This window comes from Agarilytica rhodophyticola (assembly GCF_002157225.2).
Taxonomy (GTDB): Bacteria; Pseudomonadota; Gammaproteobacteria; order Pseudomonadales; family Cellvibrionaceae; genus Agarilytica; species Agarilytica rhodophyticola.
The window spans coordinates 5,857,808-6,088,493 of record NZ_CP020038.1 but is presented as its reverse complement, the minus strand read 5'-3'; the positions used below and the strand labels follow the sequence as shown (position 1 = coordinate 6,088,493).

The window sequence follows — 230,686 nt, the reverse complement described above, 5'->3', positions numbered from 1 at the left end:
CATAATTTATATGTTGATCCGTCTGATCACACTATTGTTGAATCTGGAAGGGAAAATTTCTATATCAATTCTGGTTTAACAGCTGCAAGTAACAGTATCTATACCAGTGGTTATGTCACACTCAGTGCTGATGAGGCATCACTTGAGTGGAATACTCTTATCGAAAACGCAGATGATGCTTATACAGGTTCAGAACCTGAAGAGAGTACAGATACTTTAATTCCTTTAGCATGGTTTGACCGTGCTAGTCGTTTTATTCGCTTGGCACAAAAGACGGGCTTAAGCTTTATAGAACTAGATAATATACTACGCTTTTGTTGTAAAGTTGATGGTGTCGCAACATTAGATGACAACACTATTATCACTGTTGCACAAATTGTATATTTCCATAAAAAATTCGAAGTCCCCATCGATAAAGTAATTGCGGTACTGTCAACCATTAGTTACACCGGCCACACAAATGAAGATCTACCTAAGGATCAATTCAACCGCATTTTTAATTTACCCTGTGTTGCAGTGGACAAAAACTATTTTCATATTGCAGATATTATGGGAGACCTGCCCGATCAATATGAAGATACAACTTACAGTGACTATACACAGATAGAGTACTTTAACGACTTATTCTCAGATGATAATGACTATTACAGAAAGCGCCTGCGCCATACACTTGGTTATACCGATACCGACTTAATTAATATTACTGAACGCCTTGAGTTCGAGGAGATTGCTGAAAGTACACTTTGGGAATCGAAGGATAATGAGTGGGCTTTGTTAAATATTCTATACCGTATTCACGCTCTGGCAAGTATGCTTGATATCGGGTTTTTAGAATTATTTACCATGTTCGACTTACTTGAACAAGATCCTTACGTTGGTCGTATAGATCCCCATACATACTTCGTATATGGGCAAACGAGCACACAAAATTGTTTTGATATCTTATTCAAAACAGATTTTGATGATGACACCGATATGGAAACCAATATTGCCGATCGACTTTGGCTGTTGGAATCACTAGCTGCGCTGAATAAATGGATGAAAGAGTTTGGTTACTCTGCCGAAATGCTATGGAAAATTGTCAATGGCGCACCGATGACCGATGACGAAGAACAACAGAAGATCGAACAAGACCTAGAGATGTACAACGCTCTGTTGGCGCGTTTTAAAGTTAAAAAATTAAAGCCAGATACATTTAAAAAATACCTGGGGGATGTACGAGCGTCGCGTTTTATTTTTAATCTATTGAAAAGCCATTGTGGTCATGACCATGATAACGCTATTCATCAGCTTATGACGTATCACGTCATGGATAGCTATGAGTTGGCCAAAGATTTTATCGGCCAACTAGATCGTATTGCGAGTAATGAATTTATCGACCTATCTCTTGAAGAAAAGCTGCAAGAAAAAGTATTCACTAATCTAGTTACTCGAGAAGTGATTGATGGCAATGGAAAGATTTTGCTAGAAGCGTTGCCTGAATATATGAATTTTCAACTGGAAAATAATTTCAGTCATATCAGTGAAGAGGTGTTTAAATTATTTCATCGTATTTACATGGAGTCAGATGCTTCGCGTCAAAATTCGGATGACGAAATTGATATACAACTATTCAAATCAGACCTAAAGGCGCTGGGGCTAAATGAGCTGGAAGCGAGAGAACTATATGATACTTTGATATACAAAAATTATATTGATGATCAAGGGTATGCTCAAAACGTTGAGATGTTTAGCTCTGACATGGGTTCACTAGACCTCAGTTGTGGTCTGCGTGCAGTCACGCGTCAAGTGTATCAACACCTGGTAATGCAGTTTAAAAAGTTTTCCGCAAGCCAAGTCATGATTAAAGGGGACATGTTTGAAGATTTAGAACTAGATTCTGTCGCCTTAGATGATTTGATGAAAAATCTCACAATGAATGGTTATATCGATGAGCAGGGTATAGTCGTCGATAAAATGCGACTCATGAGTGAAACACCCAACACAATGAACTTGGCCCTACAATTTTATCCATATCGAGAGGAGATATACAAAGCTTTAGAACGAGCAATATCCACCAATAAAGATATGTATTTAAAAGTTGATAAAAACTATCTTACTGAAATTTCGGCGAAAACAGTATCTGCATGGGTTGTTGAAGATTTACAAGAAAACTATATTAAGAAGTCATCTTTAAGTGACGATGAAAAACAATTCTTTACCGATGACAGTAATAAACCGCAATTTACTTTACGACAGTATTTTGATGAAACTAAACGCACCGTAATTTTTGATCATATTCAATCCATTATTGAATACTCTAATAAATATGCAATAAAAGATGAATCGCTTAAAGAGTTGGATTTTAATGAATCCGAAATAAAAGAAATTAAACAACTCTTGATGGATGCTAATATAATTAACCGCAGTGGCGTGTTAAATGCTGATGATGTCGAGTATTTCACTTCTCCAGAAAACGCTTCTGACTTTAATGTTCCTGGTTTTGATGACTTCGATAAAGAAATCTTCTTTTTACTCTATTCTATTGCCAATGAAGTGGATAAGACGGTCAAAGCCATTGAAAAAACAATAAAGAAAAGTGCCGAAAAACAAGAAAGTGATATTCTCGATCATTTACAATCTGTTTTGGGTATTGATATTGATATTGTGAAATTGGTATCTAAAGCAGTATTTAAAGTTGATGACAACCTACATCATGCTTGGCTAATGCCTCTTTTAAAAGAAGCTAATGCATTAAATCGCCTTGATAGTCTGCCTCATGATATGCACTATACTCAAGCTGTTAAGCGAATACGTCAGCTGGCAATGTTGATTAATAAATTACAGTTGGATATTAATGAAGTTGATATTGCTATAAAAGATCAAAAGCTGGTAGATAAATTTCCAGAAGACTTGATTCTGCCTGACGGCATTATAAGCGTTGATGCGATCCTGGAGACAGAAGAATTCATCTATTTATTTAATGGTGATTACTACTGGATTTATCTTGCTGAAGACTACCGTATGATCGATAAAAAAGAAGTGGTAGTGGGCATCGATGAAGATGATGATTTAATCGATCTACAGAAGCAAGATGAAGCAAGACAAAAACGTTTAAAAGAAGACCCTATCCGGCAGCTATTTGATAAAGAAGATTTGAGTCAAGTGGATGCCGCCTTTATTGATAAATATGGCACCTGGTGCATTGTCTCTGGCGAATATCATTATGTGAAGTATGATGAGGCTGAAGTTTGGGATCGACGTGATAATACATTTGGTCAGGTTGATAATGATTTTGAAAACATCGAAATGGTCGATGCAGCCTATGTTAATCCTGAAGGTCATCTATTTTTGTTCGCCAATGATAAATATGTGCGCTACAGCGAGATTGACTTTACATTAGATCCTTCTTTAAAAGATACGGTTTCTCAAATCAGCGTCGATCAAGGCTACCCTAAAAGCATTGCTGATGATTGGAATAATGAAAATCAAGCAATACAACTGCCAGTAGAGTTTGCACGGGATTTGGGGCCACTTTTTGATGGCCTGGACGGTTATAGTTATGCCTTCTTTAACGATCAATATGTATCATCTCAAGGAAGGAGAGTAAAGTCGGTTGCCGATATGTGGGGCCATCGAGAGCATAACTTTGGCCGCGTTGAAAAAATCGATGCGGCGATGGCGAGCCAAGGAAATTACTTGCTTTTCCACAATGATAAAGTCGTTAAATATGCTGGCAGTATTGAGTTGGATAGTCTGCAGCCGGAGGAAGGTTATCCACGCCCAATCCATGAAGAGTTTGATTCCCTACCTGGTGAATTTGTTGAAGGTTTAGATGCAACACTACACGGTATTGATGACAATGTTTATCTGTTTCACGACGATGAATGTGTTACTGCTAGCTACGATGAAGAATCTAGTTACTACTCCGTCACAAGTAATGCAGTCAAAACCAAAACTCTTTGGGGTGTACTACAAAATGATATTGCTGATAATGGTAAGGTAGACGCTGCATTTGTTGGGCTTGATGGCCGTACTTATCTTTTCTCAGGCAGTCAGTATGTACGTTATTCCACAAATGATTACAGTATGGTTGATGACGGTTTTCCTCGCGATATTGTAGAAGACTGGGAAGGTTTAACCGAAGTAACAGCCGCGTTTGTTCTTGACAATAAAACTTACTTATTCGGCACTAATGTTGAACAAGAAGCTATCTATGTTCGCTACTCCACATTGCGCAAAGAAGAACAAGACTATTTAGAAGTTGACGAAGAAGATCCCAACGCTCGAGTCATAGAGACAGTACTGGCAAATCGTCCCGATGTGGATGAGATAGAAGTGTTTCCCGCTACAGTTGATGCCGAATTTTGGAGTATCCCAAGAAATTTGATTCCCGACGATGTTGCCGAGGAAGACTTTCAGATTGATGCTGTAATGAATGGCCCCGATAACAAAGTTTATTTGTTTTACGGCGATAGCTATGTTGAACATGACCACGCTAATCGTTGGTGGTCCGAACCGAAAGTATTGGCCGAGCAGTGGGATCGGATTCCCAGTGCGCTCTTATCTGAGGTAGCTGCGCCAGAAGGCGATGGTGTCACAGAAACAATCAATCAAACTATTGTTGCTGCCATGAAGGGGGAAGATGGCCATACTTATTTGTTCTTTGAAAATATGTATTTGCGTTTTTCTGATAAGGAATTACGTACTATCGATAATGGCTTTCCAAGATTGACCAGCAAGTTTTGGGGCAATGTTCGCAACAATATTGAAAGTACGGGTAAAGTTGATGCGACTTTATTGTTGGAGTCTCGCTGGGAAGAACAAAATGATGATGGCCAGTTAGAAGATATGGTGGAAATGCACACCTACTTGTTTTCTGGTGATCAGTTCTTCCGTTACAAAGCTTCGGACTATTCTCAAGTAGAACAAGGCTATCCTCGTTCAATGAGCCGTCTTAAAGATGAGCCACGTTTTAAAGGTCTAGAAGTTGAATTTTCCGATGGCATTGATGCTGCGTTTGCTGATCAGCGCCAAATATATTTATTCTTGGATGATAGCTTCTATGTGGTTGTTGGCGATGAAGATAACTACAAACAGTATGACGATGATGTATATGCAAACATTCAAGCGGTTACTCAACAGGAAGGACTTACCTATACACTAGATGTGACGGGAGATTGGTATAAGCATAATCATCTTGAAGATCAAACGCCGAAAAAGACTGTCGCTACGCCACGTATCGCTGAGAAAGCACAGGATAAACTAAGCGATAATATTTCAGCTGTTCTCCATGGCACTAACAAGAAGTCTTACGTCTTTGCCGGAACAGAATTTTATGACGTTTCTTTGGAGCGTAACTTTAATATTGTTGATGTCTGGGGACGCTCACGTAATCCTATTCATGATAAAGAAACTATTGACGCTGCCTTCGTGGGCCGCGATGGTACCACCTATGTATTTTCCGGTCATTGGTTTGTGCAATACGAGACAGACACTTACACGGATCAAACTGTCGTCTATCCACCGCGAAGAATTAGCGACAAATGGAAAGGCTTAAAAAATGTGGCCTTAGCCTATGTATGGAAAGAGGAAACCTACTTATTTGAGCGGCCAGACGAACATGGTAACTTCAGTTATTTGCGTTACTCTAAAGACAGTTATGAAAAACCCGATAGAGGCTTTCCTCGGCGAGCAAGTGAAGGTTTTTGGCAGATTCCGGAAGCATTTTTAGCCGAGGGCTTTAATACCATTGATGCTATTTTCGTACATGAAGATAATTTAATTTTTATCAGCGATCAGAAGTTTATCAGTTTTGATTTAGAAATGAGAACCTGGAGCCATCCTCAGGATCTGGAGCTAATTTTTGAAGGAATACCTTTTAATAAGACAGACTTTAGTGATCTTAAATCGGGATTTATTGGTGCGGACGACAGGGTTTATTTCTTCAATCAACAATGTTTCGTTAGTTACGATAGTAGTGCCGAGCCAGATGAAATGTGGTCCGATGTTCTATACATCAAAGATCACTGGGGCTTGCAACGCAATATCTTTGAAAATGGTATAGATGCAGCGTATGTCGGCACAGATGGAGCTACTTACTTATTTGCAGGTAATGAATATGTTAAATACTCATCAAGCGATTATCGTTATGTTGACGAAAGTTATCCTAAGGAAATAGCTACTTATTTACGCGATGAACCCGCTTTTGAGTTTATGACTAAGGAGTTTCAACAGCACCTTGACCAAATGGAAGCGGCAGAATACACACCTTTTTTCACCGGCATAGTTGATAACGGCCGCTGTGTTTATGTCTTTACCGAAGACACTGTGTTTGCCGGTAGTCCCGATAAATATATTGAGTATTCTATCGAAGGACTAGGTGATGTCGATAATAATTTTACTCGAGGAGGTATTGTTAACGCTGCTTTTGTCGATACAGAAAGGGAATATACCTACCTATTTTCTGGCGAACAATATATCCGTTATTCCGGTGATAGCTATCGCTTTATTGATGATGGATATCCGAAAATAATTGCTGAGAGTCTGGCCGATGAACTCGCCATTGATACCCTTGCTGAAGACTACCGCAATGGTATAGACGCAGCTTTTTATCACACTAGCACAGGCCCTGTTCTATTTAATGAACGTCAGTATCTTTATGCTAATGATGGTGCTGCCACTGAAGGTAATATCAGTGACGTTTGGGGAAAAATTGATAATGAGTTTATTAATGCTGATGACAATACTATTGATGGTGCTTATGTAGATAGTGAAGGTGCTTTACGTGTCTTTAAAGGCACTCAATTTGTACGCTACAGCGATACAATGGAATTATTCGAGCTAAACCCTTATGACGAACCAAGGTATGTCGATGAAGAATATCCCCAATATATTACTGATCAATGGCCGCAGATTGATAATGAATTACTGGGTGGTACAGGTGTAGATGCTAGTGGTGTAGATGCAGTATTTAAGTTTGAGGATGAAATTTACTTTCACACTGACGGCTTTTTCTCCGTCTATGATGTTGACTTGGATGATCACGATCAAGAAGTTCCGCTACAAGTCTTAGCCTATCGTTGGGGGGAATGGTCAGACTACTTGTTGAGTGATATTCATGCTATCACGCGCTTTAAGGATTTAGGTGAACGCTTTACGGGCGGCGATATGAGCTTGACCGAGCTTGTCAGCGGTGCCGACGGCGAAGTTAAAGAACCTTATATGCAGTTCGCGGCAATATTTGGTTTTGAAAAAGAAGAAGTACGCTGGCTGAAGCAGCGCAATGGTTTTCTTGCAGATCAAGTCAATATTATTGAAGAAGATTTTCAATTGGAGTTGGTATTAAAACTCTACGATATCTTATCAACAACACAACGTATCCGCGTCGATGTATCGTCTTTATATTACGATGTTTGGCTCAATCTTTATGGCCAGTCGGATACCTTGTCTCTGCCCAATTACTCAGATGCTGCAGCCGGGAGCTACGACCTTTTAGTGTCTGTTGATTGTGACAACAACTATGAGACCCTAGTTAAACAAATAGATAATGAGTTAAATACTATTAAGCGTGATGCCTTGGTGCCATATGTTATTGCCAACGATGATGATGTCAGTACCACACGTGCTCTTTATCAAAAGTTGTTGATCGATATACAGATGGATTCTTGTGCCGAAACTTCACGTATTAAAGAAGCTATAGCCGCAGTACAGTTATATCTTCATCGTTATTTCGTCAACCTTGAGGATCTGGATTTAAATGCTACTGACCAAGATGCTGCGCGAGCCGAATTAAAAGAACGTTGGGACTGGCTGAAAAATTATCGTGTGTGGGAGGCGAATCGAAAAGTTTTTCTCTATCCAGAAAACTATATTCGTCCAGAATTGCGGGATACAGATACTAAGTCGGAAGGATTTAAAGATTTAGAAGATAGTTTAATGCAAGGTGAATTGACCGAAGAATCGGTTGAAGAAGCCTACTTTAAATACCTAGATGCGTTTACTGAAGTTTCCGAATTGACGATTGCCGGCGGCTATGTTTACGACGATGGAGACGATAAAAAGCTGTTGTTACTTGGTCGTACACGCACAGACCCTATGCGCTACTTCTATCGCTTCGGTAACTTTGTTGGTGGTGACAGCGATTCTGCTGTATGGGAACCCTGGCAGGAATTAGATATACCTATTGAAGCCACTCGTGTCGAACCTGTATTTGCCTTCAACCGTGTATTTATTTTCTGGACGACCCTTGAAGAAACCGCCGAGGATGCTTCTGAGGCGGAAGTCACTGTTAGCGATGAAGATCCTCAAACGGTATCATCAGAAGGCAACACCACTTATGAGGTTAAAGTGTTTTACTCTTTTTATAACCTCAATAAACGCTGGACACAGCCACAAACTTTGCAAACGGAATTTAATGACAGCTCTGCATTAAAAAATACTACAGGTTTTGACAAGGTCGAATTATTTGTTGAGAACACCACCAAACTTACCGTTGCCAGTGGTGAAGAACACGATTATGAAAATATTTTTATTAGTGTTCGCAGCGAAGATGCTTCCGATCAAAGCACATCGATGGCTGCTTACAATTTAACACCCGAGTTGTATTCCCAGGAAGCTGAAGCCCAAGATATTGAAAATCGTGGTCAGGATTTATTTGAAGAACTATTTCCTGAAGAAGGAATTATCGAAGACGATAATGTGGTGATGCTTAACTACAGTGCCAACTCAGTAGATGGCCCTTGGTTTGCCTATAACCATAATGGTTGCGGATTTTTAGTTAAACCCGATGCTGTATCTGGTTCTAGCGATGATGAACTTAGTGAAATTGATGCTAGTAGTGATGATATATTTCCTGATAGTACAGTGACTACCAGTGAAATTACCGCGGCAGTACAAGCAGGTACAGATGGTGATCTCATTTACTTCTTGAAAGATGGTACTTATGTAACACGTTCTGTTGCAGAAGATGGTACCGCTTCCTTTACTACTCCTGCTGCGATCAGCAGCCGCTGGGGGCTGCAAACAGAAATGCATGAAACTGGGCTGGTGGATTCTGCCTTTGTAATCGGCAATGTGGTATTGCTAACTTTAAATGACGAGCTTTATCTCTATGACTACAATGATTCCTCTACTGAAACCGGTATTGCCGCACCCGACAGGTTGGTAAAGCGGTCTTACGAATTTTCTACCTTGAGCCGATTGATTCCCAGTAGTTGGAAAGCTATTGGTGCATCATGTGCCATTAACAATAAAACATACCTGTTTGAAAAAGATAGTAGTGCCGTCGCCATATGGGGTAGCACACAGCAAGAATATGCCCTCAGTGCATTGTTTGGCTATAACGCTGGTGCCGCTACATATTATAACGGTGCATTACATGAAATTAATGGCGGTGCTTATACTGTTTATAACACTGACGGCAGTACTAGTTCATCAAGCGATATTACCGTGGGCAATGTTTTAAAAACTATGTATGGCGAAACAAGTGTCACAGATGTTGTCAACGATGACTATCTCACCAAAGGATTGATGGTGGTAGATGGTGGCGTATGGATTAAAGGGGAATCTGTCGATGGTACTAGTACATTTAATAATTATATCGATCAAAGTGGGGCGAAAGTCGGCGTAGCACCATCCTCTTTTACGGCAATTAATGATGAATGGATAGCAGGGTTAAGTTATAGCAACGGCAGCTTTAAACATCAGGTCACATTCACATTAAATAGTGACGGCAGCACCACTATGTATAAGTTGGCGATCGATACCACGGGTAACACAGCCTCTTCTTGGTCTAGCGCCACAAGTTCGCAAAGGGTGACCGGTGCTTTTGAAGATACCAGTGGTAGAATCGTGATTATTGTCGATCATATTTATTACCAGTCCTTCGCTCCCTCATCAGATGCCAGTACAATGATGGCAGGTTTACAGTCACTTAACTTGTTATCAACTTTGGGGTTAAATACACCTGATAATGCCTTCAACGCAATTGGTAACAGCGATGAGGGTATTGATGCTGCTTTTGTTGGTACCGCTAATATTGCTACCGATGAAGCACTATATCTATTTTTAGGCAATGAGTACTTTCGCTACAGCTATCTTAGCAATGGTTCTTATTCAAAAGTTGCTGATGTAGGCTATCCTAAAACTATTGCTTCTAATTCGGAGGGCTTTCCTTCGTGGTCGAGTATTGATGCTGCATTTTCGTTGCCGGATAACAGCGTTTCTTATTTCTTTAACAACGATGATGAAAACAAAAACGAAACTCCGATTTATTATCACACGGCTTCTGATGTTGAGAGCATTCCAACCAAAGGTATCTGGGGCGCTTTATCTGTTACTTCGTTACAAGTAAACGAACTTGTCGATGCGGCTTATGCAACAGAGGATAGCTTGTATCTGGTATCTGGCGATGAGTATTACCGTTATGGTATCAGTAGTGAAGGAGTTATAGATGAATACATAAGCAGTGATTCGCCTGGTGCCCTATCCGACACTGATAGTGTTGATGGAATATTTGTGTTAAACGACTACGCTTATTTTTTCACGGGCAATGAATACTATCGCTTAAGTGTTGATGCGCAACCCAGTGCGCTCTCAGATGCATCTACTATCTCGGGAAGTTGGGGTAATTTAACCGCCGATATTCGCGCTTCCGGTATAGATGCAGCCTTTACCTATGCTGTTACCGATTCACAAGGTAATGTCAGCAACAAACTCTATTTTATTCAGGGTGACAACTATATTTCTTATGTTGTATCCGATTCGAGTCAGGCTTCGCCTTATGAAATAAAAGATGTGAACTACGAAGTGATTCGTCTTACTTCAAGTACGGCGGAGCAACTCAACCAGATTTTATTTGCCGATGGTATCGATGGTCTATTGAAAATGTCGACTCAGGAAATTGACGAATCGCCGACGATAAGCTTCGACACTTCGACACCAGAAAATATTTATATGAATGAAGACCGGTTCACTAAAGAGCCGACCAATAGCCACTTAGACTTCCATAGTGCTAATGGTATTTATTATTGGGAGGTATTTTTCCATACGCCTTTCCTAATAGCTCAAGCGCTCAATGCTGATCAGAAGTTTGAAGACGCGAAAAAATGGTACGAGTATATTTTCGATCCGACCGAAGTTTCGGATTACTGGAAGTTCTTACCATTCCTAGCAGCAGATCCAAATGCCCTGACAAGCGGTCTTGAAAATGACTTGGATGTGATTGAAAGTCTGGTATCTTCCGACGCCGATTTGGCTTATGTCTCGGCGGCTCGCACTAGAGTTGAGAATATGGCGGCGGTGCTGGCACCTTACCAGGATATATTTTTAGGTTTGGTGAACAAAACCATTTATGAGGATGGTATCGAGGATGAAGCCAAAGCAGCGGATGAAGACTACGTTTATGGCACTTTAACTTTGGCCAATATTGAAAACTGGTCTGAGTTCGATCTGTTGACTAAGGCTATTAGTGATCTTGCCAATATTACTGGTGCCAACGACGAAGAACTGCTGGCAACGCGCATTAGCGAAATGCAAGAAGTTATAGAAGTGATGAAAAAGCTCGATTACCGTATTGATCTTATGAGCAATCACACGGCACAGTTAAGTGTCTATTTTGAAGATCCTTTTGATCCCCATGCTATTGCTGCATTACGCGTGATTGCTTATCGCAAAGCAATTGTCATGCGTTATATCGACAACTTACTCGATTGGGGCGATCTATTATTCCGTCAGTATACTCGTGAAAGTATTAATGAAGCGCGCATGCTTTATATTCTGGCCTACGACATACTGGGTGAAAAACCTGAAAATATGGGCAAGGTAGTGCTCGAACCAACGCAAAGCTACAACGATTTTAATTTTTACGATGGCGATGACTATGAGAAATATGATTTTCTTATTGATATGGAAAACACTTACAGTAGTGATGGTGATTTCGTTTATGAGCAGAGCTTAAGTTTCGCCGCAACACAATTTGATACTATCATCTCGCCGTATTTTTTCCTGAAAGAAAATGAGTTGTTTACTGAGTATTGGGATCGTGTGGAAGACCGTCTGGGTAAGATTCGTGCGTGCCTAAATATTGATGGTATTGCCCAACCCTTGCCATTATTCCAACCACCGATTGATCCTATGGCCTTGGTTAATGCTGCGGCCAGTGGTGGCGGTGCTGCCAGTGCAGCTATGGCAGCGGTTATGACCAATGTGCCCGATTATCGCTTTAGTGTTTTGCTTAGACGAGCAAAAGACTTAACCGGTAAACTCAAAGGCTTTAGTGATAACTTGCTATCGGTGCTGGAGAAAAAAGACTCCGAAGAAATGAGTTTAATTCAAGGTAAGCAAGAAGCACAAATTCTTGAGTTGACTACCATGCTTAAAGAGGAATCCATCCTCGAAGCGCAAGACACATTGGAAAACTTGATAGAGACACGTCAACGTGCGGTCGACCAGGAAGCTCACTACGCTAAATTAATTTCCGAAGGCTACCTACCTGAAGAAGTTGCACAGATGACCATGATGGGAACGGCGGCAGTACTGCACGGTGTTTCGACCTTGGGCAAATATGTAGCGGGTTTATCTTATATTGTACCGCAATTTACCGCAGGGCCATTTAGCTTTGGTGTAACCTCTGGCGGTGAAAATATTGGCGCTATGATGGGGCAGTTTGGAGAAGCGGTGCAATCTGCTGCTGAAGGCCTGAGTATGGGCGGTGAAATTGCCGGAATTGCCGCGCAGTTTAAACGCAGTGCCCAAGACTGGGATCTGCAGCAGATGATGGCTGCCAGTGAAATTAAACAATTAGATCAACAGATTAGTGCGCAGGAGCACCGCTTAGCGATCACTAAACAAGAATTGGTCATGCATCAAAAGGAAATTGAGAATAAAGCATCCATCAATGCATTTATGAAAAATAAGTTTTCCAACATGCAGCTTTATAGCTGGTTGAGTGGCAAAGTATCTGGGTTGTTTTTCCAAACCTTCAAACTTGCACACGATTATGCCAAACAAGCTGAACAAGCTTTTGTTTTCGAAAAAGGTTTAAAGGCTGGTGACGTCAACCATGTTGGTGGCATGTACTGGGATAGTCAGAAAAAAGGCTTGCTCGCAGGTGAAAGCTTAGAATTAGATTTGGACAAAATGGAGAAATCGTATTTTGAGACTGATAGTCGCAATCTGGAAATTACCAAAAATATTTCCCTATTGGAAATCGATCCGCTGGCTTTACTAAAACTTAAGAATGAAGGCGCTTGTACTTTCCGTTTAAGCGAAGCGTTATTCGATTATGACTTCCCCGGACATTACAAGCGTCAAATTAAAACCATTTCTCTGGCGTTTGATCTCGGTGAAGGCCAGTCGGTTAATGCCACGTTGACTCAGTTAAACAACAAGCTGGTCATGGATACGGATATAAAAGCTGTGAAGCATTTGTTAGATCCTGCCAACGCAGCAACGACCAATGTACGTGCCGGCTGGCGAGCTAATCAGCAGGTAGCCTTATCTCATGTGGATCAATACACCGAAAATAATGGCATGTTTGAGCTGAATTTTGGCGATGAACGTTATTTACCATTTGAAGGTACTGGTGCGGTATCCAACTGGCGTCTAGAGCTGAAAGGTAAAAAAGGATCATATAATCCAGCTGATTTACTCGATGTCACAATAAAGTTGCGCTATACCGCCAAGGCAGGTGGCAAACGCTTTGAGTCTGAAGTCAAGGGCCTACTTAAACCTTATCACGCTACTAGCTTCTTTGATATGGCATATAACTTTCCAGATGAATGGGAGGCAATGGTTAGCGGAGAAATGGACGATGTAGGTATAACCTTTACTCGCGAAATGTTCCCCAATATGAGTAGTAGCAAAATTATAGGTTTATTTATTCGTTATGAGTATGAAGGCGGGGAGAGTGGCGCCACCTTCACTATTAATGACGACCTTGCAGTGCCCAATAATACCTATCTGCAACCGAATACCTTAAGTGTTGGGCAAGACGGTAGTGAGTGGAAATTTATGCCCAAGGGAGATAGAAGCACACTCAAAAATGCTGAGATGGTAGTGGTGTATAAGGCTAAGGTGTAACAGCTTATAAAAAACCTAGAAGTGCGGGGTGTAAGCCCCGTGCTGCAAAATGCAATGTGCAATATGTAATATAGGAGGAACAATATATGTTACCGACTAAAAAAAGCAAGATGCGTCGGCAGCAGCAGGGAGGCAATAGCCTCAGTCAGCGAAGTAAATTAAGGAATACAACTGGCGCTACTAAGCTACCTGATATCCCCTCGCCTAGAGGACGTTCACCTGCTGTAGTAACACCAGCTATCGCCCGGCGCAGTAAAAGCTTGTTTGAAGGGCATGTGGATAGACGCACAGCTCGATCTAAAAAGAATGCTAATAGCACTAATTCGTTATCAGCGGGAAAAGCTCCTAATTTAAAGCGTAAAAATGCTCGTGCAGATTTACAGCCCCCTAAAGGCAAAGAGGCTAGCAAGAAAGTTCAGACCAAAATAGACTTTGCTACTGGTCGAGTTTTGTTTCCTGTAGAGAGCGGTGGTAAAACACAGTACTTTCCTCTTGAAAGTGAAGCAACACCAAACGAACGTCGCTTCGGTTCTTTTGTCAGTGATGCATCTGTTAAAAAAGATGCGACCAATAGCTTAATTGAAGGCGGGGATTCGGTCGAAGATGTAATTAACCAACGTCAGTTATTTGCCTCCACCACTGCCAATGGAAAAAAGGAATATTTACCAAGTGAAAGTGATGCCAATGCTCTTGAACTTGCCTCAGGAAAATATATCCCTGACGCTCAATTAGAAAGCCCTTCGATAGCTCAGGGGCTGCTGGATACTGATGTCAACAAAAGAAAGCAGAAACTGCGCTACGATTTTACCAAGCAGCGTAATTTATTTGCTGTGCGTAGCAAGGACGGGAAAGATATCTATTTGCCACAAAAAAGTAAAGCGACAACGGTAGAGCTTAAACGCGGCCTTTACGTTGACGACAGTGAAGTCAGTAAAAAGATAGATCTGGGGCCTGCTACTGCTATGACCAAAGACAAACCCCGCTACGATATTAGTAAAGGGCGCAAAGTCTATGGAGTGAAAGATAAAGATGGTAAAACTAAGTATTTACCGCGCGCCAGCGATGCCTCCGACTTTGAAAGAGCGCGAGGGCTTTTTATCGATGATGCTGTTGTTGATACTCACGAGAAGCAACGTTTGAGAACAGCTTTAGCAGATAAGAGCGCTGATTATATGCTGCGTCGCGCACAACGCGCCAATAAACTAGCTGCTGGCACCACTAGTAAAAATATCGATAACTCGCGCGAAACCATTAGCTATGCAAAAGATGGTACGCCGATTTGGGATGGTTTTACGCCTCCAGAAGTCAGCTATGAAAAACAGAGGGAAACTCTAAAAAAACTGCATTCAACATATGATATTGCAAAAAAACGTATGTTGTACCCCGCAGAGATTGCTAAAGGGAAAATAAAGTATTTACCGCTCCTTGAAGACGCCTCAAATATTGAGCGTATTCGCGGCCTTTACGTAAGCTTTGTACCGCCAGAGCCGTTAGAAAACTTTTTAAAAGATAACGTGCAGCGAGGGGATATTGCTCAAAGAAACTTTACTACCCAAGGCGGTCAACTTAAAGCCTACGCTTTGGACGATATTGAGCAAGCTTTCGAAAATTCGCCTAGCTTGATTTTGCGTTCTGCAAAATATGTTAGCAATGTCGCCAGAGAAAGTTCTGTATTACAACAGCAACGCGTTAATGGGTAACAATCAATTAGCATTAAATAAATTCAAAGAGAGAAATTATCATGTCAGCAACAAATAACCGAAATCTTAGAAGAAAACGAGCTGCAATTAAAATCGGCGACCCTTTACTTAGTAATCAAAGAACACATGTAGTGGTGTCAGGGAGGCCTGACAATCATATTCCGACCTATATTGATAATAATCAGTTGAATAATACGCGACAGCAAAATGAACTGAATAATAACAATATTATTAGCCAGCCTAATAATGTTAATGACAGTGGTGGCAATAATAATAGTATAGCGAGAAAGAAACGGGCAAAAACCTGGGATGGTAGTGACAGTGCTATTGCTTCTCCTTTAAGGAAACAGAGAAAAGACAAGGATAACGAAAGCTCGCAAGAAGATGTCGAAGAACTAAAAAACAATGATAATGATGACGATTTAAATAATGAATCGGCAGCAGCTAATGCTGATAGTTCTATAGGTGCAGAAGATGAAAATAGTATTAGAATCACATTAGATGATATCAAAGAGTTCAAGCCAAAGAAAAAAATCAAAAAAAAATCTAAGAAAAACAAGAAAAAAGAAATTAACCAAGATCGGTATATACCTGATCTAGATATTGACGCAGGAGACTTTTTAGCTTCTCAAATGATTAGAGATTGGATCTCTACCAAAGCAATTGATGTTTGGACAAAAAGACAGTTTAAGAGAGAGGATAATGAGGCATGGAATACTATAGATAGTGAAACAGATCAGATAAAACAACAGTTCTCTTTGATAAAGAATCGAGATTATGATGTTGTTGATAAGAAACTACTTAACGCTTCAAATACTGTGGTTGGTGATACCACCGGCGTTGCCAATGGTCAGACCAACTTAAAGAGTGAAGAAGATAAGCGAAAATCTGAAGAAGCTGTAAGAAATTCAGCTGCAGCCTTTGATCTAATTAATAACTTGCGCTCTAATAAACGAGATATTTCATTAAAAGATCTCAAAGATATTAATTCTCTATTTAACCAAGGTGTTAAAAGTGACGCCAATGATAAAGATCAGGAGAGATTAGATTATTATGGTGTTATTGGTGACTCAAGGCACCAAATGGGAGGGAAAAATGCTATGCCACCCGGATATGCTGCAAAAGAATTAACACGTGCTATCAATAAAGTTAATTATGCATTAAAAAATCCAGGCGAGTATAATCCAGTCGCTATAGCAGCTGAATTTTATTCAAAATTTATATCAATCCATCCTTTTAGAGATGGTAATGGTCGCACAGCAAAAGCGTTAGTTAACCTGATTCTAACACGCTTTGATTTGCCCCCCGCGATTCACTCAAAGCGACAGATCGGAGTGCATTCTGATCCTGATAGAATGGGAGGGTGGCGTGACTTTATACCAACAAAGATGCTTGAAAAAATGAAACCTTATGAACAAGCTTTGGAAAAAAAATTGGCAGAGAATGTTATAAATACTCAGCAAATGTTAGATCAGGGGCAATATCCAAATCTCGATCTAAAAGTAACTGTGAGCAAAGCTGAAGCTGATGCAATGATGGATGAAATGATTGTTGATGACGAAACCCATGATGGTCCAACACAAATTCTTATTCTTCTAGACGAAATGAGACAAGGGTTAAAACTGTTACAAGAAAATGATAAGGAAAAAGGCTTGAACAATAATGATCAAATTTCTAGTAATCAAAATTCAGGTAAAATTAAACAACGTCTGAGAAGTGCAAGTGCAGGAAATAGCCCTAATCCTAATAGTGCTCCAATTATTTAATGTTGTAATAATGCCTCAGTAATAGGGGTATTATATCTTAAACTAATTTTTGACATACAAGGCTAATGCTACAGGGCTACAATCATTCGTATTAAAGGAGTTAAAAAATGTCTTCACCAAAAAGAGTTGTCGGTAAAATAAAAAGACGTAAAAGCGTGAGTGATTCGGATTTCGAGCACAAGGGTTCACACTATAAGCAGGTTTTAAAAAGGAAAAACGTTGACAATGAAATAATGCAAGCAAAGGATGATATTGCTTTGATAGATCAAGGCTTGGAGGAGAGCCGTCAAGTTAGCATTGAAGATAACTCGTATCATATAAATGATAATGATGTGGAAGAATTTGAGCAAGGCAATGAAAATGGCATTCACGGAAATTTTTCTAATCCTTCAGCTGCCAGAAAGCAAAGACAAGTAAGGCGAAAAAGTGACAGTGGTGTTGACTATGGCAGTAATGAATTATCAAACGACGTTATAGACTTCAATGAAAAAAAAGCTGAAGCAGCTAGGAACCCTTTATTTAAACAGAAATATCCAAAAGGCTTCGATTCTTACTTAGAGCAAACTAAAAACTCTATCGAAACAGATGTTGTCGTCAATGGCAGCTGGTCTAATGCAAAAATGTTAAGTGGGCCTTTCTCTGGAGAATTTGTTACCAGCAAGAGATATAGAAAAGCAACATCAGGAAACTTGCGTAAAGAAATTAAGTCCCGTATTCATTCAGGCGAAGTTAGTGTTACCCTTCTTAAGGTATCTTCCAAATACTCTAAGGAAGAAGATTCATATAGAATAAAAATGAAAAATAACAGTAGCGATAACGATAGGCCTTTCGAGGAACTATATGTACGTGATAATGGTAATGGCACACTTTCTATATACAACGATCAAGGGGCGAATGGTATCCGTTGTTGGCAAATAGAAGCACTATGGGCCTGCGGTCTAGAAAATTTGGCGAGAAGCCTCGATCCAGAGGAACAATTCAAACCAAATAATTCCGGCACAAAGCTACCGCTTTATCGTAAACATGCAATCATGGATAATTTTTTACACATAAACGTTACCCCTTTTACAAGTTTTGATGCTATTAGACAACAACGTCATATTAAGCAACAGGTTAGATCCTTAGCGAATACCAACGTTGGCGCCAAGCTTATTGAAAAATGTAAAAGTAATTTTGCCGGCGATAATTTCTCTGGAAACTCCATTGAATGGAACTATCAATCTCGTAAAAGTGGCGTCAATGATGGTGGCAAGGGAACTATAAGTGGAAATTTTGATTTGCACAGTGCCTATGTGGGGATATTAGGGCTTAATCCTCCTGTATTAGCCATGGTACGTAAGCCCGGCTACGTTACCCTGGCGCATGAATTAAGTCACTGGAGCCGTTCCAATGGCTCTGATGAACAGATAAAGCAATACGATGATGGTTCAGAGCTATGGAATACAAAAGGTGATCCTAAAAACACCTGGGATAAAAAAGAAGAAGCTGTAGCAATGTTATTCGATAAGGATGGACTAAGTGAGAGTCATTTATTAAACGAGATAAATCTCCCTGTACGATTGGGGCATGTCGGATCGCCGAGAGAAATATTAAGTGACTTTGATGGTGATGTAACCGCAGAAAAACTTAAAGGTGCAATCAATATTGATGGACAAGATATGACGGATTTCGTGAAAAGAAACCTTATTAATATAGATTACAGCGAAGCTGAAATTATAGAGATAATAGACCTTGGTGAGAATAAAAGTGAATAATAGCTTACCAAGTCAAAAACTAAATAATCAAAATCCAACGCTGGACAAAAAAATCATAGAGTCAAATACAAGCTTCTCACAAAGTGTATTATGGCGTTGGCAGCGAGATTTTTTTATTTGTGAAGGTATTAGCGCTTGGGATAATCAAGTGCCTTTTTATATTACCAGTAATCCATCGATTGCCGATAGCTATGCCAATGTGATGATTCGGTTTATGCAGGATTGTTATGCTGGCGGAAAATATAAAAAAGGGCAGCCATTCTATATAGTAGAATTAGGTTCCGGCACTGGTCGCTTTGCTTTCTACGTTATTAAACGCCTATTAGAATTGCAAAAAAATTTAGCATTAGACGATATTAATTTTGTCTACGTTGTGACAGATCTTGCACAAGATAATATCGACTTTTGTCGAGAACACTCTGCCTTCAGAGATTTTATTGAAGCAGGCATTGTGGATTTTTCATGTTTTGATATTGAAAATGATATAGATCTTACTTTGCAGTTATCCGGCGAGGTAATGCGTCAAAATATTAAGGATTCCTCGTTGGAAAACCCTTATATTTTTATTGCTAATTATGTATTTGATTGTTTGCCGCACGATATTTTTCGTGTACAAGATAACACGCTTTATGAGGTATGTCCGGTTGTAGAGGCGAATACTGAGCATATTATCGATAATAAGGTAAAAAACCTTAATCAGCTTGACATTAGTTTTTCTTATCACTCAATCAGTGAAAACTATTACCAAGATGAAGATTATGACTATCTACTCAATATCTATAAAGATCAACCTAATGGCTCATACCTACTTTTCCCTATCGGTGGGCTACGTTGCCTTGAAAAGCTTAAACGCCTGAGTGATGGCCGGTATCTAATGTTAGCAGCCGATAAAGCAGATGTTGAACTTTCACAGTTAGCTAGAAATTACCCTCCTGATATTAGATCTCACGGAAATGGTTTGTTTATGCAAGTAAACTTTCATTCCATTATGAAGTATATACAACATAATGGAGGTGACTTTTATTATGCCCCAGTTCAGACTGGTATTAGCTCTCTTGCCTTACTTTCAGCAAACCTGTTTGAGGAATTACCTGAAACACAGCAAGCTACGAAAACTTATTTAGGTTCACAAAGCCCTGCTGTGATATTCAATCTTTATGCCTATATCCGGGATACAATGGAGGATTGTCCTGTAGAGACGTTTTTAGCTCTTATCACAATCTCTCACTACGACCCTCATATTTTTGATAAATATATTAATGTACTTTTAGAAAACATATCATCACTTAATGATACTACGCGTTTGTCGCTTGAAAGTGCCATACCAAAAATTGCAGATAACTTTTATTATATACCGAATACAAACGATACATTAGAAAATATCGCTTTGTTTTTTATGGAAATATCAAATCAGCAAGCAGCGTTGGATTATTATCAACGATCAGTCGCATTGTTTGGTGAAGAAGATCATATTTGTTACAACATGGGCTTGTGTCTTTATGAATTAGGCAATGTATTGGCTGCAGCTAAAAACTTTGCAAGAGCATTGCAGCTAAATCCTGGTCTGACGTGTGCACAAGAGATGCTGGGAAAAATAGAGGAGAGATCCCATCGACACCATTAGCCTGCAGTACAACGTTAAACAGCTTCATCACTTTTTAAAATGTGGAGGCTTAACAGCGGGACGACGCCTGGAGTATATGTGTTTTGTCCGCGATAAACTGCTGTTTAATAAACGGGGTAAAAATAACAAGTCACCGATTTCTTATCTATCCAGTAAAACACTCGGTTTACTTATCGAAATTTCTCGATACTTATACGACTGGCCTCTAGTGGCTTATTGTTGTGAAGTATATCAGGATCGTTTGTGCCGAGGTTCGTCCGACGAAAGAAATCGTAGAAAAAAAATTGATAATCTTTACTTGTTAAATAGGGCATATCTAAAGCAGGGGCTTTTCGAATCATCCGAGCGCCTGCTATCCGGTGAAGAGACTAATCTTGAACATCCTAAATTACAGAGTGAATACTATCGGCTGAAGCAAATAGTCGAAGATTTACCTCCCGCTTATAATCGCCTTCGTGCAGACAAAATTGTATTGACGCCTTTAGCTAGTTGGCATAAAGAAGACTTTTTTTTGCAGTATTCAGATCCAACAATTAGTGCTCTGTGTAGATTGCCCAATTTCGATTATTGTAGCAACGACTGGTTGCAATGGTTAACTGTGTGTCGACAAAATCCAGCGGAACATTTACTTGCCATTTATCACTTGGATTGGGGGTTTATTGGATCGGCGAGTATCGAAATTTCTAAAGGTACTGGATTTTTTTACTATTGGTTGGGTGTCGATTTTCGAGGTCAAGGTTTTGGCCCAAAAGCAGTAACTGTTCTACTCGATTGGGCTGATACTCATATGGACTTGCGTAGCTGCTACACTAAGATTCATGAGGATAACTTGCCTTCTATAAAAGCGACTATGAAATCAGGTTTTGAGCCTTTACCTATTACCGTATTTATCGATGATGAAGAGGGTGAGGAAAGTCTTTACTATCGCGGAAAGCATACAAATATAAATACTTTATGTGAAAAAATTAACAAATTTTTCAGCGATACATGTGCCTTAGAAAGAGCGGCAGTTAAAAATTCTCAAAAGATAAGAAATAATACTGATAATTTTATTCTGCCATGCTAGTGATACCTATAGTTTTTATATTATCCATTCAAATCAAAAGGAAAACTTAAATTATTTAATTGATCTCGTGGCTCTTTTAATTATATAGCTTGTTTCCTTTGAATTAGATTTTTTCCTCCATTTAGTTACAAGAGTTGTAACCCACCCTGGATGATCTTTGGCGGCATCATTTAGCCAGTTACCAACTGAGTCTTGTACATATCTTACTGCATCTGTATATAATTCGTTTAACAACGGTGTAGCAGGTGTTGGATCTTCTTTAAATTCCTTAATATGTTTTGCCCATACTCCGCGAGGGCGTGTCGCTTCTGATGCAAATCGCCTGACGTTAGCATCCTTATCTTTTGCCCAACTATTTAGAAGCTCAATAGACTCTTTGGGCTGTTCGCAAATTTCGTCTCTTACAGCCATCCAAGCAACTTCGCGAACACCGAAATGACTATCTTTTGCAAATGGTTTGACGGCTGTGAGCGCACTTTTAAGTGTGCGTTTTTTCTTTGCCAGTGCATAGCAAGACCAGCACCTAGCCACGTCAGAAGTATGCGCTTTTAAATCTTTTAGTATTTTTTCCTCGGTAATTTGTGACCCTACCCATATAATCTGTTTAGGAACGGATACATCAGGTAACAGAGTAGATAACTCTTCTAACTCTATAAAACCCAACTCATTTGCGAGACTGTTTAACAACTTTTTCTGATCTACTTTTAGCCACTCATTGAGGTTTGCTGTTTCAATTACACCTTGATTAAGCTGCTTTAGCTTAGTGGGTGGTATTTTTATATTAGCCATCAACGAATCTCACTATTTACATTTTTGAAAATATATTTATTGCTTAAATCTATAAACCGCAAAGGATAAGAATATCGCGTAAACCGAAAGAGGCAAAATCTGATACCAATAAGTACTAGGTTTTAAACTCTCGTTATTGTGATCCTCTGAAAAGGACCAATCTAAATCCCAGCTACCATTGGTGACACTACCAGCGTCAAGAAGTGTAAGAAAACTGCTCGATGTGTTAATCCAAATAAAAGCAATTATTGTTAACCAAACAGCCGTAAGAGCGTAAGGCGCAAGCGCTCGATACTTAGCAGATGCGATAAAAAATAATGCCTGATTGAATATGCCGACGCTAATAATAATATTCTGATAAGTAAAATAGGGCGTATTAAAATAGATAAATAACATTGGATGTTTAACGCCCAGAAAATGGCCGAGTCCAATGAGAATAAAAAGAATCGCGCCTATATACAAAGCTACCGATAGTAAATTTTGCTTCATCGTTATTTTTGCCTTCGAAATACACCTCCAAAAGAGATGATAGGACTGGTAGTTTGACTTTAGCGCCAAACGAATAAACTTATTTTGTTCGAGATAGTATATAAATAGCTTGACTCAGTCAATTAATATTATTCGAAATGGTACAATAAGCACATTTTTATGTAAGTTTGTCTGTTAGTTAGGCTGTAAAATTGTCAATAAAAACAAATGGTTACAATGCTGGCGAGTGCTTGCTTGTATGTTTGAAAATAAAACAAGATTGGTGCTATCTATGTTATAGAAGGTTTCACTGAAACATATCTAAACTACAATGTTGTAGTGCTTGAATCTCTATGCTCCGGTTCTACGTATATTTTTAAGAAATTTCTTTATACTTATTAATAGTTAGGGTTAAGAAGTTATTTTATGAAAATATTATTAAGTGACTTGGCATCCCAAGATATACAAAAACTCGTTATTAACTCTCTAGAGCAGGCGCTTTATCAAGCGATCGTTGTTATTAATGACGAAGAGCATGTTGTCTGGGAAAGCGCCGATAAAGTACTTATGAGCCGTAACCTTATGCAGTTACGGCAAAAATTTGAGAAACTCGAGATTACTGAAATATTTCTTCGACACGAGAGTCCATACGACGAGATGATCGGTTTACCGGCGAGTCAAGAGAGCAATCGTCTAGAAGTACCGCTAGGTAAAAACCCCTATGCTCAGCCAAATTGGCTACAGTAGGTGCTGCTGTTTACCTCAATAATGCTTATTTTTAAGCATGCCTTGCTCTTGCAAAAGCACTGAGGGCTGGAATTGCTGCCGCCACTGTCTGGGTGACGATAATAATAGCTAGAAAATACAGAGTACTTTTAGAAAAAATATTATAGCTAATATGTAAACCAAGTTGAGTAAAAAAGTTTTCAGCGGTAACCAAGCTGATAGCAAGAAAACATACAGCCAGAACAATACTGAGGCTAGTGATAAGCAAGGCCTCAAGTTCTATTAAGAAAAATAAAAAGTAAGATGGTGCCCCCACTATCCTAAGCAGTTGGATTTCGTGCTTGCGGTCACGAATAGAGGAAAGCAGCATAGCGCTGAGTCCTAACAAAGCAGCGATAAATACTAATATTGCAATGCAAAGTAGTATTTTTTCTAATAACCCCATCATTTGCCATAATTCTGACAAAGCAACTCCTGGTAGGATAGCAAGCATTGGTTCTTGTGGGTAATTATTAATTTGTCTTTGCACATGGAAAGTGGCAATTCGCGATTTTAAACCCAACATAAAAGCAGTGATGCTGGTTGGCTGTAATTCGCTGAGTTTACTTTCTTCTATATTAGTGTTTGCGCCAGGTATTTTTACGCCTTGCTGCCAATTTATATGAATGGCTTCAATCCCTTCAAGGCTTACGTGCAATGTCTGGTCCACTGGGGTTCCCGTTGGACTTAAAATACCTACGATAGTAAATGGCTTATCGTCATGGCGGCTAAAACTGGTAGCAGCAATACCATGGGAGAGTACGATTTTATCACCGAGAGTGTAGCCCAGTTGTTTAGCTACATCGGCACCTAGAACAACATCAAACAGACCTTCGAATGCCTCGCCATTAGAGAAATTGAGCTTGTGTTTGTTACCGTAGCTGAAAAATTTAAAATAATCTTGTGTGGTTCCCATCACACGGTAACCTTTGTGTGAATCTCCTAAAGTAATAGGAATGGCCCATTTTACTTGTTTGTTAGAAGCGATAGTTTCGAAGGATCGCCAAGCAATATTATTGGTGGGAGAACCGATGCGAAACACTGAATATAACAGTAAATTAAGGCTGCCGGTTCTTGCTCCAACAATGAGATCCACTCCAGAAACAGTGTTGGTAAAACTAGCTTTTGCTTGATGACGAATGTGTTCTACTGCTAATAAAACAAAAATACTGACGGTCATAGCCATTAACGTGAGCACTACCGAACCTTTACGATTTAGTAGACTTTTTACTGCAAGCTTGAAAAACATTAGTTTTGGCTACCTGGTTGATTTATATCTAAAAGTGCATCAACACGCTTAAAATACTGAGATAGAGCCATGTCATGGCTGACAAAAACCAAGGTGATATTATTGTCACTGACTAATCTCATTAACATCGTCATAAAGTTATCACGGTTATCTTGATCTAGAGATGAGGTGGGCTCATCCGCGATTAGTAGCTTGGGCTTATTGATAAGTGCACGAGCAATAGCAACCCGTTGTTGTTGGCCGATACTGAGTTTTGCAGCAGGCTTATGCCAGTCTTCAGCAGATACATTAAGCTGTGTTAAAAGCTCTTTAAATTCACCTTCTAATGAACCATCACCTTTTGATTTTTCATATTTATACTGTGAAAAGTTATGGGCGAGCTGAATATTCTCCACTGCGTCTAAATAGGGGATGAGATTAAACTGTTGAAACACATAACCAATATGATTAGCTCGAAATCGATCTCGCTGGCGCTGGCTCATTTTATCCAAGCGCTCGTTCAATATAGAAACCTCCCCTTTGGCAGGTTTGAGCATGCCACTAAGTACATTGAGTAAAGTGGATTTGCCACAGCCAGAAGGGCCATGAACAAAGACTTGCTCTGTTGATGAAACCGACCAATTGGCGATATTCAGTACTTGTTTGTCTGGCGTTTCAGGATAGGCAAAGTGAATATTGTGAAGCTGAATGGTCATGATGTAATTAGTGTGAACAGACCCTAAAAAAGTTTTATCAGATAGATTGCCAAAAGTAAATGTTGCATTGTATCATTTAATGTTATAGATAATAAACCCTTACCGTTTTGAAGTATGTGATATGAATAATGTATGGCAATTGGCTTTTAGTCTGTGTCTAGTAATTTTACTAAGCGCTTGTAATGATGCTTCACTGCTAGATTTAAGCGGAGGTAATGAGGTGCTAGGTGGGACTAACGCTTCGGATGTATCTCTCAGTGTCAATAATAAGAGCAAGCCTTCTGTCCAATCCAAGCCGGATAAACCTAAGAAAAAATTGCCGAAATCTGCTTTTAAAACGCTGCAGTGGACTGACTTAATGCCTAAGGAAGACCTTGATGCCATATTAAGCCCTCCGAGTTATATTAATGAGATAGAAGACGGTTCTGCTGAAGATCAAATCAGTAGTCAAATTCAAAGCACAATTGCCGCTGCTAGCGATGATCGCTATCAACAGGCCTTGGTATCAACAAATGTTGTGCCCGAAATGGATGGTAAAGCGATTCGGCTTCCTGGTTTTATCGTACCTTTAGAGTTTGATGATGATCAAACTATCACGCAGTTTTTCTTAGTACCATTTTTTGGTGCTTGTATCCATGTTCCACCGCCACCGCCCAATCAAATTATATTTGTCGAGTACCCTGAAGGTTTAAAACTTGATGCTCTGTACGACCCTTTTTGGATCTCAGGTGTTGTAAAAACTTCGCTGATTCAGAATGATTTGGCTACGGCAGCGTATTCGCTAAAAATGCAGTATTACGAACACTATACCGAATAATGTGGAAAATTAGTTTGGGCTAGCAATACAGGCCATTAACTGTTGTTGCCATTTATCATTGGTTTCAGCAGCAATAATTTCTATGCGGCTTTCTATACAGTCATCCAACTCTATTTCTGTTAATGCATCCGGAGTGAGGTTGTAGCCAAATACACCGTTCTCGGTGATAACTACAGCCTTCATTCTCTCAGCTTTTATGCCATTAAAGAATGTAAATAATTTTTCCCGGCTAAATATATTATCCGCTGAAAATCGCCAGCCTATGCTGTATTGACCTTCCCCTTCATTAACTGCTTTAAGATAGCCACACTCTGGAATAGGTATTTCTGAAAGTAAAGGTTTGTCTTCATTAGCATGATGGTGATGAGGCTTTTCGGTTAATACCGCGTTTGTCTCTCCCTGTAAATGCTTTGGATCTAGTGCTCCATTTTGTGTAAATATTACTTCTGCATCATTAGCACCATGTTGTTTTATGTATTCCTCTAGTTTAGATCTATCGTCGGGCTGATATAAATCCAGTTTATTGCCTACCACAATATCGGCAATAGCAATTTGTTGGTTAAAAGTGGAGTGTTCCGTATAACGAGATTTAGATAAGTGGCGTGCATCAACTAAAGTTAGGACTCTTTGTAAAGAGAGTACCTCTCGATAATATTCTCCAGCGAGAACCTGCAACACCTCTTTCGGATGCCCAAGCCCGGTTGGTTCAATAAGTAGACGATCGGGTTTTGCGCGTGTTAACAGCTGATTTAAAGCAATTTGCATTGGCAAGCCCGAAGCGCAACACATGCATCCTCCCGGCACCTCGCGAATAAATACGCCTTGCTCTTGTGTGTGTTGTCCTTGAAATAGTTGGCCATCAACACCGATTTCACCAAACTCGTTAACTAATACTGCCCAGCGCTCTTCACTTGGTTTGTGTTGTAGTAAATGTAAAATTGCGGAAGTTTTCCCCGCACCTAAAAAGCCAGTAATAATATTTGTCGGAACTGCAGTAATAGACATATTTATACGTATTTTGCAATTAGGTTAGTTTTATTTGCTCTTTTCCAAGGTAAATAAATATTAGCAAGAAGAACAGTTAAAATGACAACACATATAACTAATAAATAAGTTGCACCATAAGATAGACCAAACCCTTTTGGTAGCCCGATTAAGGTTTCTCCGTAGGTCATGTCACTAAATTTAAAACCGAGTACTGGAATAAGTAACCAGCTTAAAAAGTGTAGTAGGTATAGATGCAAAATGTAAGAGAACATGCTGGTCTTGCCTAAGGTTTGTAAAAACTTCTCAGAAAATTTCGGTTTCGAATGTTTAAAAAAGAATAAAGCAATTAAACCTGTGCCCACTGTCAATAACATAAATTGTAAAGATAGAGGATATTTTGTAGGGTTGAAAAATGCCATCAAAGTAAGCAAAGCAGAATCCTTTAAAGCAAACTGCCCTGTATCTCCATAGATATTAAAGCCTCTTAGTACGAAGTAGCAAAGTAGGCATGTAATACCAACTAGTAGCGCCTGTCTTTCAGTTTTGTTTGAAAAATTTTGCCTAATGTAATAACGCCCGGCAATATATCCTAAACACATTAAACCAATGACAGGAAGCACCGGGTACGTGGTTCTTATTTTAAAGTCGAAAGGAAGTGTCAGAACATTTTTTTGATGTAATACCGACCATAAATAATGTTGCCAAGTATTGCTTTCGAAGTTTATGCTATCGAGTAGATTGTGCCCAAAAACGATCATTAAACCAACAATAAATACTAGTTTTACATCAACTAAGCGTAGTATTCCTAAACATACAAAGCCCCATCCTATCGCCCAAATTACCTGTGCATAGAGCATAGGATATAGGGGGTTAAAACTCCAAGACCAGGAAATAAGTGTAAATTCAAGTAATATAAGAACGAAGCCTCGTTGAATTAAGCTAGTTGCAAATTGCCGGCCATTTTCTGCACGGCTTTCAGTTAATGCTGAAGAGAGACCGGCTAAGAATATAAATAATGGCGCACAAAAATGAGAGAGTAGACGGGAGAAAAATATTTTTGGTTCGGTACCAGGAATATCCATTGGGTCATTAACATGATAGCTACTACAATAGACCATGGCGTGATCAACTATCATAAAAATTATAATCAAGCCTCGAAGCAGATCGATATGATGTAGTCGTGCGGTACTTGTCTGCATAATACTATCTAGAATACATAAAAATAGCCTACCCTAAGGGTAGGCTTTAAACACAAAATTATATTTATAAATCCCAACTAACAGAAACACTACCGTTAATACCATCGCCTGGTGAATGTATGGTAAATGCTGCATCGTTACCAAAATCGAAAGCATATTCGAAATATTCATCAGTAATATTGTTGAGTTGTAGCTTTATTTTCCCCCAACCTGCATCGTAGTCCGCGCTTGCACTTAGCAGTGTGTAATCACCAAACTTTCCACCGACGTTGGCTTCATTGATAAAGTAGTCACCTTGCGCATCGACATGTATTCGCGTAACAAAGTTTGGTGTGACTTGATAGTTAAGACCAATAGATGCAGTGTACTCGGGAATACTGCGTAATTCATTGCCTTCAACATTTCCTAATACATCTGCTGCTCGAACAATTTCTGATTCAATAGTGGTGAAATTACCCCAATAAGACCAAGCTTCATTTAGATCACCATTGAACGCAATATCAAAACCGCTTCTATCTGTTTCGCCTATGTTTTGGCTAGTACCGTCAACGTTAATAAATTCATCACTGGCATTTTGTTGCCAGTAAGATAATCTCACAGTGAGTATGTCTGCTGGCGTCCACTGTGTACCAAATTCTAGTCCATCGTTTAGCGATACATCACGAGAAGGGCTATTCGCTGCTTGATATGCACCTCTCCCGAAGGGGCTTTGAAAACTGCGGCCTGCGTTTGCGAATACATTGATAAGCTCCGATGGCGCATAAACAATATTAAATTTAGGCTGGATAATCGTCCCAAAGTCGAATATATCACGAGTTTCGCCAGTAGCCTGATCTAGGTAGTCACCATCTAATTGATCTGCACGTAAAGCAATATTCCAACGCAATTGATCGCTTGGTTCATGGGCCAGCTGTAAATAGCTGCCGTAGGTAATAAAATCATAGGCACGATCTCGTATTACACCATTGGCTGAGGTATCTCGCGTGCGGCTATCATTGCTAATGGTTCTGAAGCGTTGCTCGAGAACGTCTTGAAATTCATAGTCCACGCCCCAGTCTACAGTCCAGCTATCTGTTAACTGTACGCTTAAAGTAGATGTTAATCCCCAATGATCTTGATCGTCGAAGCGATTCTGAAGTGAACCTGCTTCACTGAAGCGCACCCAGCGCTCTCTCTCATAGGTTTGGGTGTAGGCTTTTAGCTGCCATTGCAATTCTTCATTAAAGTCCTGTGACCAGTGTGCACTTAAATGATTAGTCTCTTTTTCACCGCCATCTTGACTGGCAAAAGGCTCGGAGCGGCGCGGGGTGGCTCGAGCAGTTTCAGGGTCATTAAAGTAACCTGGTGAGTCGCCTTCATAAACTGCATGACGAGCGATAATTCTTAATTCTTTTGTGGTATCAAATTGCCATTCCCAGCTACCAGATAAGGCGTATTTATCTAAATCCGTATGATCGCGATAGCCTTCACTAGTGCGGTAGCCACCAGCATAACTTTGTTTAAAACCTTCTTTGGAAAAACCGGCATAAGCTTGTGCTTCTTGGGTATTAAAACTACCTACTGTTAACTCAAGCTCTTTTGCATCATCTTGCCTTGTTGCAACATTGTAGTTACCGGCAATATTGAAAAGTCCGTAGCGAGGATCACTAGTGCCTTTAAATACGGAAATTGAGGCAATACTTAATGGAAATAATTGGTCAAGCTCATTGAAACCATTATGCAGATTAGCCGGAACTCCATCGATAAGTAGTTTTGCATGAGGAGTAACGCCGTCGCCAGCAAAACCTCTAATTGCGATATCAGTATTGATAATACCTTGATTATATCGGGATAAATAGACACCGGGAACTTTGTTAAACAATTCTAAAGTATCATCAACATGTTCATAAGCTAGTTCCTCTTGACTGATTACATCAACAGAGCCAACAACTTTGCTTACCAGTGGTGTTTCGCGCTCACCAATAACAACTACAGTTTCCAATTTCGAGTCTTGAGCGTAAGCATGGCCAGTCGCAATCTCCAATAGCGCAAGTGTTATCGCTGCACTTAGTGCATTTCGTTTTTTCATGGTTTTTCCCCAGGTCTTCAATATAATCTTTGCCTGCTTTTGTTATCGGTTTTGGCCATTGTCGGTGGCACTAATCCATAAGGTTTTAATCGACAGGACTTGGAAAGAGTTATTAACTCTAATAATAAAGTAATACCGTAACTTGTTATTTACTCTTCACAACGACCAGGGCAAACGCAATTACCTTGATCTTGACATAAACGGTAATTCCGATAGTGGCTATAAGCAATTATTCCTGCACCTAAAGAGGTCATGATTTTTTCCCATAGTTCACCCAGGAGTGATTTAACTACAATGGCGGAAAATACTAAGACGAAGAGGCCGAGTAAACCCAGCATAAAAACACTATAATTTTTATGCTGTTTACAACCCATGGTTAATGCATAAGTGCTTGTAGGGATTACTGCCGATAGCATCCAAAAGTGAAATACTTCTTCATCTAGCTGCAAGGCTGCAAGACTAGGCAGCACTACCACCATGAAAGGAAAAGCCAAGCAGTGAATTGCACAAAGCAAGGATAGGCTGATTGCCATTTTATCGGTCAGTGTTTGGAACATTTTCATTTTTATATCTTATTTAAGCTGCACTTGCCATACAGGCGTCACAAACGCAATTCATTTCTAATTGCGGACTCATAAGGTGAAAGCCAGCTTTTTCTACGTTCAATTGAAGTTCTTCGATGGTGGTTTTGCTAATACTTATCTCTCGAACTTTCTGACATTGGCCACAAATTAAAAATTGCGATACAAAGTGATCGTGGTCGCAAGTGATGTGAGCACAAGCAACATATTTATTGGCTAAATTTAATTTGTGAACAAGTTGCTCTTTTTCAAGAAATTCTAGAATTCGATAAATTGACATGGCCGGCAAAGTTTCACCTGATTCTGCCTTGCAGATATCGATTAGCTCGTATGCAGATAAAGCCTTCTCAGACTTTAGTAAGCCCGATAGCACTTGTTTTCTTTTATTGGTTAAGCGTGCTCCATTAGTTTTACATTGTTGCTCAGCATGATCGATGATTTGCTCAACTCTTGTCATTTTGCTTACCTCAAAAAAATTATTTTCTTTTCAGCATTCAATTTTTCTGCTCTTTGCTCAGTGTCCGTTATCCACGTGGCATTAATTATTTTAATACCATTAAACTTTTCAAACAGTGCGATTGATAACGAAGTGAGCTGCGAGCTATTTTTACAGTTAAAAAGGTAATTCGCTGTGATTTCACTGTGGTTTTTGGGATGATCATGGTGTTTATGTTCATTATGAGCATCACCTTTGACACCTGAAACATCTGCGGTGGTTTTTTGCGCAATGCAATTTGTTCCAACAAATGAAAATAAAGCTTCAGGCGAGTTCAGAATGTCTTTCGCTTGTTTAACCTGCTTTATTTCTTCTTGGGTTCTAGCTTTGTGTTCGAATCCGACTAAGTTAGCAGCGGGAGATTCAAACTCAATTGCCAATACATTGCCTTCAATGGCTAAGGTTAGCTGTGCTACACCATGTTCGTGAGCTTCATGGGAATGAGGCCCTGCGTTTGCCGATATAATTGCATTGGCTGATAGTAGCAGAAATAAGAAGGTATGCGTTATTTTGATTTTCATTGAATGTAACATGCTACAAACTATTAGTTGTTGAAATCTAAGGTCAACAACAGGCGGCGTTCATTTGCTGACAACGCGGGCGAACGATGGACTAAACCTGCATTCTCGTTCCCCTCCCAATTTTCACCTTTCAGCAAAGCTACATCACCACTTTTTAATTGTTGAATATTCTGCTTATTTTTGAACAGCCGTGAGCTTTTTGTAGATAGCCCTGAGCTTTTTGTAGACAGCCCTGAGCTTTTTGTAGACAGCTCTGAGCTGTTCTTAAAAAGCCCTGATTGTTCATCGGATAATCCATTATTACCAGCGCCCAACTTACTGCGGTCGACAATATGATCAGTTAGCCATTCAGTGGCGATTCCATGATAAGTGGTAATGAGGCGACAAGGCACTCGATCTACGTGAAATCTTGGGCACATTGCATGATCGAGAATAGCTAAGCGTAAACCCGCACGTTTAAGTTCAAATAAACAGCAAAACATATCTACTAGCTCAGCAATGTTTTCGCTCAATTCTATCTGGTCATCTCCAAGCTCTCCTTTAATATTATCGAAGGCACTCTGAGGGCTCACTGTCAGCGATGTCTGAAAGCTTGTTTTAGATGCCAAAAACCTTTGCACTGCTTCCTGCAATGATGCAGATAATTGCCGTTGCCAAATCGCAATATTGGTATCTTCCCGGTAAATATCGGTAAAAATAGCAGCTTCATTATCTTGTGCTGCACGGCGCAATTTAATCGGTTGTTCAGTGATTTCAGAGGTGACTGCATTCATGCATTTTCCCTCCAGGCGGGGAATGGATCATTCAATGTTGCCCAGTATGTTTTGCCATGTAATACCTCTTCTTCGCTTAGTAAGCAGTCATCCAGTGCTTGCGTCATACCTGCTTGATCTAGGCCCTGGCCAATAAATACCAATTCTTGACGCATATCACCGAAAGGCTCAACCCACTGCTTTTCAATCGAGGCGAGGTAGTCTTCATCTGTTGGCCAATTTTCCTTAGGTACTGCCTTCCAAAACATACCGCCAAAGCCATAGTGAGCAATGCCTCCCGCTTGACTCCATTGGCCTGCAAATTCGGGGCGAGAAGCCAGCCAAAAATAACCTTTGGAACGAATTAGTTTGCCGTATTGCTCCGTATTGTGGAGAAATTGATAAAATTTTTCTGGATGAAAAGGGCGCCTTGCTAGGTAACTAAAGCTGCCAATGCCATATTCTTCAGTCTCTGGTACGTGTTCCCCTCGCATCTCCTTAAGCCAGCCAGGCGCTTGTTGGGCACGCTCGAAATCAAATAGCCCTGTATTTAGTACTGCATCTATATCCACTTGGCCTTTTGTAATGGCAATAACTTGGGCATCGGTATTGAGTGTTCTCAGGATGGCGCGCAAGCGCTCAAGCTCTGCAGCTTCTACTAGATCGGTTTTACTTATTAGAATCACGTCGGCGAATTCTACCTGATCGACTAGTAAGTCCGCGACACTGCGTTCATCATCTTCTCCCAGAGACTCACCCGCGTCTTTCAAATATTGTGCTTTTTCGTAATCTTGTAGAAAGTTAACAGCATCGACAACTGTAACCATAGTATCCAGGTCTGCCACATCTGACAGGGATACACCGCTTTCATCAGCAAAGGTAAAGGTTTCGGCAACCGGGAGGGGCTCGGAGATTCCTGTAGATTCAATGACCAAATAGTCAAAGCGTCCTTCCTGTGCAAGTTTGGTGACTTCTAGTAGTAGATCTTCTCGCAAGGTACAGCAGATACAGCCGTTGCTCATCTCTACTAATTTCTCTTCGCTGCGATTTAATGAGACTTCGTTTTGCACAATGGCGGAATCAATGTTGATCTCACTCATGTCATTGACAATTACAGCCACTTTCTTGCCTTGTCGGTTATTCAAGATATGGCTGAGTACGGTGGTTTTTCCGGCACCAAGAAATCCTGAAAGTACGGTAACGGGTAGCCTACTTTTATCGGTCATTAGCGTCTCTCAATATGATTGAATTCAGGGTTTACTGTAATAGATGAACAGGTAGTAAATTTACTTTATCTAAATATGTTACAACATATCATTTTCTACTGCAAAGAGTGCCACTTCAGATTGCTCTGCCAAGTTAATCTCGATGGCTGGCTACAAGTTAGCAGTTGGGTCTAAGGTGATTAAATGTGTTAGTAATCAATATATCGATTACTGGCAGTACTATAATCATCCCTCGTAACCCCATTAGCGATAACTATGATGTATGAATTAGTGCTAACCGATTCCCAGGAATTACTTTATGAGTAAAAAAATAGCAGTATTTAGTAGCAAGCCCTACGACGAAGAGCAGCTACAAAAAGCACTGAGCGATGATGCGTTACAGTTCACATTTTTTGAGCCCAAACTAACGTGGCAGACTGTCGCTTTAGCAAAAGGTTTTGACGGTGTATGTTGCTTTGTTAATGATGTAGTAGATGCCGATGTCGTGAAAGCTTTGGCCGATTACGGTATAAAAATAATTGCCATGCGTTGTGCAGGTTTTAATAATATCGACCTCAATGCTTGCTCTGCCCACGAAATAGCTTTGGCTAGAGTTCCTGAATACTCTCCCTGTGCGGTTGCAGAGCATGCGGTGGCTTTAATTTTAGATCTTAATCGTAATATTCATCGAGCTTTTTCCCGAGTAAGGGAAAATGATTACTCTCTCAATGGGCTTATGGGCTTTAGTTTACACGGCAAAACGGTCGCTGTTATTGGCGGTGGTAAAATCGGCATCGCTTTTATAAAAATCATGAAAGGCTTTGGTTGTAGAGTGCTTTGTTTTGACCCCAAGCCAAGTGATGAACTTAAAAGCATGGATATCGAAATTGTAGAGCTCGGCTCAATTTGGGAGCAATCCGATATCATCTCCCTACATTGCCCTTTAGTAAAACAAACCTATCATCTTATTAACAGTAACTCTCTTAGCCAAATGAAAGATGGCGTTATGCTTATTAATACCAGTCGTGGAGCGTTAATTGATACCCCTGCAGTGATCGCTGCGTTAAAAACAGGACGGGTTGGTTATCTTGGTTTAGATGTATATGAAGAGGAAGCGGACTTATTTTTTGAAGATAACTCAAATGAAGTCTTACAGGACGATATATTTGCCCGCTTGACCACTTTTAAAAATGTAGTGATTACCGGGCATCAAGCCTTTTTTACTGAAGAGGCGCTTAAAGCTATCGCCGAAACAACAGTGACAAATCTCTCATCATTTTTCAGTGGCGACCTAGATGCAGTCAACTTTGTCAATAAATATTAAAGGTGGTAATTTAAGAGATGCACTTTTGCCAGTAAGGTTTATCAGCAAAACGCTCAGAGAAAAAATCAATAAATGCTCTCACTTTTGGCGCCAGTAAACGGGAGCTTGGGTATACCGCCCAAATAGCTGTGTTGGATATGAGTGGATAATCTTTTAGCACCTGAATGAGTTCTCCACTTTGTACCTGTTGGTAACAGCACCAAGTGGAGCTTAGTGTGAGCCCTAAACCTTTAACCGAAGCATCTCTAGCTGCCTCACCATTATCTGTTCGAAATACGTTGTTAGTTTTGATGTTTACTTTGCCGTCAGGCGTGTTAAATATCCAATTTTCTAACCCGATGAGATTAACACATTGATGATTTTCTAAATCTTGTGGGGAATGAGGCTCACCATGTTTAGCTAAATAACTTGGGGAAGCACAAATGATCCGTGTGACTGGAGCTAACTTTCGTACGATTAATGTAGAATCATTTAGCTCTGCATCACGTATTGCGATATCGAAACCTCCTTCCACCATATCAATAATGCAATCACTAAGATGTAAATCGATACGTAAATCCTGATAACGCTGTAAGAAATCATCGATCGCTGGTAGTAAGTGCATACGTCCAAAAGAGGCGGGAGCCGCCACTCTTAATTTTCCTTGTGGACTTACACTGCCAACACCGATTGAAGCTCGTGCACTCTCGACCTTTTCCAGTACTTCCATAGCATGGGGCAAAAAAGTTTTTCCTTCCTCGGTAAGTGATACACGGCGCGTCGTTCGATGTATTAAGCGTACACCTAAATCTTCCTCTATTTTATTTATATGAGAACTGGAAACCGCTGGTGATAAGCCGAGTTCCTTACCTGCCAAACTAATATTCTGGATAGCAGCAATACGGACGAATAACTTCAAGTGTTCAAGGTTCATAGCTTATTATCAATAAAAATTAAAAACTGATTTAACTGAAAATATGGTTATCAGTATTATAGCTAATAAATATACGGTATTAGCCGATTGATATACAGCTTTTTATGCCTAGCCGAGAATTTCAAACGCTAGATTCATCTAGTGATTCCCTTTATGAGTAATAATTTCTAATCATCTTAGATGATGGTTTTAAAAAAATTATTCTCATATAATAAATAATTAAAGGGCTTTAGTTGGCTTTTAAAGAGCCCTCTAAATGCAAAACTAAATAAGAAAATTTTAGTGAAATATGCTGTAAAGAGAGCAGCTATCTAGAAATAAATACGTTTTTAAAAAATAAATGCCTACTATGAACGTCTATTTTTATAGTAACAAATATTTCTATGAAATTTTCGATTAATCATTTTAGAATAAGAAAACAAATCTGGATTTAATTGCTTTACTGCTGTCCAATTATATGCTTCTACAATATCGAGAAAACGCGTGGTTAGGTCTCTAACATCAATAGGTGCTTGTCCATTGCCAAAAGACATCCATTGATAGATAAATACTACAGTAAAAAAATCACTTTCATCATCTTTATACACCTTTATCGAGTGTGCATTACCAATAGACTCTGTAAACGCAAGTTGTCCTTGAGCGAGCATATTCTGTATAGACTCAAGAAGATTGATTTTATCAACTTGCCAGATATTGATACCGTACATTGGAGCCCCCACTTGCTGAGATTTTTTTCCAAATACTTGTAACCAAGCGTCTGTATCTTGTTGTGGATCTGGGTTATTAATTTTTGGACATTCAAATTTTGATTCCCAATATGTATTTGTTGTTTCTAAAGCATGGACATTTTTTTGTATAAAAATTATCGTAATAAGGGTTAAAAGTAAGTAAGTTATTTTCATGATTACCTCAGTGTTAATTCTTCGTTGTTAAGTCGGTAGTGCAAAAATTTAAGGAAATTCTGCGTTTTTGATAGTTTTTTCAATATTGAATATATTTCCTCCTCATCTTAATTTAACAAAAGATGTGATAAACCTTTTTACAAGCCGCTGGTTTATGTTTTCCTGGCGAACGGAAAATATGAATAAATAATGTTCACATCGATTCTGTGTATTGTCATATTTGATTGTATTTCCAATAGAGTTATACTGATTTAAATACTGTAAACCATTGACTATGCTCCATAGTCAATAGAATTATTTGGAGGTTTGAATCTTGTTGATTGGTGCTTTAAGTAAGAAAATTGGCGTATCGGTGGATACTATTCGGTTTTATGAGAAGAAAGGTTTAATCAAATATACGACTGTTACTGAAAATAACTATCGTCATTATGACGAATCTGTGGCTCACAAACTCACCTCTATTCTACAAGCAAAGGCTCTAGGTTTTAGCTTAAGAGAAATTCGAGAGCTGTCTGACCTAACGGATAACAACTATCTCTCTTCTTCTGAGAGAAATAAGATTCTTGACGATAAAATAATGGATATTGATGAAAAGATACATCAGCTTGAAGAAATGAAAAATCGTTTGTTGAGCAAAAAGGAAGAAGTAAAAAAAGGGAAATGCTAATAATAGGAATAGGCTGTTTTATCCAGTATATTAAAGAAATTATGAGAAAAATAGTATAAAATTTATCAGCAGCTACCTTGATTTTAGTAGATTAGAGTTCGACGTGTATTACCGACGATAAATAAATACAGCTCTCGAAAAATCCGAAGCATTTGTTATTAGAGATGCTTGGAGAGAAGATCAGCTTGCGCAAGATTATTTATTTGTCTTTTGATCTGTTTATCTTATCTATTTATCCCTTTACTTACTTATCTATGCGGATTTTATAAAAATAATAAAAGTTTGGATTTGCGATGCCTATTTTATTATAAAAACTTGTTTCCTGTATGTTGTTTTCGAATTGCAGTTTATATCTCTTAAGAAGATATTATACAACTTTTGGTGGTATTACATTATTAGTAAATATGATAGCGTTGTATTCTATACGTAACGCGTATTATATGTTTGCTTTAAGGCGACAAATTGTTAAAAAAGATGAAAAAGACGAAAGTTTGTAATGCTTGAATTGCATTCTCAGGAGTGAAAAATTAAAAATTTATTGAAGTTGCTTTGTATGGTGATTACTGAGTTTAAAGTTATTCCTGTTTAAATACAATTTAATAAATTTTTTCCTAATAAGGAACTTAGTAGTATTTGTGTTAAATGGAATATGGCTAAGTGTTAATGTAGTTAAGCATAAAAAAATATTAATTCTCTACTTAAGGATGAGGTCATATATGAATCTTACTTTATACAGACACTACAGGCTGAGGCCTTAGCCTGTTTATTATATTTTAAAACTGTTTTCAATATCAATTTCTGGGTGATATATATCCTAATGTGGGGGAGTGGGAAAATATGATTGTTTTTTCGAATTTTTCTTTTGGTTTTTTGTATTCTAGATTGTGTGAAAAAATTTATTGGTTGGGGTTTTTTTTCTCAATATTTTATATGAATTATAGTTATGGGAATGAGAGTTCAAATCGTGTAGATTTAAAAATAGGGAATATTCGAAGCTCATTACCAAACACAGGCTTGTTATCTAGATATGTGCAAGAAAAGCCGAAACGTACTTTGCTACAGCCTTGGCAAAACCGAGAGCGAATTGTTGTTAAGTTTCGGGAAAATTCAGCAGTGGCGTTGATTGGTGGTCAATTGCAATCAGCTGCTGGGTTGAATTTAATACGACTAAATAAAGTATTATCTCAACATAGTATTACTCAAAAACAATTACAGCGTTACTTTGATCAGCCTACATCACAATTAAGCCAAATGAAACTTCAAGGTGAAGCACGTAGTAAACGAGAGTTAGCTAATTTAAACCTGTATTACTCACTTACCCTAAAATCAAATATCGACGCAGCTCAAGTATGTGATGATTTAAATGCCTTAGATATCATTGAATTCGCAGAGCCTGAGCCTCTACCGGCGCCATTACCAATTGATTTGAGCCCTGTAACACCAGATTTTTCTGACCGTCAAAGTTACCTTGATTCCGCTCCGGTTGGCATTAGCGCAATGTCGAGCCGTCGAGTTCCTGGGGTGAGAGGTGACGGAATGCAAATCGTTGATATTGAATACGATTGGGTACTCGATCACGAAGACCTTGAATTACCACCTTCGGCTAATATTGATAGTGCGACCCTTTCTAACCCTTTTCCAGAAAATGAAGCGAATCATGGTACTGCTGTTTTAGGTCAGTTAATAGGGGGTGATAATGGCTATGGTATCACCGGTATCGTGCCTCAATCTTCGGCCTTGGTTATTCCTGCAATAACAGAAGAGTTTGGTTACAACGTTGGACGTGCGATAAATTTAGCTGCGTCTCACTTAAATCCTGGTGATGTTATTCTTATTGAACAACAAACAACGGTATGCGATCAAGCTTATGGCCCGGTAGAGTGGTTCACTCCTTGGTTTGACGCTATTTCTACTGCTACAGCTAATGGTATTATAGTTATCATGGCTGCCGGTAATGGCCAGGTAAATTTGGATGATCCAAGTTGTCAGTCACGCTTCGATACGAGTGTGCGAGATTCCGGAGCAATTATTGTGGGGGCAGGGCATAAAGACACTCGCGCAAGGCTTTCTTTTTCCAGTTATGGTAGCCGCGTAAATTTGCAAGGTTGGGGGCGTTTAGTTGCTACCACAGGTTATGGAAACTTATTTAATCCTGGCGATATTCGTCAGCGCTATACTCGTTTGTTTTCGGGTACTTCCAGTGCTTCGCCCATTGTTGCGGGCGCGGCTCTTGCCGTGCAAGGCAGCCTTAAAGCCGCCAATGCACCACTTTTGACTTCGATGCAAATGAGACAGCTATTAATGGCAACCGGCACAGCGCAAAGTGGCAACGACCATATTGGCCCTTTACCTAACATTAATAGTGCGTTGTTAACATTTGATCGTGATGGCGATGAGTTATTAGATTCTCTAGAGCTAAGTTTAGGTACTGATCCAGATGCCGCAGACAGCGACGGTGACGGTATCTTAGATTACGATGAATTAAATCGCGATGGTGATCCAACCAATTATACTGCCGGTGTTGATAGTGACCCAGGTGCTAATCCTACTACTGGAATTGATCCAAATGTTGCCGACCCGCGAGATACAGATGGTGATGGACTGCTGGATAATGAAGATGCAAACCCTGCAGTTAGCGATTCAAGCCCAATCTTTTCCCGGAGTATCGATATTGGTGTAGCAGGTCAAAATGGAAGCTTTAACTATGATGCTACAGATAATGCATACACAATAGAAACATCGGCCTTTGATCTCGGCGGTTCGGCAGATCAAGTTTTTTATATTTATGAAACTATTAGCGGTGATTTTGATGTACAAGCTCGTATTGCAAGTATTTCGAATCACTATGCTAAAGCCGGGCTTATGGTTCGTAATAGTTTGGAACCGAGTGACAGCCAATTATCCATTGCTATCGAACGCTCCGCTGGCGGTTTACAGATTCACCGAACAGAAGAGCTAGGTAATACCCATTATCTCGCCTCTTCTTTAGCGATGGCAGAAGGTCATTGGGTAAGATTAGAAAAAATAGCTAATACATTGCGCAGTTATGGGTCTAGTGACGGTGTTAATTGGACACTTGTTGGGAGCGAGACAATGGCTATGGACTCTGATTTTTACCTAGGTATTGTTGCTGTTAATTCGGAAACATCTACTCGCACCACTATTGTTGTTGATGAAGTGAAGAGGAGCAATGATACGACCGCAAATACCGCACCCACAATTAGTATCGGTGAGCCTGTTGACAATAGTCAATTTATATTGGGTGATAATGTTACGTTTTCAGCTGTGGCTCATGATCAACAAGAAGGAGATCTATCTGCTGCTATTACATGGCAGTCAGATATCGACGGTGAGCTTGGTAATGCCAGCAGCATTAACATAACTTCACTTAGCCTTGGTGTTCACCTTATTACTGCCAGTGTCCAAGATAGCGGTAATTTGATCGCCACAGATACGGTTTCGATTACTATTAACAATCCAGTAAATACTCAGCCGTTAATTAATATTACTGCTCCGACAGACAGCATAGTTTTTAGTGAAGGTGATATGATTAATTTTATTGCTTCGGCGATAGATAACGAAGATGGTGATATTAGCTCCAATATTACTTGGTCATCAGATATTGATAATGCTATTGGTTCTGGTAGTAATGTTTCTACCGATACCCTTAGTGTAGGTTTACACACAATTACAGCTACTGTGGCAGACAGCGAAAACCTAATAAATACCGCGACAATACAAGTAAGCGTAGAACCTCAAGGTAGTTCGTCACCAGTAGTTTTTGATCATAGTATAGATATAGGCATCACCAATTTAGCGGGTGGCTTGTCCTACGACAGTAATACAGGCGTTTATAATTTAACTTCTTCTGGTTTTGATGTGGGAGGAGTTTCCGACAATTTTTTCTTCGCCTATACGCAAAGATCTGGCGATATTGATATTCGAGCACGAATCACCTACATTGACAGCTTTTATGCCAAAACGGGTTTAATGATACGTAGTAGTTTAGATAGTAACAGTATGCATGCCGCTATGACACTTGAGCATCTATCTGGTGGCGTCAGCATTTATCGTGATAATATTGACGCAAGTACAATTTATCATAGCCTATCTACCAATATCACACTTGGTGCTTGGGTAAGATTACAAAAAGTTGGAGATACAATAAACCGTTATGCTTCTGAAAATGGTGTAACTTGGACTTTAGTTGCTTCCAGTACGTTAACTATTGGCGATAATTACTTTATCGGTATTTGTGCTGTTAGTAATGAAAGTGGTGGCATAACAAATAGTACGGTGGAAAACCTTACCATCGAGTAAGGTTAACTGAATCCTATTAAACAAATCCAACAAAGAGTGTATATTCGTGATATACACTCTTTTACTTAGTGTTAGTGTTTTTATCTTCAGCTTTTAACAGCGCTATGCGCTTCTCAAGTTCTTAAGTTTCCTGCAAACTATTCTCAATTTTTTTTCGGGATATATCGTCTAATTCACATTGTTTTAATACGAAATCAGCAGTTTTAATAACATTTTTAACTCTTGGATATTTGGGGAGCTTATTGATGCTTAAATAGCGTTCCATAGTGCGTGCAATTAAACGCCCATTATTTATATAAACCTTCCATTGTTTACTACATTCGGCTAGCTCCAACTTACTTCTTTGAGTTGATGTTTCCCAATAATGTAGTGTTAAAACCATAAGATTAACAATGGACTTTTTAAAATTTTTATCCAATTCGACATGGTAATTAACATTTTTCATAACTTCTCTTTGTCGATGTGAAAAGTGCTCTTCATTTTTTGAATCACTTTGATGCTTGTTGAATTTCTTCAAATAATCTAATTTTTCTTCTATTGAATGTATGAGATTTTCAAGGTTTCTATCTCTATTATTTTTCATTAATAGGAAGGAATGATGATTAAGCTTATGCTGTAAACTATTTAAAGATGATTCGATAATATAGAAGTTATAATTTAAGTCATTAATTAAATAGCTCTCGTCAATACTTTTGCTATCAAGATTACCATTTTCCATGAAAGTGAATCCTTTTATTAAGATAGTAATTGTTTCTTTAATTGAATCACTGACTAATAAAGTTTAACTTGGAAAATAAATTTATTATCAATATCTAGGCTATTAGTGACGTTAAGCTACATAGGGTTGCATGATTATCGCGCCAATATAGACCTCAATTCCTCATTGATATAGCAAGGGTTCGTTATAACAATCTAACGGTTTTAAAATATTGTTCTAATGCAAAAGATATTGATAACGAGTTAATTACTGCTTGTTAAAATTACATTATCTAAAGTGGTAATAAATACGAATAATTATGGAATGGTAGTAGTATGTAAAATTTTTTACGTATTAACAGATTTTGCAAAGTCTAACGTAGAATATATGATGAGGCACAGCGCTTTGGTGCGATATATTAAAGGTAGATTCGTAGACTTTTCTTGCTTTGATGTTGAAAATGATAAACAAATAACACTAGAACTATCCGGCCACAAGCTTGGCGATTCTAAATGCTGTAATCCCATTATGGCGACTGCTAACTATCTATTTGATAGTCTTCGGCATGATATTTTTAAAGTCGAACATGGTGAGATTTACGCTGCACTAACCCAACTTTCAACCTCGGAGGATAATATTAAAGTAGATAGCTCTGAGGGTGTTAAAGTCCACCAGCTAGATAAAATAAAGGTAGACTTTAGCTATAAAAAAATTACCAATCACTATTATGATAATAAAGAGTTTAATGATTTACTTAGCAGTTACTCTACACAATTAAAAGATGAGCACTTTATTTTCCCCATTGGGGGGTTGCATTGTCTGGAGAATCTAAAGACCATAAGTAATGGTCGTTACTTCACTATTGCGGCGGACAAAGGTAATTGCGAGATACACGAAATTGCTTATAGTCGTGCTCCTAGCTTTAGCTTACATGGTAACTGTTTTTCTATGCAGGTGAACTTTCATGCTTTGACACATTATTCGGCTATGTCTGATGGCGATTATATTATTCAAAAGGCACAAACAGGTCTTTCCAGTGTTGTCATGTTATCGGGGTTAGAGTTTTCTGATTTTGTCGAAACACGGCATGCCATTGATAATTATTTACACCGTTACAGTCCTGCAACCCTTTTCAAATTGTATGCCTATATCCGTGATTCTATCGAAGTTTGTACGCCTGATACGTTTTTAGCACTGATGAATTTGACTGATTGGGACTCTCATATTTTTAATAAATATATTGAGGTACTCTTAGAAAAACTGCCTAGCTGCTCCTTAAATACCATACACGCCATCCACGAAGGAATACCGAAAATTACTGAGAATTTTTATCATATGCCTGGAACTATAGATACTTTTGTTGGCATCGTATTATTTTATCAGGAACTTGGTGAATACGAGGAAGCTTTAGCATATTATGATTTATCTATTGAATATTATGGAAACGCTGATCATATTAGCTATAACCAGGGCTTGTGTTACTATTACTCGGATAACTATCAGCTCGCCTATGAGAAATTTGAGCAAGCTTTGGCATTAAACCCTAACTTTGAGTACGCCTCTTATTGGCGAGATAAACTACTGGATCGTTTTAAATTAGCAGAAGACAATACCTCTACAGCCATATAACTAGCAAATATCTAACTGTTAAAACCTTTATAACTATTTATCTTGATAACGCCTCGCTTAATTTATTAAGCAACCTAACCATTCATCACCTTTGCCAATTCAATAAAAGCTCTTAATCTTGCTGGCATATTGCGCTTGCTTAAATAATTAATTGAATATCTAGGTAGTGATGGTACTTGCCCCACTAATACTTCCACCAGCTTACCCTGAACAATAGATGGTTCGGCCGTTTTTGTATAAAGGTAAGCAAGCCCTAAACCCGCCTCAGCAAAATGCAACATTGAAGTCATATCATTAACCATTAATCGTGGCTTTGGCATTGCAGTATATTCGCCCTCTACGCCGACAAAAGTCCAAGGCGCTAATCGAGCAGTATTACCAAAAGCAAAACAAATTCCGTCGTGTTGCAAAATATCATGAGGTGTTTTCGGTGTACCTTTATCTTTTATGTAAGAGGGCGAAGCAACAACACTTAGATCTAAGCTTGGGCCTATAGAGATGGCGTGAGTGTCTTTCTCCAGGAGAGTTTGCGCTCGGATAGTGGCATCGACTTTGGCGCTTACCAAGTCGACTTTCTCGTCATCATATATAATCTCAATATTGACTGATGGATACTTAGTACTATATTGGCTGAGAAGGTCGTTGAGGAAAAAGGTACCACTAGCATAAGGTGCACTTAGTCTGAGGGTTCCTGAGACCGCATCAAGGTCATCACTCAATTCTAAAATAGCGCTTTCGAGATCTTTAATTGCCGGCAAACTACGCTGGTAAAGGCGCTCCCCCGCCGATGTAAGGGCTATCTTTCGCGTCGTTCTATCGATCAGGCGCACGCCTATACGATCTTCAAAACGCTGTACCGCTTCGCTTACAGAGCCAGCTCCTAACTTTAGTTTATCCGCTGCTGCACGAAAGCCATTGGTGCGTGCTACCTCTACGAATATTGCCATGTCATTAAAATTATTACGCTGCATTGTTCTATATTCCGATCAATATGTTTTAAATTATGCTATTTAATCTAACTATAGAATGGCCTATATTTCTCTTCATTGCAACACGTCATAGGCAAATCTTTGTATATACAAGGTTGTCTCTCAAACATACAAATTGTGGAGTTTTACGATGAGTGATATTGATGAAGTAAAGAATGCGTTAAATGATTGGCTAACAGGTTTAGATAATGGCGAGATAGAGAAAATGTTGGCCACTTGTGACCCTGAAGTAATTATTTGTAATGAACATCAACCGACAACTGTGGGCGTACAGGCCGTGAGAGATAAATATGCCCCACGTATTGAGGCTGGTGTTTTTAAGTCAACTTTTGAGACCCAGCATATTAAAGTCTATGGTGATCTCGCCATGATCGTAGGTCACTACGGTGTTGACTTCACAAATAAAACTACAGGCGAAAAAGGTGGCGGTTCCGGTCGTTTAGCTCTAGTTTACAGGAAACATCCCGATGGATCGTGGAAGTTACTGCTCGATATAGATAACAATGACTGATTTGGAATGACCAAAGAGAAGAGAAAATATTATGAACACACTCTTAGATGATGTTCGAAATGAAATTATAAATCTTCATGATTTTTTTGTTAGTTGGTTTAATGGAACAGTAAGGCAAGACGAACTTGATAGTAAATTTTTGTCGAAGTTAGATAAAAACCTTACTTTTATTGCACCGGAAGGTAGTGTCTTTTCTGTTTCTGATCTTGCTACTAATTTTCAGCAGGCTTATGGAATAAATAAAGAATTCCGTATTCAGATACGCGACGTAAAGATATGTCAAACAATGACTGATCATATACTAGTGACATATACCGAATGGCAGGTTGGTGCCAAAGCTTCTGAAAAATCTTCTAATGCACGTATTACTAGCGCCTTAATAACAAAAGCAAAGCCATTTAAATGGTTGCATATTCAAGAAACTTGGTTGCCCGAATCGGTGCGCAGCGCAGACTCTTTTAATTTTTAAATAAAAATTTGGAAGTAATTAACATGACAGATATACAAAAAACTATGGCAAAAAAACCTCGTGAAATAGCTGATCGAGTATCGGAGTTTCTCCTAGCAGGGGATTTAGAAGGAGTGATTTCAATGTTCCACCCAGAATGCAGGATGTTTTTTCCACCTAATGAACCACCAAAAGTTGGCAAGCAGGGGGCGCGTGATGCATTTGCCGAGTTTATTAAAATGCGCCCTACACTTATTTCTAATGTAACTAGCGAAGTTATTGTAGGAGATACTGCATTACTACAGGCCGAATGGCGTTTTGAAGGCCCCGACGGTTCAGTCATTGCAGAAGGTAGTTCTACCGAAGTTGCGAAGCAATTAGATAACGGCGGTTGGGTATACTATATTGATTGCCCTTTAGGGCCACCTAAAATATAAAATAAAATTAGGGCCTCACAAGGAGGCCCATCCGGTTTTTATCGTCTTACTTTTTTTGTTACCATTTTTTCTTCAAAAAATGGCGAACATTTGAGACTACGGCACAGCCTTTTAAGCCATATCTTTCTCTGTCTGAAATGAGACCTAAGTCACGAATATCAGAAAGTGCCTGCTTTGAACATTTAATACCTGATCGTAAGTCCTCAGAGCTGTCTAAACAGATTCCTATTTGTTTATTAACCACATCGGAGAGACGACAAACGTTGGCAACCTTTCTGTTTTTCACAAAAGTAGGGCAGCCCATAATTGCGACTCGGCGTCGTGGATATCCGACATTACAATCGGAGCTAGTAGCCGGAATGTCTGCGTCGAAATTCACTGACCAGCCGATATCTGCAAATAAGTCATCAGTAAGATCGACATCTGTTGCAGCTTGCAGAGTATCTGTAATAGCAGGCTCCATTAACAAGTTAGGTATAGCGGCAGTATCATAATGAGATATCGATGAGCCTGGTTGCACAGGATTCGGTGCATTAAGGCGTACTCTATTTAAATCGTCTGCGCCTGCTAAACGGGTAGGATCAATGGCTACACGAATAAATACACCGTTGTCTGCTTCTTCACGTATAAGTGCGCCATCTTCTTGGCTAATGCCTACGGCGGGTATTACGATGTTGGCATTAGTTCCACCTAAGGCAATAGCTCCGCCAGCATTGTTAGCAATGAGCACTCCTACAGCTCCTGCATCCTGAGCGTTTTGTGCTTTATCAGCAAAGCTACAGGAGCCACGATCAATTAGTGCTATTTTTCCTTCCACATCGGTACCGTTAACTAATGGTTCACAGCCGTCGGTTATCGATGCGCCGCCTTCGTCAATAGCAATAGCGACTTGGCCGTCCAAATTTTCAGGGCTTGGTGACGGACCAAAATTAGCGAAGCCAAAGTCTACTTCACCAGCAAGGGTTTCTGGTTGGGTGATTTCTAAGAATTGCCTATCGTCTAATATATTAGGTGCTTGAGCACTGACATTTTCGCCTATCCATACAACATTTCCGGTATTTACAAATGATTGAACGCGCTGCTCGTCTGTCATTTCTGCATGAGTTAGACCGATGGAATTATCAAAACTTAGTGTGGTATAAACATCTTGCATGCCGCCAGCTAATGCCCCTGTGGTGACATTTGCGAAGTTCTGAAAACCTAAACCGTGACCAACTTCGTGCATAAAAGTATTGAGAAAATCGATACCATTTTCAGGGGGGGTGTTGTCTAAGCCATAGTACCAAAACGAATCCTCTAAACATCCTTCCTGGCCGATATTGCCATTAAAGTTTGCCACTATCTCGTCATTAAAAGGAGGTTGCAGTGGACCGGGATCTGGCTCGCCGGGGGGAATTCCCATCATTTCGGCAAAGATATCTTCTCCTGCGATTGAATTTGCAAGAGCTGCACCATACAAAGTTCCAGGTAGCGGTGCATTGGCAAAGTCAGCAAAAATTTGTAGCGCGCCTGCTTGAGCTAGAGTACCGCCAGTAGCATCGCAATTAAGTCCTGCAAATGAGCCTTGAACAACAATAGTCGGTTCACTATTAAGCCGTGCTCCCCATAAATCTAAAGCAAATTGGTAAGCAATTAAACGCTGCTCGCCAACGGTAATACCTATATTTCCCCCCACAGGAGTGGCCGGAGTTGGATCATTAAAACCCACACCAGGTAAGTCAACATTGTTAATAACAATGTTAGCACCAGCGAAAGAAAGTGAAGAAAAGCCCGTTAACATTGCTGCGCAAGTAGTGGCTAGAAATAATTTTTTTGTCTTCATTATTTTTATCGCTCCGGTAATGCAGAATTATTGTTTTCAATCTTATGATCACCATGTTGTATTACTAGCGAACCCTTTTTATTTTTTTTGCCATAGATAGATTGAAATTTTGATGGATCAAGAACCATTGAACTCACGCCATTAGCGTGATGCTGCATTTGTCCGGCAACTTCAGATAATGCACTATTGTTTTGCATGTTAAGCTGTTGAGAGCTAAATTCTTGTCGATTCATTGCCGCTGCTTCTTCTGCTGTTGGCGCTCTTAACTGCCCCGTCTCTTTATCTCTCACAACTTTTAATGCCGCGGATGTTGCCGCAGATGATTTTTGTGTGTGTGTGTGTGTTTCTGTTGCATTGACTTGATTTATTGACATAAGCATAAGCGCGAGGATCGAACTCGACGCAATTGAGTATATCGTTTTCATAGTGGGTCTCACCTATTGAAGTTGTGTTTAGAGAGCCTTTACAAACAATCTCTTGTTATGGACTTTCAAAGACGAATCTATGTTTTTATAGCTTATTAAACTAAGTAATCTTTTATTCGTCAGCATTCAGAAAGCCGACAAGGTATTAATATATAGAGACGCTCTTAAGAGATAATTAACAGCATTATTATTATGCTCGAATCAAAAAAACATAAATAAACACTGTTATTTCGTAATTTAACTCGACGTAGAACTACGTATTACGATGCCAGTCTATCTTCGGATTAAATTAAACGCAATTTTCAAATATAACATTTTTATCCAGTTTTTAATTTTTAAAAAGATACGATATATCATCCAGGGCGTTCGGCAATTTTTAATATATCACGAGGTTTTCTGGGGAAATAATATTTTTACTTAATAAGATATTCTTGGTGTTTTTTATAAATAATATTCGGAATAGGTTTTGTGATAAAATGTTGTTTTTCGCGACTGTTGTGGGTAAGTTAGTAGTGTTTTTCTACTTATTTAAGTAAGTAATAATTAAGTTTTTTATATAGAAAAATATTAATTTTTTTAAAGAATAAATTATTGTATGAATGAAATAAATCAGTATGTTGTTGCTCTTATTTACAGCATGATATCGTTAAGTTAAATTTTAAAAAGAGGTGTTTTTTAAAATAAACGAAATTATAAAAAAATAATTATTTAACTATAAAGATATCTATATACTCTAAATTTTATGGTCTTTCATCGCTAATAGAAATGGCTGTTATTTTTTCGAAGAAAATTAAAGCTATGGATTAAAGTGATTTTTTGTCTAGTGTTTGTATTTACGATAAAGAATATTAGCTCAGCTTTTATTGTTTGAGATTAATGTCTCAAATAGGCCTGCTGCTATTGAAATTTTATTTTTAATAAACTAAATTTAATTAATAGTCTTGTTTATGGAAAAATTTCTAACTGCTATAGAGTTTGTTATCACTGAATTAATTTATTCTACCTTCTCTTAAAAACATTGGTTACCACGATTATACACCGTATAAGATTTTCGAAAGCTAGTTATGTAGTCATTAGAAGCTTCTTTGGCTATTGCTATTCATTCCATTTATCTCGCTGTTGTTGTGTGTAGTTACACATAGTGTTTTTAAGAGAGGGATCGTTAGTTTGGCTATTTTTTATTTTATAAAGATAAAAAATAGTTTTTATTTAAAAATAAATGTATTAGTAAAGATAAGTTTCTTCCTATATTTTAGTGGAATTTTTTATGATTAATAAATGTAAATTTGGCTTTTTATCAAAAGTCACTTTTCTTTTTTTGACTTGTAATATTTCTTTTAATTCGGCTTTTGCTGAAAAAAATGAAATTAAAAAATATGAAAAATTAAAGAAGTACGTCAATAAGGTAAAACACCTGAATAAAAAAAGCCGCCCGGTAAAAAGTCAGGCAAATACACTTTTTCATGGTATTCAAAACATAGTAACAGAGAAATCGAGGCCTAATAAATTTATTCTTCGTGATACAACCAGAGGTAAAGGTATTCGAACAATTGTAAGCTCAAGACCTGATGGCAAGGTTCTGTCTAACAATAGCCGTTTTTGGAATGTAGAAACTATTGATAGGAAAGCATTAGATGCTCATTATGTGACACAGTCATTCTATGACATTATGTTAAAGGATTTTAACTGGGATGGAATCGATAATGAAGGTGGCTTATTACGTGTAGATGTTGGTAGCGGCAATGGTGTTACCGGTTCTTGGAATGCCACTGGTATTGTGGTTGGAGATGGCGATTGTTCTTATGGTCCCTCTGTAACTGCAGATATTATAGCCCACGAATTTATGCACGGCATTGTAGAACATACCTCTGGTCTAGGCGTTGGGGCTATCAATGAGAGTATTGCTGACATGATGGGACAATATATTGAATATAAGATGGATAAGGGCAATTTTTCATGGGAGGTAGCAAATAGTTCTAACCCATCATTGCCCCCTGCACGTATAATGGATGATCCGAATAGGGTAGGCATGCCGTCTTACTTTGAAGGCAAATACTGGAATGATTCGGGTTCAGTTCACCATCGAGGCGGAGTTGCGTCATTCTGGTTTACGCTAGTATCTGATGGGCGAATAGGCGTTAATGAAATCGGGGTTGATTATTCTGTACCACGAATAGGAATAGAGAAGGCTGCTCAAGTTATCTTTCTTGCCAACAGGGAATATTTGACACGAGGCACATACTCTGACTTTTATAAAAGTACTGTTTTAGCTGCTGAGGAATTATTTGGTTTAGGTTCGACAGAGGTCTTTGCTGTAAAAGAGGCATGGCGAGCAGTTGGTTTACCTACAGCTCAAGATGTAGAAGGTGTTGATCTATCTATTCAAAATGGGGTTAGATTATCAGAGAATTTTGTGTGCGGAATAGATACATTCCACCCTATAGATATACGGGTTACAAATTTTGGTACAAAAGCTTACACACCAGATATGAACGCCAGTTTTGTGCTCAATAGTTCACTTCCTATCGATAATAGAGAAGTGCTAATTACAGATACTATTCCTGCAGGAAAGTCTGTTACTTATACAATAAATGAATGGTTAATTTCAGCTTCTCTTGGAAAGGAAGAAGTTGAAGCAACTCTGAACTTTCCAGAAGATATCGATGATTCTAATCACACTTACCAGAATGATTATACGTTTAAATCTACCTCGCCGGATTTATCTCTCACTTCACAGTTAGGGCCTTTCGTGCCAAGGATCAACACTGCGGGAATGTGCGGTTCCGATCGCTACAGTTTGGCTTTTGAAATCAGAAACAATTCATGTGCGACAATTAGAAAAGGAACCAAACTTAATCTGCAATTAGCGGATAATCAAGGGAACATTGTTTACCAGAAAAAATATAGAGTACCTCATAAAGTTCAGGCCTTTGGTTCGATTATTGAAACACTACCGGTAAATATGAAGAATGTAGATAGCGGCACCTTACATTTCCTAGCAAACTATAATCGGGATAGTGATACAACTAATAATAGTGTAGAAATAGATTTTGAAAGGCGCTATACAATAATAGAAAATTATATCAACACTTTTGATAATGAACCGGAAACAGATAAATTCTTGCGCACACTAACTAACTCAAGTAATGGTGAAACAGTTAAATTAAATAATGAAACATATTATTTAGCGATAGGTAATGCCGAGCAATACGGTGATTTTTTTGACGGCGTTGCTATACCATGTACAGATATCGATAATGCTTATCGGTATATAGCGGCTCCTGGCGATGAGTATTCAGCTTCTCTGGCTTTCTGTGTTGATGCGAGGAAGATGAAAAAGCCTATATTATCGTTTGATATGGTTCAATTTCGGAATAATATACGTGATGACGATCCTCGATCATCTGTATTATTTCTGAGCTGGTCAGGGACTCATAATCATACCGAAACCATCATGGGGCAGGTTGAGGGTGAATCGGTTCACTACCAGAGGGAGCTTCCTCCAGGTTTTGTAGGTGAGGTTACGTTAAAAACATATACAGAAATTGGTGACGAATTCTTTATTTTCTTACCAGACATTATTCTACCTGAAGAGCAAGACCTCATATTATTAGATAATTTGCAGATACAAACGAATGGAAGGGTAAGATAGTTGAAGGAGATACTAAGGCGAACTATTTTTCGCCTTAGTTTGTATTTTTTTTCGCGTAGCTTTAAATGATAGATTATCGATCTTCTAGCTGTGCGGAGCCACTTAAAGCTTGGCTGCTATTTGTAAATGATAAATAAGGTGACACTACAGGTCTTATTTCACTTAGACTTTTGCACACTTTTATTTTTGCATCTAATGGTAGTAATTCCACGTCAAGTTTGGGGATAAGTGCATCACAAAGTTGTTTGCTTGACAACTGTGCTAGCCAAATTGAATCGGCAGCTAACAAATGCATAATCTCTTCACCTAAACTATTGAGGCTAGGGCGTATTTCAGTTTTAAGATTGGGCCCTTCAGGTAATTGGATATTATCCATCTTACGCCATTTTTCATGCCATGCTATTTGAATAGCCTTAGCTGCATCCATTTGCATTTGGAAAAAGTTGCGAGAGGAAGCTGGCTGCAAACCTAGTGATATGGCCTTTTCTGTAGTTCTTTCTAATATGCGCTCTTCACGATATAGGTCTTCTACTTGTAAGTGATTGTGCCATTTATATAACGCCACGTCTTTCATTATTGAAAGTCGTTTTGCCATCACCTCAAACAGAGGGTTTAACGCTTCAGTTGCTTCTTCATTGGCATAAGTGGGAACAGCGGCAATGAAAATAAACAAACAAAAACAAAATGTTTCAATTTTTTTTATCATGTTAAGCTAAAATGCCTCATATTAAATGGTAGACAGACATACTCTTAACTAAAATCTATCCATTAATGTGGAACGAATACTCGCCGGATTAATAGATACACTCCCGGTGCAAACAAAATAGCTTCAATATAATAGGTACAATATATTGGGCGCTATATGAGGCATCAGTAATTAGGGACAAGCCCTTCATACCCTTTATACTAAACCTGCTAATAAATATAGACAAGTGTATGGTCTACAGTTCCCTCGATCTGCCATCCTTGGCATTGTAATGAAGCCTTATAATGTTCTAGAACTTATAAGATGCTTGTACATATCCAAAAAGACCACGCACGTCGTAAATACCAGGGGCAGTTGTATCGGCACTACCATTATTCTCGTATAGCTGTGTTACGATAGGTGATTCCTCATCGGTGACGTTTTCTACGCCAGCACTAATGAGTAATTTAGGTGTCGCTTGGTAGCCAGCAAAAAGATCGAGATAGGTAACGGCATCGATATCATTACCCAGTGCAATAGTTGGATCAGCATCAATACTTTGTACAGCATCATCTAAATGACGCACTGTCATTCCGATATACCAGTTTGACTGAGTAAGCTGGAGAGTAGTGTTGATTCTATTTTCAATATTGTCTACACGGCCAGCAAGATCTTGCTCTTGTGCTAAGTCATTTACTTTTCTTGTATGCTCAAGTAAGTGAGTGTAAACACCTGACCATTCTAATTCACCTTCGCCCAGTATCCATGCGTGATTGAACGACAGTTCTATACCAGATACATCTTCTTCTGCTAGGTTAGTTTGCTCACTACGTATTGAAGTAATGAAGCCTGAAGTTGAATCTCGCGTAATGTTGTTACAGAAAAATGGATCTAATGTGTCAACACAACGATTTAGAGTTGCCTGAGGGCTAAATGCATCAGCCAATACATCTTCCATAGATATTTGATAATAATCTAAAGAGATAACGGTTGAATTGAAAGTAAGTACGGCACCTAAGGTAGCTGTTATAGCTGTTTCAGAATCCAGGTTCTCATTACCACCAGTAACACTTCGAATCTGTTGATCCAAGTCACTAGGATTATAATTTGCGGCAACCAATTGACTACAGTTAGCTGAAGGTGTCAGTGCCGAGCCGTCATCGGCAAGCGTGTCACATGGATCTGCGATACCAGATGTAATACTAGCATCAGGTGAGGCTAGCTCTAAAATATTTGGCGCACGAGTTGCCGAACCAACACTGCTGCGGAAACGTAAATATTCATTTACTGCTAAGTCAGCTGTGAGGCCTGCAGTAAACTCTGAACCTACAGAGCTATAATCTGAGAACCTTGCTGATACACCAACATCAAATAATGCTGTTAGTGGTAATTTAAGTTCACCGAAAACTTCAGAAACATCGTAGCTGCTATCGGTGGTACCGAAGAAGGTACGTGTACCCTTTAAACCAACGAGATTACCAGAGCCTGTTTCAGGGTCAGTCACTGCAAGCAAACCACTATTTGGTTCTATAGTGGCAGACTCGTCTCTATACTCAAAGCCGATAACATAAGCAGCATTGCGTCCGCCAATTTTAAATGCGTCTCCTGTAACGTAGCCACCGAATACATGTTGAGTACTCTCACTATCACTTTCCAAATCATCCGCCACATAGGCTAATGATGCTCGGTCAATTGTACCGCGGCCATATATATCAGCAAATACACAGCCTGATGTCGCAGCACATTCTTGCGGATTTATTGCAGTAATAAATCGTTGCTTATCAATTGTATCGAAGTCTGTTTGAGTAGCATCAACCTGCCCGTACTGATAAAACAGTTCATAATTTGCATTACCAATGTTGCCCTCAAGACCAAATACGAAACGGGTCAATTCACGCTCAACTTGAGCGCGACGTGGGCCGTACTCATCGAGCCTTCTGTTAGATACACGTAAATTTCCACCCAAATTATTGGTTGTATTTACGCCATCTACGTTTACTGTTGGTGCAGTGGGAAAGCGGAAGCCGGCGGTGCCTGAAGAAGCAAAGCCTGCGTCGCTAAAAATAGCCAATTGAGGATCGAACTGAATTTCAGTTTCAGTATTATTATAAGTTCCTTCAATAAAAAACTCGGAACTATCGCTCACTTGGAAATCCACTCGACCAGAAATCAAAAATCTTTCTGTTTCATTAAGCAAAGAGCGAGTAGGCGCGCGTTGAAATCTCTCCAAAGCTAAACCTGGAACATAGCTGCCATCGGTATCAAAGCGACCGTTACCCAAATCTGCACTTATGTAAGAACCTTGGGGGGTCACACCAGAACCATTGGCGGCGGCGCTTAAGCCTGTGGCTGCGCTACCATCGAATTGGGCGAAGTCTCTATCACGACCGAACACTGGTTGTTGATCTGAATACTCCAATGAAAATTGATAACCGCCAGACTTAAATTCCCCACCATGGGTAAAACTTAGTGCTGTTTCTTCGGCATCGTCCTCGCCTGAGGCGCCGCCGCGAATGGTGAATTCATTACCTACAAAATCTGTTTTTAAAATAACGTTAACTACACCCGTTACTGCGTCAGCACCATATACTGCTGAGGCACCACCGGTTAATATTTCTACACGCTCTATAAGGCCTACAGGTATACTATTTAAATCAACCGAAGATGTGCCTACATCTCCACCAACATGGCGTCTACCATTAACTAAAACCAAGCTACGATTATCACCCAAGTTACGTAAGTTGATCGTTCGAGCATCAGCGCTGAAACCACCATTTAATGAATTAATACTGGAACCACCTGGTTGGCCATCACCAAACATAGGTAACTCGTTAAGTATATCTCCGGCAGTTAGACGACCAGAAGCGCGCAAATAATCACCATCAAGAACAGTTACAGGTTGAACTGATACATCATTATCTGTGCCTAGAATACGAGTACCGGTAATCTCGATTTGTTCAAGTGTAAAATCAACATCTTGAGCGAAGGCATTTGGCATAAATGATGCCACTGCTATAGCGAGCAGAGTTTTACAAAATGGTTGGTGTAGTTGCTGATTTTTCAACTGCATTTCTCCCGAGTAATAACAATAATAAGTAATGAATAAGTAAATCAGACAATGGTGACCGCACCGAATCATGCCACCTTGTAGGTAGGTCAATGCTGCGTTGAAAAATTATTTATAAAATATATTCAATTACATCGATGCATCATTCTAGAGTCTGGAAATAAATTTAATTTTGGCCGGGTTATTATTTGAGGTGAGAGGCTTCTTAATATATTAAATAATAAATGCTTTTCCCGTTTCGGCATTATTGTATAGATTCTGGATGAACTAGCAATACAGTTTTATATCACCAAAAAAGATTGTTGCGCCAATATGTTGTTTTGGCGCCAGTAAATGTATAAGAGTGCTAAGAAAGCCGACACTAAATAGAGCAGCTATTACAGCAAAAAGAATTTTAGACGACACATTGTTAATGTTTGTAAATTAATAATTTGATTAACGTGTTATTTTTTAGATTGATTTTTGTTCACCTTAAAATAATAATTAACAGGTGATGGGTAATAAAAAGTGTATATAGGTTTTTTATAAGATTAATTTAACTAACATGGCTAACATATTAAAGAAAATAAAACAGACAATTCATTTCGATTTTAAGAAGTTGTCGCGAAATATATCATTTGAGTTATATTGAGTTAATTTTTTTGCATTGTACGAATTAATATTTTGGTAATGACTTTAATTTAGTAATTTATCTCGTTATCTTTATAGAGCTACTGATAGATTGGTTTGCCAATATCAAATGACTAATGATGTGTCCTACAAGCGGTGAAACTACAATGCTGCTGAGAAGCTTTGTAGTTACACATATAGACACAAATTTTAAATGACAACTTAAAAAATAGATATCATGTATGATATCTATCAAATCCTAATTATATTAAATGCCCAAATTCATACAATTGAAATAAAAGGTTATTACATTGATTCGCATCATAGATTAGCAACATTTTTACTTGCTTTGATGTAGATTACTTTCATTTTTGTTAATACTCTGACTTATGTTATCAACAATTCGATCCATTATTGAAAATAATACATCTACGTTATAGCCCATTAAGAAGGCAAGAGCCATAGGAGACAAAGATGCAAGAGCATCTGTGTTATCGGGCTTTAGAAACCATCCTATAATCATTCCACCCAGAGCTCCCAGTGTTAAACGAAGGCGAAATTTTATTTCTGAATTCATTGTGTATGTCATAGATTTTATTTCCATCATGAGTGTTCGCAAAATAAAAATAAATGCTCCTAGTAAACCATAAAGTAGTGGTAAAAAATATCCTTGAAATGTATCTAAAACAAAACCTGATGAGAGAATGTTTTCAAATAACTTAATCCTTTCTGTATGTAAAATATGAGACTGTTCTAATTCAACTAATGCTTGGTTATTAGCATCTGCATAGCTTTCTATCTCAGATTTCTTACCTTCATAGACTGTTTGAAAATATTTTGGCATCGTACCTTTGAATTCAGCACCGAACGACCACACTTTATTCCACCTATTCAGTAAACTATTATTAGCATCAAACTCTTGGTTTTGTAAGTTGAGATCACTTTTTAGTCTTTTTAGTTTTTTGTCACCTGGAGATAAATCTTCTATTTCTTCACTTATAATTTTCCTCTCAGATATATTTTCTATTAAATTTGCTCTTATCTGGTGACCGAAAAGCCAGTATGCTTGTATAGTCAAAAGAAATATTAAAGCGAATATTGTATTTCTCCTATACCAGGATACAGCCTTTTCAGCATTAGTTTTTTTCCTTCTTTTTCCTTCATAAGTAGGAATGATTGCATTTAAGCTTTCGACTGTAACCGGGTATATTATCTTTGCAAGTTTGTCATAGTTAGATAAAAAAATTACTTCATCTTCGGAGCCCCATTGGTTTTCTGATATTTTGTATTTGGCTTGTACAATAATATTTGTGACATCAGGATCAAGCTCAATATCACCATTTTTGGCTATGTATGAAATCAATCGTTGGCTATCATCAACAATTTTTATAATATCTAAGGATATATTGCCATTTTCCGCATCTTTATCTTTCAACATAAGCCTGAATAGCCTCTAATATAAGTATTCGTCTACGGTTTTGCCTTGAGCATCTATAAGTGTCCCTTTGTCACCCTTGTTATTCCATATGGCGGTTGCACTATTAAAAGAAAAACCACCAGTGATGGTATCCACAAAATTCGTATAAATACGTATAACAGCAGATGGTGAAATACTTGTGTTATTAGGAAAAGTGAAAACTTGATTTTTATTTGACTGCAATTGCCATCCCGATATATCTATTTGATGAGTACTGTTATTTTCTATCTCGACATACTCATCACCTTCTGTATATTTCTCTTCGCCGTCATAATTTATATATTTAATTTTGATATGATTTTGTGCTGCCATACCATATGCCCAGGATGAAATAAGATCACCTTGATTATCATAAAGGAAAGCTACGTCTCCTTTATTATTCCATATAGGCCGCTTGCTGTTGAAATTGAAACCCTCGCCGACATATGTGTGAACCTTAATCCTTTGTCCCGGATACATAATGAGGTGGTCGGGGAATGTAAAATCCTGTCCCTGGTCGCCAGCATTAATAGAGAATTGAGAGATATCGACAATGAGGGGGCCACGGTTATATATCTCTATAAATTCTTTACCTTTATCAGATTTATCATCAAAGTTAACATCACTTATGATTAACTGTTTATTAATAAGTAGAGTGCTACATGCAATCCACCAATCTAATAAAGGAACACCAGTTTTTTTAGATTTTATTCTATCTGAATATATTTTCTTTGCGTAGTGATTGATATTGTTTTCTATACTCTGAAATATTTTAAAAATGTCATCCGAGCTATTGAATGATTCCAGTAAATCATAGAACTCTTTTTTGTTTTTCAAGATTTTATCCTCTTTCTATTTTATATGAAAAGTTTTCTTTGCTCTTACCAAATATTCTTTGCGATCATCTAAACCATTATAACCACCATTTATTTTCTTAGTTATCTGCTTAATATCATCTTGCTCCGCTAGTTGGTTGAGCCCTCTCGATTGCCAAAACCAGCAAGCTGCAGCTACAATTACGTCTGCATCGCCAGCTAATAAATCTGGGTTTTTTTCTACGTCAACACCTATTGCTTTACTGCAAGAAGCATAGTTATCTCGCCCTGTTAACTGAATTAAACCCCGCCCTCGATAACGCCATCCGTCTCCAGACGCTGTATCACCATTGCCCATACGATTTGCGTATACTACGTTGGCGATCTTCTCCGGTTTGCGCGCATATTCTTCTGCGGTAGATTCATCTTCGAAGTATTTTCCAAAAACAGCTCTTAGAGCTCCGGTGCTATAATTCAAGTTTTCAACTTTATAATTAAAACTACCGCTTTCATGCGCTATTTGAGCGATAAAATGTGCTAATTGAAGTGGGCTTAATATGCCAAATTCTGATGTTTTCCTATTTAGAGATGGTAGGTAAAACTCGATATTATCTAATGAAGATTTTGGCATTATATTTTTCAAATCATCATTCGTTAGTTTAATGCTCATTTATTCTATCCCCGTCACAGTATGTTATCGAATAATGTCAATTTGACAGTTCCAAAACTAAAAATAAACAACCGTAAATTCGTTTAAATTTACTATTAATTATTTTTTATAAATAATTTGTTCAATTTTTAGTGGATTGTGCGTAGTTTTTATTGAATATAAAACCATAATGTCAAAATCGTAAAATCTTGAATGAGGGATCTATGTTTTTATTTTATAAGTACTTCAAGTGTAGTGTGTATTTAGCTTTAGCTCTCCAATATGGTTGTTTGTTGAATGTTATTTCAGACTATGATGAAGAGTCACTTTTTCAAATGGAGCAAATAGCAGAAAATATTGATCGTATGTACATCCATATGAGTCACGTCGATAGAAGTGAACGAACATTTATAAATTTTAAAGACTACTACATTAATGTGGCTGCAGGCTTAAATAGGCTGAAGTCTAGGCAGGAAAGTAGACCGTTTAATGAATTAACATTAAAACAAGTAGATATAGTAATTAACTCCTGGAATTCAGATATAGAAAGACATAAAAATAAAGTTGAATTAGGTGATTTTTTTATAAAGCGTGGCCGTGACAATTATAAAAGGCTATTTAGAGCAATGATTCGCGGAGAATCATCTAAACCCTCAAAAAATTAAGTTAGAAATTAACAGTAAGGTTATAAATATGAATGTTTCAGATATTATAAAGAAAATGTCAGATGATGCTTTGGATTCTTTGAGTTCTTATGAGGACGCCATAAAAAATGAGTTTTCCACTGCTTTGATTAGTCGCAATCAACTATTTGGTGATTTGATTGTAGCATATAAAAATGGCGATATAAGTAAAGATGATGTTGCATTCGAATTGGAAAGGGAGAGGGATATTATCGAGGCCGAAATTATAACATTGGAAATTATAGGTCGATCTACTGTACAAAAGGCGGTAAATTCAGCGATGTCTCGCTTAACGGATACCGCACTTAAAATAATCTAAATAAATATTATTAATAAATAAATTACTATTAAAAACAAGATGAAAAATAACTATGAACTCACAATTATTACTTTCAATAATTCAAAAGAACTATAACTTCTCTAAAGCTTATGATGTTTTTAAAAATGATTATCTTAGTAAGTCCTGGAAACAATGGTTTACAACTGAAATGGCGCTACTTTTTTCTTGTGAAAAATTAAGTGATAAAATTAGTGTCGAAGACTATTATTGTGCATCTGGAGTTGATAATGATGAAAATAGCAGTGCCCGTTTTTTGCACTACCATGCTAAAACTGGTGTAACTAAAGTAATGGAAAAAAGGCGTGCGTCTAGAAGTGACTTCAGTTTTGAGTGTGATGGAAAGACTCAACATTTTGAGGTTAGATGTAGTGACTCAATTTCATTAAAGAGTAATAGACAGCTTGCAATATTTGAAAATGATATGATAAGAGTTGAACATCTAAAGAAAGAAAATCCATCTTTGTCTATTAATACTATATTTGTATTTAATGGAAATTTTGAAAACAAAGATATTAATCTACTGAAACCTCTAGATAATAATAAGAGGTGCTCGTATGTTCTTGACACAAGTTTGAATGGCAGCACCAGTATCGCACGTCTAAGTCAAATCAAGAGAAATGGGGGAGAGCGTTTATGTGTGGTTGCATATGATGTGTAAATTTTTCTTTCTAGAATTATTATGTTTGTTAAGAAAATCCTTCTAATATTTTTGCCGCCTTTTCACCTACGGTGGCAAAATTTTCAACAGCACTCGCCAAAGCTTTTTCTGCCTCATCTATCACTTTAATGTATTTTTCATCTCCTGTAGCGAGTAGTTGAGCTAAAGCGACACCAATTGCTGTACTGGTAACTGTGCTAATATTTCGTAAATTATCAGCCGCATCTTGCACAGCGATTGCCGTTGTTTGTGCAACTGCTTGTTGAGCTTTGAGTTTTGCTGAGTTATCTGACATGGTTTATTTAGGAAAAACTATGATTGTTATGAGATACATATTAGCCACCACCTTGCGCCAGTATTAAAGCACAAGATGAAGATATTGAAGCATTAGTTACTGTTTGCATCCCTTGTTGTATGGTTACAGCATTTTCCATCATTAACCCGATAGTATCGGCTAAAGTAGCCTCGCTTAATTCGTTTATTATATTACTTATTTTTTCTGTCTCTTCTTGTGCCATGATACACCCGAATATTTGACGATAGGAAGGGATGAAGAATATTCTATATTTGAGGTTTTAAAAGACTATTACTAAATTATTTAATATTTTAGCTTCACGATTCTAGTGCTTCATAAAAGGCCTACCTATAAGTAGGCCTAGAACTAAGTTCTATCCTTTTTCAACAACAGCTTCCGCTGCCCTTCCTAATACAGCACTTCCTATAGCGCCTAAAGAATTGACTCCTTGAACAGTAGCTGCCTGCATGGTAATTCCCGCATGTTGCTGAGACGTGGTGGAGTTTAACCCAGCATTTGATAATGCTTGGCTCGTGGCGGTAAATAGGCTGCCCATCGCCATCGCGGGTGCATCACCTAGTGTTTTTGTATTCACTTGAGTAACTGAATCTGTAATCTGCTCATTAACTGTTGCCATTATTTTTCCTCATAATTTATTTTTCTTTCTTTGCTATTTCATGTCGCCTACCTTTATTCTATCCTTAATATCTTTTACTGCCGAATCAAGTTCATCTGTGACTTTTTGTATCATACTTGCCACTTTTTCATTGATCTCATCTGCGTCATTAAAAGCTTGATAGGCTTCGATATCCTTTTCATTCTTACTTACCAATTCATCAACTAAATTCATTTGGTTTTTATTCAAATCAGAAATAGACTTGATATGATCATCTATATCATTCATTATCTTTTGTAGGTCTGTCATTATTCTTCATTCTTTGGTGCCGTGGACTGTTGTTTACTTTCTAGATGATCATCATCCGATTCATCCGGTGCTGGAGTTTCATCTTTTGGTTTTCGCTTCATAAAATTTTTAACGTTTAACCAAGACTTCGGTTTCTTCGATAATGCATTCTTATCATCCTTTCCATCTTCCGAATCAATTTCCTTACTTGATTCATTATCATTAAGCGCCTTTGATTTTGGCTTTGGTTTTTTAGGAGTAGGCGATTGCAATAAACGAGCACAAGCATTTGTTATAGAAGCCGAAGCTGTCATTTGAGAGTTTTGTTGATTTGTCACTGCGTTGTGCATAGCCAGGCCTAGAGTTTCGGCGAAAGTTGTCTCCACCAAACCTGTAGCTTGACTTGAAAAAGGATTTATTTCTTCAGGTGTGCTCTCGGATTCTGTGCCTTTACTTTCAGTTTCATTCATGTTGTTTCCTATCATGTTTGTTTTGGGTTATTCTTAACAAAAACTAAAAGGTACTATTTATAAAGCAAAGAATATTCGATGAATATAGTAAATAATCGGGTAAAATGATGATAAGTTTATCTCTGTTTACGTTATATGCTTGTTTTAATACCAATATGCTATAGAGCATAGAAAGATCATTTTAATGTTTAAAAGTAAATGAAATTGGTAAATTTTTATTTTTCAGTTTTTTCTGAGTCATTTTTTTCATGTAATACAACAGCAATTTTCTCGCCTACAGCGCTAAAGTTTTCTGTGCCTCTAGTTACGACTTGCTGTGCCTCTTCAATAATTGAGCTAAATTTTTCGTCACCTGTTTCTATATATTGTGATAATGCTACGCCTATGGCTGTGGTGCTTAATGTATTAAGGTTTCTTAAATTATCTGTAGCATCTGCTAACGCTAAGGCTGTAGATTGTGCGATTGATTGTTGCGCATTTGCAACTGCTGTATAGCTTGGCTCTGGGGGTTGATTGATATTTGACATTGCTTTTCTGCCGTTAGTTATAAAAGAGTGAACAGTCTAATAGTAGGAGGGAACTATTAAAACCTTCATTACGTTTTCTCACGTAATGAAGGTTAAAATCTAATGCAACTTACTAACCGTCTTTCTCAATAATTCCTTCTGCACTACGCCCGATAACGGAGCTACCAATAGACATTAGTGAATTAACACCTTGTACTGTGGCAGCCTGCATTGTTATTTGTGCTTGTTGTTGTGCTGCAGTAGCGTTATGTGCAGCGTTACCTAAAGCTTGGCTTGTTGACATAAGTAAATTACCCATTGCCATCGCTGGTGTTTCACCGACAACTTTAGTATTTACTTGTGTAACCGAATCTGTAACTTGTTCATTTACTGGCATAATTAAAATCCTAATTTAAATAGTTTAACATGATGTAATAAAACATCGTTTTAATTGGCTGTACTAGCCCTTTCGATCATATTATTAGTTAACAAACTAATAAGTATAAGCGAATCAATGCTCTAAAAGACTACCGAAATAAAGTAATTTTGTAGAGCTAATTCCTCTCATTATAAAATTAACCTTTTTCAACAACTTCCTCAGACACACGACCTAGCACTGATGTGCCAGTCGCTACTAGAGAGTTAATACCTTGTATAGTTGCGGCTTGCATTGTAATGCTTCCATGGTTTAGCCCACTGGCAACATTTAAAGCTGACGTGCTTAGTGCTTGCCCTGATGATAAAATTATATTGCCCATTGTCATAGCCGGCGTTTCGCCAACAACTTTTGAGTTTACTTGTGTGACTGAATCTGTAACTTGTTCATTTACTGGCATACTATTACCTCTGTTATATATTAATGAAATCTATTTGACTTCGTTTTACGTGTCCCTTTTAAATTTGGCGAAGAACGAAATCACTATTGTGAATATGCAGAACCTATAGAGTGGAGAAGGCTTGCACTTATAGCTGTATTCGTATTTATTATTATGTTTTGCTGCTGTTGCGAAAAAGTAGCATTTTGTGCTGCATTTCCCAGTGACTGAGCTACCACTTGAACTAACATTAAACTTGAAATTTTTGGATCATATTCCTTAATTAAAGTATTACATATCTCTTGTGGTGTTGAGTTACTCATATCTTTTCCTATTTTTTATTTGTGTAAATAATAAGTCCATTTGATTAGGCTTAATTGGACTAATATATGAATAAATCAGTTAAATTAGTGAACTTCTTTCAATAGAAACATTTTCTATGGAAACTATCTTTATAGCTTCTTGGTGTCATTTTTGTATAGCGTTTGAATATTTTCTCGAAATGACTGAGATCCCCGAAACCCACTTCAAGACATATGTCGGTAACCCGTTTGTAAGGGTAGTTTTCGAATAGTCTTTTGGCTTGTTCTATTCGAAGTTCTGCAAGAACTTTTTTGAAGCTCTTATTTAAGTGATATTTAAATAGAAAGGATAAGTGTGATGAACTAACATGCGCTTTCATGGAGAGCTTCTCTAGGGTAATGCTTTCAGAGTAATTTTCGGCTAGGTATTGCAGAGACCTTCTCAATGCAATGTGTAACCCTGATAGTTCACGATAATCTTTATTTATTAAGCAACCTAGTAAATCTATTTTTGTTGGTATAGGATATAGATTTTCGTTGTTTTTAATATTTGAGCATATGGTAGGTAGTACCAGTTTTAGTTCGTGAAGTTCTATAGGATTACTATTTGATAGGGCTAGCAGCTTAGCCATTACTCGTTCGAGTTGCATATAATTTTCAGGCCAATCAAAATTATACAAAGCTTGCTTTGTTTCTTCAGTTAATGTTTGGTTATCGTAGCATCTATATTTTAGAATCAGTTGATTCAGCATATATGGGATGTCTTCTTTTCGCTCTCTTAGTGGAGGGATATGTATTTTGAGAAAATTCAGTGCGGTATATAATTGACGATAAAATTTCCCTTCGTGTACCAACTGTTCTAGTGGTCGAGTTGATGATGCTATAATTTTTACGTCGCCATGTAATAGCTGTATTAAATGACATTGTAACTCTAGGGATAATTCATTGATCTCGTGTAGATAAAGGCTACCACCTATACTTTCTTTCCATGCTTGCTTTATTCTCTCGTCTATATTGCTACTGGTTGAGCAATCTATCTCTCTATATTTCTTTTTAATCAGGTGGCTATTATCGTGTATTGCTCTTGCAATTGCTGACATTTCATTTCCGTGGTCACCTTCGATAATGACAGGGGAGATGCTATCGGATGATTTTTCTATAAAACTTTCCAAGGCCAATGATTGTTCGCTAAACCCAACAAGAACAGGATATTCACTACCTGCTTGGTCAGCACATTCATTAGTTTTGAAACGTTTAAATAATAGTGCCATGCTTTTTGTTATCTCGGACAAGTTATAGATCTGCTCTTGAGATTCTTGATCTTTATCTAAAAGTAAGTCCCCAATCTTTTTTCTTTGGTAAAGAATTGGATAGCTAGTACATTGTTCAGCAGGAACTTTTCCAAAGTTAAATGAGAGTTCTAGTGGTTTTTTTGGCGCATCAATTTGGTTTGTTTTGTAGAAGTATATGGCGCCATTCTTGAGGTTAGCTCTATCTAATATTTTGGTGAGGCAAAACTGTAGCTGATAGTGATTTTTGGTACTCTGGATATTATTAGCTTTGTAGTTATTAGTATCTGAGAAAATTTTCATTTCTGATTCCTTAAAAAATAATAGCTTACCTAAGCGATGCTAATTTCATTTTTGGCGAGCTTTCTAATTTATTTGGCACCTATTTTCTTAAGATGCGTTAGAGGTATAGTCGCCACTGGCCCCACTTAGCCTACGTGGTTTTTGAATGTTTAAATTAGGCGGGACGAAAAGTTTTTTATAGGGTTAATTCATTGCCTATACGGTTTTTTTTATGTTCTTACAAAATTAAAGAGAGTTATGCGTCATCACATATGCTTAGTTATTGAAATGGAAATATAACTAGTTTGATAAGTTCAATAATTGTGAAATTTTAATTTGCATGTTATTGAATAATTTTTTACAAATTAAATTTTCAACTGGAAAGGTTGGTCACGTTTAAATGGAAGTGACGTAATTTTTTTTTGAGATGAGTTGAGGCTCGATTTCTGTAGTTGTAGAAAACCTAAATAATCCATTTATAAATTAACTTCCTTATGAAAAATAAAAATATAAGATTTATTTTTCCTAGCCAATCAATAGCTTACTGCAATCGATTGTAGTGCTACATTTGTATGTTAAGATAGCTCCAGTGCTCAGTGGGTGCTTTCTACATGCTTTTAAAAAACTATATTGAATAAAAACTTACATAAAAATTCCAATGTGTATTTTTTTATTTTCTTAAAAACTATCTAAGTTTAAGTGATAAATAATTATGTGATTTCTATGCCATTTGTACTTTTTTGCTTCAATGATGAAGCAAATTGTGCCAGCTTAGATTCACTTGTTGAGTTTCACAATGAAAATACCTGATCCTGATTAAAACTTAAATTACAAGTCATTACATAATACCTACAGTGTAATGTAAAGGAGTTAGTAACTCATATTACTAATCAGTAAAGGGGTTAAATAATTAACGTGTTTATTAATATTATGTTGATTTTTGACTAGCTATAATGCTTGGCTTGGGCACTTGTCCTTATAGAAGAACGCCAAAGCAAAAATTGACTCGTGGATGAGCGAAGACTGGCAATTTCTTGGCTTTCTCAATAGCAACCTCCCTGTATCTCTTCAGCTACTTGTTGCTTAGCTTTTCGTTGCAAAAAACTATTTCCCTTAGATATAGCTTTATAAAAGAATGGACTCAGGACGAGATCTTGAATCAGTCCTCAAATCTTAATGACTTACATTAAAGTGGATAACGAGTCACAGAGAACGCAATCTAGCATGCAAACATTAGTTTGAAAAACAAACAAATTTCTTAAACACTCGTCCCCACACAGTCTTTGAGATACTTGGTGTTTTATTGGAAAATATATGAGCAATATTGGTGCGCACATTTTCGTTTGTATGTTTAGAAGACAGTTTACAGGGTAAATATCGTTATTTAAGTAATATAAATATGGCCTCTATATTTCGCGATTTTTTTGAGTGATAGTTTTATCGTGATATTCACTTATATTTTCTGGTTAAAAATCAATCTATTTGTTTTTTTAATCATCTTTACCTTGTTGTTTGAATAATGTGAGGGGAAGGTGGTGTATCTGTAAGCGGTCTACTGAACGCTAGATCCGTTTAGAATTGTGCGAAATTGATGTTGAAAAAAGCGACAATGCCGTTGAAATGTGCAAATATTAAGAAGAAAATGTGCTCTTTGTATTTCTACGAAGTATTATACAAGCCAACAATGGCACATTGTTAGCCTGTGTAGCATACCCCCGGTAATAGAGGGAATGCATGATAAGCGTGAACTGATTATCGGCGCCAGTCATGTGTGAAATGTTACGGTAACGCGCTAAACAGTACGGATAGCCTTAATTAGGCTGATGACTTCTAATATCAGCCTAATACAAAGACAAGTAAGTCGGTTGTGAGCCTGGTAAAAAATGCAGGATAACAATGTGATTTATAAGGGTGTTGTAACACCTAAACGTGCTGTTAGAAGAAAATGTAGGTGCAGGGACATCAGTTGTCTGTCTTGGAATGATGGAGGTGTCACATAAGTTATATATGCCTTACATTTGCGGTCGAGGCCGACAGTGGCGGTAAGTATTATACACCATTGAAATTTATAACTTTTCGTGACTGCTACATGATAGTGGTTTAACAATTAATAATCCTATGTATAAGGAAACTATTTTGAAACATCAATCGACTCTCAAGCTTGTGACCCTCATAGCGACAGGTGCATTACTTGCTGCTTGTAATCAACCTGCAGAGCAAGCAAAGAAAGAAGAGCCCATCAACCTCGAAGACTCTGATACTAAAGTTGCCTATGCTATTGGCGTTTCTGCTGGCAAAAACATGTCTAGCAATATTGCAAACCTTGATGGTACAGGTATTGTTATCGATAAGAAGACACTTGCTAGAGCCTATGTTGACGGTTTGGAAGACTCTTCTAAGTTAGATGATGAAAGCTTACAAACGGTAATGAATGAGTTCCGTGAGCGTGTTAATACTGCGATGCAGGAAAAGCGAAAGATTGAACAAGAAGAGCAGGCTAAAATTGCTGAAGAAAATAAAACCAAAGGTGCTGCTTTCCTAGATGAAAACAAAGCGAAAGAAGGCATTGTTGCACTTGAATCTGGTTTGCAATATAAAGTCGTTACTGAAGGTAAGGGTAAGTCACCAGCGGCTACTGATCGTGTTAAAGTACATTACAAAGGGACTTTAATTGACGGTACTCAGTTTGACTCTTCCTACGACCGTGGCGAGCCTGCTACGTTTGGTGTTGGCCAAGTGATCAAAGGCTGGACTGAAGCGCTTCAGCTAATGAAAGAAGGTGCAAAATGGCAACTCTTTATTCCTGCTGAACTTGCCTACGGTGCTGTTTCTCGCCCACAAATTCCTGGTAACTCAGTACTTTTATTCGATGTTGAGTTACTGGAAGTTGTAGCTGAACCAGAAAAAGCTGAACCTAAAAAAGCGGCCTCTAAAAAGTCTCCTCATTAATAAATGATCGACTCTATTGGTTTATGATAAGAGCCTGCCGACGCAGGCTCTTTCGCTTTTAAGAACTATTTCCTTTCTAGTCTACTAATACATCTATCCTAAAACCTTTAAAATCCTTAAAACCAATAAGCTTTTTCTTTATATTCTAGCGTTGAAAGCTCGAGCTTCCCGTATTGTAGTACTTCTTACTATCTATATTGATATATTTAGACTACACAAAATATGTCATGAACCCTAATAGTGTTAGATTTAAATAGTCATTAGTTCTTATGCTTTTATTATAAAATATAATTTTTTATAACAATTTTAATATATTAACTATCTCTGCTTGTTCAATTAACATTTAAACCAGTTTTTTAAGTTTAAATTTAATGATATTTCTTGTTTTTTTTTTATTTAGCTGTTTAGTATAGCTGTATTGAATAATAAATGACTAGAAGCTGTTTCATAACTCGCGAACGCAGGCGAGACAAGGCAAAAATAACCGAAAAAGCGGAGTTTACACGAAGTAAATGAGCATTTTGAGAGTATTTTTAACGCCGTATCGGTAAGTGCAGCAGTTATGAAATGGCTTCTAAGTGTTGTTAGGAGTAAACATGATATCCTCACATCATAAAAAAGCATTAGAAGTATTAGCTTTTACTTCTTCTGAAGAGGATTTCTATAATAAAGCAGTTAAAGCTTTGTCATTGCTTACTCGACATAAATGGGCTGTGCTGTTTATTTATTCTCGAGATACGAATACATTAAAGGCAAAAGCTTATAGAAAAGACAATAAATGCGAGGCACCATTCAATTTATCATTGGCTGATACTCCCTGGGTCAGTATGTATCTCGATATAAATGAAAAAACAAATACATATTGCTTTTCTCACAATACTGAATTCTTCGTTGGTACGCCGTTAGAGAATGCTTGCACCTATCAGTCGCAGTTATTCTTTGATAGCCAAGGCCGTCCTTTAGGGCATATTGCAACATTACATAATGAAAAAATTAAGCAACATGATGAAGATAAACACTTCTTTCATAGGCTCTCACAAAGAATAAGTCTTGAATATCAGCATTTTAAAACTCATGAAGCAATACTAAGTTTGAAAATGGTCGAAAGCACAAGCCATATGATGGCTTTTGTAGATAAAAACTATACATATCGTATGGTTTCCAAAGGTTATGAAAACTTTTTTAAAACAGCTAGAGAAAAAATTATTGGCAGTAAAGTTGGGGAATTATTAGGACAAGAGAACTTTAATAACACCGTCAGAAAAGAAATAGACTTTTGTTTGTCCGGCAATGAGGTAAATGCAAAGTACTGGTTAGCTTTCGAGAATAGTAAACGAATTTTTTTTGATGTTAATCTAACCCCCTGTCTTGATGGTATGGGGAATGTTTTAGGAGCTGTTGTATCTGCCCATGATATAACAGAGACGAAACTATATGAGGATAGAATGATCGAGTTTGCTCATATAGACTCGCTGACAGATTTACCTAACAGACGGTACTTATTTGAAAGGGTGCGGGAGCAGATTGCAAAGTTTAAACGGCATGGAGGAACTGCCGTTATATTTTTTATCGATCTTGACGAATTCAAAGAAGTTAATGACTCCTATGGACATGCTGCTGGTGATGAAGTCTTGAAGGAAGCTGCACGTAGACTTAAGGCTTCAGTGAGGCAAGAAGATATTGTGGCAAGAATCGGTGGTGATGAATTCATCATCTTAATTACAGATGATAATGATTTAACCCATAATATCTTGGAAAGTAAGTTGCTTGCAGAAAAGATGCTCAGTGTTATATCCCAACCTATAGATGTTTCTAATCATCTGGTCAAGATTAGTGGTAGTATAGGTATCCATCTCATAAACGAAAAAGATTGCTCAGTTGATGATATTATTCGCAAAGCAGATGTTGCGATGTACAAAGCTAAACAGTATGGTCGAAATCGAGTATACGTAGGCTGAAAATTGCATTGTTATGCTCGATATCTGGAACAAATACAGCGCCTTTGTCTTTGGATGACCATCAACTGATTCTACTAAGGAATATACTTTGCTTGAGTTTACGTTTTTAGGTACTTCATCTGGAATTCCTACTCTTCAAAGAAACGTCTCTGCTTTAGCCATTAAACGTAAGGGCACAAAGTCATGGTGCCTCGTGGATTGTGGCGAAGGCACTCAGCAGCAACTATTACGCACTTCTTACTCTCTTACTCATCTTGACACTATTTTTATTTCCCATGTTCATGGTGATCACTGCTATGGCCTGCCTGGACTGGTAGCGACGACAGCTATGACAGGTCGAACCGAACCTTTACGAATTGTTGCGCCTTATGGCGTTAAAGAGTTTCTCTTAAATGCTATGAAATATACAGATATGCATATTTCATATGATGTAGAGTTTATTAGTAGTGAAGAAAGTAAAAATATTCTTGTTGATAGTAATTTCGAAGTAACCCCATGTACTCTGTCCCATCGAGTTCCAAGTTATGGTTATCAATTTAAGGAAATCGTCAATGAGGCTAAGTTGGACGTAAATAAACTGATAGAAGATAAGATTCCACAGGGGCCTTTATGGGGACGAATTGTAAAAGAAGATATTATAAAACTTGAAAATGGTAGTGAGTTAAAATCTAGTGATTATATTCTAAAGCCTAGGAAGCCTTTGGGGGTTATTGTTGGCGGCGATAATGACACTCCTGAATTATTAAATGAATCTGCAAGCAATATCGAAGTGTTGATACACGAGGCGACTTATTGCCAGGATGTCCACCTTAAGGTTGGGCCGAAGTCTCAACACAGTGATGCTGCTAGGGTAGCAAAGTTTGCTAATAGTGCCAAAATAAAAAACCTTATTTTGACACACTTTAGTGCGCGCTATCATAAGTCTACAAACACAACCGTGAACGCAATAGATAATTTAGAAAAAGACGCAAAAAAACACTATCATGGCCCATTATTTTTAGCAAAGGACTTTGATCATTTTAGCCTTGATAACAATGGTAAGCTTTTCCTAATTGAGTAAATAAAAATGAAGGCTCTTTATAACAAGAAAGCTAGTATTATTATTTTTTGTTTCTTACTACTTTTAATTTTCATCCTATCTGTCGATAAGCTTAATCGTCGACTAATAGGTTCTAATACTTCCGGTATGCCTGCTGAAACATGTTTGAATAAAGATTACTATATATGCTTAGATTTTGAGGAGAGTATACCTGAAAATTTTTCTCATCAGTTTGATGTGGGTAAAAATATAAAAATTGTTAAAAATGAAGAAGCTTATCAGAGTAAAGGGGCGCTTTATTTTTCTTCAAAGGGAACCCAGGCGTATCATCAGTCTTATATCACTAAGGAGAATATACCCGGTAGCCACTGGGGACGTATCTTTTATAAGATCGAAACACCTACGCCGATAGCTGATAATCATACAGTATTGCATGGGACTCTAGTTGCTCTTAGGGGCGCAAACTATGAAGTTCGAGTAGTGGATACTGTGCAAAATAATATATCAAAGCAGCATCAATATCTTTACAACGTTCAAATTGATAATGACGCTGAAGGTGGTGTAGCTTCTGACTATAATTGGCATTTCTCTAATGAATGGGTTTGTGTTGAATGGTATATAGATCACAAGTCGCAAAGTTACGAGTTTTTTAGAAATGGCTCTCGTATTGACCAAATATCTCATAAAGTAAAATTTCCTTCAGAAAATTCTATTCCAAGTATATTTACTTGGATTAAGTTTGGTTTACAGACTTATCAAAGTAATGAAGGAATGTCTGGATGGATGGACAATATAGCTGTCGATTCAAAGCGTATTGGTTGCGGTGTTTAAATTTGTTATCAATATTTAAAGCATTTCTCTCGCCAAAAAATACCTTTCTAGCCTCATGGCTCTATAGTCTTTAACCAAATTGTGATCAAGTTCTACTTTAAGCTGGGGCCTTTGCTTTAGTGTTTAGGTGGATAAAAGTGATTTTGTGGATCATCTTATGAGTTAGATGTTTTCCCCTTGTCGCTTTTAGGGCAATTGTTTGGTTTAAAAGTGAAGGTAAAACTAAGAAAATGAAAAGTTTTATTTCTAATAAACGTTTATTTAATACTCTTCTTGTAATTGTTACATATGGATATAGCAATATATCTTTTGGCGGAATTAATGAGAGAAACGTTAATCAGTCTTCCATAGTTTTAGCTGCGAATATTTTACCTAAAGCTTATCGTGATAAAACATACCCCAGCGTCGAAAGAAATGAAAAAGTATTGCGTTTTCAACCTACAGAGGACGCTTATTTAGAGCGTGATTTTGGGCGAAATACAGATAACTTACAGGTTAAAGATGGTCAGGATGTTGCTTATTTGAAATTCGATGTCAAAAATATTGACGGTGTTGTTTCGGGAGTAAAACTAAAAGTACATATTACTAATGCCGGTAAAGGTATGATAAAAGCATACCGGGGCGTGGGTAATAATTGGAGTGAAGGTGATTTGACGGCCTCTAGCGCACCAATTAAAGGAGGGCTAATTGGTAGCAGGAATGGTAAGTGGAAGTCTGGAAAATCTTATCTTCTGGATATCGGATCGTTGCTAAGTGATAACGGTGAAATATCATTATTACTGGAAATGGATGAGGGGGGAGATGGAATTGCCTTTGCATCTTTGGAAAGTGACTTTCCTCCTGAGTTGATTGTTACATTTAAGCGTTAGAGGCTAGGGAGTGTAGAGAGCATTTATTGTTAGCTCTCTACACTATTATAAGTTGCTTTTTATGTTAGTTTACTTAAATCGGAAGAGTTGATTGTTTCCTGCTAAACATTGCCATTGATGTATTACGCCACCGTTTTTCTGAGAAAATTCAGCAATATCTAAGCATTTATTAGTTCTTTTATTGCGAATTTCAAACCAACCATTACCTTTGTTTTCTAGTCGCCAAGCTTGATTGTCATTATCTAAAGAACACGCATATTGTTGTATTTTATTACCATTGGCTCTACTGCCAGAAGAATTGTCGATACATTTATTGCTTACTTGTGCACGTATATTGTAGAAACCTGAGCCTATGCCTTCGAACTTAAATCTTTGGTTAATATTATTAGTATCACAAGCCCATTGCTGGTAAGTACTGGTGTTATCTTTACGTCCTCCTTTTACGTCGAGGCAACGACTGCTGTGTTGGACTTGTAAGTTAGTCCAACCTGTTGGTGGTATCGTTGTGTTATTATTGCTACTGCCACTATCCATTGGTGGATTACCGTTATATCCTTCTTGGCCTTCACGAGTTAACGATAGAACTAGGTAGCCATTTTTTACATTAGCATTCTGAGGAATAAAATCTGCTTGGTTTTCGGCAAAAGTATGGTTGGCTTTACCCCAACGATTAGAATTAAAACTATCAAAATTATCCCGCCATTTTAGGGTGAACCCATTGCCATTCCAGCTGTGGTATTCCACCCAATTAACAAACATGTGTACTGGTAATATATTGGGATTCCATGGGCCAACCCACTGAGGAATATTAGGGTTCCAGATATTGAAGCGGAATGATGCTGCATTACTTAATTGGCGCGCTTGCCCTCCATTTGTTCGACGTTTCTCAACGCCATTAACTAACCATCTTACGTATGTTGGCGTCCATTCCATAGTAAAAGTATTATATCCATCTGCGAAGTTTTCTCCATTGTGTACTCCTTCTGATGTATCTCTGCTGCCTAAGCCCGTAATAATATTGCTTTGCCAAGACATTGAATTATTTTTACCGAAGACTTCAACATCTATTTCTTCCCAAAATACATCTGCTTTTTCTGAGCCATTTTTATAGGTAAAAAAATTCGATATAATACCGCTGCCTTTAGCTGCACGCATGCGAACTACATATTTACCATATTTATTTTGCTGTTTCGTTAGTATTTCAGCTGCTTTGTAGGGTTTGGCATCTGAAAATATAGTTAGCGAGCACGAAAAAATAAAAACAAGTATGCCATACAATGAATTTCTTACAGGTATTCTCATAGTGATGTCACTCAACTTTTACTTAAAGCCGATCAGCTTTATTGTATTAATTAATAAATCAACCTAAATCGTTGACCGAAAGTTGGGCGTTTTAAATATTATAGTTTCTTTAATGCTAGTTTCAGCCATTCAACTAGTGATAATTTTTATTGAGCGATGACTGTTGTACAATGTATGACGTCAGATGAGATTCTTGTCTCTTGTTTACCAAGAGTAATAGATTCTAGCTGTTCGTCTCTTTGGAGTAAAGTTCAATAACAACTGAATGGATGGTTTAAAAACATGAAAAAAATATGCGTATATTGCGGTTCTAGTTCTGGCGGCAAACCGGAGTATTTAGACGCTGCAAATATATTAGCCGAGGAGTTTATTAAGCGTGGTATTGGTTTAGTGTATGGTGGTGCTAGCGTTGGTTTAATGGGAAAAATTGCTGATAAGGTCCTCGCTTTTGGAGGAGAAGTTATTGGTGTCATCCCCCATGCTTTAGCTGAAAAGGAATTATCGCATCCAGGTTTGACAGAATTGAAAGTTGTTAATTCGATGCATGAGCGTAAGACTATCATGGCGGACATTGCCGATGGCTTTATCGCTTTACCTGGGGGCTTAGGTACTTTAGAAGAGATATTTGAAGTTCTTACATGGGCCCAACTGGGATTCCACTCTAAGCCTTGCGCGTTATTCAATGCCGCAGGCTATTATGACAAACTTGCAGCATTTCTTGATCATGCTGTACGAGAAGAATTTGTGAAAGATATACATCGCAATAGTTTGCTTGTGGATAATGATGCACAGAGCTTGTTGGATCGTATGTTTGAGTATCAAGCGCCATCGGATCATAAGTGGATTGGGCGGGATGAGACATAGAGGCTAACTCCTTTTTCTACGAAACTATAGAATCTTGCGCCGATTTATTTGCAGCGCTTACTAATAAAAATCGGCCAATTACGGCGCTGTGCACTGTTTCAGTCATCCGCTTTTGCATTCGTGTTTGTTTACACACTCTTTCTCGTGTTTCCTTTCTTAGAAGTCTTAGCTGTCGTGTTTTTCATACCTCTTCTGAGTGTGTCACATGCCGGCTATGGTTTAGCAATTGTTTCTGTTCTATTGAATCTGTCTATTGGCTCGATTTGTGTGACAAATTGACGCATTAGTTGACTTAGATCTAATTTTTGTTCTAAACTTTCAAAAAATATTGAAAATTCAAAAAATATTGTGACTACCTTACAGAAGGGGTTTTTATGCAAATGACGCCAAAAGTGCAATCTTTTGTTATGCATTTCGGAGAGATGGGCTCCCGTTGGGGGATTAATCGTACTGTTGGTCAATTATTCGCCTTGCTCGTTATCCACGAAGAACCTCTTAACGCAGAGGAGCTAGGGGCTGCGCTGAGCATATCGAGAGGCAATGTCAGTATGGGGCTAAAAGAATTACAGTCCTGGCGTCTGGTAAAGCCCTACCATGTTCCAGGTGATCGCAAAGAATATTATTCTGCCGTCGGTGATGTTTGGGATATGGGAATTAAGGTCTTAGAAGAGAGGCGTAAACGAGAGATTGACCCAACACTTTCTGTTTTGAGAGATTTGTTATTAGAGGCTCCTACGAATACTGCCGATACCTTCGCTCACAAAAAAATGGAAGAAATTCATGATTTGTTGGAGCTGGTATCCAATTGGAGTGCTGACTTGCAAGATATGAGTCACGATAACTTAAAGACTTTGATGAAGCTAGGCGCAGGTGTCGGCAAGGTATTAGATATAAAAGATCGTTTGTTAAACAAAAAAGCTCAGAATGGTACAGAGCTGGAATAGATTTTTGAAGAAGAAAAGCTTCTTCGTACAACTCATCTTAAAACAATAATAAATATATGAGGAGATTAAAAGTTTATTAAAAAATAAGAGGTTATCGTCATGGAATTTGATACGCTGCTTCTATCGCGAATTCAGTTTGCGGTAAATATCAGTTTTCATATATTGTTTCCTACTATTACTATCGCGCTAGCATGGTTTCTGTTTTATTTTAAATTAAGGTTCAATTTATCATCTGCACCTGTTTGGATGCGAGCCTACCGCTTTTGGGTAAAAGTATTTGCTTTAACTTTTGCTCTAGGTGTTGTTAGCGGTATTACCATGTCTTTTCAATTCGGTACTAACTGGCCTGGGTTTATGGAGAAGGTTGGGAATATCGCAGGGCCGCTACTTGGTTATGAGGTCTTAACTGCATTTTTCTTGGAGGCTACTTTTTTAGGTGTAATGTTATTTGGTTTCCAGCGTGTACCTAATTGGCTACATACTTTAGCTACTTTTTTAGTGGCTATTGGTACTAGCTTATCTGCGTTTTGGATTATTGCATTAAACTCTTGGATGCAGACACCGCAAGGCTTTGAGATGCGAGGCGGAGTAGCCTACCCGTTAGACTGGTGGGAAATTATTTTCAACCCCTCTATGCCTTATCGCTTAACTCACGTATTACTTGCTTCAGGTTTAACAGCTTCTTTTCTCGTTGCAGGGATATCTGCCTATCGTATTTTAAAGGGCGATAGCAAAAAAGCGCCTCGTCTAGCGTTAAAAGCTGGAATATTTGTTGCTGCTATACTTGCACCGCTACAAGCTTTGGTTGGTGACTTGCACGGACTTAATACCTTCGAACATCAGCCTCAAAAAATTGCTGCTATGGAAGGTGTCTGGGAAACAGAAAAAAGAGCACCGCTACTATTATTCGCTTTGCCTAATGAGCAAGAGCGCCGCAATGACTTTGCTTTGGGTATTCCTGGTATGGCGAGTTTTATTTTAACCCACGATATCGATGGTGAAATTCGCGGTCTTAATGAATTTGAAAATGCTCACCCTCCCGTTGCGCCTGTTTTTTGGGGATTTCGTATTATGGTAGGTACCGGACTGTTAATGATTGCTCTGGCGTGGTTTGGTGCCTTTCAATTGATACGTAAAGAAAATATTACGCCCATAGTGTTGCGAGCTTTCGTCCTATTTTCATTCTCAGGGTGGGTTGCAACTCTAGCTGGATGGTATGTAACAGAAATAGGGAGGCAGCCGTTCTTAGTTAGTGGTGTGCTGCGTACAGCTGACGCAGTTACGACAATCGCCCCTAGCCATGTGGGGCTTTCTCTAACATTTTATGTGCTAGTCTATAGCGGTCTGATTGTTGCGTATTTACACACACTATTTTTAATGGCTCGCCGCTCGGTCAATGTTGAAGAATATGAAACTGAATTAAGTACCAGTTTTTCCTCTAATATCAACGCAGAATATGAGGTGGTAAAATGAGTGAAGCACAGTGGTTACCTATAGTATTTATGTGTTTGGTGGGACTTGCGACTTTGGCCTATGCTATTTTAGATGGCTATGATTTAGGTGTTGGTATTCTATTGCCTATAGATGACTCAACCCAAAGTAAGCGCGATACTATGATCGCTTCGATTGGCCCATTTTGGGATGCGAATGAAACTTGGCTTGTGCTTGCCATTGGATTACTGCTTATCGCTTTCCCTGAAGCTCATAGTATTATTCTAAAAGAACTCTATATACCAGCGACTTTTATGCTGATTAGCTTAATTTTGCGTGGCGTAGCCTTTGATTTTCGCGCAAAAGCTCTAACAATGCATCGCAAGCATTGGGATATATGTTTTAAGTTTTCTTCACTTGTAACAGCTCTTTCTCAAGGGTATATGTTAGGGCGATATGTTTTAGGGTTTTCTGATGCTTGGGCAGCAATAGTATTTGCAATTGTCAGTGCATTTTGTGTTGCCGCAGCTTATGCATTTATTGGCGGTGCTTGGTTGGTAATGAAAACCCAGGGCAGCTTACAAATAAAATCCGCATATTGGGCGCGCCGAAGCGCATGGTTGGCAGCATCAGGAATACTGCTTGTATCAATCATTAATCCTTTTGTTAGTGAACATATTTATATGAAGTGGTTTTCTTTTCCACAAATTTTTATTTTGTTCCCCATACCACTCGTTTGCTTAAGTCTATTTATTCTGAGCGATCGCTATCTTCGCAGTGTACCTCATGCTGAGGACTTTGGCTGTTGGATTCCATTTGTTTGTGCAGCGATTATTTTTTTCTTATGCTTTCAGGCCCTTGGTTATAGCTTTTATCCTTATGTAATTCCTGGGCAACTTACCGTCGCTGAAGCAAGCAGTGCACCAGAATCATTGATGTTTATTTTTTATGGCGCGGCTGTAGTTGTTCCCTGTATTCTCGGTTATACAATATTCTCATATCGGGTTTTTTGGGGTAAAGCGAGAAGCTTAAGTTACTATTAGTTTATATTTAATAGTTTTCACACTTGCAAAACTTAATTTATGGATATCGGGTTTGTAAGTGTGAAATAATCATAATATCTTAACTCTTTAAAATACAATGGTATTACTGAAGTCTCTTTTTAATACACTAAATATGAATCTATCATAATCTGAGTTTAGCCCGAAATAAGAGTATTTCTTAATAAAGTTTCACTTTGCATTAAATCCTTTTTGAACTTTGGTTGCTTTCTGTTTCGCTTTCAAAATCAGAGTAGTCGCTGATGTCATCAGGGTCTATTGGATCATAGGATGGGATAATGTCATCTAATTTAATGTTCTCAAGCTTTTCTCTATTTATTTCGTTGTTTTGTGTTAATTCCCTTTTTAATTCTTGCCATATATCTGAAAATGCAGATTCGGCTTCAGAGCCAGGTATGAGATGAGCACAGCCGAAGTCAGTAACACGGTATTCATGCTCATCGTTTTCCTTTGTTTTTACTAAAATATTGTCACCTTTAATATCATTGTGAACTAGTCCTTTATCCTCAAGTATTATTAAATACATTATCTTTAAGATCCTGCATTACTTTCATATAGCCTTCAGTGGTAATGTCTGCATTAAAACTCCTTAAATCGCTATCCATTTTCGGGCTTGTAATAATTGCCAGCGGCCCTTTTGTTTGGCTATCAAAAGGTTCGGTATAATTCCCTCCGAAGTCGCTACCTCGACTTATAGCAAAGTCTACAGCGAGATTTACTCTATTAGATAACTCTGGATCATTGAGTTGTTTGATGTAGCGTGATACTAGCATTTCTGTCAATGCAGAGTTGAATCCTTGGCTAGAGTGAAATATTTTAACAGCCATTGGTTTGCCGACATAATCAGTATGCGTTGATTGACTAGTATGGATTTCTGCTTGTGTACCTACTCCTATATTTTCACCACCATTCTCTATTTTATGATTAAAAACTAGATTTAGCCTATCATAAGTCTGCGAACGAGGTATGCTGGCCTTAAATTTTTTATTATCATGATCGCTTGTTGATGCTTCTGCAGACCTTTTTTTTCCACTTATTAAAGAACTACTTGCTCCTTCACTCATGATGGGATATTCATGAGAAGAAGAGGCTATTTCAGATGTTATTTTCCCTGAAGATGGTGAAATGTCTACATTGTTACCTAAGCGAGCAGTGTTGTGTGTACCTATACCTTAGAAGTTAGTCATTCTATTCACTTTAATGTTACAAACCAATTTTACAAAGATTTACAACCTCTTAGGTGATTCTATAAGCATTAAAAGCTCAAAACAGAATTAATTACAGTGTGGTATCTATGTATTTCGATAAAAGATAAGTGCCGTATTAGGTATTCTTATAACAGTAGCTAATATATTACAACAATATTAAATTATAAGTTTTGTCTTAGTTTTGTGGTAAATATTTTTAAGATATGATTGTGTTGTTTACGTTAATAACTAATGCTTATCCTTATACCACTGCCTATGTTCGGTATCCTTTGAATAATTATATGTTTTAATAAGAGCTACCATAAATTCTTCATCATTATCTAATAACCAGGGTAGCTGACTTTTATCATTATTAAAAAGATATTTATTTCTGGCGATAAGTGTCTTAATATTTTTTTCTCTATCGATTGATTCATCATCAAGCCACCGGTATATCGTAAGGGAAGAGCCATCGTCATCTTTTCTATCTATTTGCATTTTATTTTCAGTTTGAGCTATTTGTGGATAGTGTTTTTGGTAATCTAGAATTTCTGGAATTCCGTATAACTGGCTAATAAAATTATGCCCCTTAACTACAAAAACTGAATATGGTCGGATTTCTATTGAATTATCATTTCTGTGGTACTTAAACTTTCTATCTTTAGGGTCATTGAAATTTATATATAAATATTTTGAATTACTATTAAAATCTATAGTACGACCAAAAATTTCCTTTATTTTTTTTAAAAACTGCTCGTTATTAGGCTTTCTATAATCTGATAATGCATTATTTAATATTGGGATGCTGGCATCTAAATCTGTTCTTGAGAATTTATGACCAACAATATCGAACGAGTTATCATAGAGAGCTGATATGCCATTGCTAAGCTGCTTGGCTAGCGCCTTTTTTATTAGTTTATCTTGTTTTATATGACTCGCACTTTCTTTTACAGCTGAAGGTTCAGTCTTTTCTTCTGGTAGCGATGATTGCGCTTTCTTATCTAAAGAAGCATGGTTTTGGTCGCATGCCACTATAAGCGCAGTGATGCTAATGCCGATTAAAATCTTATCAAGTGTTTTTTTCATATTCTTTTTAATTAACCGTGTGTATCTGCATATCCTAACTCTTTCCCATCTGGAGAAAGTATAGGCAGGTTCATATCTGCCGAAGTGGGCTGATAATTTTTCGGCTTGACCAACCAATACTTTTTATTAAAGGATGATTTGGATTTTGGGTTTGTACATATAGTGCGCTTTCCTTTGCCATCACCTGGCTTTCCATCTGATTGATTTCCACCTAAGTAAATAATGCTTTTTCCATCTTCCGATTGACCTGCAACGAAAGCCACATGAGAGTGTGAGAATACGATAACCGCACCAACAAATACGTCATCGATACTTTCTATCAACTCACTATTATTCCAGCCATCTACATCTTTTCTATGCTTTCTCGCTAATGATTTAGGAAGCCAGTCAAAAGCGGCGACATTCGCGTTTGGGTTACTACCTTTGAAGTCATCCGTTTGTTCAAAGCACCAATGAATAAATGCTGCACACCAGTTAGTTTTATTTGTTCCTTCAGGATAGCTACTACTATCGAAGTATTTGAAAATTTGTTCCTTTAAGGGAGATTGTGTTTGTCTTACGCCCCCATACTCCTTCATTTGTTGACGAGCGAACTGCATCCATGGTGGGCCAACCTGATCTAATTGATTGATATGACCTAGAAATCTCAATGGGTGAGCATGCAATACTTTACTTTTATCTGGCAGACTAGATACTGATGCTTTGACATCATCAAAAAAACTGATCTTATCCGAATATTCTTTGAGTGTTTGGTCAAACACTCTCTTAACACTTGCTTTGGTGATACCTGCATCTTCTTCAAGTGAACTTACATTATGTTTTTTCCAGAGATACTCAATAACACCATCCGACCATCCAGAGCTATCTTTTTGGCTTTTACTCCATTCTGTTCCTGATTCGATAATCAAGTGACTGAGTGGATGGCTTTTTTGATAGGACGGAAGATTTACCATAGACTTGTTTTCACTTAGTGCCTTATATTCCTCTAATACTTGATTTTCAATATCTTTTTTGGATTCATAATATCCGCTTTTTTCAAAACCTAAATTCGCTGCTGAAGTTTTATGGAAAAATTTTTCCCAATTATAGTAGTCTTCACGATATTTATTGACTTCTTCTTTTGCAATAAGAACGGTTTCTTTAATCCTACCTTGCTCTGTCGTTTCCTCTTTTGACGAAACCGGAAAGTAATCTTTTTCTTCTGCGTTCATCATTCTTGGCATTGGTTCTAGAGATACAGCTTGTGCAAGAGTCGAATCACTATATGTAATGGTTTCAATCTCGATTTCCGGGTGAGATGGGTAAAGCGTTAGCTCTGTTTCATCTTTAAAGTAATATGCATTTTTTGTCGTACTCCAATAAGGTTTTATGTCCTTGTAATAAACAAAATATTCTTTTTCATTATACTTTACTTTTCTTATTGTAGGCTTTTTCTTTAAATCCTTTACTCTTGAAACAAACCTCATTGTCCCTTTTGCTGGGATTTTTTGCTGTTCTGGCTTACATTTACTAATTTCTATTTTTTGAATTTTTGTAGTCAAACCTGCTGGCAGGTCAACTTTATCTTCGTATTGCTGGTCTTTTTTGGGGTTTTTGAAAAAATCAATATTGTCTAGCCACAATTCCATATGAACAATATTTTGTTTTTCATGATTGCCAGGATAACCGATGACGTCGCCACTATATATAGGAATTGGCTCTTTAAATACTTCAATGCTGTCGAACTTTCCGGTAACCTCATTGATCTTTTGTTCGACATATTTGTTACTACAAAAAACCACTCCTTCTTTGGGCTGTTCGATAGTGATTGGCTTTATTAAATGCTTTGCTCCTTGACTACTTGCTAGTTCATCTATGCTTATAGGTGTTACTAGTTCAACAAAACGTGAGTGCGGAATATCAATGAGGCGACTTCCTCCACTCGCACTATCATAGGCTGGGATACCGCATTGATTACTTTCATATGTATTAATTTTTAATTTTGAAAAATAATCTTTTATATAGCGTATTTTCCCTGATGTCCCGAATGCATTCTCCGGCCTGACCTTAGCTAAAGCTGTGAGATCATCGTCCATACATAGGCCTGCTGCCAATAACGCTTCTTCTAAAGAAACAAGATCATCTTTAGTAGGCACCAGTATAGAGCTATTGTCAGTCCAGCCATCAAAAAAGCTATCAACTGTTAGTTTGCCCTCAGCATTTGGTTTCACCACGTTCATTATATTATCAAGAATTAATTCGTGGCTGCCTTCGTAAGCAGACTTTTCTTTAAAATAGACTTCTTGCCCTTTTATTAGATCTCCAACATAGCAGCTATTGATATATAGAGGCACCCCTATATGACTTTCAGAGGCACTTATTATTTGTGCTCGATATAAAACTCCATGATCACTGTAGTATTTTTCCACCGGGAGTAGTCGAAGTTTGTCTTTAGCGTCTGAGCCGGACGATAAGTAAGCCTTGGAGAGTGTAAATTTCTGTGGATTTTTAATAACGACGTTAAAATATGCTTTTGATGTCGTATGGTCGTAACTCCCACGATGTTCAAACTCGAATTCTGTATCCTTCTTGATGACGGTCAACACATTGTTTCTGCGGCTGGAAGGGGAAGCACGAAGATTGAGGCCTTTGCCCACCAGCGAGCCACCGTCATCTTCTTCTTTTTTGACAAAATATTGTACATCGCCATATAAATAGGGTGGTGGCCTTAGCTTGTGTATATCTTGATAATTTTCGTAGCACAACAAGTGCATATGGAGGATATAGTAGACAATATCTTGTTTTTTAGGCGTCTTAAAAGTATGGCGACTCAGGACAAAACTAAAAGATGAGTCGACGTCTTCATCTTTGTCCTCAGAAATCTTGTTGCCTTCATTGTCTACGGTAATACTTGCTTTACCTGTAGTGCGCTTTTTCATTGTTCGATGAGCAATAATTTCGCCATCTGCAGGTGATAAAATCGCTTGTGTATCTTTAGATAACGTCAGGTGTACGCCGCCGTGCCAAAATGAACTTGCTCCCAATGCATAACGCCCATCAGAAGTATTGAGCATGTCCAGCGCAGATTCAAAATCTTTACAGCCGAATGGAAAAGTAATCGTGCCCAATATTATGTCTCTCCCAGAGTTATAATGAAAAAATGGTATATTTAACTTGATAGTAAAAATGCGAAAGTTTTACTTACTACAGGCTCTTCATCTGTATGAGGCCCTAGAGTCGCGACTTCATTAGAGGCTTGTTCTGTGGTACTTGATGCTGTCACCTCTGGGCGGGGGATTCGATAAGGTGATAGATAAGTAATTAGCTGATTCGATGCCAGTAGCTCGGCAATGTAATCTTCACTTATCGCATGGCGTTCATTCGCAGATTGCTCAGATATAAAGCCATTTTCACTAAGTACTACTTGCCAGTATTCATTATTTGCATTTAGTTGAGCTAAAAATGCTCTAGCATGTTCTATATTTCCAATAGAGTAATATTCAACACCTTTGCTATCTTGTGGGATTTCTGGCCCGCCGACAAAACTATATGCTCGACCTCGTCCATCGGGTAGTGGGTTCCTGCCGACACTTGGCAGTTTGTAAAAACGGATTTGCTTTCGTTCTACTAGAGTTGCAACTATTTCAATAGGGTCTGAGTTATGTGTGACAATATTATTTGTTACAAAGTGTTGTTGTATTAATCTAGACCAATAGTTGATGTCAACGACTATATTTCTCAAGAAAGTGCATATTGATTGCCGACAAGATAGTTCTACATTACTCGCTCTAGGATGTGGGGCAACACGATGGCCTGTGTGCAACTCATAGCGCCGAAGGAATTGATCGCTAACTATTATTCTACCTAAGCCCATGGTCAACCTTTAACATAACTGTCAGTATTTATTATCAATAATTAGCCATTTCTAGCTATTTGCATTACTGCTACTATTTGCTTTTGCTTTATTAGCCTGTACATAAAGTTGTAAGTTCTTTGATATCCCTTTATGTCTCACTCCTATTGAGGGCTTTCAGACTTTTCGAATATTTGTCTAACTAGGTGATAATATCGAAAGCATATATATTTGTCACTAGCCGAATATTAGTAGTAAATCTATTCCAGCAATTATTTGTGGTTTTTTATGACCATTTTTCGAGTGTCGAAAACTTTTCCACTCTAGCTTATATCATATGAATAATCTCCTTATCGTTGTTATCGAAGTTCGCTCTTTTCTTGAGCATTGATATTTAAAAGAATTTTTGTAAGAAAAGTTTCATACTGCCATGCATACCAAGAAAATCTGATTCTCATACGATTATTAGGTATATTTATATGATATCTTATTCTTTTGTATAGATTACTCAAACAATAACAAAGACATCAACTTCCTAGTGGGCTATTGTATTATGAAAAAAATGTGGGTGGGGTATTTAGCTGGGCTTGCTGCTGTTGGTATAGCTTTTTATGTGGGAACTATTCAACAAAAAGAGCCTATACATAAAAATAAAGAAGATGTACGAAATGTAGGTGATATAAGTACTAATTCGACACCTATGCACAGTGATACTATTGCCGATAATGAGAACTTTTCCAGCCCTTTGGAAGCTACTGAGTTAGCCTCTAAGCAATATAATGATGCTGTAGCAAAACGTGAGGCTGCAGAAAAATTATTTGATGAAATTGAATTAGCCGTTGCTGAGCTTGAAGACCATATTGATGAGCTTGAAGACAACGGAAGTAGCCTGGAAGATATTCAAAGTGAAACACTCACTAAGTTTCAACAAGTGTTTGAATCTTATCAAGACGCTGAGTTAGCTTTACAAGCTGCACGTGAAGAGGAAGAGAAAAGCTTAGAGACTTTAAAGGAGATACGTAAGTAACTCCATTTTATTGATGCTATTTAAATTCTGTTAACGTGATATTCGGCTTACCAAAGCTAACGGCCAGGATCTCGACAGGTTGTTCGCCTACATTTTTTCCTTGGTGCCAACGATTGATTACTTCAACTATAGTGTCTCCTTGTTTAACGATAATTTCTCCCTTTCTGTCAGACATTAACAATAACCGTCCTTTTAAGATAAAAGCGGAGTTTATTGTTGGGTGACGGTGCTATGATAGAGTTGATCTAGGGCCTGTTAACATTGTGATTTCTACGTTACTACTGCCGTAACTTGGCAACAACTCGCCATTCCAACTTTTCTGAGTTTTTTTTAAAATCTCAAAATAGATCTCTGTTCTAATTGTGTTTATTTGATTAGGCTCTACGTTTACTGTGTTGGCAAGTGTTTTGGAAGAAAACATAGAACAAAGTAAAAAGTACCAAAAGAGTTTATGGGCGATCATATTTGAGTTAGCCCTCCATCTGCCTGAAAATCTGCACCAGTGATAAAGCTCGCTTTATCGCTGTTAATAAAATAGAGAAGATTAACAATATCTTTTGGCTCACCTAAACGTTCTAGAGGGGTTGATGCTGCAACAGCTTTTAGCATTTCTTGCATTTTCTTACTATCGATTCCCATTTTTTCAAAGATTGCTGTTTTTGTAACACCGGGAGAAATACAGTTTACACGAATACCTTGGTTTGCGAGGCCTTGTGCAAGAGAGCGTGTCATAGAGCGAACGGCTGCTTTCGATGCACCATAGGCACACCACATATCATCGCCCTTATTGGCTTGTATGGAAGAAATTAGACTTATAGATGCACTCGTTGATAAGTAAGGTAGAGATTTCTGTACCGTAAAAAATACGCCACTTATATTTATCGCCAAGGTTTTATCGAAACTTTCCTGTGTAACCTTTTCAATTGTTTGAGCTTCTGCAATGCCCGCATTTGCAATAACAATATCGATCTTATGCCATTCTTTGTGACAACGAGAATAGAAATTCTGTAAATCTACGGTATTTCTTACATCACCCTTAAACTCTATAAAACTATTACCATAGTCGGTAACAAAATTATTCATTTCTCCGATAGTACGGTTAAACGATGCCACTCGATAACCTTCTTTTAAGTATCGTTCTACCACAGCTCTTCCGATTCCAGAGTTGCCACCAGTAATTGTCATAACTTTTTGCATGCTGGTTCTCTTAAGTTTTCAATAATTGATTAATTATTTGCTAAAGATTAAAGTATGGCAACTGTGAAAAGAGATAATTTCCAATATAACGGAAATAATTTTTGTTCATAAAAATTAACTTATTTTGCATAAAAATTTATGAAAAAAGATAAAAACCTAGAAGAATTTGATTATTTGGGAAGTTTTATTCGTAGCTATCGCAGTGCGAGAGGAGAAAGTCTTCAATCATTGGCTAACAGGTCTCAAGTGAGTCGTTCGATGATCGCGCAAATAGAGTCGTGCCAAACAAGCCCAACATTGGCCGTCTTATATAAACTATCACAGGCTATGGACATGGAACTTTCAGATTTGGTACGTCCACCGGAATCTCAGGTTGCGATAGAAACAAATCGAGAAAAAAATACTAATATTGTTAGCAAAAAAGGCAGCGCTTTTACTTGTCATCTGTTGCATCGAGAGTCTCGGCATTTTAGTACCGAAGTATATAGCTTTTACTTTAAAAAGTTTGGAAGAACCTCATTTGCTGCAAATACTCGAGGGGCGAGAAAAAATATATGGCTGCAAGAGGGTGAATTAACATTAGCCGTTGCTGATAAAGTTACGAAGCTTTATGCCAAAACACTTATTACTTTTAATGCATCCATACCGCATCGATTTATATGTGAAAGCCAACCTCTGGCGAGAGGCCTATTTTTTGTGTCTTATTAAGGTATAAAAAAGTAGAGTCCAGTTTCTATATTAGGCCACTATATTTTAAATTTTAAGGGGCGATGGCTAAATATATCAGGACGATATATCTAGCCGCTAAATTAATAATTAATAACTAATTGTTAAGAGAAGAGAGGTGCTATGTAGTTTTATTGTGGGCAAGCATCAATACCTAATTCTGAACGAGTACGGCGAGTAAATTTACAGCCATAATCTTTATCTGAAACGACATCCGGCGTAATAATATCATCACCTTCCGGTTTTATACCATTTGTTGCCCATTGATACATATCGACAAATGCTTCTATCAATTCGTTATCTTCAAATGTGCAGTGACCTATATCACGTATTGCTCGCTGTACCAAAAAGTTTGAACGCCCTTTGGCTGCTGCTCGATGATAATAAATTTGTTGATTAGAAAAAGGAACACGCAAATCACCTAGTGTATGCAGTGTCACTACTGGTACACTCAGTCGACCTGTTAAGATTGGAATTCTTTCTAACTTCAAAAACCGTTCCGGATCAGCTTGTGGATCTAGAGCTACGCGCAACATCGCGGCGTTTAGTGCTTGTTCCTCAGCCGAAAGTGTGGGATCGCCATCTAGTTGATATACTGCTAGAAGGTTATCGTAAAGGTTGCCACCTGTAATGCCATCAAGTGTGCCATTACCAAGTCCCGATGCAAATACTGTATCTTGAAAGTCACCAAATGCAAGGTCGAAAACTGGACGTGCGCCACCAGTTGAATAGCGTAAATAATCTTTTAGTTTTTCTCCTTGAGGTGAGACTGTATGTGGATATCCTTCACCATTGTCAGCAAACAAACGAGCAATAACTTGTGGTAGAGTTGTAAGTGTGTAGTCTGCTGAAGTGGGAAATTGATTGTTTAAACCTGCTAACTGTTCGGCGACTAGTCGATAATTTACCCCATATATTAATCCTTCTCTATCAGCCATAACACCACATACCGGCACTGCACCTGAGTATTTTACACCGCCAGAAATACGCCCGAGCAATTTAACAATACGTTTACAAAGCACTCGGTGAGAGCCTTGGGGACACTGATAATTGGGGAATTGTTCTATAGCTGCCGCAGTAATATGGCCTCCCATCGATACACCCGAGATAAATACACGATTTGGTTCGGCAATATTTTCCTTAAAAAAGCGAACTAAATCATTAGTACTTTGTACTCCTGAGCGAACGTCGTAAAAGTTTTTCGTATAACTTGATGCCGCCCATGCAAAACCTTGAGAAATAAGAAATAAACGTAAAGGATGGTTCTCAACAAATAATTGTTCTCCATTACCCAAAAAACCATGTGCCCACATGACTAATTCACCATTCCAATTAGTTGGCACTTCAATACGGTAACCAGCGCCTTTTAATTCTCCCCAATACTTTTCGGTCTCAATGCCTGGTATTGGAAAGTCTGCAAATGGAAGTTGTGCAGAATCGATAAAGAAACTTCGAGAGTCTTGAGGCGCAGGTAAGCTCTTGGCAGTAACACATGTTGAAAAAGATAATAAGCATAGTAGAAAAAAATGTAAGAGATTTATCATAGTTATACTCACAATTAAATTTGATACTACTTAATAGAAATATGTTGCAGTGGCTTAACGTGAGCTTATTTTATATAAAGTAGCTTTACAAATTCCTGCTAAGGAATTTTGCAAAACGCTAGTTTTTGTTTACTTATTATTAAAACTAAAAAACTTTAATGGCGCCTAGCTAATTTTAGAGAGGAAAAGAAGGCGGTGTCTATTTAAGGGAGTCAGTCCTAAACCTAGCGGTGAGGATAATTGATTACGCATCCTTGCGTATTAATATTCTTTAAACCTGTTAACTTTTAAGAGGCTTATATTTCATGCGTTTAGGCTGAGCGTTCTCACCTTTGCGCGCTATAAAATCTTCGTGATATTCTGTGTAATTACCTTCGAAAAACACCACTTCACTATCGCCTTCATATGCCAAAATATGAGTGGCAATACGATCTAAAAACCAGCGATCATGTGAAATGATTAGTGCACACCCAGGGAAGGCTTGTATGGCGTCTTCTAATGCGCGTAAGGTTTCAATGTCCAAGTCATTAGACGGTTCATCCAACAATAGTACATTCGCCCCTTGCTTCAGGGTATTCGCTAAGTGTAAACGTCCGCGCTCACCACCAGAAAGTTCTCCAACACGTTTTTGTTGATCGGTACCTTTAAAGTTAAAGCGGCCAACATAAGCGCGAGAGCTTACTTCGTAATTGCCAATTTTAAGGTTATCTTGCCCATCAGACACGGCTTCCCAAACGGTTTTATCATCTTCTAGGTTTTCGCGACTTTGTTCTACAAATGCAACGTTCACCGTTTCACCCAGGACAATTTCTCCTGAGTCTGGCTTTTCTGTGCCGGCGATCATGCGAAACAACGTGGATTTACCTGCGCCATTACCACCGACAATTCCGACGATGGCACCTTTGGGAAGTGAGAAGGTTAGGTTGTCGATAAGTAGTTGGTCGCCAAAGCTTTTACTAACACCATTAAACTCAATAACTTTATCTCCCAAACGATCACCCGGTGGGATATAAATCTCATTGGTTTCATTACGACTCTGGAAATCTTGCGATTGTAGTTCGTCGAAGCGAGCTAAACGCGCTTTGTTTTTCGATTGTCGACCTTTGGGGTTTTGCCTTACCCACTCTAATTCTGCCTTAATAGCTTTTTGACGAGCGGCTTCACTGCGTTCTTCTTGCGCTAGTCGTTGCTGCTTGGCTTCCAGCCATGTTGAGTAATTCCCCTCGTAAGGGATACCATGGCCACGGTCCAACTCTAAAATCCAGCCCGCGGCATTATCAAGGAAATAACGGTCATGGGTAATTGCTACCACAGTTCCAGAAAAGTTCTGCAAGAACTGTTCGAGCCAAAATACTGACTCCGCGTCCAAGTGGTTGGTAGGCTCGTCTAGTAACAACATATCTGGACGAGAGAGTAGTAAGCGGCACAGGGCTACACGACGTTTTTCACCCCCTGAGAGCTTGCTAACATCGGCGTCCCAAGGAGGCAGGCGCAGTGCATCTGCTGCAACCTCAAGGGTATGTTCCATATTGTGAGCGTCCCAGGCTTGAATAATGTCTTCTAATTTGGCCTGGGTTTTGGCGAGTGCATCAAAATCGGCATCTGGCTCGGCATAATCGGCATAGACTTTTTCTAACCCTTTGAGGGCATCGACTGCTTCTTGCATGCCTTCTTCAACATTGCCTCGCACATCTTTTTCAGGGTTTAACTGAGGTTCTTGCGGTAAGTAACCCACTTTAATATCAGGCATTGGACGCGCTTCGCCGTTATAGTCTTTGTCAATGCCTGCCATGATGCGCAATAAGGTAGACTTACCCGCACCGTTTAAGCCTAATACGCCTATTTTGGCGCCAGGAAAAAATGACAGAGAGATATCTTTAAGAATTTCGCGTTTAGGTGGGACGATTTTGCCCACGCGATTCATGGTGTACACATATTGTGCCATTGAGAGCCCCATTATAATAAATAGACAAAAAATATGGTTGTTCACACAGCTGCAGCCAGCGCATCACATAGAGGATCGAGCATGTATTCAGCGGGTCTTCATTTTGCCTCGCACGTTACCCTAGCAGAGGTACGATTTCAAATATGAAAAAGCACTTCTGCAAGATTTTTTCTGTGTTGTTAAGATGTAATCTTTGACAGCGCTGGCATGGCATATAGCCAAATGCTATAACTTCAAGGGATAGCGGAGGTCTTGCACCCTGGCCAGCGCTTTAGTGTACAATCCCACCACATTTTACTTGTCTACTAAAAGGGGTAACCCTTTGAGTTTGTCGCTCAATTGCCTGCAATATATTGATACAGAGGAATTCTATGTTTGATAAAGACCAAACCATCGCCAATTTTGATCCTGAGCTTTGGCAAGCTATTGAAAGTGAAGGACTTCGTCAAGAAGAACATATTGAACTAATTGCTTCTGAAAACTATACCAGCCCAATGGTTATTGCAGCGCAAGGAACCAAACTTACTAACAAGTATGCAGAAGGCTATCCTAACAAGCGTTACTACGGTGGCTGCGAATATGTCGATACTGCCGAGACCTTGGCCATCGACAGGGTGAAAAAACTATTTAATGCAGATTATGCCAATGTTCAGCCTCACTCTGGCTCGCAGGCAAATACTGCGGTGTATGCCGCCTTGTGTAAACCTGGCGATACCGTTTTAGGTATGAGTTTGGCTCACGGTGGCCACTTAACTCATGGCGCCAGTGTCAACTTTTCTGGGAAAATCTATAACGCAGTTCAATACGGTATCAATGAGGAAACCGGTGAAGTGGACTACGAAGAGATTGCTAACCTAGCCCGTGAGCATAAGCCTAGAATGATTGTTGCGGGTTTTTCTGCTTACAGCCAGATTCTAGATTGGCAAAAATTTCGCGATATTGCTGATGAAGTTGGCGCCTATTTATTAGTCGATATGGCCCATGTTGCTGGTTTGGTGGCTGCAGGTGTTTATCCTTCTCCTGTTAATATTGCTGATGTGACTACATCCACAACCCATAAAACTTTACGTGGGCCACGCGGCGGAATCATCCTTGCTCGTGCCAATGAAGAAATAGAGAAAAAGCTAAACTCAGCTGTTTTCCCTGGCGGCCAAGGTGGCCCTCTTATGCATGTTATCGCTGCCAAAGCGGTAAGCTTTAAAGAAGCCATGTCTGAAGATTTTGTCAGTTATCAAAAACAGGTTGTTGCCAATGCTAAAGCTATGGCCGCAACATTTTTGGAGCGTGGTATTAAAATCGTTTCTGGCGGCACCGAGAATCATCTAATGTTAGTTGACCTTATCGGCAAAGAATATACTGGTAAAGATGCTGACGCAGCCTTAGGCCAAGCAAATATTACCGTCAATAAAAATGCAGTACCTAATGATCCCCGCTCACCATTTGTGACAAGTGGCTTGCGTGTTGGTACTCCGGCAATTACTACTCGTGGCTTTAAAGAAGAAGAAACCGTACTGTTAACCAATTGGATGTGCGACGTATTAGAGTCATTGGAAAGTGGTAACTCAGAAACGGTTATTCAAGAAGTAAAATCCAAAGTTCTTGAAATCTGTGCAAAGTTTCCTGTTTACGGGAAATAGCTTCACTATACAACCGCCCCACATAGGGCGGTTGTTCTATATTTTTATCTCCATTCTTTTTTCTATTCTCAGTCCTAGTTCAAAGTATCCGTAGCGAATCAGAGAAAATTATTCTATTGAGTAAAAGATGTCATTTACATTTTTTAATTATGAAAATGTGTCGTTGGCACCTAGAAATAGGTCGATAAATTTTACCCCCAAGTGCAACGATATAGATAAAGTTCTTTTGGCGCTGATAATTGCTGATTCACCTCTCTTTTTTTGTATGACCAATTATGCATTCTCTTTGTCAATTAATTATCTAATTAAGTATTTTGATTTTATTCATAATAGTAAATTTGGGGCTATGAGTATTTTTAATATAAATTTTGATTTTTCTACGCTTTGTTGTTTTTTATTATTATTTTTTTTGTTAGAGTCTTCGATATAGATCGATAAAACTTGAATTTATCAATTTTTGTTTTTAGCAACTTTTATATACCTTACCCTTCCCTGTTGGATAGTTTTGTTTAAAGGAATTGTTATGGAAATTTCTGCCTTCCAAAAAGCCTCTTCATTATGGATATTAAGTTTATTATTTCAGATATCTTCGGTATTTGCTCAGAGCTTAACCCCTCAAAACTTCACAGCACAACAAACAGGTAGTGGCCAAGTGACGCTAACTTGGGCCGCTGGTATGGGGGCTTTCGAGTGTTCGGAATATAATATTACTGATATAAACTTGGCTGTAGGGGTTGACTCGGAGACTCAGGTTGACTGTTCAAAAACAAGCTATACCTTCAATGACTTACCAACAGGCTTATGGACGTTTTCAATAGCAACGCGTTACACCGAAGAGGTATGTTCTGTCAATTCTGATACTGGGGATTTGGAATGTGAGAATAATGAGGAGACGAGTCCTTCCTCCCCTGTGATCGCGGTTAATGTTTCTGATTCCCTTGGATTCAACGAAGGCGATTATACTGTTCATTACGGCGATATAAATGGCGATAATATTGATGATATCTACCTAAAAGCTCGCCAGCAGTTTATTCCCATCCATGGTCATATATTAATTCCTATTTTAATCCCGACAGGAGACAGTTATGTGCTGCTGTCATCGCCTTCAGGGTATCAATCCCTTGAAGTGAACAACGATATCGATGTTAATTCTCTTAGTGTCGTCAGTTCTGTTGCGTATACAGACTTTAATGGCGATGGCTTGCTTGACATAACTGTTGGGCAAGCAGGCTCTACTCGATTTGATATAACAATTTTAGCGAGTTCTGGTGATAGTGCTCCAGTCTACTATGCTGACGCTGGGCCAATGGTCATTGACCGTACAACTCATACTTCAACGCCTAGCGTTAACCACGATGCAAGTGTTGGTGCAACCGCAGGCAAGTTTGAAGTCGGCGCTTCTGGTGGCGCAAGTTATACGGTGCCTATCCAATTACCTGCAGGTACAGCAGGTTTAACGCCGAAACTGTCTCTTACGTACAGCAGTGGTGCCGGTAATGGTGTTGTGGGTAAGGGGTGGAATATTGGTGGTATGTCTAGTATTGCTCGCTGTGGACAAAGAAACCTTTACGATAATAAAGCAATGGCGATTCAATGGAACGCAGATGATCGCTTTTGTATGAATGGCACGCGCTTAATATTAAAGAGCGGATCTTACGGTGCTCCGGGGTCTACCTATACCACGGAAATTGAAAATCATGTTGTTGTTACTGCACTGGGGGGAACACTTGGCTCACCGGATTATTTTGAATCTGTATCTCGCAGTGGTCACAAAACCAGGTACGGTTTTATTGAAGGTGGTAACGAAGCAAAACACATCACCGCTCGCGGTACCTATCGCTGGGCGCGAAGCCATGAATATGATCTTGCGGATAATAAGATTACATATCACTACAGTACTACCAATAATACTTTTTTATTAAAAGAAGTACGTTACGCCTATGGCGCATCTGATAGTTATGGTTATCGTGTGGTTTATCAATATGATCGTAGTCGAGAAGATACCCAGGCAAAGTATATTGGCGGCTATCGTGTCAATATGCTTGATCGGCTTCATACAATATCAGTGCAGAAAGCAGGGGGCGTAGGGCTGCGTTCCTATAGCCTGGTTTATAAAGCGCTCAATACAAGTCAAGCCTATTACAATCGCTTAAGTAGACTTGAAAGCATCGAAGAGTGTGCAGGGCAGGGCAGTCATAGGGAATGCTTATCCCCCACAGTCTTTACCTGGTCGCAAGATTCTAGTCGAGGCACCATAACGAATCCTGGTACTTTATTCTTAAGCGGTGATGCATGGATACATGAATGGAGCACCCCAGATGTTAATGCGGATGGTTATCAAGATTTATTAATTAAATATGATACTTCACGCAATAGTTCCGGTACTGCAAATACCGGTTGCAGTAGATTAGAACAATTATATCTTGGCAGTGCTTCAGGACTAGAAGTAGCCACAACGAAAAGTGAAGGCAGTTGTGATTCGTTTACGCTACCGCGATCATTAAATCGTTATCTTGAGCGTTACCGAGATATCAATGAAGATGGCCGCGTTGATCGAGGCGAACAACTGAGCACATATGATGGGACTTCTTGGAGTCTAGGCGCTGAAAATCCTGAGCATGGAACTGGCTCCTCCATTTATATTGATATTAATGGAGACGCCTTACCCGATTTAATTCGTCCAACTTACTCCACTCGCATACATAGTGCTACGGATTTAGCCGAGCTTGAAATTTCTTTGGCTGAAATTGACCTTCAAGCGAGCAGCACCAGCAATCAAGTTATACGCTATCAAGCGCCATACAAAGTGACATTGCCCCCAATTCGTCGAGGCTTAAGTGAATCGAGCGGTTTATCTTCTGCTTTTGATCTTGGTGTAAGCCATCGAGCAATCGGTGATTTTAATGGCGATGGTAAACCTGATTTAGTGTATCCATTGAGAAGCGGGCGTAACAATGATGGTAAGTACGAAGACTTTGTGCCCAACGAAGAGGAAGGGGCTTTAACCGCATACGCTATTTTTGACTTGCCATTAAATGCGGGAAGTGCGTCAATCATTGATACCTTTTTAGGGCCTGCGCAGAAAGGTGCTTCGATTTTAGCCGGTGATATTAACGCTGATGGCAGCGATGATCTTATAGCTAAATTTATTAAGTATGATGGTGATGATATGGATATCCATTATCGTATTACTGGCCATGGTGAAGGTGGCTTTATTCCCGTTTTTGATATGATTAATGGCAGTTTCAGCTTGGCCGATCATGATAATGACGGTTTTTTAGATGTGATTGGCCCAGATATTCTCCTGTGGCGAGGTGTTGAGCAAGGTTTTATTAAGGGGCCTAGGTTATATGCTACCTATGTATCCTCTGGTGATCGAGTCATTACGGGAGATTTTAACGGTGATGGACTCACGGATTACATGAAATTAGAGGCCACTGGGACCATTGGAACTGGCGTACCCAGTATAGGCCACTATAACAGAATATCCGTTAACTATAGCCAGAAGAGAGAAGGTTTTTCCAATCGTATTACAATCATTACCACAGGCTTAGGACACACAACAGAAATTACCTATGAAAATATTGGAAACTCCGATCACTATGTTCCCTTTGACATTAATGTTAATAGTCCTACCGAAATTCGTGACTCAATATGTCTTGCTGGATTAAATGGCAGTTGTCAAAATCGCTACTCTGTTGCTATCGATAGTGTTGATGACTTCTACACTCGTTTAAATCAAGGCCCGCTTTTAGCTAATGCTGGCACAGAACAACTAAATGAAAATTATCGTTTAAAACCTATCGCTGGTGGTTTGTCTGTTGTTACCTCTGTTATCACATCAAACCCCTACACGACCAATGTTGTTGCTGGCAGTTTTAATCCCGACACAAAAAAAGTTAATGACTATTACTATGGCCGAGCGTTTTCGCGAGGTGCGCGAGGGTTTGTTGGCTTTGAAACAATGACGGTTGTTGACCGTGATACTGAACTTGAAACGCAGCGTGTTTATCGTCAGGATTTTCCTTTTAGTGGCCAAGCGTATATTGAGCAAGTGCGCACAACAAGCGGACGTATACTCAGCACACGTTATACCGATTATGGTTTAAATAGACCGAGCAATGGCGCGGCACCTTACTTCCCCTATCAGATCTATCCTAAACAAAATATTACCGCTAGCCACGATTTGCTTGATGGCAGCTTATTAAAAGTTGAATCCACAAGTATTTCTCGTGCCGACCTTACAGCAGAAGGCTTTGTTAAAAAACGCACTGCAACGCTAAGTGGCCAAGATAATGAATCGCAAACCGTCGTTACCGATGTTACTTATAAAAATATAAATGCTTGTAATGTACGGGGAGCAATGAGCAGTGAAACAATTACAAGCACACGTGTGGTGCCGGGCCAAACAAATAGGACATCGGTATTAATTAAAGATTATAGATACTATGAAGATAATGCCGATCCTAAGGGGCGCTGCGGTTTAATTAGAGAAGAAATTACGCAACCTGATACTGTTAATCAAATAACAACAGAAACAGAATATTCGTTATTGGGCAACCCAGAGAAAGTAACCAGAAGTGCAGAAAATAGTGTACCTAGTGTTGTAGCGCGAATCACTCGTAGAGACTATGATCCTTTAGGGCGTTTCGCTGTGGCAACGTTCGATGCCTACGACCATAAAATCGAGACCGTGAATGCGTATAACGATTGGGGACTAGCTTCCAATATTTCTGATGCCAATGGCTTCACCCGTACGATTCAATTTGATGTGTTTAATCGCACTATTGTTGAATCAGCCAATGATGGCAGTTGGAACAGCTCTGGGATGCAAGCGTGTCAGAATATAAGTTGTCCTGTAGGTGCTATTACACGTTCCGAAACGCGTTTAGCCGGCGGGGCTTATGCTTATGAATATCGAGATATATTGGGACGTGTAATTCGTCGTGCTAATGTGGGTTTTGATGGGCGATTGATTTTTGTCGACACGGAATATGATTCGCGAGGTAATGTCAAACTTCAAAGTGAGCCTTACTACTCCGGCGATAATTCCAGTTGGAATCGCTATAATTACGATCGACTTGGTAGAGACACATCTACCTACCTTGCCGATGGTAGTATATCGTTTACAAAACATCGCGGTCTGGATATTACAAAAACAAATGCACTTGAACAAACTCGTCAAGAGAATTACAACGCCCTAGGTGAACTCGATGAAGTTATTGACCATAACGGTGGTCGCATTACTAACGAATACGATGCTCTAGGTAATCTTGTTAAAGCTACAACTCACCCAACTGAATCTGATCTCGATGATGTTGTAATCACCATGGGTTACGATGATCTTAGCCGTAAACTCTGGATGAATGATCCAGATAAAGGCTATTGGAGCTATAGCTACAATGGTTTTGGCGAATTATATCAACAGACCAATGCTAACTTAGCCACACAAACTCATAGCTATGATAACAATGGCCGCCTTTTAAGTCGCACTGACAGACGAGCCGATGGCACCGTTGATAGCCACACCCGTTGGTATTTTGATGGGGAACTACCAAGTGGTTCAACTGTTAGTGATGCCATCGGACATACCAGTGCCGTTGTGCACAGCTTGAATGCCAATGTTGAAACCTGTAACACCTTAAGTACTCAAGTGTGTGAAATTTACAATTTTGATTCCCTTGGCCGAGGTGTAGGCATGACTCGCACTTTAGGAGCCAATGGTCAAGACGGTGAATATAACACCTCACTTGAATACGATACGAATGGCCGTGTATTAAAAGAACTTGACGTTGTGATGAGTGTAAATATCGAGTCGGGTGTCTACCATCACTACAACCAATACGGCTACGACTATGCTCTGAGCGATATAGGCACTGGCGCACCGAATAATGGTAACGATGGCTATGAAGGTGTTTACGAAGTCCTGAGTATGAATGCCCGTGGTCAAGTGACAAAATCTATTCGTGCTAATGGCGTTACTAGTGACTATAGCTATAACCCTGAGAATGGCCGCATTGAAAAACAAATCGCTAATGTTACGACGCTGTTTCCAGTACAGGATATTACTTATACCTGGGATGCCATTGGCAATCTAAAAACTCGCCGAAACTACAGTGGCCGCACTACTAAATTTTCGACGGCAAATGCGATAGAAGAAACATTCTGTTATGACGATCTTAACCGTGTTACCGATATTCATCGAGGAACACTAAATGGCAATTGTGCCGCTGAATCTTATTACTATCATCATACTTTCAATAGTCTAGGGAATATCACCTATAAAAGAGATGTGGGCAGTTATATCTATGGTCAAAACAATGCCGGGCCTCATGCTGTTACAACGACTTCAGGTAGAGTTAGTGGTTCCTATACCTATGATAAGAATGGCAACTTAATTGGCGATAGTACCGGTCGTGCTGTCAAATACACAGCGTTTGATAAACCCTATGAAATAATAAAAAGCGGTGAGCATACAACAACGATTTATTACGGCCCAAATCGTGAACGCTGGAAACGTATTGACAAGCGCAAAAATGGTGTGGACGTTACCACCTTGTATTTTGGCAGCGTAGAGCGCATCACCAAAAGCAATACCGATACCATTACCTGGAAGCGATATCTTGGCTCCTTTGCTTTTTATACGATTGATACTGATAGTAGTGGTGCACTTACTTCAGTGGATCGTGCTTATACATATAAGGATTATCAAGGCAGTACCGATGTTATCACCAATGCCGCAGGCACAGTCACTGCGACCATGGGATTTGATGTATGGGGTAAGCGTCGCGACGCCTATAAAGGGAATTCATTGACAGGCGAAGATGCCTATAAATTTGTTAATCAATTAGTATTGGCAAGAGAATATATCCAAGACTTCACAACCCAAGGATATACCGGACATGAACATTTGGATGAAGTCGGCTTAATCCACATGAATGGACGGGTGTATGATCCAACTCTTGGGCGGTTTATGAGTGCGGATATTTTGGTTGATAATGCTATGGATAGCCAAGGCTACAATCGTTATTCCTATGTCAAAAATCGCCCCATGTTTTATACTGATCCGAGTGGTTTTGAGTCTGAGCTATGTGACGGGCCAGAAGCTGCAGAAGGGTGTGGTGGTGAGATAACAACCGATGTAATGAGTGAACCAGATCAAACTGATCCGTGCGGTACGGGGATTTGTTCTTTTATCACAGTTGGATTACACAATGAATTTCCATCAGACTCTGGTGGCGTTTTTGGTTTTTCCAGCAGCCCTGATAATATTTCACTCGGTGCATTTAACTCTGAAGCAATTGGTATAGAAAGAACTAGCCGCGAAAGCTTTGGCCTTTGTGATTTTTCACTTGAAGGTGGATGCACTACAATCAGCTTTACCTCAGGTGCAAGTCCTCGTGATGTATTTAAGCAGATTCATGATTCTTTGCTTAGTGAATATTTAGATAGAAGGCAGGCCGCTTGGGAGAGAGGTGAGCTTTTTGATGAGAATAATGGCACACTAGGAACCGTTACTGTTATTGATGTGGTTTTGCCAGAACTTAAGGCTTTAAAGGTATTTAAGGGACTTACTGTTACAAAGAATGCAAATAAGCTTTGCTTTGTAGAAGGAACTCTCGTTCATACCCAAGATGGTTTAAAACCTATCGAAGAAATACAGGTTGGCGACTTAGTGGCATCTAAAAACGATGTCACCGGTGAAACGGATTGGAAGCGAGTGTCACAGCTTTTCATTAATCATGATAAGGTAGTTTTTGATGTTACCGTTATCATCGATAATGGAGAGAAGGAAACTCTTGGTGCCACCCATGAGCATCCCTTCTGGGTAGAAGGCAAAGGCTGGGTTAAAGTTGGTGAATTAGCAAGCGGTGATTATGTTCACTTACGTGAGGGTGAATTAGGTTCAATCAGTGAAGTTAAGGTTAGGAAAGGTCAATACACCACATACAATTTTGAAGTTGAGGATTTTCATACATATTTTGTAGGTGAACGAGGAGTTTGGGTTCATAATACGTGTGGTGGAGTTCCAAAGGGGGGAGCGGACTTAAAGTATGCGCCTCGTGTGAGAGCGAGAGGTGTTGAAGATCCCAAATCTCACAACTTCCCTTATTCATTTGATAAAGACATTTTGAGCACTAAGCCTATTCCGAAAAAGAATGGCTACAACATTTATCAAAAAGAAGGGACTATGACTGGTAAGGTTGTGACCGATCCTAAAACTGGGGTTCGTACACAGCAATACAAAGAAGGTGTTTTTGAAATAGGTGTTAATAAAGATGGTGTTATAGACCATCGTTTCTTTAGGCCGAATGACTGATGAAGTATTTAACTGTAGATGGTATGTTTTCAGGGACTGGTATTCGTGACTCTATCGAGGGCGGTTATATAAAGCCTGATAAACTTGGGCTTTCACCAGAGCTCAAACAAAAAATTTCTAGCTGGTTAAATCGCTATGAAGATGAGCATTACGCCCAATACGAAGACAAGTCTATAGTTTCTAAATTAGATGCGGAGGGTGTAGAAATTTGCCAACTGCTTAAATCAGAAATCCCTGATTCAAAAGTTGAATATTATTCAACGGCTGAGACGAAAAAAATTGTTGTCTGAAAATTAGCAGTAACGACTAAGCAGCCCTCCATCACCCTGACTTTTACTGGTGTATCAATAGTAAAGCCTGCTTTGATAAGCCCGTTTCCCTTTAAGTGAATTTCACCAATGGGTGTACGTTCAAGGGTGTTTTGGTTTAGCTGGTAGGAATGGTAAGCCTCTCGTACTTTTAATTGTCGTTGGTGGGCTTTAGTTTTGGGCAAGCGCAAAGCTTGTGTATGATGCTCGTTAGTCATTATCAATACTCCGCGTATTATTGATGATTAGTTGAGCCATTGGGTGCCAGCCCATTGGCTCAACGCCTATACATTAACTCAGTTGGTCATGTTGCTACCTGTGCAGCCTTCAAAAACGTATCAATGACCTGTACTAACTGTCGCCGCTCTTTGGCGGGTAACTTCTCAATTTGCTGAAATCGACGTTGCAAACGATTGTCCGTTTTAGCCGCTTTTTGCTTAACTGGCTTAACACCCAGCAATTCATCAGTGGTCACATTTAACGCTTTAGCTAAATCCACCAACAGGTTAGCGGGTGGGTGGTCGCTCTCCGTTTCATAGTAGGCAATCACACGTCGAGTTGAACCGATCTCGTCAGCCAGTTCCTTCTATGTATAGCCTGCATCCTTTCTTAATTGTGATAAACGCTTGCCCGAAATCGGCCAGTGTTTCGCTTACATATTAAGGAAATCCACACAGCCACGCACCCAGCCAAAGCCAGTCGAGAATCGTCGTCATTGGACGCTATGGAGTTATCGGACAGTCCGTAAAGGGCTTGTTTATGGGAGGCTCTGAGCTTCTACCTCCGCTTGTCACATGGCTTGCAAAAGGCCGCAAGCCAAGACGCCAAGCTACCTGTATGCTAGGCGGGAGGTTGGTCCCTTCGTAAGATAGCTTGCAATTACGGGAAGTAAGCTTATTTATCTAGCCGCTCTTTAATGAGCGGCTTTTGTTTTTTGTATTTATTTTACCCTTCTATAATATCAAAGACTGTATCTCTAGGGCCATTGAATGGCGGTATGCCGCTTGGTGTTGTGCTTGGGCATGTGCAATTGGGAGAGCCTAATTCACAGCGTATGGCATGTTGGCAGCGATTTTGGGGGAGGCTTAAATTACCGTTATTGGGACATTGGCAAATACCTTCTTCATTTTTAATTGGCATTTCACCGTCGGCGCAATTTAACACAGCACTACATGAATTTTGTTCAGTGGTTGAGGTTTCAGTTGCTTTATTTATACAAGCGATAAAATCTGAAGATAGATTTTGCTCTGGGAAGTGTGGACTATCGGGGCCGAAGTAAAGCACTCTAGGGTCAACAGGTTGCGGAGTATCATTTATGACAGGCTTTATTTCTTTCGAGTTGGCAATGACACACTTGCGTAAGTCCTCAAACTCATCCCGTGGGCCGCAGGCATTGTTACAATCAATATCTTCTGGTGAACAGCGATTGTTTGTTCCTTGGGATTTATTGTCAGCACGCTTTTTACCTTCTTCTTTTGCCTCTTTACAGGTTTTTACGTCCGAAGGGCCTTTTTTTGCACAATTCCTTTCTTCAGTCTCTATTGATTTTTCAATATTTTCTTTCTGTTTTTTTAATTTCTCTCTTTTCTTTTGTAAGTCTAGTTGGCGTTGATAAATACCATCGCGTTCTTTTTTTAGCTTCTTGATTTTTTCCTCAGTTTCAACACTACCATCATCAAATTCTTCTTCTGTTGCAATGTCGGTATTTAATGCTTCCCATTTCTTATCAAGGTGTTCTATTGTATTGTTAATAACGGTTATGTCTTTATTAACTTGGTTTAACTTTCTAAAAAGAACTTCCATTTGATTAACTACAACGGGAACCGGCCCATCCGGGTCGATTAAGGAGGGTTTGCCGAGCATACACTGACGGCTTATATTAGCTCGAAAAAAGTTTTTATTGTGTAAACATGCTAAAAATCGTTTGTTCTTGTTATGTTTTGAGAAGCATACGGCAATGTCCGACCGTGTCGACTGTAGATGTTCTCTCGCACATTTTAGGATATCTGCTTGTTGGCGATCCGTGAGTCCTGTTCCATTGTTATTAGATTGGCAGAAATTTTCTATATCTTGTTCGTCTTTATATATATCGCTGTTAAAATGGCTTAATACAGGCGGTGTTTCTCCCAATGATACTGCTAGGTTATTTTTCGCTGTATTTTCATCACATACTGCTTTTCGGCAAATAAGCGTTTCGGAGTTTGCGAAGTTTTCTAATTCCTCAATGGAACATAAATCTGCATTGACGTGGCCCGAGTATATACCGTGGAGTATGGCGTATTGCTCTTGCTCATCGATCTTTATTAAATTCTCTCCCCTCGCCATATATGTAGCGGCAAAATTATCTTGATGTGCTTCGAAAAAAGTCGCTAACCATGAATTATGTAGAGAAGTAAAAGTATCTATCCCTAGGTCATGGAGTAAAACAACTAAAGATAAGAAATCTGCGTTTTCTTTTGCCGGGTGCTCTAATAAAAATTGTTTAATGGTTTCGCTCGGCCTTTCTAATTCGGCTATTGTTGCACATCGAAGCACCCTATAGATTTTTACCAGATTAGACTCTGCTTCTATTAGCTCTTGTTTATCAATAGCGTGGCGATAGTTTTCAAGTAATTCATCAAATTGACTGAGCTGATAAGCATAATTAAAACAACCGGGAATAGGCGTTTGTCCGTATAACGCTTGCCGCAGCTCTTGTTGTTCCTGGAAATCAATATCTTGGCAAATTCCAGTGAAGGAAAAAAAGGTTAAAAAGATGATTGCTGTAATTTGGAGGATCTGAGGATTCATTGCATTATTTCCCTATGATAATTTAACAAAATATAAAATCTGACCAAACTAGGTCGTGGTGACTATAACAGAGATTAAATATTGTTCTATAGCTATCGGGGAAAAGGAAAAAATATTGGTGTGCAATTTTCTGTATTGGTAATGTGTTATCAAATACTTTACTTAAGAATCTCTATTAATATTCACTTAACTTCTTAAGTATTTTATATCGGTGATTAACTCGTTTTATTCAGTAGGTATGGTAGTAGGTATATTTATATGGCTATATTAAGTATTTCATATAGCCATATGCCTAGTTGCTTTTAATACTTAACTATTTATAGAGAGTGTTTTTAAATACTCGATAATCTGATAGCGCTCTTCTTCTGATAATTTTCTCCCTATCACCCCACGGGTATTGGGTTTGTCATCGAAGACATGGCCAGTATTAAAATTGCCTAACTCACGTGTATCTAAAATAAAACGTCCATCTTTATAGTCTGCCATAACCCGATGGTGGATTCTGGTGTTCTGGTTAAGCTTGTTTATCTGCTTGCCTTGTAAAATTCCGACGTTTTTAGCATCAAATGCTTGGTTGCCTAGCTCAATAAAAGTAGGACGTTCGTTTTGTGGTGATAATAGGTCGTATAGGGTAGCTATAGAACCGTTATGTAAGAAGGGCGCCGTCGCCCAGACACCATTTAATGGACGGGCTTTGTAGCCAAGCCCCGCTTGTAAACAATTGGGTCGTTTGCCCTCGTATAAGGCTTGTTCTTGTTTGGAAAAAACATAGTTCTGTTCAAACCATTGATCATTAGTCCGTTGCACAAATGCGCCCAATGCAAGTGCAAACATACTGGTCGAACTATCGTTTAGAGGGACATAACTTAAATAACCCAATGTATTTTTTTCTTCGTATAATTTGGAGGGAGTGCGTGTACAAACCTGAGTGGCTAAGTTTAAGCCGCTGGTGTCGACGGTACGTTCGGGCAAGACCTTAGCTTGGGATGGATCTGTACCGATTTCGTCCAAACCAATAACAACCAATTGTAGGTATTTCTCTTCTGTTTTTATTTCTCTTCCATCCCGTTGGTAACTGATTGGATACCAATATTTATCGCTCCAAAAGTCTTCGCTGGAAATTGGCGGCAGGTGGCAGCCCTGGCAAAGAGACTGATATAGGGCCGCGCCTTTCTGAGCTTTTTCTTGATCGATAGCAGGAAGGTTCGATGGCCAGCTGGGAGCGTGTATACCATTGAACTGCTTGGCATCAAGAGGATGGGTTCCTCCTAACCAATCCTCAATCTCTACAAGATTCTTTATTGGAATTGAGGAGGCGAAGCGTTGCTGCTTACTTGCCTCTGTATTAATAGTGGCAGCTGTTATATTGACGTAATCTTCTGTTGTATTGTCGAAGCCTGCAGTGCTATTAACATAGGCTTTAACCCCCAAAGCTTCTCCCGCGTTACGAATTAGGGGCTGCATAATCGAAGCATCATACTGTACCCAGTCAAACCAGGAGGTTGTCCAAATATGAGGATAATTTACCGGTGCATTAATAGGGGCATAATTGCGATTACGATTCATTCCTGTTGCAAATACAGTGTTACCTATACGATTTAACGCGTCTAAACGGGTAAAGCCTTCGGTAACATTAATCGTATCGTTCTGCTTAACAAGTTTGCTAATTGTTGCTGCTAGCTCTTTTTTTAAGGTTGCGCGAGTGAGCACATTATAATTACTACCCAACACCCGTCCTGCAAAGCGTTCGAAACGCCCATTGAATAACATCAATTTACTGGAAAGCGCGGTTTGCGCCAGTGCTGCACCTAAAGACTGATTGAGTAAACCTAAATCTGTCATTGCTGGGCCGCCAGTCACTACGTAACGTTTGTCTTCGTATGTGAACTGGCCGGTATGACAGGCTGCACAAGTAAAGCCTAAGGCCGTGGATTTTCGATCTATGCCGGGGAAATATATGCTTTGAGTTTGCGCAAAGCCTATAGGGAGTTTATCGGGGTTATCGACAGATTTTGTTCCTTTTATAAAACCTAGGCGTAATATATATTCTTCAAAAAATGGTTTTTTTTGACCGAGGAAAATAAACCATGGATTAGATTTAGGCTCTTCTAACGCCAAAATCCACTCGTAGGGGATGGGCAGAGTTGCTGTGCCTTGTGACGCGTGGTTAAACCACTGTTGATTATGTTTACCCCAGCCAGTGGGGTTAAGTTGCTCTACTTTGTACTCTTTGTAGTCAGGTAAAACCGGGGGCGTCATAGCATATGCTAATTCCTGGATAATCCCGCGTATACTGAAAAAACAATATAAAGTGACAAGAGTTGTTACTACTATTATCCAATATCTTTTACGTTTGTATCTTGGTCGGTTCATAGCGGAGCTGGCATTACTCATATTCTCATGACCTCAATGATGTAAATATATTATGTGGAAATCTTCACCGGGTTTGTCATTAGCTATTTGCACAGTATTTCAAAACATAGCATAAAGTCTTGTTAGAGTTTGGCTAAGTTGGAAATATTTGAAAGGCTATTGTTTTTGATCATTTAATTGTGAAAGTCTTACTCAACTTCTATTTGGGTGAGGGCTTTTTAAAACTGGGTTTTGTTATTTTTTCTAAGGTAAAAGATTTGAGAGATAGGCCGCCATCTTTTTTACAGTCAACGGCATACCACGTGCCATCCAATATGCCGCCACTATCGTCTCTCCTGAAAGTGCAGCCGTTACTCGCGGTGTAGTGCAGATCTCCATATGCGTCCGTGGTAAGTGAGAGCTGGTTATGGAGTGGAAGACTTCTCGACTGAGATATCCTCTTTTTACGCAACTTACCTAGCTCTTGTCTTAATACTGGATTAAAGATATTACTGCCCTGTGGCAAATCTGTAGTCTTAGGGAGGTGGCCTGGTGAACTAAGTTTTATTGCTTCTTCTAATAGCTGATAAGTAGGCACTGTGGATGGTGGTGTTATTTTAGGTGTTATCCTACTTTTACTTTTAGGGGGTGGACTTTCTTCTGTTGTATTTTCTTGAAATGCTATAGGTGAGTTTGCAACAGAGGCTGGGAGTGTCGTTTGAGGTGGCGCCTCCTTACTCACGACTTTAGCCGGCTCTATTATGTTCTTGTTTTGTAGCAAAGTGATATTAACTACCGGCGTTTCATCGCTATCTTTTATCTGCGTAAAAAAAAGACGTGTTGCTCGATATTCCATTAGCCAAATCATAGAAACCATCGCCATTACCAACCACAGACAACTCTCAAAGCTCAAAAACTTCGGTGTAATTGGGGGGGCTTGCTCTATTAATTCTTGCCAGTCTGCTAGCATGGCGTCCATTGAGGCTCAGTTTATCTGCTGCTAAGACCCATGGTTTTCGTCATTTGTTCGAAAAAAAATGCCTTTGCCTAATTTAATCGCGTTAAGCCAGCTTTAAAGGCAAATAGGTGGGGCTTAATTAGAGTTAACAAGCCCCTATTAGCCTAATAATATTTCGTGGTTAATTTGTGCTAGAATGTCATCTTTTTATTCCAGGCAAAAATATTTATGCATTGCCCTTTCTGTGGTGAAACAGACACTAAGGTTATTGACTCTCGGCTGGTGGCAAGCGGCTCGCAGGTGCGTCGTCGAAGAGAATGTTTAAGCTGTCACGAACGCTTCACAACTTTCGAGTCCGCCGAGCTATTGATGCCAAAAATCATTAAACAAAATGGTTCCCGAGAACCGTTTGATGAAGAGAAATTACGTAATGGCTTTGCCAGGGCTCTGGAAAAGCGGCCCGTTAGTGTCGAAAACATGGAAGCCTCTATTAATAAAGTAAAGCACTACTTACAGGCCCTTGGTGAGCGAGAAGTCACTTCCTTGGTGATAGGAGAAAGGGTGATGGATGAGCTGCGTTTGCTTGATCAAGTAGCCTATGTGCGTTTCGCCTCCGTATATCGGAGTTTTCAAGATTTGAGTGAATTTCAACAAGAAATTGACCGACTTCAACAAGATCATAATTAAATTAAGTGTATGTCTGATCGTGAAATAATGGTGCGTGCCTTGCGTTTGGCAAAGCAGGGTTTAAACACAACTACCCCTAACCCCAGAGTTGGTTGTGTGTTAGTGGACGATGCTATGAATATCGTCGGTGAGGGGTTCCATGCGCGCGCTGGTGAGGCCCATGCTGAAATCAATGCTCTGGCTGCCGCGGGAGAAAAAGCGAAGGGCGCGACAGCCTATGTCACCCTTGAACCTTGTAGCCACCGCGGACGCACCGGTCCATGTGCCGATGCGCTAATTGCTGCTGGTGTGGCGCGGGTTGTATATGCGATGGAAGACCCCAATCCTGAAGTAAGTGGTGCCGGATTAGATAAGTTGCGAGCCGCAGGTATTATTGTCGATGGCCCTTTGCTGGAAAGTGAGGCTCGAGAGTTAAATCTGGGCTTTATTAAGCGTATGCGACAGAAGATTCCCTATATTCGCTGTAAGATGGCGATGAGTGTGGATGGCCGCACAGCAATGGCCAGTGGTGAAAGCAAGTGGATTACTGGCCCCGATGCTCGTGCCGATGTGCATAAATTACGCGCGCGCAGCTGTGCCATAGTAACAGGGGTAGAGTCAGTCATTCATGATGATCCTGCACTTACGGTACGCTTGTCTGAGACTGAGCGCCAGCCGCTTCGCGTTATTGTTGATACACATAGTCGATGCCCGCTAAAGGCCGATATCCTCAATCAGCCCGGGAATACTATTATTGCTTGCGCTCAAGGAGAGGCTAAGGATGATGGGCGTAACTACTGGGAATTGCCGCAAAAGGATGGCCATATCAGCCTCTATGCCTTAGTGCGCAAGTTAGCTGATGAAGGATGTAATGAAGTACTGGTTGAAACAGGAGCGACCTTGGCTGGTGCGTTTGCTGCAGCCGGTTTAATTGATGAGTTTATTATTTATGTTGCGCCTAAATTAATGGGCAGTAGTGCACGTCCCTTATTTCATCTTCCGATTGATAAGATGCGCAGCCAGTTACCTCTATCCATTGAAGATATTCGTCGTGTTGGCGAGGATTGGCGTATTACGGCATATCCTGACCCAGAGGGGTAGCCATGATTGTGATGTGTGGTTATATAACGTTATATGGCTACGCTACTTTTAATCAAAGTTATTACTAAATAAAAAGTGAGTGTTAGATGTTCACGGGCATTATTCAAGCTATTGGTGAAATAGCGTCCATAGAGAAACGCAGTGGTGATGTCAGGTTGACGGTTTTCTCGTCATCTTTACCGTGGGACGACGTTGAGCTGGGCGACTCGATTGCCACTAACGGCGTCTGTTTAACGGCAGTAGCCTTCATTCCCCAAGGCTTTATCGCCGATGTTTCCGTTGAAACATTGGATTTAACAACAATAAAACATTGGCAAAAGGGCACTGCTGTAAACTTGGAAAAGGCCTTAACCCCCCAGTCTCGCCTCGGCGGTCATATTGTCAGTGGCCATGTGGATGGTATGGGAGAGGTGGTGAGTCGGGAAAAAGACGCGCGCTCAGAGCGCTTTAAATTGCGGGCGCCAAAAAGCTTAGCCAAATATATTGCTCATAAAGGCTCGATTACTATTGATGGCACCAGTTTGACAGTGAATGAGGTCGATGGCGATATATTCGATTTGAACATTGTTCCCCATACTTTAGATCACACTGTTATCGGCAGCTATAGCCCAGGCACACAAGTGAATTTAGAGGTGGATGTCATCGCACGTTACCTTGAACGGCTATTGATGGGAGATAAAGCAGCTGAATCCGGCACTGCTAGCCAAATGACTGAATCATTTTTGGCTCAACACGGTTACTTAAAATAGACGAATGTAAACGGTAAAACGTAATGACTATGGAACTCAATACAGTTGAAGAAATAATTGACGATATTCGCCAGGGAAAGATGGTAATTCTGATGGATGACGAAGATCGTGAAAATGAAGGCGATTTAGTCATCGCTGCACAGCAAGTGCGGTCTGAAGATATTAATTTTATGGCAACTCATGCTCGTGGACTGATTTGTTTAACCCTATCGGAACAACGTTGTAAGCAGCTGGGTTTGCCTCTAATGGTGGATGATAATCTCTCCGTCCATACCACTAACTTTACTGTTACTATCGAAGCGGCTGAAGGTGTGACAACAGGTATCTCTGCGGCTGACCGGGCGCGCACGGTAAGAGCTGCCGTTGCCGCCGAAGCTAAACCTCAGGATATCGTACAGCCGGGGCATATTTTCCCTATCATGGCACAGCAAGGTGGCGTGCTTACCCGGGCGGGGCATACAGAAGCTGGCTGCGATCTTGCGCGCTTCGCTGGCTATGACCCATCTGCGGTTATTGTTGAAATCATGAACGAAGACGGTACTATGGCGCGCCGGCCAGAGTTGGAAGTGTTTGCCAAAACCCACGGTCTCAAGATCGGTACTATTGCAGATCTTATTCATTATCGAATGCTCAATGAAAAGACGGTCACTTGTATTAATGAGCGACAGGTAACCACCCAGTATGGCGACTTTAATTTGATGACATATCAAAATTCAGCACATGATGAGCTGCATTTTGCGCTAGTAAAAGGTGATGTTAGCTCGGGTGAGCCGGTGATGGTGAGAGTTCATGTAGGCAATACCTCACGAGATGTGCTCACTATTCAGCGGGATGAACAAGACAGTGCTTCTTGGAACTTTCATCGAGCGATGCAGTGCGTTGCCGATGAGGGGCGTGGTGTGGTGGTGTTGATATGTCACAATGAAACGACCCATGAAATTGAAGACAGTATTGAGCGAGTATTGACCGGCAAACAAGCGCGCTTAAAGCAGGATATGTCCTATAAGCAAATAGGTGCTGGCGCTCAAATCTTAAAAGAGTTGGGTGTACAGAAAATGCGTTTAATGAGCGCACCTTTAAAGTTCAGTGCTATTTCTGGCTTCGACCTTGAAGTCACTGAATATATAAAACCTTAAATACTATTGGAATAAACGAGAAATACCCATGGCAATAAATGTAATTGAAGGTGATTTTAGTTCGGTAAGTGGTAAGTATGCGTTGCTTGTTAGCCGCTGGAATAGTTTTGTTGTAGAGCACTTAAAAGAAGGTGCAATCGATACTCTGCGTCGTCAAGGTGTTAGCGATGATGATATTGAAATTGTCTACGCCCCCGGTGCATTCGAATTTCCATTGGCAGCACAGAAATTAGCGCAAACCAAAAAATATGATGCCATTATTGCCTTAGGGGCCGTTATACGTGGTGGTACTCCTCACTTTGACTATGTGGCTGGTGAATGTACCAAGGGCCTTGCTCAGGTATCGCTGAACACTGGGTTGCCTATCACTTTTGGTGTTTTGACAGTGGATTCTATCGAGCAAGCAATCGAGCGCTCGGGCACTAAAGCTGGCAACAAAGGAGCCGAAGCTGCTCACACGGCACTGGAAATGGTGTCACTGTTGAAAAATATTTAATAAAAGAGAGAATTAATGAAAGTTTCTGCTGCAACCCGCAGTCGTGCGCGCCATTTTGCCATGCAGGCTATTTATCAATGGCAAATGACCAGCAATGCTATAAACGTTATTGAGGCTGAATATCATACCGACAATGATATGTCGAAAGTGGATGTTGAGTATTTCCATGAGATATTTCGCGGTGTGGCGATGAAGAAAACCACCTTAGATGAAATGTTTTCGCCATATCTCAAAGGCTTGCAGCTAGACAACGTTGACCCTGTGACTTTGTCGATCTTGCGCCTAGCGTGTTTTGAATTTAGCGATCGGATCGATGTGCCTTATCGCGTTGTGATTAACGAAGCGGTAAATATGGCGAAAAAATTCGGCGCAGCAGATAGTCACAAGTTCGTCAATGGTGTTTTAGACAAGGTGGCTCTAGATGTGCGTGCTACTGAAGTTAACGCAAAAGACACTAAAGCAAAGAAATAATGGTAAGCGCTCTCAACGCCAATCCTCTTGATGAATTTGCACTTATCGATCGCTATTTTAAGCGTTTGGTGGAGTCATCTCATGTGACACTGGGAATTGGTGATGACTGCGCACTTGTCGACATCCCACATGGCCATCAGTTAGCCTTTTCAATTGATACTCTGCTAGCTGATGTACATTTTTTTGCCAAAGCAAACCCCACTTATATTGCACACAGAGCATTATCTGTTGCCTTAAGTGATCTCGCTGCCATGGGAGCAGAACCCTTGTGCTTTACCTTAGCGCTATCCCTTCCTGAGGCTGATGAAAAGTGGCTTGCTAGTTTTAGTGAAGGCTTATTGGATTGTGCTAAGCGTTATAGCTGTCCTCTCGTGGGGGGCGATACAGTGCGTGGCCCCCTGTGTATTTCTATTCAGGTGCATGGAATTGTGCCGTCAGGCCAAGCTATGGTTCGCAGCGGTGCCGAAGCGGGTGATGGCATTTATGTAACAGGGAGTTTAGGTGATGGGGCTGCTGCTTTAAGTGCACTTAAAGGCAGTTTTTCTGTCAATGATTCAGCGGCCCAATACTTACGTCAGCGTTATTATCAGCCGATACCACAATTGGAGCTAGGGCAAAAACTGCGAGGTATTGCCAGTGCTGCGATCGATATTTCCGATGGTTTAGTGGCTGATCTAGGACATATTTGTCGTGCTAGTGGGAATAGTGGTGAGCTAGGCGCTGAACTTGATTTACAGGCTTTGCCAATTTCAGATGCAGTTTGTCAGCACACACAAGCTGAGCAGTGGCTAGAATGGGCACTTTATGGCGGTGATGATTATCAACTTTGCTTTACTGTTAGCCAGTCAAAGATTGCCAGCCTTGATCGTTTGATAGCAGATGAGAATTTTGCTATCAGCCGAATTGGAGAAATAACTCGGCAACAAGGAATTCGCTGCAGTGAGAGTGAGAAATTATTGAGCAAAAGCAATACGGGCTATAAACATTTTTAATGCCCAATAAGCAGGAAAAATACATACTATTAGAAAGTAGATGGTAGCTTACGGATATACCATGCGGTGGCTTAAGATCATGAAAAGATTATATTGGCTTGTTGGTCTCATTATATTTTGTGGTGCAATAGATGCCTATGCACAGGATAATATTGTTGTTACAGGCTTGCTCAAAAACATGGTTGTACTGGAGGTAAACGGTGTTCAGCGCACTATTCGTGCTGGAAAAACGTCACCAGAAGGTATCTTACTTGTCAGTGCTGATACAAAAAAGGCAATCGTTGAAATAGACGGAAAACGGCATACTCTTCAACTTTCACGACGGATTGGCGGTGTTAAATATTCTGCGCCAGCTAAAACTGTGGTTAGAATTCCCGGCGGTCGAGGGGGGCACCATTACACTCCAGGTAGAATTAATGGGCGATCTGTCAATTTCTTAGTGGATACTGGTGCGACGTCTCTATCACTTAATTCGATTATGGCAAAGAGTATTGGGATTAAATTTTCTTCGGGTAAGAAAATTAGTTTGCAAACAGCTAACGGTATTACTAGCGGCTATCAAGTCACCTTACAAAGTGTTGCTGTTGGAGATCTGAAATTAAGCAATGTTGAGGCGGTTGTTGTCGAAGGTCAGTATCCTGCTGAAATTTTACTGGGCAATTCCTATTTGTCGCGTGTTAATTTTAAAGTAGAAAGTGGTGTATTGATTTTAGAGTCGAAGTATTAGTTCTTAGTGAACTAATTTGTTAACGATATATTATTTTTACTGTATTTATAAAAGTATTTGAGGACGTTATTAGTGGCGGTTACATACGTCGAAACATCTAAATTGCCCACCCCTATGGGGACTTTTCAAATCCATGGGTTTATTGATGATGAAGATGGCAAAGAACATATTATTTTATCTATGGGCGATCTGGCCAGTGGTGAACCCACGTTGGTAAGAATTCATTCGGAATGCCTTACCGGGGATGCGCTTTTTAGTTTGCGTTGTGATTGCGGTGCGCAATTGCAAGCGGCGATGGAAAAAATTGCTGCAGAAGGACGAGGGGCTATTTTTTATCTAAGGCAGGAAGGCCGAGGTATTGGCTTAACAAATAAAATTCGCGCTTATCAATTACAAGATAATGGTGCCGATACTGTCGAAGCTAATGAGAAACTTGGCTTTGGCGCTGATATGCGTGATTATTCCATGTTAAAGCCTATGTTTGAAAAAGTGGGCATTACGCGCGTAAAACTTATGACTAATAACCCACGTAAGATTGCTGCGTTAAAAGACTTAAACGTTGAAGTTATTGAGCGACTCGCCCATGAGACAGGGCGTAACCCCCATAATGCAAATTATTTGGAAACTAAAAAAGGCAAGCTTGGGCATTTAATTGCTGGCGAAGATAAATAACGCCAATTAGTGGTTGCTGTCTGGCCCGTTGGATAATAATACTTTAATAAGGAAGCAATATGACTCTATATATCACTGGTTTATACGCAAGCTTAGCTTACTTGATTATTATATTCTTGGCTTTTCGAGTTATAAAATATCGAAGGGTCTTTAAAGTCGCTATTGGCAGTGGTAGTCAAAAGGAGTTGGATGTGGCTATTCGCTGCCATGCCAATGCGCTTGAGAATCTTCCATTGGCACTTATCTTACTCGCTTGTGCAGAGATAACGGGTCTTGCGAGCCTTTGGCTGCATTTGGCTGGCACAGTATTAATCATCAGTCGTATTGCCCATGCTCAGGGTTTAACTGTATCAAATGGAGGGGTTGCCAAAGGGCGTTTCTATGGCACTTTAGGAACATGGTTAACCATGCTGGCTTTAGCTGGTTTCAACATTTTCCAGTTTGTTGTACGTGGGATAAGTGGGTAAATCCTTTGATCCGATCTATCAGAGCTGGGTAAGGGAATTCCTTTACTTTTCTGTGGTCGATAGGTAAAGATTGAGAAAACTGTTTATCTTATATATCTATTGAGGGGCTTATATATTAAGCGTAAAGCAAATGATGTCTCGACTTACCGTTATATTCGCTCTATGTATAGGCTTTGTATTAGGGTGGTACGGACATGGAGTTCTTGCGCCGCCTCTTAATTCGCAACAAGCTCTTAACATTCCCACCTTTATTGACAATAAAGTTGATACGGTTACGCCATTTCATTCCCTTGCTGAGAAAAAGATTGTTGTTTTGGAGGCTGATGGGCATGAAAAAAATAACTCCCTTACTGGCGATGCTGAAAACCCAATACCTACACAAAGTACAACTGATATATCACAGGTTTTTGTCAAATATCTCGATAATAGAAACTATTTTGATGCTATTCAGTTTTTTCAGGAAGTAAATGACAGCGATCGTATTGCTGGTAATGCTCTAAAAAAGATTCTACTGACGCGCCTTAGTCTATTGCTCGAGCAAAACTTAGCAGAAGACTTTACCGAACTGGCTAACGCTTATTTGACAACTTACTATGAAGACTTAGATGTATTGTTGATGTTGGCTGAATTTAATCGCCAGACTGAGTACTATATTGAAGCTATAGGTGTATTTCAGCTAGCAAAGGAATATGCCTATTCTATAAAAGATAATGAAAAAGTTATTAAAGAATTTACCGAGTTTCTCAGCAAAGTTGATAAGTTTCTGAGTGAAAGTCTCAACTGGTACACATTGAGCCAGGTTTATTTGCAGGCAGATATTGTCGGTTTGCTATCACCCCAACAAAAATTTCGGCAAGCGCAGGTGGTGTTAGAAAATGGAGATCTCTATCACGCTAAGCAAATACTGTCCGATTTATCAAATGATTCCCGAGTTGCAGCTGACGTTAAGCAATTGTTAGCTAAAATAAATGATACGCCAAGCGATGGCTTGGCTGATACTAGCGATCGTTCGTCGCGCTTTTCAAGTGCTGTTGCGTTAAATCCACGTGGCAATCAGTACTTAATTGATATTTCATTAGGTGATAATACTTCTAGCACATTATTGATTGATACTGGAGCCTCTATGACAACATTATCACGTAGTGCTTTTGAAAACATAAGCCATGCGATTGATTATTCACACGCAGGATCGCGTATGTTTAGTACTGCTAATGGCTTAACTAAAGGTAGTGTGTATCGTGTTGACACTTTCACCATTGGTGACTTTGAAATTGCAGATACTCTCGTTGCCGTGCTTGACTTTGAAATGGGGGGAGGTGTGCATGGTTTATTGGGAATGAATATTTTAGGTAATTTCAAATTCCAAATAGAGCAGGATTCTCATCAACTTCTACTTGAACCTCGACAAAACTAAAAACTCTTTAGTCTTCAACCGATAGCAATTAGTGTTAACTGACACTTTTGCTACAGTGGCAATTCATTGAATTGTAGTGTTGTGTGCTCCGAATAAATCAGAATAGCCACGTAAAGCTTGTTGTTTAGCTTCACTTGGTGGCAATGAGTCAATCCAGTTTTTAGCACCTTCTGAGTCACCTTTATTCCAATTACTTGCAACCGCATAAGCAATGTTTGAGTGTAATTCTTCTGGATATTGATAAAGAGAAATACGTTCGTATTTAAAGTCATCTGAGTCTATACGGCTTGATGCCATGAAAGCCATTTCTTTATGACTCTCATAGGAACCTGAAGCATTATTAGTAATATCACTTGCTAGCAAGCTAAGTACTTTATTTGGGTCTACATAAACTAACGTGTTAAGTATTTGATGTTTTGCGATCTGAGCAAGTTCTCCTTCAAAAGATATCTCGCTCCAGTATAGGGCTTGTTCAGGATCAATTCGTGTATATTCAGATACATAGTTATAAACTAAACGCTGCTTGCGACTACTGCTTGGTAAACCTGCAATAGCATCGCCGGCAGCATGGAAGTCACTTTCCATGTAAATAGCAATAACATTATAAAAATATCCATCCATCATGTCGGATTCATCGTCAACCAAGTGCAGCCACTCCAAAGCCGCTTCTGGATCTATTTGCGCCCATTGAGTGAGCAGTTCGTTAATTCGTGTACTATTTTGATATAGGTCGTTAGAGTCGGAGTTAAACAGCTCGTCAAGGCTATCGACAAAACCATTATTCTCTATATTATTTGTAACGTTGCTAACGCCTAACTCAGTTTGATTAGAGCGAGTTTTTTCAGAGTGAAATGCTTGCATGTTTTTCTGTGTAGCATTTGCAGACAAGTTAGAGGCTGTATTTATTGGGTGATGGGGGTGAACGGGAGTCTCAAGAGACATTGACGTAATACCAAGATAAATGCCAACTGATGAGAGAGATACTAATGCAGCGATAATGAAACTTTTATTTGGAGTCTTCATTTCTTATCCGATCCAAGAAGGAAGCTACTGAAAACTGTTAGGGTAACTAACTTACATGTTTTATTGCGACCAATCTTAAAAGGGTGTCACATCCTTGTGACTCAGGGGATTGGTAGAGCTATTTCATAACTGCTGCACTTGCCGATACGGCGTTAAAAATACTCTCAAAATGCTCATTTACTTCGTGTAAACTCCGCTTTTTCGATTATTTTTGCCCTGTCTCGCCTGCGCTCACGAGTTATGAAACAGCTTCTAGTTAATTGCCAATATTTTTAATTGCCAATACTTGGCACATTGACTTTTCTATCAGGTCTGAAAGGCTTCACCTGATTACGCTTATTAGCATCCACCTCTACTTGACTGTACATCGCTTTACGGAAAGCCCAAGGTGCGCCGAAAGCTGATTTATGGTCGTGATAGAAAGAAAAGTATTTGTCCTTCCACTTAATAACAGAGCCATGTTTAGTACCTTGGGTACCAAATGAGTGAACTTGTACACCAGGTCTAGTATCGAACATATGGTCGGGTCTATTGTTATTCCATGCTACAGCTTGTTTCAATTCATAGCCTGCGGGGTAGAAACCACCACCTGGTTTTGCTTGTTTCTCGGCGCTCACACTGGCGTATTGCACCCACAAATCATTACCGGCGTAATAAGCGTCTGGCCCTTCTAAATAACTGTCTCTATCAAGTTTTAAATCTCTTGGGTTTGATATGGAGGTGAAGTTGGAATCGATTTTGGCCATCCAGATAGATTTAAAGTAAAGAGGCTGGCCGTTGTCTCGATACCTAAGTGCGCCAGTTTTTTTATCTCTCGCTTGCTCTGTGCCGGTTTTAACATAAAAAATGTACCACTGGTTACCAACCTTAATCGCAGATGGATCAAAAACGTGGTCAAAACCATTGGCCGTGGAAATTGGATTGGGACGAGCTGTAAATGGCCCTAGAGGATTGCTAGCAGTTGCGACGCCAATTCGTTGATGATTGTTTTTGGCCAGAGTGGGGAATAGCATGTAGTAGGTATTTCCATTTTTCACTACATCAGGTGCCCACATTGTGGCGCTTCCGCCATGGCCTTCTGTTGTTTGCTGTCTCGCCCACGGAACGCTCGCCTGCCAGACCAAGCCACCGTGGGTTGTCCAGTTTCTTGCGTCTAAATTTGCTGTGGAGTTTGTAAATACTCGATACTGCTGCATACAGAAATGACCGTTGCCTTTGTATCGCTTGGCTATAGCTCTATCGGTATTGCATAGATCTTTACTATCTGTAGATGTGTAAACGTAAACTTTTTCTTCTCCATTGTGATTAAACACAACGGCGGAAGGGTCTGCGGTACCTTCTGGTGTCATTTTGCCTAACAAGGGTTCCCAGGTATTCATATTAGGTAGTTCGGCACGATTTCTAAGTGGTTGTGCGTGAGTGGTTACTGCTGCTACGATAACAGAAGTTACAACACTAACCACTGCTATAGACTTTAAAAATAAGGCGGATGTTTTCTTCAACTTGGGGAAATGCATTTTTAAGATTCCTCAATTTAAATATTCATTATTATTAAATTTATATATGGGGAGTCAAAACTTTACTGAATATGCATAGTGAGCAACGAAGATAATAAAACACAGATAACTCAAATTGTAAACGATTACAGTGTTAATTATTAAATAATGACGAGTTTTCTATTCTGCAATTTGTGTCTATGGGGTTGGCAGAGCTCGTCATTACTGGCCTGATCGTATTTATAATTCTTTTTAATAAAGAATTTTTTTTAAAGCTAAATAACGAAAAAAACCAATAATAACGCGCCCTAGATTAAAACGATTGGGATAAAACTTAGCGGTCTAGTGTGTCGAAGATCGTAGCGGATATACTTTTGTTACTGCTTCCATTCACCTCTCGTACTCTAGTGAACCAGCTCCACGCTCGAGTACTGGTGTTAGTTGCAAAATCTATATTTAAACCGCCAATTGCACGATTGTTGACGACGGTAGTAAGTGCGCCTCCTGGTCTAGAGTTGTTGCGCAATTCATCGTGGTCGCCACGGTCAGCCATGATAATGGGAAAGTGATTATGGAGCAGGGAACCTGGTCCTCTAGCACTGGCTAATTGACCATTTGAGCGCACGCTGCTGCTACATGATTCCACATCACCGGCAAAGCGTGCTCCACATGCACTATGCATACCCACAACACTATCATCGTAACCACGTATAAAGCCTTTAGTGATCCGTGCGAACGCATCTCCTGCACCAGCGACTCTCAAGCGGGGAAAGCTATTGTTTTGCTGAGCGATACTACGAGCTTTGGCAACACGTAAATCATTAAGTACGCCGAGTCTTTCCGGAACAAAATTAACGCCCAGTACGCCACCTGCAATTGTGCGGACAATACCTGTTATTGGCCCGCGAGTTTCTGCGGTGCTGACAGCCAAATCTGCAAGGCCTGTACCACCACCTGCACCAGCCAAATCAATAACGCTTAATACTTTAAATCTTCGCTGGTCAATACCCCATTGATTTAGCCGCGTTAATGCATCACGCAATACTAAATCTCCTGTTGAATGCGTTACAAAGATACAGCCGTTAGCGCATAGACCACGTCTTTCATAATCTAAAAACTGGCTGCGAACAGCATCTTTAATTCTCCCCTGTACCCGTTCATGTGAAGGATATACGAGAGTTGCTTCCGCACGTGATGCCCAAAAGTCTTGCCAGTACTGAGGGCCCTCCCTTAATTGATCTGCTTGACTTGGACGGGTATTTAAATGTTCAGAAATAAAACCATGAACGAGAACAACATTTTTGCCTGCTAACTTTGCTTGGGCAGTAATACTAAAAAGTATAGAAACAACTACTAATAATAATTTAGTTTTCATCACGTTACCTTAGATTATTGTTATTGGTTTTAATTATTTTTATTTCTACTTTCTTAACTAAAGGGCACCTCTAATTAAACTCTCGTCATAACTTAAATTGAGAGCTGATGTTTTTACTCCATTATTATTGATCACCTGAGTCATCCACAGACCCAAGACTACGTAAAAAATCTAATCTTTCTTGTGCTTGTTCATCAACATACTCTTCGTCAGAATAGTCTGAAAAAGGAAAGCCGCTTATATTAAATTGAGATTGTGAACTTGATGCAGGTGCGTCAAAGTCTTCCCCAACATCAGCGCCTTTGTATATCTGCAGGCGTCGCAATATATAAGGGCCTTCTGAAGCTTGATGTTTGAGTGCAGCAATGTGAGCTTTGAGATACATTGTTGCTGCACCTTGAGGCAAACGAGACTCTGATTGTAATTGAATAAGTGGACGTCCACTATCTGCATCTTCAAGCACTCCATTTAGAAAATAGTAACCGCCGCGAAATACTTCAAGCTCTAGAGGAATTATTAACTCTGCACCTTCTGGTTTTGCTGGTAATGCGTCAACTATTCTTGCAGATGCGATGGCATAGCGAAATGCAACAGTTGTATGTAAATCTCGATTGCCAACAACTACATTTAATTTTATTGACATTTCAGGTGTCAATAACTTTTTTGGTGCTTTTCTAGTGTCAAAATTCGCCGAAAATTGAGTTGCATTCTGCCCACTTGACTGAAATTGAATTTCTGAAGGGAGATCTCCATTTGTACCTGACACTACGCCATTTACTGCTATGGCAACACCTTTTGGAGCGTTGCTAATATTTACCTGTATAATTACGGTATCATTTTCGAAGTATTGAAAAGTATCTGTGGCCGCAGAAATTCTAATTGGATTCTTATCGTCGTTATTTAATGGAAATGGAAGACTAACTTCTGATTGTTCGAAAGGTTCATATTCTCTTACGTCTTCAGGGTTATAAATCGGTTGAGAGGTTAGCGGGTACTTAATGTTTTCTGCGTATATATCTGCGGCTTGTTGCACCTGAGCCTTAATTACTTCGTTTTCATAAGGATTAATTTCTTCCGCAGCTTTCTGAGTAGGGGGGCTAACTTTTTTTGTTTGTTGTTCTTGTTGTTTTATATTTACAACTTTCTCTTTCTCTAAAGGTGAGACATTATTTCGATGGCTGGAATTCTTTTCAGGTAATAAAAAGATAAAAGTTATCAAACTTAGTAAAAGACCTGCAGTGGCCAGCCATATCCAACGCTTCATATTTTTTCTCGATACATACTTAGCTGTTTTACCCTATGGGGGAGAGTAAACTAAGGTATAATAATTAGAGTAAAAGTAATTCACCATTAACGGTGAGTGAACGGAAATAATTATAAATTAAATCTATTTTTTTTAATTCGTATGTTAATTTATATTATGGCAATTAACTGAATAGGTTTATATCAAAAATGTATGTTCCATACCAGATGAAATTTTCTCTATTTGATACTTAAGTTATAAATTGTTTGATATCTTATATAAAACCTAATAATAAGCTATGGGTTTATATTTTTTTGTTTATGGTCTTGGTCGTTATTATCGATTTTTTATGGTTTTTAAAATAAAGGTGTTCTGTACTTTGGGGATTGCAAAAGAATAAGCATATAGTTGGCGTATACTTGGAGTCAGGGATCTTGATAAGACTTTTATAAACCTTAATACAAAGTCTTCAATACTGAATTGCCTGTGTTCTTAACTAAAGCCGCCAAGACAATTTTTTTGGCATTAAAAGGTATTTGTTGGCGTAATTTTTGCCCTCGGGGTGCCACATTTTTATATTACTTATTCTAAGAGATCATAGCTCATTTTAGGTGCTAGCTTATCACTCTCGACGGTTATCTAGAAAATCTATTGTAAAGGATATTGCCTCTGTCATAGTTGCTCTATACTCGAGAGTAAATCTTTGCAATCCGATATGAAATAAATTTCAATTCTTACTTTATTAAAAAGAAGAAAGCTTATGCTTTTTTATTTCAATTACTTATTGAATATCATCTCATTGCATAAAAATATGTTCGTATAGATGGCTTTAATTACTTATAATTGTATCGATAGTAAGTGGCAGCAGAGCTAACGATTAAATTTGATCTGTCCTACCCATTTTAAGCTTATTTAATAGAGTGCGCCCCCGGTTAACTCTTCCCATTTAAGGAATACGGGACTGTGGTTCTTATTCAGACTAAGATGTGTGTTTTAGTAACGATTTTGATACTGCTGAGCCAGCTATGCTCGGCCGAATTAGTCGTCTCTCACAATATTTCCAAGAAAAAATTTCTTGAAGGAGACTTTGATTATGAATTAAAGCTTCTTATCTTAGGTCTAGAGTATACAAAAGATGAATATGGCGACTATCGTATTGAGCCTATTCGTGATGATATGAGCTACATCCGGCGTATAGAGCGGATGAGCTACAATCACTACACAAATTTTATAACAGCCATGCCGTATCAGGATAACTTATCTGAAGATGCAAACTTGGTATATGCCCCCTTCCCGGTGTTTCTAGGGGTGTTAGGGTATAGAACCTGTTTTACTTCTGCTGAGAGTAATAAACGTTTAGCTAGTGTTAAAAATACAAAAGACTTACTCACGTTTACTCATGGACAAGTTCGAGGTGAACTGGATGTGGAAATCCTAAAAAACAATGGTTTTATTGTTAAAGAGTCATCTAGTTATATGAGCCTATTTCGTATGGTAGCTGTCAACCGTTTTGATCTTTTTTGCAGAAACCCCGAGGATGCACTTGCTGAGTATAATTATCATCAGAAGGTTCCAAATTTCATTTACAACCGAGATATCGCGATCCATTATCCTATGCCTTATTTTTTTTATGGACATGTCTCTGACCGAAAATTAATTGAACGTATCAATAAAGGTTTAGTCCGGGCCTTCAATAGTGGTTCTGTTGTTAAATTGTGGAAACAACATTTTCAGGAAAACATCGATTTTATAGATTTAAAAAATAGGAAATTATATCCCTTTGAAAACCATCTCTTAGAGCATCTAGATGATAGTTATACCCAATATGTTTATGCTCCTTAAATCTTACCTAAATAAATATTCTGCATTAATTCATTCATTTTTAGGCTTATTTTTTCACTTATAAATTTCTTTATTTCTTATTTTTCCTTTGTGTGAACTGTGTCGCAAAGTGCCTGTACTACTGTTCGGTGAAATATACATAGTGTGCTGTGCGTGAATGACATACCTTAAAATTCTGGCTTGGAAATATAGATTAGGTTTGTCGGTCTGGAATCTATGTCTAGCTAGTGTTCATACTATAGTAGTTTTTAAACGCTGAAGATTTTTTTGAGTGGTAAAACTTGATACGTTATTGGCAATCCAAAGTTTACTAATGCAACGACAAACAACTACTAATTTTAATAATATTCGGAAAGATAAAAATAGGTTAGCACTTTCAGTTTGTGCTGAACTATTTTAATAGTTCCAATTTATATATTTATCTCTTCTTAAACTTTCACAAGTGATTTTCTCGTGGCATGCAATTTTTCACCTTAAACCTTATGTTTATGGTTTTTTTTTATTTGTATTTTTTGATGACAATATAATTATTTAATGCTGATTTTTTGTGGAATCGGCTTGCACTAGTAAAAATTTAAAAATATATTTCAAGAAAGAGTTTTGAAATATACCTGTTGAAATTTTATGGATTAATACTGTTTTATTAATTCTCTCTTATGAAAACTTATGAAAAGTGGCACGTATTGCTTTTCTTTGATTAAAATGGTGCAGTGAAAATGAAGAATTTAGTAAAAGGAATCACCCGTATCCCATTCCCTGGAATATTTGCGTTTTCAATGTTAGTTCTACTGTTTGTATTTTTGTTAGTGCTTAATGGTGGAGCTTCAGTTGGGCATTCTTTTTGGGTGATAGGATAGTATTGTTTCGAGATAGAGACTTGACTTTTTAATGATAATTTATGAAGTACATAAATAAGAATAATATATAAGGGTTTGTTGTACTCAGCTTGGCGTATTTATCAATATACCAACATAGATTCCATTAAGTTTAAGCTGCTTTGTCGCAATATTTAGGGGAACGTAGACATGGGTCATAGCTCAACACTCACAGTTGCTAAAGTAAATACTAATGAGAAATTTCATGCCAGTAGTCAAAGCTTAACTCACCTTACAAAAAAAACTGTTCTAGCTGAGCACCTTAAAAAAGCTGAAATCCCAGAAGTTTACGGTTTAGCCTCCCGTGTTATTGAACTATTGAAACAGCGTATAGGGTATTCTTCACTTAGCATTGCGAGCATCGCGTTTGAGTTGCATGTTTCTACAAGAACACTACAAAGGCGCTTAAGCGAACAGAGTTTAAGCTTTAGCGAATTGAGAGACCAAGTGCGTCACTATTATGGGATTCATGCCGTATTACAAGATTGGTACAATATTGATGACATCTATATTTTGCTGGGGTTTTCTGACAAATCCAGCCTAGCTATAGCATTTAGACGTTGGACGGGATCGACCCCGAGAGCATTCGGGCGCATGTATAAAAACGAATATAATAGCTTTACTTTTGCCAAGGTATGACGTGGCACTTCTCTAAAAGCCAACTTAAGTAATTGAAGTACCAGTACAATCGCATTTTCACATTCAATATTTTAACTTCTGCTTCTGAAAAAAGGCAGGACGCCTTTTTTCAGAAAAAATATAAATAGCTTTATCTTAAACGTTGTAAGTCGACGACGACGTATCTCCGCCACGCCCAGTCCAATTAGTATGAAAGAATTCTCCGCGAGGCTTATCTGTCCTCTCGTATGTATGCGCTCCAAAGTAATCTCGCTGCGCTTGCAGGAGATTGGCAGGTAGACGGTCGCAGCGGTACCCATCAAAGTAATTCAAGGCTGCTGTCATTGCTGGTGCAGGAATACCATTACTGATGGCGGCTGCCATGACTCGTCGCCATGCGCCTTGTGAGGACTCAATCTTCTCTTTGAAAAAAGGACTCAAGAGTAAGTTAGGTAGATCACTCTGTGCTTCAAAGGCTTCTCTAATATCGTCGAGGAAAATCGATCGAATAATACAGCCTCCACGCCACATCATTGCAATGCCACCGTAGTTGAGTTGCCAACCGTGTTCTTTTGCTGCCTCTCGCATCAATACGTATCCCTGGGCATAGGAAACGATCTTAGCTGCGATGAGAGCCTGGCGTAAATCTTCGATAAAAGCTTCTTTATCTCCGTCGAAAACTGGGCTTGGGCCGCTGAGCTGTTTGGCCGCTTCTACACGTTCATCTTTTTGTGCCGATAGGCAGCGAGAGAAAACAGCTTCACCAATTAAGGTTAAAGGGATGCCTAGTTCAAGAGCCGACACAGCCGTCCATTTACCAGTGCCTTTCTGTCCTGCTGTATCGAGTATGACATCAACCAGAGCTTCACCATCTTCTTCATAGGCTAGAATGTCGCGTGTAATTTCAATGAGATAGCTGTCCAGTTCTCCTTCATTCCAACGCGCGAAGACTTCGTGCATTTCTTTAGCTGACATACCTAATAGACTTTTCATAATATGATAAGCCTCGCAGATAAGCTGCATATCACCGTACTCAATGCCGTTGTGAACCATCTTCACAAAGTGTCCAGCACCATTTTCACCGACCCACTCGCAGCAGGCAGACCCATCTTCAACTTTCGCTGCTATACTCTGGAAAATTGGCTTTACATGTTCCCAAGCTGCTGGAGAGCCGCCGGGCATAATTGATGGCCCAGTAAGAGCACCTTCTTCGCCGCCTGAAACACCAGCACCAATAAATAATAACCCCTTACTTTCTAAATAAGCGGTACGACGATTAGTATCTGGGAAATGGGTATTGCCGCCATCAATGATAATATCGCCTTCGTCCAAATGCGGAATGAGCTGCTCGATAAAGTCGTCTACTGCTTGACCAGCTTTTACCATCAGCATGATCTTTCGAGGTTTTTCTAAAGATTGAACAAGCTCTTCAATCGAGCTGGCACCGCGAATATTTTTACCTGCCGCTCGACCGTCAATAAATGCGTTAACCTTATTTACGGTGCGATTATATGCAGTAACAGTAAAGCCTTTGCTTTCCATATTGAGGATGAGATTTTCGCCCATCACGGCAAGGCCTACAAGGCCGATATCAGAGAGTGCTTTCATATCATTAAATCTTTATTTGGTCATCGCTAGTTGAATGTGAGTAGGCTCTATAGCCCCAGCGCAAACATAACATTTTTGGCTTTAATTGGGAATTATGATGCCCTGAAAATGCATCTCTAGACTTGAACTGATAAGCTTAGTTCCCGAACGTTTGACATGGTATTGCAGGCCCATAAAAGCGCTGTCATCTCTCTAGCTCTATAAAATAAGCCGCGATATTCTTAAGGAGAATTGAATGAGATTTTTATTGTTTCTGTGCATTATGGCGCTAACTAGCCTGTCGCAAGCTGTAGTGGTTTTGCAATATCATCACATCTCAACGAAAGCTCCTCGACTTACGTCAACACCTCCCGAATTATTTGCCGCCCATCTTGATTACTTGGATAAAGCCGGTTTTAAGGTGATCAGTATGGCGCACTTACTGAAGCTTCTAAAACGGGGAGAGGCACTTCCAAACCAAACAGCAGTGATAACTTTTGATGATGGTTACCGGTCTATTTTCACTCAGGCATATCCACTGTTAAAGCAGCGTAAATGGCCTTTTACAGTATTTGTAAATAGCAAGGCGCACGATGAAAAAAGCCACTTGCATATGTCTTGGGCTGAATTGAAGACAATGTCAGATAATGGAGCTTTGATTGCAAATCATACAGATAGCCATACTCATCTTATTCGTCGCAGATCGCAAGAGAGTCACAAGCGTTGGTTACAGCGGCGGCAGCAAGAAATCTTATTTGCACAATCGCGCATTACTAAGGAAATTGGTGAGAGCCTTAAAGTATTTGCTCATCCCTATGGTGAGTATGACGAGAAATTGTTAAGTCAGCTAAAAGATATGGGATATATCGCCTTTGGTCAGCATTCTGGCCCCATTGCGAAGTCGAGCCACCATCAAGCTTTACCCCGTTTTCCCTTTGGCGGTAACTACGGTAGCTTGGATGACTTTGCCACGAAAGTTAATAGTCTTCCATTCCCTAATAGTAGAGTAAAAGTTCTGGGGCCCAATGACAGTGTCTTAAATGAGCCCGAGCTGCCTGCGACAGTAGCTAGGCCGGTGTTAAAAATTGCTTCTCCACTAATACCTTATATCGATAATATAGCCTGCTTCGCCAGTGGCCAAAATAAGATCAAAGTTCAAATTAATGGCGGTGTACTATTGGCTCAAGCTCCACGAGCGCTTCCAGTTGGACGCAGTCGCTACAACTGTACTGCCAGTGCTGGTGCTGGACGATATTACTGGCATTCACAGCTTTTTATTAAGCGAGGCGCAAATGGAAAATGGCTGCATGATTAGGTTAGAACCTAGCCTTTAATCAGTCTAAGGCCAGGCCTGTATTTGTGTCGAAGCCAACTATTAACTGTGTGGTTTAGTTATTTGTCTTCAGATATTTAGCAGCGTGTTTTGCAAAATAGGTAAGTATGCCGTCTGCGCCTGCTCTTTTAATGCAAACTAGAGACTCCATTATTACCGCCTCTGAGAGCATGCCGGCATTAATTGCACTCATATGCATGGCATATTCACCGCTTACTTGATATACAAAAGTTGGGACACCGAAATCTGATTTTACGCGGCGTACGATATCCAGATAAGGCATGCCGGGTTTCACCATCACCATGTCCGCTCCTTCTTGCAAGTCTAGCTGTATTTCATGGAGAGCTTCGTCACTGTTAGCTGGATCCATTTGGTATGTCGCTTTATTGCCTTTGCCTAAATTGGCTGCAGAACCTACGGCATCTCTAAATGGGCCGTAGTAAGCTGAGGCATATTTAGCTGAGTAAGCCATGATCTGAGTATTAATAAAGCCAGCATCGTCTAATTCTTCACGGATTGCTCCGACTCTGCCATCCATCATATCTGAAGGTGCTATCACATCTGCTCCGGCAGCAGCGCATACTTTGGCCTGCAAGCGCAGCATATCAACCGTTTCCTCATTGAGTACATAGCCGTCTTCATCAATAATGCCATCTTGCCCATGAGTGGTGTAGGGATCCAGCGCGCCGTCGCATATGACACCGAGAGATGGGAATTCCTTCTTGAGTGCTCTCACAGTTGTTGGCACTAGACCTTCCTCATTACATGCCTCATCTCCCGTAAGGCTTTTTAATGAGTCGTCGATATTCGGAAATAGTGCTATGGCGGGAATTCCTAGTTCCACTAATTGTTCTGCTTCTTTTAGTAACTCATCAATACTTAGACGGAATTGCCCTGGCATCGAAGTGATTTCTTGTTTTTTCTTCTCACCATCTAGGATAAACATTGGGTAGATAAGGTCATTCACAGAGAGCTCTGTCTCTCTCACCAAACGGCGTGAAAACTCACTAAATCTATTGCGTCTTAGACGCGTTGCTGGAAACATTCGAGACATGACTACCTACCTTAAATATATTATGCGTATAACTAGTACTTATGCACTTCCGGCGCTCACTCGCTATGTCACACATAATTGCGTGATTTTTGGCGTCACTCTTCCTATGACGTGAAATTAGCAAGTAGGAGTTTACCTGATAATCGGAGCCTAGACTAACCGTGTCAAAATGTAGAATGGTAATTTATATACAGCAGCCCCTATTGTTAACTATATGCAGATTTTCTTCAGGTGAATTAATTTCAAATTTGGTTAAAATGTAAACGCTTATGGTTGGCTGTAATCTGTTTGCATATTGCTATGGTTTGGAGTTTTATAGGCTGTTAAAAGCCTGCAAAACTTTTGCTATCTAAGCATTTGTAAATATAGAGACCAAATAGCAATAAATGACGATAAGGTTATGTGTGCTCATTATTTTTTTGGGTAAATTTGATAACCAATTAAAAATTGTTTTTTTGTGCTAAGGGTATGATGTTGTATGGTAAGTGCTATTGTTCCCTGATTTTCTTTAGTATGGTTTAAGCACTCAAAGTTTCCTGCTATTTTTAAGCCATTTTTATATGGATTTGCTATTTTGGCGGACAAAATTTAATATTTGCTAGGGATTTTTCACTAATTTTAATATTATCCTAGTCTGAAATTTTATATATGTTGGCGTTGTTAAATTTATTCTCTCTATTAGTCTGTTTGCAAATGAATAAAGAGTTGATTTTTATGTCAATCCGCTAATTACAAAGTTTAAAAACAATTGTTTTTGCGACTAAAAAATACTTTAAGTGTTAATTTCTTGTACCTTCATATAAAGAAGGTATGTGTGATATTTTTCTATTAAGAATGTATTCTGCTTTTGTTAGTAAAACTATTTCAATAAATTCTATTGGGGGGCCGAGTGAGCAGTTATTCCTTTAAATGGAACTCGGTGCAAGCAAGGCTACTACGTACTATTTTATTTTCTTTTACCGTTGGAGTAATCGTTGCGGGATCTATTTTATTTGCTGTCGTCAATAATATGTCCCGTACTGAGATGGTTGAGAACTTAAGTTCTACAGGTTCTGTTCTTGCTGAAAACTTATCGAGATCAATGGCAATGCTTGATGTTCATGGGGCTCAAGCGAGTTTAGCCTTTGTGGCAAACAGCCAAAAAATAGATTTGCTCTGTCTATATAATAAGAAGGGCTTACTTTTTTCTGGATATGTAAATTCCAGTAGTAGTGAGCGCTGCCAGGAAAAAGTTGACCCTGCCGTCCACTTTCAATATCTTGAAATACATGATGACATAGTATTTTACATTCCTGTAGTTGAAAAAAAGGTTGCAAAAAATTCAGTATTCAATAGTGCAGCTCTTGTGGGACAGCCATCCCTGGGGCGTGTACTTGGCCACCTTTATGTGCAAACCAATACTAGTGTGCTCGCTAAAGCGCAGTGGATGTTTACGCTATTCCTCGTTTTTGCTCTTATAGTTTCTCTTTGTGTTGCTTCTTTTCTAGTAAAATTTTTAATGCGGCGTTCTCTGTTACCTTTGAATACTCTCTTTCAGCTTTCAAAAGTCATTGCTAAAAATCCATTCTCAGAAGAACGTATTAAAAAAGTACACGATGATGAAGTGGGTAATGTTATCGATGTTTTTAATACAGTGTTGGATAACTTGGCGCAAGAAAATAAAGCTCTGGCTTTTTCTGAAAGCCGTTTTAGAACTCTTTCTGAAAATGCGCCTATCGGTGTTTTTTTTAAAACGGAATTAGGCGAATATCAGTACATCAATACTCACTGGAGTCATATTACAGGTTTAGATTTAGTGACGGTTGATGTGTTTGTTTCACATATCGATGAAGTCGATCGCAAGCGTTATCAATATGCAATGTCGACTATTCTGGGGAATAAGATTGCACAAGCACTTGAATATCGCTTCGTTCATCCTCAACGAGGGGAAAGGATATTTATAGAATATATTTCATTTGTTCCCGATAATTCTAATGGACAACGTTTTATAGGTACTCTACTGGATGTAACAGAATTAAAGTTGGCGCAAGGAGAAATCGAAAAACTCGCTTATTATGATTCATTAACTAAGCTTCCTAATCGTAAATTTCTACTTGATAAGTTAGATGCACTGATTGCGACAGCAGAAAAAGAAAATACGTGTATCGCCATGTATATGACCAATTTTGATGAGTTTAAAAAAGTAAATGATTCATTGAACCATGATATTGGCGATCAGTTACTTATCGATACTGCAAAACAACTACAAAAAAATTTCCGTACTAATAATATGATGGCTCGTATGGGGGGAGATGAATTTGTGCTGTTAGTGCAAGATAGTCAACAACCAGGTCAACTTAAAAAAACAGCTAATTACGTGTTGGATGCTCTCCGTTCCACCATTCATGAAGGAAATAATTTTCTTCAAGTTACAGGATCTGTCGGTGTTTCAGTTTTCCCTATTGATGCGAGTACACCAGAAGAATTAATTCGCTGTGCAGGAATGGCGCTCCATGATGCAAAAAAATCTGGCGGCAATCAAATCTCTTATTATTCAAAAGACCTTGGCCACAAAATGACAGAGCGTCTAAGGCTTGAACAGAAGCTTAGGCAGGTTGTAATTGAAAAAAAATTAGACGTATATATTCAGCCTCAATATATTGCTGGAACCAAAGATATATATTGGGGCGAAGCCTTAGTTCGTTGGTGCGACAGTGAACAAGGGTATATTTCGCCAGATGTTTTTATTCCTATTGCCGAAGACTTAGGGCTTATTTCTGATATTGAAAACTTTGTTCTCGATAGCATATTGGGCTTGTTGTCAAATAAAATGGAAGCTTTAAGTAAGTTAGGTATTCGGGGCATTTCTGTCAATTTATCAGCTAAGCAGTTTTTCTCTCCAAATTTTATCGATCTTATCCGCGAAAAATTTAGATTCTATGACGTTTCTCCAAAACTGATTGAGTTTGAACTCACTGAAACTACAGTTATGGATGATATTGATAAGGCGATTATTGTTATGGAGTCGATGCGACAATTGGGTTGTCATCTTTCCATCGATGATTTTGGAACTGGATATTCTTCGCTAAGTTATCTTAAGCGTTTCCCTATTACCAGCGTAAAAATTGATAAGTCTTTCATTAAAGATATTCCAAACGATCAGAACGATGTTAAAATTTCTTGTGCTATCATTGCTATGGCTCATAACCTAGGACTGTCTGTCGTTGCTGAAGGCGTGGAAAACGAAACACAGGCTAATCTATTGGCATCTTATAATTGTGAATTTTTGCAAGGTTACTTTCTCGATAAACCTCTTTCTATTGCTGAGTTACTTGAACGGGCCGAATATTCTATGGCTCTTGAGGTAAATGCTTAGGTAGGATTAACCCTAGAGTTTGTCAATCGTTTCAAAATCTATATTGCAGATACCCATCCACTTTAGGATGCCTGCTGCACGATACTTATGTTTATGAATAACAAAGTAAAAATGCCTTGTGAAATCGCGGGATGGTATGTTTATTGGTACCAGGGTTTTCCTGTCAAAGGCAGTTTGTAGCGCAATTTCAGAGAGACAAGAAATACCCAGTCCATTTTCCACCGCTCGCTTAATTGCTTCGGTATGCTGTAGTTCAAGTTCAATATCAAGTGAAGGCGTTAAGCCAGACATAGCTCGATCAAAGGTTTGTCGAGTACCAGAGCCTGGCTCTCTTAGAATCCACTTTGCAGCCAATAAATCTTTATCAGTAATATGGGTTTTTTGAGCGAGAGGATGTGAGGGGGAGCAGAAACATATAAGGCTATCTTTGCGCCAATTGACGATATCTAAATCGGGGTGGTGCAGTTCTCCCTCAACAAGCCCAAGGTCTATATCAAAATTCAGAATTGCTCGTGCGATAGATTCTGTATTGGCTACCTCTAATTTAACTTGGGTGCCTGGTGATTCGCGAATATATTGCTTAATAAGATCCACACATAGATAGTTACCTATTGTCAGCGTTGCCCCTACTTTTATGTGTCCCACCTTGTCGTGCTGAGATAGTTCATGCTCTAGTTCCTTAGCCTGAGCCAAAAGAGCTTCTGCCCGGATACGGACTCTATTGCCAAATTCGTTTGTCTGTAAGCGCTTGCCAACACGATCGAATAGTTGTACATCAAATTGCGTTTCCAGGTCTTTTAGGGCGCCACTCGCTGCGGATTGGGACATCGACAATTCTTCTGCGGCTTTGGTAACGTTTTGGTGGTGGGCTGTGGCCAGAAAAATTTCGAGCTGGCGGAGAGTATAGCGCATCGTTCATCTTCTCAAAGGCTGATAACACCCACTCATAAGAGATAAGGCTTTATATCGGAATTTCCAATTAATTTAATCAGGAATTCCTGTTTTACCTGTATGTTAATTCGCGTTTAAAATAGATGCAAGATAACGATTACTGGAGACTCCAATTGTGAGTAGCTTACTTAGAGAGCGTGTGCTCGATGTCCACCATTGGACAGATACGCTATTTAGTTTTACAACAACGAGAAACCCTGGCTTCCGTTTCCGCAATGGTCATTTTACGATGATGGGGTTGGAGAAAGAAGATGGTAAGCCTTTACTTCGAGCTTACAGTATTACTAGTGCAAACTACGAAGATAAGCTAGAGTTTTTTAGCATTAAGGTACCCGATGGCCCACTGACGTCAAAACTACAGCACCTTAAACCTGGCGATGAGGTTTTGATCAACAGTAAATCTACAGGTACGTTGGTTACAGAGTCTCTTCTTCCCGGAAAACACCTTTATTTAATTAGCACAGGAACGGGGCTTGCACCGTTTATGAGTATTATTAAAGATCCTGAAGTATACGAACAATACGATAAAGTGATCTTAACTCATGGTGTGCGCTTTGTATCCGAGCTGGCTTATCAAGAATATATCACCAAAGAACTCCCTCAGAACGAGTATTTTGGCGACCAAATTAGTGAAAAACTGCTCTACTATCCCACCGTTACTCGGGAGGAGTATGCATCTACCGGTCGTCTAACTGATTTGTTAGAAAGTGGTGATTTGGCTAAAAACCTAGGCTTACCTGATATCAACCTTGAAAATGATCGTTTTATGATCTGTGGTAGTCCAAGTATGCTTAAAGACACCTGCCAAATTCTAGATGCTAAAGGTTTTCAGGAAGCTCGGAAGGGTAATCAGGGGCACTACGTGATTGAGCGAGCATTTGTAGAGCAGTAATCGTTTTAATGTTTGAGGCTTATTAACAGATCCTATTCCTCCTTATATTCTGCCTTACTTGCGATTGCGGCAAAAACCCTGTTACTATCGCGCGACCAAAAGCATAGCTAGAGCTTGTTTACACGAATTTGCTCCGTACAAAATTGGAGTTAATTCATGTGAATAGGCTCTTTTTGCTATGAACCATTTAAAGAACTAAATCTACTCTAAGACAAGTTAACATCATGGCCTCATTGTTGTTTTATCAAAACCCCGTGCCTCTTGATAAAGAGAAGCACAAAAACCTTAAACTTAAAAAACTCGATAACTTAAACTTTACTTCTGAGACTAATTCTGTCCCTGTAGCCGGATTTGAGTTCTTCCAGTGTAGTCGCAATCACCCGGTAATGTTCGTCAAAAATGCTAATGACGATTTTGTTCCTGTGGCGCTACTATCTCTTATGGCCAAAGGCCATAACCTTGGTGATGTTTGGGAAGGTGTTTATATTCCTTCTTTTGTTCGCCGCTACCCTTTTGTACTGGAAGAACAAAAAGGTATTGTGATGGTTGATCTCGATGCTCCACATCTTCAAGAAGAAGAAGGGGATGCCCTTTTTGACGAAAAAGGTGAGCCTTCCGAAGCCTTGCAAGAGATTATGCGTTTTTTGGAAAATGTCGACCAAGGCTATCGTCTTACTCAAGACTATATCCAAGCATTGAAAGAAAAAGATTTACTTAAACCTTGTCAGGGAACAATTAAATTCACCGATACAACACTGAAGCTTGACCATTTATTTGTTGTTGATGAGAAAGAGTTTCACTCGGCTCTCAGCGATGAAGAAATTGTTGATTGGTATAAGAAGGGCTGGATTGCGTGGACTTATGCACATATTCACTCAATCGGCGCTATTCCTGAAGTAGTCAAGCGCTTACCCCAAGCGAAAACTGCTGCCAAATCTTAAGTCTCGCTCTTACTATTATGTAAAACGCCGATATGATTCGGTGTTTTACATTTACCTCTTATACTGTCTATATTTACGCTTCCTGCCAATGTACCTTCGCTTGCTTTAATGCGAGTGACTGCTATATTTCAACTAGCTATAGCTACTTGTATCCCATCGAATATAATTTTCCAATATCCTCTTACATCCACCTCTCACCTATTTCTATGACAGAAAACTATAGTTATAGACGAGTAAGTTTTAATACGACTTTATTCTTATATTTTTTCGTGTTTTTCCTAGACTTATAAGTGAATAGCAAGAAATTTGTATATGAGATTTGGTTTGTAGCTAATGTATTTTAAAAACAAATTACTTAGTTTTGTTATCTTATGTTGGCATGATTTTTCTTATTCTAAGACAAGAGGAAAAAATGTAAAAAAATGGTCAACTATACCTAGAGTCAGCAGCAACTTAACTATTTTCTTTAAAGAAAATGCACATAATTTTGAAAGAGTTTGTATCTGTAAAAAACTTTATATTTGTTTTTCTCTTTTTAAAAAAGTTAGTCAAAAAATCCGGTTGGCAAAACCACTAAGTATTGGCAATGAGTAGCGATGGTTTGATTGTGAAATATAAAAAAATACAAGATTCAATCGACGTATCGCAAAGTGATAATAGTCATATATATCAAGCGATGTTTCAACATTTACCATTTGGTATTATTTATCGTAATCGAAAAGGTGATGTGGAATATATTAATCCTGCCGGGAGAAACTTAATTGGTATAAGTAATAAAGAAATACAGAATTTTGATGTTCGTCGCTTATCTATTGAAGTGCTTGATAGCAATGGTATAAGGCTTCCTGAGCGAGACTTTCCTGGTGCGCTTACTTTAAAAGAAGGTAAACCTCAAAAAGATGTCATCATCGGCATTAGAAAAGATCATAAAACTATATGGATAAAAGCAAACTCCGAGATTATAGTCGATAACACCAGTGATCAAATTTTAGGTGTTGTCACAAGTATCGTCGACATTACGCAGGAGCGTGATGCAAGTGTTATCTTGCAGGCGCAAACAAAACGTGCTCAGATGGCCGTCGAAAGTGCACAAATGGGAATCTGGGACTGGATTCCCGAAAAACAAGAGATGATATGGGATAAAAAATTATTTCAAATTTATGGTTATGCTGATGAAAAGGCAGTTGCACCTGCTGATGCATGGGAAAAAGCAGTGCATCCTGACGATGCTGATCGTGTTCGCAATGAATCCTATGACATGATAAAAAATGCCTGTAATAAAGAAATAGACTATCGAGCAGTATGGCCCAATGGAGATATTCGTCACTTGCGTTCTCAGGCGAGAATTATAAAAGGTTCTCATGGTGAGGTTAAGCGTGTAGTGGGCGTGACTCACGACATTACTAACGCGGTGATGGCTGAAAAAAAACTCTGGGAATTAGCTTATATAGACCCTTTAACACGTTGTTTTTCTCGCGCAGGGTTAAACTTTCGTCTATCTCGTTCGGTAGCTCGGGCCTTAAGGAAAAATGATACATTTTCAGTTTTAATGATAGGCTTAAGGCGCTTTAAAGACGTTAATGAAAATTATGGTTTGTCTGTTGGCGATAAAGTATTAATAGAAATCTCTAGGCGGCTACAGGATATTGTAGAGGACTGTGATACTGTTGCACGTATTGCTGGCGATGAATTTATGCTCGTTTTAGAGAGTGTTGGCAGTGCTGATGCTATAGAAGTTTTTGTGGATAAAGTATATAGCAAGGCCCTTGCCCCTATCCAATTAAATCAAGATTTAACTGTTAACTTAGATGCAGCGATGGGGGTGAGCTCGTTTCCACAAGATGGCTGTGATGCCGCTACCTTACAAACGCACAGTAGCCTTGCTATGCATCATCCTAAAAATACTGAAACACGGAAATTTATTAGCTATTGTAACGAAATGTCCGAGGAAGTTTCTCGTAAGTTCAGCTTAAAATATCAGTTAATGAGTGCAGTAAAAAATGAAGAGTTTCAACTTTACTATCAACCAATAATAGATCTTGACCGCCATACTGTTATTGGTTGTGAAGCTCTTATTCGCTGGAAAGACAATACTAGTAAATTTATCTCGCCTATGGAGTTTATTCCTGTTGTGGAAGAAAGTGGGTTAATTCATGAGTTAGGTAATTGGATTAATCTTACTGCTATTAAGCAATGGGAATTATGGCAACATTTAACACCCGATCTCAAGTATATATCTGTGAACGTTTCTCCACGTCAGCTAGAACATAGTTGTTTTGTGGAAGATTTGATGGCAATGGTAAGTGCCCACAGTATTTCACCAGAAAACCTACAACTAGAGATTACTGAAGGTACATTTTTAAAAGAATCTTTAAATGCGGATAGCATGCTACACCGATTAGCCGAGTATGGTTTTCGTTTAGCAATCGATGACTTCGGTACAGGTTATTCTTCTCTTGCTTACTTAAAACGTTTCAACGTAGATGTTATTAAGATTGACCGCAGTTTTATTGTTGATATTGAAACCGACCAATCTGATAGAGATATTGTTAGCGCTATTTTAGCAATGAATAAAAAATTGGGTTTCAGAACTCTTGTAGAAGGAGTAGAAACTCAAAAGCAAGATAAAATTATTCATGGCTTAGGATGTGAAAGTGCACAAGGCTACCTCTATGGGAAGCCGACTTTTGCAGATGAGTTTGCTGAAATATATATAAGCAGTAAAGTAAGTAGTTAATATTTATCAGCTAACTAATTGTTAAATCAAAAGATAACTGAAAGGCTCTCTAATTTTGTATTGGACATCCCTGTCGTTTATTTCATCATTTAAAAAGCTACGAGGCTTTAATAATGTGGAAAATACATTTGCGCTTTTACCTGTTCGGCAAAGTCATCAGGTACTTTATCTTTAGTTAGCCCTAGAGATTCGGCACACTTGGCAACATCTACAGCGATTTTTAATGACACGTCCCGAATTTCTTTCAAAGAAGGATAGAGGCAGCCGTGATCAATTTGTGTCTGTGATACAGCGTTTGCCAAAGATTTGGCGGCAACTATTAACATATCATCAGTGATTCGTGTTGCACCCCCATAGATAGCTCCAAGACCTAAACCTGGGAAAACATAGGCGTTGTTGCCTTGTCCTGGAACACGTATTTCATCATGCATATGCACTACACCAAATGGGCTACCACTGGCGAAAATGGCACGACCTTCACTCCATTGGTATGCTTGCTCCGCGGTACACTCGGCTTTGATTGTCGGGTTTGATAGGGCAAAGATAATAGGGCTAGCACTATGAGCAGCCATGGTTTCGATAATTTCTTGGTTAAATATCCCGGCTGTTCCTGTTGCGCCAATGAGAGCGTCGGGCTTGATAACTTCAATGGCTTCTTTTAGATCCATCGCTTTATTTTTTGATGCAAAAGGTGCGACATGGCTAGCAAGATCATCTCTATCTGTTGTGACTAAGCCACTGCGATCAAAAAATGTCAGGCGGTCGAGAGATTCTTCCTCAGATAAACCTTCCATTTGTAAGGCTTTAGCGAGCAGGTGACCGATACCGGTTGATGCCGAACCTGCACCACAGAACATAAAATGCATGTCTGATAGCGCCTTACCATTGAGTCTGGTTGCTGCATATAAACCGGCTAAGGCGACCGATGCTGTGCCCTGGATGTCATCGTTAAAGCATAGCAACTCGTCTTTGTATTGTTCCAGTAAAGCAACGGCATTAGGTGTTGCAAAATCTTCGAATTGCAATAAAGCTTTAGGGAAACGCTGCTTGACTGCTTGAATAAACTCATCGATAAAATCATAGTATTCTTGGCCCCGGGTTCTCGTTTGCCTGAGGCCTAAATACATAGGGTCTTCGCGAAACTTTTCGTTTTCAGTACCGACATCCAGCATAATTGGTAGGCATTGTTCAGGCTTAATGCCAGCACATGCGCAGTATAAAGCAAGCTTTCCTATCGGTATGCCCATACCGTTAGTACCCAAATCGCCAAGACCGAGAATTCTTTCGCCGTCGGTGACAACGATGAGGCGCACATCATCCTCGGGCCAGTTTTCTAGTAGCTGAGATATATTGCCTTTATTAAGCAATGAAATATAGAAGCCACTTGTTTCACGGAATATACTTGCGAATTCTTGACAGGCCTGTCCCACAGTTGGTGTATAAACCGTGGGCATCAACTCTTCAATATTCTCAATAAGCAAACGGAAATACAAACGTTCGTTGCGTTTTTGCAGTGCGGATAAAAAAATGTACTTATCAATTGGCTTAGGTATTCGACGAAAATTACTAATTCCCCTTTCCAGTTGCTGCTCGAAGCTACTGACCACTGGCGGTAGTATGCCGTGTAGGCCGAGTTTGTCGCGTTCTTCAGCAGTGAAAGCTGTGCCTTTATTGCGTCTTGGATCTTTTAAATAGTCGATGCCGCTGGATTTCATAAGGTTATTTTCTCGATCTGATGTCTGTATATTCGTTTGTATTAAAAAGAAGTTGCACTGCTGGATTATTAGTACAATGTTTCCGCCCTGGAAGTTATTCTTGTAGATACTTGTATTCTATATCATCTCCATGTTTTTTTTACTATAAAACTGTAATATTGCCCCTATGTCATAAATCTGTTGCGGTCATATTGCTGTGCACTATTAACCTTGCGTGTATCTATGCTGAGTTAATAGTAAAATTACCGAGGTGTTTTATTTTGCACCGAGTTTATTAACTATCGGTGAAATAAATGACGCGAGCGCAGAGTTTTAGTTGTTTTTAAAAGTCTGATAGTTTTCAGCTTACTATAAAGTTCAAGGTATTTTTTAATGGTGGAAGCGCTCCATGTTTTGAATCACACATTTGGCTTTTCCTCATTTCGAGATCAGCAAGGACATATCGTAGATGCGGTGATTCGGGGTAAAAATACACTAGTGGTTATGCCTACCGGAGGAGGGAAATCACTCTGTTATCAAATACCTGCGCTGGTGAGGGAAGGCATGGGGATTGTTATCTCACCATTGATTGCCCTTATGCAAGATCAAGTATCAGCACTTAATGCACATGGTTTGCAAGCTGCATTTTTAAACTCTACGCTGTCACTAACTGCTATGCAAGATTTGGAGCGCAGGATTGTTGCTGGCAATATTGATATTCTCTATGTTGCGCCCGAACGCTTAATCCAAGCTCGTACTATTAACTTATTGCAGCAAGTTAAACTTTCGCTATTTGCAATAGATGAGGCTCACTGCCTCGCGCAATGGGGACATGATTTTCGATCTGACTATTTGCGTTTGGACGTATTACCACAGTCATTTCCACATGTTCCACGGGTTGCTCTGACGGCCACTGCAGATAGAAAAACCCAGCATGAAATTGCTCGCTGTTTACAGTTAGACCAAGACGCGCAATTTGTCTGTGGTTTTGATAGAAGTAATATCCAATACCGTATACAACAAAAAAACCGGCCGAAGAAGCAGCTGTTGAGCTTTTTAAAAGAGGAACAGAAAGATAGCGCTGGCATTGTATATTGTTTGTCTAGGAAAAAAGTAGAGGATACGGCGCTCTGGTTGCAGCATGAAGGCTTTACCGCATTACCTTATCATGCGGGAATGGACACCCAATCACGACAGCGGCATCAAGATCGGTTCTTACGCGAGGACGGTATTATTATTGTCGCAACCATAGCTTTTGGGATGGGTATTGATAAGCCAAATGTTAGGTTTGTTGCGCACCTGGATATGCCCAAGAGTATTGAAGCTTACTATCAGGAGACAGGGCGAGCAGGAAGAGACGGAGAAAATGCAACTGCAATATTGTTTTACGGTATGGAAGATGTGGTAAAGCTCAGTCAAATGGCTGCAAACTCGGAAGGAAACGAAGAGTTTAAGCGTCACGAGCGTCACCGCTTGAATGCTATGCTTGGGTTGTGTGAAATGACCAGTTGTCGCCGCCAAGCGCTGCTGCATTACTTCGACGACTCTATGGATACACCCTGTGGTAACTGTGATAACTGTATCCAGCCACCACAAACCCGTGACGCTACAGAAGATATAAGAAAAGCTCTTTCTTGTGTCTACAGGACAGGACAGCGCTTTGGCGCAGTTCATGTTATCGATGTTTTACGCGGAAGCGATAACGAAAAAGTTCGTCAATTCTCACATCAAACGTTGTCGACTTATGGGATTGGCAAAGATTTATCGACAGATGCTTGGCGTACTATTTTTAGGCAATTGATTGTAATGGGGTTTTTAGACGTGGACGCAAGTGCTTATGGTAATTTGCGTTTAACAGAAAAAAGTCGACCAATCTTAAGAGGTGAGCAAAGTATTCATCTGCGCTACGAAATAAAGGTTAATAACACTAAGCGCAGTCATAAAATTCGGGATGATATTGATCAAGAAAACATGGCTTTATGGAATGACTTGCGGGCGTGTCGTAAACAATTGGCACTGGAAAATGGGGTTCCTCCTTATATTATTTTTAGTGATGCAACACTAAAAGAAATGATTGTTTATCGACCTCTAAATTCCTCTCAATTGATTGAGGTAAACGGTGTCGGAGACAAAAAGTTAGAACAATTTGGTGAGGCTTTCTTAGATGTAATTCGCAATCATGAGTATGCTTAAAAACTCAAGGCAGGTATGCCGGCATACTGCCGGCGCATTCCGCTTTGGTCAGTGTTTATTGTAAATTTTCTACTTTATAACCCTTTGCCTTCAGCATAGACACAAGTCCTTCTTTGCCTGCGAGGTGCAGCGCTCCCACTAAAACAAATTCTGTATTAGCATCTTTCATCATATCTTCTATTTTTGGTATCCAGGCATTATTCCGTTTGACCAATAAGCTACTGTATATTTTAGGAAATTCCTGTTGAAGCTGCTTTATTCCAAGCTCTTCTAGTTTTAGGTTTTTTCCATCACGCCAAGCCGCTTTTAGCTCGCCCATCATTTGGGGTAGCTCACCAATGTCATTAAGTGTTTTCATGATAAATTCGTCTTCTTTACCCTCCGCTAAGCCAGAGAGAAAGGCAATATGTTCATCTGGAGTTTCAAGCTGCCCCAGCGCTTTTTTATCATTTTTTGCAAGAGAGGTGAAAAACTGATCCACGCCAGCCTCAGGCTTCATACCTATTGCTTGCATCTCAATTAACGATATTGTGAGTGCAATGCCTGTGGGGGTATGCGTAGCAAATTGTGCTGGTGGTAACTGGCGAGACTCAAGGTAGGCTGTCAAGGCTTTTAGCGTTGCTGGTTTGATAGCCGATTGCAGGGTGCTGCCATCAGAAAACACCATCATTTGTGTCAGTTTTTGCATATACTGAGGCGTTTGCAGCGCACTTAAATCTGTTTCAAATATTAACTCAGAAGATTCCTTATAAGCTTTATCGAATGCTTTTGGCAGAGGGTAATCATCGTTCGAGAGCAGGTGAAAAGTCCCTCCAATATATAGGTGATGATTGTCTTTGGATACTTTCCATACAGGCGAGCCAGCATAAACACTAAGCGATAGTAGTGAAATAACTATAGATACACAGTAAAACATATAACGTGGCACGATAACTTCCTCTTGTAGTACATCCTGAAAGGTAGGGATATATTTGCGTTGATAAAAGCTTTGAAAATAGCTGCGTATTATCCGCAAATTAACAGGTCTCAGTAAACAAGATAAATCATAATTTTTATGATGGATTTAAATTGATACGCTAGGGAAGAATATTTTCTTTTTAGGTGCTGTGCCCTCCGGGTGCCTGTGCCCTCCGGGTGCTTGTGCCCTCCGGGTGCTGGGGTGCCTCCCAGCAGCTCACCACTTGGCAGGTGACGCGGATACTAGGCCTGAGCGAGTATCCATATCTGTCGACCTTAGGTCGCCCAACATGCCGTTGGTAGCCCACCACATAGCAGGTGGCTCAGGCGCTAGGCTCATCGCGAGCGCCTTGCATGAAGTTAATATTACGCACTGATGAGGACTTTTTCATCAATTTGGCGTTACATTTCACTTCATTTTACATTTAACATGATAATACTGGCTTATGCAAATTTTGGCGCCAAAAGGTGATACATAAACGATACAGTTTACCAAGTTTAATGTGACCCTAATCCGCCAAAGCGATAGTGACCTGTAATCTTATAGTTAAATAAAATGTCCTCTAACACTGGCCCCGACCCTATATTATGTGCGATCAAAGGGGTATTGGTTACACCTTTCGTCCTATGGGTCACGATACCAATGTGGGGAAGGTTACCTGGTAGCATCCAAGTGACAATGTCTCCTGCTCGATAGTCTTCTGGCTTATCACTTTTTACTAAGGTGTCTCCATGACGTGAGAAAAATACTTGGAGGTTAGGCACACGTCTGTGATCAATATTTGTATCTGGCTTTGTTTGTCCCCAAATCTTGTTTGCTGGGTACACATGAAAGTTTGCCGAAATATCTTTGTGCAGATCCTGTTGTAAATCGATTCCTAGTGCTCGGTATGCTCTTATAACAACATCGGTACATACACCTATATTGGCGGCAACATCACCGTTAGGGTAGGGGATAGAAACGTAAGAACCATCGTATATAACGTGGTGCTTGGTGCGCTCGATAGCTGCATTAGATAAGGCTTGAGCGAAAGTATCTGCTATTGCAGATGTGCAAGGCAGTAACAAGAATAATAGGCTTGGGATGATGTATTTATAAAAGTTAATCGTTGTCCACATGGTTCCACTATCCTATTGTCTCGGTCAACACTTTATATCTTCTATTGGTGCAAGTGTATCTTTTTTTAGCAATCCTAGCCCCAGATATGCTCTAATATTGACTTTAACCGAAAGTTTATCGGTCTACCTATTCAATTATGTAAAAGCAAAATGATATGGATACGTTGATATGCCTGCGAGGTAGAAAAAACAATGGATGATCTCACAAGAATTCAGCCTGTAAAAAGGACTTCACTAGCTTTGCGCAGTGAGAGCACTGGCAAATTACATGAGTTGGTGGGTGAAATGCTAGTTGGCCGCGAGGTGGAGTGCGATATACAGCTGAACTCACCAAGGATCTCTCGCTATCATGCCAAGCTGTTTGTCAGTGCGAATGGCTTGTACTTGGAAGATCTTGGCTCCTCTAATGGTACATTTATAAATGGTCAGCAAGTTCGTCATCGCAGCCATATTGGCCTGGGCGATCAAATTAGTTTCGATAGTGTTTGTTACCGTGTGACTACTTCTCGTTCTGGCAATGCTGATGACACTATACTGGTCGCACCTCCAGAATTACTTGATCGCCCTGTAGAAAAAGCCCCAAGGTCTCTGCGTTCTGCTCTTGGTAGCTCTGCTTCTCAAGTATCCGATACACCTCATTTACCGAATAAATTCGGTGATGATCAAAAGCATTCGTTGGAGTCTGAAATTAACGCCTATGCAGCTGGTTCGAAGATCGGGACTTCAGCGGGTATACAAACGCCATCGGCGAACCTAAATGGGGCTGCGGCGAGTATGCAAGAGCCTTCAGATGATATGAAAGAGTTTCTTGAGTTTGCAGCCTCAGGTTTAAAGGCTCAAACTCCTTTATCACGTCAGGAAGCTAGCCCTTTTGGTATAGGGGCCAATGATATTAAATCTTCTGATAGCCCTCCGGGTAATCAAGGGCTCGTGCAAAATGAGATATCCGGGCATGACGAAATTGCAGGGCCTGACTTACTGAGTTCTGAAGCTAAAAGCACAATTCCTGAGCATGTTGCCGATCGCCTGGTGCCGGAACAAGAGAGCTCCGTGGAGGTGCTAGAAGAGGATTTGGATGCAGATAGAACTCGGCATATAGGTCTTAACGCTATGGATCAATATGCAGAGACTAACGAAAAACATCAACAAGATCTAGATGCTGGTTCTGGCCCACGTATAATTGCAATGACTGCTCCAATTCGAGGTAAGCTATTTGAGCTACGAAGTGATGATAATGTGACCTGTTGGAGTATTGGGCGTGATGATAAGGCCGATATTTGTATTCGCGATCCCGCCGTATCAAGGGAGCATGCATGGATAACTAAACTCGAATCCTTGTATCAATTGCGTGTTAGCGATAATGCCAGTGAAGTCATTATTAATGGCAAAGCGCAGACGGATGTTGAGTTACAGCATGGTGATCGCTTGCAGTTTGGCGCTATGGAGTTAGTTTTTCGTCTTAACCAAAGTGAGCCTAGCGACACTGTGACAAGTGATGTTGGGTGGATAGTTAGAGTTAAAAGCTTTTTAAAGCGATTATGGTGAGCCGGAGATATACTTATAGTCAGGGGCTGCCTCAGATGAGTGTCGTGTCGTCAAATATCATTATAGAAACATGATGGATAGTAGTGTACGTCATCGATTTATTTAAATTGCTACGTGAAACACACTTCCGATGGCTCGAATAAAGTGGCAAAATAATAAGTAGTAATTGCAGTAGTTAAAGTTAATTGGTGAAGAACAATGTCAGAGCAAGACCAAACCATCGCGGCAAAATTCAATACTGAGATATTAAGTAAAGTTAATTCGCCAGCAACCCATATCGAATTATTTTTTCATGGCAAAGAAATGTCTTTCTCTAAAGCCGATTTGCCTATCTTATTTGGTCGAGATGATGAATTGTGTAAGCTAGTGGTTAGCAGTGACGTGGCGTCTCGGGTGCACTGCTCGATAGAAGTCCATGATAATCAAATAGGCCTACTAGATAGAAGTACTAATGGCACTTTTATACGCATTGGCCGTAACGAGAGTTTTGTTATTAAGGAAAGCTTCTACCCTTTGATTGGGCAAGGCAACATCAAGCTTGGTGAACAGTTTAACGGTGACGAAACGGATACTATTTACTTTCGTATGGTTACTAAAAAAGACCCAGCTCCAAAATAACACTTTTCCAAAACGATGTATTGTCGATAAGCCAACGAAGTGCATCGAGTCAATCAGAATATATATGTAGGCGTACCAAGGCAGATAGGCTGATATAAATTTAGCAGCCTATTTCCACTTCAAATACTTCCCCACAGAAACAATACCCCGGAAGATTCTCTACATACCTAATAGTTGAATTATTGTTCTGATCGTTGATGGCTCTACGTGCTTGCATAATGCTGCGGACAATTTCAAATTCACTCACGTCTTGATCGCCCCATAATTCACGCCTCAGTTCATCAATACTGATGGCATGATCTCGGTTTTCTATCAAATAAACCAAAGTGTCGAGAGTCTCATCGTCGGGCCGGTACACTTCGTTATAACAAGTAATTTCCTTAAGACCCAAGTCAATTAAACAGTTGTTTACTTCATAGATCTTCGCTGCGTGTCTTTTTTCTTTAGCGGACATTATTATCTTGCCATTATATTGTTGAGCACAAGCATGATGACAAGAACGAAGAAAAAAAAGGAATAATAGATATCTGGTGTGATTCTTACGATAGGCGTAAACAGTGTGGCGTCTAAAGCATTGATGTTGACGGCCTCTATTGCGTCTTACTTAAATATACAGATTAAAAGCATTTTTATTTAAACATGATAAGTGAACTCTTACTTATTTAGCTATTATAGTGTCTGTTGTAGTTTTCTTTAATAAATTAATATTATTAACTTCTTAAAGAAAACTTTTCTTATTACTTAAAAAGAATAGGCAAAACCAGCACTTATATTTTTAATGTTCTCATTTAATATATCCAGCTCTTGATACTGGATGCGCAGTGCAATATTTTTCGAAGCGTACCAAGAAATTCCTGCACCGTATATTGCATCAGAGTTGTTGTCGTTGTTTTTCGAACGAATGAAGGCGCTGGTAGTAATATCAGGTGATTCTAAATTCCAACAATATAATCCTGCTTTTATAAATACGTCCAGTTCGTGAAAAACCGGAATAAATGCGAGCAGCGATAAACTTGTTCCTTCTATATAAAACTTTGTTTCGTCCAGGCTATTGAGGTCAACTGTCGCTTCACCAAAATCCAGCCAAGAAGCTTCAAGTGCAAAGTTATCGTTAAAACGATAACCTCCGATTAGCTCAATTGAAGTAACCTCTTTATCTGTACCATAATAATCTGTTGAGCCAACAGCTGTACCAACATAAATCTCTGCAAAGGTTGCCCGAGATAGAAGTAATATGAGTAATAAAATCCAGTAGGATTTTAATGCATTCATAACATTGCTCTATAAGATTAGTTTCAGAGCAATCTACAATAATTGTTATTAACAGTAGCTTAATTGCTGCTTGATTGTAGGGAGTTAATTGAGGCTTCTACGTATATCGGTGAATGTATAATGTCCATTGTTTACCTCCACGTTGGGAGGGTAACCGTGGTTGTTAAAAAAATCGTATCCTTTTTTTAACTCTAGCCAAAAATCATATGAGCGATGATCTTTGTATTTTACTAAGACCCTATCAGTAAGTTGGAATGGGAAGATGTGAACTCTAAAAAATGACTGATTATTTTTAAGAGCTGCTACTGCCATAGAGTATATTTCCTCAATATATTTATCTGTCATTGCATAGCAACCTATTGATACGCAGTCTCCATGCACCATTAGATAATTACCTGTTCTTCCGTAGTAGCGGTCATAAGCATTTGGGTAGCCTAGGTTAAAAGATAGATGAAAACGGCTCCAGGGGTTGAGTTGATTTTTCGTGACAAAATAAAATCCCTCTGGACTCTGCCTGTCTCCTTGCTTAATTTTGGGGCCTAGTGCACCAGAAAAGTTACATATTTCATAAGTTTTAAACAGCTTGAATTGCTTCTGTTTGTTTTCTACCCATAGTTCTAATTTCCCCGGGATCTTAAAAATTCGAATAAAAATAGGTGAGCCATATGTCAAATTTTTATTATGCAGGCCTGTTACTAAGTCTTTCTGTGTTCTCAGAATAGCTTGTTCCGCCCTAGCACTAGTGGGGAATTTATCCGTTTGCGCTTTGGTTACAGATGCTGTAAGCAATAATAGTAATGCATAGACAGAGTATATTGTGGCTGAAAAACTTCTTTCTTTATGCAATGTTATGTACATATTTGTTCAAGCTAATCTGGGTCTACAAGCATTATTTTCTACAAGAAATAGTACGCCCCCTTTTCCTACTTTCAACTTTATTACCACGTTAATAGTTTAAGGGGATTGTCATTAATTGGAGATTTAAATATTGCTAAGGGTGTCATAGTATCGGGAGCAAATCAAACTATACCTGTAGTTATAAAATAGTTGACTAAAAGCAATGACTCTTCAATTTGACGACTTCAAATTATTGCACAATAGATTTAGCAACATTAGCCTGAAAGCATCAACATAAAGCATATAAACTGTCTCAAATAATTTTTCTATATACATGGCAATAAATACTCGTCTTTATGACATTTCCGCCCGTTCGTTGTATAACAAAATGTCGTACTAAATTTGTGGTCAAGTTTTTAAAGTGTTTGTTGTAATTGTTATCGAAAAAAATTTAAGTGATATGCACGAATATCAAATAATTTTATCGTTTGATAGGATTTTGAAAGGTTAATTTGGCAGCAAATACATTTTTTTTGAATGGATATTCTTATGATTTGATAATTGAACAAATTATTGCATCAATTCAATATAATTCTAGTTTGACTAAGGGTTAAAAGGTTTTATAATTGTGTCCATCTGGAAGTATGTCTTATATTTATGCACGTAAACTCGAAAAACTTTATTTAGTTGCTCGTCCTGTTTTTTCATAAGTAATAGCACCACTTCTAGCACTACTACCTTACAGGTAATACTTACTCTTGAATTGATAGGATATGGCTATGTCTAATAATAAGACTACTGGTAAAGTTAAATGGTTCAACGAATCCAAAGGTTTTGGTTTTATTGAACAAGAATCTGGCCCTGATGTTTTTGCACATTATAGTGCAATTGATGGCACTGGCTTTAAAACACTTGTTGAAGGCCAAAAGGTTGAATTTAATGTCACTCAGGGTCAAAAAGGCCCCCAAGCTGAGAACATTATTGTTCTATAAGCTTACTTAATGTGATGGAATAGAGCCATAGGCGGCGTTGCCTATGGCTTATTTTTTATAATTTAATGGCAATTATAAAGACGTAAAACCCCTTAGTTTCTTTCCAATATATAGCTTCCTAAACTCCTTCTAATACTATTCAGTCTATCTTCAAAACTCTTTTATAAAATTCTGACCAAGTGTGCAGGAATTTACCCTTGCTTTATTCTCGATGCTTTCAGTAGCGTAATAAATAAAGTAGAAGCTTATGCTAACAGTAATCCTGCAAGCTTCAGCTTTATTTGGCTAAACAAATTCTACATATCCATATGTTCAAGCGAGCAGTTATTTAATCCATAAAAGCGTGCATTAAAAAATGTATCAATAGGTCAGATTTTAATTTCAACCCTGGGCTGTGCTTTTTTGCCAAAGTTAATTTGCGGATTACAAATCAGCATACGGGAAGATTCTAAGTTTCCTACATCTACACTATATTCTTTAAAATTTTCAGCGCGTTTTTTTGCGATATTTCTTAAACGATCCAGCTCTTCTTCTTCAGTTACTTTAGTTCCGGGTGGTAAATTAATATCCTCAGGTGTGGCAAAACCGCAGACTCTTACTTGGGTTTTAGGTTTATCTTTCATAAGCGAAATGAACTGCTCCATGTATTTAAACTGCGTTTCTTCAATATCTGTAGCCGTCGGAGAAAATGGTAATTTCTCAAAGCGCAACTTCATCGCGAATTCTCCCGCACTAATAGCGACGGATACTACACTTGCGTAAGGTACAAAAGTTTGCATAAGATAGGATTTTGCTTGAGACATAGCGGCTTTTTTGGTGACCAAGAGTAGAAAACTACTGAGCCCAAAAGATGGGTCATCCACGCTGCCGCTCATGGGAATATTGAGTTTAATATTGCCCTTTTTATCTTTTAGCATACCCAGTGCAACATTAAGAGGGATTGCTGTTTGCTCCTTCAATACAGATGGATCTGGCTTGCTCTCTGCAGAGCTCATATCGAGCCCTCTTATAAATAGGCCCACTTTACCTTTGAGCTTAGATTGCTTGATATCAACATCAATATTGGTATCTAATTGGCCACTTTTTAGTTCAAAACCCAACGCCTGTTTTACATAAGATGATAGTGGCGGTAGAGATAGCTCATTAACGTCACCTTTTACATTCGCATTTACGAGGTCAGTAAATAATGCGATCCCTCCATCTAGTTTGATCTTTGCATATTTATTACTACGACCAGAAAAATGGAAAGGGCTTAGATCTTGTCTCTGACTGTCTATATTACCGATGTTAAATTCATCTATATATAGTGTACGTTCGTATTCCGGCTGTACACTCTTGTCTAGGAAATGCACTGTGTTATCACCCTGCATAACAATATTTCCTATTACTATGCCGAGATTGCTCTCTTTGCCGGTAGTTTGTTCTACCTGCTCAGAGGCAGCCTTAGAGTTGTTACTTTTCTGTTGAGATTGATCCTCGTTTTGAGAGGGGATATCAACTAAATTTGTCAGAGATTTATCTTGCCCCAATAATATATGGCTATCCAGATTACTTATGTTTACTTTTTCAACAGATAGTTTGTTTTCAGAAAAGCTTAGTTGTTGCACCGACATATTTTTTAAGGCAGCCAACGCAGGAAGCTGTTGCTCATTGTTTTTGTGGGAAGCTAAAAAATCTACCAGTTTAATTTCATCTATAGCGGCAACAATGTTTTCTGGTGTAGGTAAACCTGGAGAACTTACAGATATTGTAGAAAGAGTAAGTGCTTGCAAGCTAGTTAGAGTATCTTGATTGGAGGTATTTCTTAGGGAGAGCCCTTCGACGCTTGTTTGGCCTGTGATCATGAGATTCGAAACAGCGTCGTTAGCTATTTGCAGTTCAAGGTTATTTAACTCTAATGCATACTTATTCATGTTTGCACTATAGTTTTCTTTTTGCGTAGTAATATCCTCTAGGGTCAGTTTCGTATTAGAACTCGAAATATTTGTACCATTGTTTGATATCTTTATCTCCGACTGAAAGTTAGCAGATAACTTGCCATCTAGACTATCTAAGTGAGATGCTAGTTGCGATTGAAACTGTTTTAGCTGGATATTCTTGACTGAGAGCTTCGACGATATACTACCCGATTTTTCTGAAAAATTTATCGATGATGTAATATTAACATCGCCTTGTGCGGCACGTGCTTTTAGAGATATATTCAACGATTGTGAATCTGAAGTTATTTGATTTTTATCTATATCAAGCTCTTTCAACTCTAGTGTATAAAGCTCATCATTAAAATGTATATTGATGCGCATTTCATCGAGAGATAAATTAGGTGCTTCTATCGTATAGGGAAATTTTTGATTATTCTGCTCCTGCTTTTCTTCGGATTTTTCCGATGCTGGTAACTCTATACCTGCAATCTCTTGCTTGTTATCAAATACACTAATATCTATATCTGCAGCCTCTATTGAAAATGTTTTGATATAGATGGTATCAAATAGCAATTTATGTAGATCTACCTCTAATTCGGCTTTTCCTATTTTCAATGAAGTCTTATCTTGTTTTAAGAAAGCTAAATTATTTACAGATATATTACTGGTAAAAGGGTTATAGCGAACAGTAGTATTTTCCGACAAGCTTACCTTGTATAGGGCCAATGCTTTATTTGCATAGTGGTGGATAAGCATGGGGGATGCTGCCCAGACCCCTAAATATATAGTGAAAGTTAGTAAGATAAGAAATGTAAAAATACTAAATAAAATTTTTGTAAAACGTTGCATGAGCATTCAGTGATAATGAGTTTTAATTATTACTATCTATGGCTTGTGAAGCATAATTGGTTTTTGCCCCGTGAAATATTACATTGATATATATGACAAAAGTCAATGCAATTTCCTTCAAAGTATCATTACTATAGTGTTAACAGTCCCTAGAGACAGATAATCATGTATGTGAATCGGAGCCATCAAAAGGAAGTTCTAATATGACGTTACTATTTCTCAATGCATCTTCTTTGCCTCGGTATAAGCGGATTGAATTGGGCAATATTAAGATGATGTACTGATCAATAAGCTCGATAAAGCCAGAGATATGACGCACTACCCACGGGGTATCCGACATGTTAAAACGTATGCTGTCAGGCAGAGTCGCTAGTTTGATAATACCGTTGCCTAATGGATCTGAGATTGCTGCTGCGCTTTTGTATAACGCGATGGCATTATGGCTAATAACCAAGACTTTGCCGCCAACAAAATGGAGAATCTCGGCATAATACTTATCGCCGGAAGAGGAAGTAATATAATGGGCTTCCACTGATTCAACCATATTGGTACTACTGTCGATTAACATGTCGCCTACCTTTGCAACCTATATTCAGAGTGTAATTATTCTGTATTAGTGGTTGATGGGCAATCTATTTTTATACAGCAGAGTCATTGGCATGGTAGTTATTGAATATTGTATATAGTCGCTTGTTCCCGAAGGCTCCGTTGGATAGGCTCACAGCCATAATGGGGCCGTGTTAGATGGATGGCACTGGGTAATTATGAACTATGAGGTTTCGATAGAAGAGTGCAACAGAAAGAAGATAAAAGCGAGTTACTGAACCAACTCAAAATTGATAGAAGTGAGCCAAAAGCGCACAGGTTATCTTTTAATACCTTGGCTGCCGTATTGTGTGCTGCATTAGTTGTCATGCTTGCAGTCTACTTGGCAAAAGATGAGAGTGTTTCCCCTGTGGTTGCTCAATTATTGCCTGAGGAGGAAAAGCGAACCCTCATAAAATCTGTGAAAGCAGCTAAGGACACACAGCGTCTAGAGATGGCTATTCAAGAAGAAGCGCGTAAAGAAGGGATGAATAAGCAGGGCGCCATATTGAATGCCTCTGGATATGTATCCGCTAGACTCATCGCTACCGTTTCATCTGAGGTCATGGGTTTGATTACTGAGGTGAAAGTTGAAGAAGGCATGCAAGTTGAGCAAGGCCAGGTTTTAGCAAAGCTTGACGGCTCAGTCAGTGCTATAAATCTTGATTTGGCTAAAGCTCAGGTAGCTGTAGGAGAGGCGCAACTGCGCAGTCTCAAGGCTGATGTCAATGAGGCCAGGCGAGTGTTGGATCGAGTTTCAAACCTAGAGAATGTTGATTATTCAAGTGAAGCAGATTTAACAAGAGCCAAAGCAGATCTCGAAAAAGCGCTTTCGGCATTGGCAACAACGAAAGCTAATATTGAAGTTTCTAAGTTACAGGTAGCTCAGCAACAAGAAGTTTTCGACAACCACACTATACGAGCGCCCTTTGCCGGTGTGGTAACAGTAAAAAATGCTCAACCTGGAGAAATCGTTTCTCCTAGTTCTGCTGGAGGCGGTTTTACACGTACCGGAATTTGCACCATCGTGGATATGAGCTCTCTTGAGATAGAAGTTGATGTTAATGAGGCATTTATCCGAAGGGTTTATTCTGGACAGAGAGTAGTAGCTAACTTAGATGCGTATCCACAATGGGATATTCCCGCAAGTGTTATCGCTATTATTCCTACTGCCGATAGAGCCAAAGCGACAGTGAGAGTACGTATTAAAATAGATCTTAAAGACAAGAGAATACTTCCTGATATGGGGGTAAAAGTAGCGTTTCTAAAATAGGCCTTACAAAACGGGGAATGAGGTGTAACAGAATGAGTGAAGAACAACTATTTAAACTCGAAAGCGTTTCAAAAAAGTTTGTGCGAGGTCGAGAAGTCATCACCATATTTGACGATCTCAATATGTCTATTCCAAAAGGAGATTTCTTGGCAATTATGGGGCCTTCAGGTTCAGGCAAAACCACTTTACTCAACATGCTAGGAGGTGTTGATCAATCGAGCCAAGGAAAAATATTCTTTGATGGCAAAAACATCAGTGAGTATAGCCAAGAACAGTTAACAAAATGGCGTGCTGACCACGTTGGCTTTATTTTCCAGTTTTACAACTTAATGCCAATGCTGAGTGCAGAACGTAACGTTGAATTACCTCTATTATTAAAAAGTGTGAGCCGCGATCAACGTAGAAAGAGTATTGAGGCAGCTCTTAAACTTGTGGATTTACATGAGCGTGCTAAGCATCTTCCACGAGAGCTATCAGGTGGTCAACAACAGCGAGTTGCTATTGCCAGAGCATTGGTATCCGATCCCGATTTTTTACTGTGTGATGAGCCGACAGGCGATTTGGATCGGGCCACGGCAAAAGAAATTCTCGAAATACTACAATTATTAAATGCCGAGTTTGGCAAAACTATTATCATGGTCACTCATGACCCTGCTGCCGCAAAATATGCTAAACGCACATTGCATCTTGATAAAGGTATGTTTGTCGATCAAGCGTCCGAGGTGGCAGTATGAACGATCTATATTTAATTTTTAAAAATCTGACTCGTAATCGCACGCGTTTTATTTTAAATAGCTTTGCTGTATTTACTGCTTTTTTCTTATTTGGCTTATTGGGAGCTTTAAAGGGAGCGTTTGATGCAGGTATTGAATTGTCAGCAGATAATCGCCTAATTGTTGTTAACAAAATTAACTTTACTCAACCTTTACCTATTGCTTATGTTAATAAAATAAAAGCGATTGATGGAGTTAAAGACCTAACATATGCCAATTGGTTTGGAGCCTACCACCAAGATCAGCGCAAACCCATTGTAGGTTTTGCCGTAGATCCACAAAGCTATCTAGCGGTATATGAGGAATTACAATTATCTACCGAGGAACGTGAAAATTGGTTTAATGAAAGACAAGGAATGGTTGTTGGTGAAGCCTTAGCAAAGAGTAAAGGTTGGCAAATTGGCGATCGTGTTCCTATCTCGTCAAATATTTTTTCTAAAGAAGATGGTTCTCATGTTTGGGACATGATAATTAGTGGAATTTTTACTGCGAAAGATAAGCAAGCTGATACCAACTATTTGATGTTTCACTATAAATACTTTATCGAAACACAAACATTTGGCAGTGATTGGATTGGCTGGCTAATACTGACAACAGATAACTCTGATATAAACGCTGAAGTCGCCAAGTCAATCGACGCATTATTTGCAAACTCCGCTGCAGAGACAGAAACAAGCACGGAAAAAGCCTTTAATAAAGCTTTTATCGAGCAGATTGGAAGTATTGGACTTATTATTAGCTCCGTCGTTTTAGCTGCATTTTTTACAATATTGCTTATTGTTGGCAATGCGATGGCATTAGCTGTGAGAGAGAGAACCCAGGAGTTGGCAGTGCTCAAAACTTTGGGTTTTCCGTCCTGGAGAATCTTTCGCATGGTATTGTCAGAATCAGTATTTCTCTCTGCTCTGGGAGGAGTTCTTGGAATGTTGCTCGCATACTATGCTGTGTCAGGTTTGTCTAATGTACCGCAAATACGAAATATGTTGCCGAACTTAGTTATGACATCAGATGTGGTTGCTACAGCTTTGGTATATATATTAATGCTGGGGTTTGTGACAGGCTTTTTCCCCGCATGGCGAGCTATGAAACTTAACACCATAGATGCTCTGAGTCGGGGGTGAAATGATGGATAGTATTTTACGTCAAATAACTGCGGTTGTTGCGATGAATATTCGTAGCCTACCACAAAGGCTTTGGATGTCATTAGCAACTATTCTTGCTGTGGCCGTTGTCGTTGCGGTGCTACTGGCCTTTTTAGCTATGGCTAATGGTTTTAAAGTAACAGTAGCAGGCTCAGGCTCCAACGCTTTAGCCATCGTTATGCGAGATGGGGCTCAAGCCGAACTAAACAGCGTGTTAATGCGTGACCAGGTAAATATCCTTGGTAATGCGCCGGGGATAAAAAAGGATGATGCAGGGGCCATGTTATCTGGCGAATTATATGTCATTGTGGATGGCTATAAAAAAACTACCGGTACAGAAGTTAATCTTCCCTTCAGAGGACTATCTTCCCGGGGTGTCGCTATGCGAGAAAACATTAGTATTGTCGAAGGCAGGATGTTTGAAGAGGGAAAGAATGAAATAGTTGTAGGTGCAGGTGTATTAAGAGAATTCGACGGTTTTGATCTCAATTCCGAAATAAAGTTAGGTAAAGCAAAATGGCGTGTAGTGGGAGTCTTTGAGGCTCAGGGATCAGTTTTTGAAAGTGAACTATGGACGGATGTTCGAACTTTACAAAGCCAATTTAATCGCGGTAGCTCCTATCAGTTGGCGAGAGTTGCTTTGCAGTCACCGGGAGATATCTCTCAGATCGAAGCGTTTATAGAAAATGATCCACAGTTGAATTTAGATATTACAACTGAAAAAGATTATTTTCGTCAGCAAGCAAAAGGTACATCTGATTTTCTATTTTATTTAGGCTGGCCACTTTCTATCATTATGGCTTTGGGGGCACTATCTGGTGCATTGAATACTATGTATACGTCAGTTGCCCAGAGAGCTGTTGAAATTGCTACCCTGCGAGCTATCGGCTTTAGTGCTGCCTCTGCTTTTGTTGGAACTATGGCAGAAGCTTTAGTGTTAGCTTGCATTGGCGGCGTTGTCGGAACACTTGCTGCATATTTATTTTTTGATGGCATTACTGCCTCAACCTTAAGTAGTAACTTTTCGCAAATTGTATTTTCTTTTGATATTTCTCTGGAGGTACTACAAAAAGGTTTAATGCTAGCTCTGGTCATTGGCTTTATAGGTGGGGTCTTCCCTGCATGGCGCGCAGCAAAATTACCAGTAATCGCAGCGTTTAATGTTAATGGATAAAGAGGAAAGGATCTTAAAAACTTTGCTGGTAAATTCTGAAAAAAGGCGGTAAGCCTTTTTTCAGAAACTATATTTCTTTGTTGTTATGGTTGTATAAGCTTACTCTTTCAAACTAGCAAAATCGCCAGCTTTTACAATCGACATAGTTTTGGGCGAGAGATACTTTCGCATAACACGATTAACATCTTCTACTGTAAGCTGGCGTATCTTATCTTGAATTTCTTTTTCTTGAATAAAGGTAAATTCATCGTTATAAAAGCTTCTAAGGGTTTGTGCCAATACTCTATTGTCGCTACGTGTTATTTTAGCTTGGTCGAGTAAGCCTTCTATAGACGATGATAACTCTTGTTGCGTAAACCCTTCATCGTATGCTCGCTGCATCTCCTCTTTAAATGCCTTTTCTACTTTTTCTGTATTTTGTGGTGCACTTATAGCATAAGCGAAGAAGCGACCATTTTCGTTAAAACGATCTAGACGTAGGAACGCGCCTACACCATAACTTAGGCCATCTTTTTGGCGAATTCGGGATGCTAAGCGACTATTTAAAAAACCTCCACCAAGCATACGTGTAATTACGTATAAAGCCGGCGCATCTTCATGTTTATGAGTAAGATCTAAATTTCTTGCCGCTACAAAGAATGAATTTTTCTTATCAGGCGTTTCTATTTTTTCGTTGAACAACTCTACGTCTTGGAATAACTCTTTCTCTCTTTTATATTTGATTTGGCTTTTCCAGTCTGAGAACTGATCAAATATCTGCTGGTTAATGTTTTTGTAATCAAAATCGCCAGCGACACCTACTTGAATATTCATACTGCCAAAATTTTCTTTATAGAAGCTTTTTACATCCTCTAATGTAGTGGACTCTAATGCTTGGCGATATTCATCGAATGTTTCCGCATGATACATGTGGCCTACAGGGTAGGTGTTTAAGTTAGATAATAGCTTGTTGAAAGCCAGGGCTTGTGGGTCGGTGCTGTCGGAACTTAGTTTTGAAAGTTTCTGAGCTTTTAGGAGGTTAAACTCCTTCTCAGGAAAACTAGCTGTCGTCAGCACTTCGTGTATTAAAGCAATCACTTTCGGAAGGTTTTCCCTAGTAGTCTCATAGGACGCTGTAATCGATTGAGCATTGTGGCCTATGCCCCCTTGTGCCTTTAAACTATCAAATTCATCTTGCAGGTCTTCACGACTGAGTCTCTTGTTACCACGTAACAGCATAGCTGCAGTTAACTCATGAACTGAGCTTTTATTTTGCAAAGAATTCTCGTTGCCCAATCCTACTCGAATGTTTATAAATACCGATTCGCCCCGTGTTTTAATTGGAACTGCTGAAATTTTAATACCACCTTGTTTATTTCTAATTTCACGCTTCGATATGTTTTCTAAAGTTGCATCAAAAGCTTCACCTTGGCTAATGACTTTTTTACCTTTGTAGCCCTCAACCAGTTCTTCAATATTAGGAGCTTGAGTTATTATTGCTCGCTCTGGCTCCTTTGTTGGTAAGAACTGTCCAAGAGTTCTGTTAGAGGAAATAAGGTATTTCTTCGCCACTCTTTGCACATCTTCAGCGGTGACTTTTTCTATTCTGTCTCTATTAATAAACAACATACGCCAGTCACCAATACCAATCCATTCACTTAAATTAATCGATATTTTTTGGGAGTCATTAAACGCCAGTTCTATTTGTTTAAGGGTTTTTCGTTTTGCGCGTTCTACTTCTTTATTAGTGATAGGTTTTTGGGCGATATTTTCCAGTGTTTCAAGTAGCGCAGAAGTGCTTTTTTCAATATCTGTATTAGCGTCTACCGTTGCATTAAAATAAAGTAGCCCCGGCTCTTTTTGCTGATTAGGCCATGCCCAAGTTACGGTTGCTAATTGTTTTTCAGTTAAATTTTTGTGTAGTCTCCCAGTTGGCGAATCACCTAAAATCGAGGAAAGAATATCTAGTGCTGCGAAGTCTTCGTGGATACCTGAAGGAATTTTATAAGCAGCCGCAACTACTTGTTCACCCCCGACACGACGCAGAGTAATACTGCGTTCACCATCTTGTACTTGGTCAACAGTGTAAAATTCAGGTAGGGTTCTCGATGGTTTTTTTATTTTGCCAAAATATTTTTTGACGAGCTTTAAGGTTTTGTCTTTATCGATTTTACCTGCGATGGTAAGTGTCGCATTATCAGGTTGGTAGTACTTTTTATAAAAATTTCTAAGATTCTCTATCTTGACGTTTTCTATGTCTGAGCGTGCGCCTATGGTTGAATTGCCATAGTTATGCCAATCAAATGCTGATGAGTAAATACGCTGTATTAAAATTTGTACTGGAGAATTTTCCCCACGTTCAAATTCATTGCGCACTACTGTCATTTCACTATCGAGATCTTTTTGTGCAACAAAGGAATTTACCATCCGGTCGGCTTCCATAGACAAAGCCCAGTTGAGATTTTCTTCGGTTGCTTTAAATGTCTCATAGTAATTGGTGCGTTCATACCACGTGGTTCCATTGGCTTGTGCACCGTGATCAGTCATTTCTTTGGTTATATTTTTATGTTTCTTTGACCCTTTGAATAGTAAGTGCTCAAGCAGGTGAGCCATACCTGTTTCACCGTAGTTCTCGTGCTTTGATCCTACCTGGTAGGTAATATTGACGGTAATTGTGTCTTTACTTTCATCGGGGAAAAGCAGTATCTGTAAACCATTATCAAGTGAATACTCACTTATCCCTTCTATTGTTTGAATCTCTTTAATTTTAGCTGCATTTGCCGCACTGCAGAGTACGAGTAGTGATAGCAAAAACTTCAACTTTATTAAGTAGCAACATATCGAAGTATGGCGTCTCGTAGTTCTTTCCATTAGTAGGTCTCTAGTTATTTATTGTATAGGTCATTTGTGCAGAGCAAAACCATCAGCTACGACGGCTATTCTCGTTGAGCTCTTTCGACTGTTAAAGCTCAGTTAATGTTCCTCTTTGTAGGCTACAAGCGAACAAGTCAACTTTAAGTCTCTCATTTGATGGCTTGTTAAACAGTTCAGCTCGGATTCAGCTGGACATACATAGACTAGCACTGTACCTGAAACAAGAGGGTTTTAGAGATGAAATTGAGTTGGTTATTTTTTATTGGCAGTATCAGTTTATTTGCAGCAGGTTTATCTGAGGCAGATGACGACGATGATGATGATCGCAGAAGCAGGTATCGCGAAGGTCAGCACTATGAGCACCATCGTCATGATTCACGTCGCGGCCATAGCTATAATCATCATCGTCGTCATCACTATGAGCACCGTAATCACCGTAGGTACGACGATCGCAAGCGCCGTCGCCGTGAGCGAAATTACTTTCTAGGGGGAGCTTTGGTAGGTGGATTAGCGACTCATGCATTTCATCGACACAATCGTCATTGTCCCGATGATCATTATCGTCGCCAACGTCGCAGCCACTACTATACAAGTAACAGCTACGGAGAGTGTTTTAAGGTAAAACGTCGTAGAGGTCGAGATGTCTATGTAGAAGTGCCCCGTCATAGATGTTATTGAGGGGCTTCTTGAACAGTGTCCTCGTTGCTAGATGTCATGTTAAGTTCTTTTAATTTGCGTGTGAGAGTGTTGCGGCCCCAGCCTAGCAGGTTTGCAGCATCTCTTTTACGCCCAGCAGTATGTTTTAGCGCCGTCTCTATCAATGCTCTTTCAAATGTAGGCACTGCATCGGAAAGAATATCTTTTTGTCCGCAAGCTAAACTCTGGTCAGCCCACTGACGCAATGCTTTTTCCCAGTCGCCACTGGGCGCTTCGTTTACTTTGGTTTCTACAAGCTCTGGTGGTAAATCGGCAATATGTACCTCACGGCCTGAGGCCATCACGGTAATCCAGCGACAAGTGTTTTCAAGCTGTCTAACATTACCAGGCCAAGACAAACGGCTCATATATGCCTCAGCATCTTGTGATAACACTTTTGGCTCGACATTCAACTCCTTGGCCGCAGAGTTGAGGAAGTGCTGAGTAAGTTTGGGAATATCTTCACGTCGATCTGCAAGCTTAGGTAGATGTATCCGAATAACGTTAAGGCGATGGAAAAGGTCTTCCCTGAAACGATTTTGTTCCACTAAATCTTCCAGGTTTTGGTGTGTTGCTGCAATGATACGGACATCAACCTTAATGGGAGTATGTCCGCCTACACGATAAAATTCTCCATCTGCCAGTACGCGCAATAGCCGTGTTTGTGTTTCAGCTGGCATATCGCCAATTTCATCTAAGAATAATGTTCCTGAGTTCGCTTGTTCAAAGCGTCCTTGCCGTTGGCCTCCGGCACCTGTAAATGCGCCTTTTTCGTGACCAAATAGTTCTGATTCAATCAAATCTTTTGGTATTGCTGCCATATTTAATGCGATAAAAGGGCTCTCACGACGAGGACTATGCATGTGAAGTGCACGTGCTACTAGCTCTTTACCAGTGCCCGATTCTCCGTTGATAAGCACGGTAATATTAGATTGGGAAAGCCGGCCGATTGCTCGAAAAACCTCTTGCATTGCAGGAGCTTCACCGATGATGTCGGTATTTTCATCCGCTGGCACCATGCTACTTCCAGCTACCATCGGATCTACTTCATTGGAATGTACTAATGCTCGCTGTGTAACAGCTACGGCTTCATCGACGTCGAAGGGTTTTGGCAAATATTCAAAGGCACCGCCTTTGTATGCTGATACAGCGCTGTCCAGGTCTGAATGGGCCGTCATAATGATGACAGGGAGATCAGGGTAAATATTTTGAACTTGCTTGAGCATAGCTAAGCCATCAGTTCCCGGCATTCGCACATCACTAACAATCGCGTTTGGCTTTTCACTTTGTAAGCGCGACAGTACTTTATCGCCGGTTTCGAAGCTATTAGTATTGATTCCAGCATTTTGCAGGGCTTTCTCTAATACCCATCGAATTGAACGGTCATCATCTACTATCCAAACTACATTAGATTTATGCATGTCTCTTTCCTAAAGGTATATATACGGCAAATTCTGTATGGCCTGTTTCACTATTGCACTCTATTAAGCCATAGTGCCGACCGATTAAATTCTGGGCGATAGATAAGCCAAGGCCAGAGCCTTCAGCTCTTCCTGTAATCATTGGGAAAAATATATCGCCAACGATGTCTTTAGATATCCCCGGCCCGTTATCAGTGATACTGACTTTTACCACCAGTGGGTAGTTGATTCTGCCAATGGTGTAGCGCAGTTTTATTCGTGTAGTAATGATAACGTTAGGGTCTTGCTGTTCTTGGTTTTCTGTTAATGCTTGAATTGCGTTGCGCACTATATTGAGAAAAGCTTGCACTAGTTGAGTTTTGTCCCCCTCAATATTCGGAATACTGGGGTCATAATCTCGTTTGATTTCCACGTTACCCTGAACCTCCATCCTGACAACAGATACAACGTGCTCAAGTACTTCATGAATATTGAGACTTTCCATATCTGGCGGTGTGCGAGGCCCAAGCATGCGGTCAACTAAGTTACGCAGCCTGTCTGTTTCATCAATGATTATTCGGGTATATTCCTCTAATTGAGAATCGCCCAGTTCGCGAGATAGTAGTTGTGCCGCGCCTCGGATACCTCCCAGAGGGTTCTTGATCTCATGGGCCATACTTCGAACTAGGTTGCGAGATGTCTCCTGTGATGAGATCCATGCCTCTTCACGGCTTATCCTTAACAAACGATCTAATGGTTGAATCTCAACGGTGATATAGCCGATTTCAGGTGTCGGTGTGACTGTGTAGTCCAAGGTCACTTCTTGCTGATTATGCAGTTTCCAGCACACTTGCCTGCGAGTAAAATGACGATTTTCCTCGAGGGCTTCTTGCAAGGATTTAGGTGTTCCATCTTTGACACCAAAGCAAACTTCAATAGACTTTCCAACCAGGTGCTCACTACTAATTCCCATAAGTGACTCGGCTGAAGCGTTGAGATAGGACACTTTTAGCTGATAGTCCAGCACAATAACGGCTGTCGTCAGGCTATCTAGGATTTGTTTGTAGCTTGCTTGCTCTACCATGGGTCATCGGTTTAAATAGTGTTATAGGCAATATGCAATTTGTAATCCAACCTTGAACCATTTAACCTTCTAAATCTTGATTAAGTGTGTATTAAGGATATTTATATTGCTATAAAAGGAAAAAACAGCATATCTATTTGCTAGTTGGCGCATTTTATGGTGGTTTCCTCCTCTATGCTGTTACGCAGATATAAAGGCAGTGTGACGGTTTTATCATCGTTATTCTGTCTAATGTGCCAAGTTCATTAAGTCTCTAAATTCAGTATAGCTATTTTTTGCACCAAAATAGTGATTTCTCTTGTTGGGCTATATTCTGTGTATGTTTTTAGTGCGTTAAGCTTAAAATATCGACCTAAAATAGATTAAACTACAGTGCGACACCTGCTCGTATACTTAAGCTTCGGTGCATAGGATGGTGTGGTTTTAGGTGTGGACAGTGGGTGAGGAGAACATATTTTCTAGCTATAAAAAAACCCGCTTACGCGGGTTTTGATTAGAAAATTATCGAGTGGACTACACTGAGTAGTACATAGAGAACTCAACTGGGTGAGTTGTCATATTCAATGTTTCAACTTCTTCCTTTTTAAGCTCGATGTAGGCATCAATCATATCGTCTGAGAATACACCACCAGCAGTTAAGAACTCACGATCCTTATCGAGGGCATCCAAGGCTTGCTCGAATGAGGAGCAGACTGTTGGGTACTCAGATTGCTCTTCTGGAGGAAGATCGTATAGATCTTTATCTGCTGAATCCCCTGGATGAATTTTATTCTTAATACCGTCAAGACCAGCCATTAACAATGCCGAGAAAGCCAAGTAAGGGTTCGCTGTTGGATCAGGGAAACGTGTTTCAATACGCTTACCTTTTGGCGCGCTCACATATGGAATACGAATTGATGCTGAGCGGTTGCGCGCAGAGTAAGCAAGAATAACTGGAGCTTCAAAACCTGGAACCAAACGCTTGTAGGAGTTAGTTGATGCATTACAAAATGCGTTCAATGCACGGGCGTGCTTGATAATTCCACCAATGTAAAACAATGCTGTTTCACTTAAACCCGAGTAGGCATCTCCCGCGAACTGGTTAACGCCGTCTTTAGAGAATGATTGGTGAACATGCATACCACTACCGTTGTCGCCAACTAGAGGCTTGGGCATGAAGGTCGCTGTTTTACCATAAGCGTGAGCAACGTTGTGGACGCAGTATTTTAGAATCTGAACTTCGTCGGCTTTCTTGGTCAAGCTATTTGCACCAACACCAATTTCACACTGTCCTGCTGTACCAACCTCGTGGTGATGAACTTCAATTTCTAAACCCATTTCTTCCATAGCTGCACACATTGCACCACGGATATCGTGCAGAGAGTCAACTGGAGGAACAGGGAAGTAACCACCTTTAACGCCTGGACGATGGCCCATATTGCCGCCGTCGATAGAATTTTCTGATGACCAAGCGGCTTCTTCAGAGGATACTTTATAGAAAGCACCGCTCATATCTGAGCCCCATTTGATATCGTCAAAAACAAAGAACTCTGGCTCAGGACCAAAGAATGCTGTATCGCCTAGACCTGTTGATTTTAAGTATTCTTCTGCGCGCTGGGCGATGGAACGAGGGTCACGTTCATAACCTTGACCAGTAGATGGTTCGACAATGTTACAGCGGATGATAACAGTAGGTTCGTCAGTAAACGGGTCAATAATGCTAGAGCTGTCGTCTGGCATTAGAATCATGTCTGATTCATTAATTCCTTTCCAGCCAGCGATTGATGAGCCATCGAACATTTTGCCTTCTTCGAAAAAGCCTTCGTCAACTTCTGATGCTGGAATAGATACGTGTTGTTCTTTTCCTTTTGTATCGGTGAATCGAAGATCAACCCAGCGGGCTTCTTTTTCTTTAATCAGGTTCAGAGTATGTTCTGACATATTAAGAATTCCTCCACAGATGGCCCCAGCCATAGATATATTATTAATGCGGTTCGAATGTTAGTCTCTCGCCTCAGTTGGGCAGTTGCCATAGTAATGCAATAAATCTGAGACGCAAGATTCAAGCTTTAGGAAACCGCAAATTATGTGCCATAATATAAAAATAGTTTCAGGCCACGTCTAATCAGAGGTTAGGTCAATATATTTACAAGTGACAAGCCATGAGGTGCACTTTTTTGGTGCTTAAATATTTTTATGCATTAAAATAAGGCGATTCATTGTGGTTGCAGTCGACCAGTGGTTCACTAAGAGTTCATAAAGAGTTAATTATTACGTAATTAGTAGTTGATTAGATGCAAACACTCCCTAAAAGCCATGATTGTTTAATTTTTAGCGTTCGGTTATTTTCTGAGATAACAGTAAAAAGTGCACCAGTGCGTAAACGTTGGACAAAGCTGTTGGCTCAGAATATCCGTACTTTAGGTAGAAAAGTTCACGAGCGCACAAGCGTTGTGCAGGACTGGGATAGGCTGACGGTGCGTGTGCCTTCAAACTGTGCCAATACCAGAGCTGCTTTTATCGATCTTTTGGGACGAATACCTGGTATTACTAATTTCCTGGAAGTAAAACCCTATCCTCTTAAAGATATGCATGATGTCTATGAAAAGACCTTGCCTCTATGGAAGGAGGAGTTGGTGGCTAAAACCTTCTGTGTCAGGGTAAAACGCAATGGCGAACATTCTTTTAGCTCCGGAGATTTGGAGCGCTATGTCGGTGGAGGCCTTAATCAGAATATTGCCACTGCCGGTGTGCGTTTAAAAAAGCCTGATGTCACTATACATATTGAAGTCAAAGACGATGTGTTCTTCGTCGCGGCAGGTAAATATCCCGGTATGGGAGGTTTTCCTCTAGGAACACAAGAGCCTGTCATGTCATTGGTATCAGGAGGATTTGACTCCACCGTAGCTAGCTTTCAAATGATAAACCGCGGCATGCGAACACATTTTTGTTTTTTCAATTTAGGTGGGCGTGCCCATGAGGTTGGCGTTAAGGAAATTGCTTATTTCTTGTGGAGTAAATATGGCGCTAGTCATCGTGTAAAATTCATTACAGTACCTTTCGAGGGCGTGGTCAGCGAAATACTGGACAAAATAAACCCCTCGAATATGGGGGTTGTACTAAAACGCATGATGTTTCGTGCAGCTGAGAAAGTGGCGCACAAAGGTAACATCGAGGCAATTGTAACTGGTGAGGCTATCTCTCAAGTATCCAGCCAAACTATTCCCAATTTATCTATCATTGATCGTGTTACTGATATGTTGGTTTTACGGCCATTGATTGCATCGGCCAAGCCGGAGATTATCCAACAAGCGCGTGATATCGGGGTAGAAGATTTCTCCGCTAACATACCAGAATACTGCGGTGTGATTTCGGTCAAACCTTCAGCTAAAGTTAATATATCGAAGTTATTGGAAGATGAAGCATCCTTTGACTTTGCCATACTTCAGCAGGCTATTGAGAGCTGTAAAGTTCAGTCGATCGATAGTGTTATGGATGATTGTGTGGAGGTCGCTACAGTTGAAAAGACGGCCGATTTACCCGCACAAGCGATAGTCATTGATATTCGTCATCCGGATGAGCAAGAAATAAAACCTTTTGGTCAACCAGATAATGAGGTTTTGTCTATACCCTTTTACAGGCTTAATACTAAGTTTGAAGAGTTGGATAAAAGCAAAGACTACTATTTATATTGCGATAAGGGTGTAATGAGCGAATTACACGCATCTCATTTAAAAGAATCTGGTTACCCCAATGTGTTTGTGTTTCGGCCAGAATAGTTCTTGAGGAGCCTTTTAATGGGGCAAGCAAAAACGAAGCAAAATATTATTGTTATTTGTATTGCGCTTACTGTGATTGTGTTGTCTGTTTTTGCCACGGTGCTTATTAATAAATATGCAACGGGCTCTTCTGAAGGCTCTGCCAGTGGTCATCAGAACATTACCTTTACCGATGCCGTTGTCACTTGCCGAGATAGGACAACGAAAAGCTATGGCGATAGAATCCGCAACTTGGTTACAGATAATCACTCAAGTAGATTCGATGAAAAACAATATGTTTATAAAGTTTTCCTTAAGATGGATTTAATGAATAAACGGGAAAAAATACCCAAATTGCATTATGTTAACTGCTTTGTTCGAGCAAAAAATGGTGATATTCGTAAGTATGATGTTTTCAAAAGTGATGAGGAGAGAGGCAAAGAAAAGGATGATGGAACAAATATGTTTGGTATGCCTAAGAAATAGCCTCTGACAGATTAGCCCAGTACTATGACTGGGCTGATAACACTGAGGAGTATTAGCACAATATTAATTAAAAGCGATAATCCACATTGGCTGATACGGTAGAAAACTCATTATCGTCGTCATCGAGAATCATGCGATACTCAAAATTTAAGTTCCAGCTTTCTTCAATAACAAAACCAACGCCGCCTCCGTAGGAAAGGCCTGACTCACTATTTGAGTTATCTCCTGCGGCACTGTCTACACTGACAGAGATGGTAGAAAAGCCAAACAAACCATAAATTTTAGCCCTGTCATTCACTGTTTCCGGGCGCCAATAGATGGAAGCGTAGTAATCTGTACTGGTTTCTATTTCATTACCAGCAATCGTTGATGTCTCGTCAGAGATACCTAGGCCGATACGGGCATCTACTCCTAAGAAGCCGTTATACTTGTAGCCACCGACCAAGTCCAAAGTGGTAAAGTTAAGATCGTTGCCAGATGCATCAGATGTGTTTGCATCAATAAAACTGACACCGCCCCCTACATAAAATCTATCGAGCTTTTCAAAGATCGATTCTGCTGCGGCAGAATTTGCTAATAATATCAGCGAGGCCAGAGTCAGGAATCGCATTTTCAATCTCCCATAATGTGTTTTTTGTTATATACAGGATCTTAGCAAATAAAGCGTCATCTGTGATCCTACATATTGGTATTTATGATCGAACATGTCTAAAAAACGCATTTTTGTCACTTTTTTTTGGTAAAACTTACAAGATAAAACGCGATACATACTAACGCTTAACTAAAGAGCAATATATAATGCGCGCCTTTTGATCAATACTCGTCCATATTGGCCGATAGGGTTAAAAGGCCCTAGCTTGATTGTAAACCTACCTATTTACGAGGCTTCCCAGAAGTGATAGAGAAACTTCGCAATATTGCGATAATTGCACACGTAGACCATGGTAAAACTACCTTGGTCGATAAACTATTGAGCCAGTCTGGAACTTTGGATCGCAAGGATGAAGGTGCTGAACGCATCATGGATTCCAATGATCAGGAGAAAGAACGCGGCATTACTATTTTGGCAAAAAATACGGCGATAAAATGGAATGATTACCGTATCAACATTGTCGACACACCCGGACACGCCGACTTTGGCGGTGAAGTAGAGCGTGTATTATCTATGGTAGATAGTGTGTGCCTGCTGGTAGACGCTGTCGACGGTCCAATGCCACAAACGCGCTTTGTTACCAGTAAAGCTTTTGAAAAAGGTCTTAACCCCATTGTTGTAGTCAACAAAGTTGACCGTCCTGGTGCTCGTCCAGACTGGGTTGTAGACCAAGTATTTGATTTGTTCGATCGCCTTGGCGCAACTGAAGAACAACTTGATTTTCCCGTCATTTACGCATCTGCTTTGAACGGTGTTGCAGGATTGGAGCCCGACGCTTTGGCAGAAGATATGACGCCTCTGTTTGAAATGATTGTCGATCAGGTGCAGCCGCCAGAGGTAGATGTGGAACAGCCCTTCAAAATGCAAATATCGGCTCTGGACTACAATAGCTATGTTGGTGTTATAGGAGTGGGACGTATTACTGCAGGGCGCTTGTCTCCTAATCAACAAGTGGTTGTGGTCGATATTGAAGGTAAAACGCGAAAGGCCAAGGTGCTGCAGGTGATGGGCTATCATGGTCTTGAGCGCATCGATACAGATCAGGCAACCGCTGGTGATATTGTCTGTATTACAGGTATTGATAAATTGGGAATCTCCGACACTCTCTGTGATCCCGATAATGTTGAGTCGATGCCTGCGCTAACCGTAGACGAGCCAACCGTTAGTATGACTTTCCAGGTCAATGATTCACCATTTGCAGGTTTAGAAGGTAAGTACGTTACTTCAAGAAATATTAAAGAACGCCTTGAACAAGAATTGATCCACAATGTGGCGCTGCGAGTTCAGCCTGGTGATAGTGCCGATAAATTCATTGTTTCAGGTCGTGGTGAACTGCATCTCTCGGTTCTCATTGAAAGTATGCGTCGGGAAGGTTTTGAATTGGGAGTTTCTCGCCCTGAAGTTATCCAACGAGAAGTGGATGGAGAAATCCAAGAACCTTATGAAATGGTCATTATTGATATTGAAGATAGCCATCAAGGGCCGATTATGGAGGAGATCGGTTTGCGTAAAGGGGAGCTGCGCAATATGGAACCTGATGGCAAAGGGCGCGTTAAACTAGAGTTTATCATTCCTTCTCGAGGACTCATTGGCTTTAGAGGTTTATTTTTAACCTTAACTTCAGGCTCCGGTATTATGACCAGTATCTTTGACCACTATGGCCCGGTTAAAGAAGGCGATGTCGCAAAAAGACAAAATGGCGTTTTGGTGTCAATGGTTAAAGGTAAAACTCTTGCCTATGCTTTGTTCAGTTTGCAAGATCGTGGCCGTCTGTTTTTAGGTCATGGTATTGATGTATATGAAGGGCAGGTGGTCGGTATCCACTCACGAGCAAATGATTTGGTTGTTAACCCAACCAAGGCAAAACAATTGACAAATATTCGTGCCGCTGGAGTGGATGAAGCTCTAACATTGTCGCCACCGATCAAACATACTCTTGAACAAGCATTGGAATTTATTGAAGATGATGAGTTAGTTGAAGTGACACCTGATTCAATTCGGATTCGTAAAAAGCTATTAACTGAGAATGCGAGAAAACGAGCGCGTAACGCTAAATAAAAGATTTATATCTTAAAGACTGTTAGCAAGTAGTAGACAACAAAAGCCCTTTTATTATAAGAGGGCTTTTTTTTTAAAGGCATCTTATGCTGGTTTGAATTTAAAAAGTTCCTTATAAATAAATATTTTGGCGTTAATTAATTTTTGTTGTCATTAAATTTATGCCGTCTGCCCATAATTAAATAGACGAAATTGTTTCTAATATTTGATCTGGGGTATAGGGTTTTGATATCAAACCTTTTCCTCCCTGTAATTCTCCCCAAACTCGATCAGCTTTCTGATTTTTACTGGTAACAAAATATACAGGAATATTATTGGTAATATTATCGTTAGTTATTTTTCTACATGTCTCAAAACCATCGGCGCCATCCATTAAAATAATGTCAGGCTGAAAAGCCTTAGCTTTTTCTATAGCTTCGCCTCCATTTGATGCGGTATATACTTGATAGCCAGCATCTTCCACAATATTTTTAAGGCTTTGTAAATCTCTTGGGGAATCGTCGACGACTAAAACCGTATTGGCAGGCATGTATTTATCCTCTATTTTTTATTGAGAGATTATAAGTGTTAACAGCCCCTAGTATTTGTCAAAATTTGTAACCACCTTCTTATGAAAAGTATTACTGACACACACCATTTAATATTTTTTGGCTTTTATTTAACAAATGGCGCCTATTAATGTTTTATGAAAAGAATTTTAAGACGCCACCATTAAAAATAATTATTTAGGGACTAGTAACAGGCCCCAGCCAAGACATTGTTATTGTTATAAGTTTTGTTTTAACACTTCACTTCCAGGTAATTCTACAATGCTTATATCTTTTTATGGAATAAATTCGGCTGACGATAGGTTCACAATGAAGACATTTTATTAGAGAAGTAATACCGTACTCGAAAAATAAAAAGTTCTTACAATAGCAGATGTAATGCTAGAAGTTAGTATAAAAATACAAAGTGAGTTGAAACACTGTCTAACTTCCGCCATTACATTAATAGCGAGCATAAAAGTATTAAAGAGTACAAATGTAGTAGGTCTGAAAAATGAAGTGTAGTCGAATGAATTCGACTACACTCGGATTTTGATTTGCAATTGCAACATGTGACGGTTGTCTTGTATAGGAGCTGTATTGATCCAGGTCAAAAGCTTATACGTAGTCGCGAAAAAGTTTCCTAAATGTGCTCGGTGCTAATCCCATCCAGCGTCGAAAAGCGTTGGTAAGGCTGGTTCTATCCGAGAAGTCTAAAGCTGTGTAAATATCATCTACACGTCGGTTTTGTCGCAGTAAATAGTCGACAGCATAATGCTTACGAACTTGGTCACGTAGTTCTGAGAAGCTGGAGCCCTGTTCTTTTAAATGACGCTGTAATGTTCGCTTAGATAAATTAAGATCTTTTGCTACTTCTGAGATGGATAGTGGAGCATTGCCAATGCGGTTTATCAATGTATTGATAACATTTTGACGCAAACCCTGATATTCGGGAATTTTTGCCTTTTCCATATACTTCTGAAAAAGCTCAGCCGGATCTCGATCCATCAGGTAGCTCGAATTTGTATCTTCCTGAGATGAGACTGGTCGCAATGGGCTCACATTATTCATATCAAGAACTCCTTGGTAAAGCGTGATTGTATGTTATTGGCATAGTCGGTTAAAACCACGAAGTGAATATGTTAAGTAAATGTACTTTTTTGTGCGGATATGTCAAATTTTTTAAAAGGTTTGGAGCAATCTAAACATATCTCCTTGAATAATAGACTATTCAAGGCAAGTTGTTACATTATTTGTCTGTTTTGAGACCGGAATAGCTTTTTGGTCTAAATGTACCTGTAATATTACGTAGTAAATGCATATATAAACACAAAGTTTCGTAACTTTTTGCTTTATTTTGATGATCTTTTACTGAGGCAGACCAGTAAAGTAATGTAAATAGAATACTCAGGCGATGTAATTATATGATAGCGAAAGCGCATTTGTTACCGGGATGGGGATTCACCAATGACACTAGTGAATAAATAGGTATTAGACTCTGATAACAGGGTCTAATACCTATTTTTTATAGGCTTATTCCATAAGTATTTATGATTCCCCCAAAAAACCTCCTGATTGATGAGACCATAATTGTGCATAGATACCTGAGCGTGCAATAAGTTCTCGGTGTGATCCCTGCTCTACAATTTTTCCATTATCGATAACTACTAACCTATCAAGTGCTGCAATAGTTGATAAGCGATGCGCAATAGCAATCACTGTTTTGTTTTCCATAAGGCTATTAAGATTGCCTTGTATTGCCTGTTCTACTTCTGAGTCTAGCGCTGAAGTTGCCTCATCAAGAATAAGTATCGGTGCATCTTTTAATAGAACTCTGGCAATGGCGATGCGCTGTCGTTGTCCCCCCGACAGTTTTACACCTCTTTCTCCTGCGTGAGCATCATATCCTCTACGATTTTGAGCATCGACCAAGCCCATAATAAAGTCATGGGCTTGTGCTTTTTTGGCTGCTTCAATCATATCTTCTTCACTTGCATCTGGCTTTCCATAAAGGAGATTATCTCTAATAGAACGGTGTAGTAATGATGTGTCCTGAGTCACCATACCAATATGTGAGCGTAAACTTTGCTGTGTAACATCGGCAATATTCTGTCCATCTACACTAATACTTCCTCCTTCGACGTCATAAAAACGTAAAAGAAGATTTACCAGTGTCGATTTTCCTGCACCGGAGCGGCCCACCAAGCCAATTTTTTCACCTGGTCTAATATGTAAGGAAAAGTTATCAATGACTTTCTCTTTAGTGCCATAATAGAAGCGAATATCATGAAATTTTATGCCTTGAGAGTGATCTATTTTTAGTTGGGGGGCATTGGGTTTATCTTGCACTTGACGGCTTACTGTTAGGGTATTCATTCCATCTTGCACGGTGCCAATATTCTCAAACAGTGCAGACACTTCCCACATAATCCACTGTGACATTCCAAATAAGCGCAGTATTAGTCCTATAGCAGCAGCTATCGAACCCGTGCTGATAGTGTTTTGTGTCCACAGCCAAATAGAAAGTGCTGACACTGAAAATGCTAACAGACAGTTAGCGAACCAAACTGCAACGCTAAGAGATGTGGCCAAACGCATTTGGGGGTGCACTGTACCTAAAAATTCTTCCATACCTTCACGGGCATATGTGGATTCTCGAAAGGAATGAGAAAATAACTTTACAGTAGTGATATTGGTATAGGTATCCACTAGCCGTCCAGTCATATTTGAGCGCGCATCGGCCTGAATGGACGAGGTGGTTTTTAAGCGGGGGAGGAAATAACGCAATAGCAAGGTGTAGCTTGCAAACCAGAATATAAAAGGGACGACCAATCGCCAATCAAGTACCGCGACTAAAACGACGATACCAGTAAAATATACAGCAACATAAAGCCCTACATCGAGTAACTTCATCACTGACTCTCGAACCGCTAAAGCGGTCTGCATAACTTTAGTCGCCAAGCGTCCTGCGAATTCGTTTTGGTAAAATCCAACGCTTTGGTCAAGCAAGTAACGATGTGCTAACCAGCGCACGGCCATGGGAAAATTACCGAGAATAGACTGATGAATTATGGTTGACTGAAATAGCACTACCAAGGGTAATCCTACTAGCACCATAAAGCCCATCAGCAATAGTTTATTGCCGGACTTCTCGAACAATTGTTCTGGCGTGTTGCTTGAAAGAAGGTCGACTAGTTGCCCTAAAAAGCCAAATAGCGATACTTCAATCAAGGCAATAGTGCAGGTTAATATTGCCATCAATATAATATAAGGCTCGCTACCGCGAACATAATAACGGCAAAAGGCATAGAGAGTTGTCGGTGGTCTAGTGACCTTTTTATCAGGAAAAGGCTGTATTAATCTTTCGAAAAAAGCGTACATAATTAAGACTTGAATAAAAGGTTATAGTTGCTTGGAAAGTGCTGGGTAATTCTGATGCTAGTTTTTAAATATGTTTTTTAGTAAAGCGTGTAGCCTTTGCATTGAGTGGGTCATCTGGCCACGGGTGTTTAGGATAGCGCCCTTTGAGTTCCTTTTTTACTTGTTGATACGTGTTTTGCCAAAAACCGGCTAAATCTTGTGTTACTTGAACAGGTCTCCTTGCAGGTGACAATAAATGCACCATTAACGGAACTTTTGAATTGATGATTGCTGGCGTTTGCATACAACCAAACATCTCTTGCAATTTTACTGACAATACGGGTGGCGACTGCAAGTAGTCTATCGGGATATGCGAGCCTGAGGGTGCTGTAATTGTCTGCGGTACTAACTTATCCATTTGTTGTTGTAAAGTCCAGTCCATCATGGTTGTGAGTATCGGGCTCAGTTCTAAGCGACGCAGTTCATCGAGAGAGCTGATGCCTGACAAAAAGGGCCGTAGCCACACGTCTAAAGAATGCAGCAATTGCTGGTTAGAAACGTCGGGCCAATTATGACTTGTATCGTGAACACGTAACAATTGTATTCGCGCTTGCCATTGTCTGTCTCGCTTCGCCCATGAGAGTGTATCTAATCCATTCTGGCGAATAAATTGTATTAATGCATTGACGATTTGCTCAGGTTCAATATTTGTTAATGATTGCGAACGTAATATTAAACTGCCGATACGCGTCTCTGTCTGTGCTATGAAGCGTCCCAGCTTAGTATCCCACTTGGCAACATCCTCAGTCTTAGTGACGTGCTTGAGGTGGCTGTTAAATAGATTTTTTTCAATCTTTGCCGCTAAAAATATAGTATCTTCTTTTTGTTCTCTTCTGCCTCCTAAATCCACAGCAACTAACCAGGGAACACTGTTCAGAGAATCACTAGTAAACAGCTTTGCAGAGCGTCCATTACTCAACTTGTAGCTACCCGATTGCTCTTGACGTCTAGCAATACGATCAGGAAAGGCAGATCCCAATAAAAAGCCTAGGTCTGTTCCTGTCTCCGGTGTTTCATTTATTGGTCTCTTTATCGTGATACTTTTTAAGAGCGACTGAAACTGTTTACTCTGTTTCCTTATTCTTGTTAACCACAATTTATGGCTATTAGGGCATTGGCCAATATCGTTTATCATGTCTATTCGTATTGCTAAATCGGCACCTACTCCAGACAGAGTATCTCGCTCAGAGAGTAACGCAGCGATATCGCAACCTAGCTTTAACAGATCATGTTTAGCTGCAGTCAACAACATATGTGCCAGACGTGGGTGTACAGGTAGAATTGCCATCGCTTTGCCGTGTTCACTTAGCTGCAATGTATGACTCTCATCTAGGGCTGACGTACCCTGTAAGGCACCTAAAGACGCTAACAAGGAAATTGCTTGTTGAAATGTACCTTCTGGGGGAGGCGTAAGCCATTCTATTTCATCTGGGTGGTGCACACCCCATTGCAGTAATTGCAATGCCAGAGCACTTAAATCTGTTTGCAAAATCTCTGGCGAGCGTTGCTCTGAGAGTGTGTGCTGTTGGCTTTGTGGCCATAGCCGATAACATACTCCTGGGCCTAAACGTCCTGCTCTACCGGCTCTTTGTATACTTGATGCTTGAGAGATGCGGTGAGTTCGCAAGCGAGTTAGGCCGGTGTTAGGATCATAAATAGGTGACCGAGCATAGCCTGAGTCGACGACAATATGAACCCCTTCAATTGTTAAGCTAGTTTCAGCGATATCTGTGGCTAGTACTATCTTGCGTTTGATCCTCCCGTCCTTTGTAACAGTGGGAGGCATTATCGCTTTTCTTTGTTCCTGTGTGTTCAAGCCTCCATGCAAAGGGAAAATATCTATATTTGCTGGAAGTTTAGTGCTTATATAATCGCTGACTGCATTGATTTCTCTTACACCAGGTAAAAATACTAATATATTTCCCTCATGTTCCTGGGTACTTCGGTATATTGTGTCGCTAATGCTTTCGATGAGGTTGCCGGTGTTAACAACTTTTGAGCTGTACAGAAATTCTACAGGGTAGTTTTTCCCTTTACTGGCAATCACGGGGGCCTTATCTAGAAAAGAAGAAATATCCATTCCATCTAGAGTGGCGGACATGATCAATAGTTTAAGTGGCTGAGTTTGTTCGCGGAAAATCGAGCGACCCTCACGACAGAGTGTTAGTGCTAAGTCCGCATCAAGGTTACGTTCATGAAATTCATCAAATATTAAAAGGCCGACACCACTAAGGGAGGGATCTGCTTGTATTCGACGGGTTAGAACACCTTCTGTCATCACTATAATCCTGGTGTCGCCACTTACTTGTGTTTCTTGCCGTATCTGATAGCCCACACGTTTTCCTGGTGCTTCTCCTAAGAGTTGGGCCATACGCTCCGCCGTCGCTCGCGCGGCTACGCGGCGGGGCTGCAACATAATAATTTGCTGCCCTTTTAGCCATGGTTCATCAAGTAAAGCTAAAGGGACAACTGTTGTCTTACCCGCCCCTGGGGCAGCCTGGAGTATCAGTTCATGGCGCTGTCTTAATGTATCTTTGATATCAGCTAAAACGCTATGGATGGGTAATTCAGCAGAGCTTGGTTTCACGATTCAATTGTTGTTATATGGATAATGGGCGTTAGAAAAATATAGTAAGAGTATACCTGCAAATACAATTGTCCCCTACACATACAACAACCTATAAACCCCTTAGCGTATATTAGTCTCAATAACAATCAATCCAAGCTGCATAACTCATAAATATTATCTTAATGTCGATATCGCTATAATCAACAATGACGATAACATTAGTTTTATGGGTGTTTACAACAACGGTGACTATGCGCGTATTGATTATTGATGATGATGCTGAATTAGCAGCAGCTATGGCTGATTTTCTAGAGCTTAAAGGGGCTCAGTGTGATTTCGCTTATCATGGTGCAATGGGGTTGAGCCTTGCCAGAGAAGTTAACTTTGACGTGATCGTGCTTGATTTGATGCTCCCTAAGATAAATGGCTTTGGCGTCTGCCAACAGTTACGAGCTGAGGGCTGTCATACTCCTATTCTTATGTTGACCGCTTGTGATACAGATACCGAACAGCTCGAAGGTTTTCATGCGGGTGTTGATGATTATGTCGTAAAACCATGTGCGATGCCTCTATTGTGGGCACGTTTGCAGGCGCTTTATCGGCGCAATAATCCGATTAAAGAAAGTATTTCAGTGGGTGATTTAACACTTTATCTAAAAGAGCATCGTGCCTGTCGTGCTGGCGATGAATTAAAACTTACCCCCACGGGATGGAAAATTCTGGCATTTCTAGCAGCTAGAAGTCCCAATGTAGTGTCCAGGGTTGAACTTGAGGATTATCTTTGGCCTGACGGTGATGTGGATACCAGTAATTTCAATGTTCAACTGCATCAATTGCGTAAAGCCGTCGACAAACCTTATAAAAAGTCGTTAATTCACACTCTAGTTGGTGTCGGTTTGGTATTGAGAGATGAAGCCTAAAACAACACAAATTAAAAGTATATCTCAGCAAGTACGTTGGCAGCTTATGCTGTTGGGCTGCGCTTTGTTTTTTGCAAGCTTGATGTTGCTCGTTATTTTTTCTTTTCACGCCATCGAAAGTACCACTCGAAATCTCGTACAGTTAGAAGCTGAGTCCATTGTTAAAAAATCATTAATATCTCCAGACTTGCCTCTGCCTCGCACAGACACACAAGGCGCTTATCGCCGTTGGTCTGATATTCCCATCGTGATACGACATCTATTTAATGAAGAAAGCAACAAGAATGCACCTTCTAATAGTGGACAATTACTTGAGGCTAGTCGTATAAGTGAAGATGGTACACTGGAGTACTTCTACCTTTTGCATCATTTTGATGAGACGTTTGGCGACTTATTTTTATTGAGTCGGCATGACGCTGAAGAAATTGAGTTGATTACCGCGCGTCTTTTTTCCGCCACGTTACAACAGTCGTTTTGGTCTACCTTTATCATATTTACGCTTTTATTTTTGTTAATTCGCTGGCTAATCCAACGTACCAGTGAACCCTTGGCTTTGCTTAATCGCTGGGCTGCTGATTTGGGGAAAAATCCAGATCTTCCATTAAAAGAAGATTTTGCTATCGAAGAGTTAAATCAACTAGCGCTGCAATTGCGTGAAGGTGTAGATAAAATTGCAAGTTATAATCAGCGAGAAAGAGAGTTCTTGCGTTATGCGAGCCATGAATTGCGCACTCCCCTAGGAATAATTCAAGCCAGTCTAGACACGTTAGAGTTACAGAGTGAAGGGAATAATAAGTCGGTAAAGCGTGCTTTGAAGGCGTGTAATAATGTACGTCAACTCTCCTCGGCACTACTTTGGTTGGCAAGAGAGTCTGATCGGCCCATCAATAAAAGTACGATAGAGGTTGAATCTCTTATTCATCGAATAATTGATGATAATCGCTATTTATTACACGGTCGAAAAATTAATATTAAACTAAATAAAATAATAGACTCACTGTATCTTGAAGAGGAACTTCTTGTTATTGTATTTTCTAATGTGTTAAGAAATGCGTTCCAATATAGCACTGATGGTGATATAGAAATTACTCTGTCTCAACATGAACTACACATATGTAATCCTTATGCAGATATAGCTGAAAATATGGAAAAACAACCTTTAGTGCAGAGTTTCGGAATTGGCTTGGAATTAGTTAAGCGAATTTGTCAAAAATTATCCTGGAAATTTAAATTCCAGAAAAATATTAGCTCAGTAAGTGTTATTGTTAGGTTCTAGCTTTCTAAGATATTAACTCTATCTTAATGCCCTTTCTATTACAGTTGTCTTCATATTTATACAACTTAAGAGTAATGAAAGGATGGCTTCTTTATCCAAAAACAACGCCGATATAAGTAATAAAAAAACCAGTGTACATACGCAGCGCATTGAGCTACTAGATGGCTTACGTGGCTTTGCTCTGTTGGGTATACTCATTATGAATATCCAATCCTTTGCAATGCCGTATCAAGCATATTTCAATCCATTTGCCTGGGGAAACGACGGCTCAGACTTATTTAGTGTGAATGGCATCACCTATATGCTGACACATATTTTTTTCGATCAGAAATTTATGACTATATTTTCTCTGTTGTTTGGTGTAAGTATGGCGTTAATGATGAAGTCGCATAATAATAAAACGATTAAAGTTAGTGGTAAAGATGTTAGTTCACTATATTTTTTATTAAGGCGTAATCTTGTCTTATTGTTTATTGGTTTGATACATGCTTATCTTGTGTGGGAAGGAGATATTTTAGTTAGCTACGCACTATGCGCCATTTTTGTTGTTTGGTTTGGAAATAAGTCAGTAAAATTCTTAATTTTTTTAGGTGTTTTTCTGTTTTTCATTCCTGTCATACTTAGTCTATTCATTGGCTTTTCTATTCCCGAAGTGGTGATACACTCTGAGCTACAAAAAGACTGGGTAATTTCACAGCAAGAGTTGCAGGAGATAATATTTACAATAAATGGCCCATGGTTTGGTTTGTTTTTATATCGTATTAATGCTGCATTTGAAATGCAAACATGGCTATTTATACTTTATAGTTTCTGGCGTGTAAGTGCATTAATGTTGTGGGGAATGGTTATATACAAGATAGGGCTTTTTGAAGGGCATGTACTGAAAAAATATATTGCCTTAGGAGGCTTTATATTAATTTCTATAGGCATAACTATTGTCATTTTTGGGGTACAGCAAAACCATACGCACCAATGGCAAGCATTTTATTCTACTCTTTTCGGTACCCAGTTTAATTATATTGGTAGCGCCTTGCTAGGGGGCGGCTATATTCTAGCCTTTATGTTGTTTGTTCAGTATTTACCATCTTGGTTAAACTATGCCATACAATGTATCGGTCGCACAGCTCTAAGTAATTATCTACTACAGAGCTTAATTTGTGGATTTGTTTTTTATGGTTATGGATTGGGGCTTTTCGCAAAATTGGATCGGTTGCAAATTCTCTTGATTGTTCCATTTGTTTGGTTAATTCAAATAATAACCAGTGCTCTATGGCTACAGTATTTTCACATGGGGCCAGTTGAATGGATATGGCGAGTTCTTGTGTTACGGGAATTTTTATCAATTAAGAAATAATCTAGTTAAGACTGTCTTAATACCCTTTGCCTTAAAATATTTATAAAAAATATTAAGTCTTTAATTGTAAATATAATAAGGTATTGTAATGCATATTGATAAGCTAACACTAATTAGAATAAGCACTATTTTTATCGGTTTTTTTTCAAATCTTGCCAATGCTCAATCTCCTAAATTAATCCTAGGTGAAGACGGAAAAGAAGGTTGGAGTGGTACTACAGGTACTTATATCCTAGCAGGAGAAGGAAAGTCTTTTTTAAATAGTATAAATGAAGAGGGAGATCAAATAATAGATTCTTTAAGTGACGAGCCTTCAGATTATGACTTTGCTACAATGTATCCTACTCTTCGAATAAATTATAGTATCTCAAATACTAGCCATGTTTCTCTTGGAGTCTTTGATACTGGCGTTACCAGTAATAGCCTGATAGAAACTCAGAGCCTCGTAGCTCTGAGTTTCTATCATACATTTTCAAATGATTCGATAATGTGGATGTCTATTGCTCCAAATATTCCTGGCTTATATCAAGTATGGCAAGATCCATATAAAACCGGTAGTGTATTGGAAAAAACAGATGCGAGTTTAAATGTTTTTTCGTTAGGTTCGGACTATATTATGGGGTCTCCCATATCCATCAGTGCTTCACTTGGAGAACAAAAAGTTGAAAATGATCATGCTGGCCAATCTTTCCACTCTAGAATTAACCAGCGTCCATTAAATAATAAACAAATAAGCTCTCTACGTCGTGATACGACATTTGGTACGCTAAGAGCTTCGCTAACTCATTCGTTAGCTGAAGGTTTATACATTGAAGGGGGAGTAAGCTACTTCCAATCGGATGCAGCAGGAAATACAAATAAATTTAGTTCCATCAGTATTGATCTTGGACTTGTATATACTTTCGAGGGCTTAGATTTTTACATGTCAGGAGATATTAATAGTGCTAAATTTGATTACATTCATCCGATATTTGAGAGTAAGAGAGAAGACGATAACTATAACCTATCTTTAGGCTTTAGTTATAAAGAACCATTTAACTGGGATAGTACATCATTCGAAGTCTTTGTGGGCACATATAATACTGTGAGTAACATTAACTTTTATGACGAAGAAAGTATTATTTTTGCAACGGGCTTTAGTTATGACTTTTAATTATAAAATAGACTATTCTTTGGGATGTATGATAATGCTAAGAAGTAAGCAGTATATGCCAGTTATGCAAAAAAAATTTTTCTCTATTATAGTATTTTTTTTTGTAACTTTTTTTCTGATCTCTATTGCTGAGGCTAGCAATAAAGACTCAGGCTATCTTATTAAGTATCGTATTTTATCTAAAAGTAAAGAAGTTGGTGGTATAACTCATAGAATTATCCCTAGAGAAAGCGGCTATATCATTGCAGAAGCAAGTGAAATAAAAACTTCTGGGTGGTGGGGGAAGATTAATATAAATTCGAGCTTTGTCGAGACTTACGATTTAAGAGGTAAGTTATTGAGTTCTAAAAATAATATACTAGACGGGAAAAAAGTCTATAACTTTACAACATATCTAGATAACGATTATTACCAAGTCTCATACCGTAAGCTCGAAAAAATAACAAGCAGTGAGCTTAGAGTGATGGGTAAACTAAATAATCTGATTACTAGTGATGTAGCTTTTGATGCTGATAGTATGATCAATTTTTCCAATAGTATATTTTCAGGTAGAACAGAAAAAAGCGAGGGCGGCAAGTTTTATGTTAAAGAATTTGATACAACGTTGACTTACCTTCCTATGTTTTTGCAAGAAACATTTAATAATAATAGACAGCTAAAAATTAGAGTTTATGATTCAGAAGAACTAGAGATTACTTATCAAACAGTGGTGGATCTAGGTTGGGAAGATGTTTATTTAAATGGCAAGACATATCGAACTCGTCATTTTCGCTTAACTGAAGATCAGGAGGAAAGAAAAAAATACGCGACTCATATTTGGATCGCCAATTTTTCCATAAATACTGGTGATCTTAATATAAGTCCGAGAACTACAAAAAAAACTTTTCCGTATATTATTCGACTAACCGCGCAAGATGAAGATGGGCCTATAGAAATTATCATTCGATAGCGTATTTTCCTCTTAAAAAGTGCTTGTTTCTATACATTTGACCACAGTATCATGACCAAAAATACATTTAGATGAGCTTTATGATATTCACACTTAAACTTGCGGTTAAAGGCCAAGGGCTCCATGCTTTTACCGATGATGTTAAGAACCTTGTTCAACAAAGTGGCGTAAACGAAGGTCTTTGTACGCTTTTTGTTCAGCATACTTCCGCCAGCTTATTGGTTCAGGAGAATTATGATCCTAGTGCTCAGCACGATCTAGAAAATTGGCTTAATCGCCTCGTGCCTGAACGAGATCCTCTTTATACCCACACTTTAGAAGGAGATGATGACATGCCTGCACACATTAAAGCTGCTCTTACAGCTACTAGCTTAGGTATTCCAATCATTGATGGTGCACTTGCCCTCGGGACTTGGCAAGGCATCTATTTGTGGGAACATCGCAGAGGAGAAACATTACGTAATGTGGTGATGCATGTATCTTAAGTTAATGTCAAAAGGCTCTTAGATCTAACCCTTTGTTAATGAGATGAATTCTGATTCGTTTTTGCGCTATTACTAAAAGATACTAACAGCTTAAATCGCACGGGACTGAAATACCAAACCAATCGTATGCTTCTTCTAGTGAATGAAAAATTTCAATTTGCCAAGGAAGTTCATCAGCCAACATTTTGTACAAGGCGAACAAAGCATTACCCGTGTTATCTGGACGAATCACAGTGGCGTTCTTAACATTTGGGGTTATTTGGCAAACTGCTTTCATTACGGCAACTAATCTACGGACATTTTCTTGGCTAACATTAGCATGACGATACTGACTCCAGTCTCCTAACACGAAATGTGTATAGTCGAAGCGCTCATCGCCCGAAATTTCTAATGCACAAGACACTAGGTCCTCACCTGATACATTTCCAGCGAAATGTATATGGAGAAAATCAGGATTGTTCCAATTATAACGTATCAAAAGTTTATCCTTACGTATTTCCTAGAGCCTGTTGATCGGCACTAGATACAGTTTTTAATAGAAAACAGTTTTGTGCAAGGGTAAATAGCAGGATTGTTAAATATAAACTATTTTTCAATCGATTTGAGCGTTTAGATGCTTAGTAAAAGCGCACAATTTTTATTATAGGTGAGGGTTTTAGATTTAACCACTATGGTAGCTAATCGATATGAACTATTATTCGCGTGTTAAATTAAAATGTCGCTGTAATATATTCTAAATGGTTATTTAGCGCTTTTAAAAGACTTAATATTTTAGGCTGTTTCTTGTGAGTCGATATATCACTAATATAAAATGATGCGATCGTTCAGCCAGCCGGAAACCTCTTATCCCGATAGGAATAATATTGCGCTATGAATTTAGAAAAAAAGCACTTAATTCGTGCAGCAAACATGAAGATGCCTTTTGGTAAATATCAGGGGAGAGTGTTAATCGATATTCCAGAAGACTACTTGCTGTGGATGTCTCAGAGAGGTTTCCCTGAAGGAGAGTTGGGGTTGCTATTGGCTTTATGTTTGGAGGTTAAAGTAAACGGTCTTGAAGAAATATTTGACCCCCTACGTAGTTATCCTACTATTCATTAGACACTAATATTCGCAAACTGGAATAAAATCGCATAGGTGCTTATTTTTATGAATATTGATGTGCTTTTACAAGATATTCGCGGCTGCACTTTATGTGAGAAAGATTTGCCGTTAGGCCCTCGCCCAGTCTTGCAGATTGGCCACAGTGCAAAAATCTTAGTGGCAGCTCAGGCGCCGGGAACGCGTGTGCATGAGACTGGTATTCCGTTTAATGATCCAAGTGGGGATCGCTTACGCAAGTGGATGGGCGTTTCACGAGATTTATTTTATGATGCCAATAAATTAGCCATCGTGCCTATGGGCTTTTGTTATCCGGGGCGTGGCAAGTCAGGAGATTTGCCACCCAGAAAAGAATGCGCTCAAACTTGGCGAGCTAAGGTTTTGGAAGAGCTGAAAAATATCGAATTAACCTTGGTCATTGGGCAGTACGCTTTCGCTTATCACTTACCTGGCAGAAGCGGAAACTTAACGGATAATGTTAAGCTTTGGCAACAGGATTGGCCCCATACTCTATTACTACCCCATCCGAGCCCGCGTAATAATATTTGGCTTAAAAAGAACCCTTGGTTTGAAGAGTCTATTGTCCCGCGCCTTCAGGAGCGAGTCGCAACTGTGCTAGGGGCAACAGGCTCTGAGTAAGCACATGCTAGTCTTCGTGTAGGCTAATAAAGTCTTTTTGGTAATTTTTTAACTTGCTCAACATCTTTTTCTTTTGTTTTTCTGTTTGATTATTGACAAGCTTTGCAAGCAAACTGTACGTAGCTTCTTGGTTATGGTCTAGAATTCTTTGTAGTTCTGGTGCCCAGTCATCGGTACGATAGATAATAATACCATCCAACTTACTATTAATTAGCTCGATATTATTGCGATGCATCATTGCATCTTCAACTTTCTTTGCCCATAGTTCTTGCTGCTTTAATGTAAGTGGCTCATGGGTTTGTAGTTGATCTAACCATTCTTCAAGCCATTGCTTTTGCTGCTCGGTAAATGAGCCAAAGAATGGTGATATGTAGTCCACCAATTCTTCTCTTCGCTTACGCCGTTGTTTTTTTTCAGAAATATCGACATATTTTTTCTTATATTTCTTTCGCTCTTTAGCAAGGTTATCGAGCACTTCCTCTACTTGTTCATCTGATAGAGTACTCATAAGCGTAGCAAGTGTAGGTTTTAAACGCTTAACTGAGGCGTCAATAAAAATCTGGAGTTTATCTGTTTCTCCATGTATCCATTGCCCATCAATTTTTTCCGTTGTTAAATGAGTTATTAAAGTATCGATATACTCAGCATAAATAGGTAGTTGAGTTTGACGATGCCACTGGTGAAACTCTTTAAAATTCTCAGAGAGATACTTTTTTTGCTTTGAATCTAATGAAACATATTTACCAATTTGCCATTTAAATACAACACCCAAGAAATTATAGGCGAGCTTGGTAGAGCATCCGCTTAGGCAAAATAGGCAGAGAGTGATAATTAACAGTCGTTTCATGTGCGTTCTTGTAAAAATATTAAAAATAACCAAAAGCCTAACAAATCATGCTAGCGCTTTTCTAACTTGATTCATTCCTCGGCTGGCAATGCTAAATACTAAAATTATTAGACACAAGCCAACTATTGGTAGTGAACCCCATCGAGCAAAAGGCGTGATAGTATTGATCAATTTCACATCGTCATAAGTATTGACTTCGCGAACAAACTGTTCTCCAAGTAAACTTATTTGTCCCTTTGGATTTATTATACCGCTCACGCCGGTATTAGTTGCACGTATGACATAACGCTGATTTTCTAGTGCTCGCATTTGTGCCATTTGAAAATGCTGCATTGGGCCTATGGAATCTCCAAACCATGCATCGTTACTGATTGTAACTAATAAGTGTGCATGTTTTGCTAGCCTTGCAACCAGATCTGGATATACGATTTCATAACAGATGGAGGGAGCAATATTGTATTGGCCATAGTTGAGAATATCCTGCTGTTTTGGCCCAGGGTAAATAATAGAATTGGGCAAATCAAAAAAATTAATTAAGCCGCGCAGCCATTTTTCTAATGGTACATATTCTCCAAAAGGGACTAAACGCTGCTTAAAATAAATACCGCCTGCATTACCAATGCCGATAATGCTGTTATAGTAAATACCTGGCTGCGGATCATCATAGAGTATCCCAGTAATGATGCCTGTGCCGGAATTATTCGCCAATTCATCCATTTCACCTAAAAATTCTTCGGCTTCGTGATACATAATAGGAACCGCTGCTTCAGGCCATAGTATTAAGTCTTTATCCAGGTGCTCAGAGGTCTGTTCACGTAAAATAGACAAGATGTCGCTGCGATAGATTGGGTTCCATTTTAGTTCTAAGGGAATATTTGGTTGAATAATTGCCACGGAAATCGTTGAGTCAGGATGGCTATCTTTTGGCTCGGTTTGCCAGGAGCGGTGGGACAAATAGAGACCTGTCGACCAGATGAATAGCAGTAGGGAAGTGTAAGTTAATAGCGCTTTCTTACTTCTCGAAATAAAAATGGAATACAACAGGGTACTGGATAATATGGCAAAGAAACTTAGGCTAAAAACACCTAAAACTGGAGCCCAACCAGCCAGCCAAGTGTCTACATGGGCATACCCGATATAGAGCCATGGGAAGCCTGTGAGAAACCAGCTACGGCTCCATTCACCTAAGACCCATATACTGCTAAAGCCAATAATACGGCCGGTTGTGTTTTCTTTAATAAAACGGCAGTAAATTATAAAAGGTAAGGCAAAAACTAAAGCTAGAGCGCTGACAAACATTGCAGTCATGATACCAGCAAGAAGTGGTGGCGTTTGCGCAAAATCATGAATTGCCACATAAACCCATGAAGCGCCTGCGCCAAACATTCCCAAGCCAAATAAAAAGCTTCTAAAAAAGCCTTGCTTGATATTTGAACCTTGCAGTAAAAGAAGCAGTACTAGTGGAGTCAACAGTCCAATTGGCCACAGTTTATATGGTGCTAAAGATAGAGGAACAAGTGCTCCAGTTAATAGTGCGAGCACATTTGCTCGCCATCCAGAGTTTAAGTTAATTAGATGTTTCATGGGCCTTTGATCGCATATCCTGATAAAGACAGATCGATGCCTCCTTGCTAACAACTGCCATCTATTTGTTTTTGTCCTTTACTTACTTCTTGGGAGCGTTATGAGAAACACGTAGCAGGTGTATCTTTCGATTATCAGAATAGAGCACTCGAAATGTAAAATTACTAATATCTACAGATTCGTTACGTGTAGGCATATGACCAAAGGCCCTCATAACTAAACCTCCCACTGTATCAAAGTCGCCGTTATTCATCTTAACTCTGAAATAGGCATTGAAGTCTTCGATAGGTGTGAGTGCTTTGAGAATATAGTCACTATTTGAAACCTGACGAATAAAATCTTCGCCTTCATCTTCGTCTGTTTCATCCTCAATTTCGCCGACTATCTCCTCAAGGATATCTTCAATCGTCACCAAGCCAGAAATACCACCATACTCATCGATAACGATTGCCATATGATAACGATTTTCGCGAAACTCTTTGAGTAACACGTTAAGCCTTTTACTCTCGGGAATAATGTTCGCTGTTCGCAGAATTTTATCGAAATTAAAATTTTCTAATCCATTTAGGATCAGAGGTAGTAAATCTTTTGCCAACAAAATCCCTTTGACGTCATCGATGGTTTCCCCGATAACTGGGAAGCGAGAGTGCGCAGATTCAATAACTTTGGGCAAAAACTCTTCGGGGCTTTCGTCTTCTTTAATAACCACCATTTGAGAACGAGGAATCATAATTTCTCGCACTTGCTGGTTGGCGACATCGAGTGCACCCTCAATGATACTTAGGGCTTCTTGATCGACGACTTTATTGCTCGCGGAGCGTTTTATTATTTCTAGTAGCTCTTCACGAGATTTTGGTTCAGAGGTGAAACCTGACAGGATACGCTCGAACCATGAGGTACTTGCTTTGACATCCTCGTTTCTACTCGGAGGTTCTTCAGACATGACGTTACATTAGCTCCATAGCAATAATTCTAATGATGTGGTGATGAACTCTGAGATTCATAGGGCGATGGGTGTCCCATAGCCATAAGTATCTGTGTTTCCAGAGTTTCCATTTCTTCTGCTTCGGCATCATCGATATGATCATAGCCGAGTAAATGTAGGGTACCGTGAACGACCATATGTGCCCAGTGACTACGTACAGTCTTATCCTGTTCTCTAGCTTCATCAATGACTACTTCTGCACATATAGCAAGATCACCTAACAAAGGTATATCGACACCTTCGGGTAATTCGCAGGGAAACGAGAGAACATTGGTTGATTTGTCTTTATTACGGTATTGGTGGTTAAGGCTGCGGCTTTCGTCGGCATCAATTACGCGAATGCTAATCTCTTTATCCACACTTACACCAGCCGCGTTGAGAGCTGCTAAAACCCACCGCTTGAAGTCTTCCAACGGTGGAATTTCAATGGCACTGGCGTTTTCTAAATCGACATTTAGCATTAGATGTATCTAGTTTTTAGCTTCTGACTTTTCATAAGCTTCGACGATACGCTGTACTATGGGGTGTCTAACAACATCTTTAGCGCCAAATATGCAGAAGCTAATGCCGTCGACACCTTCCAGAACTTCTTGGGCGTGTTTAAGGCCTGATTTTTGTCCACTTGGAAGGTCTATTTGCGATGGGTCACCGGTGATTACCGCTGTTGAGCCAAAACCGATACGCGTTAGGAACATTTTCATTTGCTCCCGAGTTGTGTTCTGACTTTCATCTAAGATAACGAAAGAGTTATTGAGCGTTCGCCCACGCATATAAGCGAGCGGAGCTACTTCAATGATATTGCGCTCGATAAATTTTTCCACAGTTTCAAAGCCGACCATTTCATATAGAGCGTCGTAAAGTGGGCGCAGATAAGGGTCGACTTTCTGAGCTAAATCACCAGGTAGAAACCCTAACTTTTCTCCCGCTTCAACCGCAGGGCGAACAAGCAAAATACGCTCTACTTGGTCTTGGATCAATGCTTCTACTGCACAGGCAACCGCTAAATAGGTTTTACCTGTTCCAGCAGGACCAATACCAAAATTAATATCGTTATTGCGCACTGCAGCCACGTAGCGTTGTTGGTTTTGACCACGAGGTTTAATCGATGCTTTTTTGGTTTTGATAATACTGGCTTGTGCAATAGCATTATCGATATCGTTGGCTGCTTTTTGTTCCATGCCTGTCTCCTGAAGAACTAAATGGACTTCATCTACGGTGAGGTCAGAAGATGCTGTATCTTGATAAAGCCGGGTGAGAACTTGATTCGCTATATTAGCTTGTTTCTTATTACCCAGGCAGGAGAAATGATTACCTCGACGGCGGATTTCAACATTCAGCCTCTGCTCAATGAGTTTTATATGATTGTCGAATTGGCCGCAGAGCAATGCTAAACGACGTGCATCATTAGGTTCGAGCGTTAGGGCGAGCTCCTGAGCTTGGTTATCCAAAGTTGGGGTCTAAACCTCTGTTACTTGAGTTATCTCACAGCCTACATTATTCCCGCTATATGGAAAAGTAGCTTTGAGTTAATTTATATAAGCCCTCGTTTGACCTAGAGAGCCTCGTCCAGTTCCGAGCCCAACAAAACGCCCCGTAGAGAGTTAGGAAGTGCTTCCTCAATAAGAATGTCTGCAAATTTGCCAATCAATTCTGCTTGATCGCAGCGAAAGTTGACGACGCGGTTGTTTTCAGTGCGGCCGGATAGTTGTCCTGGGTCCTTCTTACTGTAACCGGTCACTAATACCCGCTCAGTGTTGCCTACCATTTTGCGAGCAATGGATTGAGATTGTTGATTAATGCGCTGTTGTAATAACGATAGGCGTTCTTTTTTGACGCTATCTGGCGTTGAGTCAGCCAGGTCAGAAGCTGGTGTTCCAGGTCGTTGACTATAAATGAAGCTAAATGACATATCAAAGTCAATATCCCGAATGAGGTTCATTGTCGCCTCGAAGTCGGCATCGCTCTCGCCAGGGAAACCGACAATAAAATCTGACGAGATACTGATATCTGGTCGAATAGCTCGCAGGCGACGGATCTTAGACTTATATTCCAAAGCCGTATGACCTCGCTTCATGGCCATAAGAATACGATCTGAGCCACTCTGCACTGGCAGGTGAATATGGCTGACTAACTCAGGCACTTCACCATAGACTTGGATCAAGCTATCAGAGAACTCCACTGGGTGTGAAGTTGTAAAGCGAATGCGGTCAATGCCATCGACAGCCGCGACCAGAGTGATCAGCTCGGCGAGATCGACAATTCCTTCAGAGCCTTCCCCTCGATACGCATTAACGTTTTGCCCGAGTAAATTTATTTCTCTCACATTTTGTGCTGCTAGATGTTCAATTTCCCTCAGCACGTCATTTACGGGACGGCTAACTTCCTCTCCGCGAGTATAGGGTACGACACAGAATGTACAATATTTTGAGCAGCCCTCCATAATCGATACAAAAGCACTAACACCATCTGCCTCGGGCTCTGGTAATCGATCGAACTTTTCTATTTCAGGAAAGCTAATATCCACGACAACTGCGCCATTATCCCGTGGCGTTTCTATCATTTCAGGCAGTCGGTGTAATGTTTGGGGGCCAAAAATTAAGTCCACGAAAGGAGCTCTCTTGGCAATAGCATCTCCCTCTTGGCTCGCCACACAACCACCTACACCAATCACGAGATTTGGGTTCTTCTCTTTCAGATGTTTCCAGCGGCCGAGCTGATGAAAGAGTTTTTCTTGAGCTTTTTCACGAATCGAGCATGTATTTACTAACAATACGTCGGCTTCTTCAGGGTTCTCAGTAGCGACCATATCGTGTGATTCGCCCAATAAATCCCGCATCCTGGACGAGTCATATTCATTCATCTGGCAGCCATGGGTCTGAATAAATAGTTTTTTTGCATTACTGCCGCTGTGTTGCTTAGTCTGTTCGCTCATGTGTGAATTTTGTGCCTAAAAAATAATCGCGCATTATATAGCAAAGGCCATATGAATTAACATAGTGTGTTTGCAACCAAATTGAGGCTGGACACTGAGGATGGCGTATAGACGCCGATAACTTTGCCGAGATCAGCGCTTGCAATTTCATGGTTTGACCATATATCTGCAAGTCAATAAACCTCTAAAGAAATAGCCCCTAGAGATAAAGATGTATCTAACCTAGTTAAGCGCTGTTTGAACATGTTGGTATTGGTTGTGGGAGTTTACAATCCTACTCAGTCTTTGTAGTTAAATGACGCAATTGTTAAAGGCGTCAATATAAGTGAAATTTATGGCGATGAACCCCGTGTATAAAGTGATTTTTTATAACCGTGATGAAGTGTATGAAGTGTTTGTACGTGGCATCTATCAGAGCGAAATGTATGGCTTCATCGAAATTGAAGAGCTGATTTTTGGTGAGCGCAGCCAGCTTGTCGTTGATCCCGGCGAAGAAAAATTAAAAAACGAGTTTTTAGGTGTGAAGCGCTCTTTCGTGCCCATGCACAGTATTATTCGTATTGATGAAGTGGATAAAGAAGGCAAGATGAAGGTGTCGGAAGTAAAGTCTAGCGATAAAGTCGCGAAATTCCCCTTTTCTCCCAATGGGCCGCGACCTACTAATGATTCCTAGTGTGAGTTGAACATGCACTCCAATCACTTATTTCATAAGACGCAAGGGCAGGGGGAGCCGTTAGTATTGATACATGGATTGTTTGGCTCTCACGATAACCTGGGGATGATTGCACGTTTACTCGCCGAGCACTTTACCGTTTATTCCATCGACTTGCCTAATCACGGTCGCTCACCTCATTCTCAAAGCACAAACCTCGATCAGATGGTAGCGCAAGTATCTTTATGGCTCGATAGTGTTGGTTTAGATTGCACCCATATATTAGGACACTCTCTCGGTGGCAAAGTGGCAATGGAGATGGCTTTGCGTTACCCAGATAGAGTGAAGCAATTGATTATTATGGACATTGCACCTGTACTTTATCAGTCTCAACACAACAGTGTCTTTGAAGGCTTATTGGCGATAGATGTTGAAAAGCTTAACTCCCGCTCAGAAGCCGATCAAATTTTAAAAGCCTATGTAGAAGAGCTTCCGGTCAGAAGTTTTTTGCTAAAAAACTTAAGTAAAAATCCTCAGGGAAACTACGCTTGGCGTATGAATTTGTCAGCTCTTTATGACGGCTACTCGCAGCTTATTAGGGAAAACTCAGAGGGCGCTAGATTTGAAGGTAAAACATTATTCTTAAAAGGTGGCAACTCAGATTATATTCAGGATTCCCACAAAGATGCCATTCTCAATCGTTTTCCTGCCACCAGCTTAAAAGTTGTCGCCAATACTGGCCATTGGTTACATGCGGAAAAACCTGAAATTATCGCCAAGCTAGCAATTAAATTTTTATCCTAGATGAGAGTTACCCTGTGACAAATCAAACATCTGATCAAGATCGGTATTGGCAATTAGTTGAAAGTATTATTCATCTGGCGAATGATAACAGCGAGGGTGTTGATATTGGTATTGTCGCCTCAGCTTTAATGCAGGCTAGCTCAAGGTTTGCAGCATTCTACGTTGCAAACAGCTCTGCTAGCCGCAAAGACTTAAAAGAAGATAAAGATGAACTGATTCGGGATATGACCAGAGAATTTAAAAGGCAATTCGCAGAAAATCTAGAAGATTATATTGAGAATTACAAAGTCTATTTAGCCGAACCTGAAGAGTAATATCACTTTAGATCTAGAGCACCTTTTATTAGTTTGTTACGGGCATAAAAGAAAATACACCTGGAGACTTGGGGTCGACTGTAACCTTAATCCAGTTGCCGTTAGCTTCACCAAAGGTTTCTACGCGCAAAAAATGCTTTGGTGCGTCGTCACCAATCAGCGCTTGCTGATCAATTTTGAATGTGTGGGTATCGCCGTGGGTTAATATCACGGGTTTGCCAAATGCTTTTGCAAGCTTATGCAGTTGCTTGAGAAAAGGCATAAAAGCTCTTCTATCTTTTCTGCTTGCTCCTTCTAATAAGCCAGGATTGGCGTGGATGGTAATAAAGACCGCATGTGCATTATCTTTGGCTGCTAATTCAAATGTTGCCTCTAGCCAGTAAAGTGCAGCCTCTGTTCGAGCTTTTACCTCTTCATCGTATTTTTTTGTTCGCCGAAATGAAGACAGTAATGAAAAGCCAGCAGTACCATTAAAACTCCCTACCACATGAATGGTCGAAAATACGACGTTACTTTTTTTCCACATAGCGTTCTCAACAAAAGCGTCAAATGGTGCACCTAAGCTATTTTGTCTGACAAAACTGTCTGTAACAGCTTCAAACTGCTTGTTAGAACTGTCGAAAAATAAATCCCTTAGATAATCTAGTCGTTCAAGAGGGTCATAATTGCCTGCTGTAATACGATGACAATCAGTCCATTCATTGTCTCCCGGAGTATAAATAAATGGTGGGTTGAGCTTATCGAAACGTTTTTTCCTGTCGATAAGGAATTCATTCGAGCATTTACTTGCGCCTGTTTTAATATCGCCTGCGTGTAGTACCCAAGATAGAGAGACGTCGTCGTTTATCTGTGTCGTCAGTTTATTAAACTCTTCGCTTATTTCCCCAATTTTCACCCCATAGGGAAGGTCTCCAACCAATGCAAATGAGAAAGGCTTCTCTGTGTCGGCTGATACTTTTGTGAAGCCGCTTAAGAAAAGAAAAGTGAAGAAGAAGCAGTACAAATTTTTATTCATAAGGTAAATATAATCCACATAAATGACACTTTTACATAATGTTCGCATTATCTCTGAAGTGAGCCCTTGCATCTTCTGGGGCGCTTACAGTTAGCGTTTACAAGCCTAAGTAGGAGTATTTCTTTGCTTTTGATGTGGCAGCAAATAAACCATATAGAGATTAGAACGCGTTACCTTTTAAGGGTCAATATCTTATCTGAGCGCTGTATACAGCATAAGGCAGCGAAGAATGAACTGTGCGACTGTTTTCTGATCGTTTAGGTTGCATTATTGACAATTAATTTAGTATTGCTCGAACAAAAGACATTTCTACTACACTCAAATCTCTAGACAGTTGACTGAAATGCATTTCATAACATGCGTTTCAAAAAAAATAACGTATAGGATCAATTGCTATGAGAAAAGAAATGTTTAACTTGAAGCGTTTTTTTGGGCATCCCGCTAATAATATCGATGCAAGTCGAAGCAGCCGTGCCAGCAATCGCAAAACTCACTCGAAGGCCGCGACTAGACTGCCAATATTGTCACATAGAAATAAGCAACAAAGCTTAGTACCTTCACAGACACAGACGAGTGCTAATAACGCTCCAATCTTGCGAGACCCTGCGCGAACGGATGGAGGTTATAACGCTAGCTCTCAACGCCCTCAGCCTGCGGTTGCTGTGAGTGCTAGCAATAATGTACAGATGACGCCGGCACAAGCTTCACTGGCGAAAATGACCGAGATTTTACTTAACGGTAATTTAGGGAAGCCAGGTTTTTCTCTTTCGAATAGTAATAATGACGGTACCGAAAATGTCGCTGGGGTAGATGCAAATAAACTTATAGGTATCCCTTTAAGTACAGATGCAAGAATAAGAAAATTACCTACAGATTCGATAGCGTTTACCACAATGCATCTTCTTCACAAACTCGGGCAAGAGAGCGATATTTTTTCACTTCAAAAAACGGCACCTGATCTGCCGCACGAAGCTGGCTCTGGGCAGATGTTAGCCAGCATACAGCAAAATATTGATGCGTTTGCTCAACTTGCTAAACCAGGTCGTAGTGATGAACTGAACGCATGGATGAATGACATTTATGCCACTATGTTCGATTTAATGGTGGGTGATCAAAAAATTCATAGTTCTAAGCCCGCAAATGTCCTCGGTAAAATAAATCCTGATGTAGCAGCAGCCGTTCGCAATGAAGTAGATAAGGTTGAAAAAGGGGTCGCAGCAGTATCAAAAGGAATTAGTAGTGCCGTTAATAAAGCGGTTCCTGGTTTAGTACCGGAGCGACGTAAGCAGAGTGATACAGGATTAAGCGATCAAACTAATCATGCCAGCGCTTTACCTTTGGCGCGCCTGCAGTGGGCGTTGTCTAATGCAATTGAATGCATGGATTGTGATGTCGGAGCTAAAAAGACATTGGAGGCCTGGCGTGACCAACTTCATGGAGAATATATTCATCAAGCAGCAGACGAGGTGGTCGATTATTTATTTAGTACAACATATAGAAAATTCCAAAAGTTTGCTGGTTTAGAGGCGCAAAGTATCACGGCAAAACTCGGTGGTGAAATTTCTCTTTTTAATCTTTTAACGTTAAATGCTCAACTTAGCGGTACATTAAGAAAGCAAAACCAAGGTGATGAGGAGCGTATTACAGTACCTTTTTTGTTTGGAGGGCTTGAGTTTAGTTTGGGCTATAAGATAGGCAAAGATCTAAAAATTGGCGATGTGAAGTTAGGTGTAAGTCATAGTGGGACGGCAGTCCCGGCAGCGGTACAACATTCATTTAAGCAATTCTCTACTCCGACCTTAGGCGGCTCTACCGGTTTAGCGATGTGGCGAATGCTAAAAGAAGAGGCATCTAGAAATTTGACTCTTGCGGCGGGACAAGACCTAAGTACTTCGCAAATGGATAGTCGGCATCTTGTTAACGCGGTGATGGACAAAGTTGGCATTAGTCCCCCAGCCGAACAGGGTGAGTCTTTAGCAGCTCAAACGCCAAAAGAACTGGCGATAAAAACTATGGATTATCGAAATAATCCAGCCGCTAGGCCACCAAACTATAATGAAATTAAACAAATGGATGAAATTCTAGCGCGTGCGCAAAATGGTGCAGATGTTGTTACCAAAAGTCTGTGTAACAATGGTGTACCTATCCTTGATGCTAAAGGTAAAAAAGTGATTGATCCGAAGGATTTTGATCGAGCCGCTTATCCCCAATATGCACGCCTTAAAGACCCATTTTCGATCATGCCTGTTTGGATTCGAAATTACGGTGCTGGCATTGGTTTAGGAGCCAGTATTCCCGGTGTTGTTTCAATAGATGCCAGCACTAAGGATACTGAAGCGAAAGTTGCTGCTAATGTATTCGCCCCACAGTCACCAACCGAGCTTATGATTGCAGGGCCTAATGATGGCCCGGATCAGCAGCGACAGTTTTTTAAAGAGCGCCGAGCAATGCTGCATAACTGGAGTGATGCACATCCTCGTCTTCTTAATAATATTAAGGTCGCAGCGGGAGTCTCTGCCAAGGATACTTCTATTGGCGATTTTTCTCAAAAGCAATGTGAAAAAGTTCTTAAATATATTGAAGATGATTTAGCAAACTTGGTTGCTAGTAAAAAAGCGCTGACAGGCCAGGATCAAGTCGACGGTCCGAAAACTTTGAGTAAAGCAGAAAAGCGTCAACATCGCGCTGTTATTAGAGACATTGATGATCGTTGGTTGCCGACGACAGGTAATCTTAAAAAGACTTTGAAACCTAGACAGGTCGACCGTGATCGTAAGCAAGCCATTGCTTTTACCTTAGCTGCTATTAGTGACCGAATGCGTGAGCTAAACCAGAAAGCCTGTGACAAAGAGATTTTTAGTAATGTCGATAACAACCTTATATTTAAATTGGCGCAAGGGCAAAACTGGTCCAAGGGCCGTTCTGATCATGCAACATGGTGCTTAATACAAGATCGCTCGCTTAACGATAAAGGGCCAGATGATGGTGCTGAGTTTAATCGTCAACTAAAAGAATTTTATAAAAGCGGTGAAGCATCGGGGTTTAATGGCTTAGTAAAAAGAGACGGTCCACATCGATTAGCTATTCGTGAATTTAATGACACTGCTTTGAAACAGCTTGAGAAATTAATGGACGACAAGCAGCAACTGAAAGTGGCCGGAGATACGCAAAAGCAATATCAGCTGGCTTTCATCGAAAATAAAATTCAGCAAATAATTGAAGATGACAGTAACTCCACTTTTAAGCCCGTTAACTTTGCTATTTCTAAGGAGGTGGAAGCACAGATTACGCCTCATGCTGAAGCGTTTTGGGGAAAAGTTACTACAGAAGATAGTGCCGAAGGGCTTACGACTGTTGATCATGATACCAGAGGCGCTATTGTCAGCCGTTTAAAGAAAGCAGACATGACCAATGATCATATGCCGTGGAGAATGCGTGATCATGAAATTGGTACTACCTACGATATGAAAGGAGATTCGCGATTTCAAGGAGAGTTAAAATTTGTAGTTAATGATCCGGTTATCTCTAACAACCTTTCGGTATCGGTGCCACTGGGTAGTGATAACCGAAAGCTCGATTTAAATATCGGTGTAGATATCCAAAACAGACATTTCAAAAAACAAGTAAATGAGTGGATGTGGGGAAAGTACAGATTTATCGACCTTAATTTAAATTACGGAATTTTTGCTCTCTTTGATAAGTTCGGCAATGTCGCTCCGGATGCCGGCAATCAACTAAAGCAAGCTTTACAAGGGCATCTGCCAGGCAATGGCGAAATGGATGCTGACCAATTTGAGGAGAGTTTTAGTGAGACAGTAAAAGTACTGGGGGAAATGCGGCGTGATGCTCTAACTTCAGCAGGTTTAAATCCTGATCTTGAGGGAGAACAGCTGTTGGCAGCCCTTGGCGCGAAGTCGGCAAAACGAGCAGCCACTGATGCAGCCACTTGGAGTCTTGGTATGAAGTTTGACCGCGGGTTGCCTTTACAAATTAGATGGACACTTTCAAAACCGCAATACCGTTTTGACCCTCATAATAACTTAAGTAAAGATGTCGCATTTGAAAATCCTCGCGGTGAAGATAATAAATCCCACTTCGCTTTTGAAAGTGTCCGTGTAGTGACGAGAAACCCTTTAGCAGAAGGTTCCCGTCGAGGTATGTTCGGTAGTGTTTCTTTTTCTCCAACTCGTGCTGTTAAACGGGCCTTGTTCGGTAATTATGCAGGGCCCAAGTTTGAATTTATCGTGACCAATAGCCATAGGGAAACAGTTGTCGAACACCTCACGGGAAGAACCTGGAACCCCGTCCACCGAGACTATTTCCGGCACTGGGGTAATCGTGGTGATCTCGCTTTTAGAGGTTCATCTATTATGATGGAAACTCCCATGGAGCAAGCACTTCGAGAGAAACGGCCAGTATTAGAAAAACTAATTTCAAATATGGCTAATCCCTGTTCTGATGCGAGAGCAGAGAATGCATTTATTCAAGCAAGTGCTAGGGTTGCTTACAAAGAAGTTATTGCTGATAGGGAGAATAAAATTGCTAATGGTGAAGGTGTATTATCTTTACATCGTAAAGCAATAAAAGATGCCCAGGCAAAACTAGCCGCATCAGAAGGACGAGAGAAACGTTTGCAAGAAGCGTTTCATACTATTAGCAAGAAAGTTAGTACTATGATTGGAGAAGATTTAAAGAATCCAGAACATCTTGCTCAACATAAAAAGCTTCAACATTATGCTAAAGACTTAGCTGCTTTGCGAGCGACATATAATGAAGATGTTACAAAACTTGAATCGCTCACTAACATTGCTAAGCAAGCTGAGGAAAATGCTAAACGACCCCATGCAACAAATGAAGATAAAGCACAATTCGCTGCGGCTAAGAAAGATTTAATCGCCCACAAGACAGCGATGAACAAGAGCAAAGATAGCCACAAAGAGTTGCAACTTATTAAAGATTACTTAAAAGAGTTTAATCCCGAAAAAGCAAATAGTCTATTTGACGATGCCTTTAAAGATATGGAAGGCTTCTTGAACGACTCCTGTGAGTATGCAGTTCATAAGATTGTTAAATACATACGGCCTCTTCCTTATAGAGGTAAAGACAGATCTAAAGAATCACGTGTATTGAGTTCTCTTGACCAGATTGCCCAACGAGTTCCACGCTTTAAGAATGTGCTTAATAGAGATTCTAAAAATTTAAATAATGATAACAGTAAACCTGAAATGAGCTTTTACCAAGGTTTAGAAAAAATTGCTGATGATCTACAGAAAAAACTAGAGCAAAATATAGCACAACAAGAAGAGAACCTTGGCGATGAAACTAATGTGGCTGAGAAACTTGCTCTCAAACAAATTTCTCGTGGCGATGCTCAGCGTGCCCTTAACATTATAATAGCTGATAGAAAAAAACTCGTCGAAACAACAACCCAGACTAACAACGATCTTACTATTATCGAGAATCTAAAACAGGCGGGGGGAAAAGTAGAATCAATTATTGAAGCTATACAAAGTGGCGAAGGTGCAGCTTACCTCGATGAATTAGGAGATACACTGACTTTAATGGCACAAGCATCTCAGCGACTTAGCGCGGAGTATCGTCCAATCTTAAGTGATATATTGGAGCTCGAATCTGCTATTCCAACTAGCGATTCTGCGTTTAACACAGTGCTAGATGATATTAAGCAACAGTTCGGTAGAGAGCTTGATACGATGGTTGAAAACGAGTTAATTTTACGTCAATCTAGTAATGTTAGGGAAAAGGAAGATGCAAAATTAACAGTGGATAACGCAACAGAAAATATGGCGTTTCTTGAGGAAAAGCAGATTAATATGATGCAAGGAAGGTCTCTTTATAATGCTATAAAAAACATCGCTGTTGAACTATCCGAAAAACATAGCGCGGGAGAAGATGCGTGGGATCTAGAAAGGGACTTAGTAGCGAAGGTTGATGCTTATAATACTTGGCGAGATAAGCTGTCGGATGATATTAAAGGTTTACTGCCTTCTGTCTCACAAACGCAAGCGTTAGATAATCAACAAATAAACTCGACTGATTCTACTTTTGATAATAAAGGTGTTGCTCAGCTTATGCTTTCACCTGAATTTTCTCAACAACTAGAACACGCATTGTCGGCGCTCAAGAAAAAGACGAAAGCGACAAGAGAGGCTGCTCGTGGTTTTGAACGGGATAAGTCTAGTAACACGGAAATAACTTTGCGCCCTCTTCAAAAAACGAGAAAAACATTTTTAGGGACTAAAAGTAATGATGCTATACATAAATGGGAAGAAGTAGAAGAGTTAGGTAAAAAAGAGAAGGCGGCACAACAGGCGATTAAATCTCATCGTAAAATTTTAAATCTGATCAACGCACAGAAAAAATCTTTGGGAGAACGATTTGGTCAGACAAATACCTATAGTAGATCTGAGCGTAAACAGCTAATTTTGTTGCAAGAAGAAATACGAAGTTTTAACCGTTATATCGCAGAGTTCTCGGCTGATGTTAATCTTACACAACTACCAGCATTGAGGCTAAATGATATTATGCAAAAACAAAAATAATAGCTACTAAGGTGCTTCTATATGTAGTTAATCAATACGTATATGCTTTTTTGAAAGAACTACTCTATCTTTTTTAAATTAGAGCTTTCATAAGATACTTTTCAATCCTACCATTAGCTCGACGTAACTATTTTACGAGCTAATGGTGTATATTGGGTAAAAGAGTCAATAAACATATTAGCTAAAATTCTGGTTCGGTTAATACTTGTTTGACCGATAACGGCTTATATCTAAGAAGAAAATAAGTGCCAAAATTTTTAATCTAATCAACATTGAGATTATGACGACAGTTTAGTCTATTGTTTGTTGATAATTTTTATAAATGAAGTTCCCATACCTTTAATAGACAATATCTCTACGAAAAGCTAGTCAATATGGAAAAAGTGAATATTTAATATATGCTAGCGCCTTAAAATATTTCTAGGTTTTCAACATTATTTAGTTCAAAAATACCCTGTACAACATTGTCCTTATTCAATATTTTTAGGCCGGATCATCGGTTTATAAAAGAGATTAAGAAATCTACAGTGAATTTTAAAAATAAGGGAATTGTCTGACCAACCCTATGCTATTTATCTTGCATAAATACATCAAAAAAAGCCTTGGTTTTTCAAAACAATTAAAAAACGCTATATATAGCTCAATGAATAACTTTATCTTGTGTAGTTAATCTATACCACGAGCTTTCTCACCATAATTAAAATTACTTGGAGGATCAATGAAAGATTACCGAAAACTATATTCCTTTGGCCGAATAATTACTCTCTGCTGTGCAAGCTTTAGCACACAGTTTACTTTTGCTCAGGGGAAAAATAGTCTTGTCGAAGAAATAGTCGTTACCGGATCTTATTTGAAGAAAAAATCTTATAATGAAGTTGGGTCCCCAATAGATATCATTGGTAGGAGTGATCTTGATGCTGATGCGCCTAATGGGCGTTTGATAGATACATTACGATTTTTACCATTTAATTCGGGAAATTTTTCAGGTCTTACCCCTGGGGGTGATGGTGGTCCCCAAGAAGGGCGACTAGGTGGCGGCACAGTTGATGTACGCGGTCTAGGTGGTGCAGCTACTTTGGTGTTGCTCAATGGACAGCGGCATACAGGTTTTCCTTTATCTCAAGATGGGCGAGTAGATATTAACTCACTCTTACCTAGTATTATGCTTGAGCGGGTAGAGATTCTGAAAGACGGCGCATCTGCAGTGTACGGATCAGATGCTGTAGCCGGGGTGATGAATTTTATTACTCGTGATGATTTTGAAGGTGTTGAATTTCGTGCGGATGCCCGTGGTACATATGGAGCTACGCAGGATGCCTTCGATCATAACAATAAAACTTTTGGCTTTTTATTTGGGAGCCCAGCAGAAAGCGATGTTCGCATAGTTGCTGGAATAGAATATTTTAATCAAGATAACTTAGTTTTTGGTGAAGTAAAACAAGTACCAGTTTTCACAGCACGCGGTGCATCTAGCTTTGGTAATCCAGGTTCCTTTGTCGTTCCTGTTCGTGATCAAGTTGGTTCGATTACAGGTATGCAAACTTTGCCTGACCCGGATTGTCAAGCGGTAATCGATGCGAATATTAATCGCGACCCTGCATTTAGTCAAACCTCTAGCTCTTTAGACTCAGCAGCTAATCTTTGTAGAATTACTTTTCCTAATCAGCCTTTTTTACTTGATGAAGAAAGAATTTCCGCGCGTGTAGAAACCCAGTGGAATCTCCAAAACGATATACAGTTTAAACAAGCATTCTCGTTTGCACGATCTGAAACTCTCGATGTTTTTAATGCAACAACGCCCGTTTTAAATTTTCCCACTGTACCTGGCACTCATCCAGCTAATCCGTTTATAGCACGGGATGCTAATGGCAACCAGTTATTTGCTTTGGATTCGAATAACGATGGTATTCCTGACCGTGATAGTAATAACCAAGTGATTCTTGATCCTGCAGGCATTGCTTTTAATGAAGATGTACTGTTTCGAGGGCGCCCATATTCTGCTACTAATTTTGGTGTGGTGTCTCCTGCTCAGGAGTTAGAGACTATGCGTATTGAATTTGGCCTTGGCAATGACTCTAGCGAATGGACATGGGATTTATCCTGGAGCTATTCCCGTCAAGAACTTATAAGACGAGGGCCTGATTCGGTATTCTCAAAATTACAAGAGGCACTACAAGGTACAGGTGGCCCAGGAGGTGATTTATACTTCAACCCGTTTGGTAGCTCGTTATTGGGTGACACTTTTGTAAATGATCCGTCGCTAGAAGAAAGTATTCGTGTTGTATTAATCGATCAGCACTTCACCACTACCACAACGTTTGACGGTGTTATTGCTGGAGATTTATTTGAATTACCTGCAGGGCCTCTTGCTACGGCTTTTGGTTTTCAAGTACGAGATGAGCGTTTGTCCCAAGACTTTGATCACCTTAAGACCATTGGTGAAGTGTCTTTCTTCGGTAATGGGGACATAGACTTTACTGCTTCAGATAATGTTTCAGCAGTGTTTTTTGAAGCTGCCGCACCGATATTAGACTCGCAAGCAGTTAATATTGATTTTTCTGTAGCGGGGCGCTATGAAGAAAAAGATTCTACAGGTGATGGCTCTTTTAATCCTAAATATTCACTAAGATTTCATAATAATATATTTTCTGTTGGTGCTTCCTACGCAACTTCTTTCCTTGCCCCATCATTGTTCCAGTCGGGTGGTTTAATTGCGCAATTTGCCAATGTCTTTGATCCACAGTCCAATACGTTGGAACAAGTTAGTACACGCATTATTGGCGACCCTAATTTAGAGGATCAAGAATCAACTTCAAATTCACTTAGCTTCAAGCTGACACCTACTGAAAATTTCTCGCTGGACCTCACTTATTGGCGCTTTGATTTTGAAAATCTCATCGCAGCTTCTCTTACTCAGGCTATTGTTGACGCTGATCCCAATGGCCCGTTAGTTCAGCGTAATAGCTCTGGGATTATTTCTTTAGTTAATCGGCCATTTTTTAATGCGGGTTCTATTGAAACAGACGGTGTGGATTTTAGTATTTTATACCGTTTCCTTAAGAACTTTACTCTCAGCTCTAAAGGAACTTTTGTAAATAGCTATGATGTTCAAGAAAGTGTCGGAGGTGCTGTTATTGATGGGGTAGGCTCTGATAACAATGGTAATATTGGTAGTGCCATCGCTGAATGGAGAAACAATACACGTATTGCTTGGAATTCAGGTGATCATGAGATCTCGTTTATTGGACGTTATTATAGTGATGTCACTCGTAGTCGAGGAGGAGACGAAGGTGTGGCGAAAGCACGTTGGGTTTTTGACGGGCAATACAGTTATGGATTCGACAATATTCTTGGATCTGAAACGGATGTATTACTGACTCTGGGTGCACGTAATATCTTTAATAATGAGCCAAATATTGTATTGACTACAGATAATCAATTTTTCGTGGGGACTTTCCAAGATCCTGCAGGACGTGTGATATATGCGAGCTTAAAAGCAAATTTTGAGTAAACTTTTTTATTAATAGATATACTTATAGAAGTGTTTTTAAATGAATACCAGCTGAAAAATACTGTTTAGTATTTTCAGCTGGCATCGCTAATGTATATTACTGTCTTAAATTATCCGTGTAATAGTGTTAATTTCTTAACAATTATTACTCTTCGCATTTAAATAGCCTGCCTTCTCGACATTCATCATTGCCTTTACCGCCAATGATAAAGTTTCTGCCGGGGCCACCATAAAGGGCATCGTTGCCTCGTTGACCAAAGATAAAGTCGTTACCACCATCGCCAAAGACAATATCATGACCTGAACCGGCGATGACTTTGTCGTGGCCGTCACCAGCACAAACGAAGTCATTGCCTCGACCTGCAAAGATAAAATCTGATCTATCGGTACCGACGATAACATCATCTTCCTTGGTTCCAAATAGGAAACCACGGTAGCGGCGGCCATCCTGAAGACCACCTACAATGTAACCATCTTTAACGTAAATCGTTGCAACCCGTGAATTACACACTGGCACATCTGGGAACTGAATGCCTACCACAACTGGGTCATGGTCAGCTGAGCGATAAGGGTCTTGTGCGTAAAGAGGCAATAAGCCTGGCTTGGCTTCGAATGAACGCTCGCCACTATCAAGTACCGTATCGTTGTAATCGAGTAAGTTGACTTCATCAGCATTGATATGCCATTCAGTAACACCAGTGATGTAAGGCACAAGTTCAGGGCTTGCAAGAGCGTGATCGAGATAACCTGTTTGCCCATCGAAGATAAAGCTGTATGCATCGTCGCCCTCAAACATGTCAATTACATCGACATATCCCGCATCTTTAAATGCTGTAATAGGATCTTCATTGCGGTAAGCATTCATATCACCGATGACAAGGACAAAATCAGTATCAACGCCAGTTGGGTTTTCTGCTAGCCATTGCGTTTCAACTTCCGCTGCTAGAGTTCTTGTTAGGTTACAGTTGGCTTGGCCTGTTGTTCTATCATCGTCGCCAGCACCACAACCGGAGCCTTTCGACTTAAGATGATTAACCGCAACAACGAAAGATCTTTCAGAAGCGATTTCTTTAAATGCTTTCGCTACAACAGGACGATTTCTTGAACGGCCAACGTTAGCGGGGTCTGTAAATGATGGATCATCTAGTATTGCCGTGTTGCCAAAGGCTTCTACAGTCTCTAACTTGTAAAGTAAACCAACAGTAATTGCATCTGTACCAACAGTGCCTGTTTCTATCGCCGCATAAGTTGGGCAGCTCTCGTTAACTGCATTAACTAGGGTAGTAATAGGAGCTTCAGACATGCCTTCAACAAGGTTTTGTACTTCCATGAGACCAACGACATCTGCATCTATAGCACAAATTGCTGAAACGATTTTTCTGGTTTGTCTTTCTAATTCCTCGGGTGAATTTGCCCCACGACAGTCAATTGTTCCTTGTGGGCCACAAGCGGGGTTGCCATCGTCTATTGTGGTGAAATAGTTAAGAACATTGAAGCTTGCTACTTTAAGAGAACCACCTACATCCGCTGGTGTTTCAGTGCGAGGATTAGCTGACTCAAAGGTGTATTCATAGTTCTCGACTACTGGACGTATACGCCAAGCATTTGCGCCTGAACCTGCAAACGACCAATGTAAAACACCTGTTAAGTTTTCGATAGTATCGCCAGCTCGGAAGCTATTATCCACAGAGAAGCCTGGCTGAGGCAGGAATACAGGAACATCATTGAAAACAGCGATATTTTGTGTGTTGTTGTCATCATCCAGGATAATTCTACGCGCAGCAAGATCAATTTGATGAGCAATTAACCCTTCTTCTGTTGGCAAAAATGCATCAGTGAATTGACGCGGACGACCATTGGCTGTCAGTACCACCTGGCCGAAACGATTTAGTGCAAAGTGCTCGGAAACCGTTAGTTCAGCAGGGAAAGTAACAAGCATACCTTCTGTTTGTTCAAAGTAAGCGTTAATTTCTGCTGTTGCACCCGTTAAATCTGCTGCCGTTGTGGCAACAGGTAAGGCTAACTCGACAGGGCTAGGCATTGGGTTGCCAGAGCTAAGAACAGTAATGTCTGTATCCCTAGTGGCGTTGATTTGGGTCATGTCAAAAAAGTCGTTGGCTAAGCCAGTAACGCTAACTAAGTCACCCACACTAACGTCTACCGAACATGAGCCGCAGAATACAAATAAACCTTCTGAAGTTGCTGGATCGCTATCAGCATCGCTGTCCTCTTCTTGTACGAAGAATCCACGCAGTTGTGATTGTGCTTGGAAATCAGCAGTAACAATCGCTTCAATCGTAAATACAGCGCTGTTAGGAATCGCATTACTATTGCCTTGTACAGTATGAATAGCTACGACTTCCGGAACTGGGGTCGGCGTTGGTGTTGGCGTTGGTGCAGTGCCTGCGTCATTGCACACGCCGAAAGTATTTTCAGCTGGAGCATTCCAAACACCGTTGATCTTCTGTAAAGAGAAGCCTACAGGTGTTGAGCTTGTTTCTGCTACACCAATGTCATTACTTGTCATTCCCAGCGCTGGGCCGTCAGCTGCGGTAAGGCTGCCTTCGTAGCTAATAAACTCAACAACACTGCCACTTGCATCCAATAGTGCGATGGCATCCGGAGAACCATTCTGAATACCCGATATGGCTTGTACTAATGTGCCCGCTGAGCAGCCCTGCGCAGCTGCTAGCTCACCACTCAAGGTCACAGTGTTGTAAACGCTGTTATTAGAGCCGTTGTATAGTGCAAGTTGCCAACCATCGAGGCTAGTTCCTGCTGCTCCCGTAATTTCGACAGCTTCATCTACATCACCACCGGCGTTATCGTAATGTAACTCGCTAATACTGATAGCACTTGGTACTGGAGTTGGCGTTGGCGTTGGTGTAGGAGTCGGAGTCGGAGTTGGCGCACCCGCTGCGACTTCAGTAGTGCATGTGCCAAATGTATTGGCGACTGGGCCTACCCATACACCATTTACCAGTTGTAATGACTCTGTCGCAGGAGTAGAGCTAGATTCACTTACGCCAATATCCGTACTTGTCATGCCCGCCGCTGGGCCATCAACAGCATTGAGAGGCCCTTCATAAGAAATGAATTGTACTACGTCACTGCCGTTAACTAGAGCAATACCGTCTGGGCTACCGTTTTGGATTCCTGCTATATCTAAAACGAGGGTACCGCCATTACTGCCGCAACTTGCATCAGCAGTGACAGAACCTGTTAACGCTACAGTGTTATATACAGAACCGTTAGAACCGTTATAAAGTGAAACACTCCAAGCACTCAGGTTGGTATTAACTTCAGTGCTAATTTCTATGGCTTCGTTAGTGTCCGATCCTGCATTGTCATAGTGGATTTCACTAATAAAAGTATCTGCATGAGCATTGGCTGAAAGCCAACTGCCGCATACAGAGAGGACAACCGCACAGGTTCTCCTCGATAAAATATTTGCGATAGGCATGAAATACTCCATTTATTGACGAATTTGACGCCGAGAGTGGCGCTTATTATTAAGTTCTTGTAAAAGGCGGTGGCAAGCCTAGATGGCGCCACTTACTGCCTTCTTTCATTTTTATGAAATTTTTATTAATTTTTTGTGCACACTTACGGGCAACATTTTTACTCTGTTTCGTAAGAATTAAAGCGCTTCTACTATTTGGCTAACACTAGCCATGTCATTTGATAATTCTGACCTCTTAGTCAACGAACGAAATTGGATAATACGCAATATAAAGTGACAAAACTTCTAACTTTTAACTGTTTTGTGTGTTTTTTGATCTGTTTGAGGCGATCATTCACATGCTAAGAAAATATAGATGCCGCTTTAATTCCGCTTTATTTGTGTTCACTGTCGCAAAAAAAATGAACGGGGGAATGAATAGCAAAAACTACGCCACTCTTAATTTTTATACTTATAAGCTAAGGCCAGTAATTTAAAATGTACAGCTAGTCCATTAAATAAGTATTCATTATTTTTAAGCAAATAATATTATGCCAATGTATTGTTTAAATTTCTTACCATAATATATCGTTAACTAGTTTCCTAGTCGCTTTTCTGTTTTATCGGTATCTAAAAAATTTTCGAAAACTTCTTATTTGAGATTTACAGAATTTTTTAATTATCAGTACGAAATAAATTGTAATAATTCGACACCGAAAATAAGAATAGAGAATGAGGACTTCATGTGGAAACCAAATATAAACTTAACATATATAGCATTTTAGTTTTTTAAATAATCATGAGATAGCACGAAAGGCATGAGAAAAATGTGATTCGATAGTTAAATTTAAATCTTATAAACTCTATAAGAATACTGATTTAACTATTGTTAAAAGCTAATAATCTATTGCCATATTAGAGTGCACTATAAAAATTTTACTATGGTGTTTTCTGACCAATACGTTATGAATTAGTAATGTTTCAACAAATTTGTCATTTTTTATTGTTATCGTTAAAAACGAAATCCCATAGTTAGTTTCCCTTCAAGGTATAAAAATATGATTGCAAAAAAAATAATGCTGTGCGCGCGAGTTAAATCAATACTGATATTACCCATTACTTTAGGCGCTATGAATAATGCTTTTGCCGCTCCACCTGCAAATTACTATAACAGTGTCGATCAAAGTTCAGCAGCTGCTTTACGCAGCAGCCTACACAATGTGATTGATGATCATAAACGTTTTCCCTATACCTCCTCATCAACAGATACATGGGATATTTTAGAGCGCGCAGATCAGGATGAAACTAACAGTTCAAATGTAACGACTATATACCGCAATATAAGTTATGTTAAGCAAGGCGGTGGTAATAGTTTATATAACCGCGAACATAGTTGGCCAAAGTCTTATGGTTTTCCTGATGATAATAGTAGAAATTATCCCTATACAGATACACATCATCTTTTTGCCGCAGACATAGGCTATAACTCTTCACGTAGTAACCATTACTTTGATAATTGCAGTCCCTCTTGTTCAGAAAAAGCAACGACAGCAAACGATGGCCATGGCGGTCAGGGGGGAGGCTATCCTGGGGATTCAAACTGGGTCGACTCGAACAGCTGGGAAGTATGGAAAGACAGACGTGGTGATATTGCTCGCGCAATGTTTTATATGGATTTACGTTATGAAGGTGGAAGCCATGGTGTTACTGGGGCATCAGAACCTGATCTACGCTTAACTGACAATACCAGCTTGATTAGCAACTCGCGTACAGGTAACAATGAATCCGTTGCTTATATGGGACTGCTTTCAACATTGCTAGAGTGGCATGAGCAAGACCCTGTAGATGCTGATGAACGAGAGCGTAACGATGTTATCTTTTCTTTCCAAGGCAATAGGAGCCCCTTCGTTGACAACCCTGAGTGGGTAGACTGTATTTATCGAAATCAATGTGATGGCAGCACTGGAGGTGGCGGTAGTGGTAACGGCAACGGTGGTGGACAACAAACAGATGTATTTGGTAGTGAAGGGCGCTGGAGAAATTATAATATTAGTATTCCTGCTGGTACATCTCGCTTCGAAGTAAAAATGTCTGGAGGTACAGGAGATGCCGATCTTTACGTACGTCGCAATGCACTGCCAACAGTGTCCACATACGACTGTCGACCTTATTTGACTGGCAACCAAGAGACCTGTACTTTCAACAACCCACAAGCAGGCACTTGGCATATCAGTATTCGTGGTTATACATCTTACAGTGGTGTTGATTTGGAATATAACTACTTTGATTAAATTTTAATGACGATTTGAATAGCTATTACTTTGTTATAATGTTTTGTGTTATCACCTAATAAATGGCTTCGATATATAAGAAGCTTTATTCATGCAATTCTTTATTGTACAGCCATATGGATATGGCACTTTAAACACGAATACTTAGCTCTGTTCTGTTACTGGCAGGGCTATAGTAAATTCTGTACCTTCACCTTCCTTACTCTCTACTGTTAAGCGACCTCCGTGTTTTTGTATAATTCCGTGAGATATTGCTAAGCCCAGGCCCGTACCTTTCCCAACTTCTTTCGTGGTAAAAAAGGGGTCATATATCTTGGTCAGTATGTCCTGAGGTATTCCTGAGCCGTTGTCTCTAATCGACATTTTAATTTCTTTTTTATCTACAGCTGTCGCAATAAAAATATTGCCATGCTCTGGGATGGCGTCAGCTGCATTGACCACAAGATTCAAAATAACTTGGCTTATCGCACCTGGTTTTCCCTCAATCTCGGGAATTTCGCCTAGGTCTAACTCTATATCAGCCTTATACTTAACTTCATTGTTGACCAATTTTAGCGTGCTTTCGATACACTCATTAAGTGAAAATAGTTGCTTTTCGTCTTGGTCTGGGCGTGCGAAATTTTTCAAGCCCATAACAATATCTTCAATTCTCTCTGTACCTTCTAATGATTCTTCTAGTAAGTCGAACATATCTTCCATAATAAAATCTAAATCGTTCTTTCTCCTAATTTTTTTTACTTTAGATTTTATTTCTGTATCGCCGTTACTAGTATCATTAATCAAATCTTCATATGATTCTACAATTTTAGTAAAACTTTGGGCGTAGGATACCATAGTACGCAAGTTACTCTTTACAAAACCTGTTGGATTATTTATTTCATGTGCAACTCCAGCTGCCAATTGACCGATCGATGCTAATTTTTCTTGGTGAAGTAACTGAGCCTTTTGATCTTTCAGTCTGTTATACGCTTGTACTAATGATTGATTAGATTCAAATAGCTCTCGAGATTTATTTTCCAAATTGTTTTCTGCTATCTCGCGAGCTTTCTTTTGACGCTCGTACGCCGCTTTATAATCCACTTCAGGCATTTTTAGTCACTCGTAATCTACAAACATCGTCGCCGCTATGTACACATGATTCATGTTTGAGAGTAATGTCTTCATTATAAAACTCAGAAGCTCCTAAAATTAGACCTTCTGCTAAGTAACATAATTTACGTGGAGATGAATATTTAACGAGTAATTCACTATCGTTAATTTTCTGACAATCGAGAGAAGGTAAACTAGGATTTTCATATAGTTTGCGCACCTCTTTATGTATAACATTTTCTATGCTGCACAAGAAATCAAATAAATTATCAGTTAATTTGGTAAAAATATCATATTTGCGGTTAAGCTCACCAAATAGAAATGTTCCAAAACTTCTTGTAACTTCAGTTGTGTCCACAGATAGTGCTTTAGAAATTGCTATCACAAAACTCACAACCTCCTCATCGGGGTAGTCTTCGGTAGACGTGTATATGCCTCCGTTTTTTGGGTTGACTTCATTTAGAATACTTTCCCAAGTTTCTATACCAAACTTATCTTCAACCATGTCGTTAATAGCAATAAATACTACACCTTTCATAAGACACCTCTATATTAATCAGACTCTTTTATCACAACACGAATATCAAGCTCTTCATTGAACTTTCTTTCGTAATCTTCCAAGTGTTTTATCATTGTTTCGTTAAGTACTACGCCTCTTGCAAGTAATAAGGCATTACTTCCTGAGCGGATATCTTCATCCAACGTCATTCCTTCTTTAAGGTCTCTTGTTTTTGTTGCTATTTTCTTACCTAAATGTACATCAAAATCGTCTAGTACATCCCAAAACGCATTTGCTATTTTTGTGTCATAACGTTTCCCTACCCACTTACTTATATAATCTTTAGCTTCTTCTAGACCACTGATACTTTTTTCTAGACGGCCATTATATGCGTCGTAAAAATCTCCGATGACGGCAATAATTTTTGATACAATAGGAATATCTTGATCGATAATTTCGTCTGGAAAACCGGTTCCATTAACTGCTTCCCTATGGTGGCGAACAATCTTGGCAATATTTGATAAATTTGGGGAACTGGATAATGCCATCTCACCCCATACTGGGTACTGTTGATAGAGTTCTCTTTCTTCGGGATTCAAGTTAAATACAGAACGCGTCCGAATTTCGTCAGGTAGACATAGCATTCCAATACGATGGAGCATAGCTGCAAGTTTTAAATCTTTTATAGTACCTCCATCAAACTCCAGCTTTTCAGCAACTTTTTCGCCATATTTACCAACGAAATTTGCATGGCCAGAATCTCGACCTTCCTTCCATTCCATTACACGATTGATAATACCTAACGAGTCATAAAAATTTTGTTCTGCTCTCTCATTAGCGCTTTCTAGTAAACCAAGAGCTTGATCAATTTCCATGGCTCTTTCTTTAACTTGTTTATCTAGTAACAGAGCGAGCTTACTTAATTTTTTATTTTGCTTTTCAGAAACACTAGCTTTTGCTTCGCGCTTGCGTATTTCTGTGTGACGGCTTATCGCTCTGTTTACCACTTCATCGAGGTCGCTCTCGTCCCAAGGCTTAGTAATATAGTTATAAATTTTTGCGTTATTGATTGCAGATTCAATAGCTTCAATATCCGAGTAGCCAGTAAGCAATATGCGTGTAGTGTTGGGTGAAAGTTCTCGTGCTTTTGTTAAAAAAATATCTCCCGTCATACCCGGCATTCTCATATCTGAAACAATGACATCAAAATCAACATCTTCTTCTTCGATTACCTCTAAGCCTTCTGCTCCTGAATTTGCAGTATATACCTCCCACGACCGCCTTCTGCCGAATCGAGCAAGGGATTTGAGTACAGACTTTTCATCATCCACAAACAGAACTTTAGGAATATAGTTTGTTTTATCGGACTCCATAACTGCCATCTCTGCATTACTGATATTGATAGGAATTACATATATAATAGGAATAACATGAAAAAAAACAAATGAGTAATAGTTGTTTGTTCTTGATTAAGCTCAAATGAATTTTCTTAGTTATAAAGTTTAGGATATATAAATTGAAAGGCGATGATTTTTTTACTACAGGAGAGGTAGCGGCCTTATGTGGTGTAACACTTCGAACGGTTATTAATTGGATCAATAAAGATTATCTAATATCTCATAAGCTTCCTGGCACTCGGGGTGATAACAGAATACCAAAAGAGAGCTTAGTCTCTTTTATGCTAAAAAATGGAATGCCTCTACCTAAAGAATTACTAATAAGTGATAAGAATATAACTGTCGATAATAATTTGGTATTAGTTGTGGACGATGATATTGGTATGGCTAAGTCTATTGCTCGCATTTTAAGGCAGTTAGGAAAGAACACGTTAATCGCTAATAATGGGTTTGAGGCCGGTGTTTTATATGCAGAAAAGCATCCATTTCTTATGACTTTAGACATACAAATGCCAAAAATAGATGGCTTTAGTGTACTGCAATCACTTAGGCAGCGTAAAATTGGAAAAATCTTAGTTATATCTGCTGTAGATAAATCCTTACAAGATAGAGCTTTTAGTTATGGTGCTGATGAATTCTTAGAAAAACCTTTTCATATAGATGATTTGAGGCGAATAATTAAAAAAATTGAATCTTACCAGCGATAATTTTTAGATTTTGTTGTGATAAGAAATATATAAAACACACATTTTAGCTCTTTTCCAAGTTTGTGTTGAACGTGCAGTACATTCCTTTTAAATATCATATGCTCGATATTTAATGCTTAATCTTTTAAACATGAAGGTTTTATGTGTGGTTTTTATAAAAATAAAATATTGCTAATAGTAAGTAATAAAGATTACACGTATAGAACCACTCTTATTGAATATCTATCTACTCCCCAAAAAAACCAATCATATATGCTTGTTTGTTGAGTCATACAAATTGGCTAAAATATTAAATGCATATTTATATTTGACGTTTATTAATTTTAACTTAAAAATATTTTTGTTTTGCTAGATTTAATATTCCTCTATTTGATTGAATAAAGAAAAGATAGGGTTTGTATTATAAGCACCTTTAAGGAGGTTTCACGAGAATGAATAAGATAAATATCAGTGTATCTATATTTAGTATTGCGTTGTTTGCAGTAGTCTTTGCAATGCAGTCAATGGCTTCTGAAAATCCTCACTGGGAATATTATGGCGATAATGGTCCCGATGCATGGGGCAGACTTGATCAATCATATATTATGTGTGCCGAGGGGAAAAATCAGTCACCCATTAATCTCACAAATATGATTGAAGGCTCTCTGCCGGATCTTAAACTCAAATATAGTAAAAGTGGTACAGAAGTTGTTAATAACGGGCACACAATACAAGTGAATTTTGCACCAGGTAATACTATGACAGTAGAAGGACGAACTTTTGAACTTAAACAAGTCCACTTTCACTCACCAAGCGAAAATAATATTGAAGGTAAATCCTATCCTTTAGAGGGACATTTTGTACATGCAGATAAGGCTGGTAACTTAGCTGTTATCGCAATATTATATGACCATGGAGAACATAATAATGAACTAGAAAAAGCTTGGGAGTATATGTCTGCAAGCTCAGGTGATAAACATATGTTACCCAATAAAATTAATGCTAGTAAATTATTTCCTGAAAAGCATGCTTATTATCGCTTTAATGGCTCTTTAACAACACCACCTTGCTCTGAAGGTGTTCGTTGGTTTGTCATGAAAGATATTAACAATGCTTCCCAAAGGCAAGTTAGAAAGTTTATTAGCGTTATACCTCATGATAACAATAGGCCCTTGCAAGCTATAAACGCACGCGAAGTCATTCAATAGAACAAGTTAGTGAGGCTATATTTTAATTAATTAAATGTATATTTAGCCTCACCCTATTGACGGTGTATTTCTATTTATCATTTACATCCTCTTAAGGTAACAGTGTAAAATTTAAGTAGAAACATCCACTATACATTTAACTATTTCTCACGATTTCCTAGAACAGTTTAAATTTATCGAGCTTCTATTGTTAAGTAAAAAAGCTTTGAAGAATGTCATTTAATAGTGCTTTTACATTGTCTACGGTACTTTTCCTCGTTTTATTTAGTCATTACAACCATAATTCTCTCCTACATCTCTGTCGCAATCTATCACTTCTTTTTCTAAGCAAAATATAGACAAAACAGTTTTTATGTGAAGTGTGTCTTAAATTTTAGATATAAGCAGTATCATTTTTATAAATGACCATATATTAGACCTATCAATACTAATTTTAATTGCTCTTGTTACACTCATAACACACTAGTTTTAGGCGAGAGAAGCGCAGTTTGATGAGTCAAATAAGCGATGAATAACGACAAATGATGTGTTGCGGCTGCGATCCAGATGGCTAAAAGTATTTTACTCGTATTCTGAGTTGCTGTTCGATCTTTTGGAGCAAGCAAATATCATTCACAGTGTCTAAGATACGAAAAATATATATAGCAGCAGATGTTATTAAATTAGTGTTAACGGACCCTAGTGTTGAAGAACGCTTTTAATATTTTGTCACTTTATATGATGATTATTTAAATAAAAACATGACGTTAAATTCTAATTTTCATCTAAAAATATCGTTTTAATGCAATTCTGTGATTCTGTGCAAATTATTTTTTAATATTTATTTATTATAATCGGGATATAAAAGAGTTATTAATGAGTATTAATTAAAATTAAATATTCATATGTTGTTCAGTTTAGTTTTTTGATTTGAATATATGTATTAAGGTTTTGACGCATAAAGTATCATTGCGTCACGTTTTAAAGTATTTCTATTTTGTTTGGCAGTATTAGATTATTTTCTATTGTCTAAAAGGCTAACCACATGAGATTAGCCGTTTATCGAAAGAGTAGAAATGTTGTGTTATAATACTGTTATTATATACAGTATTTGGGCTAAGTGCTGAAATCACTGAAGTAGTTTCAAATTACAGATGTGATAATTAAATCGATGTAATAATTAAGGCATGGCACCTAAAATTAGGAAAAAATAACATTGAATATAGGAGGTTTTTAACTCGTTAATTGATGAGGAGTACATTTCAATGAAACTATTTGTTAAATTTGATTTTTTTTATAAAACCAAACAAGCAAAGAAAGTATTCAATTTTCTCGTAATGTTATTTACGAGCTTTTCTTTCTTACTCGCCGTGAGCGCGCTACTTCTGTTAAGCGAACACCCAACAATTAAGAGCGTAGTTGCAGGCTATGAATGGCTAGCTGTGAGTAGCTTAGTAATATGGTTTCCAGCTATTCTATGGGTGTTGTTCGACCAATTTGTTTGCTTGGTCGCGAATAGTGAATAATTTGTAAAGGAAAAATGTATATAATCAAGATGCATTTTCAAGAAAAATATTAATTACTATTAATTAACTTTAGGGTGTTGTCTTCTATGGCAACACCCATAAGTATTTCAATTGCTATCACTGTAAATTTTAGCCTGGAATTTTGGCCCAGCTGTGAACTGCATTGAGCACCATAATAGCTTGGTTTAATCGGTAATTTGGATCAGAAAAGGGTTTTTGAGCAGAATAAATTTTATATAAGTGAGACTTTACAGTATTTAACTCAGAATCTTTCGATGGCATCATGCTCACAAAAAAATAAACCTCTCCAATCCAGGCATCAAGATTAGCATTGCTTAAATCCGATGGTTTTGTTCGTAGTGATTTCCCTTTACTTATATAACTCTCAAGTTTTCTTACAAAAACAGGTGAACTAATTTTACCTACGGGCACCTTACGAGTCACTATACTCGCAGGTTTTGTGGTCTCAGCTAGGCGATTTCTGAGATTATCTAACTTTAGGCTTTGGGCCTCTAGCATCACCTTTATATCAGACCTAAGTGCTTCTATGTTAGACTTGTTCGAAGCTATCGTATCCGAACTCTTAAGGCCATCGATTCCGATTTCAATCGCAGATAAGGCTTCTATCAAAGCGGTGTTTTGATTTTCTAATTGCTCAGCTGTTTGCGATATGGTCACCGTTTTTTCTAGTATCTCATTGTTGCCTACGCTAGCAGTTAGCACAGATGAATATTCGTTACTAAGCTTTTGCCACTCATCTATTAATTCCAACTTAACTAGTAGAGGAGTTAGGAGTGCTACTATCGTTGCCGCGATAAGTGCGATTGCTGTCTGTCCGACACGATCAAGTTGATCAAATATCCATTTTCTAAAGGATCTCTTAACTCGACTGGTTGATATGTCGCCATCATCTACAACAGCTTTAACCTCTTGAGTGATTTCTTGTGCTGCTTGGGCAATAGCTTCTTCCGTAAGATTAATGCTGTCTTCTTTAACATTTTGTAGTGTTTTGTCGATATCGGGGTATTTATTTAAGGTATTTGCGGTAGCGTCCAGGTTTGGCATAACGATATCTCCATTATTTTAAGATCTAGTTTAAAGCCTTCAGGGTAAGTAATATTTACCAGATGGTAAGTTTCTCCAACATTACAAGGCATTACAAACTTCGTAGAAAATTAGTGACAGGTCTACTTTTATTATTTTTCTAAATAGTTTAGAGATTAAGTAGTATTTATAGGAATGTAAACAATTTGTTTTTAATCACGCTTATTTGGCGCAAAAAACATCATTATTGGTTTTGCTGACTAAGACCGTGCTAATCCTTTGCACATATTCTTAGGAAATTATCATATTAAGTATTATTTTTCTTTTTATCTCTTTGTCCGATGATATCCAATGCTGCCACACGATAGGCTTCAGCAAGTGTTGGAAAATTGAATATGCTCTCTACAAAAATGTCTACATCCGCATGGGCAATTAGTGCCATTTGTCCTATATGGATTAATTCCGTGGCTCCCTCACCGACAATCATGACGCCTAGAACTTTTTCACCTACGCTGTCGCATACTATTTTCAGCATACCATCTTGGATACCGGATATCTGGCCCCTGGCCACTTCTTCAAAGTGAGATTTGCCTACTAAAATATCTCCGAACTTTTCCTTCGCTTGTGTTTCACTTAAGCCAACAGAAGACAGTTCTGGTATCGAATATATGCCTGATGGGATAAGGTTTTGCATTTCTCCGACATCAATATTTAGCACATTACAGCTTGCTCTTCGTCCCTGTTCCATTGAGCTTGAAGCGAGGGATGGAGGCCCTATGACATCTCCTGCGGCATAAATATTTGTAACTTCAGTTCTCAAATTCTCGTCAACAGTTATTAAGCCTCTTTGGTTTACTTTAAGGCCTGCATTTTCAATAGTTAAATCTTTTATATTGGCGAGCCTGCCTGCTGCGCAGAGTAATTTGTCACTTGAAATATGCTCACCGTCTTCACACTCAGTAACGACAGCATCGAAGCCATTCCAATATGCTTTTTTAACAGTCTTTTGCCCTAGCCACCTTCCTCCCATACTTTCAAAAGCATGAACAAATTTTTCTGTTAAATCTTTATCTAGAAAACCTAATGGTTGAGGGTACTTGTCTACCATGGTGACTTTAACCCCTAGAGCCTGAAAGATAGAAGCGTATTCGCTGGCTATAACGCCTCCTCCTAAGACTGTTAAGCTCTTGGGTAAATACATCATTGAGAGAATGGAATCACTATCAAAAATATGTTCGTGATCGACATCTATATTATCTGGCGTTCTTGGATATGATCCTGTGGCTATCACAAAGTATTCAGTATTTAAAATTTCGGGTTTGCCACGTACTTTATTTATCTCGATAGACTTTGCTGACAAGAATTTTGCCCGCCCATGAATTAATTCGACATTACTGCGCTCTACTTGTTTTCGCATGTAATTATCATGGGCTGCAAGAACTTCTTCCAACCTGTTAATTAAGGTAATTAATTCCAGATCTTCTGCTAATTCAAAATTAGCAATGGCGGCATTCATCCGCATATTTTTAACCCGTAGAGCATTCTCCCGTAAAGTTTTTGATGGAATTGTTCCTCGGTGAACGCAGGAGCCACCTAACTCTCTGTCCCTTTCGATTAAAGCAACTTTTTGTCCTGCCTTTGCTGCTTGTACGGCAGCCTTTTGTCCTGCTGGGCCACTACCGATAACAATCATATCGTATTGACGTGAGTTCACTCTGACATAGCCTCTAGTGTACTGTTAATTGCTTCTTCTTTTTCAAGTAATTCATCTATCTGATCTGGGTATAGATTAAGATCTCCAAATACAGGTTGTTCCTTAACTTCCTCTATCGTCATACATTCGGCTTTTTCTCCTTCTGTCTCTTCGCAGATAAAGTGGTGAGAGATAAGAGCCCCAGCAAAAACAAGCATTGTTTGCGTTTGGGTACTATGAGGAGAAGAATAATTATGAAAAAACTCTACAGATTGACATACTGAATTTGGCATTTCCCATTTTTTAACGACACTAACGCCGATTTCTTGTTGAAATTTGTTTTCTATTTTAAACACATCCGCCTTACTTAAATTAATATCCAGCTTGCGCGTAATCTCAAGTATTGTTTGTATTGCCACAGGGCGTCCAATGTCGTGTAATAAACCCGTTAGGAAAGCCGCTTCTACGTTTTTTCGACAGGCTCTGGCAACCTCTTTTGCCCATAAACCTGTGAGCAATGAATATTTTATTTCGTAAGCAATGTGAGATTCGAATCCAGGTGTGTTAAATAACTCTGTATTGACTGAAGCTGATAGTGCTATTTCTGTAATGAGTTTCATTCCCAGGCGTGTAATCGCCTGTTGTAATGACACCATTGAGCTGTTGGGGCTATAGGCTGCGGAGTTAGCAATACGCATAACTTTTGCTGCAAGAATTTGATCGCTTTGTATGAGCTTAGCTAAGTCTGCTGATTCGGATTCGGGATCTTGCGTTAATCTAACAACTTTACCTGCAACTTCGGGGAGCATGGGTACTTGAAGTTGTTTTTTTTCTATGCGCTCAGTTAGCTTTTCGCACACTAACGCAACAGGTGATGGATCGGACATGTTTTTACTCGGTATGAATAACGTTAAATTGTGATCAATGACATTATTAAACATAGCACGCACGAGAAAATCCGAAGGCGCAAAGCGAGAATAATTTTGAATATGTAGGCAATGAGCCGCAGTATTACTTCAAAAAAATGCCTTAATTTTGTGCGTTTTTCATTGGGGATGGCGTGAAATGCTTTAGGTTGGTGCGAGGTGTGCGTTAAATGCAGCCTTCTGGGGTGCAAATAAAGTATCTAAATGAGCGCTTTTAGTCCGGGGCATAGTTCTGCCCCGGTCACTCTGGTGGGATTAGTCGACTATTTTAAAGGCGATTCTAAATGTAAAAGTGTATTCTTCACCTGGGATTTCGTCGGGCATAGAAGGGTAGGGTGCTGCGCGTTTTACCGCTTTGGTTGCTTCTCTGTTCAAAGATCTAAAAGGAGCTTGGCTGACGATGTCAGTGTTTTTTACTTGTCCTTCCCTATCTATAGTCACTCTGAGCCTAACATTTCCTTCTCGGCCTCTATCCCATGCTTTTTGAGGATATTTTAGATAACGATGAGTATATTTTGCTAACTGAGAGTAATACAGTTGCTCTTTCAAAAGCCCTTCTGCAGTGAATTCATCGTCGTCACTATCGTCGAATATACTCTCATCTAGCTGTTCTTCAGCAGGTGCTAATACCACTTGTTGAGGTTCAGGAGTCGGCGTGGGTTTTGGTTTAGGCTTAGGTGTTGGTGTGCTGGTTGCTATTTTGGGAGCTGCAATGGCGACTGTATTTGCCGGCGCAGTAACTTTTGGTGCTGATACCGATGTTTTGAGTGTTGGTGCAGCAATCTTAGGCGCTGATGAAGCTGCGCCTAAATCAGTTTGTTCCGAACGTTTAGCGTTCACAGCACCTTCAATTACTGCTATACGTTCATCACTTGGCCGTGTACCTTCAAACCTTGCAAGTACGTCAGGATTAACATCACCGTTGGTGAGCAGTGCTTGACGAAACTCTGAAGATAGCGGTACCGGACCAATCCACGTGCGTAAGAGTAAATCAAAAAATGCAGGATCATCTATTTGTCCCAGTGACGTTCCGTTAACAGATACGCTGACTACGTCGTTGGATCTATCAACGGTGAAAATATCTCCTGATATCATTTTAATTTTTAAAAGGTTACTAAAGGCTGCCATATTTTTAGCGTGCCTTTTAAGCTCATCAGAACTTGCATTAATTGCCATACCTTCGATCCACATACGCTTAAAGCGTCTATTCGATAATTGTGGAACTAAAACACGTACCTGAAGCCTTTTATCCTCTTGACTCGATAAAATGGTATTAGGTGAATTGGACAAAGTCGATATATATAGACCGGCTACAAAGTGTTCTTTACCTAACTCTCGATGTATCGCGACTCCGTTCAATAAAGGGTCTGAAAAAGCTTCTACGCTGCCAAAAATTATGAGCGCAGACACGCATTTTAGAAAGAAGAACCTGAGGCTAAACGTATTATTTATCTTTTCCATAATGTTTCCAAAATTGTTGTAAACTTGACTCTTTCTAGTAAAAAATAGCTTTTAGCACAATGTTAAAAAACATTTCAATAATGGCTATTTCTTATTGTGATAACCTCAGATAACTTGTATCTTTTTGTTATATTCAATCGTTATATTTAATGTTGTCACTATAAATATAATTATAGTTGCTGTTTGAATTTGTTGATGGTTTTGTAAAGTTTCTAGCTAGTTACTTTACCTTAATGTAATCAAACTGTTAACCAATCACAACTCCCTCTTTCTTTATTGGTGTAAAATATTCTAGGGTAATCGTAAAATAGGTGTCTGACGCCTAAGAAAACATTTACATATCTTATGTTTATCACCCACAGACACTCTATAATTTGACTTAGTAAGAAACGATATGTCTCGCTTTGATTGTTTTTTCGTCAACCTGTAGGTTGAAAATCGAATAGCTATGGGAGAAATTGAAATTTTAGTTAATTCTTATTCATCTATGCTATGTTAAATTAATGCCAATGTTTTATATTAAAGACTTGGCAAATTTCATGCCGTAAGATTTATTGAGCCTTACTTATGGATGTACAACCTGTTCACAACTGCCCTAGAGAATCTGTTGATCGCTTATTATCATCAGTGCCATTTTACAAGCTCGTGAAGCAAGTAGATCAGTATCAATATGAGCTTCTGCTCCAGCACTCTAGAATTATCGAATACCAGCCTGGAGAAGTAGTGCTTGAAAAAGGTGAGCGTGAGGAGTGGCTATATTTTCTGCTCAAAGGTCAACTTGAGGTTAAATCTGGGGAGGCCGATAGCAGTGATACGGTGGTAAACTTTATTACGCCTGGTGAGGTATTTGGTGGTTTAGCTGTTCTATTTGATCACGTGAGAATTGCAACAGTAGTCGCTGACAGTAATTCCCGGAAAGTTTTGGTGTTTGGCACTAATGTTAAAATTTTTGGCAAGCTGGAAGAAGTCCATAATATATCCCTATCTACTAAACTCATTTATTACCGCAATATGGTGCATAACTTAAGATGGCGTTTGGAGATGTATCGTGTAGCATATCCCGATCAAGAGTTTTCCTCAGCTCATCGCCAAATTAAAGTATATAGTGGTCCTAAAGATACGCTGAGTGAATTGCGGGATTTAGATAATCAAGCACGAGAGCTCGCTAAGTTATTAGTCATTTGGAATAGCGAGTACAGTCGTTTATCCATCAATCAGCGTGCCGATCTAGATTCAGCCTCACTACGTGCACTCGGTTGATATTCCACTGGTTTATCGTTTAAAATTCAACCTCTATTTGAAGTTTTCATAAGTCTCAGTGCCTTAGGTCACGCATGATTGAACCCTGTATGACAATATCGCGTATAATCTATCGTTGTAGGCTTATGATTGTCACATACCGGGGTTAAATGGCATATGTTATTTAGCTCCCTTGAAACTATTTAACATATTTTACAATGCGATACCTTTCAGGTGCCCGCTGCTTTCGAATAAGGCGGCCTCTATTCTAATAAAAAGTGTCATTCTGTGACGATGAATATGATCGGCCTATTACTTATATTTAGGCCAAAAATATTAACTCCTCTTATGACATCTTAAGAATCGGAAACTTTAATCAGGTGATTTTTTCAATAGCTATTATTAATGGCACTTTTGAATGTGATAAAATAAAAAAAGAGTCTCTATTAGGAAAGTATTCATGAATTTTAAAGAATGGAACGCTAACTATCGATTGGCGGCTGGCTTAGCGTTGGCGCTGATGGTATGGATGGTTACAGGCTTTATATCCGGTAAGAAACAGGAAGCGAAAGACGCTCAGGAAAACCAGGAATCGGAAGAATTATTTTTAGTTCAAGCAAAAGAAAGCTTTGCATCCGAATATATTCTACCTATTTATGCGCGAGGGCGAACAGAAGCTAATCGCTCTGTAGATGTGGCCGCAGAAGTAGATGGGCAGGTACTTGCCACTCCAGCAAAAGAAGGGAGCCTTGTAAAAAAAGGTGATCCTTTGTGTGTTCTTGATTCACAAGATCGCAAGCTGCGTTTAGAACAATCAATTGCACAAAGAGATAAAGCGCAAATTGATTTTGAAGGTGCGTTAAGACTAAAGAATGGTGGTTATCAGTCGAAGACGCAAATTGCCGAAGCAAAAGCAAATCTGGCTATTGCCCAAACGGAATTAAAAGCGAGTTCCCTGACAATAGAGCGTCTAACTATACGGGCTCCTTTCGATGGTGTCGTACAGCAACGACTTATTGATGCTGGTGCGTATGTTCAATCTGGTACTGCTTGCGCGCGTTTAATTGAGCTTTCTCCTCTGCTAATTACTGCGCACGTTGCTGAATCTGATGTTATGCACCTACATGAAAATAATACCGCCAAAGTAAAATTTCTTGATGGTTCAGAGCACCTAGGCAAGGTTCGTTATATTTCTAAAGTTGCAGATTCCAACACGCGTACGTTTAAAATTGATGTCGAGATTGCAAATGAGGACTATCAATTTGTAGACGGTTTGAGTGCTGAACTTGAAATTCTCACAAGTACTGTAAGTGCACACCTTATTAACCCATCATTATTAGCATTGGTAGGCGATGGTGTTATCGCGGTAAAAACATTGGACGAAAAGAATATTGTTAGACAAGTTACGGTAGAGTTGGTTGGTGACTCGGCTAATGGTGTATGGATAACGGGACTCCCTGAAAAAGTTACATTAATAACAGTTGGTCAAGAATATGTGAGTGTCGGTAGCCAAGTTGCGGTTCAAAAGGCGGGTTCGAAAACTAGTGTCAATGTCTCAGCGGGTAGTGCTCTATGAGTGTCTTAAAAAACGCGATCGGCCGTTCGAGAGCGACCATCTGTGTCATGGCTCTTATAGTTATAGCTGGTATTGTTGCTCGTATGTCGATGACTATTGAAGCATCTCCGACGCCATCGGTTCCTATTGTTTTTGTTGTTTTATCGCAAGATGGTATTTCCCCTGAGGACGGTGCGCGATTGCTTGTTCGACCGATGGAAAAAGAGCTACGCTCCCTAGAGGGCTTGAAAGAAATTCGTTCTACATCGCGTGAAACCGTTTCCTATGTCATTGTAGAATTTGAAGCCGATATTAATATTAAACAGGCCGTACAAGATGTTAGATCGGCTGTGGATCGTGGTAAATCTGAATTACCTGCAGAAGCAGAAGAACCTAGCGTAGAAGAAGTATCTGCGAATGATACGCCCACTATTATTGTGACCATATCCGGAGAAGCAGGAGAGCGTATTATTTATCAGGCGGCCCAGCAAGTTCGCCGTGGAATCGAAACTATCCCAGATGTATTAGAGGCGAATTTACGTGGTTCTCGTGAAGAAGTTGTGCAAGCCACAATAGATCCGGCTCGGCTCGAACATTATGGCATCACCAGTGTTGAATTGTATAACGCGATTAATAATAACAACTTACTCATTCCAGCCGGACAGCTTGATACTGGTGAAGGACGCTTTGCGGTAAAAGTGCCTGGTTTAATTGAGACAAAGAATGACGTTGCTCAGTTGCCTTTGCGAGTTACAACAGATGGTGCGGTAACTCTAGGGGACATTGCACTTGTAAACCGAACGTTTAAAGACGCAAGCCAATATACCTCTGTTAACGGCGTAAGAGCTATGTCTATTGAGGTTAAAAAGCGCAATGACGCAAATGACATTGAAGTCACTAAGGCTGTGCGTGCGGTTGTAGAAGAGATGCGTTCAACTATACCTAGTGACGTAAAGTTAGATTTCTTAATGGATCAGTCCGAGTTTTCACTAGGTATGATTAACGAGATGCAGGGCAATATTTTAACAGCAATGGTTTTAGTAATGATTATTGTTGTCGCTGCCCTTGGTTTTCGTTCTGGTATTTTGGTTGGAGCAGGTGTTCCTTTTTCCCTATTGTTTTCTGCCATTATCATCCAACAGCTAGGCTACTCATTTAACTTTATGGTCTTATTTGGCATGTTGTTGGCACTCGGTATGTTGATTGACGGAGCCATTGTTGTTGTTGAGTTCGCAGATCGAAAAATGGCAGAAGGTTTATCCAGCTCCGAAGCTTATCAAATAGCAGCTAAACGCATGCTATGGCCGGTGATAGCTTCGACCTCAACCACCCTTGCTGCCTTTTTGCCAATAATGTTTTGGCCGGGGGTCGCAGGTGAATTCATGCGTTATTTACCAGTGACTGTATTTGCGGTGTTAGTAGGCTCTTTATTGTATGCCCTATTATTTGCACCAGTTTTAGGCGCATTACTTGGTCGCAATAAAATGCAGCCGCAAACAGTTGAATATTTAAAACGCCTTGAGTCAGAATTACCTTATAAACTACCAGGTATCACCGGCAAATATGCCCGTATTCTATCGAGTATTGTCCATCATCCTTTCGCGCTGTTTTGCGGTGCTTTCTATTTGCTTATTGGAATCTTCCTTGCGTTTAGTAAATTTAACGCAGGTGTTGAATTTTTTGTTAAGACAGAGCAGGTGCAAGGCTTCGTAACTATTCGCGCACAGGGGAATTTATCGGTGGATGAAGGACAAGATCTTGCTGCTGAGGTTGAGCAAATTGTTAATCAAGTGCCAGGTGTTAAGGTTGCATATTCAACAGTAGATATTTCTGCGCCTCAACAGGTTGGCCCAAGGGCTCCAGAAAAAGATCAAATTGGAACAATATTAGTCGAAACTTATACGCCGGAGGAGATGGGAAGATCTACTCACGAGGTATATGCGGAAATTCGCAGGAAAACAGAAGGAATGGCGGGGATTATTGTCAATGCCATTCCTATGGATGGTGGCCCCCCAGTAGGCAAGCCTGTGCAAGTTCAACTGGAGTCTGTGACAGGAGAACACTTAATAGAAACAGCCCGTCGTTTGAGAAAAGAACTTGAAATGAATATTGCTGGTTTGCGTGATGTTACCGATACAACACCTTTGCCGGGAATTGAGTGGAGTATTGAAGTAGATAGAGTGCTTGCTGCGCAGCTAGGAGCCAGCGTATTAGAAGTTGGGCGCTCCGTTCAGTTGGTAACTAACGGTATTAAAATTGGTGAATACCGGCCAGACGACGCGGATGATGAAGTAGATATCCGTATCCGCTATCCAGAAAGCTTCCGCGGCTTACAAATGTTGGATAAGCTTATGGTCAATACAACGAATGGACCTGTAGCTGTCAGCACTTTTGTTAAGCGCGTACCAAAACCTAAGGTTGATAAAATTAGCCGTATAGATGGTAAAGAATATGTGCGTGTGTTAGCTGACGTGGAAGAGGGTGTATTGGCCGATGATAAAGTTAAAGAAATTGAAGAATGGCTTGCTGACCATCCCGTTCATGATTCAATTACCGTTACATTTCGCGGCGCGAACGAAGAGCAGAATAAATCTTTTGCTTTTCTAATGGTTGCTTTTGCTCTTGCCTCTTTTCTAATGTTTATTCTTCTAGTTACGCAATTTAATAGTTTTTATCAGGCTTTTTTAACACTTTCTGCCGTATTTTTATCGACGGCAGGTGTTTTCCTTGGGTTGACCCTCACACAGTCTACGTTTAGTGTGATTATGACCGGAGTCGGGATTGTTGCTCTAGCGGGAATTGTTGTTAACAACAATATCGTACTGATAGATACGTTCAATTATATTCGAGCCACACAAATCAAATATACAGTTAAGGAAGCTACGGTTATTGCTGCCACTCAGCGCTTGCGGCCGGTATTCTTAACCACGGCAACGACAATATTAGGCTTAATGCCTCTTGCTATGGGCGTTAGTGTGGATATGCTAAATCGTACGGTAGTGTACGGTGGTGTGGTTGGTTCTTATTGGATTGCGCTGGCGAGCGCTATTGTATATGGCTTGATATTTTCTACTGTACTGACACTTTTAATAACTCCCGCATTGTTAGTGTTGCCTAGTGAAGTCAAGATACTATGGCGGAAGTATATTTACAGACCTTTTAAGCATTATCGACAAGAAAGAAAAAAAACTGTTCACACCGTTCAAGAGAGTTCACTTTAGATGAAATATGAAATGTCGGGAAAGACGTTAAGCATAATAATTCCTCTTATGGTGAGCTTTTTCCCTTTGATGAGTTTGTTTATGTCCATTGCACTGGCCTCAGGTGATAGTGGGTCAGGCCCTTCTCCTGAAGCAAGTGCATCAGATGGTTCGGGTTCCGTGAGTGTATTGCCTATTTTGATTATGCTGTTATTTCTTGTTATCAAGGTCTCAGCAATTGTGGGGAGTTTTCGTAAGTGGTATTACGCGTGGTTATATCACAGCCTAGAGCTACATCTAGTCATTTTTGTTATCGGTTTGTTTGCTGTGATTGCTACACTCAATCAACCATTTAATGGATCAGGGTTTATTAGGATAATCGTTATTTTTCTTTGTCTATTTATTAACTTTCGCATTAAAAACTATTGGTTAAGCAATGATAATCGTGGTTTTTATAAAGTTAATCATTATTCCCATGCTTAAATTAGCCATGCTTTGAGTCTTATACAAGTTTAATGGCTAAAAAGGAGTGCTGATATAAGTGTCAGCAGGCATTTGTAGTTGCTCCTCTTCATAAGATGTATGAAAGCCCCTTTCAGTCTTAAAGCTTGTTTGGATCACAATAGAGCGATGATTTCCACAGTTTTTGAACCTGTTGTGGTTAAACACGTTGCGGCTTTGAGGGTAGGTATTATTCATAAGGGTTTCTTTCACTCAAAGTCCTTAAGCTCCATGAACTGCTCTAGCTTCTATATACCTATAGCGATATACCGCCATTAATATGGAATAGTACCCACAGGTTTAATGTCCAAGGTGTTATTCGCACTTATATATCATATCAATTTTGAGCTTACCTGCATTTTTTGAGGTTCTTGCTACACTAAATAAGATGCTCTCTTTACATGACACTGGTATGAATAAGAGTTGGAATCCTTGTTTTCTAGATACATGACGGTAGAGGTTGTGCTGTCTGAAGATGTCAGTAATTTTTACGAAAAGTAACAAATTTTGTAAAAAAAACCTCAAATATGCCAGGAAAGCGTGTTTGTATCTAATGTCATTGGTCGCCAATTACCAGTAAATTTTTGATACTTGGACGCCGGTTTAACACTGTGTTTACTCCAACCTTGCTTATGGTATGAATGAAGAATATTTAAACTTTGATGATCTAGCTTTGGAAATGGGGCAGACGATCGAAGTTTTACCACAAAAATCTGCAGATAAGTCATTTGCAAATACCTATGTCATCGGTGCGATTCCTGATGAATGTTTAATTGTGTCAGCCGCAGAACTCGCTGAATTCGGTATTCATGAGGGAGAACAACTCGTATTTAGAATTATGCTAAGCGATGGTATTGCCGTTTTTTCCACTAATGTATTGTATATTGCTGAAGTTCCCTTACCTCTAATCTATGTAGATTTTCCCGGCAAAATAAAATTCATGCGTATTCGCTCATCCATTCGCGCCAAAATTTCTCTTCCTGCACTTGTTTCTAATATCACTAACCCTCAATACGTTGATATTTCGGGGCAAATCCTAGACATAAGTGAACAAGGAGCGGCCTTAGGGACGGATGAGCTTTTAGGGGATCGCGATGATGAGATTAATATAAAGGCTAAATTTATCGTAAAGAAAATTCAGCGTATTTTGTCTATTAGAGGGAAAATTATCAAGGCTAAGCAGCTTAAGAATGGAAACTTTAAGTACGGTATCGAGTTTTATGAGCAAGATGAGAATACAATGCTTCTACTTTATGGTTTTATTTTCAATGCAATGGCTTCAGGAAAAATCCAAAAAATTCGTTAAGAGCTTCTTCTTAACAGCTTATCTTATTGTGGGTTTATGTTTACGTCCGGTTTATGCTGTTGACGAAAAACGTTTGTGGCTGCCAACGAAATACAATGTCTTATTTCTGGATTTAAAAGAAGCTGCGCGTGTTGTCGAAGCTCTAGAACATTGTAAAACAGTGTTACGCGGTACTATTGATATTGATCAGAGCAGGGAAGATCACCCAATTTACCGTATTTTATGTCGCAAACATGATGGTCGTAGTTACAATGAAATGGTCGATGGCTTGACATTTAAACCGCTCACTAGTCATAAAGAGATCAATGTTGAAGAAATTGAAGCGCGTAAATTACATTTGTGGTCTTTATGCGAAGAGGCAGTGAAAAGTAAAGTTAAGTTAATCAAAGATATGGAGTGGGTTACGGAATTACCAGTTAAACCAAAAGTTTACGAAGAAGCAAAAGTTCATTTTGTCGCAAATTTTGATGCAAAAGATGGTTATGGTGCTCCTTTACGTTATCGGGCTTTTTGTTCATTTGGGCCTGAAGATGCTTTATCAGTACGTATTTCTCCTAGAAAGAGTGATTAAGTTTTACATGAAGTTAACGATCCAATTTGGAGATTTATAGTCTTTTTTGTCATTTAATTTTGTTTTCATGCAAA

175 protein-coding genes and 1 pseudogene (1 of these 176 only partly in view) are annotated in these 230,686 nt (G+C 39.4%); 86 read left to right on the top strand and 90 right to left on the bottom strand.

The annotated features are described in order from the left end of the window. The 6 genes from BVC89_RS25135 to BVC89_RS25110 form a co-directional block, all read left to right on the top strand. Nucleotides 1-14,061, top strand: partial view of a Tc toxin subunit A-related protein gene (locus BVC89_RS25135; protein ID WP_086933852.1) — the 3' portion only. It extends 711 nt beyond the left edge of the window; 14,061 of the gene's 14,772 nt are visible here — the last part of the coding sequence; the start codon falls outside the window, past its left edge; the stop codon is at nucleotides 14,059-14,061. Between the two features lie 86 nt (nucleotides 14,062-14,147). Then, entirely contained in the window at nucleotides 14,148-15,761 is a 1,614-nt protein-coding gene (locus BVC89_RS25130) for a hypothetical protein (RefSeq protein ID WP_086933851.1), read from the top strand. A 41-nt stretch (nucleotides 15,762-15,802) separates the two neighbouring features. Continuing rightward, nucleotides 15,803-17,527 carry a Fic family protein gene (locus BVC89_RS25125; RefSeq protein WP_103654306.1) on the top strand — a complete coding sequence of 575 codons (1,725 nt, stop codon included), beginning with the start codon at nucleotides 15,803-15,805 and terminating at the stop codon, nucleotides 17,525-17,527. A 107-nt stretch (nucleotides 17,528-17,634) separates the two neighbouring features. Then, nucleotides 17,635-19,281, top strand: a complete 1,647-nt coding sequence (locus BVC89_RS25120; RefSeq protein ID WP_086933850.1) for a hypothetical protein — start codon at nucleotides 17,635-17,637, stop codon at nucleotides 19,279-19,281. Next, the gene (locus BVC89_RS25115; RefSeq protein WP_086933849.1) at nucleotides 19,274-20,905 is read left to right on the top strand and encodes a tetratricopeptide repeat protein; all 1,632 of its coding nucleotides are present in this window, start codon (nucleotides 19,274-19,276) and stop codon (nucleotides 20,903-20,905) included. The genes BVC89_RS25120 and BVC89_RS25115 overlap by 8 nt, the downstream gene beginning before the upstream one ends. A 76-nt stretch (nucleotides 20,906-20,981) precedes the next feature. Continuing rightward, the gene (locus BVC89_RS25110; RefSeq protein WP_086933848.1) at nucleotides 20,982-21,971 is read left to right on the top strand and encodes a GNAT family N-acetyltransferase; all 990 of its coding nucleotides are present in this window, start codon (nucleotides 20,982-20,984) and stop codon (nucleotides 21,969-21,971) included. A 51-nt stretch (nucleotides 21,972-22,022) separates the two neighbouring features. On the opposite strand, the gene BVC89_RS25105 is transcribed toward BVC89_RS25110, so the two are convergent. Both BVC89_RS25105 and BVC89_RS25100 read right to left on the bottom strand, forming a co-directional pair. Then, nucleotides 22,023-22,760, bottom strand: a complete 738-nt coding sequence (locus tag BVC89_RS25105) for a DNA alkylation repair protein (RefSeq protein WP_086933847.1) — start codon at nucleotides 22,758-22,760, stop codon at nucleotides 22,023-22,025. 36 nt (nucleotides 22,761-22,796) lie between these two features. Continuing rightward, nucleotides 22,797-23,249 (bottom strand): hypothetical protein, encoded by a 453-nt coding sequence (locus BVC89_RS25100; RefSeq protein ID WP_086933846.1) that lies wholly within the window; start codon nucleotides 23,247-23,249, stop codon nucleotides 22,797-22,799. A 405-nt stretch (nucleotides 23,250-23,654) separates the two neighbouring features. On the opposite strand from BVC89_RS25100, the gene BVC89_RS25095 reads away from it, so the two are divergent. Next, the gene (locus tag BVC89_RS25095; RefSeq protein WP_086933845.1) at nucleotides 23,655-23,975 is read left to right on the top strand and encodes a DUF6482 family protein; all 321 of its coding nucleotides are present in this window, start codon (nucleotides 23,655-23,657) and stop codon (nucleotides 23,973-23,975) included. 31 nt (nucleotides 23,976-24,006) lie between these two features. Here BVC89_RS25095 and BVC89_RS25090 read toward each other — a convergent pair whose 3' ends face one another. Together BVC89_RS25090 and BVC89_RS25085 are read right to left on the bottom strand one after the other, a co-directional pair. Then, on the bottom strand, nucleotides 24,007-25,242 hold the full coding sequence (locus tag BVC89_RS25090) for an ABC transporter permease (RefSeq protein ID WP_086933844.1): 1,236 nt from the start codon (nucleotides 25,240-25,242) through the stop codon (nucleotides 24,007-24,009). Further along, a complete protein-coding gene (locus BVC89_RS25085; RefSeq protein ID WP_086933843.1) occupies nucleotides 25,242-25,937 on the bottom strand; it encodes an ABC transporter ATP-binding protein in 696 nt (231 codons plus the stop codon). The genes BVC89_RS25090 and BVC89_RS25085 overlap by 1 nt, the downstream gene beginning before the upstream one ends. 121 nt (nucleotides 25,938-26,058) lie before the next feature. Between BVC89_RS25085 and BVC89_RS25080 the strand changes: the two genes are divergently transcribed. Next, nucleotides 26,059-26,754 (top strand): DUF3299 domain-containing protein, encoded by a 696-nt coding sequence (locus tag BVC89_RS25080; RefSeq protein WP_086933842.1) that lies wholly within the window; start codon nucleotides 26,059-26,061, stop codon nucleotides 26,752-26,754. Between the two features lie 9 nt (nucleotides 26,755-26,763). On the opposite strand, the gene BVC89_RS25075 is transcribed toward BVC89_RS25080, so the two are convergent. The 8 genes from BVC89_RS25075 to zigA form a co-directional block, all read right to left on the bottom strand. After that, the gene (locus tag BVC89_RS25075) at nucleotides 26,764-27,759 is read right to left on the bottom strand and encodes a CobW family GTP-binding protein (RefSeq protein WP_086933841.1); all 996 of its coding nucleotides are present in this window, start codon (nucleotides 27,757-27,759) and stop codon (nucleotides 26,764-26,766) included. 2 nt (nucleotides 27,760-27,761) lie between these two features. Beyond that, entirely contained in the window at nucleotides 27,762-28,940 is a 1,179-nt protein-coding gene (locus tag BVC89_RS25070; RefSeq protein WP_086933840.1) for an acetyltransferase domain-containing protein, read from the bottom strand. A 64-nt stretch (nucleotides 28,941-29,004) separates the two neighbouring features. Beyond that, on the bottom strand, nucleotides 29,005-31,008 hold the full coding sequence (locus BVC89_RS25065) for a TonB-dependent receptor (RefSeq protein WP_086933839.1): 2,004 nt from the start codon (nucleotides 31,006-31,008) through the stop codon (nucleotides 29,005-29,007). Nucleotides 31,009-31,157: 149 nt separating this feature from the next. Then, complete coding sequence (locus tag BVC89_RS25060) at nucleotides 31,158-31,571, bottom strand: MerC domain-containing protein (RefSeq protein ID WP_086933838.1); 414 nt, start codon at nucleotides 31,569-31,571, stop codon at nucleotides 31,158-31,160. 13 nt (nucleotides 31,572-31,584) lie between these two features. Beyond that, on the bottom strand, nucleotides 31,585-32,046 hold the full coding sequence (locus tag BVC89_RS25055; RefSeq protein WP_086933837.1) for a Fur family transcriptional regulator: 462 nt from the start codon (nucleotides 32,044-32,046) through the stop codon (nucleotides 31,585-31,587). 5 nt (nucleotides 32,047-32,051) lie between these two features. Further along, complete coding sequence (locus BVC89_RS25050) at nucleotides 32,052-32,606, bottom strand: DUF2796 domain-containing protein (protein ID WP_158658115.1); 555 nt, start codon at nucleotides 32,604-32,606, stop codon at nucleotides 32,052-32,054. A 23-nt stretch (nucleotides 32,607-32,629) separates the two neighbouring features. Further along, a complete protein-coding gene (locus BVC89_RS25045; RefSeq protein WP_086933835.1) occupies nucleotides 32,630-33,379 on the bottom strand; it encodes a DUF1826 domain-containing protein in 750 nt (249 codons plus the stop codon). Further along, nucleotides 33,376-34,584, bottom strand: coding sequence for a zinc metallochaperone GTPase ZigA (gene zigA / locus BVC89_RS25040; protein WP_086933834.1), 1,209 nt, complete (start codon nucleotides 34,582-34,584; stop codon nucleotides 33,376-33,378). Before zigA ends, BVC89_RS25045 begins: the two co-directional genes overlap by 4 nt. A 298-nt stretch (nucleotides 34,585-34,882) precedes the next feature. Between zigA and BVC89_RS25035 the strand changes: the two genes are divergently transcribed. Then, nucleotides 34,883-35,887: a 2-hydroxyacid dehydrogenase gene (locus BVC89_RS25035; RefSeq protein ID WP_086933833.1), complete on the top strand. Its 1,005-nt coding sequence runs from the start codon at nucleotides 34,883-34,885 to the stop codon at nucleotides 35,885-35,887. Between the two features lie 10 nt (nucleotides 35,888-35,897). Here BVC89_RS25035 and BVC89_RS25030 read toward each other — a convergent pair whose 3' ends face one another. Further along, on the bottom strand, nucleotides 35,898-36,800 hold the full coding sequence (locus tag BVC89_RS25030; RefSeq protein ID WP_086933832.1) for a LysR family transcriptional regulator: 903 nt from the start codon (nucleotides 36,798-36,800) through the stop codon (nucleotides 35,898-35,900). A 347-nt stretch (nucleotides 36,801-37,147) separates the two neighbouring features. Beyond that, nucleotides 37,148-37,702 carry a hypothetical protein gene (locus tag BVC89_RS25025; protein ID WP_086933831.1) on the bottom strand — a complete coding sequence of 185 codons (555 nt, stop codon included), beginning with the start codon at nucleotides 37,700-37,702 and terminating at the stop codon, nucleotides 37,148-37,150. A 313-nt stretch (nucleotides 37,703-38,015) separates the two neighbouring features. Between BVC89_RS25025 and BVC89_RS25020 the strand changes: the two genes are divergently transcribed. Both BVC89_RS25020 and BVC89_RS25015 read left to right on the top strand, forming a co-directional pair. Continuing rightward, nucleotides 38,016-38,369, top strand: a complete 354-nt coding sequence (locus tag BVC89_RS25020; RefSeq protein ID WP_158658114.1) for a MerR family DNA-binding protein — start codon at nucleotides 38,016-38,018, stop codon at nucleotides 38,367-38,369. 930 nt (nucleotides 38,370-39,299) lie between these two features. Then, nucleotides 39,300-42,689, top strand: a complete 3,390-nt coding sequence (locus BVC89_RS25015) for a S8 family serine peptidase (protein ID WP_158658113.1) — start codon at nucleotides 39,300-39,302, stop codon at nucleotides 42,687-42,689. Between the two features lie 121 nt (nucleotides 42,690-42,810). Here the strand turns inward: BVC89_RS25015 and BVC89_RS25010 are convergent, their stop codons facing one another. Further along, a complete protein-coding gene (locus BVC89_RS25010) occupies nucleotides 42,811-43,407 on the bottom strand; it encodes a hypothetical protein (protein ID WP_086933828.1) in 597 nt (198 codons plus the stop codon). 387 nt (nucleotides 43,408-43,794) lie between these two features. On the opposite strand from BVC89_RS25010, the gene BVC89_RS25005 reads away from it, so the two are divergent. Next, a complete protein-coding gene (locus BVC89_RS25005; protein WP_158658112.1) occupies nucleotides 43,795-45,015 on the top strand; it encodes a tetratricopeptide repeat protein in 1,221 nt (406 codons plus the stop codon). A 74-nt stretch (nucleotides 45,016-45,089) separates the two neighbouring features. On the opposite strand, the gene BVC89_RS25000 is transcribed toward BVC89_RS25005, so the two are convergent. Next, nucleotides 45,090-45,986 (bottom strand): LysR family transcriptional regulator, encoded by an 897-nt coding sequence (locus tag BVC89_RS25000; protein ID WP_086933826.1) that lies wholly within the window; start codon nucleotides 45,984-45,986, stop codon nucleotides 45,090-45,092. A gap of 148 nt (nucleotides 45,987-46,134) precedes the next feature. On the opposite strand from BVC89_RS25000, the gene BVC89_RS24995 reads away from it, so the two are divergent. Genes BVC89_RS24995 through BVC89_RS24985 form a run of 3 tightly spaced genes read left to right on the top strand, consistent with a single transcriptional unit; the run spans nucleotide 46,135 to nucleotide 47,400 of the window. Continuing rightward, nucleotides 46,135-46,515 (top strand): YybH family protein, encoded by a 381-nt coding sequence (locus tag BVC89_RS24995; RefSeq protein WP_086933825.1) that lies wholly within the window; start codon nucleotides 46,135-46,137, stop codon nucleotides 46,513-46,515. Between the two features lie 31 nt (nucleotides 46,516-46,546). After that, nucleotides 46,547-46,984 (top strand): hypothetical protein, encoded by a 438-nt coding sequence (locus BVC89_RS24990; RefSeq protein ID WP_086933824.1) that lies wholly within the window; start codon nucleotides 46,547-46,549, stop codon nucleotides 46,982-46,984. A 23-nt stretch (nucleotides 46,985-47,007) separates the two neighbouring features. Continuing rightward, complete coding sequence (locus tag BVC89_RS24985; RefSeq protein ID WP_086933823.1) at nucleotides 47,008-47,400, top strand: YybH family protein; 393 nt, start codon at nucleotides 47,008-47,010, stop codon at nucleotides 47,398-47,400. Between the two features lie 58 nt (nucleotides 47,401-47,458). Here BVC89_RS24985 and BVC89_RS24980 read toward each other — a convergent pair whose 3' ends face one another. Both BVC89_RS24980 and BVC89_RS24975 read right to left on the bottom strand, forming a co-directional pair. Next, entirely contained in the window at nucleotides 47,459-49,222 is a 1,764-nt protein-coding gene (locus BVC89_RS24980; protein ID WP_086933822.1) for a PA domain-containing protein, read from the bottom strand. Between the two features lie 5 nt (nucleotides 49,223-49,227). Next, nucleotides 49,228-49,647: a post-PEP-CTERM-1 domain-containing protein gene (locus BVC89_RS24975; protein WP_086933821.1), complete on the bottom strand. Its 420-nt coding sequence runs from the start codon at nucleotides 49,645-49,647 to the stop codon at nucleotides 49,228-49,230. Nucleotides 49,648-50,914: 1,267 nt separating this feature from the next. Here BVC89_RS24975 and BVC89_RS24970 point away from each other — a divergent pair. Then, nucleotides 50,915-53,299, top strand: coding sequence for a M4 family metallopeptidase (locus BVC89_RS24970; RefSeq protein WP_086933820.1), 2,385 nt, complete (start codon nucleotides 50,915-50,917; stop codon nucleotides 53,297-53,299). A 73-nt stretch (nucleotides 53,300-53,372) separates the two neighbouring features. On the opposite strand, the gene aroQ is transcribed toward BVC89_RS24970, so the two are convergent. The 5 genes from aroQ to BVC89_RS24945 all read right to left on the bottom strand — a co-directional run bounded on the left by aroQ (nucleotide 53,373) and on the right by BVC89_RS24945 (nucleotide 60,601). Next, nucleotides 53,373-54,005 carry a gamma subclass chorismate mutase AroQ gene (gene aroQ / locus BVC89_RS24965; RefSeq protein WP_086933819.1) on the bottom strand — a complete coding sequence of 211 codons (633 nt, stop codon included), beginning with the start codon at nucleotides 54,003-54,005 and terminating at the stop codon, nucleotides 53,373-53,375. A gap of 289 nt (nucleotides 54,006-54,294) precedes the next feature. Next, a complete protein-coding gene (locus BVC89_RS24960) occupies nucleotides 54,295-57,054 on the bottom strand; it encodes a TonB-dependent receptor domain-containing protein (RefSeq protein ID WP_158658111.1) in 2,760 nt (919 codons plus the stop codon). 946 nt (nucleotides 57,055-58,000) lie between these two features. Beyond that, the gene (locus BVC89_RS24955) at nucleotides 58,001-59,098 is read right to left on the bottom strand and encodes a hypothetical protein (protein ID WP_086933817.1); all 1,098 of its coding nucleotides are present in this window, start codon (nucleotides 59,096-59,098) and stop codon (nucleotides 58,001-58,003) included. Nucleotides 59,099-59,113: 15 nt separating this feature from the next. After that, nucleotides 59,114-59,953 carry a lamin tail domain-containing protein gene (locus BVC89_RS24950; protein ID WP_086933816.1) on the bottom strand — a complete coding sequence of 280 codons (840 nt, stop codon included), beginning with the start codon at nucleotides 59,951-59,953 and terminating at the stop codon, nucleotides 59,114-59,116. 15 nt (nucleotides 59,954-59,968) lie between these two features. After that, on the bottom strand, nucleotides 59,969-60,601 hold the full coding sequence (locus tag BVC89_RS24945; protein ID WP_086933815.1) for a glycoside hydrolase family 19 protein: 633 nt from the start codon (nucleotides 60,599-60,601) through the stop codon (nucleotides 59,969-59,971). A gap of 203 nt (nucleotides 60,602-60,804) precedes the next feature. Between BVC89_RS24945 and BVC89_RS24940 the strand changes: the two genes are divergently transcribed. From BVC89_RS24940 to BVC89_RS24930, 3 genes are read left to right on the top strand one after another with little or no spacing between them, the layout of a single operon-like run. Further along, a complete protein-coding gene (locus tag BVC89_RS24940; protein WP_086933814.1) occupies nucleotides 60,805-61,245 on the top strand; it encodes a hypothetical protein in 441 nt (146 codons plus the stop codon). Nucleotides 61,246-61,273: 28 nt separating this feature from the next. Beyond that, nucleotides 61,274-61,582 carry a hypothetical protein gene (locus BVC89_RS24935; protein ID WP_086933813.1) on the top strand — a complete coding sequence of 103 codons (309 nt, stop codon included), beginning with the start codon at nucleotides 61,274-61,276 and terminating at the stop codon, nucleotides 61,580-61,582. Nucleotides 61,583-61,634: 52 nt separating this feature from the next. Continuing rightward, nucleotides 61,635-62,261 carry a hypothetical protein gene (locus BVC89_RS24930; protein WP_086933812.1) on the top strand — a complete coding sequence of 209 codons (627 nt, stop codon included), beginning with the start codon at nucleotides 61,635-61,637 and terminating at the stop codon, nucleotides 62,259-62,261. 28 nt (nucleotides 62,262-62,289) lie between these two features. Here the strand turns inward: BVC89_RS24930 and BVC89_RS24925 are convergent, their stop codons facing one another. The 10 genes from BVC89_RS24925 to BVC89_RS24880 form a co-directional block, all read right to left on the bottom strand. Beyond that, on the bottom strand, nucleotides 62,290-62,556 hold the full coding sequence (locus BVC89_RS24925; protein ID WP_086933811.1) for a hypothetical protein: 267 nt from the start codon (nucleotides 62,554-62,556) through the stop codon (nucleotides 62,290-62,292). A gap of 40 nt (nucleotides 62,557-62,596) precedes the next feature. Beyond that, nucleotides 62,597-62,779: a RebB family R body protein gene (locus BVC89_RS24920; RefSeq protein ID WP_086933810.1), complete on the bottom strand. Its 183-nt coding sequence runs from the start codon at nucleotides 62,777-62,779 to the stop codon at nucleotides 62,597-62,599. A 150-nt stretch (nucleotides 62,780-62,929) separates the two neighbouring features. Then, nucleotides 62,930-63,193, bottom strand: coding sequence for a RebB family R body protein (locus BVC89_RS24915; RefSeq protein ID WP_086933809.1), 264 nt, complete (start codon nucleotides 63,191-63,193; stop codon nucleotides 62,930-62,932). Between the two features lie 33 nt (nucleotides 63,194-63,226). Further along, nucleotides 63,227-63,481 (bottom strand): hypothetical protein, encoded by a 255-nt coding sequence (locus BVC89_RS24910; RefSeq protein WP_086933808.1) that lies wholly within the window; start codon nucleotides 63,479-63,481, stop codon nucleotides 63,227-63,229. Continuing rightward, complete coding sequence (locus BVC89_RS24905) at nucleotides 63,481-63,930, bottom strand: RebB family R body protein (protein WP_216825044.1); 450 nt, start codon at nucleotides 63,928-63,930, stop codon at nucleotides 63,481-63,483. The genes BVC89_RS24910 and BVC89_RS24905 overlap by 1 nt, the downstream gene beginning before the upstream one ends. A gap of 215 nt (nucleotides 63,931-64,145) precedes the next feature. Beyond that, a complete protein-coding gene (locus BVC89_RS24900; protein WP_086933806.1) occupies nucleotides 64,146-64,457 on the bottom strand; it encodes a hypothetical protein in 312 nt (103 codons plus the stop codon). A 112-nt stretch (nucleotides 64,458-64,569) separates the two neighbouring features. Then, nucleotides 64,570-64,833, bottom strand: a complete 264-nt coding sequence (locus BVC89_RS24895; protein WP_086933805.1) for a RebB family R body protein — start codon at nucleotides 64,831-64,833, stop codon at nucleotides 64,570-64,572. 178 nt (nucleotides 64,834-65,011) lie between these two features. After that, a complete protein-coding gene (locus tag BVC89_RS24890) occupies nucleotides 65,012-65,272 on the bottom strand; it encodes a RebB family R body protein (RefSeq protein ID WP_086933804.1) in 261 nt (86 codons plus the stop codon). Between the two features lie 83 nt (nucleotides 65,273-65,355). Further along, entirely contained in the window at nucleotides 65,356-65,574 is a 219-nt protein-coding gene (locus BVC89_RS24885; protein ID WP_086933803.1) for a RebB family R body protein, read from the bottom strand. Nucleotides 65,575-65,672: 98 nt separating this feature from the next. Next, nucleotides 65,673-67,145, bottom strand: coding sequence for an AraC family transcriptional regulator (locus BVC89_RS24880; RefSeq protein ID WP_086933802.1), 1,473 nt, complete (start codon nucleotides 67,143-67,145; stop codon nucleotides 65,673-65,675). A gap of 2,097 nt (nucleotides 67,146-69,242) precedes the next feature. Here BVC89_RS24880 and fkpA point away from each other — a divergent pair. The 5 genes from fkpA (at nucleotide 69,243) to BVC89_RS24855 (ending at nucleotide 74,770) form a co-directional block, all read left to right on the top strand. Then, a complete protein-coding gene (fkpA, locus tag BVC89_RS24875; protein ID WP_086933801.1) occupies nucleotides 69,243-70,073 on the top strand; it encodes an FKBP-type peptidyl-prolyl cis-trans isomerase in 831 nt (276 codons plus the stop codon). Nucleotides 70,074-70,669: 596 nt separating this feature from the next. Continuing rightward, nucleotides 70,670-72,031 carry a sensor domain-containing diguanylate cyclase gene (locus BVC89_RS24870; RefSeq protein WP_086933800.1) on the top strand — a complete coding sequence of 454 codons (1,362 nt, stop codon included), beginning with the start codon at nucleotides 70,670-70,672 and terminating at the stop codon, nucleotides 72,029-72,031. A gap of 88 nt (nucleotides 72,032-72,119) precedes the next feature. Beyond that, complete coding sequence (locus BVC89_RS24865) at nucleotides 72,120-73,091, top strand: ribonuclease Z (RefSeq protein WP_086933799.1); 972 nt, start codon at nucleotides 72,120-72,122, stop codon at nucleotides 73,089-73,091. 6 nt (nucleotides 73,092-73,097) lie between these two features. Further along, entirely contained in the window at nucleotides 73,098-73,901 is an 804-nt protein-coding gene (locus BVC89_RS24860; RefSeq protein WP_086933798.1) for a hypothetical protein, read from the top strand. Nucleotides 73,902-74,131: 230 nt separating this feature from the next. Then, nucleotides 74,132-74,770 carry a CBM96 family carbohydrate-binding protein gene (locus BVC89_RS24855; RefSeq protein WP_086933797.1) on the top strand — a complete coding sequence of 213 codons (639 nt, stop codon included), beginning with the start codon at nucleotides 74,132-74,134 and terminating at the stop codon, nucleotides 74,768-74,770. A 69-nt stretch (nucleotides 74,771-74,839) separates the two neighbouring features. On the opposite strand, the gene BVC89_RS29965 is transcribed toward BVC89_RS24855, so the two are convergent. Then, entirely contained in the window at nucleotides 74,840-76,072 is a 1,233-nt protein-coding gene (locus tag BVC89_RS29965) for an RICIN domain-containing protein (RefSeq protein WP_158658110.1), read from the bottom strand. A 282-nt stretch (nucleotides 76,073-76,354) separates the two neighbouring features. Between BVC89_RS29965 and BVC89_RS24845 the strand changes: the two genes are divergently transcribed. The 4 genes from BVC89_RS24845 to BVC89_RS24830 all read left to right on the top strand — a co-directional run bounded on the left by BVC89_RS24845 (nucleotide 76,355) and on the right by BVC89_RS24830 (nucleotide 80,354). Then, complete coding sequence (locus BVC89_RS24845) at nucleotides 76,355-76,936, top strand: LOG family protein (RefSeq protein ID WP_086933796.1); 582 nt, start codon at nucleotides 76,355-76,357, stop codon at nucleotides 76,934-76,936. Nucleotides 76,937-77,310: 374 nt separating this feature from the next. Beyond that, nucleotides 77,311-77,880, top strand: coding sequence for a GbsR/MarR family transcriptional regulator (locus tag BVC89_RS24840; RefSeq protein ID WP_086933795.1), 570 nt, complete (start codon nucleotides 77,311-77,313; stop codon nucleotides 77,878-77,880). A gap of 99 nt (nucleotides 77,881-77,979) precedes the next feature. Further along, entirely contained in the window at nucleotides 77,980-79,353 is a 1,374-nt protein-coding gene (locus BVC89_RS24835; protein WP_086933794.1) for a cytochrome ubiquinol oxidase subunit I, read from the top strand. Then, on the top strand, nucleotides 79,350-80,354 hold the full coding sequence (locus tag BVC89_RS24830; protein ID WP_086933793.1) for a cytochrome d ubiquinol oxidase subunit II: 1,005 nt from the start codon (nucleotides 79,350-79,352) through the stop codon (nucleotides 80,352-80,354). The genes BVC89_RS24835 and BVC89_RS24830 overlap by 4 nt, the downstream gene beginning before the upstream one ends. A 199-nt stretch (nucleotides 80,355-80,553) precedes the next feature. Here the strand turns inward: BVC89_RS24830 and BVC89_RS24825 are convergent, their stop codons facing one another. From BVC89_RS24825 to BVC89_RS24805, 5 genes are all read right to left on the bottom strand, one after another. Then, entirely contained in the window at nucleotides 80,554-80,898 is a 345-nt protein-coding gene (locus BVC89_RS24825; RefSeq protein ID WP_086933792.1) for a hypothetical protein, read from the bottom strand. Next, nucleotides 80,879-81,436: a hypothetical protein gene (locus BVC89_RS24820; RefSeq protein WP_086933791.1), complete on the bottom strand. Its 558-nt coding sequence runs from the start codon at nucleotides 81,434-81,436 to the stop codon at nucleotides 80,879-80,881. Before BVC89_RS24820 ends, BVC89_RS24825 begins: the two co-directional genes overlap by 20 nt. 372 nt (nucleotides 81,437-81,808) lie before the next feature. After that, nucleotides 81,809-82,645 carry a hypothetical protein gene (locus tag BVC89_RS24815; protein WP_086933790.1) on the bottom strand — a complete coding sequence of 279 codons (837 nt, stop codon included), beginning with the start codon at nucleotides 82,643-82,645 and terminating at the stop codon, nucleotides 81,809-81,811. A gap of 11 nt (nucleotides 82,646-82,656) precedes the next feature. After that, nucleotides 82,657-85,752 carry a C40 family peptidase gene (locus BVC89_RS24810; RefSeq protein WP_086933789.1) on the bottom strand — a complete coding sequence of 1,032 codons (3,096 nt, stop codon included), beginning with the start codon at nucleotides 85,750-85,752 and terminating at the stop codon, nucleotides 82,657-82,659. 41 nt (nucleotides 85,753-85,793) lie between these two features. Further along, on the bottom strand, nucleotides 85,794-86,498 hold the full coding sequence (locus BVC89_RS24805) for a hypothetical protein (RefSeq protein WP_086933788.1): 705 nt from the start codon (nucleotides 86,496-86,498) through the stop codon (nucleotides 85,794-85,796). 532 nt (nucleotides 86,499-87,030) lie between these two features. Here BVC89_RS24805 and BVC89_RS24800 point away from each other — a divergent pair. Beyond that, entirely contained in the window at nucleotides 87,031-87,504 is a 474-nt protein-coding gene (locus tag BVC89_RS24800) for a hypothetical protein (RefSeq protein ID WP_086933787.1), read from the top strand. A 16-nt stretch (nucleotides 87,505-87,520) separates the two neighbouring features. Here BVC89_RS24800 and BVC89_RS24795 read toward each other — a convergent pair. Both BVC89_RS24795 and BVC89_RS24785 read right to left on the bottom strand, forming a co-directional pair. Next, a pseudogene (locus BVC89_RS24795) lies at nucleotides 87,521-87,721 on the bottom strand (cupin domain-containing protein); the annotation flags it as partial. 242 nt (nucleotides 87,722-87,963) lie between these two features. Continuing rightward, on the bottom strand, nucleotides 87,964-88,701 hold the full coding sequence (locus tag BVC89_RS24785) for an SDR family NAD(P)-dependent oxidoreductase (RefSeq protein ID WP_086933784.1): 738 nt from the start codon (nucleotides 88,699-88,701) through the stop codon (nucleotides 87,964-87,966). A 138-nt stretch (nucleotides 88,702-88,839) separates the two neighbouring features. On the opposite strand from BVC89_RS24785, the gene BVC89_RS24780 reads away from it, so the two are divergent. Then, the gene (locus BVC89_RS24780) at nucleotides 88,840-89,409 is read left to right on the top strand and encodes a helix-turn-helix domain-containing protein (RefSeq protein ID WP_086933783.1); all 570 of its coding nucleotides are present in this window, start codon (nucleotides 88,840-88,842) and stop codon (nucleotides 89,407-89,409) included. A gap of 149 nt (nucleotides 89,410-89,558) precedes the next feature. Here BVC89_RS24780 and BVC89_RS24775 read toward each other — a convergent pair whose 3' ends face one another. After that, nucleotides 89,559-90,971 (bottom strand): alpha/beta hydrolase family protein, encoded by a 1,413-nt coding sequence (locus tag BVC89_RS24775; RefSeq protein ID WP_086933782.1) that lies wholly within the window; start codon nucleotides 90,969-90,971, stop codon nucleotides 89,559-89,561. Between the two features lie 280 nt (nucleotides 90,972-91,251). Beyond that, nucleotides 91,252-92,916: an energy-dependent translational throttle protein EttA gene (gene ettA, locus BVC89_RS24770; protein ID WP_086933781.1), complete on the bottom strand. Its 1,665-nt coding sequence runs from the start codon at nucleotides 92,914-92,916 to the stop codon at nucleotides 91,252-91,254. A 371-nt stretch (nucleotides 92,917-93,287) separates the two neighbouring features. On the opposite strand from ettA, the gene glyA reads away from it, so the two are divergent. The 3 genes from glyA (at nucleotide 93,288) to BVC89_RS24750 (ending at nucleotide 103,163) form a co-directional block, all read left to right on the top strand. Beyond that, nucleotides 93,288-94,553, top strand: a complete 1,266-nt coding sequence (glyA, locus tag BVC89_RS24765) for a serine hydroxymethyltransferase (RefSeq protein WP_086933780.1) — start codon at nucleotides 93,288-93,290, stop codon at nucleotides 94,551-94,553. A gap of 523 nt (nucleotides 94,554-95,076) precedes the next feature. Continuing rightward, nucleotides 95,077-102,873, top strand: a complete 7,797-nt coding sequence (locus tag BVC89_RS24755; RefSeq protein ID WP_086933779.1) for a polymorphic toxin-type HINT domain-containing protein — start codon at nucleotides 95,077-95,079, stop codon at nucleotides 102,871-102,873. Next, nucleotides 102,873-103,163: a hypothetical protein gene (locus BVC89_RS24750; protein ID WP_086933778.1), complete on the top strand. Its 291-nt coding sequence runs from the start codon at nucleotides 102,873-102,875 to the stop codon at nucleotides 103,161-103,163. Before BVC89_RS24755 ends, BVC89_RS24750 begins: the two co-directional genes overlap by 1 nt. On the opposite strand, the gene BVC89_RS24745 is transcribed toward BVC89_RS24750, so the two are convergent. From BVC89_RS24745 to BVC89_RS24725, 5 genes are all read right to left on the bottom strand, one after another. After that, nucleotides 103,127-103,399: a SymE family type I addiction module toxin gene (locus tag BVC89_RS24745; protein ID WP_086933777.1), complete on the bottom strand. Its 273-nt coding sequence runs from the start codon at nucleotides 103,397-103,399 to the stop codon at nucleotides 103,127-103,129. The two genes, BVC89_RS24750 and BVC89_RS24745, sit on opposite strands and share 37 nt — an antisense overlap. Nucleotides 103,400-103,485: 86 nt before the next feature. Further along, nucleotides 103,486-103,761 (bottom strand): helix-turn-helix domain-containing protein, encoded by a 276-nt coding sequence (locus BVC89_RS24740; RefSeq protein WP_086933776.1) that lies wholly within the window; start codon nucleotides 103,759-103,761, stop codon nucleotides 103,486-103,488. Between the two features lie 365 nt (nucleotides 103,762-104,126). Beyond that, on the bottom strand, nucleotides 104,127-105,971 hold the full coding sequence (locus BVC89_RS24735) for a hypothetical protein (protein WP_086933775.1): 1,845 nt from the start codon (nucleotides 105,969-105,971) through the stop codon (nucleotides 104,127-104,129). A 309-nt stretch (nucleotides 105,972-106,280) separates the two neighbouring features. Further along, the gene (locus BVC89_RS24730) at nucleotides 106,281-108,230 is read right to left on the bottom strand and encodes a di-heme-cytochrome C peroxidase (RefSeq protein WP_216825043.1); all 1,950 of its coding nucleotides are present in this window, start codon (nucleotides 108,228-108,230) and stop codon (nucleotides 106,281-106,283) included. 313 nt (nucleotides 108,231-108,543) lie between these two features. Beyond that, nucleotides 108,544-109,302: a hypothetical protein gene (locus tag BVC89_RS24725; protein WP_086933773.1), complete on the bottom strand. Its 759-nt coding sequence runs from the start codon at nucleotides 109,300-109,302 to the stop codon at nucleotides 108,544-108,546. Between the two features lie 207 nt (nucleotides 109,303-109,509). Here BVC89_RS24725 and nrdR point away from each other — a divergent pair, with 207 nt between their 5' ends. From nrdR to BVC89_RS24670, 11 genes are all read left to right on the top strand, one after another. Continuing rightward, on the top strand, nucleotides 109,510-109,968 hold the full coding sequence (gene nrdR, locus BVC89_RS24720) for a transcriptional regulator NrdR (protein WP_086933772.1): 459 nt from the start codon (nucleotides 109,510-109,512) through the stop codon (nucleotides 109,966-109,968). A 9-nt stretch (nucleotides 109,969-109,977) separates the two neighbouring features. Further along, nucleotides 109,978-111,048 (top strand): bifunctional diaminohydroxyphosphoribosylaminopyrimidine deaminase/5-amino-6-(5-phosphoribosylamino)uracil reductase RibD, encoded by a 1,071-nt coding sequence (ribD, locus tag BVC89_RS24715; RefSeq protein WP_086933771.1) that lies wholly within the window; start codon nucleotides 109,978-109,980, stop codon nucleotides 111,046-111,048. Between the two features lie 86 nt (nucleotides 111,049-111,134). After that, nucleotides 111,135-111,797: a riboflavin synthase gene (locus tag BVC89_RS24710; RefSeq protein ID WP_086933770.1), complete on the top strand. Its 663-nt coding sequence runs from the start codon at nucleotides 111,135-111,137 to the stop codon at nucleotides 111,795-111,797. A gap of 29 nt (nucleotides 111,798-111,826) precedes the next feature. Next, nucleotides 111,827-112,933 carry a bifunctional 3,4-dihydroxy-2-butanone-4-phosphate synthase/GTP cyclohydrolase II gene (ribBA, locus tag BVC89_RS24705; RefSeq protein WP_086934743.1) on the top strand — a complete coding sequence of 369 codons (1,107 nt, stop codon included), beginning with the start codon at nucleotides 111,827-111,829 and terminating at the stop codon, nucleotides 112,931-112,933. 28 nt (nucleotides 112,934-112,961) lie between these two features. Continuing rightward, nucleotides 112,962-113,429 carry a 6,7-dimethyl-8-ribityllumazine synthase gene (gene ribH / locus BVC89_RS24700; protein ID WP_086933769.1) on the top strand — a complete coding sequence of 156 codons (468 nt, stop codon included), beginning with the start codon at nucleotides 112,962-112,964 and terminating at the stop codon, nucleotides 113,427-113,429. Nucleotides 113,430-113,444: 15 nt separating this feature from the next. Next, the gene (gene nusB, locus BVC89_RS24695; RefSeq protein WP_086933768.1) at nucleotides 113,445-113,900 is read left to right on the top strand and encodes a transcription antitermination factor NusB; all 456 of its coding nucleotides are present in this window, start codon (nucleotides 113,445-113,447) and stop codon (nucleotides 113,898-113,900) included. After that, nucleotides 113,900-114,892 carry a thiamine-phosphate kinase gene (gene thiL, locus BVC89_RS24690; RefSeq protein ID WP_086933767.1) on the top strand — a complete coding sequence of 331 codons (993 nt, stop codon included), beginning with the start codon at nucleotides 113,900-113,902 and terminating at the stop codon, nucleotides 114,890-114,892. The genes nusB and thiL overlap by 1 nt, the downstream gene beginning before the upstream one ends. 79 nt (nucleotides 114,893-114,971) lie before the next feature. Then, the gene (locus BVC89_RS24685) at nucleotides 114,972-115,619 is read left to right on the top strand and encodes a retropepsin-like aspartic protease family protein (RefSeq protein WP_245929224.1); all 648 of its coding nucleotides are present in this window, start codon (nucleotides 114,972-114,974) and stop codon (nucleotides 115,617-115,619) included. A gap of 72 nt (nucleotides 115,620-115,691) precedes the next feature. Continuing rightward, nucleotides 115,692-116,291: a GTP cyclohydrolase II gene (gene ribA / locus BVC89_RS24680; RefSeq protein WP_086933765.1), complete on the top strand. Its 600-nt coding sequence runs from the start codon at nucleotides 115,692-115,694 to the stop codon at nucleotides 116,289-116,291. Between the two features lie 59 nt (nucleotides 116,292-116,350). Further along, entirely contained in the window at nucleotides 116,351-116,758 is a 408-nt protein-coding gene (locus BVC89_RS24675) for an MAPEG family protein (RefSeq protein ID WP_086933764.1), read from the top strand. A 130-nt stretch (nucleotides 116,759-116,888) separates the two neighbouring features. Continuing rightward, entirely contained in the window at nucleotides 116,889-118,172 is a 1,284-nt protein-coding gene (locus BVC89_RS24670; protein ID WP_086933763.1) for a retropepsin-like aspartic protease family protein, read from the top strand. 63 nt (nucleotides 118,173-118,235) lie between these two features. On the opposite strand, the gene BVC89_RS24665 is transcribed toward BVC89_RS24670, so the two are convergent. The 4 genes from BVC89_RS24665 to BVC89_RS24650 all read right to left on the bottom strand — a co-directional run bounded on the left by BVC89_RS24665 (nucleotide 118,236) and on the right by BVC89_RS24650 (nucleotide 123,330). After that, nucleotides 118,236-119,195, bottom strand: a complete 960-nt coding sequence (locus tag BVC89_RS24665; RefSeq protein WP_086933762.1) for a hypothetical protein — start codon at nucleotides 119,193-119,195, stop codon at nucleotides 118,236-118,238. Nucleotides 119,196-119,467: 272 nt separating this feature from the next. Continuing rightward, the gene (locus tag BVC89_RS24660; protein WP_086933761.1) at nucleotides 119,468-120,712 is read right to left on the bottom strand and encodes a family 43 glycosylhydrolase; all 1,245 of its coding nucleotides are present in this window, start codon (nucleotides 120,710-120,712) and stop codon (nucleotides 119,468-119,470) included. A gap of 313 nt (nucleotides 120,713-121,025) precedes the next feature. After that, nucleotides 121,026-122,066 carry a hypothetical protein gene (locus BVC89_RS24655; RefSeq protein ID WP_086933760.1) on the bottom strand — a complete coding sequence of 347 codons (1,041 nt, stop codon included), beginning with the start codon at nucleotides 122,064-122,066 and terminating at the stop codon, nucleotides 121,026-121,028. A gap of 124 nt (nucleotides 122,067-122,190) precedes the next feature. Then, nucleotides 122,191-123,330 (bottom strand): hypothetical protein, encoded by a 1,140-nt coding sequence (locus tag BVC89_RS24650; protein WP_086933759.1) that lies wholly within the window; start codon nucleotides 123,328-123,330, stop codon nucleotides 122,191-122,193. Nucleotides 123,331-124,272: 942 nt separating this feature from the next. Between BVC89_RS24650 and BVC89_RS24645 the strand changes: the two genes are divergently transcribed. Then, on the top strand, nucleotides 124,273-125,151 hold the full coding sequence (locus BVC89_RS24645; protein WP_158658108.1) for a hypothetical protein: 879 nt from the start codon (nucleotides 124,273-124,275) through the stop codon (nucleotides 125,149-125,151). A 1,025-nt stretch (nucleotides 125,152-126,176) separates the two neighbouring features. Beyond that, nucleotides 126,177-126,665 (top strand): helix-turn-helix domain-containing protein, encoded by a 489-nt coding sequence (locus BVC89_RS24640; RefSeq protein WP_086933757.1) that lies wholly within the window; start codon nucleotides 126,177-126,179, stop codon nucleotides 126,663-126,665. Between the two features lie 135 nt (nucleotides 126,666-126,800). Here the strand turns inward: BVC89_RS24640 and gnd are convergent, their stop codons facing one another. Further along, the gene (gnd, locus tag BVC89_RS24635) at nucleotides 126,801-128,252 is read right to left on the bottom strand and encodes a decarboxylating NADP(+)-dependent phosphogluconate dehydrogenase (RefSeq protein ID WP_086933756.1); all 1,452 of its coding nucleotides are present in this window, start codon (nucleotides 128,250-128,252) and stop codon (nucleotides 126,801-126,803) included. 235 nt (nucleotides 128,253-128,487) lie between these two features. On the opposite strand from gnd, the gene BVC89_RS24630 reads away from it, so the two are divergent. Then, a complete protein-coding gene (locus tag BVC89_RS24630) occupies nucleotides 128,488-129,546 on the top strand; it encodes a polysaccharide deacetylase family protein (protein WP_086933755.1) in 1,059 nt (352 codons plus the stop codon). A gap of 73 nt (nucleotides 129,547-129,619) precedes the next feature. Here BVC89_RS24630 and hemB read toward each other — a convergent pair whose 3' ends face one another. Next, entirely contained in the window at nucleotides 129,620-130,618 is a 999-nt protein-coding gene (gene hemB / locus BVC89_RS24625; protein ID WP_086933754.1) for a porphobilinogen synthase, read from the bottom strand. 889 nt (nucleotides 130,619-131,507) lie between these two features. Between hemB and BVC89_RS24620 the strand changes: the two genes are divergently transcribed. Continuing rightward, the gene (locus BVC89_RS24620; RefSeq protein ID WP_086933753.1) at nucleotides 131,508-133,973 is read left to right on the top strand and encodes an EAL domain-containing protein; all 2,466 of its coding nucleotides are present in this window, start codon (nucleotides 131,508-131,510) and stop codon (nucleotides 133,971-133,973) included. 12 nt (nucleotides 133,974-133,985) lie between these two features. Here the strand turns inward: BVC89_RS24620 and BVC89_RS24615 are convergent, their stop codons facing one another. Next, the gene (locus BVC89_RS24615) at nucleotides 133,986-134,885 is read right to left on the bottom strand and encodes a LysR substrate-binding domain-containing protein (RefSeq protein ID WP_086933752.1); all 900 of its coding nucleotides are present in this window, start codon (nucleotides 134,883-134,885) and stop codon (nucleotides 133,986-133,988) included. Between the two features lie 154 nt (nucleotides 134,886-135,039). Between BVC89_RS24615 and BVC89_RS24610 the strand changes: the two genes are divergently transcribed. The 3 genes from BVC89_RS24610 (at nucleotide 135,040) to BVC89_RS24595 (ending at nucleotide 139,494) form a co-directional block, all read left to right on the top strand. Beyond that, nucleotides 135,040-135,816: a ferredoxin--NADP reductase gene (locus BVC89_RS24610; protein ID WP_086933751.1), complete on the top strand. Its 777-nt coding sequence runs from the start codon at nucleotides 135,040-135,042 to the stop codon at nucleotides 135,814-135,816. Nucleotides 135,817-136,040: 224 nt separating this feature from the next. After that, nucleotides 136,041-136,757: a SapC family protein gene (locus BVC89_RS24605; RefSeq protein WP_086933750.1), complete on the top strand. Its 717-nt coding sequence runs from the start codon at nucleotides 136,041-136,043 to the stop codon at nucleotides 136,755-136,757. 586 nt (nucleotides 136,758-137,343) lie between these two features. Further along, nucleotides 137,344-139,494 (top strand): sensor domain-containing protein, encoded by a 2,151-nt coding sequence (locus BVC89_RS24595; protein WP_086933748.1) that lies wholly within the window; start codon nucleotides 137,344-137,346, stop codon nucleotides 139,492-139,494. 107 nt (nucleotides 139,495-139,601) lie between these two features. Here the strand turns inward: BVC89_RS24595 and BVC89_RS24590 are convergent, their stop codons facing one another. Further along, a complete protein-coding gene (locus tag BVC89_RS24590) occupies nucleotides 139,602-141,239 on the bottom strand; it encodes an NAD-dependent malic enzyme (RefSeq protein ID WP_281261004.1) in 1,638 nt (545 codons plus the stop codon). A gap of 342 nt (nucleotides 141,240-141,581) precedes the next feature. Here BVC89_RS24590 and recQ point away from each other — a divergent pair, with 342 nt between their 5' ends. Beyond that, nucleotides 141,582-143,381: a DNA helicase RecQ gene (gene recQ / locus BVC89_RS24585; protein WP_086933746.1), complete on the top strand. Its 1,800-nt coding sequence runs from the start codon at nucleotides 141,582-141,584 to the stop codon at nucleotides 143,379-143,381. Between the two features lie 55 nt (nucleotides 143,382-143,436). Here the strand turns inward: recQ and BVC89_RS24580 are convergent, their stop codons facing one another. The 3 genes from BVC89_RS24580 to BVC89_RS24575 form a co-directional block, all read right to left on the bottom strand. Beyond that, complete coding sequence (locus tag BVC89_RS24580; RefSeq protein WP_086933745.1) at nucleotides 143,437-144,309, bottom strand: TraB/GumN family protein; 873 nt, start codon at nucleotides 144,307-144,309, stop codon at nucleotides 143,437-143,439. Nucleotides 144,310-144,555: 246 nt separating this feature from the next. Next, nucleotides 144,556-144,678, bottom strand: coding sequence for a hypothetical protein (locus BVC89_RS30630; protein ID WP_281260975.1), 123 nt, complete (start codon nucleotides 144,676-144,678; stop codon nucleotides 144,556-144,558). Nucleotides 144,679-144,836: 158 nt separating this feature from the next. Further along, nucleotides 144,837-145,457: a DUF1287 domain-containing protein gene (locus tag BVC89_RS24575; RefSeq protein ID WP_086933744.1), complete on the bottom strand. Its 621-nt coding sequence runs from the start codon at nucleotides 145,455-145,457 to the stop codon at nucleotides 144,837-144,839. Nucleotides 145,458-145,649: 192 nt separating this feature from the next. Between BVC89_RS24575 and BVC89_RS24570 the strand changes: the two genes are divergently transcribed. Together BVC89_RS24570 and BVC89_RS24565 are read left to right on the top strand one after the other, a co-directional pair. Continuing rightward, the gene (locus BVC89_RS24570) at nucleotides 145,650-147,002 is read left to right on the top strand and encodes an FHA domain-containing protein (RefSeq protein ID WP_086933743.1); all 1,353 of its coding nucleotides are present in this window, start codon (nucleotides 145,650-145,652) and stop codon (nucleotides 147,000-147,002) included. 198 nt (nucleotides 147,003-147,200) lie between these two features. Next, nucleotides 147,201-147,620 carry an FHA domain-containing protein gene (locus BVC89_RS24565; RefSeq protein WP_086933742.1) on the top strand — a complete coding sequence of 140 codons (420 nt, stop codon included), beginning with the start codon at nucleotides 147,201-147,203 and terminating at the stop codon, nucleotides 147,618-147,620. A gap of 100 nt (nucleotides 147,621-147,720) precedes the next feature. Here the strand turns inward: BVC89_RS24565 and BVC89_RS24560 are convergent, their stop codons facing one another. The 3 genes from BVC89_RS24560 to BVC89_RS24550 form a co-directional block, all read right to left on the bottom strand. Continuing rightward, complete coding sequence (locus tag BVC89_RS24560) at nucleotides 147,721-148,074, bottom strand: winged helix-turn-helix domain-containing protein (RefSeq protein ID WP_086933741.1); 354 nt, start codon at nucleotides 148,072-148,074, stop codon at nucleotides 147,721-147,723. 287 nt (nucleotides 148,075-148,361) lie between these two features. Next, nucleotides 148,362-148,892 (bottom strand): outer membrane beta-barrel protein, encoded by a 531-nt coding sequence (locus BVC89_RS24555; protein ID WP_086933740.1) that lies wholly within the window; start codon nucleotides 148,890-148,892, stop codon nucleotides 148,362-148,364. Nucleotides 148,893-148,976: 84 nt separating this feature from the next. Beyond that, entirely contained in the window at nucleotides 148,977-149,750 is a 774-nt protein-coding gene (locus tag BVC89_RS24550) for a L,D-transpeptidase family protein (protein WP_245929222.1), read from the bottom strand. A 758-nt stretch (nucleotides 149,751-150,508) separates the two neighbouring features. Between BVC89_RS24550 and BVC89_RS24545 the strand changes: the two genes are divergently transcribed. After that, nucleotides 150,509-150,721 (top strand): cold-shock protein, encoded by a 213-nt coding sequence (locus BVC89_RS24545; RefSeq protein WP_086933739.1) that lies wholly within the window; start codon nucleotides 150,509-150,511, stop codon nucleotides 150,719-150,721. A 368-nt stretch (nucleotides 150,722-151,089) separates the two neighbouring features. On the opposite strand, the gene BVC89_RS24540 is transcribed toward BVC89_RS24545, so the two are convergent. Continuing rightward, nucleotides 151,090-153,489 carry a DUF748 domain-containing protein gene (locus BVC89_RS24540; RefSeq protein ID WP_483860574.1) on the bottom strand — a complete coding sequence of 800 codons (2,400 nt, stop codon included), beginning with the start codon at nucleotides 153,487-153,489 and terminating at the stop codon, nucleotides 151,090-151,092. A gap of 163 nt (nucleotides 153,490-153,652) precedes the next feature. Further along, complete coding sequence (locus tag BVC89_RS24535; RefSeq protein ID WP_086933737.1) at nucleotides 153,653-154,057, bottom strand: hypothetical protein; 405 nt, start codon at nucleotides 154,055-154,057, stop codon at nucleotides 153,653-153,655. A gap of 222 nt (nucleotides 154,058-154,279) precedes the next feature. Between BVC89_RS24535 and BVC89_RS24530 the strand changes: the two genes are divergently transcribed. Genes BVC89_RS24530 through BVC89_RS24515 form a run of 4 tightly spaced genes read left to right on the top strand, consistent with a single transcriptional unit; the run spans nucleotide 154,280 to nucleotide 158,436 of the window. Next, nucleotides 154,280-155,347: an efflux RND transporter periplasmic adaptor subunit gene (locus tag BVC89_RS24530; RefSeq protein ID WP_245929220.1), complete on the top strand. Its 1,068-nt coding sequence runs from the start codon at nucleotides 154,280-154,282 to the stop codon at nucleotides 155,345-155,347. 32 nt (nucleotides 155,348-155,379) lie between these two features. Beyond that, entirely contained in the window at nucleotides 155,380-156,081 is a 702-nt protein-coding gene (locus tag BVC89_RS24525; RefSeq protein WP_086933736.1) for an ABC transporter ATP-binding protein, read from the top strand. Continuing rightward, entirely contained in the window at nucleotides 156,078-157,241 is a 1,164-nt protein-coding gene (locus tag BVC89_RS24520) for an ABC transporter permease (RefSeq protein WP_086933735.1), read from the top strand. The genes BVC89_RS24525 and BVC89_RS24520 overlap by 4 nt, the downstream gene beginning before the upstream one ends. Before the next feature lies 1 nt (nucleotide 157,242). Beyond that, nucleotides 157,243-158,436: an ABC transporter permease gene (locus BVC89_RS24515; protein ID WP_245929218.1), complete on the top strand. Its 1,194-nt coding sequence runs from the start codon at nucleotides 157,243-157,245 to the stop codon at nucleotides 158,434-158,436. A gap of 99 nt (nucleotides 158,437-158,535) precedes the next feature. On the opposite strand, the gene BVC89_RS24510 is transcribed toward BVC89_RS24515, so the two are convergent. Next, nucleotides 158,536-161,226, bottom strand: a complete 2,691-nt coding sequence (locus tag BVC89_RS24510; RefSeq protein ID WP_216825042.1) for a M16 family metallopeptidase — start codon at nucleotides 161,224-161,226, stop codon at nucleotides 158,536-158,538. Nucleotides 161,227-161,526: 300 nt separating this feature from the next. On the opposite strand from BVC89_RS24510, the gene BVC89_RS24505 reads away from it, so the two are divergent. Beyond that, nucleotides 161,527-161,967 (top strand): hypothetical protein, encoded by a 441-nt coding sequence (locus BVC89_RS24505; RefSeq protein WP_086933733.1) that lies wholly within the window; start codon nucleotides 161,527-161,529, stop codon nucleotides 161,965-161,967. Here the strand turns inward: BVC89_RS24505 and glnG are convergent. The 3 genes from glnG to glnA all read right to left on the bottom strand — a co-directional run bounded on the left by glnG (nucleotide 161,961) and on the right by glnA (nucleotide 166,389). Continuing rightward, nucleotides 161,961-163,406, bottom strand: coding sequence for a nitrogen regulation protein NR(I) (gene glnG, locus BVC89_RS24500; RefSeq protein ID WP_086933732.1), 1,446 nt, complete (start codon nucleotides 163,404-163,406; stop codon nucleotides 161,961-161,963). The two genes, BVC89_RS24505 and glnG, sit on opposite strands and share 7 nt — an antisense overlap. Next, on the bottom strand, nucleotides 163,399-164,469 hold the full coding sequence (glnL, locus tag BVC89_RS24495; protein WP_086933731.1) for a nitrogen regulation protein NR(II): 1,071 nt from the start codon (nucleotides 164,467-164,469) through the stop codon (nucleotides 163,399-163,401). The genes glnG and glnL overlap by 8 nt, the downstream gene beginning before the upstream one ends. Before the next feature lie 513 nt (nucleotides 164,470-164,982). Next, nucleotides 164,983-166,389, bottom strand: a complete 1,407-nt coding sequence (glnA, locus tag BVC89_RS24490) for a glutamate--ammonia ligase (protein ID WP_086933730.1) — start codon at nucleotides 166,387-166,389, stop codon at nucleotides 164,983-164,985. Between the two features lie 353 nt (nucleotides 166,390-166,742). Between glnA and thiI the strand changes: the two genes are divergently transcribed. Both thiI and BVC89_RS24480 read left to right on the top strand, forming a co-directional pair. Next, on the top strand, nucleotides 166,743-168,227 hold the full coding sequence (gene thiI, locus BVC89_RS24485; protein ID WP_086933729.1) for a tRNA uracil 4-sulfurtransferase ThiI: 1,485 nt from the start codon (nucleotides 166,743-166,745) through the stop codon (nucleotides 168,225-168,227). Nucleotides 168,228-168,245: 18 nt separating this feature from the next. After that, nucleotides 168,246-168,692: a hypothetical protein gene (locus BVC89_RS24480; protein WP_086933728.1), complete on the top strand. Its 447-nt coding sequence runs from the start codon at nucleotides 168,246-168,248 to the stop codon at nucleotides 168,690-168,692. Nucleotides 168,693-168,759: 67 nt separating this feature from the next. Here the strand turns inward: BVC89_RS24480 and BVC89_RS24475 are convergent, their stop codons facing one another. Further along, entirely contained in the window at nucleotides 168,760-169,302 is a 543-nt protein-coding gene (locus tag BVC89_RS24475) for a porin family protein (RefSeq protein WP_086933727.1), read from the bottom strand. Nucleotides 169,303-169,587: 285 nt separating this feature from the next. Between BVC89_RS24475 and typA the strand changes: the two genes are divergently transcribed. Beyond that, complete coding sequence (gene typA / locus BVC89_RS24470; protein WP_086933726.1) at nucleotides 169,588-171,402, top strand: translational GTPase TypA; 1,815 nt, start codon at nucleotides 169,588-169,590, stop codon at nucleotides 171,400-171,402. Between the two features lie 178 nt (nucleotides 171,403-171,580). Here the strand turns inward: typA and BVC89_RS24465 are convergent, their stop codons facing one another. The 4 genes from BVC89_RS24465 to hrpB form a co-directional block, all read right to left on the bottom strand. After that, nucleotides 171,581-171,931, bottom strand: a complete 351-nt coding sequence (locus tag BVC89_RS24465) for a response regulator (protein ID WP_086933725.1) — start codon at nucleotides 171,929-171,931, stop codon at nucleotides 171,581-171,583. Nucleotides 171,932-172,547: 616 nt separating this feature from the next. Continuing rightward, complete coding sequence (locus BVC89_RS24460; RefSeq protein WP_086933724.1) at nucleotides 172,548-173,000, bottom strand: helix-turn-helix domain-containing protein; 453 nt, start codon at nucleotides 172,998-173,000, stop codon at nucleotides 172,548-172,550. A 477-nt stretch (nucleotides 173,001-173,477) separates the two neighbouring features. Continuing rightward, the gene (locus BVC89_RS24455) at nucleotides 173,478-175,310 is read right to left on the bottom strand and encodes an ABC transporter ATP-binding protein (RefSeq protein ID WP_086933723.1); all 1,833 of its coding nucleotides are present in this window, start codon (nucleotides 175,308-175,310) and stop codon (nucleotides 173,478-173,480) included. 64 nt (nucleotides 175,311-175,374) lie between these two features. Continuing rightward, nucleotides 175,375-177,936 carry an ATP-dependent helicase HrpB gene (gene hrpB, locus BVC89_RS24450; protein WP_086933722.1) on the bottom strand — a complete coding sequence of 854 codons (2,562 nt, stop codon included), beginning with the start codon at nucleotides 177,934-177,936 and terminating at the stop codon, nucleotides 175,375-175,377. A 188-nt stretch (nucleotides 177,937-178,124) separates the two neighbouring features. Between hrpB and BVC89_RS24445 the strand changes: the two genes are divergently transcribed. The 6 genes from BVC89_RS24445 to BVC89_RS24420 all read left to right on the top strand — a co-directional run bounded on the left by BVC89_RS24445 (nucleotide 178,125) and on the right by BVC89_RS24420 (nucleotide 184,055). Beyond that, nucleotides 178,125-178,838: a response regulator transcription factor gene (locus BVC89_RS24445; RefSeq protein WP_216825041.1), complete on the top strand. Its 714-nt coding sequence runs from the start codon at nucleotides 178,125-178,127 to the stop codon at nucleotides 178,836-178,838. Then, complete coding sequence (locus BVC89_RS24440; RefSeq protein WP_086933720.1) at nucleotides 178,828-180,114, top strand: sensor histidine kinase; 1,287 nt, start codon at nucleotides 178,828-178,830, stop codon at nucleotides 180,112-180,114. Before BVC89_RS24445 ends, BVC89_RS24440 begins: the two co-directional genes overlap by 11 nt. 199 nt (nucleotides 180,115-180,313) lie before the next feature. Then, nucleotides 180,314-181,468: a DUF418 domain-containing protein gene (locus tag BVC89_RS24435; protein WP_158658106.1), complete on the top strand. Its 1,155-nt coding sequence runs from the start codon at nucleotides 180,314-180,316 to the stop codon at nucleotides 181,466-181,468. Between the two features lie 88 nt (nucleotides 181,469-181,556). Further along, on the top strand, nucleotides 181,557-182,621 hold the full coding sequence (locus tag BVC89_RS24430; protein WP_086933718.1) for a DUF2860 family protein: 1,065 nt from the start codon (nucleotides 181,557-181,559) through the stop codon (nucleotides 182,619-182,621). Continuing rightward, entirely contained in the window at nucleotides 182,572-183,570 is a 999-nt protein-coding gene (locus tag BVC89_RS24425) for a hypothetical protein (RefSeq protein WP_158658105.1), read from the top strand. The genes BVC89_RS24430 and BVC89_RS24425 overlap by 50 nt, the downstream gene beginning before the upstream one ends. Before the next feature lie 80 nt (nucleotides 183,571-183,650). Continuing rightward, the gene (locus BVC89_RS24420) at nucleotides 183,651-184,055 is read left to right on the top strand and encodes a secondary thiamine-phosphate synthase enzyme YjbQ (RefSeq protein WP_086933716.1); all 405 of its coding nucleotides are present in this window, start codon (nucleotides 183,651-183,653) and stop codon (nucleotides 184,053-184,055) included. An 82-nt stretch (nucleotides 184,056-184,137) separates the two neighbouring features. On the opposite strand, the gene BVC89_RS24415 is transcribed toward BVC89_RS24420, so the two are convergent. After that, entirely contained in the window at nucleotides 184,138-184,533 is a 396-nt protein-coding gene (locus BVC89_RS24415) for a hypothetical protein (protein ID WP_086933715.1), read from the bottom strand. 392 nt (nucleotides 184,534-184,925) lie between these two features. Here BVC89_RS24415 and BVC89_RS24410 point away from each other — a divergent pair, with 392 nt between their 5' ends. Both BVC89_RS24410 and BVC89_RS24405 read left to right on the top strand, forming a co-directional pair. Continuing rightward, nucleotides 184,926-185,156 (top strand): DUF3820 family protein, encoded by a 231-nt coding sequence (locus tag BVC89_RS24410; RefSeq protein WP_086933714.1) that lies wholly within the window; start codon nucleotides 184,926-184,928, stop codon nucleotides 185,154-185,156. A gap of 48 nt (nucleotides 185,157-185,204) precedes the next feature. Beyond that, entirely contained in the window at nucleotides 185,205-185,795 is a 591-nt protein-coding gene (locus BVC89_RS24405) for a uracil-DNA glycosylase family protein (protein WP_086933713.1), read from the top strand. 7 nt (nucleotides 185,796-185,802) lie between these two features. Here the strand turns inward: BVC89_RS24405 and BVC89_RS24400 are convergent, their stop codons facing one another. The 6 genes from BVC89_RS24400 to miaB all read right to left on the bottom strand — a co-directional run bounded on the left by BVC89_RS24400 (nucleotide 185,803) and on the right by miaB (nucleotide 192,143). After that, a complete protein-coding gene (locus BVC89_RS24400) occupies nucleotides 185,803-186,642 on the bottom strand; it encodes a DUF6279 family lipoprotein (protein ID WP_158658104.1) in 840 nt (279 codons plus the stop codon). 45 nt (nucleotides 186,643-186,687) lie between these two features. Continuing rightward, complete coding sequence (lnt, locus tag BVC89_RS24395) at nucleotides 186,688-188,226, bottom strand: apolipoprotein N-acyltransferase (protein WP_086933711.1); 1,539 nt, start codon at nucleotides 188,224-188,226, stop codon at nucleotides 186,688-186,690. 82 nt (nucleotides 188,227-188,308) lie between these two features. After that, the gene (locus tag BVC89_RS24390) at nucleotides 188,309-189,169 is read right to left on the bottom strand and encodes a CorC family transporter (RefSeq protein WP_173780741.1); all 861 of its coding nucleotides are present in this window, start codon (nucleotides 189,167-189,169) and stop codon (nucleotides 188,309-188,311) included. Nucleotides 189,170-189,198: 29 nt separating this feature from the next. Continuing rightward, entirely contained in the window at nucleotides 189,199-189,672 is a 474-nt protein-coding gene (gene ybeY, locus BVC89_RS24385; protein ID WP_086933710.1) for an rRNA maturation RNase YbeY, read from the bottom strand. A gap of 9 nt (nucleotides 189,673-189,681) precedes the next feature. Further along, entirely contained in the window at nucleotides 189,682-190,659 is a 978-nt protein-coding gene (locus tag BVC89_RS24380; protein WP_086933709.1) for a PhoH family protein, read from the bottom strand. 104 nt (nucleotides 190,660-190,763) lie between these two features. After that, the gene (gene miaB, locus BVC89_RS24375) at nucleotides 190,764-192,143 is read right to left on the bottom strand and encodes a tRNA (N6-isopentenyl adenosine(37)-C2)-methylthiotransferase MiaB (RefSeq protein ID WP_086933708.1); all 1,380 of its coding nucleotides are present in this window, start codon (nucleotides 192,141-192,143) and stop codon (nucleotides 190,764-190,766) included. 334 nt (nucleotides 192,144-192,477) lie between these two features. On the opposite strand from miaB, the gene BVC89_RS24370 reads away from it, so the two are divergent. Genes BVC89_RS24370 through BVC89_RS24360 form a run of 3 tightly spaced genes read left to right on the top strand, consistent with a single transcriptional unit; the run spans nucleotide 192,478 to nucleotide 193,913 of the window. Beyond that, entirely contained in the window at nucleotides 192,478-192,816 is a 339-nt protein-coding gene (locus BVC89_RS24370; RefSeq protein WP_173780740.1) for a DUF1820 family protein, read from the top strand. A 12-nt stretch (nucleotides 192,817-192,828) separates the two neighbouring features. After that, on the top strand, nucleotides 192,829-193,599 hold the full coding sequence (locus BVC89_RS24365; protein ID WP_086933707.1) for an alpha/beta fold hydrolase: 771 nt from the start codon (nucleotides 192,829-192,831) through the stop codon (nucleotides 193,597-193,599). 14 nt (nucleotides 193,600-193,613) lie between these two features. Further along, a complete protein-coding gene (locus BVC89_RS24360) occupies nucleotides 193,614-193,913 on the top strand; it encodes a DUF3144 domain-containing protein (protein WP_086933706.1) in 300 nt (99 codons plus the stop codon). A 28-nt stretch (nucleotides 193,914-193,941) separates the two neighbouring features. Here BVC89_RS24360 and BVC89_RS24355 read toward each other — a convergent pair whose 3' ends face one another. Further along, on the bottom strand, nucleotides 193,942-194,928 hold the full coding sequence (locus BVC89_RS24355; protein ID WP_158658103.1) for a hypothetical protein: 987 nt from the start codon (nucleotides 194,926-194,928) through the stop codon (nucleotides 193,942-193,944). Nucleotides 194,929-195,323: 395 nt separating this feature from the next. Between BVC89_RS24355 and BVC89_RS24350 the strand changes: the two genes are divergently transcribed. Next, nucleotides 195,324-201,488, top strand: a complete 6,165-nt coding sequence (locus BVC89_RS24350; RefSeq protein ID WP_086933704.1) for a hypothetical protein — start codon at nucleotides 195,324-195,326, stop codon at nucleotides 201,486-201,488. Between the two features lie 718 nt (nucleotides 201,489-202,206). Then, on the top strand, nucleotides 202,207-204,999 hold the full coding sequence (locus BVC89_RS24345; protein ID WP_086933703.1) for a TonB-dependent receptor plug domain-containing protein: 2,793 nt from the start codon (nucleotides 202,207-202,209) through the stop codon (nucleotides 204,997-204,999). Between the two features lie 145 nt (nucleotides 205,000-205,144). Here the strand turns inward: BVC89_RS24345 and BVC89_RS24340 are convergent, their stop codons facing one another. Beyond that, nucleotides 205,145-208,462, bottom strand: a complete 3,318-nt coding sequence (locus tag BVC89_RS24340) for an ExeM/NucH family extracellular endonuclease (protein ID WP_086933702.1) — start codon at nucleotides 208,460-208,462, stop codon at nucleotides 205,145-205,147. Nucleotides 208,463-209,499: 1,037 nt separating this feature from the next. Here BVC89_RS24340 and BVC89_RS24335 point away from each other — a divergent pair. Next, nucleotides 209,500-210,732 carry an endonuclease gene (locus BVC89_RS24335; RefSeq protein WP_086933701.1) on the top strand — a complete coding sequence of 411 codons (1,233 nt, stop codon included), beginning with the start codon at nucleotides 209,500-209,502 and terminating at the stop codon, nucleotides 210,730-210,732. A gap of 144 nt (nucleotides 210,733-210,876) precedes the next feature. On the opposite strand, the gene BVC89_RS24330 is transcribed toward BVC89_RS24335, so the two are convergent. The 3 genes from BVC89_RS24330 to nosR are packed head-to-tail and all read right to left on the bottom strand — an operon-like array spanning nucleotide 210,877 to nucleotide 213,693. Then, a complete protein-coding gene (locus BVC89_RS24330) occupies nucleotides 210,877-211,821 on the bottom strand; it encodes a sensor histidine kinase (RefSeq protein ID WP_086933700.1) in 945 nt (314 codons plus the stop codon). Next, nucleotides 211,814-212,359, bottom strand: coding sequence for a heme NO-binding domain-containing protein (locus BVC89_RS24325; protein WP_086933699.1), 546 nt, complete (start codon nucleotides 212,357-212,359; stop codon nucleotides 211,814-211,816). The genes BVC89_RS24330 and BVC89_RS24325 overlap by 8 nt, the downstream gene beginning before the upstream one ends. Nucleotides 212,360-212,373: 14 nt before the next feature. Continuing rightward, nucleotides 212,374-213,693: a response regulator c-di-GMP phosphodiesterase, NosR family gene (gene nosR / locus BVC89_RS24320; RefSeq protein ID WP_158658102.1), complete on the bottom strand. Its 1,320-nt coding sequence runs from the start codon at nucleotides 213,691-213,693 to the stop codon at nucleotides 212,374-212,376. A 143-nt stretch (nucleotides 213,694-213,836) separates the two neighbouring features. On the opposite strand from nosR, the gene BVC89_RS24315 reads away from it, so the two are divergent. The 3 genes from BVC89_RS24315 (at nucleotide 213,837) to BVC89_RS24305 (ending at nucleotide 217,116) form a co-directional block, all read left to right on the top strand. Next, a complete protein-coding gene (locus BVC89_RS24315) occupies nucleotides 213,837-214,424 on the top strand; it encodes a response regulator (RefSeq protein WP_086933697.1) in 588 nt (195 codons plus the stop codon). 431 nt (nucleotides 214,425-214,855) lie between these two features. Continuing rightward, a complete protein-coding gene (locus tag BVC89_RS24310; protein WP_216825040.1) occupies nucleotides 214,856-215,611 on the top strand; it encodes a carbonic anhydrase in 756 nt (251 codons plus the stop codon). A 1,244-nt stretch (nucleotides 215,612-216,855) separates the two neighbouring features. Further along, nucleotides 216,856-217,116, top strand: a complete 261-nt coding sequence (locus BVC89_RS24305; RefSeq protein ID WP_086933696.1) for a hypothetical protein — start codon at nucleotides 216,856-216,858, stop codon at nucleotides 217,114-217,116. A gap of 129 nt (nucleotides 217,117-217,245) precedes the next feature. Here BVC89_RS24305 and BVC89_RS24300 read toward each other — a convergent pair whose 3' ends face one another. From BVC89_RS24300 to BVC89_RS30625, 4 genes are all read right to left on the bottom strand, one after another. Beyond that, entirely contained in the window at nucleotides 217,246-218,181 is a 936-nt protein-coding gene (locus BVC89_RS24300) for a hypothetical protein (RefSeq protein ID WP_086933695.1), read from the bottom strand. 286 nt (nucleotides 218,182-218,467) lie between these two features. Next, nucleotides 218,468-219,874 carry a Si-specific NAD(P)(+) transhydrogenase gene (sthA, locus tag BVC89_RS24295; protein WP_086933694.1) on the bottom strand — a complete coding sequence of 469 codons (1,407 nt, stop codon included), beginning with the start codon at nucleotides 219,872-219,874 and terminating at the stop codon, nucleotides 218,468-218,470. Next, nucleotides 219,871-220,740, bottom strand: coding sequence for an HDOD domain-containing protein (locus BVC89_RS24290; protein WP_086934736.1), 870 nt, complete (start codon nucleotides 220,738-220,740; stop codon nucleotides 219,871-219,873). The genes sthA and BVC89_RS24290 overlap by 4 nt, the downstream gene beginning before the upstream one ends. Before the next feature lie 294 nt (nucleotides 220,741-221,034). After that, nucleotides 221,035-222,240 carry a TonB family protein gene (locus tag BVC89_RS30625; protein WP_086933693.1) on the bottom strand — a complete coding sequence of 402 codons (1,206 nt, stop codon included), beginning with the start codon at nucleotides 222,238-222,240 and terminating at the stop codon, nucleotides 221,035-221,037. A gap of 567 nt (nucleotides 222,241-222,807) precedes the next feature. On the opposite strand from BVC89_RS30625, the gene BVC89_RS24280 reads away from it, so the two are divergent. The 4 genes from BVC89_RS24280 (at nucleotide 222,808) to BVC89_RS24265 (ending at nucleotide 228,717) form a co-directional block, all read left to right on the top strand. Next, entirely contained in the window at nucleotides 222,808-223,500 is a 693-nt protein-coding gene (locus BVC89_RS24280) for a cyclic nucleotide-binding domain-containing protein (RefSeq protein WP_086933692.1), read from the top strand. 439 nt (nucleotides 223,501-223,939) lie between these two features. Next, nucleotides 223,940-225,055, top strand: coding sequence for an efflux RND transporter periplasmic adaptor subunit (locus BVC89_RS24275; protein WP_086933691.1), 1,116 nt, complete (start codon nucleotides 223,940-223,942; stop codon nucleotides 225,053-225,055). Further along, on the top strand, nucleotides 225,052-228,255 hold the full coding sequence (locus BVC89_RS24270) for an efflux RND transporter permease subunit (protein WP_086933690.1): 3,204 nt from the start codon (nucleotides 225,052-225,054) through the stop codon (nucleotides 228,253-228,255). Before BVC89_RS24275 ends, BVC89_RS24270 begins: the two co-directional genes overlap by 4 nt. Then, nucleotides 228,256-228,717 carry a hypothetical protein gene (locus BVC89_RS24265; RefSeq protein WP_086933689.1) on the top strand — a complete coding sequence of 154 codons (462 nt, stop codon included), beginning with the start codon at nucleotides 228,256-228,258 and terminating at the stop codon, nucleotides 228,715-228,717. Between the two features lie 36 nt (nucleotides 228,718-228,753). On the opposite strand, the gene BVC89_RS24260 is transcribed toward BVC89_RS24265, so the two are convergent. Then, nucleotides 228,754-228,948 carry a hypothetical protein gene (locus BVC89_RS24260; protein ID WP_158658101.1) on the bottom strand — a complete coding sequence of 65 codons (195 nt, stop codon included), beginning with the start codon at nucleotides 228,946-228,948 and terminating at the stop codon, nucleotides 228,754-228,756. 424 nt (nucleotides 228,949-229,372) lie between these two features. Between BVC89_RS24260 and BVC89_RS24255 the strand changes: the two genes are divergently transcribed. Next, the gene (locus tag BVC89_RS24255) at nucleotides 229,373-230,041 is read left to right on the top strand and encodes a flagellar brake protein (protein WP_086933687.1); all 669 of its coding nucleotides are present in this window, start codon (nucleotides 229,373-229,375) and stop codon (nucleotides 230,039-230,041) included. Then, nucleotides 230,004-230,612, top strand: a complete 609-nt coding sequence (locus BVC89_RS24250; protein ID WP_086933686.1) for a hypothetical protein — start codon at nucleotides 230,004-230,006, stop codon at nucleotides 230,610-230,612. The genes BVC89_RS24255 and BVC89_RS24250 overlap by 38 nt, the downstream gene beginning before the upstream one ends. Nucleotides 230,613-230,686: the final 74 nt, after the last annotated feature.

Excerpts from the sequence above, each read along its gene's own strand:
- BVC89_RS25130 (WP_086933851.1), top strand. The coding sequence starts at position 14,148 with ATGTTACCGACTAAAAAAAGCAAGATGCGTCGGCAGCAGCAGGGAGGC.
- BVC89_RS25125 (WP_103654306.1), top strand. The coding sequence starts at position 15,803 with ATGTCAGCAACAAATAACCGAAATCTTAGAAGAAAACGAGCTGCAATT.
- BVC89_RS25120 (WP_086933850.1), top strand. The coding sequence starts at position 17,635 with ATGTCTTCACCAAAAAGAGTTGTCGGTAAAATAAAAAGACGTAAAAGC.
- BVC89_RS25110 (WP_086933848.1), top strand. The coding sequence starts at position 20,982 with ATGTGTTTTGTCCGCGATAAACTGCTGTTTAATAAACGGGGTAAAAAT.
- BVC89_RS25105 (WP_086933847.1), bottom strand. The coding sequence starts at position 22,760 with ATGGCTAATATAAAAATACCACCCACTAAGCTAAAGCAGCTTAATCAA.
- BVC89_RS25100 (WP_086933846.1), bottom strand. The coding sequence starts at position 23,249 with ATGAAGCAAAATTTACTATCGGTAGCTTTGTATATAGGCGCGATTCTT.
- BVC89_RS25095 (WP_086933845.1), top strand. The coding sequence starts at position 23,655 with ATGAAAATATTATTAAGTGACTTGGCATCCCAAGATATACAAAAACTC.
- BVC89_RS25090 (WP_086933844.1), bottom strand. The coding sequence starts at position 25,242 with ATGTTTTTCAAGCTTGCAGTAAAAAGTCTACTAAATCGTAAAGGTTCG.
- BVC89_RS25085 (WP_086933843.1), bottom strand. The coding sequence starts at position 25,937 with ATGACCATTCAGCTTCACAATATTCACTTTGCCTATCCTGAAACGCCA.
- BVC89_RS25080 (WP_086933842.1), top strand. The coding sequence starts at position 26,059 with ATGAATAATGTATGGCAATTGGCTTTTAGTCTGTGTCTAGTAATTTTA.
- BVC89_RS25075 (WP_086933841.1), bottom strand. The coding sequence starts at position 27,759 with ATGTCTATTACTGCAGTTCCGACAAATATTATTACTGGCTTTTTAGGT.
- BVC89_RS25070 (WP_086933840.1), bottom strand. The coding sequence starts at position 28,940 with ATGCAGACAAGTACCGCACGACTACATCATATCGATCTGCTTCGAGGC.
- BVC89_RS25065 (WP_086933839.1), bottom strand. The coding sequence starts at position 31,008 with ATGAAAAAACGAAATGCACTAAGTGCAGCGATAACACTTGCGCTATTG.
- BVC89_RS25060 (WP_086933838.1), bottom strand. The coding sequence starts at position 31,571 with ATGAAAATGTTCCAAACACTGACCGATAAAATGGCAATCAGCCTATCC.
- BVC89_RS25055 (WP_086933837.1), bottom strand. The coding sequence starts at position 32,046 with ATGACAAGAGTTGAGCAAATCATCGATCATGCTGAGCAACAATGTAAA.
- BVC89_RS25050 (WP_158658115.1), bottom strand. The coding sequence starts at position 32,606 with ATGAAAATCAAAATAACGCATACCTTCTTATTTCTGCTACTATCAGCC.
- BVC89_RS25045 (WP_086933835.1), bottom strand. The coding sequence starts at position 33,379 with ATGAATGCAGTCACCTCTGAAATCACTGAACAACCGATTAAATTGCGC.
- zigA (WP_086933834.1), bottom strand. The coding sequence starts at position 34,584 with ATGACCGATAAAAGTAGGCTACCCGTTACCGTACTTTCAGGATTTCTT.
- BVC89_RS25035 (WP_086933833.1), top strand. The coding sequence starts at position 34,883 with ATGAGTAAAAAAATAGCAGTATTTAGTAGCAAGCCCTACGACGAAGAG.
- BVC89_RS25030 (WP_086933832.1), bottom strand. The coding sequence starts at position 36,800 with ATGAACCTTGAACACTTGAAGTTATTCGTCCGTATTGCTGCTATCCAG.
- BVC89_RS25025 (WP_086933831.1), bottom strand. The coding sequence starts at position 37,702 with ATGAAAATAACTTACTTACTTTTAACCCTTATTACGATAATTTTTATA.
- BVC89_RS25015 (WP_158658113.1), top strand. The coding sequence starts at position 39,300 with ATGAATTATAGTTATGGGAATGAGAGTTCAAATCGTGTAGATTTAAAA.
- BVC89_RS25010 (WP_086933828.1), bottom strand. The coding sequence starts at position 43,407 with ATGGAAAATGGTAATCTTGATAGCAAAAGTATTGACGAGAGCTATTTA.
- BVC89_RS25000 (WP_086933826.1), bottom strand. The coding sequence starts at position 45,986 with ATGCAGCGTAATAATTTTAATGACATGGCAATATTCGTAGAGGTAGCA.
- BVC89_RS24995 (WP_086933825.1), top strand. The coding sequence starts at position 46,135 with ATGAGTGATATTGATGAAGTAAAGAATGCGTTAAATGATTGGCTAACA.
- BVC89_RS24990 (WP_086933824.1), top strand. The coding sequence starts at position 46,547 with ATGAACACACTCTTAGATGATGTTCGAAATGAAATTATAAATCTTCAT.
- BVC89_RS24985 (WP_086933823.1), top strand. The coding sequence starts at position 47,008 with ATGACAGATATACAAAAAACTATGGCAAAAAAACCTCGTGAAATAGCT.
- BVC89_RS24980 (WP_086933822.1), bottom strand. The coding sequence starts at position 49,222 with ATGAAGACAAAAAAATTATTTCTAGCCACTACTTGCGCAGCAATGTTA.
- BVC89_RS24975 (WP_086933821.1), bottom strand. The coding sequence starts at position 49,647 with ATGAAAACGATATACTCAATTGCGTCGAGTTCGATCCTCGCGCTTATG.
- BVC89_RS24970 (WP_086933820.1), top strand. The coding sequence starts at position 50,915 with ATGATTAATAAATGTAAATTTGGCTTTTTATCAAAAGTCACTTTTCTT.
- aroQ (WP_086933819.1), bottom strand. The coding sequence starts at position 54,005 with ATGATAAAAAAAATTGAAACATTTTGTTTTTGTTTGTTTATTTTCATT.
- BVC89_RS24960 (WP_158658111.1), bottom strand. The coding sequence starts at position 57,054 with ATGCAGTTGAAAAATCAGCAACTACACCAACCATTTTGTAAAACTCTG.
- BVC89_RS24955 (WP_086933817.1), bottom strand. The coding sequence starts at position 59,098 with ATGTTGAAAGATAAAGATGCGGAAAATGGCAATATATCCTTAGATATT.
- BVC89_RS24945 (WP_086933815.1), bottom strand. The coding sequence starts at position 60,601 with ATGAGCATTAAACTAACGAATGATGATTTGAAAAATATAATGCCAAAA.
- BVC89_RS24940 (WP_086933814.1), top strand. The coding sequence starts at position 60,805 with ATGTTTTTATTTTATAAGTACTTCAAGTGTAGTGTGTATTTAGCTTTA.
- BVC89_RS24935 (WP_086933813.1), top strand. The coding sequence starts at position 61,274 with ATGAATGTTTCAGATATTATAAAGAAAATGTCAGATGATGCTTTGGAT.
- BVC89_RS24930 (WP_086933812.1), top strand. The coding sequence starts at position 61,635 with ATGAACTCACAATTATTACTTTCAATAATTCAAAAGAACTATAACTTC.
- BVC89_RS24925 (WP_086933811.1), bottom strand. The coding sequence starts at position 62,556 with ATGTCAGATAACTCAGCAAAACTCAAAGCTCAACAAGCAGTTGCACAA.
- BVC89_RS24920 (WP_086933810.1), bottom strand. The coding sequence starts at position 62,779 with ATGGCACAAGAAGAGACAGAAAAAATAAGTAATATAATAAACGAATTA.
- BVC89_RS24915 (WP_086933809.1), bottom strand. The coding sequence starts at position 63,193 with ATGGCAACAGTTAATGAGCAGATTACAGATTCAGTTACTCAAGTGAAT.
- BVC89_RS24910 (WP_086933808.1), bottom strand. The coding sequence starts at position 63,481 with ATGACAGACCTACAAAAGATAATGAATGATATAGATGATCATATCAAG.
- BVC89_RS24905 (WP_216825044.1), bottom strand. The coding sequence starts at position 63,930 with ATGAATGAAACTGAAAGTAAAGGCACAGAATCCGAGAGCACACCTGAA.
- BVC89_RS24900 (WP_086933806.1), bottom strand. The coding sequence starts at position 64,457 with ATGTCAAATATCAATCAACCCCCAGAGCCAAGCTATACAGCAGTTGCA.
- BVC89_RS24895 (WP_086933805.1), bottom strand. The coding sequence starts at position 64,833 with ATGCCAGTAAATGAACAAGTTACAGATTCGGTTACACAAGTAAATACT.
- BVC89_RS24890 (WP_086933804.1), bottom strand. The coding sequence starts at position 65,272 with ATGCCAGTAAATGAACAAGTTACAGATTCAGTCACACAAGTAAACTCA.
- BVC89_RS24885 (WP_086933803.1), bottom strand. The coding sequence starts at position 65,574 with ATGAGTAACTCAACACCACAAGAGATATGTAATACTTTAATTAAGGAA.
- BVC89_RS24880 (WP_086933802.1), bottom strand. The coding sequence starts at position 67,145 with ATGAAAATTTTCTCAGATACTAATAACTACAAAGCTAATAATATCCAG.
- fkpA (WP_086933801.1), top strand. The coding sequence starts at position 69,243 with ATGTATAAGGAAACTATTTTGAAACATCAATCGACTCTCAAGCTTGTG.
- BVC89_RS24870 (WP_086933800.1), top strand. The coding sequence starts at position 70,670 with ATGATATCCTCACATCATAAAAAAGCATTAGAAGTATTAGCTTTTACT.
- BVC89_RS24860 (WP_086933798.1), top strand. The coding sequence starts at position 73,098 with ATGAAGGCTCTTTATAACAAGAAAGCTAGTATTATTATTTTTTGTTTC.
- BVC89_RS24855 (WP_086933797.1), top strand. The coding sequence starts at position 74,132 with ATGAAAAGTTTTATTTCTAATAAACGTTTATTTAATACTCTTCTTGTA.
- BVC89_RS29965 (WP_158658110.1), bottom strand. The coding sequence starts at position 76,072 with ATGAGAATACCTGTAAGAAATTCATTGTATGGCATACTTGTTTTTATT.
- BVC89_RS24845 (WP_086933796.1), top strand. The coding sequence starts at position 76,355 with ATGAAAAAAATATGCGTATATTGCGGTTCTAGTTCTGGCGGCAAACCG.
- BVC89_RS24840 (WP_086933795.1), top strand. The coding sequence starts at position 77,311 with ATGCAAATGACGCCAAAAGTGCAATCTTTTGTTATGCATTTCGGAGAG.
- BVC89_RS24835 (WP_086933794.1), top strand. The coding sequence starts at position 77,980 with ATGGAATTTGATACGCTGCTTCTATCGCGAATTCAGTTTGCGGTAAAT.
- BVC89_RS24830 (WP_086933793.1), top strand. The coding sequence starts at position 79,350 with ATGAGTGAAGCACAGTGGTTACCTATAGTATTTATGTGTTTGGTGGGA.
- BVC89_RS24825 (WP_086933792.1), bottom strand. The coding sequence starts at position 80,898 with ATGTATTTAATAATACTTGAGGATAAAGGACTAGTTCACAATGATATT.
- BVC89_RS24820 (WP_086933791.1), bottom strand. The coding sequence starts at position 81,436 with ATGAGTGAAGGAGCAAGTAGTTCTTTAATAAGTGGAAAAAAAAGGTCT.
- BVC89_RS24815 (WP_086933790.1), bottom strand. The coding sequence starts at position 82,645 with ATGAAAAAAACACTTGATAAGATTTTAATCGGCATTAGCATCACTGCG.
- BVC89_RS24805 (WP_086933788.1), bottom strand. The coding sequence starts at position 86,498 with ATGGGCTTAGGTAGAATAATAGTTAGCGATCAATTCCTTCGGCGCTAT.
- BVC89_RS24800 (WP_086933787.1), top strand. The coding sequence starts at position 87,031 with ATGAAAAAAATGTGGGTGGGGTATTTAGCTGGGCTTGCTGCTGTTGGT.
- BVC89_RS24785 (WP_086933784.1), bottom strand. The coding sequence starts at position 88,701 with ATGCAAAAAGTTATGACAATTACTGGTGGCAACTCTGGAATCGGAAGA.
- BVC89_RS24780 (WP_086933783.1), top strand. The coding sequence starts at position 88,840 with ATGAAAAAAGATAAAAACCTAGAAGAATTTGATTATTTGGGAAGTTTT.
- BVC89_RS24775 (WP_086933782.1), bottom strand. The coding sequence starts at position 90,971 with ATGATAAATCTCTTACATTTTTTTCTACTATGCTTATTATCTTTTTCA.
- ettA (WP_086933781.1), bottom strand. The coding sequence starts at position 92,916 with ATGGCACAATATGTGTACACCATGAATCGCGTGGGCAAAATCGTCCCA.
- glyA (WP_086933780.1), top strand. The coding sequence starts at position 93,288 with ATGTTTGATAAAGACCAAACCATCGCCAATTTTGATCCTGAGCTTTGG.
- BVC89_RS24755 (WP_086933779.1), top strand. The coding sequence starts at position 95,077 with ATGGAAATTTCTGCCTTCCAAAAAGCCTCTTCATTATGGATATTAAGT.
- BVC89_RS24750 (WP_086933778.1), top strand. The coding sequence starts at position 102,873 with ATGAAGTATTTAACTGTAGATGGTATGTTTTCAGGGACTGGTATTCGT.
- BVC89_RS24745 (WP_086933777.1), bottom strand. The coding sequence starts at position 103,399 with ATGACTAACGAGCATCATACACAAGCTTTGCGCTTGCCCAAAACTAAA.
- BVC89_RS24735 (WP_086933775.1), bottom strand. The coding sequence starts at position 105,971 with ATGAATCCTCAGATCCTCCAAATTACAGCAATCATCTTTTTAACCTTT.
- BVC89_RS24730 (WP_216825043.1), bottom strand. The coding sequence starts at position 108,230 with ATGACGCCCCCGGTTTTACCTGACTACAAAGAGTACAAAGTAGAGCAA.
- BVC89_RS24725 (WP_086933773.1), bottom strand. The coding sequence starts at position 109,302 with ATGGACGCCATGCTAGCAGACTGGCAAGAATTAATAGAGCAAGCCCCC.
- nrdR (WP_086933772.1), top strand. The coding sequence starts at position 109,510 with ATGCATTGCCCTTTCTGTGGTGAAACAGACACTAAGGTTATTGACTCT.
- ribD (WP_086933771.1), top strand. The coding sequence starts at position 109,978 with ATGTCTGATCGTGAAATAATGGTGCGTGCCTTGCGTTTGGCAAAGCAG.
- BVC89_RS24710 (WP_086933770.1), top strand. The coding sequence starts at position 111,135 with ATGTTCACGGGCATTATTCAAGCTATTGGTGAAATAGCGTCCATAGAG.
- ribBA (WP_086934743.1), top strand. The coding sequence starts at position 111,827 with ATGGAACTCAATACAGTTGAAGAAATAATTGACGATATTCGCCAGGGA.
- ribH (WP_086933769.1), top strand. The coding sequence starts at position 112,962 with ATGGCAATAAATGTAATTGAAGGTGATTTTAGTTCGGTAAGTGGTAAG.
- nusB (WP_086933768.1), top strand. The coding sequence starts at position 113,445 with ATGAAAGTTTCTGCTGCAACCCGCAGTCGTGCGCGCCATTTTGCCATG.
- thiL (WP_086933767.1), top strand. The coding sequence starts at position 113,900 with ATGGTAAGCGCTCTCAACGCCAATCCTCTTGATGAATTTGCACTTATC.
- BVC89_RS24685 (WP_245929224.1), top strand. The coding sequence starts at position 114,972 with ATGAAAAGATTATATTGGCTTGTTGGTCTCATTATATTTTGTGGTGCA.
- BVC89_RS24675 (WP_086933764.1), top strand. The coding sequence starts at position 116,351 with ATGACTCTATATATCACTGGTTTATACGCAAGCTTAGCTTACTTGATT.
- BVC89_RS24670 (WP_086933763.1), top strand. The coding sequence starts at position 116,889 with ATGATGTCTCGACTTACCGTTATATTCGCTCTATGTATAGGCTTTGTA.
- BVC89_RS24665 (WP_086933762.1), bottom strand. The coding sequence starts at position 119,195 with ATGAAGACTCCAAATAAAAGTTTCATTATCGCTGCATTAGTATCTCTC.
- BVC89_RS24660 (WP_086933761.1), bottom strand. The coding sequence starts at position 120,712 with ATGCATTTCCCCAAGTTGAAGAAAACATCCGCCTTATTTTTAAAGTCT.
- BVC89_RS24655 (WP_086933760.1), bottom strand. The coding sequence starts at position 122,066 with ATGAAAACTAAATTATTATTAGTAGTTGTTTCTATACTTTTTAGTATT.
- BVC89_RS24650 (WP_086933759.1), bottom strand. The coding sequence starts at position 123,330 with ATGAAGCGTTGGATATGGCTGGCCACTGCAGGTCTTTTACTAAGTTTG.
- BVC89_RS24640 (WP_086933757.1), top strand. The coding sequence starts at position 126,177 with ATGGGTCATAGCTCAACACTCACAGTTGCTAAAGTAAATACTAATGAG.
- gnd (WP_086933756.1), bottom strand. The coding sequence starts at position 128,252 with ATGAAAGCACTCTCTGATATCGGCCTTGTAGGCCTTGCCGTGATGGGC.
- BVC89_RS24630 (WP_086933755.1), top strand. The coding sequence starts at position 128,488 with ATGAGATTTTTATTGTTTCTGTGCATTATGGCGCTAACTAGCCTGTCG.
- hemB (WP_086933754.1), bottom strand. The coding sequence starts at position 130,618 with ATGTCTCGAATGTTTCCAGCAACGCGTCTAAGACGCAATAGATTTAGT.
- BVC89_RS24615 (WP_086933752.1), bottom strand. The coding sequence starts at position 134,885 with ATGCGCTATACTCTCCGCCAGCTCGAAATTTTTCTGGCCACAGCCCAC.
- BVC89_RS24605 (WP_086933750.1), top strand. The coding sequence starts at position 136,041 with ATGGCCTCATTGTTGTTTTATCAAAACCCCGTGCCTCTTGATAAAGAG.
- BVC89_RS24595 (WP_086933748.1), top strand. The coding sequence starts at position 137,344 with ATGAGTAGCGATGGTTTGATTGTGAAATATAAAAAAATACAAGATTCA.
- recQ (WP_086933746.1), top strand. The coding sequence starts at position 141,582 with ATGGTGGAAGCGCTCCATGTTTTGAATCACACATTTGGCTTTTCCTCA.
- BVC89_RS30630 (WP_281260975.1), bottom strand. The coding sequence starts at position 144,678 with ATGAGCCTAGCGCCTGAGCCACCTGCTATGTGGTGGGCTACCAACGGC.
- BVC89_RS24575 (WP_086933744.1), bottom strand. The coding sequence starts at position 145,457 with ATGTGGACAACGATTAACTTTTATAAATACATCATCCCAAGCCTATTA.
- BVC89_RS24570 (WP_086933743.1), top strand. The coding sequence starts at position 145,650 with ATGGATGATCTCACAAGAATTCAGCCTGTAAAAAGGACTTCACTAGCT.
- BVC89_RS24565 (WP_086933742.1), top strand. The coding sequence starts at position 147,201 with ATGTCAGAGCAAGACCAAACCATCGCGGCAAAATTCAATACTGAGATA.
- BVC89_RS24560 (WP_086933741.1), bottom strand. The coding sequence starts at position 148,074 with ATGTCCGCTAAAGAAAAAAGACACGCAGCGAAGATCTATGAAGTAAAC.
- BVC89_RS24555 (WP_086933740.1), bottom strand. The coding sequence starts at position 148,892 with ATGAATGCATTAAAATCCTACTGGATTTTATTACTCATATTACTTCTA.
- BVC89_RS24550 (WP_245929222.1), bottom strand. The coding sequence starts at position 149,750 with ATGTACATAACATTGCATAAAGAAAGAAGTTTTTCAGCCACAATATAC.
- BVC89_RS24545 (WP_086933739.1), top strand. The coding sequence starts at position 150,509 with ATGTCTAATAATAAGACTACTGGTAAAGTTAAATGGTTCAACGAATCC.
- BVC89_RS24540 (WP_483860574.1), bottom strand. The coding sequence starts at position 153,489 with ATGCAACGTTTTACAAAAATTTTATTTAGTATTTTTACATTTCTTATC.
- BVC89_RS24535 (WP_086933737.1), bottom strand. The coding sequence starts at position 154,057 with ATGTTAATCGACAGTAGTACCAATATGGTTGAATCAGTGGAAGCCCAT.
- BVC89_RS24525 (WP_086933736.1), top strand. The coding sequence starts at position 155,380 with ATGAGTGAAGAACAACTATTTAAACTCGAAAGCGTTTCAAAAAAGTTT.
- BVC89_RS24520 (WP_086933735.1), top strand. The coding sequence starts at position 156,078 with ATGAACGATCTATATTTAATTTTTAAAAATCTGACTCGTAATCGCACG.
- BVC89_RS24515 (WP_245929218.1), top strand. The coding sequence starts at position 157,243 with ATGATGGATAGTATTTTACGTCAAATAACTGCGGTTGTTGCGATGAAT.
- BVC89_RS24505 (WP_086933733.1), top strand. The coding sequence starts at position 161,527 with ATGAAATTGAGTTGGTTATTTTTTATTGGCAGTATCAGTTTATTTGCA.
- glnG (WP_086933732.1), bottom strand. The coding sequence starts at position 163,406 with ATGCATAAATCTAATGTAGTTTGGATAGTAGATGATGACCGTTCAATT.
- glnL (WP_086933731.1), bottom strand. The coding sequence starts at position 164,469 with ATGGTAGAGCAAGCAAGCTACAAACAAATCCTAGATAGCCTGACGACA.
- glnA (WP_086933730.1), bottom strand. The coding sequence starts at position 166,389 with ATGTCAGAACATACTCTGAACCTGATTAAAGAAAAAGAAGCCCGCTGG.
- thiI (WP_086933729.1), top strand. The coding sequence starts at position 166,743 with ATGCAAACACTCCCTAAAAGCCATGATTGTTTAATTTTTAGCGTTCGG.
- BVC89_RS24480 (WP_086933728.1), top strand. The coding sequence starts at position 168,246 with ATGGGGCAAGCAAAAACGAAGCAAAATATTATTGTTATTTGTATTGCG.
- BVC89_RS24475 (WP_086933727.1), bottom strand. The coding sequence starts at position 169,302 with ATGCGATTCCTGACTCTGGCCTCGCTGATATTATTAGCAAATTCTGCC.
- BVC89_RS24465 (WP_086933725.1), bottom strand. The coding sequence starts at position 171,931 with ATGCCTGCCAATACGGTTTTAGTCGTCGACGATTCCCCAAGAGATTTA.
- BVC89_RS24460 (WP_086933724.1), bottom strand. The coding sequence starts at position 173,000 with ATGAATAATGTGAGCCCATTGCGACCAGTCTCATCTCAGGAAGATACA.
- BVC89_RS24455 (WP_086933723.1), bottom strand. The coding sequence starts at position 175,310 with ATGTACGCTTTTTTCGAAAGATTAATACAGCCTTTTCCTGATAAAAAG.
- BVC89_RS24445 (WP_216825041.1), top strand. The coding sequence starts at position 178,125 with ATGACGATAACATTAGTTTTATGGGTGTTTACAACAACGGTGACTATG.
- BVC89_RS24440 (WP_086933720.1), top strand. The coding sequence starts at position 178,828 with ATGAAGCCTAAAACAACACAAATTAAAAGTATATCTCAGCAAGTACGT.
- BVC89_RS24435 (WP_158658106.1), top strand. The coding sequence starts at position 180,314 with ATGAATATCCAATCCTTTGCAATGCCGTATCAAGCATATTTCAATCCA.
- BVC89_RS24430 (WP_086933718.1), top strand. The coding sequence starts at position 181,557 with ATGCATATTGATAAGCTAACACTAATTAGAATAAGCACTATTTTTATC.
- BVC89_RS24425 (WP_158658105.1), top strand. The coding sequence starts at position 182,572 with ATGACGAAGAAAGTATTATTTTTGCAACGGGCTTTAGTTATGACTTTT.
- BVC89_RS24420 (WP_086933716.1), top strand. The coding sequence starts at position 183,651 with ATGATATTCACACTTAAACTTGCGGTTAAAGGCCAAGGGCTCCATGCT.
- BVC89_RS24410 (WP_086933714.1), top strand. The coding sequence starts at position 184,926 with ATGAATTTAGAAAAAAAGCACTTAATTCGTGCAGCAAACATGAAGATG.
- BVC89_RS24405 (WP_086933713.1), top strand. The coding sequence starts at position 185,205 with ATGAATATTGATGTGCTTTTACAAGATATTCGCGGCTGCACTTTATGT.
- BVC89_RS24400 (WP_158658104.1), bottom strand. The coding sequence starts at position 186,642 with ATGAAACGACTGTTAATTATCACTCTCTGCCTATTTTGCCTAAGCGGA.
- lnt (WP_086933711.1), bottom strand. The coding sequence starts at position 188,226 with ATGAAACATCTAATTAACTTAAACTCTGGATGGCGAGCAAATGTGCTC.
- BVC89_RS24390 (WP_173780741.1), bottom strand. The coding sequence starts at position 189,169 with ATGTCTGAAGAACCTCCGAGTAGAAACGAGGATGTCAAAGCAAGTACC.
- ybeY (WP_086933710.1), bottom strand. The coding sequence starts at position 189,672 with ATGCTAAATGTCGATTTAGAAAACGCCAGTGCCATTGAAATTCCACCG.
- miaB (WP_086933708.1), bottom strand. The coding sequence starts at position 192,143 with ATGAGCGAACAGACTAAGCAACACAGCGGCAGTAATGCAAAAAAACTA.
- BVC89_RS24370 (WP_173780740.1), top strand. The coding sequence starts at position 192,478 with ATGGCGATGAACCCCGTGTATAAAGTGATTTTTTATAACCGTGATGAA.
- BVC89_RS24365 (WP_086933707.1), top strand. The coding sequence starts at position 192,829 with ATGCACTCCAATCACTTATTTCATAAGACGCAAGGGCAGGGGGAGCCG.
- BVC89_RS24355 (WP_158658103.1), bottom strand. The coding sequence starts at position 194,928 with ATGAATAAAAATTTGTACTGCTTCTTCTTCACTTTTCTTTTCTTAAGC.
- BVC89_RS24350 (WP_086933704.1), top strand. The coding sequence starts at position 195,324 with ATGAGAAAAGAAATGTTTAACTTGAAGCGTTTTTTTGGGCATCCCGCT.
- BVC89_RS24345 (WP_086933703.1), top strand. The coding sequence starts at position 202,207 with ATGAAAGATTACCGAAAACTATATTCCTTTGGCCGAATAATTACTCTC.
- BVC89_RS24340 (WP_086933702.1), bottom strand. The coding sequence starts at position 208,462 with ATGCCTATCGCAAATATTTTATCGAGGAGAACCTGTGCGGTTGTCCTC.
- BVC89_RS24335 (WP_086933701.1), top strand. The coding sequence starts at position 209,500 with ATGATTGCAAAAAAAATAATGCTGTGCGCGCGAGTTAAATCAATACTG.
- BVC89_RS24330 (WP_086933700.1), bottom strand. The coding sequence starts at position 211,821 with ATGCCTGAAGTGGATTATAAAGCGGCGTACGAGCGTCAAAAGAAAGCT.
- BVC89_RS24325 (WP_086933699.1), bottom strand. The coding sequence starts at position 212,359 with ATGAAAGGTGTAGTATTTATTGCTATTAACGACATGGTTGAAGATAAG.
- nosR (WP_158658102.1), bottom strand. The coding sequence starts at position 213,693 with ATGGAGTCCGATAAAACAAACTATATTCCTAAAGTTCTGTTTGTGGAT.
- BVC89_RS24310 (WP_216825040.1), top strand. The coding sequence starts at position 214,856 with ATGAATAAGATAAATATCAGTGTATCTATATTTAGTATTGCGTTGTTT.
- BVC89_RS24305 (WP_086933696.1), top strand. The coding sequence starts at position 216,856 with ATGAAACTATTTGTTAAATTTGATTTTTTTTATAAAACCAAACAAGCA.
- BVC89_RS24300 (WP_086933695.1), bottom strand. The coding sequence starts at position 218,181 with ATGCCAAACCTGGACGCTACCGCAAATACCTTAAATAAATACCCCGAT.
- BVC89_RS24290 (WP_086934736.1), bottom strand. The coding sequence starts at position 220,740 with ATGTCCGATCCATCACCTGTTGCGTTAGTGTGCGAAAAGCTAACTGAG.
- BVC89_RS30625 (WP_086933693.1), bottom strand. The coding sequence starts at position 222,240 with ATGGAAAAGATAAATAATACGTTTAGCCTCAGGTTCTTCTTTCTAAAA.
- BVC89_RS24280 (WP_086933692.1), top strand. The coding sequence starts at position 222,808 with ATGGATGTACAACCTGTTCACAACTGCCCTAGAGAATCTGTTGATCGC.
- BVC89_RS24275 (WP_086933691.1), top strand. The coding sequence starts at position 223,940 with ATGAATTTTAAAGAATGGAACGCTAACTATCGATTGGCGGCTGGCTTA.
- BVC89_RS24270 (WP_086933690.1), top strand. The coding sequence starts at position 225,052 with ATGAGTGTCTTAAAAAACGCGATCGGCCGTTCGAGAGCGACCATCTGT.
- BVC89_RS24265 (WP_086933689.1), top strand. The coding sequence starts at position 228,256 with ATGAAATATGAAATGTCGGGAAAGACGTTAAGCATAATAATTCCTCTT.
- BVC89_RS24255 (WP_086933687.1), top strand. The coding sequence starts at position 229,373 with ATGAATGAAGAATATTTAAACTTTGATGATCTAGCTTTGGAAATGGGG.
- BVC89_RS24250 (WP_086933686.1), top strand. The coding sequence starts at position 230,004 with ATGCAATGGCTTCAGGAAAAATCCAAAAAATTCGTTAAGAGCTTCTTC.